The organism is Sorangium sp. So ce362, from assembly GCF_051519845.1.
Taxonomy (GTDB): Bacteria; Myxococcota_A; Polyangia; order Polyangiales; family Polyangiaceae; genus Sorangium.
On sequence record NZ_CP150332.1, the window covers coordinates 8,697,853 to 8,928,538 of the forward strand.

Annotated in this window: 154 protein-coding genes (2 of these 154 running past the window's edge); 83 read left to right on the top strand and 71 right to left on the bottom strand. The window is 72.3% G+C overall.

Annotation, left to right across the window (positions count from 1 at the left end):
- Window positions 1–2,907 carry the 5' portion of an MXAN_5808 family serine peptidase gene (locus WMF17_RS33475; protein ID WP_437645072.1) on the bottom strand. The gene continues 240 nt to the left of window position 1, outside the view, so the window shows 2,907 of its 3,147 coding nt (coding positions 1–2,907); its start codon is at window positions 2,905–2,907; the stop codon falls past the left edge of the window.
- 89 nt (window positions 2,908–2,996) lie between these two features.
- Entirely contained in the window at window positions 2,997–3,206 is a 210-nt protein-coding gene (locus tag WMF17_RS33480; protein WP_437479552.1) for a Sec-independent protein translocase subunit TatA/TatB, read from the bottom strand.
- Between the two features lie 355 nt (window positions 3,207–3,561).
- On the opposite strand from WMF17_RS33480, the gene WMF17_RS33485 reads away from it, so the two are divergent.
- From WMF17_RS33485 to WMF17_RS33500, 4 genes are all read left to right on the top strand, one after another.
- Window positions 3,562–4,206 (top strand): hypothetical protein, encoded by a 645-nt coding sequence (locus WMF17_RS33485; protein WP_437597298.1) that lies wholly within the window; start codon window positions 3,562–3,564, stop codon window positions 4,204–4,206.
- A gap of 101 nt (window positions 4,207–4,307) precedes the next feature.
- The gene (locus WMF17_RS33490; RefSeq protein WP_437645074.1) at window positions 4,308–4,940 is read left to right on the top strand and encodes a DUF2760 domain-containing protein; all 633 of its coding nucleotides are present in this window, start codon (window positions 4,308–4,310) and stop codon (window positions 4,938–4,940) included.
- Window positions 4,937–6,814 (top strand): Hsp70 family protein, encoded by a 1,878-nt coding sequence (locus WMF17_RS33495; protein WP_437645076.1) that lies wholly within the window; start codon window positions 4,937–4,939, stop codon window positions 6,812–6,814. Before WMF17_RS33490 ends, WMF17_RS33495 begins: the two co-directional genes overlap by 4 nt.
- 55 nt (window positions 6,815–6,869) lie before the next feature.
- Entirely contained in the window at window positions 6,870–7,091 is a 222-nt protein-coding gene (locus WMF17_RS33500; RefSeq protein WP_437645078.1) for a transglutaminase N-terminal domain-containing protein, read from the top strand.
- A 116-nt stretch (window positions 7,092–7,207) separates the two neighbouring features.
- Here WMF17_RS33500 and WMF17_RS33505 read toward each other — a convergent pair whose 3' ends face one another.
- Window positions 7,208–7,660: a hypothetical protein gene (locus WMF17_RS33505; protein WP_437597302.1), complete on the bottom strand. Its 453-nt coding sequence runs from the start codon at window positions 7,658–7,660 to the stop codon at window positions 7,208–7,210.
- A gap of 787 nt (window positions 7,661–8,447) precedes the next feature.
- Between WMF17_RS33505 and WMF17_RS33510 the strand changes: the two genes are divergently transcribed.
- On the top strand, window positions 8,448–8,717 hold the full coding sequence (locus tag WMF17_RS33510; protein WP_437645080.1) for an amidohydrolase family protein: 270 nt from the start codon (window positions 8,448–8,450) through the stop codon (window positions 8,715–8,717).
- Window positions 8,718–8,770: 53 nt separating this feature from the next.
- On the opposite strand, the gene WMF17_RS33515 is transcribed toward WMF17_RS33510, so the two are convergent.
- Both WMF17_RS33515 and WMF17_RS33520 read right to left on the bottom strand, forming a co-directional pair.
- Entirely contained in the window at window positions 8,771–11,212 is a 2,442-nt protein-coding gene (locus WMF17_RS33515) for a GH36-type glycosyl hydrolase domain-containing protein (RefSeq protein WP_437645082.1), read from the bottom strand.
- A gap of 532 nt (window positions 11,213–11,744) precedes the next feature.
- Window positions 11,745–12,254: an OmpA family protein gene (locus WMF17_RS33520; protein WP_437645084.1), complete on the bottom strand. Its 510-nt coding sequence runs from the start codon at window positions 12,252–12,254 to the stop codon at window positions 11,745–11,747.
- 144 nt (window positions 12,255–12,398) lie between these two features.
- Between WMF17_RS33520 and WMF17_RS33525 the strand changes: the two genes are divergently transcribed.
- The gene (locus WMF17_RS33525; protein ID WP_437645086.1) at window positions 12,399–15,299 is read left to right on the top strand and encodes an Hsp70 family protein; all 2,901 of its coding nucleotides are present in this window, start codon (window positions 12,399–12,401) and stop codon (window positions 15,297–15,299) included.
- Between the two features lie 232 nt (window positions 15,300–15,531).
- Here WMF17_RS33525 and WMF17_RS33530 read toward each other — a convergent pair whose 3' ends face one another.
- Window positions 15,532–16,443, bottom strand: a complete 912-nt coding sequence (locus WMF17_RS33530; protein ID WP_437645088.1) for a hypothetical protein — start codon at window positions 16,441–16,443, stop codon at window positions 15,532–15,534.
- A 416-nt stretch (window positions 16,444–16,859) separates the two neighbouring features.
- On the opposite strand from WMF17_RS33530, the gene WMF17_RS33535 reads away from it, so the two are divergent.
- The 6 genes from WMF17_RS33535 (at window position 16,860) to WMF17_RS33560 (ending at window position 24,163) form a co-directional block, all read left to right on the top strand.
- Complete coding sequence (locus WMF17_RS33535; RefSeq protein WP_437645089.1) at window positions 16,860–19,886, top strand: beta-propeller domain-containing protein; 3,027 nt, start codon at window positions 16,860–16,862, stop codon at window positions 19,884–19,886.
- A gap of 136 nt (window positions 19,887–20,022) precedes the next feature.
- On the top strand, window positions 20,023–20,541 hold the full coding sequence (locus WMF17_RS33540; RefSeq protein WP_437645091.1) for a hypothetical protein: 519 nt from the start codon (window positions 20,023–20,025) through the stop codon (window positions 20,539–20,541).
- A 238-nt stretch (window positions 20,542–20,779) separates the two neighbouring features.
- Window positions 20,780–21,706, top strand: a complete 927-nt coding sequence (grxD, locus tag WMF17_RS33545) for a Grx4 family monothiol glutaredoxin (protein ID WP_437645093.1) — start codon at window positions 20,780–20,782, stop codon at window positions 21,704–21,706.
- Window positions 21,707–21,836: 130 nt separating this feature from the next.
- Window positions 21,837–23,201: a sigma 54-interacting transcriptional regulator gene (locus tag WMF17_RS33550; protein ID WP_437645095.1), complete on the top strand. Its 1,365-nt coding sequence runs from the start codon at window positions 21,837–21,839 to the stop codon at window positions 23,199–23,201.
- On the top strand, window positions 23,198–23,689 hold the full coding sequence (gene rraA, locus WMF17_RS33555) for a ribonuclease E activity regulator RraA (protein ID WP_437597315.1): 492 nt from the start codon (window positions 23,198–23,200) through the stop codon (window positions 23,687–23,689). The genes WMF17_RS33550 and rraA overlap by 4 nt, the downstream gene beginning before the upstream one ends.
- A 225-nt stretch (window positions 23,690–23,914) precedes the next feature.
- On the top strand, window positions 23,915–24,163 hold the full coding sequence (locus tag WMF17_RS33560; protein WP_437568081.1) for a hypothetical protein: 249 nt from the start codon (window positions 23,915–23,917) through the stop codon (window positions 24,161–24,163).
- Between the two features lie 141 nt (window positions 24,164–24,304).
- Here the strand turns inward: WMF17_RS33560 and WMF17_RS33565 are convergent, their stop codons facing one another.
- Together WMF17_RS33565 and WMF17_RS33570 are read right to left on the bottom strand one after the other, a co-directional pair.
- Window positions 24,305–26,149, bottom strand: a complete 1,845-nt coding sequence (locus tag WMF17_RS33565; RefSeq protein WP_437645096.1) for a hypothetical protein — start codon at window positions 26,147–26,149, stop codon at window positions 24,305–24,307.
- 11 nt (window positions 26,150–26,160) lie between these two features.
- Complete coding sequence (locus tag WMF17_RS33570; RefSeq protein ID WP_437645098.1) at window positions 26,161–26,718, bottom strand: hypothetical protein; 558 nt, start codon at window positions 26,716–26,718, stop codon at window positions 26,161–26,163.
- 75 nt (window positions 26,719–26,793) lie between these two features.
- Between WMF17_RS33570 and WMF17_RS33575 the strand changes: the two genes are divergently transcribed.
- From WMF17_RS33575 to WMF17_RS33610, 8 genes are all read left to right on the top strand, one after another.
- Window positions 26,794–27,312, top strand: coding sequence for a hypothetical protein (locus WMF17_RS33575; protein ID WP_437645100.1), 519 nt, complete (start codon window positions 26,794–26,796; stop codon window positions 27,310–27,312).
- 142 nt (window positions 27,313–27,454) lie between these two features.
- On the top strand, window positions 27,455–29,422 hold the full coding sequence (locus WMF17_RS33580) for a hypothetical protein (protein ID WP_437645101.1): 1,968 nt from the start codon (window positions 27,455–27,457) through the stop codon (window positions 29,420–29,422).
- Between the two features lie 398 nt (window positions 29,423–29,820).
- Entirely contained in the window at window positions 29,821–30,603 is a 783-nt protein-coding gene (locus WMF17_RS33585; RefSeq protein ID WP_437645103.1) for a phosphoenolpyruvate--protein phosphotransferase, read from the top strand.
- A gap of 256 nt (window positions 30,604–30,859) precedes the next feature.
- Window positions 30,860–31,621 carry a hypothetical protein gene (locus WMF17_RS33590; protein WP_437645105.1) on the top strand — a complete coding sequence of 254 codons (762 nt, stop codon included), beginning with the start codon at window positions 30,860–30,862 and terminating at the stop codon, window positions 31,619–31,621.
- On the top strand, window positions 31,602–32,087 hold the full coding sequence (locus tag WMF17_RS33595) for a hypothetical protein (protein ID WP_437645106.1): 486 nt from the start codon (window positions 31,602–31,604) through the stop codon (window positions 32,085–32,087). The genes WMF17_RS33590 and WMF17_RS33595 overlap by 20 nt, the downstream gene beginning before the upstream one ends.
- Window positions 32,088–32,192: 105 nt before the next feature.
- Window positions 32,193–32,525: a hypothetical protein gene (locus WMF17_RS33600; protein ID WP_437645108.1), complete on the top strand. Its 333-nt coding sequence runs from the start codon at window positions 32,193–32,195 to the stop codon at window positions 32,523–32,525.
- Window positions 32,526–33,140: 615 nt separating this feature from the next.
- Window positions 33,141–35,441, top strand: a complete 2,301-nt coding sequence (locus tag WMF17_RS33605; protein WP_437645110.1) for a CapA family protein — start codon at window positions 33,141–33,143, stop codon at window positions 35,439–35,441.
- Window positions 35,442–35,724: 283 nt separating this feature from the next.
- Entirely contained in the window at window positions 35,725–36,549 is an 825-nt protein-coding gene (locus WMF17_RS33610; RefSeq protein WP_437645112.1) for a M23 family metallopeptidase, read from the top strand.
- 112 nt (window positions 36,550–36,661) lie between these two features.
- Here WMF17_RS33610 and WMF17_RS33615 read toward each other — a convergent pair whose 3' ends face one another.
- From WMF17_RS33615 to WMF17_RS33630, 4 genes are all read right to left on the bottom strand, one after another.
- Window positions 36,662–37,606 (bottom strand): RluA family pseudouridine synthase, encoded by a 945-nt coding sequence (locus tag WMF17_RS33615; protein WP_437574989.1) that lies wholly within the window; start codon window positions 37,604–37,606, stop codon window positions 36,662–36,664.
- Window positions 37,607–37,611: 5 nt separating this feature from the next.
- On the bottom strand, window positions 37,612–39,111 hold the full coding sequence (locus WMF17_RS33620; RefSeq protein ID WP_437645114.1) for a hypothetical protein: 1,500 nt from the start codon (window positions 39,109–39,111) through the stop codon (window positions 37,612–37,614).
- 62 nt (window positions 39,112–39,173) lie between these two features.
- Window positions 39,174–40,748: a hypothetical protein gene (locus WMF17_RS33625; RefSeq protein ID WP_437645116.1), complete on the bottom strand. Its 1,575-nt coding sequence runs from the start codon at window positions 40,746–40,748 to the stop codon at window positions 39,174–39,176.
- A 228-nt stretch (window positions 40,749–40,976) separates the two neighbouring features.
- Entirely contained in the window at window positions 40,977–42,314 is a 1,338-nt protein-coding gene (locus WMF17_RS33630; protein ID WP_437597330.1) for a Stp1/IreP family PP2C-type Ser/Thr phosphatase, read from the bottom strand.
- 201 nt (window positions 42,315–42,515) lie between these two features.
- On the opposite strand from WMF17_RS33630, the gene WMF17_RS33635 reads away from it, so the two are divergent.
- Both WMF17_RS33635 and WMF17_RS33640 read left to right on the top strand, forming a co-directional pair.
- Window positions 42,516–43,226: a hypothetical protein gene (locus WMF17_RS33635; RefSeq protein ID WP_437597331.1), complete on the top strand. Its 711-nt coding sequence runs from the start codon at window positions 42,516–42,518 to the stop codon at window positions 43,224–43,226.
- A 103-nt stretch (window positions 43,227–43,329) separates the two neighbouring features.
- Window positions 43,330–44,520, top strand: a complete 1,191-nt coding sequence (locus tag WMF17_RS33640; RefSeq protein WP_437597333.1) for a tetratricopeptide repeat protein — start codon at window positions 43,330–43,332, stop codon at window positions 44,518–44,520.
- Here the strand turns inward: WMF17_RS33640 and WMF17_RS33645 are convergent.
- The 4 genes from WMF17_RS33645 to WMF17_RS33660 all read right to left on the bottom strand — a co-directional run bounded on the left by WMF17_RS33645 (window position 44,504) and on the right by WMF17_RS33660 (window position 48,760).
- Window positions 44,504–45,292, bottom strand: a complete 789-nt coding sequence (locus WMF17_RS33645) for a JAB domain-containing protein (RefSeq protein ID WP_437645117.1) — start codon at window positions 45,290–45,292, stop codon at window positions 44,504–44,506. The genes WMF17_RS33640 and WMF17_RS33645 overlap by 17 nt on opposite strands.
- Before the next feature lie 147 nt (window positions 45,293–45,439).
- Window positions 45,440–46,168, bottom strand: coding sequence for a competence/damage-inducible protein A (locus WMF17_RS33650; protein WP_437597344.1), 729 nt, complete (start codon window positions 46,166–46,168; stop codon window positions 45,440–45,442).
- A 16-nt stretch (window positions 46,169–46,184) separates the two neighbouring features.
- Window positions 46,185–46,550 carry an exodeoxyribonuclease VII small subunit gene (gene xseB / locus WMF17_RS33655; RefSeq protein ID WP_437597345.1) on the bottom strand — a complete coding sequence of 122 codons (366 nt, stop codon included), beginning with the start codon at window positions 46,548–46,550 and terminating at the stop codon, window positions 46,185–46,187.
- Complete coding sequence (locus WMF17_RS33660; protein ID WP_437645119.1) at window positions 46,547–48,760, bottom strand: HEAT repeat domain-containing protein; 2,214 nt, start codon at window positions 48,758–48,760, stop codon at window positions 46,547–46,549. The genes xseB and WMF17_RS33660 overlap by 4 nt, the downstream gene beginning before the upstream one ends.
- A 183-nt stretch (window positions 48,761–48,943) precedes the next feature.
- Between WMF17_RS33660 and WMF17_RS33665 the strand changes: the two genes are divergently transcribed.
- The 3 genes from WMF17_RS33665 to WMF17_RS33675 all read left to right on the top strand — a co-directional run bounded on the left by WMF17_RS33665 (window position 48,944) and on the right by WMF17_RS33675 (window position 53,712).
- Complete coding sequence (locus tag WMF17_RS33665; protein WP_437645121.1) at window positions 48,944–50,836, top strand: radical SAM protein; 1,893 nt, start codon at window positions 48,944–48,946, stop codon at window positions 50,834–50,836.
- A 212-nt stretch (window positions 50,837–51,048) separates the two neighbouring features.
- The gene (locus WMF17_RS33670) at window positions 51,049–52,878 is read left to right on the top strand and encodes a protein kinase domain-containing protein (RefSeq protein WP_437645123.1); all 1,830 of its coding nucleotides are present in this window, start codon (window positions 51,049–51,051) and stop codon (window positions 52,876–52,878) included.
- 513 nt (window positions 52,879–53,391) lie between these two features.
- A complete protein-coding gene (locus tag WMF17_RS33675; protein WP_437645125.1) occupies window positions 53,392–53,712 on the top strand; it encodes a hypothetical protein in 321 nt (106 codons plus the stop codon).
- Here the strand turns inward: WMF17_RS33675 and WMF17_RS33680 are convergent.
- Complete coding sequence (locus WMF17_RS33680; RefSeq protein WP_437597351.1) at window positions 53,679–54,149, bottom strand: GNAT family N-acetyltransferase; 471 nt, start codon at window positions 54,147–54,149, stop codon at window positions 53,679–53,681. The two genes, WMF17_RS33675 and WMF17_RS33680, sit on opposite strands and share 34 nt — an antisense overlap.
- A gap of 379 nt (window positions 54,150–54,528) precedes the next feature.
- Between WMF17_RS33680 and WMF17_RS33685 the strand changes: the two genes are divergently transcribed.
- The 3 genes from WMF17_RS33685 to WMF17_RS33695 all read left to right on the top strand — a co-directional run bounded on the left by WMF17_RS33685 (window position 54,529) and on the right by WMF17_RS33695 (window position 57,972).
- Window positions 54,529–55,392 carry a lysophospholipid acyltransferase family protein gene (locus WMF17_RS33685; protein ID WP_437645127.1) on the top strand — a complete coding sequence of 288 codons (864 nt, stop codon included), beginning with the start codon at window positions 54,529–54,531 and terminating at the stop codon, window positions 55,390–55,392.
- Complete coding sequence (locus WMF17_RS33690; RefSeq protein WP_437645129.1) at window positions 55,389–56,324, top strand: SDR family oxidoreductase; 936 nt, start codon at window positions 55,389–55,391, stop codon at window positions 56,322–56,324. Before WMF17_RS33685 ends, WMF17_RS33690 begins: the two co-directional genes overlap by 4 nt.
- Before the next feature lie 82 nt (window positions 56,325–56,406).
- On the top strand, window positions 56,407–57,972 hold the full coding sequence (locus tag WMF17_RS33695) for a dipeptidyl-peptidase 3 family protein (protein ID WP_437645131.1): 1,566 nt from the start codon (window positions 56,407–56,409) through the stop codon (window positions 57,970–57,972).
- A 27-nt stretch (window positions 57,973–57,999) separates the two neighbouring features.
- On the opposite strand, the gene WMF17_RS33700 is transcribed toward WMF17_RS33695, so the two are convergent.
- Window positions 58,000–59,703, bottom strand: a complete 1,704-nt coding sequence (locus tag WMF17_RS33700; RefSeq protein ID WP_437645133.1) for a hypothetical protein — start codon at window positions 59,701–59,703, stop codon at window positions 58,000–58,002.
- The gene (locus WMF17_RS33705) at window positions 59,700–60,809 is read right to left on the bottom strand and encodes a hypothetical protein (protein WP_437597358.1); all 1,110 of its coding nucleotides are present in this window, start codon (window positions 60,807–60,809) and stop codon (window positions 59,700–59,702) included. Before WMF17_RS33705 ends, WMF17_RS33700 begins: the two co-directional genes overlap by 4 nt.
- 199 nt (window positions 60,810–61,008) lie before the next feature.
- Between WMF17_RS33705 and WMF17_RS33710 the strand changes: the two genes are divergently transcribed.
- From WMF17_RS33710 to WMF17_RS33755, 10 genes are all read left to right on the top strand, one after another.
- On the top strand, window positions 61,009–62,361 hold the full coding sequence (locus WMF17_RS33710; protein WP_437597359.1) for a serine/threonine-protein kinase: 1,353 nt from the start codon (window positions 61,009–61,011) through the stop codon (window positions 62,359–62,361).
- 125 nt (window positions 62,362–62,486) lie between these two features.
- Window positions 62,487–63,473, top strand: coding sequence for an AAA family ATPase (locus WMF17_RS33715; protein WP_437597360.1), 987 nt, complete (start codon window positions 62,487–62,489; stop codon window positions 63,471–63,473).
- On the top strand, window positions 63,470–64,378 hold the full coding sequence (locus WMF17_RS33720; RefSeq protein ID WP_437645135.1) for a DUF58 domain-containing protein: 909 nt from the start codon (window positions 63,470–63,472) through the stop codon (window positions 64,376–64,378). Before WMF17_RS33715 ends, WMF17_RS33720 begins: the two co-directional genes overlap by 4 nt.
- Window positions 64,375–65,637 (top strand): hypothetical protein, encoded by a 1,263-nt coding sequence (locus WMF17_RS33725; RefSeq protein WP_437645137.1) that lies wholly within the window; start codon window positions 64,375–64,377, stop codon window positions 65,635–65,637. The genes WMF17_RS33720 and WMF17_RS33725 overlap by 4 nt, the downstream gene beginning before the upstream one ends.
- Complete coding sequence (locus tag WMF17_RS33730; protein WP_437597362.1) at window positions 65,634–66,779, top strand: vWA domain-containing protein; 1,146 nt, start codon at window positions 65,634–65,636, stop codon at window positions 66,777–66,779. Before WMF17_RS33725 ends, WMF17_RS33730 begins: the two co-directional genes overlap by 4 nt.
- Window positions 66,776–67,930: a vWA domain-containing protein gene (locus WMF17_RS33735; protein ID WP_437597363.1), complete on the top strand. Its 1,155-nt coding sequence runs from the start codon at window positions 66,776–66,778 to the stop codon at window positions 67,928–67,930. The genes WMF17_RS33730 and WMF17_RS33735 overlap by 4 nt, the downstream gene beginning before the upstream one ends.
- Window positions 67,917–68,990, top strand: coding sequence for a tetratricopeptide repeat protein (locus tag WMF17_RS33740; RefSeq protein WP_437597364.1), 1,074 nt, complete (start codon window positions 67,917–67,919; stop codon window positions 68,988–68,990). The genes WMF17_RS33735 and WMF17_RS33740 overlap by 14 nt, the downstream gene beginning before the upstream one ends.
- Entirely contained in the window at window positions 68,990–70,984 is a 1,995-nt protein-coding gene (locus WMF17_RS33745) for a BatD family protein (RefSeq protein WP_437597365.1), read from the top strand. The genes WMF17_RS33740 and WMF17_RS33745 overlap by 1 nt, the downstream gene beginning before the upstream one ends.
- Complete coding sequence (locus WMF17_RS33750; protein ID WP_437597366.1) at window positions 70,981–71,817, top strand: tetratricopeptide repeat protein; 837 nt, start codon at window positions 70,981–70,983, stop codon at window positions 71,815–71,817. Before WMF17_RS33745 ends, WMF17_RS33750 begins: the two co-directional genes overlap by 4 nt.
- A gap of 29 nt (window positions 71,818–71,846) precedes the next feature.
- Window positions 71,847–72,428: a hypothetical protein gene (locus WMF17_RS33755; protein ID WP_012239127.1), complete on the top strand. Its 582-nt coding sequence runs from the start codon at window positions 71,847–71,849 to the stop codon at window positions 72,426–72,428.
- Between the two features lie 75 nt (window positions 72,429–72,503).
- On the opposite strand, the gene WMF17_RS33760 is transcribed toward WMF17_RS33755, so the two are convergent.
- Entirely contained in the window at window positions 72,504–73,067 is a 564-nt protein-coding gene (locus WMF17_RS33760; protein WP_437597368.1) for a biopolymer transporter ExbD, read from the bottom strand.
- Window positions 73,068–73,631: 564 nt separating this feature from the next.
- Between WMF17_RS33760 and WMF17_RS33765 the strand changes: the two genes are divergently transcribed.
- Together WMF17_RS33765 and WMF17_RS33770 are read left to right on the top strand one after the other, a co-directional pair.
- Window positions 73,632–73,820, top strand: coding sequence for a hypothetical protein (locus WMF17_RS33765; protein WP_437479686.1), 189 nt, complete (start codon window positions 73,632–73,634; stop codon window positions 73,818–73,820).
- Window positions 73,817–74,686: a helix-turn-helix domain-containing protein gene (locus WMF17_RS33770; RefSeq protein WP_437597369.1), complete on the top strand. Its 870-nt coding sequence runs from the start codon at window positions 73,817–73,819 to the stop codon at window positions 74,684–74,686. Before WMF17_RS33765 ends, WMF17_RS33770 begins: the two co-directional genes overlap by 4 nt.
- Before the next feature lie 110 nt (window positions 74,687–74,796).
- On the opposite strand, the gene WMF17_RS33775 is transcribed toward WMF17_RS33770, so the two are convergent.
- The 4 genes from WMF17_RS33775 to WMF17_RS33790 all read right to left on the bottom strand — a co-directional run bounded on the left by WMF17_RS33775 (window position 74,797) and on the right by WMF17_RS33790 (window position 80,019).
- On the bottom strand, window positions 74,797–75,282 hold the full coding sequence (locus WMF17_RS33775; protein WP_437597370.1) for a hypothetical protein: 486 nt from the start codon (window positions 75,280–75,282) through the stop codon (window positions 74,797–74,799).
- 244 nt (window positions 75,283–75,526) lie between these two features.
- Complete coding sequence (locus tag WMF17_RS33780) at window positions 75,527–77,758, bottom strand: family 1 glycosylhydrolase (protein WP_437645139.1); 2,232 nt, start codon at window positions 77,756–77,758, stop codon at window positions 75,527–75,529.
- Window positions 77,755–78,876, bottom strand: a complete 1,122-nt coding sequence (gene glf / locus WMF17_RS33785; RefSeq protein ID WP_437645141.1) for a UDP-galactopyranose mutase — start codon at window positions 78,874–78,876, stop codon at window positions 77,755–77,757. The genes WMF17_RS33780 and glf overlap by 4 nt, the downstream gene beginning before the upstream one ends.
- A gap of 3 nt (window positions 78,877–78,879) precedes the next feature.
- A complete protein-coding gene (locus WMF17_RS33790; RefSeq protein WP_437645143.1) occupies window positions 78,880–80,019 on the bottom strand; it encodes a glycosyltransferase in 1,140 nt (379 codons plus the stop codon).
- Window positions 80,020–80,404: 385 nt separating this feature from the next.
- Here WMF17_RS33790 and WMF17_RS33795 point away from each other — a divergent pair, with 385 nt between their 5' ends.
- Complete coding sequence (locus tag WMF17_RS33795; RefSeq protein ID WP_437645145.1) at window positions 80,405–81,244, top strand: AAA family ATPase; 840 nt, start codon at window positions 80,405–80,407, stop codon at window positions 81,242–81,244.
- Window positions 81,245–81,246: 2 nt separating this feature from the next.
- Window positions 81,247–82,449 carry a vWA domain-containing protein gene (locus WMF17_RS33800; protein ID WP_437645147.1) on the top strand — a complete coding sequence of 401 codons (1,203 nt, stop codon included), beginning with the start codon at window positions 81,247–81,249 and terminating at the stop codon, window positions 82,447–82,449.
- 26 nt (window positions 82,450–82,475) lie between these two features.
- Here the strand turns inward: WMF17_RS33800 and WMF17_RS33805 are convergent, their stop codons facing one another.
- From WMF17_RS33805 to WMF17_RS33815, 3 genes are all read right to left on the bottom strand, one after another.
- Window positions 82,476–83,297 carry a Uma2 family endonuclease gene (locus tag WMF17_RS33805; RefSeq protein WP_437645148.1) on the bottom strand — a complete coding sequence of 274 codons (822 nt, stop codon included), beginning with the start codon at window positions 83,295–83,297 and terminating at the stop codon, window positions 82,476–82,478.
- A 76-nt stretch (window positions 83,298–83,373) separates the two neighbouring features.
- A complete protein-coding gene (locus WMF17_RS33810; RefSeq protein ID WP_437645150.1) occupies window positions 83,374–84,063 on the bottom strand; it encodes a sensor histidine kinase in 690 nt (229 codons plus the stop codon).
- 110 nt (window positions 84,064–84,173) lie between these two features.
- Entirely contained in the window at window positions 84,174–87,242 is a 3,069-nt protein-coding gene (locus WMF17_RS33815) for a TIGR03960 family B12-binding radical SAM protein (RefSeq protein ID WP_437645151.1), read from the bottom strand.
- A 169-nt stretch (window positions 87,243–87,411) separates the two neighbouring features.
- On the opposite strand from WMF17_RS33815, the gene WMF17_RS33820 reads away from it, so the two are divergent.
- The 4 genes from WMF17_RS33820 to WMF17_RS33835 all read left to right on the top strand — a co-directional run bounded on the left by WMF17_RS33820 (window position 87,412) and on the right by WMF17_RS33835 (window position 93,317).
- Entirely contained in the window at window positions 87,412–87,756 is a 345-nt protein-coding gene (locus WMF17_RS33820; RefSeq protein ID WP_437645153.1) for a hypothetical protein, read from the top strand.
- Window positions 87,757–87,875: 119 nt separating this feature from the next.
- The gene (locus WMF17_RS33825) at window positions 87,876–88,922 is read left to right on the top strand and encodes a YihY/virulence factor BrkB family protein (protein WP_437645155.1); all 1,047 of its coding nucleotides are present in this window, start codon (window positions 87,876–87,878) and stop codon (window positions 88,920–88,922) included.
- A gap of 205 nt (window positions 88,923–89,127) precedes the next feature.
- Window positions 89,128–91,077 carry an ATP-binding protein gene (locus WMF17_RS33830; protein WP_437597384.1) on the top strand — a complete coding sequence of 650 codons (1,950 nt, stop codon included), beginning with the start codon at window positions 89,128–89,130 and terminating at the stop codon, window positions 91,075–91,077.
- Window positions 91,074–93,317 carry an ATP-binding protein gene (locus WMF17_RS33835; protein WP_437597385.1) on the top strand — a complete coding sequence of 748 codons (2,244 nt, stop codon included), beginning with the start codon at window positions 91,074–91,076 and terminating at the stop codon, window positions 93,315–93,317. The genes WMF17_RS33830 and WMF17_RS33835 overlap by 4 nt, the downstream gene beginning before the upstream one ends.
- Before the next feature lie 261 nt (window positions 93,318–93,578).
- Here the strand turns inward: WMF17_RS33835 and WMF17_RS33840 are convergent, their stop codons facing one another.
- The 6 genes from WMF17_RS33840 to WMF17_RS33865 all read right to left on the bottom strand — a co-directional run bounded on the left by WMF17_RS33840 (window position 93,579) and on the right by WMF17_RS33865 (window position 117,496).
- Entirely contained in the window at window positions 93,579–95,816 is a 2,238-nt protein-coding gene (locus WMF17_RS33840) for a DUF3160 domain-containing protein (protein ID WP_437645157.1), read from the bottom strand.
- Window positions 95,817–95,911: 95 nt separating this feature from the next.
- A complete protein-coding gene (locus tag WMF17_RS33845; protein ID WP_437645158.1) occupies window positions 95,912–97,018 on the bottom strand; it encodes a PAS domain S-box protein in 1,107 nt (368 codons plus the stop codon).
- Window positions 97,015–97,422 carry a DUF7793 family protein gene (locus WMF17_RS33850; RefSeq protein ID WP_437597388.1) on the bottom strand — a complete coding sequence of 136 codons (408 nt, stop codon included), beginning with the start codon at window positions 97,420–97,422 and terminating at the stop codon, window positions 97,015–97,017. The genes WMF17_RS33845 and WMF17_RS33850 overlap by 4 nt, the downstream gene beginning before the upstream one ends.
- A gap of 267 nt (window positions 97,423–97,689) precedes the next feature.
- Complete coding sequence (locus WMF17_RS33855) at window positions 97,690–101,535, bottom strand: type I polyketide synthase (RefSeq protein ID WP_437645160.1); 3,846 nt, start codon at window positions 101,533–101,535, stop codon at window positions 97,690–97,692.
- Window positions 101,536–101,654: 119 nt separating this feature from the next.
- Complete coding sequence (locus WMF17_RS33860) at window positions 101,655–117,167, bottom strand: SDR family NAD(P)-dependent oxidoreductase (RefSeq protein ID WP_437645162.1); 15,513 nt, start codon at window positions 117,165–117,167, stop codon at window positions 101,655–101,657.
- Window positions 117,168–117,325: 158 nt separating this feature from the next.
- Complete coding sequence (locus WMF17_RS33865) at window positions 117,326–117,496, bottom strand: hypothetical protein (RefSeq protein WP_437645164.1); 171 nt, start codon at window positions 117,494–117,496, stop codon at window positions 117,326–117,328.
- A gap of 561 nt (window positions 117,497–118,057) precedes the next feature.
- On the opposite strand from WMF17_RS33865, the gene WMF17_RS33870 reads away from it, so the two are divergent.
- The 3 genes from WMF17_RS33870 (at window position 118,058) to WMF17_RS33880 (ending at window position 121,808) form a co-directional block, all read left to right on the top strand.
- Complete coding sequence (locus WMF17_RS33870; RefSeq protein ID WP_437645166.1) at window positions 118,058–118,684, top strand: glutathione S-transferase family protein; 627 nt, start codon at window positions 118,058–118,060, stop codon at window positions 118,682–118,684.
- A 194-nt stretch (window positions 118,685–118,878) separates the two neighbouring features.
- Entirely contained in the window at window positions 118,879–120,999 is a 2,121-nt protein-coding gene (locus tag WMF17_RS33875) for an ATP-binding cassette domain-containing protein (RefSeq protein WP_437597394.1), read from the top strand.
- A complete protein-coding gene (locus WMF17_RS33880) occupies window positions 120,996–121,808 on the top strand; it encodes a glutaredoxin family protein (protein ID WP_437597395.1) in 813 nt (270 codons plus the stop codon). The genes WMF17_RS33875 and WMF17_RS33880 overlap by 4 nt, the downstream gene beginning before the upstream one ends.
- Here WMF17_RS33880 and WMF17_RS33885 read toward each other — a convergent pair.
- The 5 genes from WMF17_RS33885 to WMF17_RS33905 all read right to left on the bottom strand — a co-directional run bounded on the left by WMF17_RS33885 (window position 121,717) and on the right by WMF17_RS33905 (window position 141,981).
- Window positions 121,717–123,780: a toxin TcdB middle/N-terminal domain-containing protein gene (locus WMF17_RS33885; RefSeq protein ID WP_437597396.1), complete on the bottom strand. Its 2,064-nt coding sequence runs from the start codon at window positions 123,778–123,780 to the stop codon at window positions 121,717–121,719. The two genes, WMF17_RS33880 and WMF17_RS33885, sit on opposite strands and share 92 nt — an antisense overlap.
- An 848-nt stretch (window positions 123,781–124,628) precedes the next feature.
- Complete coding sequence (locus tag WMF17_RS33890) at window positions 124,629–124,940, bottom strand: hypothetical protein (RefSeq protein ID WP_437597397.1); 312 nt, start codon at window positions 124,938–124,940, stop codon at window positions 124,629–124,631.
- Complete coding sequence (locus tag WMF17_RS33895) at window positions 124,937–132,235, bottom strand: SpvB/TcaC N-terminal domain-containing protein (RefSeq protein ID WP_437597398.1); 7,299 nt, start codon at window positions 132,233–132,235, stop codon at window positions 124,937–124,939. The genes WMF17_RS33890 and WMF17_RS33895 overlap by 4 nt, the downstream gene beginning before the upstream one ends.
- 197 nt (window positions 132,236–132,432) lie before the next feature.
- On the bottom strand, window positions 132,433–132,981 hold the full coding sequence (locus WMF17_RS33900; RefSeq protein ID WP_437645167.1) for a hypothetical protein: 549 nt from the start codon (window positions 132,979–132,981) through the stop codon (window positions 132,433–132,435).
- A 45-nt stretch (window positions 132,982–133,026) separates the two neighbouring features.
- The gene (locus WMF17_RS33905) at window positions 133,027–141,981 is read right to left on the bottom strand and encodes a neuraminidase-like domain-containing protein (protein WP_437597402.1); all 8,955 of its coding nucleotides are present in this window, start codon (window positions 141,979–141,981) and stop codon (window positions 133,027–133,029) included.
- Between the two features lie 602 nt (window positions 141,982–142,583).
- Between WMF17_RS33905 and WMF17_RS33910 the strand changes: the two genes are divergently transcribed.
- Window positions 142,584–143,192: a hypothetical protein gene (locus tag WMF17_RS33910; protein WP_437597403.1), complete on the top strand. Its 609-nt coding sequence runs from the start codon at window positions 142,584–142,586 to the stop codon at window positions 143,190–143,192.
- Window positions 143,189–144,847, top strand: a complete 1,659-nt coding sequence (locus WMF17_RS33915) for a M23 family metallopeptidase (RefSeq protein WP_437597404.1) — start codon at window positions 143,189–143,191, stop codon at window positions 144,845–144,847. The genes WMF17_RS33910 and WMF17_RS33915 overlap by 4 nt, the downstream gene beginning before the upstream one ends.
- Here WMF17_RS33915 and WMF17_RS33920 read toward each other — a convergent pair.
- From WMF17_RS33920 to WMF17_RS33965, 10 genes are all read right to left on the bottom strand, one after another.
- Window positions 144,828–145,610, bottom strand: a complete 783-nt coding sequence (locus WMF17_RS33920; protein WP_437597405.1) for a leucine-rich repeat domain-containing protein — start codon at window positions 145,608–145,610, stop codon at window positions 144,828–144,830. The genes WMF17_RS33915 and WMF17_RS33920 overlap by 20 nt on opposite strands.
- A gap of 113 nt (window positions 145,611–145,723) precedes the next feature.
- Window positions 145,724–146,194: a ferritin-like domain-containing protein gene (locus WMF17_RS33925; RefSeq protein WP_437597406.1), complete on the bottom strand. Its 471-nt coding sequence runs from the start codon at window positions 146,192–146,194 to the stop codon at window positions 145,724–145,726.
- Between the two features lie 468 nt (window positions 146,195–146,662).
- Window positions 146,663–146,881: a hypothetical protein gene (locus WMF17_RS33930; protein ID WP_437597407.1), complete on the bottom strand. Its 219-nt coding sequence runs from the start codon at window positions 146,879–146,881 to the stop codon at window positions 146,663–146,665.
- 164 nt (window positions 146,882–147,045) lie between these two features.
- Window positions 147,046–147,516 carry a hypothetical protein gene (locus WMF17_RS33935; protein ID WP_437597408.1) on the bottom strand — a complete coding sequence of 157 codons (471 nt, stop codon included), beginning with the start codon at window positions 147,514–147,516 and terminating at the stop codon, window positions 147,046–147,048.
- Between the two features lie 68 nt (window positions 147,517–147,584).
- Window positions 147,585–147,959 (bottom strand): DUF4150 domain-containing protein, encoded by a 375-nt coding sequence (locus WMF17_RS33940; RefSeq protein WP_437597409.1) that lies wholly within the window; start codon window positions 147,957–147,959, stop codon window positions 147,585–147,587.
- Window positions 147,960–147,965: 6 nt separating this feature from the next.
- Window positions 147,966–148,556, bottom strand: a complete 591-nt coding sequence (locus WMF17_RS33945) for a DUF3540 domain-containing protein (protein WP_437597410.1) — start codon at window positions 148,554–148,556, stop codon at window positions 147,966–147,968.
- Window positions 148,557–148,623: 67 nt separating this feature from the next.
- Entirely contained in the window at window positions 148,624–149,715 is a 1,092-nt protein-coding gene (locus WMF17_RS33950; RefSeq protein ID WP_437597411.1) for a pentapeptide repeat-containing protein, read from the bottom strand.
- A complete protein-coding gene (locus WMF17_RS33955; RefSeq protein ID WP_437645169.1) occupies window positions 149,708–152,809 on the bottom strand; it encodes a DUF2169 domain-containing protein in 3,102 nt (1,033 codons plus the stop codon). The genes WMF17_RS33950 and WMF17_RS33955 overlap by 8 nt, the downstream gene beginning before the upstream one ends.
- Before the next feature lie 82 nt (window positions 152,810–152,891).
- Window positions 152,892–155,306 (bottom strand): type VI secretion system Vgr family protein, encoded by a 2,415-nt coding sequence (locus WMF17_RS33960; protein WP_437645171.1) that lies wholly within the window; start codon window positions 155,304–155,306, stop codon window positions 152,892–152,894.
- Between the two features lie 308 nt (window positions 155,307–155,614).
- The gene (locus WMF17_RS33965) at window positions 155,615–156,553 is read right to left on the bottom strand and encodes a hypothetical protein (RefSeq protein ID WP_437645173.1); all 939 of its coding nucleotides are present in this window, start codon (window positions 156,551–156,553) and stop codon (window positions 155,615–155,617) included.
- Between the two features lie 566 nt (window positions 156,554–157,119).
- On the opposite strand from WMF17_RS33965, the gene WMF17_RS33970 reads away from it, so the two are divergent.
- Complete coding sequence (locus WMF17_RS33970; RefSeq protein ID WP_437597416.1) at window positions 157,120–157,647, top strand: hypothetical protein; 528 nt, start codon at window positions 157,120–157,122, stop codon at window positions 157,645–157,647.
- A 76-nt stretch (window positions 157,648–157,723) separates the two neighbouring features.
- Here WMF17_RS33970 and WMF17_RS33975 read toward each other — a convergent pair whose 3' ends face one another.
- Genes WMF17_RS33975 through WMF17_RS33990 form a run of 4 tightly spaced genes read right to left on the bottom strand, consistent with a single transcriptional unit; the run spans window position 157,724 to window position 162,731 of the window.
- The gene (locus WMF17_RS33975; RefSeq protein WP_437597418.1) at window positions 157,724–158,827 is read right to left on the bottom strand and encodes a tetratricopeptide repeat protein; all 1,104 of its coding nucleotides are present in this window, start codon (window positions 158,825–158,827) and stop codon (window positions 157,724–157,726) included.
- 57 nt (window positions 158,828–158,884) lie between these two features.
- On the bottom strand, window positions 158,885–159,808 hold the full coding sequence (prs, locus tag WMF17_RS33980; protein ID WP_437597419.1) for a ribose-phosphate diphosphokinase: 924 nt from the start codon (window positions 159,806–159,808) through the stop codon (window positions 158,885–158,887).
- Complete coding sequence (locus tag WMF17_RS33985; RefSeq protein ID WP_437645175.1) at window positions 159,805–161,715, bottom strand: class I SAM-dependent methyltransferase; 1,911 nt, start codon at window positions 161,713–161,715, stop codon at window positions 159,805–159,807. The genes prs and WMF17_RS33985 overlap by 4 nt, the downstream gene beginning before the upstream one ends.
- Complete coding sequence (locus WMF17_RS33990) at window positions 161,715–162,731, bottom strand: LolA family protein (protein WP_437645177.1); 1,017 nt, start codon at window positions 162,729–162,731, stop codon at window positions 161,715–161,717. Before WMF17_RS33990 ends, WMF17_RS33985 begins: the two co-directional genes overlap by 1 nt.
- A 351-nt stretch (window positions 162,732–163,082) precedes the next feature.
- Here WMF17_RS33990 and WMF17_RS33995 point away from each other — a divergent pair, with 351 nt between their 5' ends.
- The 4 genes from WMF17_RS33995 (at window position 163,083) to WMF17_RS34010 (ending at window position 167,744) form a co-directional block, all read left to right on the top strand.
- Entirely contained in the window at window positions 163,083–164,357 is a 1,275-nt protein-coding gene (locus tag WMF17_RS33995) for a SpoIIE family protein phosphatase (protein ID WP_437597423.1), read from the top strand.
- Between the two features lie 52 nt (window positions 164,358–164,409).
- A complete protein-coding gene (gene purL / locus WMF17_RS34000; RefSeq protein WP_437597424.1) occupies window positions 164,410–166,785 on the top strand; it encodes a phosphoribosylformylglycinamidine synthase subunit PurL in 2,376 nt (791 codons plus the stop codon).
- Between the two features lie 107 nt (window positions 166,786–166,892).
- Entirely contained in the window at window positions 166,893–167,075 is a 183-nt protein-coding gene (locus tag WMF17_RS34005; RefSeq protein ID WP_437645179.1) for a hypothetical protein, read from the top strand.
- A gap of 150 nt (window positions 167,076–167,225) precedes the next feature.
- Window positions 167,226–167,744 (top strand): nuclear transport factor 2 family protein, encoded by a 519-nt coding sequence (locus tag WMF17_RS34010; protein WP_437645181.1) that lies wholly within the window; start codon window positions 167,226–167,228, stop codon window positions 167,742–167,744.
- Between the two features lie 45 nt (window positions 167,745–167,789).
- Here WMF17_RS34010 and WMF17_RS34015 read toward each other — a convergent pair whose 3' ends face one another.
- The 3 genes from WMF17_RS34015 to WMF17_RS34025 form a co-directional block, all read right to left on the bottom strand.
- On the bottom strand, window positions 167,790–168,056 hold the full coding sequence (locus tag WMF17_RS34015) for a sensor histidine kinase (protein ID WP_437645183.1): 267 nt from the start codon (window positions 168,054–168,056) through the stop codon (window positions 167,790–167,792).
- Between the two features lie 1,668 nt (window positions 168,057–169,724).
- Window positions 169,725–170,846, bottom strand: a complete 1,122-nt coding sequence (locus tag WMF17_RS34020; RefSeq protein ID WP_437597430.1) for an aminopeptidase — start codon at window positions 170,844–170,846, stop codon at window positions 169,725–169,727.
- 87 nt (window positions 170,847–170,933) lie between these two features.
- Complete coding sequence (locus WMF17_RS34025) at window positions 170,934–172,256, bottom strand: class I SAM-dependent methyltransferase (protein WP_437645185.1); 1,323 nt, start codon at window positions 172,254–172,256, stop codon at window positions 170,934–170,936.
- A 257-nt stretch (window positions 172,257–172,513) separates the two neighbouring features.
- Here WMF17_RS34025 and WMF17_RS34030 point away from each other — a divergent pair, with 257 nt between their 5' ends.
- The 8 genes from WMF17_RS34030 (at window position 172,514) to WMF17_RS34065 (ending at window position 181,443) form a co-directional block, all read left to right on the top strand.
- Entirely contained in the window at window positions 172,514–172,888 is a 375-nt protein-coding gene (locus WMF17_RS34030) for a hypothetical protein (RefSeq protein ID WP_437597433.1), read from the top strand.
- 436 nt (window positions 172,889–173,324) lie between these two features.
- On the top strand, window positions 173,325–174,182 hold the full coding sequence (locus tag WMF17_RS34035; RefSeq protein WP_437645187.1) for a response regulator: 858 nt from the start codon (window positions 173,325–173,327) through the stop codon (window positions 174,180–174,182).
- A gap of 146 nt (window positions 174,183–174,328) precedes the next feature.
- Window positions 174,329–175,024: a succinate dehydrogenase cytochrome b subunit gene (locus WMF17_RS34040; protein WP_437645188.1), complete on the top strand. Its 696-nt coding sequence runs from the start codon at window positions 174,329–174,331 to the stop codon at window positions 175,022–175,024.
- A 19-nt stretch (window positions 175,025–175,043) separates the two neighbouring features.
- The gene (locus WMF17_RS34045; protein ID WP_437645190.1) at window positions 175,044–176,957 is read left to right on the top strand and encodes a fumarate reductase/succinate dehydrogenase flavoprotein subunit; all 1,914 of its coding nucleotides are present in this window, start codon (window positions 175,044–175,046) and stop codon (window positions 176,955–176,957) included.
- On the top strand, window positions 176,957–177,730 hold the full coding sequence (locus tag WMF17_RS34050) for a succinate dehydrogenase/fumarate reductase iron-sulfur subunit (protein WP_437645192.1): 774 nt from the start codon (window positions 176,957–176,959) through the stop codon (window positions 177,728–177,730). The genes WMF17_RS34045 and WMF17_RS34050 overlap by 1 nt, the downstream gene beginning before the upstream one ends.
- Before the next feature lie 1,176 nt (window positions 177,731–178,906).
- Window positions 178,907–179,689 carry a DUF5995 family protein gene (locus WMF17_RS34055; RefSeq protein WP_437597439.1) on the top strand — a complete coding sequence of 261 codons (783 nt, stop codon included), beginning with the start codon at window positions 178,907–178,909 and terminating at the stop codon, window positions 179,687–179,689.
- 48 nt (window positions 179,690–179,737) lie between these two features.
- Window positions 179,738–180,790, top strand: coding sequence for a protein-methionine-sulfoxide reductase catalytic subunit MsrP (gene msrP, locus WMF17_RS34060; protein WP_437645194.1), 1,053 nt, complete (start codon window positions 179,738–179,740; stop codon window positions 180,788–180,790).
- 2 nt (window positions 180,791–180,792) lie between these two features.
- Window positions 180,793–181,443, top strand: coding sequence for a protein-methionine-sulfoxide reductase heme-binding subunit MsrQ (locus WMF17_RS34065; protein WP_437645196.1), 651 nt, complete (start codon window positions 180,793–180,795; stop codon window positions 181,441–181,443).
- Between the two features lie 31 nt (window positions 181,444–181,474).
- On the opposite strand, the gene WMF17_RS34070 is transcribed toward WMF17_RS34065, so the two are convergent.
- Both WMF17_RS34070 and gor read right to left on the bottom strand, forming a co-directional pair.
- A complete protein-coding gene (locus WMF17_RS34070) occupies window positions 181,475–182,065 on the bottom strand; it encodes a DUF420 domain-containing protein (RefSeq protein ID WP_437575085.1) in 591 nt (196 codons plus the stop codon).
- A 183-nt stretch (window positions 182,066–182,248) separates the two neighbouring features.
- Complete coding sequence (gor, locus tag WMF17_RS34075; protein ID WP_437597445.1) at window positions 182,249–183,667, bottom strand: glutathione-disulfide reductase; 1,419 nt, start codon at window positions 183,665–183,667, stop codon at window positions 182,249–182,251.
- Between the two features lie 159 nt (window positions 183,668–183,826).
- Between gor and WMF17_RS34080 the strand changes: the two genes are divergently transcribed.
- The 9 genes from WMF17_RS34080 (at window position 183,827) to WMF17_RS34120 (ending at window position 192,607) form a co-directional block, all read left to right on the top strand.
- Window positions 183,827–184,912 (top strand): lysylphosphatidylglycerol synthase transmembrane domain-containing protein, encoded by a 1,086-nt coding sequence (locus WMF17_RS34080; RefSeq protein WP_437597446.1) that lies wholly within the window; start codon window positions 183,827–183,829, stop codon window positions 184,910–184,912.
- Between the two features lie 303 nt (window positions 184,913–185,215).
- Complete coding sequence (locus WMF17_RS34085; protein ID WP_437645198.1) at window positions 185,216–186,016, top strand: acyltransferase; 801 nt, start codon at window positions 185,216–185,218, stop codon at window positions 186,014–186,016.
- 14 nt (window positions 186,017–186,030) lie between these two features.
- Window positions 186,031–186,261, top strand: a complete 231-nt coding sequence (locus tag WMF17_RS34090; RefSeq protein ID WP_437597449.1) for an acyl carrier protein — start codon at window positions 186,031–186,033, stop codon at window positions 186,259–186,261.
- Entirely contained in the window at window positions 186,258–187,433 is a 1,176-nt protein-coding gene (locus WMF17_RS34095) for a hypothetical protein (protein ID WP_437597450.1), read from the top strand. The genes WMF17_RS34090 and WMF17_RS34095 overlap by 4 nt, the downstream gene beginning before the upstream one ends.
- A 49-nt stretch (window positions 187,434–187,482) precedes the next feature.
- Window positions 187,483–188,442, top strand: coding sequence for a GNAT family N-acetyltransferase (locus WMF17_RS34100; protein ID WP_437645200.1), 960 nt, complete (start codon window positions 187,483–187,485; stop codon window positions 188,440–188,442).
- Window positions 188,443–188,557: 115 nt separating this feature from the next.
- Window positions 188,558–189,253 carry a pirin family protein gene (locus WMF17_RS34105; RefSeq protein WP_437645202.1) on the top strand — a complete coding sequence of 232 codons (696 nt, stop codon included), beginning with the start codon at window positions 188,558–188,560 and terminating at the stop codon, window positions 189,251–189,253.
- Between the two features lie 348 nt (window positions 189,254–189,601).
- Window positions 189,602–190,081: a hemerythrin domain-containing protein gene (locus tag WMF17_RS34110; protein ID WP_437597453.1), complete on the top strand. Its 480-nt coding sequence runs from the start codon at window positions 189,602–189,604 to the stop codon at window positions 190,079–190,081.
- Window positions 190,082–190,316: 235 nt separating this feature from the next.
- Complete coding sequence (locus tag WMF17_RS34115; protein ID WP_437645204.1) at window positions 190,317–190,961, top strand: hypothetical protein; 645 nt, start codon at window positions 190,317–190,319, stop codon at window positions 190,959–190,961.
- A 56-nt stretch (window positions 190,962–191,017) separates the two neighbouring features.
- Window positions 191,018–192,607 carry a S8 family peptidase gene (locus tag WMF17_RS34120; protein ID WP_437645206.1) on the top strand — a complete coding sequence of 530 codons (1,590 nt, stop codon included), beginning with the start codon at window positions 191,018–191,020 and terminating at the stop codon, window positions 192,605–192,607.
- A gap of 2 nt (window positions 192,608–192,609) precedes the next feature.
- Here the strand turns inward: WMF17_RS34120 and WMF17_RS34125 are convergent, their stop codons facing one another.
- From WMF17_RS34125 to WMF17_RS34145, 5 genes are all read right to left on the bottom strand, one after another.
- Window positions 192,610–193,035, bottom strand: a complete 426-nt coding sequence (locus tag WMF17_RS34125) for an STAS/SEC14 domain-containing protein (protein WP_437597456.1) — start codon at window positions 193,033–193,035, stop codon at window positions 192,610–192,612.
- Between the two features lie 167 nt (window positions 193,036–193,202).
- Entirely contained in the window at window positions 193,203–194,855 is a 1,653-nt protein-coding gene (locus tag WMF17_RS34130) for an MXAN_6640 family putative metalloprotease (protein WP_437645208.1), read from the bottom strand.
- Window positions 194,852–195,679: an HmuY family protein gene (locus tag WMF17_RS34135; RefSeq protein ID WP_437645210.1), complete on the bottom strand. Its 828-nt coding sequence runs from the start codon at window positions 195,677–195,679 to the stop codon at window positions 194,852–194,854. The genes WMF17_RS34130 and WMF17_RS34135 overlap by 4 nt, the downstream gene beginning before the upstream one ends.
- Before the next feature lie 38 nt (window positions 195,680–195,717).
- A complete protein-coding gene (locus WMF17_RS34140) occupies window positions 195,718–197,472 on the bottom strand; it encodes a hypothetical protein (protein WP_437597460.1) in 1,755 nt (584 codons plus the stop codon).
- Between the two features lie 146 nt (window positions 197,473–197,618).
- Window positions 197,619–198,278 carry a Uma2 family endonuclease gene (locus WMF17_RS34145; RefSeq protein ID WP_437645211.1) on the bottom strand — a complete coding sequence of 220 codons (660 nt, stop codon included), beginning with the start codon at window positions 198,276–198,278 and terminating at the stop codon, window positions 197,619–197,621.
- A gap of 198 nt (window positions 198,279–198,476) precedes the next feature.
- On the opposite strand from WMF17_RS34145, the gene WMF17_RS34150 reads away from it, so the two are divergent.
- The 3 genes from WMF17_RS34150 (at window position 198,477) to WMF17_RS34160 (ending at window position 202,176) form a co-directional block, all read left to right on the top strand.
- A complete protein-coding gene (locus WMF17_RS34150) occupies window positions 198,477–200,753 on the top strand; it encodes an ArnT family glycosyltransferase (protein ID WP_437645213.1) in 2,277 nt (758 codons plus the stop codon).
- Between the two features lie 59 nt (window positions 200,754–200,812).
- Window positions 200,813–201,427 (top strand): TonB family protein, encoded by a 615-nt coding sequence (locus tag WMF17_RS34155; protein WP_437597463.1) that lies wholly within the window; start codon window positions 200,813–200,815, stop codon window positions 201,425–201,427.
- Between the two features lie 446 nt (window positions 201,428–201,873).
- Window positions 201,874–202,176: a hypothetical protein gene (locus WMF17_RS34160; RefSeq protein ID WP_437597464.1), complete on the top strand. Its 303-nt coding sequence runs from the start codon at window positions 201,874–201,876 to the stop codon at window positions 202,174–202,176.
- Between the two features lie 17 nt (window positions 202,177–202,193).
- Here WMF17_RS34160 and WMF17_RS34165 read toward each other — a convergent pair whose 3' ends face one another.
- The 5 genes from WMF17_RS34165 to WMF17_RS34185 form a co-directional block, all read right to left on the bottom strand.
- Window positions 202,194–202,976 (bottom strand): hypothetical protein, encoded by a 783-nt coding sequence (locus tag WMF17_RS34165; protein WP_437597465.1) that lies wholly within the window; start codon window positions 202,974–202,976, stop codon window positions 202,194–202,196.
- Between the two features lie 148 nt (window positions 202,977–203,124).
- Window positions 203,125–204,423, bottom strand: a complete 1,299-nt coding sequence (locus tag WMF17_RS34170) for a hypothetical protein (protein ID WP_437597466.1) — start codon at window positions 204,421–204,423, stop codon at window positions 203,125–203,127.
- Window positions 204,410–205,057, bottom strand: coding sequence for an RNA polymerase sigma factor (locus WMF17_RS34175; RefSeq protein ID WP_437597467.1), 648 nt, complete (start codon window positions 205,055–205,057; stop codon window positions 204,410–204,412). Before WMF17_RS34175 ends, WMF17_RS34170 begins: the two co-directional genes overlap by 14 nt.
- 261 nt (window positions 205,058–205,318) lie before the next feature.
- Window positions 205,319–206,122 carry a class I SAM-dependent methyltransferase gene (locus tag WMF17_RS34180; protein ID WP_437597468.1) on the bottom strand — a complete coding sequence of 268 codons (804 nt, stop codon included), beginning with the start codon at window positions 206,120–206,122 and terminating at the stop codon, window positions 205,319–205,321.
- 57 nt (window positions 206,123–206,179) lie between these two features.
- Window positions 206,180–207,226 (bottom strand): glycosyltransferase family 4 protein, encoded by a 1,047-nt coding sequence (locus tag WMF17_RS34185; protein WP_437597470.1) that lies wholly within the window; start codon window positions 207,224–207,226, stop codon window positions 206,180–206,182.
- 381 nt (window positions 207,227–207,607) lie between these two features.
- Between WMF17_RS34185 and WMF17_RS34190 the strand changes: the two genes are divergently transcribed.
- A complete protein-coding gene (locus WMF17_RS34190; RefSeq protein WP_437597471.1) occupies window positions 207,608–208,459 on the top strand; it encodes a hypothetical protein in 852 nt (283 codons plus the stop codon).
- Window positions 208,460–208,675: 216 nt separating this feature from the next.
- Here the strand turns inward: WMF17_RS34190 and WMF17_RS34195 are convergent, their stop codons facing one another.
- Window positions 208,676–210,472, bottom strand: a complete 1,797-nt coding sequence (locus WMF17_RS34195) for a glycosyltransferase family 39 protein (protein WP_437645215.1) — start codon at window positions 210,470–210,472, stop codon at window positions 208,676–208,678.
- 283 nt (window positions 210,473–210,755) lie between these two features.
- Here WMF17_RS34195 and WMF17_RS34200 point away from each other — a divergent pair, with 283 nt between their 5' ends.
- Both WMF17_RS34200 and glyA read left to right on the top strand, forming a co-directional pair.
- On the top strand, window positions 210,756–212,120 hold the full coding sequence (locus tag WMF17_RS34200) for a dihydrolipoamide acetyltransferase family protein (RefSeq protein ID WP_437597473.1): 1,365 nt from the start codon (window positions 210,756–210,758) through the stop codon (window positions 212,118–212,120).
- Window positions 212,117–213,388 carry a serine hydroxymethyltransferase gene (gene glyA / locus WMF17_RS34205; RefSeq protein ID WP_437597474.1) on the top strand — a complete coding sequence of 424 codons (1,272 nt, stop codon included), beginning with the start codon at window positions 212,117–212,119 and terminating at the stop codon, window positions 213,386–213,388. Before WMF17_RS34200 ends, glyA begins: the two co-directional genes overlap by 4 nt.
- A 78-nt stretch (window positions 213,389–213,466) precedes the next feature.
- Here the strand turns inward: glyA and WMF17_RS34210 are convergent, their stop codons facing one another.
- A complete protein-coding gene (locus WMF17_RS34210; RefSeq protein WP_437597475.1) occupies window positions 213,467–214,285 on the bottom strand; it encodes a hypothetical protein in 819 nt (272 codons plus the stop codon).
- Window positions 214,286–214,556: 271 nt separating this feature from the next.
- On the opposite strand from WMF17_RS34210, the gene WMF17_RS34215 reads away from it, so the two are divergent.
- Together WMF17_RS34215 and WMF17_RS34220 are read left to right on the top strand one after the other, a co-directional pair.
- Window positions 214,557–214,835 (top strand): hypothetical protein, encoded by a 279-nt coding sequence (locus tag WMF17_RS34215; protein ID WP_437575114.1) that lies wholly within the window; start codon window positions 214,557–214,559, stop codon window positions 214,833–214,835.
- A gap of 155 nt (window positions 214,836–214,990) precedes the next feature.
- Window positions 214,991–215,626: a hypothetical protein gene (locus WMF17_RS34220; protein ID WP_437645217.1), complete on the top strand. Its 636-nt coding sequence runs from the start codon at window positions 214,991–214,993 to the stop codon at window positions 215,624–215,626.
- A 177-nt stretch (window positions 215,627–215,803) separates the two neighbouring features.
- On the opposite strand, the gene WMF17_RS34225 is transcribed toward WMF17_RS34220, so the two are convergent.
- Window positions 215,804–216,142 carry an HU family DNA-binding protein gene (locus WMF17_RS34225; protein ID WP_129578885.1) on the bottom strand — a complete coding sequence of 113 codons (339 nt, stop codon included), beginning with the start codon at window positions 216,140–216,142 and terminating at the stop codon, window positions 215,804–215,806.
- Window positions 216,143–216,506: 364 nt separating this feature from the next.
- Window positions 216,507–228,761, bottom strand: coding sequence for a tetratricopeptide repeat protein (locus tag WMF17_RS34230; protein WP_437645219.1), 12,255 nt, complete (start codon window positions 228,759–228,761; stop codon window positions 216,507–216,509).
- A gap of 621 nt (window positions 228,762–229,382) precedes the next feature.
- Between WMF17_RS34230 and WMF17_RS34235 the strand changes: the two genes are divergently transcribed.
- Window positions 229,383–230,066: a hypothetical protein gene (locus WMF17_RS34235; protein WP_437597478.1), complete on the top strand. Its 684-nt coding sequence runs from the start codon at window positions 229,383–229,385 to the stop codon at window positions 230,064–230,066.
- A 455-nt stretch (window positions 230,067–230,521) separates the two neighbouring features.
- Window positions 230,522–230,686 carry the 5' end (the start) of a hypothetical protein gene (locus tag WMF17_RS34240; RefSeq protein WP_437597479.1) on the top strand. 366 nt of this gene lie beyond the right edge of the window, so only the first 165 of its 531 coding nucleotides appear in the window; the start codon lies at window positions 230,522–230,524; its stop codon lies beyond the right edge, outside the window.

A 230,686-nucleotide genomic window follows, 5' to 3' on the forward strand; every position in this document is an offset into this window, starting at 1 on the left:
CCGCGACCCGACGAAGATGAAGGCGTCGAGGAGCCGCTCGCTGTCCGACGCCGTCCCCGTGATCTTCACGGTGCCAGCGGTCGTCGCCAGCGCCGCCGCGGCGATGTCGAGCGTCGGCGGCGCGTGCGAGTAGACGTCCTCGAACGCGATCGCCACGGGCGCCGTCCCGCCGCCAGCGCCCACCTCCCGCGCCGCGACGAACGCGAAGCGGCCCGCGCCGAGATCGACCTTGAGGAACCCGCCGGGCGCCTCGCCGAGCACCTTGACCAGGGCGCCCGCCTGGAGCCGGCCGAAGCCGCGCGCGCTCGCCTCCGGCGACGGGAGCAGCGTCGCCCCCTGCGCGCCGACCTTCACGGTGGAGCCGCCGCCCGTGAGCTGGACGCGCGGAGAGATCGGGATCTTCACCTTCTCGCTGGCGAACTCGCGGAGATCGCGATCGCCGACCGAGAGCGTGAGGGTCGCCTCGGGCTCCGACAGCCGCGGCTCGACGTCGAAGCTGAAGACGACCTTGCGCACGTCGCCCGGCTTGATGTTCGAGACGTCGAAGCGCCCGGCGTGCAGCAGGAGCCCGTCGCCGGAGAGGTTCGCGATGTTCGCCTGCGTCTCGTACGACGGCCCCTTGCCGACGTTCTTGACGGTCAGGTACATGCTGACCCGCTCGCCCTTCTGGATGAGCCCGTCGCCGTTGCCCTCGCGGTCGTCGGCGATCTGGTAGGCATACTGGAAGAGCGGCCGGTCGAGCGCGCGCACCGTGGGCCGGATCTCGACGGCGGACGGCTCCGGCGCGCCGGAGATCTCGAACTTCACCTTGAGCCCGTCGCTCCGCGAGAGGGCATCCATCGGGATCTTGCAGGCGCGCTTCTCGTTCGCCTTCCTCGGCTTCGTCGAGCCGACCTTCCGCCCCTCGACCTCGCACCAGCCGAGCGGCGTCTTCGCGGTCTTCGTCTGGCCGGGGCCGATCTTGCCGAAGATGAGCTCCTTGCTGTCGAAGTACAGGTTGTCGCTCTCCGTCGTCCCGCGCAGGCGATAGACCGGCTGCTTGCCGTTGTTCTTGACCGTGACCCGGAGCTCCATCGGCTGGCCCGCGGTCACCTCGGCGTTCGGGCGATCGGTCTCGACCTTCACGTCGAGCTCGGACTTGGCCGCCGGGGTCGTGCCCTCGGGCGCGTCGGACCAGTCGACGCCGAGCCTCGCCAGCTCGGACGCGACCTTGCCGAGCTCCTCCTTCCCGACCTGCTCGATGTAGTCGTGCAACGCCCGGAGCTGCTGGATCCTCGGGGTGGTGGGCGGCATCCGCGCGGCGAGCTCCCGCGCGAAGCGGATCGGGAAGTCGAGGGCGAAGTCCTCCTCGATGTCGCCCCCGCGATCACGCATCGCCTCGCGGTCGGCGCTCGTGAGCTGATAGCGGACGACCTCGGACGGCTTGCCCGCCGCCGCCGCGCGCGCGTGCGAGAGGTGCGCCGAGAGGTCGCGCTCCCGGAGCCCGTCTTTCTGCACGGTGAGATCCATCTCGAGCTCGTCGACCGTCATCGGATCGAGCTCGATGTCCGGCGTGACGCCGACGCCCTGGATCGAGATGTCTCCCGGCGTCAGGTACTGCGCGATCGTCAGCTTGAGGGCCGCCTTCTCCGCCGTGACGTCGGGGAAGACGAGCTGCACGCTGCCCTTGCCGAACGTCTGCGAGCCCACGATGACCGCGCGGTCGTTGTTCTTCAGCGCGCCCGCCACGATCTCGCTCGCGCTCGCGCTGTTGCCGCTCACGAGCACCACCATCGGGTACGGCGGCTCCGTGCCGGGGCCCTTGGCGCGCTTCTCCTCGCGCCCCTCGGAGGCGCCGACCGTCGAGACGATGACGCCGTCGGCGAGGAACTTGTCGGCGATGCGCGCGGCCTGATCGAGCAGGCCGCCCGGGTTGCCGCGCAGGTCGAGCACGAGCCCCTTCAGCTGGCCCTTGGCGCGCAGCCGGTCGAGCGCCGCGTCGAGCTCCGCGGTCGAGGTCGCCTGGAACGTCTTGAGCCGGACGTAGGCGATGCCGCCGTCCAGCGCGCGCGACTCGACGGACCGGACCTTGATCACCTCGCGGGTCAGCTCGAACGCCTTCGAGCCCTGCCACCCGCCTTCGCCCTCGCGGGTCACCCACACGGTGACCGCGGTGCCGGGGTCGCCGCGGAGCCTCCGCACGGCGTCGTCGAGCGGCATGTTGAGCGTCGACTCGTTGTTGATCTTCACGATCCGATCGAGCCGCTTGAGGCCCGCCCGGCCCGCGGGCGTGTCGGGCATCGGGTTCAGGACGGTGAGCATCTGGTCGCGGATCGAGATCACGACGCCGAGCCCGCCGAACGCGCCCGACGTGGAGAGGTTCATCTCCTTGTACGCCTCGGGGCTCAGGAACGACGAGTGCGGGTCGAGCGTGTGCAGCATGCCGTTGCACGCGGCGTACTCGACGTCGCGCAGATCGACCTCCGTGCCGCGGAGGTTCTTCTGCAGGAAGCTGAAGACCTCGCGGAGGCGCGCGGAGACGTCCCAGGGGCCCTGGATGTTGTCGATCCGGAACTTCTTCTCGCTGGTCTCGACGCGGACGGTGACCTCGTTCGGATCCTCGTTGAGGACGATCACCTGCGCGACGTCGCGCTGCACGGCGTTCAGCGCCGACAGCAGCATCTCCTTCGGCTTGACGCGATCCGGCTCGACGTACTTGTCCCGGATCATCTTGAGCGTCTCGTTCACGGCCTCGAGGCGGGTGAGGTCGTACGGCGCCTTGGCCACCTGCCCGGTGACCGCGAGCGCCGGCTCGAACCCACGCCAGAGCCCTCCGGGGCCGAACTGAAGAACGAAGTACGCTGCCAGCGGGAACGCGGCGGAGACAACGAGCGCCTTGACGATGCGCTCCAGGAGTCGGTGAGGCATACGGCGGTCGAGTATAGACGCGCGCCGGCGAGCGTCGACACCCGACGTCGACCCGTGCTGGCCTCGAGCACCGCGAGCCGGTGCGGGCGCTACACGGGCTTCTGTGTGTCCTCTTCCTTCGTTTCGGGCTTCGCCGGGAGCTGCTTGGGCTCCTCGTCGTCGTCGTCGCGGATCCCCTTCTTGAAGTTCCGGATGCCCTCGCCGATCCCCTTGCCGATGTCAGCGATCCTGCCCGCGCCGAAGAGGAGCAAGGCAACCCCGATGAGAAGGGCGATTTCCAGCGGTCCGATGCGGCCCATAGCGGTCTTCCTTCGAAGGATGCCGCGCGCGCGGCGGCAGACGGCGGGCCACGGCCCGACGCCGCTGGACCCATACCACCCATCCTCCGCACGGGCAATGCAGCGGTTCGGGGCCTTGGAACCCGTGCTAGGCTCGCCCAACCGGCTTCGCTGGAGGAGAGAGGACGTGCGTGCGCACCCGCTCGCTCCGCCAGCGGTTCACAAATCGAGAACGGCTCGACGGCCCAGGCGGGGCCGCCGGCCGGCCGGCCGGACCGGACGCCTGCGCGACGCGCCGCCGGCGGCGGTCCAGAGCGAAAGCCCTCGCGGGCTCCGCGACCATCGACACGGGGAAAACACGATGCCGATCAACCGCATGAATCGAAAGGCAGCGCATTGTCTGGCAGGAGTGTCGGTGGCGGCGGCGGCGCTCGCCGGCGCTCCCGGGCGCGCGAGCGCCCAGGAGACGAGCGACAGGGTGAGCGTCGACGGCAAGGGGATCGTCGGCGGCGCGCTGCTCGGCGGCGAGGTCGTGATGCTGACCATGGGGGCCATCGGGGTCGAGCGCGCCTGGCCGTACCTCGTCTTCGGCGGGCTCGGCGCGGTGGGGGGCGGCGTCGCCGGCTACTTCATCGAGGCCTCGGGGCCCCCCGCGGAGGTGCCGCTCTACATGCTCGCCGGCGGCATGGCGCTGGTCATCCCGACCCTGGTCGTCACCCTGAACGCCACCGCGTACAGGCCCCCGGAGACCGACCAGAGCGAGCCGATCCGCAACGAGCCGGCCGCCGAGCCTCCCCAGCCGGGCGTCAAGGTCCAGATCACGACGGACGCGGCGCCGGTCCTGCGGGGCATCCGCCGGGAAGAGCCCCGGCTCGGCCTCGTCGACATCACGCCGCACCGGGTCGCGCTCGGCATGCCGGCGCTCTCGCTGAAGCCGCTGTACTCGCAGGACGAAATGTTCAAATTCGGCGTGGCGCAGGGGCACGAGCTCCGCGTTCCCGTCCTCCGGGCGTCCTTCTGACCGGGGCGGCGTTGGCCTGGACGGCGGCGCCGGGCCTCCGCTCCCCTGCCCGGCGCGCCGGTCTCTGTGCCGATCGCGACCCCCGGCGTTAGGCTCTCGCCGTGGCCGATCTCCACGATCCCCCGCTCCCCTGGTCCACGCGGCTCTGGTTCGCGTTCGCGTGCTTCTTCCGCGTGCTGTTCGATCCTCGGTTCGCCGCGCGGGCCTGGCAGGCGCGCGAGGCGGCCGCCGCCCTGCCGCCAGCCGGGCGAGCCGAGCCGCAGAAGCTCGAGCGAGCTCGAGCAGACGGCGCGGCGCCCGCGCCCGAAGCCGTGGAGAGCGAGCCGGCGCCCAAGCCCGCGCCCGCGGCGGCGCCCGGCGTGAGCTCGGCGCTCCAGCTGCTCTCGCTGCTCCAGCGCGAAGGGCGGCTCGTCGACTTCCTCGAGCAGGACATCGCCTCCTTCGGCGACGCGGACGTCGGGGTGGCGGCGAGGATGGTCCATGAGGGCTGCCGCAAGGCGCTGCGCAGCCATGCGAAGCTCGCGCCCGTGCGGCGCGAGGAGGAGGGGGCGAAGGTGACGCTGGAGTCCGGCTACAACCCGTCCGAGATCAAGCTCATCGGCAACGTGTCCGGGAGCGCGCCGTACAGAGGGGTGCTGCGCCACCGGGGCTGGCGCGCCGACGAGCTGTCGCTGCCGACGCCGGTCGCCGGCCACGACGCCACGATCCTCGCCCCCGCGGAGGTCGAGCTGTGAGCGCGCGTTACCTCATCGGCATCGACCTCGGCACCACCCACTGCGCGCTCTCCTACGCGCGCCTCCCCGAGGACGGCGCCGACCCGCGGCTCGCGCCGTCGCCCGAGGTGATGGCCGTGCCGCAGCTCGTGGCGCAGGGCACGCTCGAGCCGCGGCCGCTCCTGCCCTCCTTCATGTACATCCCCCACGAGAGCGAGGGCTTCCAGGCGCTGCCGTGGGACGCCGAGCGGCGCTTCGCGGTCGGCGAGCACGCCCGCGCCCGCGGGGCCGACGCGCCGGCGCGCCTCATCTCCAGCGCGAAGAGCTGGCTGTGCCACCCGGGCATCGACCGGCGCGGACCGACGCTGCCGATCGGCGCGCCCGAGGACATCGAGAAGATCTCGCCGGTCGAGGCGTCGTGGCGGTACCTCGAGCACCTCACCGAGGCGTGGGACCACCAGTTCGCGAAGGACGATCCCGAGCTCGCCCTCGCGAAGCAGGAGCTCGTGATCACCGTGCCCGCGTCGTTCGACGCCGCCGCGCGCGAGCTCACCGTCGAGGCGGCGAGCGCCGCGGGGTTCGAGGACCTGACGCTGCTCGAGGAGCCGCAGGCGGCCGTGTACGCCTGGATCGACGCGGCCGGCGAGGCGTGGCGCAAGCACCTCGAGCCGGGCGACGTGCTGCTCGTCGTCGACGTCGGCGGCGGGACCACCGACTTCTCCGCGATCGCCGCGGTCCCGCGCGAGGGCTCGCTCGAGCTCGTCCGCGTGGCGGTCGGCGATCACATCCTGCTCGGCGGCGACAACATGGACCTCGCGCTCGCGCACGTCGTGAAGGCCAAGCTCGCGGCCGAGGGCAAGGAGCTCGACCGCTGGCAGATGACGTCGCTCACCCACGCGGCGCGCGTCGCGAAGGAGCGGCTGCTCGGCGATCCGTCGATCACCGAGGCGCCGATCGTGATCGCCGGCCGCGGCTCGAAGCTGCTCGGGGCGTCGATCCGGACGGAGCTCACGCGCGACGAGATCACGCGCACGCTCGTGGACGGGTTCTTCCCCGAGGTCCCGTCCTCCGCGCGCCCCACGACCCGGGCGCGCGCCGGCCTGACGCAGCTCGGCCTGCCGTACGCGCAGGACCCGGCGATCACCCGCCACCTCGCCGCGTTCCTGGGGCGGCAGGCCGGCGCGACATCGAAGCTGGAGGGCTTCGTCCCGAGGGGAGCGGAGGGCGCCGAGACCGGCCGCGCGCCGCTCCTCCTGCACCCGACGGCGGTGCTCTTCAACGGGGGCGTCATGAAGAGCGCGGCCCTGCGCGAGCGGCTGCTCGCGACGCTCGGCGCCTGGCTCGAGGAGGACGGCGCGCCCCGGCCGCGGGTGCTCCCGACCGAGGACCTGGATCTCGCGGTCGCGCGCGGCGCCGCCGCCTACGGCCTGGCGCGGCGCGGCCGGGGGCTCAGGATCCGCGGCGGGACGGCGCGGGCCTACTACGTGGGCATCGAGGGGGCCGTGCCCGCGGTGCCCGGCCTGGAGCCGCCGATCACGGCGCTCTGCCTCGCGCCGTTCGGCATGGAGGAGGGCACCGAGGCGACGCTGCCGCCGCAGGAGTTCGGCGTGGTGGTCGGCGAGCCGGTGCGCTTCCGCTTCTTCAGCTCGTCGGTGCGCCGGGACGACCAGGCCGGGACCGAGCTCGAGGCCTGGAAGCCCGGCGAGCTCGAGGAGCTCTCCCCGATCGAGGTCACCCTGCCCACCGAGGGCCGCCGCGAGGGCGACATGGTGCCGGTGCAGCTGCGCGCCTCGGTCACCGAGGTGGGGACGCTGCTCCTGGAGGCGATCCCCCGCGAGGCGCAGAAGCCGAACGAGCGCTGGCGGGTCGAGCTGTCGGTGCGCGCCGAGACGTGACGGGCGGGCGAGGACCCGGGCGCCCGGGTCGAGGAGAGCCCACCGAGGACACGATATGACCCGGACGACTCGCAAGCTCCGTGTCGTCCACACGACGAAATATACCTACGATCGCCCGGTCGAGCGCAGCGTGCACAAGCTGCGTGTCTGCCCGATGTACGACCGGAATCAACGCGTGCTCTCGCACACGCTCACGATCGACCTCCAGGCACCCACGCTGGAGCTCGAGGACATCTTCGCAAACCGGGTCACGCGCTTCGAGATCACCGCCCCGTAGACCGCGCTCAGCGACGCGACAACGCGGCGCAGGGGAGGCAGGCGTCCAGCCTGCGGCCGCGGCGCGAATCGCCGGAGGTCGGCCGGGCAGATCCCCGAGCCTTCAGCGCGTCGAGATCACTCGCCCCTGTCCTCGATGCACGCGATGCCCTCTGCCTCGCACGCGCCGCCAACGGCGGCCGCCGTTTGCCCGCACGTGGTGCACGCCTCGTTCGGCGCCACGTCCGTTTCCGGATCGCACGAGTCATAGCAGGCATCCCCCTCGGCTGCGCCACACTCCGCACAGAGACACGCCGTGACGGCGTCGTACTTTTCCTTCGAGGAGGCGCACAGATCGTCCGGGTCGGCCCCGAGGAGCAGGGGCGCCGCGCAGGACGCGCACGCCACGCCGCTGCCACCCTCGCCGCCGGCTCCACCCTCGCCGGCTCCACCCTCGCCGCCCTCACCGCCCGTGCCGGTCGTCCCGGACGTGCTTGTCGTGCTGCTCGCGGTGGTCCCGCCGCCCGACCCCGTGTCGCCGTCGTCCCCGCACCCCGCGGAAAACCCGGTCGCCCCTAGGATGAGAGCCATCGAGCCAACGCTAACAAGATGAATTCTACGCATGATGTCCTCCAGCGCGCTTGAATGAGCGCAAGTCTTCGAAAATCGCTTCGTCAGCCGGTCCCAGCGGGACCTGCCGGTCGCGGCATATCCCGCGCGCCAGCGGTGGCACACTACTCCACACTCGCTGTGACGCTCAACTATCTTCGATGCAGCGCACAGCACCGACTGCCCGCGCTCCGCCCGGTCCAGGCGAGCAAGACACCATGGCATGCGCTCCTCGGACCAGCCAGGCAGCGCCGGAACGGCTCAGGAATCGCCTGACTCCGGCGCCGCGCCGTACAGCGCCGTAATCGCCGTCGCGCGCCGAGCGCGCGTGAGCCGCAGCCAGGGTGCCCGCGGCTCACGCGCGCTCGGCGCCCCGCGACGGCACCCGGGTGTCGCGCCGAATCCAGCAAGTCGCGAGTTCCGAGCCTCCTTGTGCTCCACGGAACACCGCGCGACGGAGCCCGGACAGGCCATCGGCGCGCACGGCGGTGCCCGCGACGTCGGCGCGTCTCGATGCATCGAGCGAATCTGGAGATGGAGGCGGACATCGCCCGGGGCGCGCCTTCGACTTGAAGGTGGAAGTTGGAAAGCGCTCGTGATAACGGCCCAGCGGCCCGGACATGCTATGATCAGAGGTGCGACGCCAGAGGCGCGCACGCTCGCGGAATCGGGCCTCGCCCTGCGTTCGCGCGCGCTGGGGGAGGGCGATACGGCCCCACGCGGGTCGCGGGGCTCCGGCGCCGAGCGCGGATGGGCCTACCAGCGCGCGATGGAGCTGCTCGTCGAGAGCCGCCTCTCGCCCATGGAGGTCCTCGTCGCCGGCACGCTGGAGAGCGCCAGGTTCTTCGGCGCCGACGACCGGCTCGGCAGCCTCGAGCCGGGCAAGGTCGCCGACCTCGTCCTGGTCGAGGGCGACCCGCTGGCGGACATCCGCGCGATGCGCCGCGTGAAGCGGGTCATGTTGAGCGGGAGGTGGGTCGCCCTGCCTCGGGGCGATCAGGCCCTGTCGGCGAGCCTTTGCGATGAGCCTTTGCGATGAGCCTTGGATGGATCGCGCCGCGGCCAGCGCGCGGCGCGCTCCGGTAAGGCCCTTCAGCCCATCTCGACTTCGACGCGCACCGTCGTGCCGGCCTGGGCCAGGGGGATCACGTTGCCCGCGACGGTCTTGCCGTCCACGATGAGCTTCTTCACGCCCTTGCACACCCCCGAGTTCTTGACGCTGATCTCGTAGGTGGCGCCGCGGAAGCGGCGGGAGATGGAGAAGCTCTTCCAGGCCTTGGGCACGCAGGGATCGAGCTTCAGGCCGTCGTACTGGGGCTGCACGCCCAGGATCCCCTGGCTGACGGACACGAAGGTCCAGGCCGCGGTGCCGGTGAGCCAGGCATTCTTCGCTTCACCGAAGACCGGGGCGTCCTTGCCCGCGATCATCTGCGCGTAGACGTAGGGCTCGGCCCGGTAGGTCTCGATCTGGCTCTCCTTGGCCGAGGGGCAGATGGAGAGATAGTACTCCAGCGCGCGCTCCCCTTCGCCCAGCAGACACCAGCCCAGGTGGATCCAGGTGTTGTTGTGGCAGAAGATGCCGGCGTTCTCCTTCACGCCCGGCGGGTACGAGGTGACCTCCCCGAGCTCGAGGTGGTAGGTCGAGTACGCGGGCTGCTGCAGCACGATGCCGTTCTTCGTGTAGAGGTGCTTGTGCACGCTCTCCAGCGCCTGCCTGGCGCGGCCGTTGTCCGCGCCGGCGCCGCCCAGCACGCACCAGCCCTGGCTCTCGATGAAGATCTTGCCCTCCTCGTTCTCGTGGGTCCCGACCGGCCGGCTCTCGGCGTCATAGGCGCGGCGGTACCACTCGCCGTCCCAGGCCTCCTTCTCGACCACGGCCAGCATCTCCGCGTACTGGCCGCGCATGCGCTCCGCGTCGGGCCGCTGGCCCATCCAGTCGTACAGGGCGGCCATCTCGCGGCTGGCGTAGAGGAAGAGGCCTGCGATCATCACGGACTCAGCCTTCGAGTCCTTCACGTCGCCCGCGGTCTGGAAGCTCTCGTTGGGCTCGGTGCTGAAACAGTTCAGGTTGAGGCAGTCGTTCCAGTCCGCGTGACCGATCAGCGGCAGGCCGTGCGGGCCGCGCTTCTTCATCGTGTACGCGATGGACGTCTCCAGGTGGTGCAGGAGGTCCTCCTTGGAGCCCTGCTTGTCGGCGTAGCCCACAGCCTCCTTGAGGATGGCCTTGTCGCCGGTCTCCTTGATGTACGCGCACGTGGAGAGGATGAGCCACAGGTGATCGTCGTAGAAGTCGCCGCCGATGTCGGCGTTCCCCTTCTTCGTCAGCGGCTGGTACTGGTGGTAGCAGGTGCCGTCGCTGAGCTGGGTGGCGGCGATGTCGAGGATGCGCTGGCGGGCGCGCTCGGGGATGAGGTGCACGAAGCCCAGGAGATCCTGGTTCGAGTCGCGGAAGCCCATGCCCCGGCCGATGCCGGTCTCGTACATGCTGGCCGACCGAGAGAGGTTGAAGGTCGCCATGCACTGGTACTGATTCCAGGTGTTGAGCATGCGCCGCGCGTGCTCGTCCGGGCAGTCGGCCTGGAAGTTCGAGAGCAGCCCGGCCCAGTCGTCCTTCAGCTGAGCGAACGCGCCGTCCACGGCGCCGGGCGCCGAGTACTTGGCCAGGATCTCCTTGCCCTTCTGCTTGTTCATGACGAAGGGCGCCTTGAACTTGGGCAGGTCCCCCTGGTCCACGTACGAGAGCACGAAGCTCAGGGTCTCGCTCGCGCCGGGCGCGAGCGAGAGGCTCACCTGGTGGCTGCCGATCGGGTTCCAGCCGAACGCCTTGGAGTTCGTGGCCTTGCCCCTGGCCGGCACCTGGGCCTCGTGGAGGCCGTGGTGGACGCTGCCGCAGAAGGCGTCGCGGCTCGTGTCGAACCCGTCGACGGCCCGCGTGCAGCCGAAGAGCGTGTAATGGGAGCGGCGCTCGCGGAGCTCGGTCTTGTGGTAGATGGCGCTCCCCTCGATCTCCACCTCGCCGATGGAGTAGGTGCGCTGGTAGTTCGTCATGTCGTTGAGCGCCTCGAAGAAGCAGAACTCCTGGAAGGAGAAGAGCTGGATATCCTTCTTCGCGCCGCTCTTGTTCGTGACCCGGGTGCGCCAGATCTCGACGTTCTCGCCGGGGACGATGAAGAAGAGCACCTCCACCTCGACGCCGTTCTTCTCGCCCGTGATCTTCGTGTATCCCAGGCCGTGGCGGCACTCGTAGCGATCGAGGGCCGTCTTGACCGGCTTCCACATGGGGCTCCACACGACCCCGCCGTCGTTCACGTAGAGGTAGCGCCCGCCGACGTCCATGGGCACGTTGTTGTAACGATACCGGGTGAGCCGGCGCAGCTTGGCGTCCTTCCAGAACGTGTAGCCGCCAGCCGTGTTGGTGCAGAGGCCGAACATCTCGTCCGAACCCAGGTAGTTGAGCCAGGGCAGCGGCGTGTCGGGCCGGGTGATCACGTACTCGCGGCTCTCGTCGTCGAAGTGGCCGTACTGATTGCTCATGGACGCGCGGTCTCCGTGGATTCGGTGGAGTCGAAAGCTGGGTCGAAAGCGGAGGGCTTCTTCCCCATCAGCGACAGAAAAAAACCCGGCGGCAGAGCTGCCCCGGGTCGGTGCCGATGAGTGTTGGGCTTGGGGCCTCCGAGCAAGCTCAGAGGGCCGCCACTCTAGATCCCCGCGCCTCCGGTTGTCAACGGGGCCTGCGGCGGCGTCCGGCGGCGGTTTTCCGGGCGGAATGCGGCGCTCCGGGGGCTTTCCACCGCACCGCCGGTGTGCGGCAGATAACGCAGAATTGCGATGCGGGGAGAATTTTACATAGAGCTTCTCCGCGGCTGGGGGCGCGCGTGTTCACCCGCAGCGCGCGGCGCCACCCACGCGAAACACGAAAGGACGAGACAAGCGATCCCCAGAGGACGACGACGAGCGCTCGCCATGACCCACCACGCAATGCAATGAGTTGTTCGGACCGGCGCGTCGCACGTAGCGCGCGTATTCCCGTGATGGGTTAACCACGATCGCGCGACATGCCCCGCGGTCACCTCGTCTTGATACGGAACTCCACGCGTCGGTTCATGGCGCGACAGCCCTCGTCGTTCGTGAAGCAGACGGGCGCGGCGGCGCCGTACCCCGGCGCCGTCATCGGCGTCGTGACGCCGCGCTGGACGAGGTAGCGGACCACGGCGTTCGCGCGGCGCTCGGACAGCTGGATGTTGTGCTCCGCCGTCCCCTGGTTGTCCGTGTGCCCCTCGACCGTCAGCGCGGTGATCTCCGGGTGCGTCCTCAGGATGTGCGCCACCGCGTCGAGGACCGAGAACGACTCGGGCCGGATCTCGTCCTTGTCGAGGTCGTAGAAGATCGGCCGGGCGATCTTGATGCGATCCCCCTCGATGACCGCCTCGGCAGAGGCCGCCGGCTGGACGGGCGCCGGCGGAGGCGGAGGCGGCGGCGTGGCGCTCGCCGCCAGCGACATCTCGGCGTTCGCCGACCCGCACCCCGCCGCAAGGACGCCCATGACCACAAGCCAGATCGCTCGGTTCGCTCGCATTTCGCGCCTCTAGCACGGGGCATCGCCCGGAAGAAGCGCCGGCGGCGGCCCGCCGACGCCCCGCCGCGGGCGCGAGCCGACGCGGCCGCGCGCCGGACCTGCGGAAGGCGCGGCGGCGATCCAGTATCGTTGCTGCGCGCACGCATGTCCGCCCCCGCGAACAACCCGAGCCTGATCGTCGGAATCGACCTCGGCACCACCCACACCGTCGTGGCATGGGCCGAGCGCGACGCCGGGCCGGGCGCGATCCGCGTCTTCTCCATCCCGCAGCTCGTGACCGCCACCGAGGTCGAGGCGCGCCCGCTGCTGCCATCCCTGCTCTACGCGCCCCTCCCCGGCGAGGCGCCGGCCGACCCGTTCGGCGACGCGCCCTTCGCGATCGGCGAGCACGCGCGCCGGCGCGGCGGCGAGGTCCCCGGCCGGCTCATCGCCTCGGCGAAGAGCTGGCTCTGCCACCCCACCGTCGACCGCACCGCGCCCATCCTGCCGTGGGGCGCGCCCGAGGACGCGGCCTCCCTGCCGCGCGTCTCGCCGCTCGACGCGAGCGCCCGGCTCCTCGCCCACGTGCGGCGCACCTGGGACGACGCCTTCCCGGATCGCCCGCTCGCGGCGCAGGAGGTCGTGCTCACGGTGCCGGCCTCGTTCGATCAGGTCGCGCGCGAGCTCACCGTCGAGGCGGCCCGCAGCGCCGGCCTCTCGGCGCGGCTCCTCGAGGAGCCGCAGGCCGCGTTCTACGACTTCATGCGGCTCGCAGGCGCGGAGGGCCTCGACGCGCTGCTCGCCCGCTCGGGCGGCGACGCGACGGTCCTCGTCTGCGACGTCGGCGGCGGCACCACCGATCTGTCGCTCATCCGGGTCGCACGCGCCGCCGAGGGCCGCCCGGTCGAGGTCTCGCGCGTCGCCGTCGGCCACCACCTCTTGCTCGGCGGCGACAACATGGACCTCGCGCTCGCCCACCTCTGCGAGCCGCGCCTCGTCGGCGGCACGGGGGAGAAGCTCGACCCGGCGCGCTTCGGGCAGCTCGTGCTCGCCTGCCGCGCCGCCAAGGAGCGCCTGCTCGGCGGCGCCTCGGCCAACGGCGGCGCCTCGTCCGACGGCGGCGCCTCGGCCAACGGCGGCGCCTCGGCCGGCAGCCGCGACGCGCCCGCCCCGCCGGACGAGGCGCCGGTCACCGTGCTCTCGCACGGCGCGCGGCTCGTGGGCGGGGCGCTGACGACGCGCCTCGGCCGCGAGGAGGTCGAGGGGATCGTGCTGGACGGCTTCTTCCCGGAGGCGCCGCGCGACGCCCGGCCGCAGCGCGGGCGGAGCGGGCTCGTCGCGTTCGGCCTGCCCTACGAGCGGGACGCGGCGATCACCCGGCACGTGGCCTGGTTCTTCGCGCGCCACGCCCCCGACGCGCGGGGGCCGACCGCGCTGCTCCTGAACGGCGGCGTCTTCCGCGCGCGCCGCGTCGCGGAGCGCCTCGCGCAGGTCATCGAGCGCTGGGGCGGCCCGCGGCTCGACGTGCTCCCGCACGCCGACCCCGACCTCGCGGTGGCGCGGGGCGCGGTCGCGTACGGCCTCGCGCTCGCGGGCCGCGGCGTGCGCATCGAGGGGGGCGCGGCGCGCGGCTACTACGTCGGCCTGGAGCCGCCCGCCGGCGGGGGGCCGCGGCCCGCGGTCTGCGTGGTGCCGCGCGGCGCGAAGGAGGGCAGCGTGCACGCGGCGGCCGGACGGACCTTCGCGCTCGCCGTGGGCCGCCCCGTCCGGTTCGACCTGTTCGCGTCGGACGACGCGCGCGCCGATCGCGCGGGCGACCTCGTCCCCCTCGAGGAGGACCGGTTCGAGGCCCTGCCGCCGGTCGCCGTGGCGTTCGACGCCGGGGACGCGGCGCGCGCCGCGGCGGGCAAGCAGGCGGAGGTGCGCGTCCAGATCGAGGGAGAGCTCACCGCGATCGGCACGCTGGATCTCGCCTGCGTCGAGGTGGGCGTCCCGGCGCCGCGCCGCTTCCGGCTGGCGTTCCAGCTGCGCGAGGACGGCCGCGGCGCGCGCGCTGCCGAGGCCGAGGGGGCCGCCCCGGAGCGGGCGCAGGCGAGGCCTCCCGCCGCGGCGACGCAGGGCGGGAGGCGCCTCGAGGAGGCGCGGGAGGCGATCGAGCGGGTGTTCGGCAAGGGGCGGCCCGACGTCGCGCCGCGGGAGGTGAAGAACCTCGTCCGCGAGCTGGAGCGCGTCCTCGGCGAGCGCGCCACCTGGACGACCGAGACCGCGCGGGCGCTGTTCGATACCCTCGCGCCGAGCGCGCGCTCGCGGCGGCGCTCGGCCGACCACGAGCGCGTGTTCTGGTCGCTCGCCGGCTACTGCCTGCGCCCGGGCTTCGGCGACGCGGGCGATCCGGCGCGCGTCGCCGCGCTCGCGCCGCTCTTCGCCGAGCGGCTCGCGTTCCCGCAGGAGGCGCGCTCCTGGCAGCAGTTCTGGATCGCGTGGCGCCGCATCGCGGGCGGCCTCGACGAGCCGCTGCAGGTCGCGATCCGGGATCTCGCGGATCCGTTCCTGGCCCCGGCCGAGCAGCGGCTGAAGAAGCCGAAGGGCGTGAAGCCGGAGGCGCTCGACGATCTGCTCGAGCTCTGCGCGTCGCTCGAGCGCGTGCCCGCCGGGCAGCGGAGCGAGCTCGGCGCCTGGATCCTGGAGCGCACGTGGACCGACCGCGACGCGCGGCTCTGGGCGGCGATCGGCCGCATCGGGGCGCGCGTCCCGGCCTACGCGAGCGTTCACCATGTTGTGTCGCCGGCGGCGGCCGAGCGGTGGCTCGACCACCTGATGCGCGAGAAGTGGCAGGAGCTGCCGTCCGCCGCGCCGGCCGCGGTGCAGCTCGCGCGCAGGACCGGCGACCGGGCGCGCGACGTCTCGGACCGGATCCGCGGCGAGGTGGAGCGGCGGCTCGTCAAGGCGGGCGCGCCCGAGGCGTGGGTCAGGGCGGTGCGCGAGGTCGTGGCCGTCGAGGAGGCCGAGCGCGCGGCGTTCTTCGGAGAGGGGCTGCCGGTGGGTCTGCGGCTCGTGAGCGAGTAGGGCTTTTGTTCAGACCGAATTCGCTCAACGAGCCGACGATACGCTGCATGATTGGCAACAGCGAAGAAGGCCTTGCAACAGGTGGATTGCGCAATCGACCGTTCTCGGACGGGCCGCTCGGGCGCGTGGTGGCGACGAATTCAGGGGAGCTCGATCGGGTCGAAGACGTCGTGCGTCCGAGGTGCACGCATCACCGCTGCTCCGGGTTCAGCGCCCGCTGGCCGGCGTCCTGTCACCCGGAAGCCGCCTCGATGCACGCCTCGAGCTCCGGCGTCGCCCGCCAGCCGCACGCGCCCGACTCGCCCCGCTCGCACTCGCCGTGCTTCGGGTAACACGCGTACTCCTCGCGGAACTCACACGTTGTGGCGACGTCCTCGTCCGCGCAGACCTGGCCGCTGCAACCCGTCACCACGCACGGGGCAGGCTCGCCGCCCCCGAGGCACGCATCGAGCTCCGGCGTCGCCCGCCAGCCGCACGCGCCCGACGCGCCCCGCTCGCACACGCCGTGATCCGCGTAACACGCGTACTCCTCGCGCCACTCGCACGTGGTGACCACCTCGTCCTCGACGTCGGCGCAGACCTGACCGCTGCAGCCGGTCACCACGCACGGGGCAGGCTCGCCGCCCCCGAGGCACGCATCGAGCTCCGGCGTCGCCCGCCAGCCGCACGCGCCCGACGCGCCCCGCTCGCATACGCCGTGATCCGCGTAACACGCGTACTCCTCGCGCCACTCGCACGTGGTGACCACCTCGTCCTCGGCGTCGGCGCAGACCTGACCGCTGCAGCCGGTCACCACGCACGGGGCAGGCTCGCCGCCCCCGAGGCACGCCTCGAGCTCCGGCGTCGCCCGCCAGCCGCACGCGCCCGACGCGCCCCGCTCGCACACGCTGTGCTCGGCGTAACACGCGTACTCCTCGCGGTACGCGCAGTCGGTGACCACGTCCTCGTCCGCGCAGACCTGGCTGCTGCAGCCGGTCACCACGCAGGACCCAGGCGGGCCGCCCGCAGACCCGCCGCCCCCAGGCCCAGCTCCGCCGCCCTCGACCGGGCCCTGACAGCCCTTGCCCTTGGCGCCGGTGAGCAGGGGGACGAAGAGAAGAAGCATCGCAACGACGAGCCGATGACGCTTGCTGAACAGATCCATAATCAAGCCTCCTATCAAGTGATCGACCCTGCCACCCGGCAGCCGCCGGCGCCAGGATTAGATGGCCGCGTCACCGAAACGGGCCGGCGCGTCCTCGAAGCGTGAACGCGATCTCCCGCCGTGACGAGCCGCGTCCCACAAGGGGCGCGATCCGCCCTCCAGGTCATGAGAGCTCAGCCGGGATCACGGCGCACCGGCGGCGACGAGGCGCACGCTTTGCGGGCGAACCCCAGCCGCGGCTGCCCACGGGGCTGCACACTCTGGCACAGGTCCAACGTGCACCGTCGAAATCCGGGCATTTTTGCGGCCTTCTGCCTGGCCTGAGGCTTGCTAACTGCGCCGTGCACGGGACGCGGATAGCGCAACACCCACCGGCGCAGCCATGACGCCCTGTGTCTTCGTGGACGAGGTGAACCATGACCTTCCTGTCTAGAATTTACGCCGGCTGGCTCGTCCTCGCGACGGCAGCGGCATCGGCCGGACTCGCCGGCTGCAGCATGGGAGGCGCGTCCGGGCCTTCGCCGGATGACGCTCCGACCGACTTCATCTCCGGCAATCCGAGGGGGAACGACGGCAGAGGGGCCGAGGACGGCGGCAACGCCATCGCCGCCGGTAGTACGGGCTCCGGAAACAGCACCGGGGCGCCGAACGAAGGAGCGGGCGACGACCCGGAGCGCGCGATCACCGAGGCCGACATCATCCAGGTCAAGGACGGCAAGCTCTACGCGCTCTCGCAATACGCGGGGCTCAGCGTCATCGACATCTCGCGGCGCGACCGGCTGAGCCTGCTCGGGCGCTACCGGGCGACCGGAATGCCCTTCGAGATGTACCTGCGCGACGGCATCGTCTACGCGATGTTCTCGTCGTGGACGCAGTACCTCTACGACGCGGACACCGGCGAGTACACCTATGAGGAGTCGAGCCGCATCGAGGCGCTCGACGTCTCCGACCCGTCGGATATCCGGCTGATCGGCTCGTTCGACCTGCCGGGCACCCTCTCCGACTCGCGCATCGTCGGCGACGTGCTCTATGCCGTCACCTTCGAGAACAACCATTGCTGGGGGTGCGGAAGCTCGCCGAACACCACCGTCACCTCCCTGGCCGTCGGCGACCCGGCCGAGATCAGCGTTGTCGACAAGCTGAGCTACAAAGACGACGACCCCTACGGCTACGGGTGGCGCCGCAGCGTGACCGTCACCCAGGACCGCATGTATGTCGCGGGCATCGAGTGGAACGGCGACGACGAGGGACACTCCACCATCCAGGTCATCGATATTTCCGACCCCGGCGGCGACCTCGTCGAGGGCACGAGCGTCGAGGCCGTCGGCCAGATCCAGAGCCGCTGGCAAATGGATGAGCACGAGGGCGTCCTCCGCGTCGTCAGCCAGCCCGGCACGTGGTGGAACAACGCGGCACTTCCAGGCGTCCAGACCTTCACCGTCGCGTCCTCGCAGGAGCTCACGCCCCTCGGCTACACCGAGCTCATCCTGCCCCGGCCCGAGTCGCTGCGCTCCGTCCGCTTCGACGGCGACCGCGCCTACGCCATCACGGCAGAGCAGACCGACCCGCTGTTCACCATCGACCTCAGCGACCCGGCGCACCCCGCCCAGCTCGGCGAGCTCGAGATGCCCGGCTGGGTCTATCACATGGAGCCGCGCGGCGACCGGCTGCTCGCCCTCGGGTTCGACAACGCCTCCGACGAGGGCTCGCTCCACGTCTCGCTCTTCGACGTCTCGGATCTCACGACCCCGACGATGCTGGAGCGCATCCACTTCGGCGGCTCGTGGGGGAGCTTCGCCGAGGACCAGGACCGGATCCACAAGGCCTTCACCATCCTGGACGACCTCGGCACGATCCTCGTGCCCTACAGCGGCTTCGAGGTCAACGACGACAAGGGCTGCGGCTCGTACCAGAGCGGCATCCAGCTCATCGACTTCACGACCGACACGCTCACGAAGCGCGGCTCCGCCCCCGCGCGCGGCCAGGCGCGACGCGCCTTCGTCCACGACGAGCGGCTCTTCGCCGTCTCCGATCAGGAGGTCGGGACGTTCAACATCGACGACCGCGGCGCCCCGGTCGAGGTCACCGACCTCAGCCTCGCGACGATCGTCAGCAACGCGGTCGCCACCGGCGATCTCGTGGTCCGCATGAGCGCGGACTGGTGGACGAGCGGCCCGCAGCTCGAGGTCGTGTCGGCCGCGGATCCAGGCCGCACCGAGCCGATCGGGAAGCTCGACCTCGAGGCGCTGACCTCCGCGTCGAATGCTGAATGCTACGGATCCGGCGTCGCCAACGCGCGCCTCTTCGCGCACGGGCAATACGCGACCCTGCTCTGGCCCTCGCACGCGGACTGGACCAAGACGCACCTCGCCGTCATCGATCTCAGGGACCCCGAATCTCCCCGGATCGCGAGCCAGCGCGAGCTGCCGTTCAGCAGCCACGCGCTCTACTGGGGCGGGTACTCCGGCGCCGTCATCCCGACGGGCGACTCCGTGGTGCAGGCAGGGAGCACCCTTGTGCTCCGCAACGCCAGCGAGGAGTACTACTACTACGACGACGGCGGCGCCGAGCAGCTGGCGCCCGCGGAGGCGACGCTCGAGGTCGTCGACCTCTCCAACCCGTCGAACCCGGTGCACCGCTCGGTGGCGCTGCCCTCCGGCGCTGGCTACACGGGCCTGCAGATCGACGGCACCACCGTGCTGACGTCGCACTGGGTGCCGCTGCCGCAGGACCCCTCCAGGGCGCGCTTCTACCTCGACCGCATCGACGTGTCCGACCCGTCCTCGCCGGTCGTGCTGACGCCGGTCAACGTGCCGGGCTCGCTGCTCGCCTTCAACGGCGCGGACCGCCGCGCGCTCACGATCGATTACGAAATCGTCGAGTTCGAGGTGCTGAACACTCCGGCGTGTTACAGCGAGTTCGCGCAGAACACCGGCTTCCAGCCGTTCGACCAGGAGAACTGGGAGGGACCCGGGATCTGCCGAGGGATGCGCCGCGCGCTCAAGCTCCTCGACGTCGGCAGCGAGACCGCGCGCCTCCGCGACGAGAGCCCGATCGACGACGACACCGGTATCTGGCAGGTGCTCGTGGGCAACGACCGCGTGTTCATGCACACCTACGTGAACTACGCCGTGCCGAACGGCCAGTCCCCGTACGGCATCGCCGTGGCCAGCGGGCTCGAGGAAGGCAGCATCGAGCTCGTGACGAAGCAGGTCCCGGAGCTCAACAACGCCTCGCCGGTCCTCGCGGACGGTACGCGCCTCCTCGTGTCCAGCGACAGCCCGCCCTCGCTCGCGGTCCTCGACGCGTCCGACCTCGACGAGCTGACGTACGAGACGAAGGGCGAGCTCTCCTCGTATATCTACCGGGTGACGCTCGACGGCGACCGCGCGCTCTGCTCGCTCAGGCACCACGGGCTCGAGGTCGTCGACCTCGGGAACTGACCCGCGCGCCGCGCCTTCGCTGCCCGCTGCTGTCACCGGCGGCGCAGCGAAGGCGCCGCCCGCCCCCTACCCTCCCGGCAGGCCCCGCCCGCCGCCGGCGCTTGGCGCCGGGGCCCGGCTGCGGCACACAAGGTCCATGGGCAGAGCCGAGCTCGGGCAGCTGATCGATCGTGAAGGGCTCGACGCCTCGGACGGCGCGCGGGGGCGCCTCGCGATCGCGGTGCCGGCGGCGTGGGCGTGCGATCGCGCGGACATCGAGATCACCGTGCCAGCCCTCGTCGCCTGCGCCCGCTGCGACGGCGGCGGCTGCGACAGCTGCGACCGGAGCGGCGCCCACCGCGCCCCGGCCGAGGTCGCCGCGAGGACGCTGCGGCTCCGGCTGCCCCCGGATCTCACCGGCGGCGTGACGCTCCGCCTGGTGCGCCCCTTCGGCGAGCACGCCCCGCTCGACCAGCTCTTCGTCGAGCTCCGCGAAAGCGACGCGGCGTCGCCTGGCGTGCTCCGCGTCACGCCACCCCCGTCGGACGCGCTCGCGCGCTCCTCGACGCCGGGCGGCGGGCGCCTGCGCGGGCTCGGCGCGCAGCTCAGCACGCCGGCCGTCCTCGCGACCCTCGCCGCGATCGCGGCGGTCGTGGGGCTCCTGCTCGGCCGCTGAGCGCGCCGGACGCGGGCATGCCTGGACGCGGGCGTGCCTGGACGCGTCCGCGCCGCGGATCGCGCGCGTCCTCCGTCGGGCGCGGCCGCGCCGCGGTTCGCGCGCCGCCGCCCTCGGCAGACGCGGGCGAGGCCGCCCGCAGGGTCTCGCTACCGTGCAGAGCTCATGCTAGCGAGAGGCCCGCGGAAGCGCGCGGGCGTCGATCGCGCCGCCACGGCCGCGGACGGAGAGCAAGCACATGAGCCTCAGCGAGCCCATGCGGGCCAGGATCACCACCATCATCCGCGAGAACGACGTCGTCCTGTTCATGAAGGGGACGCGGACGATGCCTCAGTGCGGCTTCTCCGCCACGGTGGTGAGCATGCTCGACGAGCACCTGCCCGCGTACCAAACGGTGGACGTCCTCTCGGATCCCGCGCTGCGCGACGGCATCAAGGAGTTCTCGAGCTGGCCCACGATCCCGCAGCTCTACATCCGCGGCGAGTTCGTCGGCGGCTGCGACATCGTGAAGGAGCTGCACGCGACAGGGGAGCTGGTGAAGGCGCTCGGGCTCGCGCAGGGCGAGCCGCAGGCGCCGCCCTCCATCCGCGTGACCCAGGCGGCGATCACCGCCTTCGCGTCCGCGCGGGAGTCCGACGCCGACTTCGTTCACATCGAGATCGACCCCTCGCACACCTACGGCCTCTACTTCGGCCCGCGGCAGGCAGGCGACGTCGAGGTCGAGGCCGGCGGGATGGTGTTCCTGCTCGACAAGGCGAGCGCGCGGCGCGCCGAGGGGCTGTCGATCGACTTCGTCGAGGGCGCCTCCGGCGGCGGCTTCAAGCTGGAGAGCCCGAACGACGCGCCGAAGGTCAAGCAGCTCTCGCCCGCCGCGCTCAAGGCGATGCGCGACGGCGGCGAGGCGCTCGAGCTCTTCGACGTCCGGACCGAGCAGGAGCGCAAGATCGCGAAGATCGAGGGGGCACGCCACCTCGACCAGGAAGGCCAGCAACACCTGGAGACGCTCGCCAAGGACGCGCGGATCGTCTTCCACTGCCACCACGGCGGGCGCAGCCAGGCGGCCGCCGAGCACTACCTCGCGAGGGGTTTCCGGAACCTCTACAACCTCCAGGGCGGGATCGACGCGTGGTCGCAGGACGTGGACCCCTCGGTGCCGCGGTACTGACCGCCCTCACCCGCGACGCGCTCGCGACGAGGATCGCGCAGGCGTCACACCGAGATTAGATTTTTGCAATCACAACGCAGCCCATCCCGCGGATCCTCCAGGGTTGCCCGGGATCGGGTATGCCTACCGTGTGGGTGCTGACGATCAGTCCACGGTCAGGGCGTCCGACGCAGAGGCGGCGCCCACGGCGGCGGCGACGCCCGGCCTCGTGGTCATCTTCACCCGCGGGCAGCCTGCGTGCGCGCCGATCCCGCTCGGGGACGGCGCGATCGTGCTCGGTCGCGCGTCTGCGGACGACACGGTTGTCGTCGACGACGAGCAGGTGTCGCGCCGGCACACCCGCGTCGTGCTCTCGGGCCAGGGCCTGCAGATCACCGATCTCGGCAGCAGGAACGGCACCTTCGTCGACGGCGAGCAGGTCGAGGAGCAGGTCTTCCCGTCGCTCCCGCGCTTGCTCCGGATCGGCGGCACGCTGCTGCGCTTCACCGCCGACGTCGCGCCGTTCCAGCGGGGCGGCGTCCTGGAGCACGTGGACGAGGTCGTCGGCCCCACGCTGAGGCAGACCCGCGAGCGGATCGCCCGCGCGGGGGCGCGCGGCGAGACGCTGCTGCTCACAGGGCCGAGCGGCTCGGGCAAGGAGCTCGCGGCGCGCGCCTTCCACGCGGCGACGGGGCGGGGCGGCCCCTTCGTCGCCGTGAACTGCGCCGCGATCCCGGAGGGCCTCGCGGAGCGGCTGCTCTTCGGGGCGCGGCGCGGGGCGTACTCGGACGCGAACGCCGACGCGGAGGGCTATGTCCAGGCCGCGCACGGCGGCACGCTGTTCCTCGACGAGATCGGGGAGCTCGACGCGTCGGTTCAGCCCAAGCTGCTCCGCGTCCTCGAGACGCGCGAGGTGCTCGCGCTCGGCGACACGCGCCCGCGCAAGGTGGAGTTCCGGCTCTGCGCGGCCACCCTGAGGGATCTCCAGGCCGAGGTCGCGGCGCGCCGTTTCCGGGAGGACCTCTACTACCGGATCGGCCGGCCCGAGGTGCGGATCCCCGCGCTGACGGAGCGGCTCGAGGAGCTGCCCTGGCTGATCGCGGCGGAGCTCAGGCGCGACGGCGCGCGGCTCGCGCCGGGCGTCAGCCTCGTGGAGTCGTGCGCGCTGCGCGCGTGGCCGGGCAACGTGCGGGAGCTGCTCCGCGAGGTGCGGCAGGCGGGCCTGTCGGCGCACGCGGCCGGGCGCGCCGTTGTGACGGCGTCGCACCTCGCGCCGTCCGCGGGCCTCGACATCACGGAGGTCGCGAAGCGCACGCCGGCGCCGGTGGAGCTGCGGCGGATCGCCATCGAGATGGCGCTGCGGCGCGAGCAGGGGAACGTCACGCGCGCGGCCCGCTCGCTCGGGATGCACCGGAACCAGCTGCGCCGGTGGCTCGTCCGCCACGGGGTCGACGCGGCGGCCTTCGCTGGCACGGGCGCAGGCAAGGACAGCGGAGCAGCCAAGGAGTCGTCATGAGCTCACACACGACGGTTCGAACCACGGATCTTTGCGACGACCACCCGGACGCCGTCGCCGTCGCCGATCCGATCTTCCGGGACTACGGCGGAGCTCGCCTGTTTCATGGGCCCGTCGCGACGGTGAAGGTCCACGAGGACAACGTGCTCGTCCGCAAGGCGCTCGAAGAGCCGGGCCAGGGGCGCGTGCTGGTCGTGGACGGAGGCGGCTCGCTCCGCTGCGCGCTCCTCGGGGACAACATCGCCGCGATCGCGCATCAGAACGGCTGGGCCGGGGTGCTCGTGTACGGCTGCATCCGCGACGCGGAGGAGATCGCCCGCATCCCGATCGGCGTGAAGGCCCTCGCGACGCACCCGCGAAAGAGCAACAAGAAGGGCGCGGGGGACCGCGACGTCGCCGTGACGTTCGCCGGGATCACCTATGTTCCTGGCGGGTTCGTCTATGCCGACCACGACGGGATCGTCTTCGCGCAGAAGGCGCTCGTCTGAGGAGCTCGCAGGCGCGCTCGCGCCTCGACGGGGCAAAAACGCACGTCACCGAGCAATTTCGCCACACCGCAGGAGGGCGCCGCGCGGCGGCTGCTCGCGAGATGGATGGGCTCGGCTCCGGTCTGGACGCGCGGGCGTCGCGCGCCGCGTCGAAGCGCGCTGCCTGGCGCGGCCGATGCATTGGCGCCGGGGCTACCCACACCTCGTAGATACGGGAGGACAAGAATGAGCAACATCACGTCCGAGCTGAAGAGCGATCTGACAAAGAGCCTGGAGTCGCTCCAGACCCTGCGCGACGAGATCCGCGTCAGGCTCCACCTCGCCGGCATGGAGGCGAAGGACGCCTGGAGCAAGCTGGAGCCCACGCTCCTCGACGCCGAGAAGCTCGCCGAGGACGTCTCCGAGACCTCGCGGAACGCGCTGCGCGACATCCTGGAGAAGGTGAAGGAGTTCCGCTCGTCGCTTCCCTCCTGATCGCGGCGTCGACGTGACGACGTGAAGAGAGCGCCCTCGACGGCGAGGGCGCGATGGGTGGCGCTCACCAGGAGCCTGGTGGGCGCCACCTGCTTTGTGCGTCCGGGCCTCGCCCGAGCGCCGCGGCGCCCCCGCGCTGGATCACCCGCGCAGCGCGGCCGCCACGACACGCGCGACGTTGCCCCACCGTGGATCGGCTGCGCAGGCAGCGAGCCGCTCGCCCACGACGTGGGAGCGCCGGTGATCGACGAAGCTGGGCGGCCGAGGGAAGGCGGTGAGCGGCGCGCGCAGGAGGGTCTTCTCGACCTGCCCGAGCATCGCCGTGTTGTGCACGAAGCCGAGCCCGCTCTGGATGTTGGCGAGCGTGGCGCTCGGGTGGCCGCCCCAGGGCGGGACGACGATCGCGTGCGCGGCGGCGGGCGCCTGGTTCACCGCGATCACGCCGTACCGGAGCTCGAGCAGGGCGCGGTCGAGCGCGGCGCCGACGGCGGGGTCCTCCTCGCTGATCGGGTGCGCGATGATCGACGCGCCCAGGGTGCCGTGGAGGCGGTCGTTGCAGAGGCGGGTCGCCGCTTCCAGGAACTCCACCGGATCGCTCGAGCCGATCTCGACGATGGAGAGGACGCCGCAGGGCGGCTCGGTCGAGAACAGCGGCTCGTCGGCGTCCGACGCGGAGAGCCCGGCGATCAGCGTCCACGGGAGCGCGCCCGGCCCGGGCTCGCCGATGCGCACGACGCCGCACGGCAGCGGCGCGTCGGCGGAGCCGTCGAGGCGCTCGCGCTCGAGCGGCGGGCGCCCGGCCGTGAGCGCGGCGTGCCGCGCCTCGGCCTCCGGATGGGCGGCGCGCCGCGGCGGCACCGCGGCGAGCGCGCGGTGGAGCATCCGGAGGAGCAGCGGCCGCTGCACGAAGCCCCTGGGCAGCACGAGGACGTGCGCCGCGGGGTCGCCGAGCGAGGCGCTGCTCACGATGCGGCTCGCGAGGAGTCTCACCTGGAACCAGAGCTCGTCCTCGCCGTAGAGCCACGGCGTCACGAGGACGGGGCGGATGCCGCCGAGCACCGAGGAGACGGGCTTGTCGAGCAGCCGCTCTCCCGACGCCCGCCGGCGCGTCTGCAGAGGGCCCGGGGGCCCCCAGACGAGCGCGTCGTGCGCCGCCGCCGCGCCGTGGACGTGGACCTCCGAGACGGCGGGGTGGGCCGCGAGGTAGGCGACCGCCTCGGCTCCGCCGTACACGAAGCGGAGGAGCCCGCGCGAGACGAGCGGCGCGAGGGCGCGCTCGAGGAGGGCGCCGAGGGGGGCGCTCCAGGGGCTCATCGCGAGCGCCACGACCCGCCCGTCGACGAAGAGCGCGTGGAGCGCATCCCGGAGCGGGAAGCGCGCGGCGTCGCCCGCGCCGAGCACCAGCGCGACGCCGCCCTCGGGGTCGCGCTGCTGGTAGAAGCGTGCCTGCTCTTCCCGGACGCCGGCGCGCGTCGCTCCGGGCTGCATCAGGGCGCGCGCGCGGAGGGGCCCGTGGAGCGCGGCGTCCTTCAGGCCCGCCGGGAACACGTCCACCTCGATCCGGCCGTCGGCGCGGGCGCGCACCGCCCCGCGGCCGAGCCGCGGGCGGCCGTGCGCGGCGATGTCCTCGAGCGCCTCGGCCAGGAGGCGCACCTGCGAGAGCGTCGCGCACGGCCCCGCGAGCCACGCCTCGCCGCTCGCCGCCGCGCCGGGGTCGAGCCCGGCGGCGGCGCACGCCGCCTCGACCTGCGGGCGCGCGGCGGCGAGCAGGCCCGGGAGCAACGAGCGGAGCAGGGAGGCCTTCTCGCGGGGCGGCATGCGCGCGAACCCGAGGGCCGCTTCGCCCAGCTCGAACAGCGCGCGATCGAGCTCTGCCGGGGATGTCTCGGCGCCGCGCGCCGCGCCCGGATCGGCCGCCGGCACGCTGGAGGCGAGGCTTCCGGGCGCGGGAACGGCGGCGGTGGCGACGTCGGGGACCGGCGGCATTGGGGCGGAGACTACAGGCAGCAGATCGCGCGCGCGAGCGCGGCGACCGTCCGCGGCGCGCGTGTAGCCGGCCTGCTCGGGATTCGGTAGAGTCGACCGCCATGGATTGCGCTTTCACCACGGGTCGGGGCCCAGCGCGCGCGCCCTCCTCCGGGATGGCTCCCCGCTCGGCAGCCTGCGGCGTGCTGCTCGGACTCGGCGCGCTCCTCCTCGCGCCCGCGTCGGCGGCGCAAGAGCCCGCTCAACCGCTCCCGCAAGGCCAGGGACAGCCCGGCGGAGCTGCCCAGCCGCAGACCGGATATCCTCAGCAGCAGGGCTATCCTCAGCAGCAAGGGTATCCTCAACAGCAGGGCTATCCTCAACAGCAGGGCTATCCTCAGCAGCAGGGCTATCCTCAGCAGCAAGGGTATCCTCAGCAGCAAGGCTACCCTCAACAGCAAGGGTATCCTCAGCAGCAAGGCTACCCCCAGCAGGGCTATCCTCAGCAGCAAGGCTATCCCCAGCAGGGCTATCCTCAGCAGCAGGGCTACCCTCAACAGCAAGGGTATCCTCAGCAGGGCTATCCTCAACAGCAAGGCTATCCCCAGCAGCCGCCCGGCTATGATCAGGGTTACGCCCTCCCGGCCGGACCGCCGCCGCCGCCGATGCCGCCCGAGGCGACCTGCTGCCGCTGGTCGGTCCGCTACAACGCCCTGGATCTCCTGTTCGGCCGGGTGACCTTCGAGGGCGAGATCGCCATCCTCGGACCGCTCACCATCGGCCTCGCGCCGTCCTGGATCTGGGGCTCGCTCGAGGACGCGACGATGGACACGACCGGATACGCGCTCGCGGCCGACATCGGTGTCTACGTGGAGGGCAAGCCGCTGCGGGGGTTCTGGGTGAAAGGACGCCTCGGCTACGAGTCGTTCGAGGCGGTCTACACGCCTTCCCAGGCCGTCACCGGGAAGCGCGACGTGAGCAGCGCCGTCCTCGGCCTCATCATCGGGAGCACGAACATCTTCGGCCGCGACGGGGGGTTCGCCATGTCGGGCGGGTTCGGGCTCGGCGTCGCGCTCGCCCCTCCGGCGGAGGTCACCGCAGGCAACTACCAGCCGTACGTCTTCTACGAGAAGACGGGCAAGATCAAGCTCATGGGGTCGCTCTCGCTCGGCGTCGCGTTCTGATCACGCCCCCCGCCCCCTGATCGGCCATCGCGCAGGCAGCGCGGCCCCCGCCGCGCCGGCAGGCCGGCGCCGGGGGCCGAGCGCCGCCCCCGGAGCCTCCCGGAACTTGGCCCCGCGCGCGGCGCCGTGGGACGTCTGCACCATGCCCTCTCGCATCGCCCGCCGCCCCGGGCCGGCGCTGCTGCTCCCGCTCCTGGCGGCGCTCGTGTCGCTCGCGTTCGCGCTCCCGGCGCGCGCGTGGGTCGAGGTGCACGTCGCCGGAGACGACGTGCGGCTCGCGATCGACCGGGCCGGCGCCGCCACGGTCGAGCACAAGATCACCTTGAAGATCTCGGGCGGGCCGCTCCGCGCGCTCGACATCCGCGGCGTCGACCCGGACGCCGAGATCGATCCGGGCAGCTACGCCGTGCCCCTCAAGGCCGCGGAGGCGAGCTCCCTCGCGTCCGCGAGGCCGGTCGAGCTCGAGCTCCTGCCGCCCGATCTCCGCCCGCGCGAGGACGGCACGCGCCGCCCGCCGGCGCTGCGGGCCCGCTTCGACGGCAAGGGCCTGAGCCGCGGCGTGTTCGTGCTCTTCTTCCGCTACCGCACGGACCTCATGAAGCGAGGGCTCATCCAGCAGGACGGCCCGAGCGCCCGCGTCTCGTGGACCGGGCCCCTCTGGGACGACGGCTACGACTCGGCGCGGCTCACCGTCGCGCTCCCGGCCGCGCCCGACGAGCCGCGCGTCGACGAGCCGCGCGCCGACGCGGCGGGCGAGGCGCCGGACGAAGACGCGCTCGCGGCGCCCACGACGCTCTCCACGCTCCGCCGCTCGGTCGACAAGGACGAGCTCGAGCTGCTCCGCCCGTACGCCCCGAAGGCCGAGCCGATGAGGTGGGCGATCCGCGCCGACGCGCGCGCCTTCCAGCCCGAGCCCGCCGCGGCGCCACCGGGCGCCGACGTGCTCGGGCGGCTGGCGGACGCCGCGGCCGCGAGCCCCGACCGCAGCCGCACCCTCTACCTCGCCGCCGGCGCGGTCCTCTTCGCGCTCTACAGCGCCCTCGTCGCGCTCAAGGGGCGCGAGCACGAGCGCCTCGCGCGCGCCGCGGGCGTCGCGCCTCGGCCCCTCGTCCCCATCCCGCTCGCGCCGCGCGCCGCCCTCGCGGGGCTCGCGCTCGTCGCGGGCGTGGCGCTGGAGCTCCTGCTGCGGGACGGCACGGCGGGCGCCGCCCTCGTGGCCGCGGCGACCGCGCTCGCGGCGCACCGCACGCCCCGCCCGGAGCACGCCGGCGCGGCCCTGCGGCGCCCGGGCAAGTGGCTCCCCGTCTCGGAGGCCGAGGCCTTTCGCGAGCCGCCGCGGGCGCGCGGCGTCTACCTCGACGTCTCGACGCGCGCCGGCAAGGCGCTGCTCGCCGCGCTGCTCGGCGCGCTCGGCGCGGGCGTCTACACGGTGGCGGGCATCTCGCCGTACCACGCCCACCTGCTCGCGCTCGACGCGACGGCGCTGCTCGCGATCTTCTGCACCGGCCGCCTCGCCGAGCTCCCCGCCGATCCGGCGGCGCGTCCGGTCGCGTTCCTGCGCGACGTCGCGCGGCGCGTGCGGCGGTCGCTCAAGGCGCCCGCGAGCGCGGCGGCCCGCGCCGCGGCCAAGACGCCCGCGAGCGCGGCGGTCCGCGCCGCGGCAACGGCGCCGGAGCTCCGCATCGTCGGCCGCCTCCGCATCCCGGACGGCAGCCCCGACGCCGACGAGCTCCGGCTCGGCCTCTCGCCGCGCGCAGCGCTCCCCGGCTTCGTGGCGATCGAGGTCGGCGTCGTCTACATGCCCGGCGCCGGCGGCGCCATCGGGCTGCCCGAGCTCCTGCTGCGCGTCGCCCCGGGCTCGCCGTGCGAGCGCGCCGTCGAGCGGCTCGCGAGGAGCGGCCGGTCCTCGCGCGGCCGGCGCCCCGGCGAGCGCGTGCTCGCCTTCACGCCGCGGCTGCCGACCGCGCGGATGACGGCGGCCATCGCCGCCGCGCTCGTCCGCGCCGTCTCCACCCCGCCCGCGGGCGCCACGCCGACCAAGCCGCAGGGCGCTGGAGCGAGCAGGGCGGCGCCGCGGAACGGGAAGAAGGCGGTCTCCGCCGCCGCGTAGCGGGACGCGCCCGAGACCCGGCCAGGGTCGAGACATGCCGCTCACGGATCCACATCCCTGTGCACGGAGCGCGCTCCCAGCCATGCGCCGCCCCGGTGAGGGGACCGCCGCCGACGCGTCCGGCCCGGTGGGGGGACCGCCGCCGACGCGTCCGGCCCGGTGGGGGGACCGCCGCCGACGCGCCCGGCCCGGTGGGGGGACCGCCGCCGACGCGCCCGGCCCGGTGGGGGGACCGCCGCCGACGCGTCCGGCCCGGTGGGGGGACCGCCGCCGACGCGTCCGGCCCGGTGGGGGGACCGCCGCCGACGCGTCCGGCCCGGTGGGGGGACCGCCGCCGACGTGCGTCGGAATCCGGCTATCGCCTGTTCCTGCCGCTGAAGCCGCGTTAACAAAGCCTCATGGGAAAAGCCGCCTTTCTCGCCCGCCGGCTCCCGCCGAGCGGGTGTATCGTCGCAGGGACCAAGCTCGCCGCCCACCGGGAGGCGCTGAAATCGAAGAAGATCAAGCTCTCCGCCAAGGTCGAGACCTCGATTCAGTCCGTCCTCGCAGCCACCGAGGCCCTCGAGGCGCTCGGCAGCACCGACGCCACGATGATGGAGATCGATCGGGGCACCGACCGGTGCATCGGGGCGTTCGGCAGTGAGCTCGACAGCATCGTGCGCGGGTTCGATCACGAGGGCATCCTGCCGCTCTCCGACGAGGAGGCCGCGCGCCGCGCCGACGCGGAGCTCGTGCGCTCCGAGGTGCTGTCGTCGGGCACCGACTTCCTCCGGCTCGTCCACTCCCAGCAATGGGTGCGCATGAGCGCGATGGTCAACGCGCTCGACCGCAAGGAGGTAAACGCCGCGGTGGAGCGACTCGGGCTCTCGGCCGAGGTAGGCCGGCTCCGGCGCTGGACCGAGCTCTATGGCAGCAAGCTCGGCGTCACCGAGGCCAAGGGCGCGGATCCGGCCGTCAAGGCGGTCGAGGCGTGGCACGAAGCCTACGGCGCGCTCATGGTCCGCGCGCACGCCGAGTACGATGACGACAGGGACGAGACCCACGCGCTCCTGCGCGACCGCCTGCTCTCGCCGTATGAAGACGCGGCCGAGGAAGAGCGGCGGGCGCACCAGCGGGCCCGCGCCGCCGCCAAGAACAAGAAGAAGAACGACGAGGCGGAAGCCGAGCCCGATCCGATCTGAAGGGCCCGCGCCCTGCGCGGCCAGCAGGAGGAGCGACCGGCATCCTGCGCACGAGGACACCGCCACTCTCCGGTCACCTCGCCCGCCACGCCAAACGGCCTCCCAGCCGACAGATCGAACCGCACGTGACATCGCGACACGGCGAGGCGCCTGCGGCGCGCCGCTGCTCCGTCCAAAGATCAGCGGAAACGCCGCTGATCTAGCGCTTGCCTCCGGCGCGATGCGCGCAAGATTGCAGAGGCAGCTCCTTGCGGTGATGGGGTTGGCCATCGCTGGGTACGCGATGGTCCCGGGCTGTGTCATCCGGGTGGGCCCAGGCACGGGAGGCGATGACGACTCGGCGCCGGAGGGCGTCCCGGTCCCGGAGGAAGCGGCACCGGACCAGAGCGTGGAGGAGCCGGACCAGAGCGTGGAGGAGCCGGACCAGGAGACGAAGACACCGGAGGAGCTGGCCGAGGAGGCGTTCCTGCGGGGCGACCCGCAAGAGTTCGCCCTCGCGTCCACGAAGGCGACCTTCACGACCTACGCCTTGGCAGGAATGATCGAGTCGCTCGGCCTGGACCCTGCGACGCTCGACGAGGCGGCACTCAGCGAGCTCATGGTGCAGTACATGCCGGCGGCCGCGGAGGAGGCTGAGCGGTGGCTCTCGACGCTCGATCCGTCGACGCTGCCGCTCGGCATCACGCCGCGCTACAAGTGCACGGACGAGTTCGGGTGTGTCTACTCTACGCCCTGCAAGCACGCCGTGTGGGGATACTCCATACCGTCCACGAAGCACCTGTGTTTCGTCACGGACTGCGGCGATGCCAGGTGCAGCACGTGCCCGACCTGGGTCGGCGAGATCCTGTCCCATCTCGCGATTCGCGCTTGGTGCGCGTACGTCTGCGTGGAAACAAGGTGTGTACGACGGCAAGCCGATAGCAATTGGTGCTGGAGGGATCTCACCGATACGCAATACGTTCATCGGTCCGATCTGCAAAGCCCCGTGAGGAAGATCCATGCCCCAGCATGCAGATGAAGAGCTGCGGAGGGCTGCGCTGGCAGCAGCCCACGAGCTGGCGACCAAGGAGCCAGAGCGGTGGAAGGCGTCATGGGACGAGCTCGGCGAGGTGATGGGCACGCTGTTCGGGGTGCTCAACCTCATGTACGCCTTCGCGGCGCCACGCTATCTCGCGCGGGGAAATCCCGACAAACGCCCCACGCCGGAGCAGCTCCTCGGGCTCTTCAACAAATACATCGCGCTCCTCGACAGCTGGAAGCGCACGACCACCGACATCCACGACCATGAGTTCCTGCGCACCGAGGACGCGACCCGCCGGCTGCGGGCGCTGCTCGAGACCTGGGAGTTTAGCCTCGAGGCGCCCGCGCCGATCGTGCAGGCTGCGCGGGACTGGCTCGCGGCGTACGGGGAACACGAGCCCGCCGAAGGCTGGGATCAATGGGTGGGACCTGAAGAGGACGAAAGGCCTGGACCCAAGGAATGACGCCGCGAGCTCGACCACCGAACGGCTTCGTTCGGCGGCTGTCCGCACCAGCCAGGCTCACGCCGCGATGACCGCCGCCATGCAGCGGAGCAGGGCGATCCCGTGATGCAGGCGCTCTGTGTGCTGATGATCCTCCTCGGGCTGGCCACCCTCGGCGCGGCCGCGCTCGGCCTGCGTGCCCTGCTGCAACGCCGGTGGGGTTGCGGGACGACGCTCGGCCTCCTCGCCGTGGCGGGAGGCGTCGCGTGCGGCGCCTTGCCCGTCGTGCTCGCGTCCGCCGTCGCATCGGGCAGCGCGGACGCCGCGCAGGAGGCCCGGCTGCTGGCGGAGACCCTCTCGACCTTGCTGAACTGCGCCGCGGCGGGGCTGTTCGTTCTCCCGCTCGGGGGCATCGTCGCGCTGGTGAGCTTTGTCGGCGGGCTGAGATCGCGCCGATAGACCGACGACGCAACCTCGATCGCCCTCGCCGACCATCGTCGGTGTTTCTGCGTCAGCGCGAGAGACGCACACCCCACCAGGACGGCGCCCATGCAACGAGGCGTGTAGGAAGCGCCCTGATGGCCAGCCGCGATGAACGGCTCCGACAAAGGCGGAGCCGCTGCGGCACGCGCGCGCTGCCGGCCCAGGGCGGTACGCCCCTATGCGACACAGGCGCGCATCGCCACAGCGCGCCGTCCATGCGCACGCCTTCACGTGCAGGGACGCATTGCCGCGCCGACAAGACAACAAATCGCAGGCGGCTCCACGCGATCCCATAGCGAGCACCGACCCAAGCATGATAGTCTCGCGTGAATCGTCTTTGTCCCAAACGCCAGCACTGGAACGGATCGGATCGTGCATGGGTCGGCGCTCTCGCTGTCTCAGCAGTGAGGGCTGAGCGGCCAGTCGACGCTCGCGGCCCTTTCAACGGCCGGATGAGAAACGCTGATGTCCGGTCACACGGCGTTTTCGCGCGTGACTGACCGGTACCGGCGGAGCTCTCCTTTTCTGGCGTCGCCATCATCTCTTGATGTCGGTCGTCCAGTACAGGCCCCCAACAGACCGGGAGCGATCATGGCAAGAAAACGCGTCCTCTCCGCAACCACTCTCCCCTCCCTGTCCGCGTGCGCCGCGCTCTGCGCCGCGCTCCCGGCGGGCGAGGCGATGGCCGCTTACCGCTTCGACGCGGCCGAGGCGGCGTTCGACGCGACGTACGCGGCGACACCCATCGATGCCACCGGCGTCGTCGTCGACGAGGCGGGGTCGCCGATCGCGGGGGCGGAGGTGACGGCCATCGGCTGGGGGAGCGGCGCTGTCAACGACGGCGAGCTCGCCTTCACGGACGAGACGGGCGCGTTCACGCTGGCGGCGCTCGCGCGGCGCTCGGTGCTGCTGCGCGTCGAGGTCGACGGGTACTACAGCGAGATCGTCCCCGCCGACCTGCACCGGCCGCTCGCCGCGGCCAGCGCCGAGGTCGGGCGCGTCGTGCTGACCGAGCAGCGCGCGGGGCGCGCCAGGCTCCTCGTGGGAGGCGACACGATGTTCGGGCGGCGCTTCGTCGACAGCAACGCCGACGGGGTCGAGGGGGAGACCGGCGACCTGATCCGCCCCGATACGCGGGAGGCGGACGCGCTCGCCGTCCTCTCGTTCCTGCGCGACGTCCTCTCGTCGGCCGACTACACGCAGGTCAACCTGGAGTCCCCCGTCACCGAAAACCCGGCGACGCCCCACCCGTACAAGTCGTTCACGTTCTTCTCCTACCCCGAGACGGTCAGGGCGCTCGCGCTCTCCGGCGTGGACGCCGTGAGCCTCGCGAACAACCACATGTTCGATTACCTCGAGGGAGGCGTCCTCGACACGCTCGGCGCCGTGCCGAGCGCCGGCCTCGACTGGTTCGGCGCCGGGCCCGACGAGACGACGGCGAAGGGCACCGTGCTCTACCGGACGCTCCGCGGCGTCGACATGGCCTTCCAGGGGTTCAACCAGCTCGTCAACGACGGGACGACGGCCTCGGCGTACACGCTCACCGCCTCCGACGGGCCCCCTGCCAAGGCCGGCGCGCTCGAGCTCAGCCTCGCGGAGATCAGCGACTTCATGGAGGAGGACGCGGCCGGGCGCTTCGGCATCCCGGTGCTGCACGGGGGCTCCGAGTACAGCGACTATCCGACGTCCGGCATGCGGCGGCGGTTCATCCAGCTCGTCCAGAAGGGCGCCGGCATGGTCGTGGCGCACCACCCGCACACGATCCACGGCGTCGGGCTGCACGACGCCGGCGCCGGCCCCCGCTTCGTCTTCATGTCGCTCGGCAACATGGTCTTCGATCAGGACGTCTTCGAGACGTTCCAGTCGTACCTCGCCGCGATCGACATCGACGAGGACTCCAGCGGCAACCGCGCGGTGCACCGCGTGCAGCTCATCCCGTTCCAGAACGAGGACTACGTCCCGAAGCTCGTGAGCGGCGCCTGGCTCGGCCGGGCGGCCCGCCACATCGCCCACCTCTCCACGACGCTGCCGACGGCGCCGTCGCCCGGCGAGGCGGCGGACGGCCTGACCGGAGCGGTCGTGTTCGCGAGCGGCCCGCGGGCCGTCGCGGTGAGCGATCCGTCGCAGTATACGACGAGCGAGCACGTCGAGACGCGGATCGTGCCGCTCAGGAGCAGCGCAACAGGGCCCGTCGAGCACCTGCGGTCCTCCGCCGCGGACTCGCTCGCCGCCCTGCAGACGACCGCCGCGGCGAGCTGCGATTACGGCCGGGAGATCATGCTCTACGGCGACTTCGAGGACAGCGACGTCGACGACGCCTTCCACGAAGGCTCGATGTGGTCGATGAGCGAATACCGCTACATCCAGAACAGCGTCGTCCACGGCGGGACCGGCGCGATGGTGTTCCTGCGCAAGTCGAGCAGCACGTCCGAGGTCTCGACGTACATGAACAACCGCGTCAAGTTCGACGCCGGCCGCAAGCTGACCCTGACCGGGTTCATGAAGGGGGACAACGCCGGGCAGATGCGCGTGCAGGTCTACTGGTACACGAGCGGCGGGACGAGCGTGTCGAACAGCGTCGTGTTCACGCGCGTGGGCGGCACCTACGGCTGGCAGCAGTTCTCCGTCAACCTCACCCCGCCGGCGAACGCGGGCTCCGTGCGGTTCTATTTCCGGGCGGGCGCGCCGGCGAGCGGCGAGGCCGCCGCGTTCCTCGACGACGTGTCGCTCGTCGAGTGGGAGGGCACGGTCGCCGACGGCTCCCTCGGGCTCGCGTTCCCCACGCCGAACAACTGGAGCTTCGTGCGCTGCACCGCCGTGGATCCGGCGCTCACGAGCCTCGGCGTGACGATGACGCACCGGTCGTACGCGCTGGCCCCGGCGACGCCCTGAGGGCGCGGCCGCAGAGGAACGACCCCCCTCCGGCGAGATCGCCGACGGCGTCGACGGCGCCGACCCGGAGGGCCGCGCGCGGAGCCGTGACCTCGACGTCCGTGCTCTGCTTCGATACCATGAGCGCGCGGCGCTGCGTCGTGGACTCGACACCTGCACTGCGCCAGCGCGCCACGGACTCCCCACCATGAAGCCATCGCGGAAGCCATCATATCTCGCGCTTTTACTGGCCCTCTCTGCTGTCGCCGCCGGCTGCGGCTCGGACCCGGAGGGCGCAGATCTCGTGTGGCCGATCGGGGGGACGGACGAGCTCCAGCCGATGTCGTCGAGCTTCGGGCCCCGTCTTCAGACCTCGCGCGACGGCGTCTATGACTTTCACCGGGGCATCGATATCCCCACCGTCATGGGCACCCCGGTGTACGCGGTGGCCGACGGGAGGGTGACGCGCGCAGGCCGCTACGACGATTTCGAGGACGTCGTGGTGCAGATCGAGCACTGCGACGCGCCGGGCGCGTGCTTCTACAGCACCTACATCCACCTGGCGATGCCGCTCGTCGAGACCGGCGATCAGGTCGGGCGCGGAGAGCACATCGGCTACACCGGCCTCGCCGCCAGCAGCCTGTTCCCCCACCTGCACTTCGAGATCCGCGAGGGAGGGACCGAGAAGGTGTATTGCGTGCACCCGCTCCGCTTCCTCCCGACGCCGCGCGGGCTGCCCCCGGCGCTCGCCGTGCGCCGCACCGACGAGGACTCCACGTCGAGCGTCTCGGTCGAGGTCGAGGTCACCCTGCCCGGCATCGCGCCAAGCCTCACCGAGATCGCGGTCGCGACGGAGAACCGCTCGACCGGCGCGGTCATCGAGGAGCGGGTGTTCAACTACGACGAGTGGAATCGCAAATATACAGCGGAGGGAGACGCCGCGATCATCGACGAACAGAGCCTCGGGGGCATCCGGATCGAGCCGGCGAAGTTCAACGCGGCGTCGTCGGCGTACGTCATCGCGTTCCGCTTCAGCAACCTCGACGGGACGGCGTCGGCGGACGACCTCCGGATCACGGCGCGGGCGCGCGACGTGAACGGCCATGTCGTCGAGGCGAGCGCGCCCTGAGCCGCCGCGGCGTTCGCTGAGCCGCCCCGCGCGCCCCGCCGCCGGGCGCGCGGGGGCGCAGAGCGCGCGCCCCGCGGCCGCGATCGGGTGAGCCCGCGGCGCGGGGCCCGGCTCAGACCTCGCCGACCAGCGCCGCCATGTCCGCGGGCAGCGGCGACGTCACAACGAACGCAGGCACCGCTTCGCTGCCGCCCCACCCGATGTAGTGCGCGTGCAGCGCGTGGCGGCTCAGCCCCTCCACCGCGGGCCCGCCGTAGAGCACGTCGCCGGCCAGCGGGTGCCCCACCGACGCGAAGTGCGCCCGGATCTGGTGCCGCAGCGCCCGCGGGGCACGCGCCTCGACGAGCTCCCAGAGCCCCACCTGGCGCACGCGCTTGTACATCGTCGCCGCCGGCCGCGGCGCGTAGCGCACCACGTCGCGCGGGTGGATGCACGGGTAGACCCGCTTCTTGTCCTTCGGGTGCGGCGCGAGCGGCACCTCGATCGAGCCCATCTCCGGGAGATCGCCGATCTGGCAGATCAGCAGGTAGCGCTTGTCGAGCCGCCCCTCCTTCAGCCCGGCGCCCAGCGCCGCGAACGCCGCGGCCGTGCGCGCCGCGAGCACGAGGCCGCTCGTGTCGGTGTCCAGCCGGTGGCACAGCCCGGGCTCCCGCGGGGAGAAGCCGATCGCCGCCATCTCGGGGTACCGCGCGACGAGGGCGTTCGCGAGCGTCCCGCGCTCCCCGGGATCGAGCGGCGCCGTCGGCATCCCGGCGGGCTTGTTCACCACAACGAGGTCGTCGCGCTCGAGCACCACCTCGAGCGGCACCTCGGGATCCGGCGTCGCCGCCCCGGAGGCCTCGGTCGGCTCGACGTCGACCTCCAGCACCTCGCCCGCCGCCGCGACGTCGCCCTTCGACGCGCGCCGACCGGCGCCGCTCTTCCCCTCGCTGAGCACGCGCACGCGCCCCTCGGAGAACAGCCGCTTCGCACCCGCCCGGCCCAGCCCGGGCAAAAGCTGCACGAGCAGCTTGTCGAGGCGCGTCCCTGCATCCAGCTCGGTGATCGTGATCTTCATAGCTCCTACGGAATCGCCCCCTGCCACCCGAGGCCGAGCGCGGGCGCTCGCCGGCTCCCGACCACGCTCTCTCCTATCACTCCCAGCATGGGCAGGCCGAACCGGTTCCACGAGGGGCGCGCGCCACGGGCGCCTGCCGCGGCCGGGCGCCCCACCCACCACGCGACGCCCGCCCCCAGCAAGAACCCGCCGGCGGCGGCGCCGACCCAGGCCCGCTGCTGGGCCTCGGTCGGAGAATCGAAGACGAGCGGGCTGGCGAGCGCGGCGGCGCCCAGCCCGCCGAGCAGCGCGCCCACGTCGACCGTCAGGACCTCCGATGCGGTGACGTCGAGCTGCGTCGCCGCCGCGGCCGACGCCAGCCAGCCGAGCGCCGCGCCGTAGCCCATCCCCGCGATCGGCGTGCGCTGCACGTCGCCCCTGGCCGCCCACTCGACAAGCCCGCCCAGCAGGAGCCCCAGCCCGCCGCCCGACTGCGCCATCAGCGCGCCGCCCTCGGACATGCGGCCCAGCGAGAGCCCCAGCGCGGCCAGCGTGATCCCGGCGGTGCCCCCGATGAGCCCGGAAGCCCAGCGCTCCTGGCCCGGATCCTCGGCGTGCTTCGCGAAGCGGCCCTGGTAGATCAGGTGGCCCGCGATCGTCGGCCACCACGTGCCGGACCCGAGGTACCACGCGTCGGCCACGCCGACGTCCCACTCCTCCGCGATGATGATCGCCCCGCCGAGCCCGATGCCGGCCCCGACCGCGAGGAGCGGGTAGAGCAGGCGCGGGTCGTCCGAGCCGCTCGAGCGCTGGATCGAGAAGCCCACGAGGCCGCCGTAGAGCGTCGCGTTGGCCGCGAGCGTCGCCTTCCCCAGGCTGCGCGCCGGCGTGGCGAGGCGCCCGCGGCACCGCTCGGCGCACGGCGCCTCGTGTCCCGGGAACGGGCCCGCGGGGCCGGCGTCGAGCTCGGCCACGAGGTCGCGGAGCATCACCGCGGCGCGCACCGCGAGGTCGTCGCGCGCGACGCGCTCCACGCGCACCCGCAGCGACCGCGCGCCGCCGGACGCGAGCGCCAGCCTGAGCTCCACCTCGTCGCCGCGCAGGTCGAGGCTCGGCGCGATGAAGAGCCTGTCGCTCGAGCGCGCGCGCTCCATGAGCTCGACCTCGTCGGGGCGCGATCGCGAGGCGGCGCGGTCGGCCAGATCCACCGACAGGCCGAGGTCCTGCGCGGTGTCCGAGAGGAGCCCGTCGAGCGCGCTCGCGAGCGGCGCGGCGCGCTCCACGTCCTCGGGCGCGAGCGCCGTCGGGAGCACCACGGAAGGCCGCGCGGGCCGCGCAGGGCGCCCGGAGCCCGCAGGGGGCGCGCCTTGCCCGGAGCCCGTGAGCTGCGCGGCCTGGGCGGCTTGCCCGAGCCGCGCGGGCGAGGCCGCGCCCGCAGGCTCGCCCGACGCCGGCAGCGCCGTGGTGAACGCCGCGGCGAACGCCAGGACGCCCGCGCGACCGCGGAGGTGCCAGAGGTCGATCATGGTGTCGATGCTTCGGCCGCCGCGGCGCGCGCCGCGGCGGCCACCGCCGCTCGGGGCGCCGATCAGAACATGAACGTGCCGCTCGCGAAGAGGTCGAACGTGTTGCTGTCGTTGACGTAGAAGCGGCGGCCGATCGCGTTGATGGTCGGGCGGTAGTTGGGGTTCGGGCTGCCCGTGACGGTGAAGCTCCCGTCGTCGTGCTGGCGGCGGCAGGGCCCGGCCGCGCCGATGCTGTCCTTGTACTGCGAGTTGCACGGCTGATCGCCGCCGATGCCGTGCCCCTGGTCGTGGCGGAAGCCGACGCCGAGCTGGAACTTCACGAGCTCGGCCGCCCTCCACGTCACGCTCGCCGAGCCGCGGTACGAGCCGTACGGCTGGACGTCGCTGAGCCCCGTGAAGTACGTCCGCTGCGAGCCCTCGTCGACGACCGACGGCGCGCACGCGCGCGGGTCGCCGCTCCGGCAGGCGGCCACGCTGTACGCATCGTTCTCGCGGAACGACGCCCACTGCGGCTGCCGCAGCGTCGGCGCGTCGCTCGATCCGAGCGCGTCGAACAGCTCCGAGTAGTCGCGCCCCTCGGAGTGGTACTCGCCGGTGAAGCGCAGATCGAACGTGAGCCCGGTGAACTTCTCGCGGTTCTCCCAGGGGATGATCATCACGCCGAGCAGCACGCTGCCGACGAGCGGCGGGTGGTTGACCAGCGACGTCTTCAGGTCGGTGAGGCCGTAGTCGCTCGACTCCTGCTGGAACTCGAACAGCGCCTTGAACCCGCCGTACGGCTCGACGTACTTGACCCGCTTCGACAGGAACGTGTGCACCTCGAGGCCGATGGTGCCGCGCGAGACGCCGGGGTCGCGCTGGGCGACGTTCGCCGCATCGAACTCGCCGTTGCTCGCGCCGTTCCGGTCGATGTCCCCCGGCGCCGCGCACTTCACCTGGCCGCTCTTCGGCGACTCGGTGCAGGCGTGCATCGGCTCGCTCACCGGGAAGCGCCCCTCGACGCCGAACAGCCAGGTCGGCTTCGTCCGGTCGCGCGCCTGGTTCATGATGTTCACGTCGAGGCCGACGGCGAGGTACTCGATGCCGCTCCGGTTCGGCGACGTGAAGGGCAGCGAGAACAGCTGCTCCCCGGGAGCCCCCGCGAGCGCGACGCTCTGGCGGCCTTCGCTGCCGTCGAGATCCGTGAGCTCGCGCGAGTGGTTCAGGATGAGCGGCATCCTGAGGTAGAGCGCCAGGTCGCGGTAGAGGCCGACGTCGAGGCGCATGTTGAACTTCGACGTCGCCTCGCTGTAGCTCGCGACGTTGAGCAGGTTCGACGTGTAGCCGCCCGTCGACAGCCCCGGCCCGGCGATGCTCGTCTCGCGGCGGATCTTCGCGCTCTTCGACGCGTGCTCGAAGCCGAAGCTGAAGTTCAGATCGAAGGTGTCACCCTCGTCGAACGCGTCGACGACGCTCGTGAGCTCGCCGGTCTCCATCATGAGCCGCGGCTCGGTGGCGCTCCGAGGCTCGTCGGCGGCCGCGGGGAGCGCCGAGAGGACAGCCGCCGCAGCGACGGCGAGCGACGCGAACGCCGGGCCCCCAGCCACGCTGATGGCGACGCGAGCGAGATGGCCTTCGCAGTACCTTCTGCCGTGCATGCTCATGGTTATCCGTCGGACGGACGCTACCGGCCGGGGCAGGAGGGTGTCAATCCGCGAATCGCTCGCCCGGCACGCACGGCGCCGCCGAGCCCCGCCGATCGCCACCACGGCCGCCGCCACGGGCGCAACCACCGGCGGCCGCCGGCCGCCACGCTCCGTCCGGCGTGTCGGGTCGCGGCCGGCCGCGGGGCCGGCGCCGCAGGGCGGGGCTCAGCGGGACGGGGCTCAGCGGGCAGACGAGCGCTCCTCGACGGCGAACGGGCTCTTCCCCTCCTCGCTGTCGGGGAAGATCTCGTTCGTGATGTCCTCCGCGGCGAGCTCCTCGCGAGCGGTGGTCAGGTCGCGCGACGTCTGGTCGAGCCGGTCGGCGAGCACCCCCAGGAACTGCCAGAGCAGCTTGACCGCGAGCTCGTGCTCCTTGCGGAGGATCTCGAAGAAATCGGCGCGCCGGACGGCGATGAGCTCGCTCTGCTCGACGGCCGAGACGGTGGCGGAGCGCGGCATGCTGCGGATGAGCGCCATCTCGCCGAAGTGCTCGCCCGGGCCGACCTCGCTCAGCACGGCGTCACCGCGGAGGATCCGGACGAGGCCCGAGAGCACGATGAACAGCTCGTCGCCGCGATCCCCCTCGCGGACCACGATCTGGCCGGGCTCGAACGAGAGCACCTCGGCGACCTGCATGACCCGGAGCATCTCGCGCTCCTGGAGGCGCGCGAAGAGCGGCATCTTCGCGAGCACGTCGCGCTTCAGGGCGAGCAGCCGGGCGCGGACGCTGTCGCGGTGATCCCCCTGGCCGAGCCGCACGAGGACGGCGGTGATGTTGTCCTTGCCGCCCTTCCTGTTGGCGAGATCGATGAGGCCGTTCGCGGCGACCTCGCCGTTCTCCTCCTCGAAGAACGGCTCGAGCTCGGCGGTGTGCGCGATGTACCCGTGGAGCCCGTCGGACGCGAGGAGGAACTGGTCGCCCGGGAGCACCTCGATCGTGAGCGTGTCGACCTCGACGCGCTCGTACACGCCGACGGCGCGGGTGATGGCGTTCTTCTGCGCGACCTTCTCGATCTGATCGCGCGTGAGCTTCCCGCGCTTGATGAGCTCGTTGTAGACGGTGTGGTCCTCGGTGACCTGCTGGATGCGGCCCTCGCGGAGGAGGTAGATGCGGCTGTCGCCGACGTGGGCGATGTAGCCGTGCGAGCCGGCGATGAGGAGCGCGGAGAGCGTCGTGCCCATGCCCCGCTTCGTCGCGTCGGCCTTCGCCTCCTCGTGGATCCGGGCGCACGCGCGCTGGACAGCGTGCTCGAGCAGGCTGAGGACCTCCTTCATCGCGGCGCGCCGCACGTTGCTGCGCGCCTGGTTCTCGATGAGGTCCCGCTCCTTCTTCAGCTCCTCGTGGATGATGCGGACGGCGAGGGCGCTCGCGACCTCGCCCGCTGCGTGTCCGCCCATTCCGTCGGCAACCACAAAGAGCGCGAGCTTCTTGTCGACGAGGTAGTTGTCCTCGTTGTGGTCCCGCATGCGGCCGACATCGGTGGCCGCATAAAACCTGATGTTTTCGGACAGGCCCATCGGTTCGGGCAGGCTACCCGAGGGCGCGGGAGGAAATCACTAGCGATTGCGCCCGCCGCGACCGGGACGTCCGCCACGCCGCCGCCGCACCAGGCGCGTGCCGGCGCCGTCGGGAGGCGCTCGGGGTGCGGGTGGGGGATCGACCGCGTGGCCGCGGCGGCGAGCGGCGGTACATTCGGAATGGGTAGAATGGGAGGTCCGATGCGGCTCGTCCTCTTCGATAACACCGACCTCGGGTGGGGCAGCGCGCGGCGGGTGAACGGCCGGCGCGCGAGCGCGGAGCATGCGCACGGTCCGGCCCCCGAAGCCGAGGACCTCGCGGTCGTGGGCGAGGCGGTGGGCGCGACGATCGGGCTCACGCCGATCTGGCGCGCCGGGGCGCTCCTCCACCGCCTGCGGGGCGCGGCCGACGGGGGGCTCGCGGCCTCGAGCTGGACCGAGGCGCTCGGGTGGGCGGCGCGGACGGCGCGCGAGCGCGGCCGGAAGATCACGTCGCTGCAGGCCTGGGGGCACGGCGGCTGGGGGTACATGCGCCTCGGAGCGACCCGGCTCGACGAGGCCGCGCTGCGGCCGGGCTCGCCGCTCGACGGGGCGCTCGACGCCCTGAGGGCCGAGCTCGCGGGGCCGGACGCCCTCGTGTGGCTCCGCTGCTGCAGCGCCTTCGGCCACACCGGCCAGGCGTTCGCGCGGGCGCTCGCGGACCGGCTCGGCTGCCGGGTCGCGGGGCACACGTACATCATCGCGTTCTATCAGAGCGGGACGCACTCCCTGCGCCCGGGCGAGGCGCCGTCGTGGGATCCGCGCGAGGGCGTGCGCTTCTCCGGCGGGGAGCCGGCCGGCGCCGCGTGGTCGTCGCGCACGGCGCCGAACACCGTCTCGTGCCTGACGGCCGATCTCCCGCCGGGTTACTGACGCCGCGCCCGCGGCGCGGCCGGGCCCGCTCCGCCGACGCCGCGCGCGCCGCGCGCCGGGCGACGCTCGACCCGCTTCGTCGCGCCGGCGTACCCTTGCCGGCATGACGCCGTCCGAAGCGCAGCGAGCCCGCGCGCTCGATCTGCTGAGCCGAGGAGACATGGCCGGCGGGATCGCCGGGCTCGAGGGGTACCTCGCGGGCGCGCCGGATGACGCGGGGGCGTGGCTCGCGCTCGGGGCGGCGCGCTCGGCGGAGGGCCGCTGGGCCGACGCGGCGCGGGCGCTCGCGCGCGCGGTGGATCTCGACGGCGGCGAGGTCGAGGCGCGCCTCGCCTACGCCCGCGCGCTGGTCCGCCTGGGCCGGCTCGACGACGCGGCCGCAGAGCTCCGGCAGGGCGCCGCGATCGAGCCGCCCGACGCGCGGGTGCTGCGCGAGCTCGGGATCGTGCTCTACGACGAGCGCCTCCATGACGAGGCGGCGCGCTGGCTCGCGCGGGCGTGCGAGGCGGCGCCGGAGGACGGGCGGGCGGCCTTCGCGCTCGGGCTCGCGCACGAGGCGCGGCGGGACATCGCGTCGGCCGTCGCGGCCTACCGCGAGGCGGTGCGGCGCGCGCCGGCGTTCGCCGACGCGCGGCTCACGCTCGCCGACGCGCTCGCGTCGATCGGAGAGCACGAGCAGGCGCTGCGCGAGCTCGAGGCGCTGCTCGCGCGCGAGCGGAGCCACGAGCGGGCGGCGCGCAACCGCGAGGTGCTGCAGCGCGCGCTCGCCGAGATGCGAGCGCGCCGGCTGCTCGGCAAGACGGAGCGGGAGCTCGCGCGATCGGCGCTCGTCGTGGAGGCGCAGCTCAGGCGCCGCGAGACGCTGGCGCCGCCCGTGGCGGCGGAGGGAGGGGCGGCGCGGCGGATCGTCCGCTACACGGCGCCGCTCCTCGAGCTCCGCGTGACCCTCGACGCGAGCGGGGGCCCCGGCAATGGCGCGATCGAGGCGCTGCACCTCGCGCTGACCGATCCGGACCGCGCCGCGCGCGCCGAGGACGATGTCTTCAAGGTCACCGTGATCGGCGAGGACGGCCGGCAAGCGCCGGTGAGCTACGCGACGGGCGCGTCGCTCACGTTCCTGCGCGAGGCGATCGGCTGCCCGATGACGCAGGCGAGCGCGCTCTACGCCTCGCTGCTCCAGGGGAGCCCCTCGGTCGACTGGGGCGGCGCGACGCTGCGGTTCGCGAGCGTCCCCGGCGCCGCGGGCAAGCCCGGCGGCGAGCGGCACGGCATCCTGGTCAGCCGGCGCGGCTAGGCGGCCGATCGGCGGCGCCGGGCGGCGCGTCGCCGGCCTTGATCATCCCGAGATCGTGCAGCGACGAGTAGTGGCCGTCCGGCGCGAGGATGACGTGATCGACGAGCGGCACCCCGATCACCTCGCCGGCCGCGGCGACCGCGTCGGTCATGGCCACGTCCTCGGGAGACGGCGCCGAGTCGCCGCTCGGGTGGTTGTGCACGAGCACGAGCGCCGAGGCCGCGTCCGCGAGCGCGGCGCGCAGGATGTCCTTGGCCGTGACCGAGCACCCGTGGAGCCCGCCTTGCGCGACCCGGCGCGCTCCCCTCATCCCGTTGCGGCCGTCGAGCGAGATCACCCACATCTGCTCGTGATCGAGCGGGCCGAGCTGCGCCGCGCACCACGCCGCGATCGAGGCCGAGGTGCGCACCGGGGGCCGCGGGCGCACCGCGCGCTCGAAGGCGCGCCGCCCGAGCTCGAGCGACGCAGCGATGCGGAGCGCCTTCGCGAGGCCGAGGCCGGGGTGCTCGGCGAGCGCGTGCGGACCGAGCCGCGAGAGCCCCTCCAGTCCGGAGAAGCGCGAGAGGAGCGCGGCGGAGACGATCGTCACGGGGGTGCCGACCAGCCCGGTGCCGAGCACGATCGCGAGCAGGTCGGCGTCGCCGAGCGACCAGATCCCTTCCTCGAGCGCTCGCTCGCGCGGGCCGGCGAAGGCGGCCAGCGCCGCGGGGTCGTTGGCGTACGGATCGGGCAGGTGATCGGGCTGCAGCGCGGCGCGCTTCCACAGGCTCATGCGCGGGCGACAAGCACGCGACGGGCCCGGCGGCCGGCGCGCGGGGCCTCGGGGATCAGCGCGCCGGCGAGGCGGCGGAGCGGCGGCGGAGGGTGGCGGCCGCCAGGGCTGCGCGGCGAGCGTGGCGCGCTGCGGGAGCGGCGCGCGTCACTCGACGCGGACGACCGTCCCCGCGGGCAGGCTCTCGGCGAAGGCGTCGCGCGCCGCGCGCACCTTCGCCTCGACGAGGCCGTCGAACGTGAGCTTCGTGCGGTACTCGACGCCGGACCACCGGGGATAGGAGCCGATGTCCACGTCGCGGTGGGCCTCGACCACGCGGTCGAGCATCGGCTTGAGCTGCCCCTCGTCCAGCGTCGTGAACACCGCGAACGAGATGAACGGCGCGCCGCCCGAGAGCTCCGCCTGGATGAGCGCCTGCTTCGCCCGGAAGATCTGCGGCACGCCGGGCAGCATCCACACGTTGCGCATCACCACGGCCGGCCACGCGGCGCTGCCGCCGGTCACGAGCCGCGCGCCGTCCGGGATGCGCGCCATGAGCAGGTGCCCCTCGGTGAGCCGGTCGCCGTAGTACTCGCGCAGCATGCTCTCCATGTTCGGCGCGCTGACCACCGGCACGCCGAACGCGCGAGCGACGCCGGCGATCGTGAGGTCGTCGTGCGTCGGGCCCACGCCGCCGCTCGTGAAGAGCCAGTCGTGCGACGCCGCGAGCGCGCGCACCTCCGCGGCGATCACCTCGATGTCGTCGAGCACCATGACCGCCCGCTCCAGCTTGACGCCGAGCGCGCGCAGGGTGCTCGCGAGCACGAACAGGTTCTCGTCAGCGATCTTCCCGCTGAGCAGCTCGTTGCCGATGATCAGCGCCGCTGCCGTCCTCATCTCACCCTTGCTCCGCTCAGCCCTCGAACTCGCGCGTCACCGGGCGCCCGTCGGCGTCCATCCCGAGCAGCTCCTCGACGCGCTTCTCCGCGCGGTCGAGGCGCTCCTGCGCCGACCGCGACAGGCGGATGCCCTCCTCGAAGAGCGAGAGCGCGCGCTCGAGCGGCAGGTCGCCGCCCTCGAGCTCCGCCACGATCTTCGCGAGGCGGCGCGTCGACTCCTCGAACGACGTCGCGCCCGCGGCCTTGTCGCCGCTCGCGGGAGCGCGATCGGCCTCGGTCGCGGACGGCGTCGACGCGGCGCGGGGCTCCGCGCTCGATCCCACGGCCGATTCCACGGCCGATCCCACGGCCGCGCCGCCCTCGTCCGTCGCGTTGCTCATCGCCATGAGCCAGCGTCCCCCGGGGGTGCGGCCGGCGCAAGCAGGACGGAGCTCACGCCGGGCGGCACCGCCGGCACGAGGAGCACGCCGTCGGGATCGGCCACGACCGGGACCGCCAGCCCATCCGGGCGGACGAGCCGCGCCGGCCGCGAGGACGCGCTCGCGGCCGCGCTCCGGTCGTTCGGGACGATCGCGATCCACACCACACCCGTGGCCAGCGCGGAGCGCGGCGGGTCGAGCCCCGGCGCGCCGGCGCCGGAGAGGGCGGCCCGCGCGAGCGCGCGCACCCCCTCGTCCGGATCGAGATCCCGCGCCGCGAGGAGGACCCGCCTGCGCTGCACCTCGGTGCGCCGCGACAGCCCGCGGACGATCGCGCGGCGCACCGAGGGGTCGTCCTCGAAGCGGTAGGCGCGCGCAAGGAGCGACACGCTGTCGGGCATGGGGTCGCTCCCGAGGCCGAGGGCGACGTGCGCGCGCACGACGGGATCGCTCCCCTCGAGCAGCCGCTTGAGCCTGCCGCGGACCACCTCGTCGTCGCGGGCCGCGAGCGCGCGCGCCGCGAGCGGCGACAGCGGCCCCCCTTCCTCCGCGAGCGCGGCGAGCCGCGAGGTCGCGATCGCCCCGCCCCCGGGCTCCGCGAGCAGCGCGACGCCCGCGGAGATCGCCGCCGCGTCGGGCGCGGCGTCGTCGCCGCCCGGCGCGGCGGCGCGGCGGTCCACGCGGCGCGCGGCGAGCTCCGCGAAGAGCGGCGCGAGCGCGGCGAGGGCGCGATCGCCCAGCGCGAGCGCGCCGCGCGCCGCCGCGTGGACCGCCGCGCGATCGCAGGAGGCCGGAGAGCACCCGCCGACGACCTCGACCGCGTCGCGGAGGCCGAGCGCCACGGCACCGAACACCCCGACGGCGCGATCGCTCGACCCCTTCGGCGCGGCGAGCGCGGCGAGGAGCCGCCCCTCGAGCGCCGCGGGCGCGTCGCGCAGCACGAGCCCGCGCACGACGCCCGCGCGCAGGCCGAGCCTGCGGAGGTCTGCGTCCTTCGCGGCGCGCGGGCCCTCGAAGAGCTCCGCGACGGCGGCCCGCGCCTCGGCCCCGGGCATCGTCGCCAGCGCGAACGCCGCCGCCGTCGCGAGCTCGGGGCGCTCGGTGATCAGCCGGCGCAGCTGCCGCGCCGCCTCCGCGCCGCCCGCGCGGCCGATCGCGGCGACGGCGCGCGGCTGGGCGTCCTCCGGGAGCAGCGGGAGCGCGCGCGCGAGCGCCGGCACGAGCCGCTCCGCCGGCGCGAGCTCGGCCAGCCTGAGCCCGTCGACCCGGCCGAGCTCGGATCCGAGCAGCGCGGCCACCGCCTCCGGCGCCTCCGGCGCGCCGAGGTAGACGAGGATCTCGACCGTCGGCTCGAAGAGCCCCGGCTCCGGCCTGCGCAGCCACGCGCGCGCCTTCGCCAGCGCCGCCTCGTCGCCGAGCCGCGCGAGGGCGCGCGCCGCGGCCACCTGCGCCGCCCGGTCGCCGCCCTCGAGCATCGGCCGGAGCGCCGCGATCGCCCGGAGATCGCCGAGCTCGCCGAGGAAGCTCACGAGCGCGGGCTCGATCCGCTTGCGGCTCCCGAGCAGGAGCTGGAGCGACGCGGGCGGGTACGCCTTGAGCGCGCGCGCCGCGGCCTCCCCCGCGGCCCCGCCCTGCACGATCGCGTTCACGAGCGCGCCGAGCGCGCGCCTCTCGCCGGTGCGCGCGAGCGCGAGGGCGGCCGTGCCGCGCAGCACCTCGCCGAGCGGCGAGGCGGCGCCGCGCGCGGGGCCGCCGCCCTCCGACAGCTCGCGCGAGAGGAGCTGGCGCACGCTGTCGCGCGGTGCGTGCGGTGCGAGCGCCCGCACCGCGGCGAGGCGCGCCCTGGGATCGCGCGCCGCCGGCGACCCCTGCTCGAGCGCGGCGAGCAGGGCGCTCACCGCCTCCTCGGTGCCGATCGATCCGAGCCGCTCGACGCCGCGCAGCCGCGCCTCCGGGTCCCCCGACGAGAGCAGTTGCTCGGCGACGGGCACGCCCAGGCTGCCGCGCAGCGGCGCCGCGCCGGCCTCGGCGCCCGCCGGCGTCCTGCCGCCGTCCTCCGCGGCCTGCGGCGCCCGCGCGACCGGCTGCGGCGCTGCCGTGCCCGCCACCGCCGTGGCCGCGATCGCCGCGGCGAGGCCCACGGCGCGGGGGCTTCCAGGGAGGAATCGCATACGCTGCGCCGTACTATCCCGCGATCGACGGCCCGCTGTCACTCCCCAGGCTCAGCAGCGCCGGGTCATGTCAGCGCCGCTCAGCGGCGCTCAGCGCCGCGTGCGACCCTGGAATTTGATGGAAGCACGCGCTAGGCCGACCTACGGTGCAGCCGCTGAATGCGCCTGTGAGTGAGGTGACGCTTGATCGATCTGGTACGGACACTGGAAAAGGCCATCACGGTATCCGCCAACAAGGCGTGGCCAGTCTTGCAGCGCCTGAGCCGGCTCGGCGGCGAGCCCAAGCCGTTTCACCCGAAGTGGAGCGACAAGCCGATCCCGAGGGGCGGCCAGCGCTCGAAGCCCCCGCTCGGCTGGCCTCGCGAGACGGACAGCCTGTGCCCGCGCTGCGTCAAGGAGGCGCGCGCCGAGATCCTGAGTGGCAAGGCGGACTGGACGAAGCTCATCAGCGACAAGCCCGGGGAGATCCGCGCCAGCATCGTCGCGCGCGACGGGCGCGTGGTCATGGAGAAGACGTGCCCGAAGCACGGCTTCTTCTCGGACACGATCTCGATCGACCCGGAGTTCCTCGCCCGGATCGAGCGCCTCTTCGGCGGCCGCGACGTCGAGATGACGCCGGATAAGATCCACAACCACGGCTCGAGCACCATCCGGTACGGGCGCGGCGCGGTGCTCACTGTCGATCTGACGAACCGCTGCAACATGATGTGTGACCCGTGCTTCATGGATGCCAATCAGGTCGGCTATGTGCACGAGCTGTCCTGGGAGGAGATCACGCGGATCCTGGACGACGCGGCGGACGTGCGCCCGCGCCGCCAGATGTCGATCCAGTTCTCCGGCGGCGAGCCCACGCTGAGCCCGCATTTCCTCGACGCGATCCGGTACGCACGCCAGAAGGGGTACTTCGCGGTGCAGTGCGCGACGAACGGGATCCGCTTCGCGGAGGAGCCGGGCTTCGCCATGAAGGCCAGGGAGGCCGGCCTCCGGATGGCGTACCTGCAGTTCGACGGGGTCACGAACACCGCGAACAGCCACCGGAAGATCGGCAACCTCTACGACGTGAAGCTGCGGGCGATCGAGGAGCTCTCGACCGCCGGGATCGACGTCATCCTGGTCGTGACGATCGTCAACGGCGTGAACAACGACCAGGTGGGCCCCATCATCGACTTCGCGGTCCAGAACGCCGACAAGATCACGGTCGTCAGCTTCCAGCCGGTCAGCTTCACCGGACGCGACGAGGACATCTCCGACGAGCTGCGCGAGGAGCAGCGCTACACGCTGAGCCACCTCGCGCACGACATCGCCCGGCAGACCGGCGTGACCGACCCGCTCCGCGACTGGTTCCCCCTGTCGGCGCTCAGCCCCTTCGGCAACGTGACCGACCTGCTCGACGGCCCCGACAAGGACTGGGGACAGATCAACTGCGGGTGCCACCCGAACTGCGGGATCGGGACCGTGCTGTTCGTCCACAAGAAGACGAAGCAGATGGTCCCGCTGCTCGACTTCATCGATGTCGAGGAGCTGCTCTCCGACCTGCGCGCCATCTTCGACGCCGGGCGCGGCCGCACGCTCACGAAGGCCCAGGTCGTCGCCGCGCTGCTGCGCCACTACCGGCCCGAAAAGGCGCCGTCCAACTTCAATCTCGCGACGCTGGTGAAGCAGTTCATGAGCCAGACGGGCGCCGCGCACGCCGGTGAGGGCGACGCCAGCGCGTACGAGTGGCGGGTCCTGTTCGTCGCGGGCATGTGGTTTCAGGATCTGTTCAACTACGACTTCCGTCGCACCGAGATGTGCATCATTCCGTACGGAACGCAGCTCGGCGAGATCAGCTTCTGCGCATACAACACCGGCGCCGGGTGGCGGAACATCCTCGAGAAGATGAAGGCAAATGCCACGGTGGCCGAGTGGTACAAGAAGCACGGCAGGCACCCCGTCCATGCGAAGAATAAGGATCTTCCTTTACCGGCTTACGACAACCCCCTAACGATCATCGAGCACGATCTTGCATTGCACGAGCGCGAGCAGGGCGGCCCGCGCGCGCGACCGCCGACCAGGCGGCTGCCGATCGTGAGCTGATCGCGCATCCTCCCCCCGCGCGCGTTGCGCCACCGTCACCGATCGCCGACAGAGAGGTCACGCCGGCCCGCGACTGTCGGCGAACGGTCGTAGTACACCTCACATCGGCAGGGAATCGGGCTGTCGTCGTGGCTGTGTGGGACGGGCGCGCGCACGCGGAGACCGGCGCATGACTCGTGGAGAACGCGCCACGCATGGTGTAGCCTGGCCATGTGACCTTGTACGGTGGCCGCTATGAGAGCTTGCGCGCCATCGCGTCGGGCGGCATGGCCACCGTGTATCTCGGGCGGGCCGTCGGCGCCGGCGGGTTCGAGCGCCTCGTCGCCCTGAAGATGATGCACCCGCACATCGCGGCGGAGCCCGAGTTCGTCGCGATGTTCCTCGACGAGGCGCGCCTCGCGGCGCGGGTCCGCCACCCCAACGTCGTCGCGACCTTCGATCTCGTCGAGGACCCGCTGTTCCTCGTCATGGAGTACATCGAGGGCCCGTCGCTGCACCTCCTGCTCCGCACGTGCGCGCGGGCGAAGCGGCCGGTCCCCGTCGGGATCGTGCTCCGCATCTTCCTCGACGTGCTCGCGGGTCTCCACGCGGCGCACGAGCTCACCGGGTCCGACGGCGAGCCGCTCCACCTCGTGCACCGCGACGTCTCGCCGCAGAACGTGCTCGTCGGCATCGACGGCGTCTCGCGCATCACCGACTTCGGCGTGGCCCGCGCCGAGACGAGGCTCATGTCGACGCAGGGCAACGCGCTCAAGGGCAAGCTCTCGTACATGGCGCCCGAGCAGATCCGGGCCGAGCAGGTCGATCGCCGCAGCGACGTGTACTCGGCCGGCGTGGTGCTCTGGGAGATGCTCACGGAGGAGCGCCTGTTCAAGGCCGACAACGACGGTGCGTTGATCGCGCAGATCCTCCAGGGCCCACCCGCGGGTCCGCGCGGCGTGGTGCCGTCGGTCCCGGCCGCGATCGACGGGATCTGCCTGCGCGCGCTGCGCGCCGACCGGGACGAGCGGTTCCCTACCGCGGCGGCCTTCGCCGAGGCGCTCGAAGAGGCGGCCGCGCACACGCCGGGCCTCGCGGTGTCGTCGCCTCGCGCCGTGGAGGCGCTCATCAAGGAGATCGGCCTGCGCGACGTCACCGCGCCCATCAGCGCGCGGAGCGGCCCCGCGTCCGGGCCGAGATCGGCGCGCTCGCCGCTCAGCCAGCGCTCTCCTCGGAGCGAGCCCCTGCCCCTGAGCCAGCGCTCGCCTCGGAGCGAGCCCTTGAGCCAGCGCCCTCCGCCGAGCGGGCCCCTGGGCCAGCGCTCTCCGCCGAGCGAGCCCCTGAGCCAGCGCTCTCCTCTGGGCCTGCGGATCCTCGGGGCGGCGCCGGACAGCTCGGGCGCCGACGGCAGCGCGCCGGGGCTGGGCGCCGTCGTCTCCGAGGCCGTGTTCCGCCGGCAGCACATCGTGCGCCGCAGCGTGATCGCCAGCGTCTGCGCGGTCGCGCTCGCGGCCGGGGTGGGCGCCTTCGTCGCCGTCGGTCAGCGCGAGCCCGCCGCTCGAGAATCGGCGGAGAGCGTCCCCGCCCCCCCGAGGTCGCCGCTGCTCCCCACGACCGTGGCCGACAGCGCGACCGTCCACGCGGCCGCGCCGGAGCAGCCCGGCGGGCCCGCCGAGGCTCCCGTCCCCGGCGGCTCCGCCCAGGGCCCCGCCCCCGGCGGAATCGCACACGGCGCTCCCCCCGACCGATCCGCCCAGCCCCCTGTCGCTGGCCGATCCGCCCAGGGCTCCGCTCTCGGCAGGTCCGCACACGGCCCTGCTCCCACCGCCAACCGCGCAACGAACGCGGCCCCGCGGCCGGCCCCCAGAGCGACCCCGCCTGTGGCCGTCAAGCCCAGGACGAGCCGGCCGGACACGCGCACAGCGAGCGGATCCAGCGTCTCGAAGACGAAGCCGGCGCCCCGCTCATCGGCCGTTCGCAGCGCAGCGCCGAAGGCGCCGGAGCCGAAGCGGAGCGTTCCGCGGGCGACCTCCCGGACGCCGTTCAAGCCAACAGGGCTGTGACGCGCAACCCAGCGAAGCGGTGACGCGCAACCCAGCGAAGCGGTGACGCGCAACCCAGCGGGGCGGTGACGCGCAACCCAGCGGGGCGGTGACGCGCGACGTCACGACGGTCGTGAGACGCCATCGGCGCACCAGCGTCCCAAAGACGTCAGCGCTGGACAGACGCGGCACGCGGCGCCTGAGCACCGGCGCGCCGAAGCGCGTCGCGCGACGCCGGCCTGGCGATGCTCCTTTTTGCCGCCTCGTCCAACACTCCGGCCATGGAGGCCCGTCCAACGCTCCGGCGACCACGATCTTCCGCCGCCTCGGCTCAGGTCGCGCGACCCGAGGTCGCGCTGTCACACATTGAACGCCTCGCTGCGTCACCTACATCGTCACAAGAGACAGCAGAAGGTCAGTCGTCATCTCACGAGCGCGATATAGGAGGTAGGCTATTCTTGTCGTGGGGCGGTATGTGCTCGCCCAAGTGAAAGACGCGCCGCGCGTCAGACGTTACCCCGGGGGAACCAGCTCATGCGCTCGCTTTTCGAGCAGGTGGTCGAGTGCTGCGGCCTCGCGCCCACATTCGCCAGGAAGATCATCCAGGAGGCCTGCGACCGGAGCGGTGTGTCGCCGCCCGAAGCGATGACGCCTGCCGATCTCATCCGTTCGCTCCCCCAGATCCGCCAGGCCCTCGGCGTCTTCCTCGAGCCCTCGGAGGTCGCGCTGAAGACGGCCGCGATGCGCGCCCTCGTCAAGGGCTCCTGGCCGTCGATGCCCGCGGTCGTCCCCCCCGCCCAGAGCCAGGAGAGCCGGACACCTCAGGAGGAGCCGAAGTCAAAATCGAGCTCGTAGAGCTCGTAGTGCGACCGCTTCATTCCGAGCGCGACATAGGTCGACTGGGCACGCGCGTTCGCGGTCTCCACGTAGAGGCGGATGCCGCATACGTCCCCCGCGTCCGCCGCCATCTCGTGGACTCGCCGGTACAGCGCCCGGAAGATCCCGCCGCGCCGCGCCGCGGGGGACACGTAGACGGATTGGATCCACCAGAAAGTGCCGTTTCTCCAGTCACTCCATTCGTAGGTCACCATCAGCTGCCCAGCCACGTCGGAGGCGCGCTCGGCCACCAGATAGAACCCTTTGGCCTCATCGGCGATCAGCGCCGCGGCGCCGCGGAGGGTGGTGGCGGTGTCCAGCACCTTGCCCTCCGTCTCGAGCGCCATGGCCCGGTTGTTCGCCGCGATGATGGCCACGTCCGTGGGGGCCGCCCGGCGGATGACGAGCGCTGTCACGGGGCGACCTCCCGGCGGGCGCCGGAGGGGCGTGCTCCCGGCGAGCGGCCGGAGGGCGGCCTGCCGGGGAGCTCGGGGGAGCGGCGTCGGATCGACATGGCCGACCCCATACCGCGGACCGCGCGGCTGCTCAACGGCTGCGTCCCGGTCCCGCGGCGAGAGCGCAGGAGGCAGCGGCGAAGGCGCCGCCGCGGCGCGTCATGTTTCGAGATGCGATCATCGACGTGGGCGGCCGGCACTCCGGCGCACAGCGGTGATCCATCGAGCCTCGCGCCGACGTGGCGCAGCCCGGCCGCCCCCTGCGCCGGCCGGCGGGGAGGTTGTGCTCCCCGCCCGATCGTGCGTACCCTCCGGGCGCGCAGCCTCCGGAGGGTGCCCCTTGACACTGCTCGTCAGCGACTCGATTGCCCAGCGCGTCCAGCGCCTGGAAATCCCTTTCAACAGCTTCGGGGTCGATCCTTACGGCATCTCCCGGAAGCACCTGGGTCTCTTTTTCTCGCTCCTTGACTTCTTCTATCGTCATTATTTCTCGGTGGGCGTGACGGGCACGGAGAACGTCCCTGCGCGCGGGCGCGCGATGCTCGTCGGCAACCACTCGGGGGGAATCGCCATCGACGGAGCGATGGTGGTCGCATCGATGTTCTTCGAGATGGAGCCGCCGCGGCTGGCAGAGGGGATGGCGGAGAAATTCATCAATCGCCTCCCGTTCACCTCGCTCTGGTCGAGCCGCACAGGGCACTTCACCGGCCTCCCCGAGCACGCGAGCCGCCTGCTCGAGGACGAGCGGCTGCTCATGGTGTTCCCGGAGGGGGCGCGCGGCACCGCCAAGCTCTACAGCGAGCGCAACTCGCTCGTGAATTTCGGGTCCGGGTTCGTCCGGCTCGCGATGAAGACGAAGACGCCCATCCTCCCGTTCGGCTTCGTCGGCGGCGGAGACGCGGTGCCCACCGTCGCCAACTCGTACACGATCGGCCGGCTGTTCGGGGTGCCGTATATCCCGATCACCCCGTACCTCGTCCCGGCCCCGCTGCCGGTCCAGCTGGAGATCACCTATGGCGAGCCGATGACGTTCGCCGGGACCGGCGCGGAGGAAGACGAGGTGATCCTGGGCCACGTGGAGCAGGTGAAGGCGAGGATCGCCGAGCTCATCGAGGCCGGGCGAAGGCGGCGACGCAGCAAGCTCGCGCTGGACCAGCGCGGCGCCGCGCCGCCCAGGCCTGCTTCGTCGAAGGAGCGCGCATGAGGGTCCTCATCCCTGGAATCACGGGTCAGCTCGGCCGCATGGTCGCGACGCGCCTCCTCGAGGAGGGGCACCAGGTGATCGGCATCGATCGGCGGCCGTGGCCGACCGCGCCGGCCGGCGTCGAGATGCACAACGTGGATCTGCAGAAGCGCGCCGCCGAGGAGGTGTTCCGCAAGAGCCGGCCCCAGGCCGTCATCCACATGGCGACCGTGACGCACCTCGTGGAGCAGACCGAGGAGCGGTATCGGATCAACCTCGGCGGCACGCGCGTCGTCTTCGACAACAGCCGCGCCTGCGGGGCCGAGCACGTGATCTTCGTCGGACGACACACGTATTACGGCGCTGGCCCCGAGTCGCCGCTGTACCACACAGAGGAGGATCCGCCGATGGCGGTATCCACCTTCCCCGAGCTCGCCGACCTCGTGGCGGCCGATCTCTACGCCTGCACGGCGCTCTGGCGCGCTCCCGAGCTCTGCACGACCGTGCTCCGCATGTGCTACACGCTCGGCCCGACGGGCCACGGCACGCTGGCGAGCTTCCTCCGCGGGCCTCACGTCCCGTACGTCCTCGGGTTCGACCCGCTGTTCCAGTTCATGCACGAGCAGGACGTCGTGACCGCCATCTGCCTGACGCTCGAGAAGCGCATCCGCGGCGTCTACAACGTCTCGGGCCCCCAGCCCGTGCCCCTGTCGCTCATCATCCGGGCGGCGGGCAGGGTGGCGGTCCCCCTCCCCGAGTTCGTGCTGCGCAACGCGCTCGGCCGCTTCGGCCTGCCGAAGCTCCCGCGCGCGGCGCTGACCCACATCAAATACCCGGTCGTCGTGGACAGCGCCGCCTTCCGCGCCGCCACCGGGTTCAAGCACGCCATCGACGAAGCCCAGGCCGTCCGCGAGTTCCGCGACGCGCACCCGGTCCAGGCGGGCCGCCCCTGAACCGTCCGGAGCTCGCCGGACATCGCCCTTATATTCGAGCGACGGTCCACCCCTCTGGTACATGCCGCTCTAGGAGGTCCCGTTGTTGTCCGACAAGGTCAAGCAGTTCGCGCCGGCCAGGCTCACCGCGGACGTCAGCACGCTGCCCGAGCCCGAGAGGAGGGCGCTCGGCAAGCTCATCGAGGCCTCGCGGCGGCTCGATCCCGTGTTCGACCGGCAGGCCTACGCCGCGAACCCCGAGCTCCGCGAGCGGCTCCTCTCGGACGCCACCCCGGAAGGGCGGGACAAGCTCGCCTATTTCGACATCATGCGGGGCCCGTGGGACAGGCAGGATCACCACCGCCCCTTCGCCATCGACAGGCCCCGCCCGCCCGGCGCCGGCTTCTACCCGGAAGATCTCGCGGCCGACGAGCTCCACGCGTGGACGAAGCAGCACCCGGGCGACAAGGAGGCGTTCGAGGGCCTGTTCACCCTCATCCGCCGCGACCAGGGCGGGCTCGCCGCCGTGCCGTACAGCCAGGCCTACGCGGCGTGGCTCGGCCCCGCCGGCGCGCTCCTCGAGGAGGCGGCGGCGCTCACGGCGAACGAGAGCCTCCGCAGGTTCCTGAGGTCGCGGGCCGCGGCGTTCCGCTCGGACGACTACTATGCATCCGACAAGGACTGGATGGATCTCGACAGCCCGGTCGAGGTGACCATCGGCCCTTACGAGACCTACGAGGACGAGCTCCTCGGCCTCAAGGCATCGTTCGAGTCGTTCGTCACGGTGAGCGACCCGGCGGCCTCCGGGAGGCTCTCCAAGTACAAGGAGCTCCTCCCGGAGATGGAGCGCAACCTGCCCATCCCCGATGAAGTGAAGACGCAGCGCGGCGGAGAGAGCCCCATCCAGGTCGTGGACCTGGTCTTCAGCGCCGGCGACGCCCGCAAATCGGTCCAGACGATCGCGTTCAACCTGCCGAACGACGAGCGCGTCCGCGCCGAGAAGGGGGCCAAGAAGGTCCTGCTCCGCAACGTCATCGAGACGAAGTTCGACCTGATCATGCGGCCCATCGCCGAGCGCATCCTCGACCCGGCGCAGCTCGAGCGCCTGTCCGCCGACGCGTTCTTCAACGAGACGCTCTTCCACGAGCTCTCGCACAGCCTGGGCCCGGCGTTCGCGCGTGTTGGCAAAGAGCGGGTCGAGGTGCGGCTCGCGCTCGGCGCGACCTACTCGGCCATCGAGGAGGCCAAGGCCGACGTGATGGGCGCCTACAACGTCCTCTTCATGATCCAGCGAGGCCACTTCGCCGAAGACTTCCGGGAGAAGCTCCTCGTCTCCTATTTCGCGGGGCTCTTCCGGAGCACCCGCTTCGGCGTGGCCGAGGCGCACGGCAAGGGCGCCGCGCTCCAGATCAACCGCTTCCTCGAGGAGCGCGCCGCCCGCTTCGAGCCGCAGACCCGGCGCTTCACGGTCGACGCCGCGGAGCTCGAGGCCGCCATCACCCGCCTCGTCCGTGACCTCTGCCTCCTGCAGCACCGCGGCGACAGGCAGGCCGCCGGCGAGCTCCTCGCCCGCTACGGGGAGGTCTCGGAGCCCATGCGGCTGGCGCTCGGCGGCCTCGAGGGGATCCCGATCGACATCCGGCCGATCTACCCGCTCGCCGGCGAGTGAGCCGCGCTCACGGCGAGCGAGCGGCGCTCACGGCCCGAGCTGGACAAGGAACGCGTCGCCAGCGCCGCGGCTCGTGACCGCGCCGCTCCCGAGATCGAGGACGCCGTCGAAGCGGCCGGTCACCCAGCTGCCGCCGAGGGGATCGACGGCGACCGAGGCGCCTTGCTGCTCGCCCGCGTCGCCGAACGAGCGCAACCAGATCGGGGAGCTGGTCGGGGCGAGCTTGGCCACGAACGCGTCGGCGGCGCCCGTGGCCGAGCGCACCACGTCCCCGAGCTCGATGCTCCCCTGAAAGGACCCGGTCAGCACGATGTTGCCGGCCAGATCGACCGCGACCGACGCGCCCTCCTGGTCGGCGTCGTCGCCGAAGTCCTCGCACCACTGCAGGACGCCGTTCTCGTCGAGCCGGATGACGAGGATGTCCTTGTCTCCCGCGGTCGTGCGCACGGACTCGCCGACGGTGACCGAGCTGCGGAACGAGCCGGTCACGACGACGTTGCCCGCGCCGTCCACCGCGACGCCGAGCGCCTCGGCGGCGTTTGTCGCGTTGGCCGACTTGCTCCAGAGGTGGTCGCCCGAGGGGTCGAGCTTCGCGATGAACAGGTCGCTCTTGGCCACGGTGGAGAGCCCCTTCTCGTCCCGCCCGAAATCGACGCTCCCGCCGAACCGGCCGACGAGGACGATGTCGCCATGGCCGTCGACGGCGACGCCGGTGCCGGCCTGGTCCTCCGCGTCGCCGAACTGCCTGGCCCACTGGACGTTGCCGGCGGCATCGAGCTTGGCGAGGAACACATCGCTCTTGCCCTGGCTCTCCAGGAGGAAGCGCTCGCCCTGGCGGTTCTCGCCGAAGTCGAGCGTGCCCCAGAACTCGCCGGTGACGAACGCGTTCCCCGCCTCGTCCACGGCGACCGCCGTCGCGTGCTGGGTGGCGCCGTCGCCGAAGCGCCGGCTGAACTGGTGCGCCCCGGAGGCGTCGAACCGCGCCACGACGACGTCGGCGCGGCGCCCGTGGCCCTTGCGCACGCCGCCGCCGAAATCGACGTCGCCCGACGCGCTGCCCGCGAGCACCACGTCGCCGCCGGGCGCGAGCGCGACCCCCCGCGCGACGCTGTCCGCGAAGCGGCGGGCGAACCGGAAGCGCCCCTCGCGCGCGGAGGCGTCGCGGGAGAACGAGACGAGGAAGGCGTCCGGCTCGGCGAGCGCGCCCAGCTCATCCGACGGGCCCGCGCCGAGATCGGTGCTGCCGGACGCCGACCCGACCACCACGGCGGCGCGCGCGCCGACGGCGACGCCCGTGCCCTGCTGAGCGCCGGTGCCGCCCAGCGCGACGCTCTGCACGGGATCGCCCGTGCACGCCCGCCCGTCGCAGTTCTCGTCCTCGGGCGTGGCGCAGCTCTCGAACGCGGGCAGCACCTGGTCGACGCAGGCGCCGGCGTCCGTCCCGTCGTCGTTGCACGTGGCGACGCCGGGCTTGCAGAGGCCGACGCCCTCCGTGCCCCGCGGCCCGGCGTAGCAGGCCGTCGCGACGCGGGGGACGCAGACCTCCACCTCCGGGCTGCCCCCGCCCGCCCCGCCCGCTCCGCCCGCCCCGCCGCCGCCACCTCCCCCCTCGCCCACCGGGTCCAGCGCGACGTCGGGGAACGGCGCGAGGAAGGCGCACGCGCCCATGCCGGAGCAGGCCAGGGCGAGCGCCGCGACGGCGCCCGTTCCGAGGCGGCGCGCGCGGCTCACAGGACTCCCTGCACGGCGACGCCCGCGCCAGTCACGCCGACCCACGGCGAGAGCGCCGTCGGGCCGGGGGCGCGCGGCGCGGGCGACGGCCGACCGCCGGCGGCGTCCTGAGGCGCCGCGCGCGGCGCGGCAGAAGGCCAGAAGAGGTACGTGGCGAAGCCGCCCGCGACGAGGGCCGCCCCGGTGAGCACCGTGCTCGTGACGGCGAGCGCCTGCCCGCGATCGCGCAGCGCCTGCCGCTCGCCCAGCGAGCCCGGCGCGGGGCTCGCGTTCTTCTTCAGGAAGGTGTGCCGCACGTCGTAGGCCATCACGCCCGTGAGCACGGCGGCGGCGCCGAGCGCGGCCGCCGCCCCCACGACGGCCACCGGCGGGATGCTCGGGCCCGGCGCGGGCGCGCGGGGCGGCGCGGGGCGAGCCGGCGCGCTCTGCCGCGAGACCGCGGGCGGGCGCTTGCGCCCGAGCTCGGCCCGGAGCTCGACGACCGCGCCCGTCTCGGCCTGCACCGTGGCCTCGAACCGCTCGGCGTAATTCTCGGCCCTCACCGCGATCCGCCGCGCCCCGGGGCTCACGAGGATGGCCGCCCCGACGAGCGCCGGGTGGACCGGCTCGCCGTCGATCGCGACGCGCACGCCGGTCGCGTCCTCGGGCAGCTGCAGGACGATCTGCGACGTCTTCACGCGGAGCTTCTCGATGCGTGACCGCGACTCGCTGGCGAGCGCGAGCTCCTTCCGCGCGGTCGCGCCGGACATGGCGAGCTCGAACGCGTTGAGCGCCTCGACGACGTGGCCGAGCGCCTCGTGACAGACGCCGAGGTGATACCAGAGCGCCGGTGACACGACGATCTTGCTGATGCGCTCGTAGGTCTCGAGCGCCTCCGCCCACCGTCCCTGGTCCTCGGCGGCGAGGCCGAGCCCGAAGAGGTGCCGCGCGGACGCGAGCTCCGCGGCGCTCGGCTGCCGCGGCGCAGCGACAGCCGCCGTGTCGCCCGCGACGGCGCCCGGCGGACCGCGATCGGCGCCCTCCGGGTAAGGCTCGGCGAACGCAGCCGGACCGACGCCGACCACGGCGAAGAATACCACTCCGCCGATGGTGATCCGATGCTCCACCCACGCCTCCTTCCTCAACGAAGCGATAGAGGCAATCCAAACGTACCCACGCTGCACTATTCTAGACAACTGGAAAATTGTTTGTGATTGGTGCCCGATCCTGGAACGCTCTTGCACCTCCCGCGAGAGCTTCAGCATGGTCGGATTCAGGACGACACAGGAGTCGCAGGTACGAGCTGTGATAGCGCCCGTCGATCTTGTGCCAGGCCAATTTCTCGGCCGCTATGAGCTGCTGATCGCCATCGCGCAGGGCGGAATGGGCACGGTGTGGGCGGCCCGGGAGCGCGGTGGGGCGGCGGGCAACAAGATCGTGGCAGTCAAGACGATGCTGCCGGCGCTCTCCAGCGATCCGCGCTGCAAGCGCATGTTCCTCACGGAGTCTCGCATCGCGGCCCGGATCAAGCACCCGAATGTGTGCGCGATCCTGGATCAGGGTGAGCAGAGCGGGGTGCTCTACTTCGTGATGGAGTGGATCGACGGCGACGCGCTCGTGGCGCTGCTCGGCGGCAGCACCCGCAAGCAGGGCCGGCCGCTCCCCCTGCCCGTCGCGGTGCGGATCGCGATCGAGACGGCGCGCGGCCTGCACGCGGCCCACGAGCTCCGGGACGAGGACGGCGCGCTGGTCGGGCTCGTGCACCGGGACGTCTCGCCGCACAACATCCTCATCACGCGGGAGGGCTCGGTCAAAATCGCCGATTTCGGCGTGGCCAAGGCCATGGCGCAGGCGGACAACCCGACGACAAACACCGGGCACATGAAGGGCAAGATCCTCTTCATGGCGCCCGAGCAGGTCTACAGCGAGCAGCTCGACCGGCGCTCCGACATCTTCGCGCTCGGGATCGTGCTCTATCAGCTGACGACGGGCACGCACCCCTTCGCCGCCAGCCACGACCTCGCGACGATGGCGCGCATCGCGCGGCCCGAGCCGGTCGATCCACCGAGCTCGCTCGCCCCCGGCTACCCGCCCGCGCTCGAGGCGGCGGTGATGCGCGCGCTCGCCAAGGATCCGGCCGAGCGGTTCGCGACGATGGCCGAGCTCGCGGACGCGCTGGAGGCGGTGAACGCGACACTGGGCGGCCGCGACGAGGAGGTCACGGGGTACATCCGCGACGCGCTCGCCTCGCGCTCCTCGCGGCGCGCGGCGGTGATCAAGGACGCGCTGCGCGCCGCGGACGGCAGGTCGCGGGGGCGGCCGCTCTCCCGGCTCGATCCGCGCCGCCGCGCCCGGACGATCGCCACCGCGGCGGCGCTCGTCGCCTCGGGCGCGCTCCTCGGCGCGGCGACGCTCCTGTGGATCGGCCTCGGGGAGGGCCCCGCCGCGCCGGCCGTGGAGGTGCCCGCCGCGCCGCCCCTCACGGTGGAGCCGCGCCCGGGGGCCGCGACCGCCGAGCCGCGCGCGCCGGAGCCGCCGCGCGCTTCCGCGCCGGCGCCCTCCGCCTCGCCCGCGACGCCGCCGTCCTCCGCCCCGGCTGCGGCCGCGAGCCCGGGCCCGCCGCGCCCGCGAGCGCCCGCCGAGACCGGGCGCGCCAGGTTCCGCGAGCCCGGCTTCTAGCGCCGCACGCGCCGCGCGGGGCGCGAGAAGCTCGGCGCGCGCCGAGCCCCGGCGCGCCTCGAGGAATATTCGGGCGGCGCCGGTTGTCCTCGGGCGGCCGGGCTTGCTATGAGCTCCCACCCGTTATGCACGACGTACGCGCCCTGAACGAGCTGGTCGCCAAAGAGAGCGCCTTCATCGACACCCTGCTCAACGAGGTTGGCAAGGTCATCGTCGGCCAGACGTACATGATCGAGCGCATCCTCATCGGGCTGCTCACCGGAGGGCACGTGCTCCTCGAGGGCGTCCCGGGGCTCGCGAAGACGCTCACGGTGCGGACGCTCTGCGACGCCATCGAGGCGAAGTTCTCCCGGATCCAGTTCACGCCGGATCTCCTGCCCGCCGACCTCATCGGCACCGTCATCTACAACCACCAGAAGGGCGACTTCACCTCGAAGCTCGGCCCGATCTTCGCGAACCTGGTGCTCGCCGACGAGATCAACCGCGCGCCGGCGAAGGTGCAGAGCGCGCTCCTCGAGGCGATGCAGGAGCGGCAGGTCACCATCGGCGACACGACCTACCCGCTGCCGAGCCCGTTCGTGGTCATGGCGACCCAGAACCCGATCGAGCAGGAGGGGACCTACCGGCTCCCGGAGGCGCAGGTCGACCGGTTCATGCTCATGGTCAAGGTCGGGTACCCCGCGCGCGCCGAGGAGCGGCTGATCATCGACCGCACGACCGCGGTGATCGAGGGCAAGGCCGCGAAGGTGACGACGCCCGAAGACCTGGTCTCCGCGCGCAAGGTCGTGCGCGACGTGTACATGGACGATCGCGTGAAGGACTACATCGTCGACGTGGTCTTCGCGACCCGCGAGCCCGGGCAAAAGGGGATGCGGGAGCTGAGCAGCCTCATCGAGTACGGGGCGAGCCCGCGCGCCTCGATCGCGCTGGCGCTCGCGGCGCGCGCGCACGCCTTCCTGCGCCACCGGGGCTACGTGACGCCGGAGGACGTGAAGGCGATCGGCCCCGACGTGCTCCGGCACCGGGTCGTCCTGACCTACGAGGCGGAGGCCGAGGAGGTGACGTCCGAGCAGATCGTCCGGCGCGTGTTCGAGGTGGTCGAGGTGCCGTGATCAAGGCCTCCGGCTCGAAGAACCCGCTGCCGCCCGAGCTCCTGAAGCAGCTCCGGCGCATCGAGATCCGGACGCGACGGCTCGCCAACGAGCAGCTCTCCGGCACGTACTCGTCCGTCTTCAAGGGGCAGGGCCTCTCGTTCCGCGAGGTCCGCGCTTACATGCCCGGCGACGACGTGCGCTGGATCGACTGGAACGTCTCGGCCCGCATGAGCGAGCCGTTCGTGAAGGTGTTCGTCGAGGAGCGCGAGATGACCGTCATGCTGGTCGTCGACGCCTCGCAGAGCGAGCAGTTCGGCACGCGGCGCGCGTCGAAGGCGCGCATCGCCGCCGAGATCGCGGCGCTCTGCTCGTTCAGCGCCATCAAGAACAACGATCGCGTGGGCCTCGTGCTCGCGACCGAGGCCATCGAGAAGCTCGTGCCGCCGAAGAAGGGGGACAAGCACGTGATGCGCGTCATCCGGGAGATCCTCGGGCACGAGCCGAAGTACACGGGGACGAACCTGAAGCTCGCGCTCGAGACCCTGGTCAAGGTGGCGAAGCGGCGGAGCGTGGCGTTCGTGATCAGCGATTTCTTCGCCACCGGCTTCGAGCGCTCCCTCTCGCTCGCGAGCGCGAAGCACGACGTGATCCCGGTGATGCTCGTCGACCCGCGCGACGAGGAGCTGCCCGACGTGGGGCTCGCGACGTTCGAGGACCTGGAGACCGGCGAGGAGGTCGTGGTGGACACCGGCGACCGGGCGGTGCGCGACAACTACCGCACCGCCATGCGCAAGCTCCGGGGCGACCGGGACAAGCTCTTCAAGAAGCTCGCGCTCGACGCCGTGGTGGTGAAGACGGGGGAGAGCTTCGTGACGCCGCTGCGCGATCTGTTCGCCAAGCGGGCGCGGAGGCTCAGGCGATGAGGCCGCGCCGCTCCTGGGTCGACGGCTCGGGCGCCTCGCCCGCCGCGCGCCTGCCCGCGTGGGCCGCGCTCGCGGCGGCGCTCGCGTGCGCGGCGCCGGCGCTCGCGCAGCCGAACGCGGGCGGCGCCGGCGGGCCCGCCGCTCGGGACGACGACGCGCCGCCGCCGCCGCCGCCCGCGCCGCCGCCGGCGCCCGCCGCGACGGAGCGCGGCGGGAGCGTGTGGGCCTCGTGCGCGGAGCACGTGCCGCCGGGCGCGACGCGGCCCAAGATCCAGGAGACGTTCCCGAAGAACGGGTTCAGCGGGTACGCCGCGCCCCTCGAGATCACGGTCGCGCACGGCAAGGGCGAGACGGTGCTGCCGGAGGGGTTCAAGGTCCAGGGCGACAGCGACGCGGCGCGCGCGCTGGAGAAGGCGGGGTTCGTCCTGCCCGAGGCCGACGCGGGCGCCGGGCCGACCCGCACGACGACGGCGACCGATACCGGCGCGACGACCCGGCTGGTCATCCCGTTCGTCCCGCTCCCCAAGGAGCCGGGCAGGAGCGTGCTGCAGCTGCCGCCGGTGCCGATCGCCGTGTCCCGCGCGAGCGGGGAGCTCGTCACCGTCTGCACCCGGCCGCACGAGATCGTGGTCGAGGATCCGATCGCCAACGAGCGGGATCCCAAGGTCAGGCCGAACCCGCCGCCGCGGCCGCAGCGGGAGGAGTGGGTGCTCGCGAAGCAGCTCACGGCCGGCATCCTCATCGGCGCGGCGCTCGGGCTCATCGTGGCCTGGCTGGTCCGGCGCTGGATGCGCCGGCCCCGCGTGGTGACTGCCCCGCCGCCGAAGCTGCCGTGGGTCGCCGCGCTCGAGGAGCTCGAGGCGCTCCGGCGCTCGAGCCTGCTCAGCGAGGGGCGGACCGACGAGTACTTCGACCGCGTGAGCGACAGCGTGCGCAAATACCTCGGCGCGCGGTACGACTTCGACGGCCTGGAGACGACAAGCGACGAGATGCGCGCGCTGCTCGCGCGGGTGCGCCCGCCCGTGCCGGTGCTGCCGCAGATTACGCGGTTCCTCGCCGACTGCGACCTCGTGAAGTTCGCGCGCCTCCAGCCGAGCGAGGCCGACTGCCTCGAGGCGATCGAGCGCGGCGAGGTCATCGTGCACCGCACGACGCCGCCGGCGGCGCGGCCCGCCGAGGGCGCAGGGCCTGGAGGCCCGCCCGCCGCCAAGCAGCCGCCGCCCGCTCGCCCGTCCCGGGCGCCGGAGGAGGCGCCTTGAGCCGCGCGAGGCGCGCGGCGCTCGCGATCGGGGCGACGCTGGTCGTCGCCGCGATCGCCTGCGTTTACCCCTACATCGCCCGCCGCGACGCCTGGACGGGCGCGAGCTGGCAGACCCCGTGGTTCTTGCTCGCGCTCCTCGCGGTGCCGGTCGTCTGGTACTGGGGCATCTTCGCGGAGGACGCGCGCAAGCCGCGGCTCCGGCTCGGCACGGTCGCGCCGCTCGTGCGCGGCCCGCGCGGCCTGCGCAGCCACCTGCGCGACCTGCCGGGCGTGCTGCGCACCGTCGCGCTCGCGCTCCTCATCCTGGCGATGGGGCGGCCTGTCAGCGTGCTCCGCGAGCAGCGCACGGACGACAGGGGCATCGACATCGTCGTGGCGCTCGACCTGTCGGGCTCGATGCGCGCGATCCTCGACGCGCGGCCGAGCGACCTCCCCGGCCAGCCGAAGCTGCCGCGCAGCAAGCGGCTGACCCGGCTCGACACGGCCAAGCTCGTCCTCCAGGACTTCATCGGCCGCAGGAAGACCGATCGCCTCGGCGTCGTCGTCTTCGGCAAGGCCGCGTACGTGCTGTCGCCGCCGACGCTCGACTACCACCTGCTGACGCAGATGGTCTCGCAGATGACGCTCAACGTGATCGACGGCAGCGCGACGGCGATCGGCGACGCGCTGGGCACCGCGGTCGCCCGCCTGCGCAGGAGCGACGCGCAGTCGAAGGTCGTCATCCTCCTGACCGACGGCGACTCGAACGCGGGGGCGATCTCCCCCGAGTACGCGACCCACCTCGCGACCTCGCTCGGCGTGAAGGTCTACACGATCCAGATCGGCACCGACGACGAGGTCGAGGTCGAGGACGGCGTCGATCTCTTCGGGCAGCCGCGCTACGTGCGGCACCGCTTCCCGGTGAACCCCGCGCTGCTCCAGGAGATCGCGCAGAAGACCGGCGGGGAGTCGTACGTGGCGACCGACGCGAAGGCGCTCGCGGACAGCATGCACGACGTGCTCGACCGGCTGGAGACGACCCGCTTCGAGGCGTCGAGCGCCGCGTACGAGGATCTCTTCCCGTTCCTGCTCCTGCCCGGGGTGTTGCTGATCGGACTCGACGCGCTCCTGCGCGCCTGGTTGCTCCGGAGGTTCCCTTGAACTTTGCGGCCTCGTGGTTCCTGCTCGGGACGGCGTTCGCCGCGCTGATCGGCCTCCTGCTCATCCTCGGCGGCTTCGGCGTGGCGCGCGCCATCAGGCGCTTCGGCGACGAGGATCGCGTGAAGGCGCTCACCACCGCCGACCCGGCGAAGCGCCGCGCGTGGAAGGGCGTGCTCCTCGTGCTCGCGACCGCGCTCGCGTTCGTGGCCGCGGCGCAGCCTCAGTACGGCAAGGGCACGCGGCTCGTGCCGGCGACCAACGTCGACGTGGTGGTCGTGCTCGACTACTCGAAGAGCATGTACGCGCGCGACGTCGAGCCTTCCCGCATCTTCCGGGCGAAGGTCGAGGTCGCCCGCCTGATCAAGGATCTCGAGGGCGCGCGCTTCGGCGCGGTCGCGTTCGCCGGCGAGCCGATGGGCTTCCCGCTCACCGCCGACGGCGCCGCGATCGCTCAATTTTTCCGCCAGCTCGACCCGAACGACATGCCGATCGGCGGCACCGCGATCGCGCGCGCGCTCGACCAGGCGAACGATCTCCTGAAGCGCGATCCGAAGTCCGCCGAGCACAAGCGGATCATCCTGCTCGTCACCGACGGCGAGGATCTCGAGGGCTACCCGCTGAGCGTCGCCCAGGCGATCGGCGCCCAGGGCACGACGGTCCACGTCGTGCAGATCGGCGGGCGCACGCCGGAGCCGATCCCGGAGATCGGCCCGGACGGCCGCATCGTCGGGTGGCGGACCGATCGCCAGGGCAAGCCGCTCACGACCGAGCTGTCGCTGTCGGGCGAGCAGCAGCTCGCGTCGATCGCGCAGGCGACGCCGGGAGGGCAGATCATCCGCGCGGAGAAGGGGACCACGGGCATCGAGACGATCGCGGCGGAGCTCAGGCGGCAGATGAAGAGCGAGTTCTCGGAGCGGGTCGAGACGGTCTATGCGGACGTCTACTTCTACCCGCTCGGCCTCGCGATCCTGCTCCTCATCGCCGAGGTGTTCCTGAAGGACGCTCCGCGCCGGCGGTTCGTGGCGACGAGCCCCAAGGCCGCGCCGAAGCGCGCCGCGCTGCTGAAGGGGCGCGCGGGCGGCGCAGGCCTCGCGGCGGAGGCGCGGCCGGCGGCGGAGGGCAACGCGGGAGGGCAGCATGCCGCGTCGTGATCGCAAGCGGGTAGGTCTCCCCGGGTTCTTCGAGCGCCACGGGCGCTGGCTCGCGATGGGGCTCGCCGCGGCGTGCCTCACCGGGGCCGCGTTCTCGGCGACGACGGGGTGCAGCGGGTGGGATCCGTCGTCCCCGTTCGAGCGGAACGCGCCGGCGGTCGATCAGGCGATCCGCGATCTCGACGCGGGCGACCTCGAGTCCGCCGAGCAGGCGCTCGAGAGCTACCTGGGGACGGGCGCGTGCAGCGACGCCGGCATCGGGCTGCCCGACTCCGTGCGCCAGAAGCCGAACGGCTCGTTCGATCTCGGGCTGACTTTGTTCCACCTGGCCGAGCGCTACGGCCACCGGTTCGGCGACGAGGGGCTCGCGGACGGCGGGCCGGCGCAGGAGCAGAACGACGCGCTGCGCGGGATCGAGATCGACTGCGCGCTGATCCTGGTGAAGGCGATCGGCGCCGATCCGAGCGTGCCGGCCGACCTGCGCGCGCGCGCCCGTTACCTCGCGGGCAACCTCGAGTTCTTGCGACGCAAGTACGAGGACGCCGTGACGTATTACGACAAGGCGCTGGCCATCATCCCCGGCATCTTCGAGGAGGCGGGCGGCGACGGCATCGGCCGGGACGCGGCCTGGAACCGGGCCATCGCGCTGCGGCGCATCGAGGAGCAGAAGGACGCCGCGCCGCCGGACGCCGAACCCGATGCTCCTCCGGACGCCGAGCCGGACGCCGGCGACGACGGCGGCGATCAGGACGCCGGCGACGACGGCGGCGATCAGGACGCCGGCGACGACGGCGGCGAGCCGGACGCCGGCGACGACGGCGGCGACCAGGACGCCGGCGACCAGGACCAGAGCCCTGACGCCGGCCCGCAGGATCAGCCGCCTGACGCCGGCCCGCCCGAGCAGCCCGAACCGCCGCCCGAGCAGCCCCAGGAGCAGCCGCCGACCGGGCGGCAGGACGATCGCATCCTCGACCAGCTCGAGGAGGCGCCGACGTACCAGGAGCAGGAAGCGAAGAGCAAAGCCGGCATGCGCCGCGGCCGCGCGATGGAGGACAAGTGATGCGCTCGCCGCGCACCCCCGCCCCGCTCGCGTCTGCCGCGCGCTCCCCCGCCCCGCTCGCGCTCGCCGCGCTCGCCACCCCGCGCCTTGCGCCGCTCGCGACGGCGCTGCTCTTCGCGCTGCTCGCGCTGCTCGCCCCCCTCCGCGCGCGCGCCCAGCAGCCGGCGCTCTCGTCGCGCGCGAGCTCCACCGAGGTCGAGGTCGGCGAGCCGTTCACGGTCGAGGTCAAGGCGCTCGTGGAGCGCGGCGCCGGCATGCCGTCCGATCCGGAGCTGCGCGTCCCGCCCGACCTCTCCATCGCCTCGGGCCCGAGCATCGGGACGCAGATGAAGACCCAGCTCAGCGGCGGCGTGATGACCACGCAGCTGGGCATCAGCGCGACGTGGCAGATCGTCGCGAACAAGCCCGGCCGCTACACGATCCCGGGGCCCACGATCGTGTGGAACGGCAGGCGCCTGCCGGCGGATCCGATCCTGATCAAGGTCGTGCCCGCGAGCGGGCGGCCGCGCCGGCCGAGCAACCCGTTCCTGCTGCCCGGCGGCCCGCTGCACGGCCTCCCGTGGCCGTTCAGCGGCCCGGGCGGCCTCCTGGACGACGAGGTGGTCGAGGACGAGCCCGAGGACCAGGCGCCGGAGCTCGCGATGCCGAGCGAGCCCGCCCCGGTGGTGTTCCTGCGCGCCATCCCCGACAAGACGACCGCGGTGGTCGGCGAGCAGGTCACCGTCTCGTTCTACCTGTACTTCCGCGAGAACGCGGAGATGAGCGAGCCCCGCGCCGCGCCCACCGCGGACTTCCTCCGCCACCCCCTGCTCGAGGACCCGCGCCACGAGCGGCCCGTGTACACGCGGGTCGGGGGGCACCGCTACGCGGCCCGCCTCGTCGACAAGCTCGCGCTGTTCCCGCTGAAGGCGGGCGAGCTGCACACGGGCAGCATGCAGGCGCGCATCACGGGGCGGCGGATCGGCGCGCGCGTGCTGCGCGAGTCGAACGACGTGGTCGTCCGGGTCACCGAGCCGCCGCTCGCCGGCCGCCCCTCCGGCTACGTCCTCGGCGACGTCGGTCAGTTCACCCTGAAGGCGACGGTGCAGCCGCGCCAGATCGAGCAGGGCGGCTCGGTGGCCGTGACCGTGCAGGTCACGGGCACCGGCAACTTCCCGCAATCGCTCCGGGTGCCGGAGCGGACCGGCCTCGAGTGGCTCGACCCCGAGAAGCGCGAGTCGCTCGAGCCGCGCGGCGGCGTGATCGGCGGCTTCCGTTCGTTCGGCTACGTCGTCCGCATCCAGGGGAGCGGCGCGGTGGATCTCGGGAAGATCGAGCTCCCCTACTGGGATCCGGCGCAGAAGCGCTACGTCGTCGAGAGCGCCGATCTCGGCGTCGTCCAGGTGACCCCGGTCGCGCCGCCGGCGCCGTCCGGCCCGCCGTCCGGGGCGCCTGGCGCCGGCGACGGCGTCGCTGGCAGCGCCGGGCCGTTCGCCGGGATGCCGGGGCTCCGCACGTCGCTCGGCCCGTACTCCCCGCCCGCGACGCTGCCCCTCGACGGGGCGCCGTTCTGGCTGCTCCTGGCCGCGCCGCCGCTCGTCGTCACGCTGTTCGGCGCGGGCGATCGGCTCGTGCGCCGGGCGCGCGAGCGCCGCGCGGCGGGCGCAAGCTCGCCCGCCCGGCTCGCGGCGGTCGCGCAACGCGAGGCGGAAGAGGCCGCCGCGCAGGGGGATCTCGGGGTGACGGCCGCGGCGATCGAGCGCGCCGTGCACCGGGCGATCGAGTCCGCGACGGGCCTCCGCTCCCGCGGCGTCCTGCTGGCGGCGCTCCCGGACGAGCTCGGCCAGCGTGGCGTCCCCGAACCGCTGTCGGCGCGCGCCTGCGAGGCGCTGGCCGCGTGCGAGGCGATCCGGTTCGAGCCGACCGCGCAGGAGGGCGGCGCGGCCGCCGCCGCGGCGCTCCTCGAGAAGAGCCGCGCCGTCATCACCGAGCTCACCCGATGGAAGCCGGCATGAACGGCCGCCGCTGCAGGCGCCGTCTCGCCGCCGCGCTCCTCCTCGCCGCGTGTCTCGCGCCGGCGTTGCCCCCCGCGGCGCGCGCGCAGCCGGCGGAGCCGCCGGAGGCGCTGTTCCAGCAGGGCACGGCGGCGCTCGGCCGCGGCGAGTACGGCGCGGCGGTCGACACGTTCGAGCTGCTCGCCGACCGCGGCTTCGTGCATCCGGACGCGAGCTACAACCGCGGCCTCGCCTACGTCACGCGCGTCCGCGAGGGCGCGGATCGCCCCGGCGACCTCGGCCGGGCGGCGGCCGCCTTCGAGGAGGCGCTGCGCCTCCGCCCGGGCGACGCGGACGCGGATCGCGCGCTCGACCTCGTGCGCGCCGAGATCACCCGCCGGCGCTCGCGCCGCGCCGCGGATGCGGTCGACGCGCGCCCCACGCTCGATCGCGTCATCGTCGGCCTCGCCTCGGAGCGCACCTGGGCGGCGGCCGCGCTCCTCGCGTCGCTGCTGCTCTCGCTGGGCGTGGTCCTGCGGCGCCGCCCGGCCGGCCCCGCGCACGTCGCGGGCAGCGTCCTCGCGCCGACGGCGCTCGTCGCGCTGCTCGCGCTGGTGCCGCTCACCTATGCGGCGCGGCACCTCCGCCTCACGACCCGGGCAGGCGTCGTGGTCGTCCCCGAGGTCCGCCTCCTCGACGAGGGTGGGCGCGCGCTGCCCGCCGCGGCGCAGAGCCCGATCCCGGAGGGCGCGTCGGTCGAGGTCGCCAGGAGATCGGGCGGGCTGGCGGAGGTCCGCTGGGGAGCGACGGAGGGGTGGGTTCCGGCGTCGAGCATTCGGTTGCTCGCTCCATGAGCCGCGCCATCGTGTGCTAGGTTGTCCGCGTGTGGGTACGCCGCGCAGCCATTCGCCCCGTCCCCTCGTACGCTCAGGTGCCTGCGCGCGTCCTGTCCGAGATCGAGGATCAGCTCGCCGAGGATGACGACGACTCGCGCAAGCAGCTCGACGACGCGTTCACGCGCTTCGAGCAAACGCAGCCTGCGCTGGCGGACCGGATCTCCTCGGTGCTCTCCGGCCCGCTCGACGAGACGGCGCTCGCCCTCGGCTATTTCCTGACGCTGGCCATCTGGCTCGCCTTCGACGAGCTGTTCGGCCAGGACCTCGACGAGGTCACCGAGACGGCGCTCACGGGCGTCGAGGAGTCGCTGAACCTGGACGAGCAGATCCGCCTCCACGACCCTGCCGAGGCGGTCGACTCGGACGACGTCATCGCGATGGAGCAGCCCGACGTCCTCGCGTTCGTGCAGGAGCACCTCGACGCCGCCCTCGAGGCGAACGCGCACGAGGTCGACGTCGACGACGTCCACGCGATCTACCGGGTGGTGCTGATCGAGGTGCTGGCGCTGAGCTACGCCGTCCGCCCGCCCTCGAACTGGGTAGCCCTGACGACCGAGTTCACGGCCTAGCGGCGTCGCAGTTCCCCATCCCCCTCAAATATTCGCGCTCCGAGCGGCGTTCACCCGCACAGGAGAGCGCCGCTCTTATCGCGCTGAGAAGGTGGCGAGGAACGCGGGCATCTCGACGCTGCGTCCGTCCTCGAGCAGGACGGTCCGGCGCGGGACGTTGATGGCGTCGAGCACGGCGACGAGCTCGCGGAACGGGGTCCTGTCGTCGCTGTGGAGCACGGCCTGGTCGGCGCGGCGGTCGCTCGGGGCGCGGTGCTCGCCGCCCCGCTCCCACTCGCGCAGGATGGCCTCGCTGAGCTCTCTGTAGCGAATCGCGGTGGCCCCCGCCGCGCCGATCTCGACAGGATGCTTTGGTATGCTCACCTCGCTCAGCACGGTCGCGCCCTGCTTCCACACCAGGTTGAAGCTGTCCTCGCCGACGTGGACGTGCATCGTCTTGAGAGGCTCCTTCTGACACTCCTCTCCGCACCCGGCGGCGGCCGGCGCCTCTGCGCTGGTCCTGAGGCGCGAGCTCGTGACCCACACCGCGGTGATCAGGAGAAAGGCGATCATCACCATCAACAGATCGATGAACGGGATCATGTTGATCTCGCCGTTCCGTGCCCGCCTCTCGCCACCCCCCACGTCGACGCCCGCCATGGCTGCCTCCTTGTGTGTTGGTGATGTCGCGATGTGCGCTCATGACGCCGCGAAGCGCCGCGGCTCCACAACCACGCTGCGACGGAGGGACAGAGGACGGCGCGCGCAGAATGTTCCTGGAAGGCACCGGATCGAGCGGCGTATCCGTGCGGCGTACGACGATGGGCAACCGCGGAGAGGCACGGACACGCCAGCCCCTCTCACCCCTGCGCGCATACAGACGACGCCCCCTGGAGGGACGGACGATCACGGGCGAGCGCGCGCGGTCCGAGCGCTCCGCCTCGTCCACTATCTCGGCGGTGCTCCGCTTTGCTCTTTCCAAGAACAACGCAAAGCGCAAATCACCAGAGCTTCACCGAAATACTCCTACAGGGAAATTTTCCAATCATAACGAAAACTCTCTCGATTTCAGGCGCAAATTACGACACGTTGCGCAACGAATGAGATCGTTCTGCGATGGCACAATGACGCGACGCGCTTCGAACGATGCGTCATGGTCGAGCTATCCCTTGACATACAATCCGTTATAGCGGATGATAGGTCTACGGGTTGGAGGTAAATCGGATGCGCGCCCAGAGTGCTCAAGTGATCGATCTGGAGGAGTACCGGCAGCAGCGGCGGGTGGCTCGGAACGAGCGTGCCCTCGAGAACGGCAGGGAGATGGAGATGTCGTCGGGCAGCTCGTTGACCATGCAGGCCGCGCTCTGGTGGTTCCCCGTGTGGACGTGGATGCCAGTCTGGCAGCTGCGATGAAATCGGTCCGCCAGAACACGCCGCGCGCCTCTTCCGGGTTGGTTTCCGGCGAGCCGTTCGATTCCTCGTTGCCCGTGCCGGGCTACACGAACGGCGTGGATGCGTCCACTCGGGCGACGGGGAACTCCTCACCGCTCGCCGGACCCCGTTCGCACCGCGGGCCAGAGGGCTCTGCTGGCCTTGCGGGCTCGTACGCCGTCCGAGCGACGGGGGACGGGCCGCAGAAGGAGCCGTCGCAGCGGGACGCGGACGAGACGTCCGACGGGGCCTGGACCTACGAGATGGCCCCGCACGATGCCTCCTCGGCGCTCACCGGCATCGTCGGTGCCAACCTGCGCCGCCTCCGGACCAAGCGCGGGCTCTCCCTCGAGCGGCTGGCGAAGGCGTCGAGCGTGAGCCGGGCGATGCTCAGCCAGATCGAGCTCGGCCAGAGCACGCCGACGATCAACGTGCTCTGGAAGATCTCCCGGGCGCTGGGCGTGCCCTTCTCGACGCTGATCAGCGATCAGTCGATCGGCGGCACAGCGCTCATCCCGGCCGCGCGCGCCAAGGTGTTGACGTCGCACGACGGCTCGTTCTCCTCGCGCGCCCTGTTCCCGTTCGATGTGCCGAGGACCGTCGAGTTCTACGAGCTCAGGCTCGCTCCCCTCGCCACGGAGCACGCGGATCCGCACCCGCCGGGTACGATAGAGAATCTGGTGGTGACGTCAGGGACGCTTGAGATGATCGTCGGCGCCGAGCGCCACCTGCTCGCGACGGGCGACGCGATCCTGTTCGAGGCCGACGTGCCCCACCAGTACAGGAACCCCACCAAGCTGACCGTCATCATGTACCTGGTGATGACGTACGTCGAGAAGACGGGCTGACCGGAGCGATCGGCGGTTCGAGCCGCCGCGACGCTGGGAACGCCAGGAGAAGAAGCGAGCCGCCTGCCCTGCGCCGGGAGGGGATCAGGCGCTGCGACAGGAGCGCGCGTTCACTTGCTCATGCTGGCGACGTTCGAACCGCCGCCCATGTTGCTCATCCCGCTCGTGCCGCTGCTCATGCCCATGCCGGTGCTCATGCCCATGCCGGTGCTCATGCCCATCATCATCGGCGTGCTGCCGCACATCAGCATCATCGGCATGCCCATGCCCATCATCTTCATCATGGCGTCGCAGCGCTGGCGCAGCATATCCATGCTCGCGCCATCCATGGGCATCATCTTGCAGACCATCCCCTCCTTGTCCATCTCACAGGTCATCCGTGCCATCATCGGCATCTGACCCATCATCTGAGGCATCATCCCCATCATCTGAGGCATCATCCCCATCATCTGGGGCATCATCCCCATCATCTGGGGCATCATCCCCATCATCTGGGGCATCATCCCCATCATCTGGGGCATCATCGGCATCTGACCCATCATCTGGGGCATCATCCCGATCGAGCCCATCATCGGCATGCTCATCATCGGCATCATGACGTTTCTCTCCGCGATTTCGTGGTTACGTCTGCGGCCCAGGGTAGGCGCTCACGCAGGTAGGGGCAAGCAGCGCCACCGAGTCGCGCAACTTTTCCTCCGGTGAAGCAGACGTGTCGCCGCCCTCGACGGATGATGCGCCAATGAAGCAGAGAGTCATCCGTCATCACGTGGCGACGCACTCTCCTGGGGGTCAACAGGGATGTCCGTCACCGGCGGAGAGGCCCTGGTCGTTCGTCCCGGCTCAAGCGGCCTCACGGGCGAGCTGGGCCGCCACCGCGGTGGAGAAATAGCGCGCGAGCGCATCGTCGAGCGCGGAGAGAAGGAGCCCTCGCTGGCTGCCGAGCGCGCTGTACCGGGGGCGCGGCGCGACGAAGCCGAGCGCGCTGCCAGGGCAACGGACGACGAGCGCCGTGTCCAGGCGCGCAAGCGCGGCGCTCCGCGCAGCGAGCTCAGCCCAGGTCACCGCGTCGCGGTTCGCCAGATGCCAGAGGCCGCCCTCGCCGTCGATCAGGAGATCGAGGGTCGCGTCGACGAGATCGGGTGTGTAGGTCGGCGTCACGATCAGATCCTCGGCCGCGCTGAAGGGGCGGCCGTCACGGAGCGCGCGCAGGGCGGCGGCGACGAAGCCGGCCTCGTCCCAGGGGTCGATGAGCGCCGCCGTGCGCACCACCAGCGCCGCCGGAAGGGTCGAGAGCACCTGTTGCTCGGCAGCCGCCTTGCTCCGCCCGTACGCGCTGAGCGGCCTCGCCGGGTCGGTCTCGACATATGGTGTCGTGCCGGTGCCGTCGAAGACCTGATCCGAGGAGAACGTGACGAGCCGGACGCCGCGCTCACGGCACGCCGCCGCGAGCACCGCGGGCCCGGAGGCGTTCTCGCGCGCGCAGCGGTGAGGCTCGAGCTCCGCGTCGTCGACGCGCGCATGGCCCGCGGTATTGATGACCGCCCACGGCGCGTGACGCTCGAGGGCGCGCTCGACCGAAGCGGGATCGGCGATGTCCATCTCGAGGCGGCTCAGCAGGCGGTGCGGCAGCCCGCGGTGGGCGCACAGCCGCGCAAAGGCCTTGCCGAGCGTGCCCGTGGCGCCGGCGATCACGATCGGCGGCCCTTCGGTCCGCCCGGTCAGGCCGCCGGACGGCTCGACGCACGCCGCGCCGTCGCGCTCTTCGACGCTGACCGCCGGATAAAGCAGCCGCTCCGGGCGGCGCCACCACCCCGGAAACGAGAGCACCGGGTGGTCGAAGGGCTCCCCGCGCGCAAGCGCACGGACGAGCCGGGCCAGCGCGGTCGGTCGCGGCGCCTCGCCGCGGACGTCGAAGACGCCCGGCTCGTAGCGCCCGCGCTCGCGCACGACGAGGCTGTCCCAGTCGAATGAGCCGAGCAGCGCCCACACGGTCATCGCCCGCACGTCCGCGCCCGCCGCGCGCGCGTCCACCGCCGCGCGGTACGCCTCGGCCAGCCAGCGGAGCTGCTCCTCGCGGGAGCCGCCCATGTGGGCCTCGGTGATCGCGACCGGCCGCCGGTAACGCTCCCAGACCTCGACGAGGCGCTGGAGATGCCCGCCCACGCCTTCGGCGACCACGCGCACGGCCTCGAGATCGGCGTAGGCGTGCCTGTCATTGCCGCCGTGCATCCCCGGCGGATAGCGTTCGAGGCGCTCGTCGATGAACCGCTCGCTCGTGATGTAGTAATTGACGCCGAGGATGTCCGGCGGGCAGGGCGACGCGACGAACGCCTCGAGCTCGCCGGGAAACGCGCCCCACTCGAGGAGCTGCGGATAGAACGGGTGATCCCGGTCCACTCGACCCATGAGCAGGTCGAGGCTCAACCACCTGCGGTGATTCTCGTGCTGCGCCTGGTACGCGAGCAGCGGCGTGCTGAACGTCCTCCCGAGATCCTCTGTCTGCACCAGGCGCGCGCGGGGGTTGATCTCGCGGACGGCGCGCATCCCCGCCGCGATCGCGCGGCACTGCGTGAGGAGCGCGCGGACGAAGGCGCGGCCATCCTGCCCGTGCGGGTACCAGTGGCCATAGAGGCCGGAGAAGCGCGCCGTGGTGAGCGGCTCGTTCACCGGCGTGTAGTCCTCGACCCACGGGTAGCGCTCGGCCACCGCGCGGGCGAAGCGCGCGAGCCCCTCGACGAAGCTCGGATCGAGGAGGCTCGTCCGGGGCGGCCCGCTGCCGTGGTGGACGAGCCCCACGATCGGCCGTACGCCGAGGTCGCGCAGCCTCCCGAGGCGCGCGTCGGCCCACGCGAAGCGCGCGCAGCCGTCGGGCGCCGTGCGCTCCCAGAGCACGGGGTACCGCAGCGCCCGGATCCCGAGCTCGGCGAAGCGGTCGAGGTCGTCGAGCCGGCGCGCATGGCCGTTCCAATCGAGCTGATCGTGGTACACGTCGCGGACACGGTTCACCGTGCACTCGACGCCGCCCCAGAGCTCGATCGCCGGCTCGCCGCCCTCCCCGGCCGCCCTGCTCACGCCGCCTCCGCGTGGGCCCGCCAGCCCGGGGCGCCCGTCAGCTTCGTGTAGAGAGTGAGGGCCTGGGCGACGACCTGGTCCATGTTGTAGTAACGGTACGTGCCGAGCCGGCCGGCGAAGTGGACGCCGGCGGTCGACCGGGCGAGCTCCTCGTACTTGCGATAAAGCGCCGCATTCTCCGGCCGCGGCACGGGGTAGTACGGGTCGCCGTCGCCCTTCGGGAACTCGTAGACGATCGTCGTCCTCGGGTGCGCCTGGCCGGTGAGGTACTTGAACTCGGTGACCCGGGTGTAGCTGTACTCGTTCGGATAGTTGATGACAGGCGCCGCCTGGTACACCTCCTGGTCCTTCGTCTCGAACTTGAACTCGAGCGAGCGATAGGGCAGCTTCCCGAACCGGTGATCGAAATAGGCGTCGACCGGGCCTGTGTAGATCACCTCGCGGTGCGGGACGGCATGGCAGATCTCGCGGTAGTCCGCGTTGAGCAGGATCTTGATGCCCGGGTGGTCGACCATCCGCTCGAACATCCGCGTGAACCCGTGGAGCGGCATCGCCTGGTAGGTGTCGGCGAAGTAGCGGTCGTCCCGGTTCGTGCGGACCGGGACGCGCGCCGTCACCGAGGCGTCGAGCTCCGACGGGTCGAGGCCCCACTGCTTGCGCGTGTAGCTGCGGAAGAATTTCTCGTAGAGCTCGCGCCCCACCTTGCTGACGATCACGTCCTCCGACGTGCGGATGCTCTCGCGCCGCTCGGCCCTCGAGGCGAGGAAGCCCTCGACCTCCAGCGCGTTGAGGCTCAGGCCGTAGAGGCCGTTGATCGTGTCGAGGTTGATCGGGATGGGCAGGAGCTGCCCGTCGACCCAGGCGCGCACGCGGTGCTGGTAGGGGCGCCACTCGGTGAACTGAGACAGGTAATCGAAGACCTCCCGAGAGTTCGTGTGGAAGATGTGCGGTCCGTACCTGTGCACGAGGATGCCAGCGGCGTCGTGATGGTCGTACGCATTCCCGCCGATGTGCATGCGCACGTCGCAGAGCAGGACCTTCTTGCCGGCGCCCCGGGCGAGCCGCTCGGCGAGGACGCACCCGGCGAAGCCTGCGCCGACGATGAGGTAATCGAACATGGCTCACCTCGTCGCCGCGGCCCGGCCGCGAGCCTCCAGCGTGCCCTCGAGGAGCCGCTCCATCCTGGCCCAGGTGGCGTCCCACGAGCGCTGCCCGAGGAAGTCGTCCGCGCGCGCGAGCAGCGCGCCGCGCTCCTCGGCGAGGGCCGCCTCCACGGCGGCCACGAAGTCGCCGGGCGCGTCCGCGATGCGCACGAGCCCGAGCTCGCCGTAGGGCCGCACCACGTCGCGGATCGACGTCGAGACGACGGGCCTGCCGCCGGCCAGGTACTCCGGCGTCTTCGTGGGGCTGATGAACCGCGTGGCCTCGTTCCGGGCAAAGGGCAGGAGCGCCACGTCCCAGCCCCCGAGATACGCGGGCAGCTCTTCATACGGCCTCTGCCCCAGGACATGGATGTTCGGCGCGCGGGGCAGCGTCGCCCGGTCGATCTTGACCACGGGCCCCACGAGCACGATCTGCCAGGCCGGCCGCAGCGCGGCCACGGCGGCGAGGAGCTCGAGATCCATGCGCTCGTCGAGGACCCCGAAGAAGCCGAGGCGCGGCCGCGGGATCTCCGCCTGGTCGGCGGGCTCGGCGCGGGAAGCGGCGCGCGCGCGGGCGAAGTGCGCGACGTCGACGCTGCTCGGGAACGCGTGCACGCTCGGGTGCAGCGCGCGCTTCGCCTCGTAGAGGCTCGCGCCGCCGGCGAAGACCAGGTCGGCGCGGCGCAGGAGCTCGGCCTCGCGCACCTTGAGCGCCGGGGGCGCCCCGGAGAAGGCCGAGAGCTCGTCCATGCAATCGTACACCGTCGCCGCGGGCACGAGGTGCCGAGAGAACGAGAGCGCCATTGGCGTGTAATACCAGAGCACGCAGTCGCTCATCGCGTGGCGCTTCATCATGCCGTCGAGGAGCTCGCGTTGCATGGCGGAGGCCCGCGACGGCTCGGTGCCGGAAGGCAGGTGTGGAGTCGCGACGCAGAGGCCTCCGTGCTGGGTCGCGGTCTCCTCGAGGCGCGGGGGCCCGCCGTCGAACACCGGCTCTTCGAAGAAGAGGACACGGCGCCGCCGCGCGCAGCGCGTGAGCAGTTGCTGTGGCCGCTGAAACACGAAGCTGAAACGCAGGTGCGAAAAGCAGATCACGTCTGGCTGCGATCTCGCGCTCATCGATCCCTCCCGCTCGAGTCTCGGTGTGCACCTGGGTCCCGGCCCGGGCTCCGGAGAAGCGCTATTCAAGGAGCATGCCCAGCAGCGCGCGCCGTGGTGCGGCGTCAGCGCTCCTCTCGCGGATTCACCGCGCGATTGCGGGGCAAAGGCGTGTACCTGGAGGGGAACAGGCCCTCCTCCCGCCCTCTCTCGCGCTGGGCTCCCCCGGCCGCGCTATCATCGCGCCGCCTCCTACCGAGGAGCCCGGGCCCTCGCTGCATGTCCCAGCCCTTTCCCGCGTCCATCGCGCCCGCCTCGCCGAGATCATCGCCGGCGCCCACCGCGCGCGACTGGCTCTGACCCCGGCGCGCGCCGCCGCGCTCGCCGGAGGGTGCTACCGTTCGGCATGTCCGATTTCCGCCGCTTCCGAGGCACCGAACGCTACCTCACAAGCGAAGCGCTCGAGGCCGCCGTCAACTGCGCGCTGGTCCTGGAGCGGCCGCTGCTCGTCAAGGGAGAGCCCGGCACCGGCAAGACGCTGCTCGCCGAGGCCGTCGCGCAGGGCCTGTCCGCCGAGCTCATCCCCTGGCACGTCAAGAGCACCACGCGGGCCCAGGACGGGCTCTACGTGTACGACACCGTGCAACGGCTCTACGACGCGCGCTTCGGCGACGGCGACGTGCGCGACATCCGGCGGTACATCAAGCTCGGCCCCCTCGGGAGGGCGTTCAGCGCTTCCATGCGGGTCGTGCTCCTCATCGACGAGGTCGACAAGGCGGACCTCGAGTTCCCGAATGACCTCCTCCACGAGCTCGATCGGATGCGCTTCCGCATCACCGAGACAGGCGACGAGATCGCCGCCCGGGAGCGGCCGGTCGTGATCATCACCAGCAACAACGAGAAGGAGCTGCCGGACGCCTTCCTGCGGCGCTGCGTCTTCCACTTCATCGATTTCCCGGACGCAGAGCTCATGCGGGAGATCGTCCGCGTCCATCACCCCGAGCTCGATCGGTCGCTGGCCGATCAGGCGATGCAGGTCTTCTACGAGATCCGGAAGAATACCCGGATCCGGAAGCGGCCCTCGACGAGCGAGCTCATCGACTGGATCGCCGTGCTGCGCAGGGCGGGCGTGAGCGAGGTGAAGCTCGACAAGACGCTGCCGTTCCTCGGCGCGCTGCTCAAGAAGGAGCAGGACATGACGGCCCTGGCCGACCAGCTGGCCGGCGGCAGGCGGTACCGGTCGTAGCGATGTTCGTCGAGTTCCTCTACGAGCTCCGGGCCCGCAAGGTCCCGGTCGGCGCCCAGGAGGCGATCGGCCTCGCGCGCGCGCTCACCGCGGGGCTCCACGAGAGCTCGCTCGACGGCTTTTACCACGTCGCGCGGGCGCTCCTTGTCCACTCCGAGGCGCACCTCGACGACTTCGATCTCGCGTTCGCCCAGCACTTCCGCGGCGTGCACGTGGAGGCCAAGGCGATCGCGGAGGAGCTCCTCTCGTGGCTCCGGGATCCGGTCAAGATGCGCGCCCTCTCCGAGGAGGAGAAGGCGATGATCGAGGAGCTCGACCTGGAGGAGGTCCTCCGGCGGTTCGAGGAGCGCCTCCGCGAGCAGCGGGAGCGCCACGACGGGGGGAACCGGTGGATCGGGACCGGCGGCACCTCGCCGTTCGGGCGCGGCGGCTTCAACCCGAGCGGCATCCAGGTCGGCGGCTCCGCGGGCGGGCGTGGCGGCGCCGTGCAGGACGCCGACGCGCGCCGCTACCGGCCCTACCGCAGCGATCTCACGCTCGACGTGCGCCAGATCGAGGTGGCGCTGCGCAAGCTGCGCGCCTTCGCGCGCGAGGGAGGCGACCGCGAGCTCGACATCGAGGCGACGATCGACGCGACGGCCAGGAACGCGGGCGAGATCGAGATCGTCACGCGGCCCCCGCGCCGGCCGAACACGCGCGTGGTCCTGATGATGGACGTGGGCGGCTCGATGGATCCCAGCGCCGCGCTCGTGTCGCAGCTGTTCAGCGCGGCGAAGCGCGCGACGCACTGGAAGGAGCTGAGGAGCTACTACTTCCACAACTGCGTGTACGAAAAGTTGTATAGAACCGAAGGGTTACAGGACCCTGTCCCGGTGCGAGAGCTGCTCCGCGAGTGCGGCAAGCACCACAAGCTCGTGATGGTCGGAGACGCCTCGATGGCGCCCTACGAGCTGCTCGGCTCGTCGGGCTACGGCGGCGGGGCGGGCTCCTCGTCCGAGCCCGACGCGCGGCTGCCCGGGATCGCGTGGCTGATGATGCTCCGCGACCATTTCGACCGCGCCGTGTGGCTGAACCCGGACGGGATCGGCCCCTACCCGCACCCGACCGTCGACGCGATCAAGGGGATCTTCCCGATGTTCGCGCTCACGCTCGAGGGCCTGGGAGAGGCCGTCTGCGAGCTCGTCCGCGGCCGCAGCCGCGCCTGATCCGGGCGAGGAGCGCGGGCGCGGGGTCAACGGCCCGCGCGCCTGAACACCTCCGCCGTGGTCGACGCGACGAGGGCGCGATCGAGCCAGCCATCCAGCGCGCGCTCGCTCCTGCACGACGAGATCTTCGCCGCCGCCGCCTTCGTGAGCCGCAGCCCTCGCCGATCGAGGACGCGCCTCAGCGCATCGCGTTTGCCCTCGAGGATCCCTTCCTCGCGCCCCTGTTCGCGCCCCTCTTCGCGCCCTGCAGCGAGCACGGCGTCGAGGTCGTCGTAGCCGCGCCGCTGGAGCAGGTTGGTCAGCGTGGCCTTCTCCGCCTCGCTGCGGTCGTAGAGCGCCTCGACGGGGACCGCGTTCTTCAGGATGCCCGGCGCGCTCAGCAGCTGCCCGGGGAGCACGACGCGCATCTTCCGGCGGGGCTCGTGCACCTCGACCCGCCGCGGACCGTTGAGCCGTACCACCCACAGGAGCTTCGTGCCGGCCTCGAGCAGGTCGGCGATCTTCTCCTGGAGCTTCTCCTCGTCCTGCCCCACATCGGCGTACTCGATGGCGAGCTCCGGTACCCCCTTCACCCAGCCGGGCCTGTCGGGCACGTTCCCCACCGCGACGTCCGGCGCCCGGAGGGTGCCCTGCCCCAGGGTGTAACCCGTGTCCACGCCCGCCTCCTGGACCGCCGGATCCCACCCCACGACCGAGCTGCCCAGGTGGTTCGGCCCGGAGGCTCGCCCCCCCGTGGGGGCGCAGTAAACGGGGTGGCCGTTCGACAGCTCGTACGGGTCGCCCGAGCGGACGTGCTCCGCGCGAAAAGGGCCGCGTCCCGACGGATGGCGCTTGGCTTGCCCGTGCATGAGAGGACGATAGCACGCGGGTGGCGCGCCCCGGCGCGCCGGCGCGACCGGCCGTGGGTTCGGCCGGCGCTACCGGCTACTGGCTCGGCAGCCACATGCGGAACGCCGTGCCCGTGCAACGGCCCATCGTCGCCGTGATCTCGCCGCCGTGCGCCTCGACGATGACCCGGCTCAGCGCGAGCCCGAGGCCGGTCCCCTTCACCTTGGCGGTCACGAGCGGCTCGAAGAGGTGGTCGACCACGCAGGGGTGGACGCCGGGGCCGTTGTCCTCGACCTCGAGGTACGTGCGCTCGTCGCCGCGCCACGCGCGCGTGACGATCGAGCCGCCGGGGGCGTTGTCGAGCGCCTCGATCGCGTTGAGATAAAGGTTCGAGAAGACGCGCTCGAGCAGGATGGGGTCGCACAGGAGCGTGAGGTCGGCCGGCGCGACGGCGACCTCGAACCGGACCGCCGTGGGCAGGACCAGCGCGTGCCGGGCGCTCTCGATCAGCTTGCCGACATGCGCCGGTTCGCGCCGCAGCGGCTCGCCGCGCGCCAGCCCGAGGACGCTGCCGATGACCTCGTGCGCCTTGCGGATCTCGCACGTCACCCGGTCGAGATGGCGCAGCAGGCGGGGCCGATCGTCGAGATCGCGCTGCGCCAGGTAGAGCGACGACTCCGCGACCGCGAGGGCGTTGCGCAGCTCATGGGCGACGCTCGCACCAACCGCTCCCGCCGCGGCGAGGCGCGCGGCGCAGCATTCGGTTTCGTGACCCTCTTTTGCCATAAAGCAGAGCGCAGCGTAGCCCATCCGCGGGCGATCGCCCGCGCGCTCCCCGCAGACGACGCGCCGCCGTCACCCGGAGGATCTTTGCGACGCGACCGTCCCGGGCTGGCTCACTCGGCGTCCGCGGCGAGCGCGAGGGACGGCGCCCGCTCCGGAGCCGACTTGACGCGGCGCGCCCGATCGAGGTCGAAGAGCGAGAAGCGCTCGCCCGCGGCGGAGCCCGCCGGCGCGGCGCGGCCGAACAGCTGAAGCCGCACGGCGCGGTGCGGCGGCGGCGTGATCGCGCCCGGCGCCTCCCCGGGCTCGCCCGCGATCACCGCCGCGACCTCGGACGATTTCACCGCGCCCGAGCCGCGGATGTCGACCTCGACCTCGACGGCGACGAGGTCGCCGACGAGCCCGGCGCGCGCGAGCGCCGAGAGCACCTCCGGCCCGCCGACCTCGGCCCGCACGAGGTACTGGCGCACGTCGACCATCTTCGCGAGCCGGTCGATCTCCCGGCGGATCGGGAGCGACGCGGCCGAGAGGACGGCGCTGCAGCGGGCGGCGAGGGAGGCCTCCGCGTCGCCGCCGATCGCGGAGCGCGCGAACACGAGCGCGTAGCGCGCGCCGGCGATCAGCTTGCTCAGGGCGGGGTCTTCGGGGCCGAGCTTCACGGCGCCGCGGAACGCGAGCCCGCGGGGGCTCGCGGCCGACATCGAGGCGACGAGCGCGTCGAGCGCGGCGGGATCGAGATCGCGCTCGAGGCGGAGGTCGACGTACTCGTCGAGGCTGATGACGCCGAGCGAGAGCGCCGGAGAGAACGTCATGTCGGGCTTCGGGTGGAAGCCCGCGGTGTAGGTCATCGGCATGCCGACGCGCCGGATCACGCGGGGCAGCTCGCGCACGACGTCCAGGTGGCCGAGCAGCGCCACCGGCCCGGTCTTCTCGAAGCGGAAGCGGTAGCGGAAGCCGCCGCGCCCCTTCGGCGCGGGCGCGTTCCGCTTCGCGCGCGGGGGCGCCTCGCCGCCGGCGGGGGGAGGCGCCGCGGCCTCGGCGGGGGGAGGCACCGCGGCCTCGGCGCGGGCCGGATCCTCGTCGCCGGCGCGCGGGGCGTCGTCCGCGCCGGCGCGGGAGAGCTCCGCGTCGCCGGCGCGGGCCGGCTCGGCGGGCGGGCCGCCGTCGGCAGCCGACGGCGCGGCGCCGGCAGGCGGCGCGGCGGCTGCGTCGGTGAGCACCGGCAGCGAGCGCTTGTGGGCGCCGAGCCGGTCGAGGAAGGTCAGCCGCTCGTCGCGCATCAGCGTCATATCGCAGGCGACGCCGCAGTCGTAGCAGACGAGCCGCCGCGTATCGGCCGTGGCGTCGTCGAGGTTCGTGTGGTGCACGAACATGCCGGCGACCTTGCCGCACGGCGGGCTGAGGCGGCTCTGGAGCGCCTTCCGGTACTCCTTCGCGAGGAAGCCATCCTCGAGGCCGACGTCGATGTGATCCCACGGCAGCCGCGCCGTGACCGGGAGGGTGCCGAGGTACTTCGCCCGGCCGACGCCGGTGTGCGTGAACGCCTCCTCCCACACGGACAGCTTGATCTGATCGTCCCACGAGTCGAAGCGGGCGCCGCCGCGCCACGCCCGCTCGAGGACGTCGGCGAGGGGGCGGTCGCCGCGGGCGAAGATGCCCTCGAGGACGCTGGCGTTGGCCTCGTGGGTCTTCAGCGTGACGGCGCGGTAGGGCCGCACCGTGTCCTTGAGCAGCTGCTGCTTGCGCCCGACCTCGGAGAGCGTGTCCATCGCCGCCCACTGGAAGGGGGTGTGGGGCTTCGGCACGTGCGTCGACACGCTGACCGTCACGTCGGCCGGCTTGCCCTTGCCGGCCGCCCTCCGGCCGGCGCCGGCCGCGCGGGCGCCCGTCTCGACGATGCCGCGCACGTCCTCGTCGGTCTCGGTCGGGAGGCCGATCATGAAGTAGAGCTTCATCTTGCCCCAGCCGCGGCTGAACACGCGCTCGGCCGTCTCGAGGAGCTGCTCCTCCGTGACGTTCTTGTTCACGACGTCGCGCATCCTCTGGGTCCCCGCCTCGGGCGCGAAGGTGAGGCCCGTCGCGCGCACGCGCTTGAGCTCGTCGAGCAGGTCGGGCTCGAGCCCGTAGGCGCGCAGCGACGAGACGCCGAGCGAGATGCGCTCTCTGGTGAGGCGCTCGGTGACCTTCTTGACGAGCGGCGAGATGCACGAGACATCGGCGGTCGACAGCGCCGTGAGCGAGACCTCGTCCTGGCCGGACTTCTGCACCGCGCGCATCACGGTCTCGACGATCTGCTCGGGATCGCGCTCGCGGACGGGGCGGTAGATCATCCCGGCCTGGCAGAAGCGGCACCCCTCGGTACAGCCGCGGGCGATCTCGATCGACATCCGGTCGAAGATGGCCTCGGGGCCGCCGGTGGGGCTCTCGTCGGGGAACGGGTACTTGTTCAGATCGACGAGGGCGCGCTCGATCGGGAACGGGATCCCGGAGACGAGCGGGCGATCGACGACCTCGAAGCCGGTGCCGGGGTCGATCCGGGTCGCGTAGAGCGAGGGCACGTACACCGCGCCGAGGCGCGCGATCGCGACGAGCCGCTCGCGCCGCGGCACGCCCTCGCGCTTGAGCCGGGTCCACAGGAGAGCGACCTCGGTCGCCTTCTCCTCGCCGTCGCCGATGACGAGGGCGTCGAGGAAGGGGGCGATCGGCTCCGGGTGGGTCGCCGTCGGGCCGCCCGCGATCACGATCGGGTCGTCCTCGCCGCGGCCTTCCGCGCGCAGCGGGACGCCGCCGAGGTGCAGCATCGTGAGGATGTTGGAGTAGGTGAGCTCGAACTGCAGGGAGAAGCCCACGACATCGAAGTCCCTGAGCGGGCGCGCCGACTCGAGCGAGACGAGCGGCAGCCCGCGCTTCACGAGCTGGGCCTCCATGTCGACCCACGGCGCATAGCAGCGCTCGGCCAGCGTGCGCGGGTCGTCGTTCAGGAGCTTGTAGAGGATCTTGAAGCCGAGGTGGCTCATCCCGATGTCGTAGACGTCCGGGAAGGCGAGGCAGACGCGCGCCTCGACCGACGCCCAGTCCTTCACGACCGAGCCGACCTCGCCGCCCGCGTAGCGCGCAGGCTTCTCGACCTGATCGAGAAAGGAGGCGTACGGGTGACCGGCGAGCAGGGGGAGGCTGTCCATGGCGCTCCGGCGCGTAGCATGGCCGGCGCGCAGCGGCACCCGCGGGCCCCGGTTTCCCTGGCGCACAGCGGCCCCCTGGCAGGCTCGGCCATGCGTGGGGCCACCGCCGCCGACGGCCGAGCCGTAGGCCCGGAGCGGCGCGGCGGCCCGCTCGGGCTATGCTCACGCGGTGCGCGAGCGTGAACCCCACCACCACGTGGAGATCGACCAGCAACGGCATATCGAGTACCGCGATCCCAGCGAGTTCGACCGGATCGCCTTCGCCATGCGCGCGCTGGACCGCCTCCGGCCAAAGCGGCTGACGGTGGCCGTCTACCCGGCCCTCGCCGCGCTCCGCATCGAGCGCGGGAAGAACCTGCAGCGCGGCGAGGGCGGCTCGTGGGCGATCGTCGGCATCCCACCGCACGCGAGCCGCGAGCACATCGCCTACGCCCTCGCCGAGCTCGCCGGCGTCGAGTCGGTGCCCTACGCGGTGCAGAGCCTCCTCGCCGCCGACAGGGACGCCGAGGCCTAGAGCCCAGGGGCACCAGCCCGCTGCTGCCGGAAGTTGCCACCATCCCGAGATCTCCGGAGCCGGGAGCGCGCGGCGGATGGTATTGCGCCCCGCACCAGGGAGAGCGACGCTCTGCCCCCGTGCCTGCTCCGATCCAGCGACACATCGAGCACCACCGCGCCGCAAAGGCGGTGTGGAGCGTCATCGTCAGCCTGGATCGCCACAACGGGCCGCGGGCCGCGAGCGCGATGGCCTTCGACGCGTTCCTCAGCCTGATCCCCCTCGCCGCCTTCGCCGGCTACGTGCTCAGCCGGACCATGGAGTGGTCGGACCTCGTGGCGCGGCCGCTCCTCCAGGCGGCGCCGCCGGAGGTCGCGAACCTCGTCTCGGAGGAGCTCCTCCGGCTCTCGCAGTCGTCGGCGGTCGCCCCGATCAGCATCACCGGCTTCCTCTGGATCATGTCCTCCGGGCTCTCGACCGCCATGGGCGTGTTCGACACGATCTACAACACGCGCGAGCGCCCCTGGTACGTGCGCAGGGCGATCGCGGCGGCGTGCGTGATGGCCAGCCTGGCCGTGGTGCCCGTGGTCGCCGGCATCGGCGTGCTGATCGGCTCGCTCTCGGGCTCGATCGGCGCCCGCATCGTCGCCTTCGCCCTCCCCGCGGGGCTCGTCACCTGCATGGTGGCCGCGTTCTTCAGGCTCGCCATCCAGCGCCCCAACATCGAGCGGCGCCGGGTCTTCCCGGGCGCGGTGCTCACCGTGGTGCTCTGGTCGGTCGTGTCGACCCTCTTCTCGCTCTACGTGACCACGCTCGGCCGCTACGCCACGTTCTACGGGAGCCTCGCGACCGTCGCGATCTTCCTGTTCTGGCTGTGGCTGCTGGCGCTGGCGCTGCTCATCGGCGGCGAGCTGAACGCGCGCCTGGAGCGCGAGCGCGCCGGGGTGCTGTCGGTCCCGCCCCCGGGCAAGTGGAGCGCGCTGGCGCTCTCGGAGCTGGCCCAGCTCTCCGACCTGGCCCAGGGCGAGACGCCGCTGCCCCAGAGCGAGACGCCGCTGCCCCAGAGCGCCACGCTGCCCCACGGCTCCACGATGCAGCGCCGCGACGGCCAGGGCGCGGGCGAAGCGGACGAAGGCGAAGAGCGCGGCGCCCCGAGCTCGCCGCCGCAGCAGCGGGCCGCGGGATAGCGCGGCGCGCCGGGAGGCCGCCGCCCCCGGCGGCCGCGCGCTGAAGGACGGACGGCCGCCGCCCGACGGCTCGGCTCGGCACGGGCGGTGAAAGCTCCGTCGATCGTTCGCCGCTCGGCGCTCACTCGGCGCGCATTCGCACGGTGGGTGCGCGCACTTCGCGCAGGGGGATGTCGAGGGCGGGCGTGAGGGGGAGCAGTCGAGCGTGCACGCGCACTACGGAGCGGGGGGTGACGGGGGCGGCAGCCGACGCGCCGCGCCTCTGCCAGGAGACGCCGGGCTGTACTTTCTGGGAGCGCTGCACGAGCTCGTCGCCGTCGGCCTGCACCGCCCGGCCCTCGAGGCGCTCTGCGCGGGGCAGCGCGACCTCGCGGAGCCCCCCATCGACCGCGCCTACCTGATCAAGATCCTCGACGAGGAAATCTCCCGCCAGTTCGGGCACCCGCTCCGGCCGCTCATCGAGCTCGTGCTCAACGCCGCCGACGCGGCCCGCGCGCCGCAGCCGCTCGTCGACGTCGCCGTCAACGACGGGCGCGTCGACGTCAGCGACACCGGCGCCGGCATGGGGCTCCGGGCAATCCTCTCACGGCTGCTCATCCCGTTCGCGACAGACAAGCGCCCCGGGATCGATCTCGGCCGGTTCGGGGTCGGGTTCTTCTCCGTGCTCGGGCTCGGGCTCTCGGACCCGGAGAGCTTCAGCCTGCACGTCACGACCGGCGACGGCATCGAGGGGTGGGCGATCCGCGTCGTGGCCTGGCCCAGCGCGGGCGACGCGGGCGACACCGGCGGCGCGCCCGAGCCCGCCCCCGAGGCGCCCGAGCGCGCCTGCGGCCGCGCGTCGCCCGAGCTCACCGCCGCGCTGATGTGCTCGGTGCGCCGGATCGCGCCGCTGCTCGGCACGCGCGTGCGCGTCACGTCGTCGCTGCTCGAGGCGAGCGCGGTCCGCGCCTACCTGCGCGACGCGCTCCACTTCTTCCCCGCGAGCCGCGCCCTCGTGCTGCTCGACGGCGCGGCCGTGAACGACGGCCGGCTGATCTCGGGCGGGCAGCTCATCCAGGAGCGGATCGCGCGCGCGCCGCAGGCCCCCGGCGACTGGGGCGCGTCTTCCGCCGGGGCAGACGACCCCGCCGCGGCGAGCGGCCCGCGCGCGCAGGAGGCGCGCGACGGCCTCGAGGAGGCGCGCGACGGCGCGCTCCTCGCGCGGTTCCACGTCGGCGGGCGAGGGCTGCTCCCGAGCATCTCGGCGGCCACCTTCCATGCGGGGGTCAAGATCGACGCCTGCCTCGCCCTGGCCGAGCTCGCGCTCATCGATTTCCCGGCCGCCGTGGAGCTGACCGAGGGGCGCGACGCGCTCAAGATCGGGCCGGAGTTCACCGCGGTCGCGACGGCGTTCTACCGGCGGCTCATCCAGCTCGCCGCGGCGAGCGGCGAGGGCCGGCGCACGCGCGACCGGCTCGCCGAGATGGCCGCGCAGATCAGCGCGCTCATGCTGCAATCCGCGGGCTGGGACGAGGTGGCCCTCGATCTCGCGCGCGCCCTGCTCGGCCCGGGGCGCTGCATGGTGACCCCCGAGCGGCGCGAGGCGCTGCTCGGGTTCCTCGGGCCGAGCGTCGCCGATCGGCTCTTCGTGCCGGAGAGCTTCTGGGCGGAGCGCGAGTGGCAGCCCCACCTCCCCGGCGAGCGCGAGCTCCTCGAGGACGAGCTCGATCTCGATCCGCCGGAGACGCTCGCGGCCCTCGCGCGGCGCCGCGGCGACCTCGCGGGGCTGCCGCTGATCCTCGCGCGCGCGGCGAGCCCTCACACGACCATGGTCGCCCTCTGCCGGAGCCGGCCCCAGACGGACCGCGGCGCGGGCACCGCGCCTCCGCGAGGGGCTCCGGGCGCGCCCCCGCTCCCCGACGCTGCGTGGCGGCGCCCGGCTGGACCGCTGCCGTGCCTCGGCACGCGCCGGGTCCTGCTCATCCGCGACGACAGCGCGGCGGTGCGGCGCCCCTCGGGCTGGTGCGACGGGTACGCGCTGAGGGCGGCCTTCGATCGGGCCTCCGGGGTGCGCGAGGCCGATCTCGAGCGCGATCTCATCGTCGGCGAACCCGTGGACGGGGTGGCCTGCGCCGCGCCCCGGCCCGGCGAAAGGACCTCCGGAGGCGAGCCATGACCCAGATCTCGTACGGGCTTTTCTCGGAGCTGCTCCTCGTGCGGATCCACGGGCGCGCCGAGGCCTACCTTCAGGCGAGCAGCGCGGAGCGCCTCGCGCTCGTCGCCGCCTGCCGCAGCGAGGCCACGGTGCCCGACCTCGCGCAGCGCATCCTCTCGCGCACCATCTACGCGCAGGCGTCGTCGCGGATCGGCCCGCTCCGCGAGCTGCTCCAGAACGCGCTCGACGCCTCGCCCCCCGGCGCTCGCATCGATGTCCGCTCGACCGAGGACGGGCGCGAGATCTCGGTCACCGACCAGGGCCGCGGCATGAGCCGGACCGAGCTCCTCGCCGACCTGCTCGTCCCCTTCCGGAGCGGCAAGGCGGGCGAGCCCGACGCGATCGGCGAGCACGGGATCGGCTTCTTCTCGGCGCTGGAGATCGCGCCCTGGATCGAGGTGGTCACGGCGACGCCCTCGGGCGGGCACCGGCTGCTCGTCGCGCCGCTCGGCGCAGGGCCGCCCTACGAGGACTTCTCGTGGACGCTCCTGTCCCTGCACCGCCCCTCGCCCGCGCCGCCGGACGACGGCGGCCCCGCGCGCGCCCCTGCGCCGCCGCGCCGCCCGACGACGGGCACCTCGGTGCGGCTCTCGCTCGCGCAGCCGATCTCGCGGCCGGCGCTCGCCGCGGAGGTCACCGCGGCGGTGGGGCTTGTCGACCCGGCCGCCGCGCGGATCTACGTCGACGGCGCGCTGGTCAACACGGCGCGGGCGCGCCTCCGCCGCGCCGCCGAGGCGCCGCTCCGGCTCCCGCCGTCGGGCGAGCTCTGCGGCGCGCTCGAGCTCCTCGTGGGCCGCGGCGACGGCATCGAACCGCAGCTCACGATCACCCAGAAGGGGCTCACCGTGGCGACGCGGATCGACCCCTTCCCCGGCCCCGAGCTCGGCCTGCACCGCGAGCTCGCGCGCGCGATCACGGCCGCCGGCTTCGGCCTGGTCGCGGAGCTGCCGCTCGGCGTGCCGCTCAACAAGGGCCGCTCGGCGGTCGCGGCGAGCGCGTCGACGGCGGTCGAGGCGGCGCTCGTGGCCGCGTTCGAGCGCTTCATCCTGCGCGACGCCCTGTATGACCGCGAGCTCCTGCGCGCTGTGGATCACCGGCTCTCGTCGGTGCTCGACCGGTTCGTGCACGCGGCGCTGCTCGGCGAGACCATCACGATCGCGTCGGTCCAGGGGGTGGACGAGCTCGATCCGGCCGCGCGCACCCCCACGGTGGCGGCCCCCGAGCAGGTCATCCGCTTCGCGAGCGGTCTGCTCGACGCGCCCCTCTTCCGGTCGCTCGTGGTCGAGGCCGGCCAGCGGCCTCCGGGCGCGGCGCTGTCCCCGCTCCTCGGCCAGCTCCACGTTCGCAGCGCGCCGCTCACGCTGCGCGAGCTGCTCCAGGCGCACCGGGCCGGCGTGCTCCGCCCGCTCGAGGCCGCCCCGCCGGGCCACGGCCGGAGCGCTGCCCGCTGGCCGCTCGGCGCCTCCGCCGCGGCGCCCGGGGCCGCCGCCGGCCGGGAGGCGCCCGGCGCGCGCCCCGGGGAGCTCGTGTATCTCGCGCTCGACGAGCCGCTCGCGCAGGCGTTCTGGCGGCGCCTCGCGAGCGAGGGCGCGGCCTCGCAGCCCCTGGAGGCCGCGGCGGCGGCGGCGCCTACCCGCGCGCCGGGCGCCGCGTCGTGCCCGATGCCCCGCACCTCGCGCGACGCGCTCCTGACGATCGCGGCCGAGGTGCCCGGCGTCCGCGCCGTGGCCGCGGCGATGACGGTCATCGAGCGGCTCGACGCGGCGATCTCCGAGTCGGCGGACCTGACGCCATCGCCGATCTGGGTGCACCAGGACCTCTACGGCCCCGACGAGATGGCGCACACCGACGGGAGCGGGATCAGCGTGAACCTCGCCTCGTCGCGGGTGCGGGCGCTGCTCACGGCGGTGCTGCTGCGGGACGACGCGGTCGCCTTCACCGCGCTCACCGATCTCCTGCTCCACGAGAAGACGCACGTCTCGCTGGCGAGCTACGTCCCGCGCCCCACGGCCGAGCACGGCACGAGCTTCTACCGCCGCAAGGACTGGATGCGCCGCCGCCTGCTCGCGGCGATCGCGAGCGGCGCGGTCGCCGACCCGATGCGCTGGCTCGCGGTGGCGCGGCGGGGGCTCGCGAGCGCGGCGCTGCCGGCGCCGGCGGAGCTCTCGCGCGCCTTCCAGTCGGCTGCAGCCGCGGCGTGAGGCGCGCTCGGAGCCGCGGTGGAGCGATGTGCGCTAAGCCACTGTGGCGGCGAATTCAGCTCGACCCGGGGGCTATCCGGGGAAGCCCCGGGGTCGGGTGAATTGAAGCTCAAACCTGGAGGCCGATACCGGCGGCGACACGCCGGACGTGGCTGCACGGCAAACCATGATCACGCTGACGCACAGGCGCGTCGCCTGGCACAGAACGGCACACATTTCAGAGGGGCCAGCTCGCGCCGGAGTGGCCCCTGAACCGCGACATCAGCGGGAGACGAGGTCCTTCATCCAGGCGACGTCGCCGGGCGTCGTCTCCAGGATGTCGCCGGCCCACGCCTCGTCGGTCATGCGCTCGAAGTTCTCGGTGATCTTCTCGAAGTACGACGAGGCGAGCCCCACGAACGCGCGCGGCGTGCCGCAGGGATCGGCGGTGACGACCATGAGCCGCGGCAGGCCGGTGCCCACGTGCAGCACGCGTCCGACCGGGGCCCCGACCTCGTCGGTGGGCTGGGTGTGCACGTCGGCGATCGTCGGGTCCTGGGTCACGCTCTCGAGGACGTCGAAGAAGAGCTGGGCGTACCAGCCCTCGGCGCCCTCCGGCGAGCCGCAGCCCATCTGGACACGGACCGCCTGGTTGATGAAGGCGAGGTGCTCCTCGGTGAGGGGCAGCCCGGCGCGCTCGTTCGCGGCCATCTCGCCGAGCGTCCGCGCGACGCTGTGCAGCCGCGCGAAGTACGCCGGCAGCCGCTCCGTGAGCCACGACGCGCCCGATAGATCGAGCGACTCGACGACGCGGCCGCCGTGCTCGGCCAGCTCGGCGATGCGCGCGTAGAACGCCGGGTACGGGTCGACGTAGGCGTCCGGGAAGTCGCACGTGGTGCCGCCCGTGTACGACTGCTTGGCGTAGAGCAGGGTGTCGTGCCGGAGCTCGGCCCAGGAGGCGAGCTGCGTGTTGAGCAGGCGCCGGCCCCACGCCTCGGTCTTGGCCACCTCGGGGAGCCCCGCGGCGTCGGCGAGCGCCCGCGCCGGCGACAGCTCCCGCAGCGCGCCGAGCCAGCGGTTGTAGAGGTTCTTGCTCCAGAACTCGCCCGGGTGCGCGTCGACGAGCACGCGCATCATGTGCAGGTCGGGCGCGTAGGGGAACTGCCCGAGCTCGGGCGCGAGCAAGAGCCCCGCCTGATCGTTGCCGAGCGCGGCGAAGCCCACGTCGAGCGGGTTCGGCATCATGCGCTTGACGGCGCCGCCCTTCACCCGGTCGTAGACCACGTTCGAGAAGACGTGCGAGTCGACGACGTACCGCTGGCCGAGCAGCGCGAAGCTCGACGACAGGGGCATCGTGCCCTTGTCGAGGCCGTTGATCATGATGTGGCTCGAGATCCGCTGCGTCCCGTGGCCCTTCTTCATCACGACCTCGACGATCGTGTCGTCCGGGACGCCGGCGAGGCCGGCGGCGTCGCTGAGGCCGAGATCCGCGAGCAGCACGTCGAGCTCGGGGAGCGTCATGTAGTCGCTCTCGCCGACGAAGGCCTGGATCGCGTCGTCGATGCGCGTGTAGCGGGCGAGGGTCTCCTCCTCGGCGAGGGCGCGCAGCACGTACGCGCCCTCGAGCTGGCGCCGCTGGAAGACCTGCTTGCCGTCCTCCTGGGTCTCGAGGAAGCGGAAGTCCACGCGGCCGAGCCACATCATGCTGCGGAAGTAGCGCCCGAGCTCGGGCGTGTCGGTGTAGTGGCCGCGGGGCTCGAACTGCGAGAAGTCCATGAGCCGGTCGGAGCCGAAGAGGCGCACCGCGCCCATGCCCTGGTGGGCCTTCGCGCCCTCCACGAGCTCGTCGATCTTCGCGGCGTCGGCGCCCGCGACGGGCGCGACGGGCGCGTCGCTCAAGAGCGCGAGCGCCACGGCCGTGTAGAGGTCCGCGTCGGCGCGCGCCTCGGCGCCGAGATCGCCGCCTCCGCCCGCGGCGAGCCGCGCGCGCATCTCGGCGAGCATCGTCGCGAGCTCGGGGGCGAGCGAGGCGAGCTCCACTTGCTTCAGGATCGCGTCGTACGAGCGGTGGACCGCGTACAGGATGGAGTCGGCGGACACGTAGAGCGGCAGGTCGAGGGCGTAGATGCTCTCGTAGCCGTAGACGAAGGTCGGGAAGCTCTTCTTCTCCGAGATGACGAAGCCGTTCGCGGACAGCTTCGCGAGCTCGTCCGCGTCGAGCCGGAGCGTGGAGCCCTGGAGGAGCGACAGGCGGTCGGCGTCCGCCGGCGCGTAGGACAGGCCCGAGGCGAAGGCGACGCGGTACTTCGAGGCGAAGCCCTCGGCGGTCATGCTCGCCGAGGCCTCCCGCTCGGCGAGCAGCGCGCTGAGCTCCGCCTGCTGCTCGGGCCCGAGCGGCGCCGGCGGCTGCTCCGATTGCGTGCCGCCGGTGCCGGACGGCGGGCGGCCCTCGATGGAGCAGCCGCCGGCGAGGGCGAGGAGGAGCGGGACGATGGAAAAGTGAAGGAGCGTCCTGGGCATCGTGTTTCCCTTTCGGAGCGCGCCTCTCCGGAGGCGCGGCGAGCCCGACATGGGCAAGGACGATGCCGGGCTCGCCGTCGCGGCCACGTCGCCTGTCAGGTCAAGCCGGGTTTCTGGAGCTGCTTCATGGCGTATCCAATGCCTGTCTGCAGCGAGCCGAACGTGTAGATGCCACCGAGGTTGAACTCGAGCTCCATGAGCGCCACGGCGACCTCCGGCCGGATGCCGGTCAGCACCACCTGCGCGCCGAGGAGCTTGACCGCCTTCACCGAGTTGACGATGCCCTGCACCGCCCGCGCATCGATCTTCCGCACGCCGGTGATATCGATGATGACGATCCGCGCCTCCCGCGCCACGACGCCGTTCAGCAGCGTCTCCATGATCTGGACCGAGCGGCGATCGTCCACGGAGCCGATCACCGGCATGGCCAGGATCTGATCCGCGATCGGCATGAGCGGCGTCGAGAGCTCCTCGAGCAGGAGCGCCTGGGTCGCCACCACCTGCTCAAGGCGCTGGCGCTCCTCCTCCTCGAGGCGCTTGCGCTCGGTGAGATCTCGCGCGACGCAGACGAGCCCCTGGCTCTCCCCGACGCTGTCGGTGATGATGGAGGTCGAGAGAGAGACAGCGGCGATCTCCCCTGTCTTCTTCTGGAACGCCGTCTCCTCGATCAGGACGCTGCTCTCGTCATCGCCCATGACGCAGGGGAACGCGGCCGGAAAGATGCTGCTCGCAGGCGCGCCCACGAGCTCCTCTGCGGCGTAGGCCGACAGGCGGCACGCCGCCGCGTTCACGCTGGTGATGGTGCCCGCCTTGTCCACGACGACGAGCAGATCGCTCATCGACTGGAGAATGTTATCGACGTACTCCCTGGACACCACCCTGGAGGAGAGCTCCTCGGCCACCATGTTCAGGCCGAGCGCCAGCGCGTCCCAGGAGTCGCCTCGCTCGCTGATCTCCGCTCGCTTCGAGAAGTCGAACGACACGATGGAGTTGAGCATCACCATGATGTCGTTGAGCCGGCGCTCCAGCCGCTCCTCCCTCGCTCGCCGCTCGAGCACCTCCTCCACCAGCGCCTCGGCGGCGCGATTCGCCAGGTCGAAGCTTGCTCCGCCTGGGACCGCGCCCTCCGCTGCGCTCGCCCCGAGGAGGATCGAGCAGAGCTCGGCAACACGAGAGTCGGTCGACTGCTCTCCTTCGCTCACGAACGGAACCCTTTCAACCACTCGACCGCGGCCACCTCGTCGGAAAAAATCCTGGACGGGTTGGCGCGTCGTCCGTTGATCGCGCTGTAGACCGCGAGCCAGATGTTCGCGATCGTCGTGCTCAAGGGCGAGTCGGTCAGCATCGCCAGAGCAGGCCAGCTCGCGATCGATTCGGGGCCCCCGTAGTAGGATCGGGCGTCGCGGTCAATCGCCTTCACCTTGGTGAGATCGACGAGCGCGGGCCGCCGCCCGCCGTCTCCGATCGCGCTGATACCGGCGATGACCTCTCGGGCGATCTGGAGCGTCTGATGGGTCCCGGGCGTGAACTCGACCCGAATAATTCCGTTCACCTCGTCGAGCCAGATCTTGCCGGACGAGAAGGTTACCACCGCACTGTTGTCCACCCTATTCTCCTCACACCGGCTGTCCGCTCGCGGAGACCATCCGGCCGCGAACACACCAGAACGGCCGCGCTGTACAGGTACTCTATAAACTTCTACCGAAAGTCTACCGGACAGAATAGCGTTTCATTGTAGACACATTTGGACGAGCAGCATAGCTGCACGCCCGAGCAGACGTGGAGCGGAGGATCACAGGAGCGCTCCATGTACTCCGCTCAGCCTGTTGTGCGCGGCGCGGCCACCCGGGCCCCGCGCGCCTCACCGTGGTCCTCAGGGGCGGATGTCCGCGGCGAGCAGGCGCTCCCGGAGCCGCTCTGCCAGGACCCTGACGTGCGGCTCCCGGAGCATCGTGTGATGAGATCCCGGTACTTCATCGATCTCGATCGGTCGTGACGAGATCCCAGCCATGGGCTGATAGAGAGTCCCGTAGGGCTCGGTCGCCGGGCCGAAGGGGCCGGGCGGCGGCTGCTCCGCTGCCCGGAAATAGACGACACGACCACCATAACAGGGCATCACGTAGGAGCGCGCGGCCCGCCCATGAGCCACCCCGAGCCGCTTGACCGCGGCGGCAAAGCCCGGCACCACGCCGCGCGCTGCGCCGAGGACGAGCTCCGTCAGCTCGCCCTCGTCGAGCCGGCAAAGCTCGTCGTACGCCATCCCGGGGCGGGCCATCCTCGCGGACTCGACGAGCTGCCACAGCCGGCGCTCAGGGCTGCTCGGGCTCGAGATGTAGCCATCGATCATGGCCAGGAGCGCGACGCGCTCACCGCACCTCACGAGCTGGTGGGCCATCTCGAACGCAACGAGCCCGCCGAGCGACCAGCCGCCGAGCAGATAGGGGCCCGCCGGCTTCACGGCCCGGATGGCCTCGATATAACGCGCGGCCATGTCCTCGATCCGCTCGTCGGGCGCGGCGCCGTCGTCCAGCCCACTCGCCTGGAGGCCGTAGAAGGGCCGCTCCGTCCCCAGGTGGCGAGCGAGCTCGGTGTAGCAGAGCACCGGCCCGCCGAACGGGTGGACGCAGAAGAACGGCGATCCCTCGCCGCCGGGCCGGATCGCGACGAGCGGCGACCTTCGCGGCGCGCCGCCGTCCTCGGGCGCGCGCTCGCCGCCCGGCGGCGCGGGCAAGCTCAGAGAGTCCAGCGCGCGCTCGGCGAGCGCCGCGACGGTCGGATGCTCGAGCAGCAGGTGGATCGGCAGCTTGACCTTGAAGCCCAGCTCGATCCGGTCGCGGAGCTCCAGGCTCATCAGCGAGTCGAGCCCGAGATCGAGCAGGCTCGCGCCCGGCGCGATCTTCCCCGGATCGCCGAGCCCCAGCGTCTGCGCGGCGGAGGTCTGCAGCCACCCCTCCATCGCCCGTCGGCGCTCGCCGGCCGGGGCCGCCCTGAGGCGCTCGACCAGGGCGACCGCCGCCGCGCCGCCCGCGTCCGGCTCGGGGGCGGGCGCGCCGCCGGACGCGCGCGGCGCGGCCGTGATGTCCGGCGCCTCCGGTCGCTCGCGCTCGATCCAGTGCCGCGTCCGCTGCCAGGCAACCGTCGGCAGCGAGACGCAGCGCCCTCCAGCCGGATAGAGGCGCTTCCACTCGACGGCATGGCCGTGCGCGTGGAGCGCGCCGAGCGACTGCTGCAGGCACCACCGCGCCGGGAATCCTCGCCGCAACGAGAAGGCCGCATGGGCCTCCGCCCCCCGCGCGGAGAAGCACCGCTGGAGGTGGCCGGAGAGGACGGGGTGCGGGCCGACCTCGAGGAAGATCCGGTACCCCGCGGCCAGCGCGGCGTCGACGGCGCCCGCGAACCGCACCGGCTCTCTCATGTTCCTCGCCCAGTACGCCGGATCGAGCTCGCTCCCCGCGACCGGCGCGGCGGTCACCGAGCTGAACAGGGGCAGCGCCGCCCTCCGCGGAGAGAGCCCGGAGAGCGCGATCTCGAGCTCGCGATCCAGCGGCGCCATCTGCGCGCTGTGGAACGCGTGGCTCACCGGTAGCAGGCGGCAGTCCACCCCGTCCTCGCGCAGGCGGCGCAGCACGGCCGAGAGCGCCTCCTCCTCGCCGGCCAGCACGGCCGAGCGCGGATCGTTGACGGCCGCGATGGTGAGACGATCGCCCGAGCCCTCGAGGACACGCGCCGCCTCCTCGGCCGGCACCGAGACGAGGGCCATCTTCCCGCGGCCCTTCGTCCGCTGCATCAGGCGCCCGCGCAGCACCACCAGCCGGACGGCCTCCTCCAGGCTCAGGACGCCCGCGAGGTGCGCGGCCGCGACCTCGCCGACGCTGTGCCCGACGACCGCGCCGGGCCGGATGTCCAGGGACCGCCAGAGCTCGGTCATCGCCACCTGGACGGCGAGGAGCGCCGGCTGGGCCACCTCCGTCTCCTGCAGGCGCGAGGTCGCCTCGGGCGCATCGAGCTCGCCCAGGAGCGACCAGCCCGCGTGGCGCCGCACGAGCGCGTCGCAGGCCTCGAGCGCGGCGCGGTAGCTCGGCTCCTCCGCGAAGAGCTCCCGGTGCATGCCGAACCACTGCGATCCCTGCCCCGAGAACACGAAGACCACGCTGGCCCGCGCTCCCGGCTCGGCGACGCCCCGGGTCGCCCCCGGAGGCGCCTGTCCCTCGACGCAAGCGTCGAGGGACGCCGCGAGCTCCTCCCGGGAGCTCCCCACCACGGCCAGGCGGTGGTTGTGGTGGCTCCGCCGGACGCTCGCCGTGTAGGCGATGTCCGCGAGGCGCGGAGACGCGCCGGTGACCGGCTCGCGCAGGAGATCCCGGAACGCCCGTGCCGCCGCGAGGAGCGCCTCCGGGCTCCTCGCCGAGAGCGGCAAGAGCACGACCGGCGCCTCGCCCGCAGAGGCGGCGGTGCTCGGCGGCGCCTCCTCCAGGATCACATGCGCGTTGGTCCCGCTCAGGCCGAACGCGCTCACGCCGGCGAGGCGCGCGGCGCCGCCCGCCTTCCACGCGAGCTTGCGCGTGGGGATGACGAGCGACGTGCCCTCCAGCTTGATGCGCGGGTTGAGCGCCCTGAAGTGAAGGTTCGCCGGGATGGCGCCGTGCTGGAGGGCGAGCACGGCCTTGATCAACCCCGCCACGCCGGCGGCCGACTCGAGGTGACCGATGTTCGTCTTCACCGCCCCGAGGACACACCCGGCCTCCGTCGCACGCGGCCTCCCCACGACCTGCGCGAGCGCCTCGATCTCGATCGGATCCCCCAGCGACGTCCCCGTCCCGTGCGTCTCGACGTAACCGATCTCCGAGGCCTGCACGCCGGCGTTCTCCAGGGCCTGCTTCAGCATCGATTGCTGGGAGAGGACGTTGGGAGCGGTCATCCCCGTGGAGCGGCCGTCCTGGTTGACCGCCGAGCCCCGGATGACGGCGCAGATGGGATCGCCGTCGGCCTGCGCGTCGGAGAGCCGCTTCAGGAGCACGAGCCCGCACCCCTCGCCGCGAACGAAGCCGCTCGCCTCCGCGTCGAAGACCTTGCATCGGCCGTCCGGCGAGAGCGCCCCTGTCGTCGAGATGAGCCGCATCATCACGGGCGACAGGATGACGTTGACCCCGCCCGAGAGGGCGAGCGAGCACTCGCCGCTCCGCAAGCTCTGGCACGCGAGGTGAATCGCGACGAGCGACGACGAGCACGCCGTATCGACGGTCAGGCTCGGCCCCTGGAGGCCGAGCGTGTAGGACAGCCTGCCTGAAGGGAAAGAGAAGAAGTTGCCCGTCATGGCGTGGACGTCCTGCGCGCCGGGATCAAACGCGCCGCACAGGTGGGCGTAATCGTTGGTGCTCATGCCCAGGAACACGCCCGTGCGGGTCCCCACGAGCCGCTCCGGGACCTGCCCGCCGCGCTCCAGGGCCTCCCAGGCCACCTCGAGCAGGAGGCGCTGCTGCGGATCCATGGCCATCGCCTCCCGGGGCGAGATGCCGAAGAAGCGCGCGTCGAACAGGTCGACCTCCCGGAGGAAGGCGCCCCAGCGGACCGCGCGCGCCCGCGGATCCGGGGCCTCGTCGGGCGCCGGGTCGAGGCGCCACCGCTCGGCGGGGATCTCCGTGACCGCGTCCACGCCGTCCTCGAGCAGCCGCCAGTAGGCCTCCGGCGTCGACGCGCCGCCCGGGAACCGGCACGCCATGCCGATGACGGCGATCGGCTCGGACCTGGCGCGCGCGAGGGCGTCTCGCTCGGCTCGGAGCTCCCGGATGGTGGCGATCGCTTGCCGTAAACGAGCCTCGTAATCTGTCACCGGCGCGCTCATACCGATCTCCTCCCGCTGGCTAGCGTCAACTCTTCGTCAAGAAGGCTCAGCAACTCACGTTCATCGAGACCGCCGAGGACATCGGCGAAGGTCCGCTGGTTCGCCTCCTCGGCGGGGGCATCGGCCGCCTCGATCTCGGTGAGCAGGTGGTCGGCGAGCGACGCGATGTTCGGGTACGTGAACAGCAGCGTCGCCGAGAAGCTGAGCCCGAGGCTGGACTCGAGACGGTTGCGGAACTCGAGGCTCGTCAGCGAGTCCATCCCGAGGCTGGCGAACACCTCGATCTGGCCGATCGTGGCCGGATCCACGCGGAGCACACGGCCGAGCTGCTCCTTCAGGTGCCCTTCCAGGCGAAACCGCCGCTCCTCGGGCAGCTCCCTCTCCAGCGCCTCGCGGACCCGGACGATGTCCGACGACCTCGGCGCCGCGCGGGCGCGCTCGCGCGTGAGCCGGTCCCAGTAGCGCCACCGCGCGACGCTCGGGTAGGACTCGAGCCACCGGTGCACGTTGAACCGGACGACCGCGATCTGGGGCATGTCCGCCGCGAGCAGGCGCTCCAGCATCCGCAGCCCGTCCGCCTCCGTGAGGCTGTCCATCCCCCGGTCGCCCACGCGGCCCATGACGTCGGCCTGCCGGACCGCGATGCCCACGTCGGAGAAGATCCCCCAGTTGATGCTCAGCGCGGGCAACCCGAGCGCGCGCCGGTGATGCGCGAGGGCGTCCTGGAACGCGCTCGCCGCCGTGTAGTTCCCGTTGCCCGGCGCGCCGAGCAGCGAGGCCACCGACGAGTACATCACGAAGAAATCGAGCGGCCTGCTCGCGGTCAGGGCGTGCAGGTTCCACGCGCCGTGCATCTTCGGGGCCATGGTCTTCCAGAAGCGCTCGGCGCTCTGCTCCATCACCGTGCTGTCGGCGATGACCATGGCCGCATGGACGACCCCGCGGAGCGGCGGGGCGCGCCGGTCGATCGCCGCGAGGAGCTCGACGACCTGGTCGCGGCGCGACACGTCCGCCTGGGCCACGACCACCTGCGCGCCCCGCGCCTCGAGCGCGTCGATCGCGCGCCGCGCCTCCTCGGATGCGCCGCTGCGGCCCGCCAGCACGAGGTGGCGAGCGCCCCGGGCCACCATCCAGCGCGCCAGCGAGAGCCCGAGCCCCCCGAGCCCGCCGACGATGAGGTAGCTGCCGTCCGGCCGCAGATCGACGCCGCCAGCGAGCCTGCCCCGCAGCGCGCCGCGCGCCATCCGCGCGACGTAGCGCTCGCTCGCCCGGAGCGCGATGTGATCCTCGTCGTCCGTGGCGTCGAGCTCTCGCACGAGCGAGGCAGCCTCCTCCGGCGCGCGCGCCGGGGAGAGGTCCACGCGCGTGCACCGGAGCTCCGGGTGCTCGGAGGCGAGCACGCGGCCGAAGCCCAGGAGCGGAGCCTGAGAGACCGACACCGGCGCGGCCTCCGCCACCGCCTGCGCGCCGCGGGTCACGAGCCACAGCCTCGGCGTGTCGCGCCATCCCCTGCGCAGGAGCGCCTGCGCGAGGAACGTCGCGCTCAGCGCCCCGAGGTGCTGATCCCGCTCCAGCGTCTCCAGCGTGACGCCGTCCGCGGCCTGCGCGTCGAGGCTCCACAGGTGCACGACGCCCCGGCACGCCGGGCGGCCGCCGAACGCGTCCTCGAGCAAGAACCGGAACGCCATGGGGTCCGCGAGGTTCAGCGCGTAGAGCCCGGCCCCGAGGCGCGCCGTGATCTCGCCTGTCACCGCGACGACGCAGGTGTCGCCCCGCTGGCGCAGGAGCTCCGCGAGCTCCGCGCCGGTCCCGGCCTGGTCCGCGAGCACGAGCCAGGCGCCGCGCCGGGCGCGCCCCTCGCCGTTCGCCGGCACCGGCGCGCGGCGCTCCCATTCGACGGCGTACAGCAGCTCGTCGTCCTCGTCCGGCGCCGCGAGGTGCCCCTCGGGCCAGGACGCCCGAGGGCCCTCGTCGATCCAGTAGCGCTCTCGCTGCCAGGGGTACGCCGGCAGCGAGACGCAGCGGCCTCCTGACGGATACTGCCGCTTCCACTCCACCGGGTAGCCGTGCGCGTAGAGCGCCCCGAGCGCCTCCAGCAGGCATCGCTTCTCGTCCCGCTCGCGCCGCATCGACGGGAGCGCCGCGCCCACGGGCACCTTCGCGCGCAGCCCCTCCTCGATGGCGGGCGACAGGACCGGGTGCGGGCTCATCTCGATGAACAGCGCGTGCCCGTCGTCCGCGAGCCGCTGCACGGCGCCCGAGAACAGCACCGGATCCCGCAGGTTCCTCGCCCAGTAGTCCGGCCCGAGCTCCTCGCCGCGGCAGATCTCCCCGCTCACGGTCGAGCGCATGGGCACCCGCCCCGCCACCGGCGCGAGCCCGTCGAGCGCCGCCCGCAGCTCCCCGAGGAGCGGGTCCACCTGCGGGCTGTGCGACGCGACGTCCACCTTCACGCGGCGGCAGAACACCCCGCTCCGCGTGAGCTCCGCCAGGATCTCGTCCAGCGCGAGGGGCTCGCCGGACAGCACCGTCGACCGCTCGCTGTTGCTCACCGCCACCGACACGCTCCCCGCGTACCCGGAGATCGCCTGCCGCGCCTGATCCATGGGCAGCTCGACGAGCGCCATCGCCCCCGCGCCGCTGAGCCGCCGCAGCAGCTTGCTCCGGCGGCAGATGACGCGCGCGGCGTCGTCCAGCGTCAGCGCGCCCGAGACGTGCGCCGCCGCCACCTCGCCCATGCTGTGCCCCACCACGGCGTCCGGCTCGACGCCCCACGAGCGGAAGAGCGCCGAAAGGGCCACGCCGATCGCGAAGAGCGCCGGCTGCACGACGTCGATCTGCGCGAGGCGCGATCGCTCCTCGCCCGCGTGGAGCTCCTCCAGGAGCGACCACCCCGTCTCCCTCGCGATCGCCGCGTCGCACGCGACAAGGGCCTCGCGGAAGATCGGCTCCTCCGCGAGGAGCTGCCGCCCCATCCCCAGCCACTGCGAGCCCTGGCCCGGGAACACGAACACGACCCGGGGCCGCGCCGCCGCGCGCGCGTCTCCGCGGGCGACGCCGGCGGCCTCCTCGCCCCGCCCGTAGGCCTCGAGGAGCCCGGCGAGCTCCTGCCGCGAGCCGCCGGTGACGGCCAGCCGATGCTCGTGGTGGCCGCGCCGCGCGCTCGCGGTGTACGCGAGGTCCGCGAGGTCCACACGAGCTCCGGCGGGATCCTCGACAAGGAGCCGCCGGTAAGCCTCCGCCATGGCCGAGAGCGCGGCCGGGCTCCTCGCGGAGAGGGGGAGGAGCACGACCTGCGCGCGGTCGGCCGGCGCGGGCGGGGCGGGCGGCGGGGGCTCCTGCACCACGACGTGCGCGTTGGTCCCGCTGATGCCGAAGGAGCTCACCCCGGCGATCCGCGGCGCGCCTCCGGACGGCCAGGGCAGCGGCGCCACCGGGACGGCAAACGGCGTGCCTTCGAGCGAGATTCGCGGGTTCAGCGTCTGGAAGTGCAGGTGCTTCGGGAGGATCTCGTGGCGCAGCGCCAGCACGACCTTGATGAGCCCCGCCACCCCCGCCGCCGCCTCCAGGTGGCCGATGTTTGTCTTCACCGAGCCGAGCCAGCAGGGCAGCCCGTCAGGCCGCGGCCCGCCCAGCACCTCCTTCAGGGCCGTGAGCTCGATCGGATCCCCGAGGGAGGTGCCGGTGCCGTGGGCCTCGACGTAGCCCACCTGGGCCGGCGAGACGCGGGCGTTCTCCAGCGCCTGCCGCAGGAGCGCCTGCTGCGAGAGCACGTTCGGCGCCGTCAGCCCCGAGGAGCGCCCGTCCTGGTTGACGGCCGAGCCCCGGACCAGCGCCCAGATCCTGTCGCCGTCCCGCTGCGCATCCGAGAGCCGCTTGAGCACGACCATGCCGCAGCCCTCTGCCCGCACGTACCCGTTCGCGGCGGCGTCGAACGTCTTGCATCGACCGTCGGGAGAGAGCGCGTGGGTCTGGCCCACCAGGCACATCGTCAGCGAGGACAGGATGAGGCTGACGCCCCCCGCGATCGCCATGTCGCTCTCGCCGCTCCGGAGGCTCTGGCAGGCGAGGTGGATCGCGACCAGCGAGGAGGAGCACGCCGTGTCCACGGTCATGCTCGGCCCCTCGAGGCCGAAGACGTAGGACAGGCGCCCCGCGGCGGTGCTCGCCCAGGTGCCGGTCGCGCAGTAGGCGTCGAGCTGCCGGGGATCGAGCGAGGCGACGCGGTGCTGGTAGTCCTGGGCCGCCATGCCGACGAACACGCCGGTCCGGCTGCGGAGGAGCCGCTCGGGGGGCTGCCCTGCGTCCTCGAACGCCTCCCAGGCCACCTCGAGCAGGAGCCGCTGCTGCGGGTCGAGGCTCGTGGCCTCGCGAGGCGCGATCCCGAAGAAGCGCGCGTCGAACGCGTCGACGCTGTCCAGCAACCCGGCCCAGCGCGTCCCCGGCGGGCCGTCGGGGATCGCGTCATCGGGCCACCGGGTCGCGGGGACCCGCTGGATCGCGTCGACGCCGTCCTCGAGCATTCGCCAAAACGCCTCGGGATCGCCTCCGCCTCCGGGCAGCCGGCACGACAGGCCGACGATGGCGATCGGCTCGGCCTCCGGCGCCGCCGCGGGCTGCGCTGCCACGCTCGGGGCGCGCGGCGCCGGCGCCGGCGGAGGCGACGCGGATCGAGCTCCGGCGCCAGAGCCGAGCTGCTCGACGAGGTACGCGGCGAGCCCGGCGACGTGGGGGTAGGTCCAGAGCAAGGTGGACGGCAGCGAGAGCCCCAGGCCGGCCTCCAATCCGTTGCGCAGCTCCAGGCTCATCAGCGAGTTGATGCCGAGATCGTTCAGCGGCACGTGCCGGTCGATCGAGCCCGGATCGAGCCGCAGGACCCTGCCCGCGAGCTCCCGGACGAGGCGCTCGATCTGCGAGGACCGCTCCTCCGGCGTCGCGCCGTCGAGCGTCGCCCGGAGGCGCGCGGCCTCGGGCGCGCGCTGCTTCGCGCGCTCGCCCTCGTTGCGCAGGTGCTCCCAGAAGGGCAACGCGGCGGCGGTCGGGTAGAACTCGAGCCACCGGCGCAGGTCGAACCTCATGACGCCGGCCTGGGCCGCCCCTCCCCCGAGCAGGCGCTCCAGCGCGGCCAGCGCGTCCGCCTCGATGAGGAGCCCCGTCCCGCTGCGCGAGAGGCGCCCCGCGGCGCCCTGGCGCCCCTCCGCCGGGGTCTCCTCGGAGAAGAGGCCCCAGTCGATGCTCAGCGCGGGCAGCCCCATGGAGCGCCGGTGGTGCGCGAGCGCGCCGAGGAACGCGTCGACCGCCGCGGAGCCCGCGTCGCCAGGAGCTCCGAGGAGCGGCATCGCCGAGGCGTGCAGGAGGAAGAAGTCGAGGGGCCTGTCCGCGGTCAGCTCGTGCAGGTTCCACGCCCCGCGCGCCCGCGAGGCCGCCGCGGTCCAGGAGCGGTGCACGTCGCGCTCCTGCGCGCCGCCGCCCGCGGCGGCCGGCTCCGCGTGGACGACCCCTCGGAGCACGCCGAACCGCTGCTCGATCGCCGCCACGACCTCGGCCGCCCGCGACGGCTGCGCCACGTCGACCTCGGCCACGACCACCTGAGCGCCTGCCGCTTCCATCGCGGCGATCGCGCTCCGGGCCGCCTCCGTTGCGCCGACCTCGCCGGTGAGCAGGAGGTGGCGGGCGCCCCTGTCCACCATCCACCGCGCCAACGAGAGGCCGAGCCCCTCGAGGCCCCCGGCGATCAGGTAACCGCCATCGGCGCGGAAGCTCGCGCTCGCGCCGGGGCTGGCCCCGGGGACGCCGCGCGCGAGCCGCGCCACGTACCGCGCCGCGCCGCGGAGCGCGATCCGGTCCTCGCGGTCGGCCGCGTCGAGCTCCCGGAGCAGCGCGGCGGCCTCGTCGGCCGCGGGGGTCGGGCTCAGATCGACGCGCTTGCACCGGAGCTCCGGGTGCTCGGCCGAGAGCACACCCCCGACGCCCCAGAGCGGCGCCTGGGCCACCGACACCGGCGCCGGCTCGGTCACGGCCTGCGCGCCGCGGGTCACGAGGCAGAGCTGCGGCGCGTCGCGCCACCCCCGGCGCGAGAGCGCCTGCGCCAGGGACAGCGCGCTCAGGCCTGTGAGGCGCAAGTCGCCCTCGAGCGCCTCCGGCGTCGTCGCCTCCGCCGCCGCGGCGTTCAGGCCGAGGAGATGCACGACGCCCCGGCACGCCGCATCCCCCTTGAACGCGTCGTCCAGCAGCGCCGAGAACGCCGCGCCGTCCGAGGGGTTCACCTCGTAGCGCCCGTCCCCGAGGCGCGCATAACGCTCCCCCGGAACGGCGCGCACGCACGCGTCGCCGCGCTGGCTCAGGAGCGCGGCCAGCTCCTCGCCCGTGCCGGCCCGATCCAGGAGCAGGAGCCACGCGCCGCGCGACGGGCGCGGGGCCGTGGGCGGGAGCCCGGGCTGGCTGCGATGCCAGGCGACGGAGTAGAGCAGCTCCTCCGCGACCCCGGGCGCATCGGGCGTCGCCGAGAGCTCGGGCGCGGGCGCGACGCCCTCGATCCAGTACCGCTCCCGCTGCCAGGGGTACGCCGGCAGCGGGACGCAGCGCCCGCCCGACGGGTACTGCCGCTTCCAGGGCACCGGGTAGCCGTGGGCGTGGAGGGCCCCGAGCGCCTGCAGCACGCTCCGCCGCTCTCCCTGGTCACGCCGCAGCGTGGGGACCGCCTTCCCCCCCGCGCCCCGCTCCGACAGGAGCTCCTGGAGGTTGGCCAGGAGCACCGGGTGCGGGCCGACCTCCAGGCAGATCTCGTGGCCGTCCGCAAACGCTGCGGCGACAGCCCGGGCGAGCTGCACGGGCTCACGGATGTTCCGCGCCCAGTACCCCGCGTCGAGCGCCTCGCCTTCGAGGCGCTCGCCCGTCACGGTGCTGTACATCGCGAGCGACGCCCGGACCGCCGCGACCTCCCCCAGCGCGTCCCGGAAGTCTCGCTGCAAGGGCTCCATCTGCGGGCTATGGAAGGCATAATTGACCCGCAGCATGCGGCAGGGCACCTGCCTCGCCCGCAGGCTCACCACCACCTCCTCGAGCGCGGCCGCGTCGCCGGAGAGCACCACGGAGCGAGCGTCGTTGATCGCCGCGATCGAGATCCGGTCCGCGCGCCCCTCCAGGACGGCCGCCGCCTCGTCCTCGGACAGCGCGACGGAGGCCATCTTCCCGAGGCCGGTGGCGCGCTGCATGATCCGCCCGCGGATCGCCACGAGCCGGACCGCCTCGTCCAGGCTGAGGACGCCGGCGACGTGCGCGGCCGCCACCTCGCCGACGCTGTGGCCGATCACGGCGTCGGGCGTGACGCCCAGCGACCTCCACAGCGCTGAAAGGGCCACCTGCACGGCGAAGATCGCCGGCTGGACGACCTCCGTTTGATCCAGCCGCGAGGTCGCCTCGGGGGCGGCGAGCTCGGCGAGCAGCGAGAAGCCCGCGTGCTGCTTCACGAGCGGCTCGCACGCCTCGATCGCCGCGCGGAAGGTGGGCTCCTCGGCGAGCAGCTGCTGCCCCATCCCCACCCACTGCGAGCCCTGCCCCGAGAACACGAAGACCACCTGGGGCTGCCATCCGAGCACGGTCTGCCCGCTCGCCGCGGCAGGGTGCGCTTCACCACGCGCGCACGCACCGAGCGCCTCGGCCAGCTCCTCCCGGGACCGCCCCACCACGGCGAGGCGAAACTCATGATGGCGGCGCCGCACGCTCGCCGTGTAAGCGATGTCCACGAGCCGGGTGTCGGCCGGAGCGCTGCCAAGGAAGCGCTGGTAGGCCTCGGCCAGGGTGGCGAGCGCCCGAGGGGTCCTCGCCGACAGGGGCAGCAACGTGAGGGGGGCGTCCGGAAGAGCGGGCGGCGCGGCGACGTCGGGCGCCTCCTCCAGCACGATATGGGCGTTGGTCCCGCTCATCCCGAACGAGCTCACGCCCGCCCGGCGGGACCGCCCCCCGCGTGGCCACAGCTCGGCCGCCGCCGTCACCGCGATCGGGAGCTCGGCCCACGGAATGCGCGGGTTGAGCGCGCGCGTGTGCAGCTGCGCCGGCAGCTCCCCGCGCCCCAGCGACAGCACCACCTTCATCAGGCCGGCCACCCCCGCCGCCGACTCCAGGTGGCCGATGTTCGTCTTCACCGAGCCGATCTTGAGCGGCCGGCCTCCGGGCCTCCCCTCGCCATGGACAGCCGCGAGCGCCTCGACCTCGATGGGATCCCCCAGCGCCGTCCCCGTGCCGTGCGCCTCGACGTAATCGATGTCGCCGGGCGAGAGCCCCGCGCTCGCCAGCGCTTGTCGCACGACCGCCTCCTGCGCCTTGCCGTTCGGCACGGTGATGCCGGCGCAGCGGCCGTCGCTGTTCACGGCAGAGCCACGGATGACCGCCAGGATGCGGTCGCCATCACGCACCGCGTCCGACAGGCGCTTCAGCACGACCATGCCGCAGCCCTCGCCCCGGCCATACCCGTCCGCGTCCGCGGAGAACGTCTTGCACCGCCCGTCCGGCGCCAGCACGTGGAGGCGCGACAGGTACACCGGGAGATGCGGGGCCAGCATCAGCTGGACCCCGCCCGCGACGGCCACCTGGCACTCCCCGCCCCACAGGCTCCGGCAGGCGAGGTGGATCGCCGTCAGCGACGACGAGCACGCCGTGTCGACGGCCATGCTCGGCCCCTCGAGCCCGAGCGCGTGCGAGAGCCGGCCCGCGGAGAAGCTCGTGAACGTCCCCGAGAGCGTGTAGGCGTCCATCGCCTCGAGGTCCGCGTGCGCCCGCTGCAGGATGCCGTAGTCGCTCGGCCCGATCCCGACGAAGACGCCTGTCAGCGGCTGCTCGCCGGGCACCACGCCCGCGTCCTCCATGGCCTCCCAGATGACCTCGAGCAGCAGCCGGTGCTGCGGATCGAGGTGGATCGCCTCCCGCGGCGCGATCCCGAAGAAGCGCGCGTCGAACCGATCGGGCGCCGTGGCCAGGAAGGCGCCCTCCCGGACAACCATCTTGCCGGCCGCGTCCGGATCGGGGTCGTAGTACGCTGCGGCGTCCCAGCGGTCCGCCGGGATCGGCCTCACGGCGTCGATCCCCTGCTCGAGCAGCCGCCAGAAGTCCTCCGGGCTCTCCACGCCCCCCGGCAGGCGGCACCCCATCCCCACGATCGCGATCGGCTCGTTCCCGGTCGCGGCGCGCCCTTCGGCGCCGCTGGGGGCCGCGCCGTCCACGCCCGCGCGCTCCTCGGTCCCCGCCAGAGGAGCCTCGCCGGGGCTGCTCGGCGACAGCTCGTCGAGCAAGAAGTCGGTCATCGCGACGACGTTCGGGTGGTTGAACATCACGCTCGACGACAGCGGCCGGCCGAGCGCGCGGCCCAGGCGCGTGCACAGCTCCACGGCCATCAGCGAATCCATGCCGAGATCGAAGAAGCCCCGGGTCGGGCTCACCTCGCTGGCCTCGGCGAACCCCAGCGTCTCGGCGACCGAGGCCTGGATCCATCGCTGGAGCATCCGGCGCCGCTCCCGCGGCGGCGCCGCCGTGAGCTCGTCGCGGAGAACGGGCTCGGCGACGCCCGGCGTGGGCTCGGCGGCGCGCGGCATCTCCGACAGCAGCGGGCGCGGGCCGCTGCTCTCGAGCACCGCGCAGAACCTCGGCCAGTCGACGTCGGCCACGACCACCTGCGCCGCCCCGGCGGTCAGGCAGAAGGACAGGGCCGCCATGGCCTGCTCCGGGCCGAAGGCCCGCACCCCGCGCTCCTCGAGCGAGGCGAGCGCGCTCGTCGCCATACCGCCGCCGCGCCACGGACCGAAGCTCACGGCGACCGCGGGCGCCCCCGCGGCGCGGCGCGCCCTGACGAGCGCGTCCTGGAACGCGTTGGCCGCCGCGTAGCTGGCCTGCCGCGCCGATCCCCACACCGAGGCGATCGACGAGAAGCAAACGAACGCGTCGAGGGGCCGGTCGCGCGTCAACGCGTCGAGCACCGAGGTCCCGTGGACCTTCGGCGAGAGCACCCGGCGGAGCCCGGCGCTGTCCAGGGCCGAGAGCGGCGTCTGATCGGAGACGCCCGCCAGATGAAACACCGCGGAGAGCGGCGGCAGCCGGGCGTCGATGTCCGCGAGCACGGCGGCCATCGCCCCCGCGTCGGCCGCGTCGGCCTGCGCGACGGTCACCGACGCCCCGAGCGCCTCGAGCGACGCGATGAAGGCGCCGTCGTCGCCCGACGCTCCCTTGCGGCTCGTGAGCACGAGGTGCCGCGCGCCCCGCTGCGTCGCCCACCGCGCGACATGCCTGCCCAGCGCGCCGAGCCCCCCGGTGATGAGCGCCGTGCCCGACGTGGACCAGGCCGGCGCGCCGGCCGGCGGCCCGCCGCTGCAGCGCACGAGCCGCTCGACGAATCGCCCCGACGGCCTGAGCGCGACGTGGTCCTCCGCGTCGGGGCTCAGCACCTGCGCCAGGAGCGCGGGGACGTCGTGTTCCCCGGGCGAGGACGGCAGGTCGACGAGCCCTCCCCAGACCTCCGGATGCTCGAGCGCCAGCGTCCGGCCAAGCCCCCAGAGCGCCGCCTGCGCGGGCGCCGTGACCGGGTCGCCCGCGCCCACCGACACCGCCCCGCGGGTCACGAACCAGATCCGCGGCCGCTCGCCGCGCTCTGCCTGCAGGGCGGCGCGCAGCAAGGCCGGCGCGCTCTCGACGCCTCGCTCCAGCGCGGCGTCCAGCGTGTCCTCGCCCTGAGGCGCGGCGCCGAGGCCCCACAGGTGGACCACGCCGCGCACCGGCCCGCGCTCGGCCGCGCGCTCCGCCCACCACGCCGCGAGGCTCTCCGGCGTCGGGTCGCAGGTCCACGTCGGCTCTGCCACGCGCCGCGCGGCGCTCCCCAGGCGGAGCCGGGAGCATGTCGCGCCCGCCGCCTCGAGCGCGTCCGCCAGCCTGTCTCCTGTGACTCCCTCGTCGACGAGCGCGACCCAGTGCCCGGGCGTGGAGGAGCGCGGGCGCGGCGGCAGGGGCTGCGGCTTCCACGAGAGCTCATGGAGCCACGGCTGGATCTCCGCCTCCGCGCGCTCCTGATCCACCCTTGCCCGCAGCGCCTCGAGCACCCGGCCGACGAGGCCGAGCTCCTCGGCCGAGAGCGCCGCCGAGAGCCCGAGCTGCGCCGCGAAGGCCGCCGCGTCGGCCGACCGGAGGAGCGACGGGAGCGCCGGAGGGGGCGCGCCCGGCGCCTCGCGCCGCCGCGTGTCCCCGGGCGCCTCCAGCCAGTATCGCTTCCGCTGCCATGGATAAGCCGGCAGCGGCACGCAGCGCCCGCCCGTCGGATACATCCGGGCCCATTCGACCGGACCCCCGCGCGTGTGGAGGGCGCCCAGCGATTCGAGCAGGCAGCGCCGCTCGTCGCGGCCCCGGCGCAAGGTCGGGGCGACCAGCCCGTCGACCCCTCGCGCCGAGAGGCACCGCTGCACGTTGGCCGAGAGCACAGGGTGCGGCCCCACCTCCAGGAAGATCCGGTGTCCGGCGGTCACGGCGCTCTCGATCGCGCGCGCGAGCAGCACCGGCTCCCGGAGGTTCCTCGCCCAGTACGACGCGTCGAGCTCCTCGCCGCCGATGCCGTCGCCCGTCACGGTGCTCACCATGAGCCTGTCCGCGCGGCGCAGCGCGATCTCCCCGAGCGCGCTCGCGAGCTCCCCCCGGAACGGCTCCATCTGGGGGCTGTGGAACGCGTAGTTCACCGGCAGCTCGCGGCAGTGCACCCGGGCGCGCCGGAGCTCCGCCACCACCTCGCCGAGCGCCGCCGCGTCGCCGGACAGCACGACCGAGCCGGGGTCGTTGACGGCGGCGATCGAGAGCCGCCCCTCGTATCCTTCGAGCGCGCGCGCCGCCTGCTCCGGAGACGCCTGGACGGAGACCATCTTCCCGAGCCCGGTCGCCCGCTGCATGAGCCGTCCCCGGTGGTGGACGATGCGCACCGCCTCCTCGAGGCTGAGCGCCCCGGCGACGTGCGCTGCCGCGATCTCCCCGACGCTGTGCCCGATCACGGCGTCCGCGGCGATCCCCCAGGAGCCGAGGAGCGCCGCGAGCCCGACCTGCACCGCGAACAGCGCGGCCTGGGCCACCTGCGTCTCGTGCAGGCGCGACGAGTCCTCCGGCGCCTCGAGCGCTTCCAGCAGCGACCAGCCGGCGAGCGTCGCGAGCAGCCTGTCGCACGCCTCCACCACGTCGCGGAAGACCGGCTCCTGCCGGAGGAGCGCCCGCCCCATCCCCGGCCATTGCGACCCCTGGCCCGAGAACACGAGCGCCACCGTGGGGCGCTGCCCCGGCGGCGCCTCGCCCTGCGCCGCGCCGGCGCGCGCGACGCCGCCCCGCGCGAGGTCGTCGAGGGCGCCGGCCATCTCCTCCTGCGAGCAGCCCACGACGGCCAGCCGGTGCTCGAGATGGCTGCGCCGGACGCTCGCCGTGTAGCAGACATCGCGCAGCAGAGCGCTCTCCGGCGACCGCAGCCGGGACGCCACCGATCCCGCGAGCGCGAGGAGCGCCGGCCTGGAGCGCGCCGAGAGCACGAGCAGCTCGGGCGGGGCAGGCTCGCCCGCCTCCGCTCGTCGGGGGGCCGCGTCCGGCCCGGGAGCGCGCGGCCCCTCGATCGGCGCCGGCAGGGCGTCCGGCGCGCCGGGTGGAGCCAGCCGGCGCCACGCGACAGGCGCGCCGCGCATGTACAGGGCACCCAGCGAGTCGAGCAGGCACGCCCGGGCCGCCTCGTCCCGCCGCAGCGACGGCAGCGCGACGCCGCTCCGTCCGCTCCGGGCCAGGCTGGACGCGACGGCATGGGTGAGGATGGGGTGCGGATCGAGCTCGAGAAAGACGCTGTATCCGTCGTCGATCAGCCGATCGAGCGCGCCGGCGAGGTGCACCGGCTCCCGCAGGTTGCGCGCCCAGTACGCGGCGTCCTGCGCCGCGCCGTCGAGGCGCGCCCCCGTCACGGTCGAGTAGATCAGCGTCCCGCCGTCGCGCGGCGCGATCCCCCCGAGGGCGCGCTGGAGCTCGGGGCACAGCGCGTCCATGTGCGGGCTGTGCGAGGCGTAATCCATCCGGACCTGCCTGCCCGTCACCCCCTGATCGGCGAGCGCCTGGAGCAGCGCCGCGAGCGCCGCCGTCTCCCCCGAGACCAGGGTCGATCCCGGGCTGTTGCTCCCCGCGATCCAGAGGCGGCCCTCGTGGCCCTGGAGCGCGTGCGCCGTGTCGGGGACGGAGAGCTCCACGACGGCCACCCCGCCCGAGCCGCTCTTCTGCCGGACGAGCCTGCCCATGGCGCAGATGACCGCGGCGGCGTCCTCGAGGGTCAACGCGCCGGCGACGCAGGCCGCCGCGACCTCGCCGATGCTCTGCCCCACCACCGCATCCGGCTCGATGCCCCAGGATCGCCATAACGCCGCGAGCGCGACCTGGATCGCGAAGATGGCAGGCTGGACGACGTCGGCCTCCTCGAGCAGGCGCTCGTCGCCCGTCGCCAGCGCGGCGAGCAGCGACCAGCGCGCGTGCGGCTGCATCGCCGCGTCGCATCGCTGCAGGGTCGACCGGAAGACGGGCTCATCTTGCAGGAGATCGCGCCCCATGGAGAGCCACTGCGAGCCGTGCCCTCCGAACACGAAGGCGATCTTCGGCGGCTGGCCAGTCGCCTCGCCGATCGAGCCGCCCGGCTGCGCGTGCACGGCCAGGACGGCGTCGAGGCGCGCGGCGAGCTCTTCATGAGAGGAGACGGTGAGCGCGAGCCTGTGCTCCTCCCCGCTGAGCCGCGCCGCGGCCGCGCCGCAGAGCGCCTGCACATGGGGCCGCTCGCCGCTGGAGGTGGCGAGCGCATGGACGCGCCGGACCAGGGCCGCGAGCTCCCCGGCGCTCGGCGCGGACAGCGGCAGGAGGTGCGCATCCCGGCGCCGCGCCGCCTCGAGCACGACGTGGCAGTTGGTCCCGCCGAAGCCGAAGGAGCTGACGCCGGCCAGGGCCGGCCCGTGCGCCTTCTCGGGCCACCGCTCCGTCGCTCGCTGCACCGAGAGCCGCAGATCGTCGAACGGGATGTGCGGATTCGGCTGCTCGAAGTGGAGGCTCGGCTGCAGCTCCAGGTGCCGCATCGAGAGCGCGACGCGGATGAGCCCGGCGATGCCCGCGGCGCCCTCGAGGTGGCCGATGTTGGTCTTGACGGACCCGATCCGGAGCGGCCGCTCCGGCGGGCGGTCTGCGCACAGGACGGCGCTCAGCGCCCTCGCCTCGATGGGGTCTCCGAGGATGGTGCCGGTGCCGTGGGCCTCGACGTAATCGACCTGCTCCGGCCTCACCCGCGCGCGCGCGTAGGCCTCGTGAAGGAGGGCTTCCTGCGCCTTCGGGTTCGGCGCGGAGAGCCCGTTGCTGAGCCCGTCGTTGTTGACGGCGCTGCCGCGGATCACGCAGTAAATGGGGTCGCCGGCCGCGAGCGCGAGGGAGAGCGGCTTGAGCACGACCACGCCGCCGCCCTCGCCGCGGGCATACCCGTTTGCGCGCGCGTCGAAGGCCTTCGAGCGGCCATCGGGCGCGAGCGCCCCGAACTTGGACATGGCGACCATGCTCTCCGGGGCGACGATCAGGTTCACGCCTCCGGCGAGCGCGAGGTCGCACTCTCCAAGCCGCAGGCTCTGGCACGCGAGGTGGACCGCGACGAGCGCCGAGGAGCAGGCGGTGTTCACGTGCAGGCTGGGCCCCTGGAGGCCGAGCGCATAGGAGACCCGGGCGGCGAGGATGCTCAGGTCCTGCCCGGCGGCTGTATGCTGGACGATCGCGTCGATGTGGCCGCCATTCACCCTCGCGTAATCGCCCCACATGGCGCCGAAGAACACGCCGGTCTGGCTGCCCTCGAGCGACCGCGGCGGCACGCCGGCGTCCTCCAGCGACTCCCACGAGAGCTCCAGCATCAGCCTTTGCTGGGGGTCCATCTGGACGGCCTCGCGTGGCGAGATATCGAAGAATTGCGGATCGAAATGGTCGACCTGGTCCAGGAACCCGCCACGGCGCGCGCTCATCTTCCCGGGAGCGCCGGGATCGGCGCTGTAGAGCGCGTCGACCTCCCACCGCCCCGGAGGGACGTCGGAGGTCGCGTCCACGCCGCCCCGCAGGAGCCGCCAGAAGGCGTCACGGTCCGGCGCTTGCGGGAACCGGCAGGCGACACCGACGAGGGCGATGGGCTCGGCGCCCCGCGCCCCGAGTGCCCCCTCACCCGGGCGCGCGCCGCGAGGAGCAGGCGAGAGGCTCGGTCCCTCGGCCACGTGACGCGCCAGCCGCTCGATCGTGGGGCACTCCCATATCAGCGTGGGGTGGAGCGGCCGCCCGATGGCCTCCCCCAGCGCGGCGATCAGGCCCATCGCAGCCATGGAGTCGAGCCCGCAATCGCGGAACCTCGCACCGGGATCGATCGACCGTGGCGGCACGCCCGAGCGCTCCGCGATCCTCTCCGTGAGCCATTTCTGTACCTCGGCAATGGTGGAGTGCTGCGTCAGTGGGTCGCGTGACATAGCCGTCTCCTTCAGGAGGGGTGAAAGACCTCGCCTCCGATGGAGCTCCGGCGCCGGCCAGATCTCAGGGCCGAGACACCGAGAGCACAGCCCCTCCCCCATGGCAATCATTACATGGAGACAAAGGCTTACGCAAATTTAGTTAAATGTATTTCCGATCAGTAATCAATCAAACGTTCGCGAATGCCATGAGCGGAGTTCAACGATGATTCATGCAGAATTCGTGGATCAACTCGAGTCATCGTTATCGGGTCGCCCGGGTCGCCCGGGTCGCGCCGCGCCGTGACGAACCCATAGGTGATCACGGGCTTGCTGGAAAAATGCGCCATGCGCCTCGCTCCCGGTCAGGAGGGCGGAGACCGTCGGTTTTTTCGGGGAGCTTCTGGCGCCGTGGCTTGCAGAGCGAATTGAGGTCGAGGCAGTGACGTATCGATTCCAATCTACTGGAGCAGCACGAGCACTCCACTGTCAATCATATCCGCGCGTTGGCGCGGCTGGCGAGCGACTCCGACAAGATGAGCTGATGTAATCACCATCCCCCGCCCCCATCGATCATCGAAGCTCGCGGGCGAGGAGCAGGACGCCGGGACAGAGCCCTGGATCGAGTGCGGCCCCGCTCGACGCCGGAGCCGCCGGCGAGGCGTCACCCCACAGGCACGCGGCCGCTGCCGCTGTCCTCGGTCTCGGCGCATCTCCGGCTCGGAGGCGCGACCAGCGAAGGACCACCCCCTTCGCCAGCTCACCACCCCCACGTCGGATTCTTGCTCCGCACGGCAAATGCCGCGCATCCGTCGCGCCAGCGAGAACCGAACCAGCCCGGGGTTCCGCTGCACGTCGGGCGTGACGTCGGCGAGTCGGATCAACTACAAGGGGCGCTGGAGGCTACCCCCATGTCCATCACGTTCTATTACTCTCCGATGTCCAGCGCCGGGCGCATCCGCCTGTCGCTCTCCGAGCTCGACCTCCCCCACGAGGTCGTCCGGGTCGACCTGCGCGCCGGAGACCAGAAGAAGCCGGAGTTCCTCGCCCTCAATCCCAATGGCCAGGTGCCGGCCCTCGTGATCGACGGCACCCCGATGTTCGAGTCGGTGGCGATCCAGATCGCCCTCGGCGAGCGCTACGGCGTCCAGAAGGGCCTGTGGCCGGCCCCCGGCTCGCCCGAGCAGCTCACGGCCCTGACCTGGCTCGTCTGGGGCCAGGTCAGCCTCGCCGCCGCCCTGTTCCGCTACATGGCGAACACGAGCGAGTATTTCCAGGAGGAGCTGCGCGACGAGAAGCAAGCCGAGCAGGCCCTGACCGAGACGCGCGGCCTGCTCCGCATCCTCGATGGCCACCTCGCCGGCCGCCCGTACATCACCGGCGAGCGCTGTACCCTGGCGGATCTCGACCTCGCGTCCGTGCTCGGCTGGGGCCTCCCGGCGGCGAAGATCGACTTCTCCGAGCAGAAGCACCTGCAGGGCTGGCTCGGCCGCGTCATGGAGCGACCGGCCGTCAAGGCGGCGATGGTCGAGACCTGAGCCCGAGGGCGCCCCGCTCGCCGAGCGGGCGAGGCGCCCCCTCCCCTGCGCCGCCCGCACCGCCTGCGCCGCCCGCACCGCCCGCACCGCCTGCGCCGCCAGGACCGACTGTCATCCAGCGCTGTCGGCGCGCTGTCGGGCCCCGCGCCCGGGCGCCCTTGCGCGCGCCCGACCCATGCTAGAACTCGGCCGCAATGACGGTCCTCCAGGTCGCCGACCTCAGCTTCGGTTACGGCGCCGACAAGCTCTTCCAGGGCATCACCTTTTCCCTGGAGCCAGGCCAGCGCGCCGCGCTCGTCGCGCCGAACGGCGCAGGCAAGTCGACGCTGCTCCGCCTCGTCGCCCGCGAGCTCACCCCCGATACGGGCTCGGTCGTGATCCGCAAGGGGATCCGGGTCGCCTACTTCCGGCAGTCGCACGAGCTCCACGCCGCGGGCACGGTGCTCGAGGCCTTCCTCTCCGGGTTCTCCGAGGTCCTCGAGCTGCGCCACGCCCTCACCGCGGCGCAGCACGACGCCGCCAGCGGCAGCGAGGCCGACCTCGCCCGGCTCAGCGACCTCACCGATCGCTACCACATCGTCGGCGGCGACGACCTCGAGCGCCGCGTCGAGATCATCGCGGCCCACCTCGGGTTCTCGCCCGCCGACATGGATCGGCCGGTCGAGAGCCTGTCCGGCGGCGAGCGCGGGCGCCTGCAGCTCGGCGTCGTGCTCGCCATCGAGCCCGACCTCCTCCTGCTCGACGAGCCCACGAACCACCTCGACATCGAGACCATCACCTGGCTGGAGAAGCACCTCGCGGGCCTCGGCGGCGCGCTCCTCTGCGTCTCGCACGACCGCGCCTTCCTCGACGCCGTCTGCCCGAACACGATGGAGCTCGGGCAGCGCAGCTTCCGGGTCTATCCGCTCAAGTACAGCGACTACGCGGTCGCCCGCGAGGAGGACCTCGCCCGGGAGCGGGAGCTCGCCGAGCGGCAGGAGGCGTTCGTCGCCAAGACCGAGGACTTCATCCGGCGCAACATCGCCGGCCAGAAGACGAAGCAGGCGCAGAGCCGGCGCAAGATGCTCGACAAGCTCGAGACCGTCGACCGGCCCGAGGACGTCTGGGCGGTCGCCGAGAAGGTCCGGTTCCGGTTCGCGCCCGCCCCGCGCAGCGGGGACATCGTGCTCGACGCGCGCGGGCTCGGCGCCTCCCGCGGCGGCCGCACGCTCTTCTCCGGCGTGGACCTCCTCCTCCGGCGCGGCGACCGCGTCGGCGTCGTCGGCCCCAACGGGACCGGCAAGTCGACGCTGCTCAAGCTGCTCGCCGGCGCGGGCGGGCCCGAGGACGCGGGCGACGTGCGGCGCGGGACGAACCTCTGCCAGGGCTACTTCGACCAGCACCTCGGCTCGCTCGATCCGTCGAAGACCGCGGTCGAGGAGATCCGCAGCGTCCGCGCCGACATGAACGTCGACGCGACGCGCCAGTACCTCTCGCGCTTCCGCTTCTACGGGGACGACGCGCTCCGGAAGGTGCAGGGCTTCTCGGGCGGCGAGCGGAGCCGGCTCGCGCTGGCGAAGCTGCTGCTCGAGCCGCGCAACCTGCTCTTCCTCGACGAGCCGACGAACCACCTCGACATCCCCGCCGCCGAGATCCTCGAGGAGGCGCTCACGGGCTTCGAGGGCACGGTGCTGCTCGTCTCGCACGACCGGCGGTTCCTGGAGCAGGTGACGACGCGCACCGTCGCCGTGCGCGAGGGGCGCGTGGACATCTATCCCGGCGGCTTCCGCGACTACCGCGACAACGTCGAGAAGCTCGCGGCCGAGGCGGCGGCGCGCGAGGCGGAGGAGCGCGCGGCGGCGCGCGCGGCGGCCGGAGGCGGGCGCGGGGCGCAGCGGGGCGCGAGCGGGCCCGCGCCCGCGCCGCGCGAGGAGCCGGCGAGGGGCGCCGCGGCCGACAAGGGCGCGAAGCCGGCCCGCGCGGTGCGGCGGAGCGGCGCCACGATGCCGCCGCCGGACGCGGGGAGCGCCGGGGACACGGGGGACGCGGCGGCGCGCCGGCGGGCGTTCGAGAGCGACAAGGCGGCGGCGCGGGCCACGGAGCGCAAGCGCAAGCGGGTGAAGGAGCTCGAGGCGGAGATCGCGGCCGGCGAGGCGAAGCTCGCCGAGATGCGCGAGACGCTGAAGAAGGACCCGGGCGGCGACTGGGCGAAGCTCGCGGCGGCGGCGCGCGAGGAGCAGGCGCTCGCGAAGCGCGTCGACGCGGCGATGGCGGAGTGGATGGCGCTCAGCGAGGAGCTCGGGGCCTCGGCGACGACGGCGGGAGGCGAGGTGTGAGGCGGGCGGCGGGCGGCGGGCGCGGGGCGCGGGGCACGAGCGGCGTGCGCGGCGCGTGCGTCGCGTGGACGGCCGGCGCCCGGCTCGCGGCGGTTCTGCTGGCGATCGCCGCGGCGGCGCTCGCGCCGGCGTGCAAGGAACAGCGCGACGACGGCACCGCCCCGGCGCAGACCTCCGCCGAGCTGCCGCCGCTCGAGCTGCGCGACGAGACGGCGAACCTGATGCTCACGTGGGTCGACGAGAAGGGCGATACGCACGTCGAGCTCCACCCGGCCGACGTGCCCGCCGAGGGCCGGTCGATGGTGCGCGCCATGCTCTCGGACCGGACGGAGGGCACGCGCGACGTGTTCTACGTCGCGGATCTGACGCAGAAGCGCCCGGACGGCACGTATGCGGTCCGCACGATGCCGCGGCGGGAATGGGAGTCGCTGCTGGAGAAGCGGCGCGCCGAGCACATCGCGAAGACGGCGCCCCCGCCCGCGGCGGCGCCGGGCCCCGGCGGCTCCGCGGGCGCGCCGGCGGCGCCGAGCCAGCTCGGCGGGGTCACGGTGATCATCTACGGCGCGTCGTGGTGCAAGCCGTGCCACCAAGCCGCGGACTACCTGCGCGCGAAGGGCGTCGCCGCGGTCGTCAAGGACATCGAGGAGGACCCTGCCGCGGCCGCCGAGATGCAGGACAAGCTCGCGAAGAGCCACCAGCGCGGGGGCAGCATCCCGATCATCGACGTGCGGGGGCAGATCCTCGTCGGGTACAGCCCGGGCGCCCTCGACCAGGCGCTCGCGCGGGCGGCGCGCGGGACGACGCTCTGAGGCGGCGGGGAGCGGGGCGGCCGGAGATCCGGGGGGCTGCGGGGGCCGCCGGCTCGAGGGCCGCGCGGCGCAGGCCCCCGGACCTGCGATCCCGGGGGCGACTTTGATCTGAGGCTCGGCGCGACACCATCCGTCGGGCGTCGCCTCGATCAAGCGCCTGCACCGGTCCGCCGAGCGCGTCGAAGCGCACGGCGCTCACGTTGCTGTTCGGGTCCGTGAGCTGCCACGGGGCGAGGACGCGGTAGTCGGGGACCGCTTCCACGACATTGCTCAGCAGATCCGTCACCTGCGTCACGAGCAGGCAATGCGCGTCATAGACCACCTGCGACGTGTTGCCGAACGGGTCGACGAACGCCGTCGGCAAGTAGAAGTGAGCCGCCGAGGGCACCGCCCGCCCCGAGGACACCCAATAGTCCGGATCGTCCGGGAGCTGGAGATAGCCCCCCTCCGCGAGCATGGCGCTCGTGACGCGGGTCCCGAACACGGACGTGATCAGCGAAGGCGTGAGGACCTTGGCGAAGCTCTCGTGAACGAGCGCCCTGCCCCCGATCTCGCCGAACGGCAGCGGCCCCGTGAGGTCGTCGCGCCAGTACGTCGTGCGCGCGTGCTGCAAGAGGCGCTTCTGCGAGGAGCCGTCCGGCGTGCCGTCGTAATCGAGGTGCGCCGCGGCGTCCGCGGCGTCGAGGACCACCTGGAACGCGAGCACCCCCTCCTGGCCGAGCGGCAGGCCGTGCAGCTCGTAGGTCCGGGTCTCGGTCGGGACCCCGATCCGATAAGCACCCTCCTGGTCCGGGATCAGGTGCACCACCTCGTGCTCCGTCAGCGTCGCCTTCCCCTCCGCCTGCTCGGGGAACGCCGTCCACGCCGCCCGGCGCCGGTATCCGATCTGCGCAGAGCGCTTGACCACGCCGTGCTCGACCTCCAGCGTGAGCGCGTGCGCCACGCGCGGATCGCTCTCGCTGCGCTCGTAATGGTGCTCGAGCGCCTCGCGCGGATGGGCGAAGAACACGCCATGCGCGTCGCCCACCGCGGGCTGGAGACGCTCCATCGCGTAGCTGTGCTCGGTGACGAGGTACGGACGCGGTTCCTCCGCCGAGCCGTCGAGCGCATAGACCTCCTGGCGAAGGGCGCGCCCCTTGAGCGCGCGGCACGCCTCGCGCATCTCGCCTGCGCGCAGCCCCTTCGGAAGAAGAGTATCGTCCAGGCGGATCGCGTCCACATCGCCGGCATAATACTCGCTCTCGTACTGCCGGGAGATCGTGCCCCTTTCGAACCAGGCGCCGGTATGGAACCACGTCTTCGCGCGCACGGGCGGCAGGTGCAGCTCGGGATCGGCGTTGGCCGGCGGCGGCGTGAAGCCCGCACCGCTGAAGGCCGAAAAGGACTCGGTGTCGAGCTGCTCGACCATGCCGAAGCCACGCATCTCTCGCTCCACGCCGTCGTAGTCGCCGTGATGGTACGCGTACGTGGTGACGAAGCGGTGCCGCGAGACCGCGTCGAATACCTCGACGCGCTCGAGGACGTGCACGACGAACGGGAGCTTCGTCACCCAGGGGCGGCCGGCCGCCCGGTCGGCGAGGTAGAACTTCGTCGAAGGCGCATACGCGAGCCGCGTCTCGAGCCCGAGGTTGTTCTTTACCGAGGTCAAGAGATAGGGCTTCTTGCCGCCGAGCAGGTCGATGTACCGCAGCGGCGCCGTGCTCGCCCCGGGCAGCGGGCTCGACCACACCAGGCAGCCTGTCCCGGTGCCGAGCAGATCGAGCGCGGCGACGCTGGACAGCGAGCTCTGATCGGGCAGCCGCGGCAGGACAACCGGCGCGCCGAGCCCGTTGCCGGCCTGGTTCTCGTAGATGCGCGCCCCCTCGCGGTGGATGTAGAGGATGTCCGTGGTGCCCGACCCGTCGAGGTCGGCGAGCCGGATGCGCCGCGGATCGAACTGGTCCGGCTCGTCGAACCAGGGCGCCCGGGCCATCTCCACCTTCGCCCCGAAGCGCCCGGCGCGTAGGTAAAAGAAGCCGGATCGCTGCGCGAAGAAGTGTGGCGCGGCGAATCGAAGTGGCGGGACCGCGAGCGTCGCGACGCGTCGTTCATGGGTCGAAAGAGCGGGCCCCGCGTGGCGCAGAGCGTGCAAGAGCGTGAAGAGCGTGCCAAGGGGCGCATCGGCGTGCCGCGGGCACACATCGCCCTCCGGGAGTTGGTCTGGCCCGGGATGTTCTTGCGGCTACGCGGCGTCCCCGAGCGCCTTGCGGCGCAGGACGGTGCTCTTCAACGCTCGGGGCTCCGGGTCGCCTACGGTGCCCTGCGCCCCGAACCCCCAGCAGGGCGGCCGCCGCGTCGGCGCTGGGTGAGCGGCCTGGAACGTCGGTCGGCTCACCGAGCGCGGTGAGGAAGCGGGCGATGTTGCTCGGCTCGGTGATCCTGGCGACGAGCTTCATCCTGCCCTTGCAGGCCGGGCACTCTGAGGACATCGAGCGCCAACGTGCGGCGCAGAAGCTCGGCGCGGGTCGTCGACCGCCCGGTCGCCGCCCCGCTTGCGTCTGGGAGCGGGCTCGTCGTCCGCCTTCGCGGGCTGTTGCGGCTTCGCAGGGCGCGGTCCGATCAGCTTGCGCGCCAACGTGGGCGGCTAGCAGACGCGAGCCCCCCCGCGTACTTGACCGTGTGAAACCGCGGCGGCGCGCTTCAGCCGAACCCGGAGTCCCTGAACCGGAGGAGATCGTATCCGAATATCGCGGTCGGGACCATCAGCGAGCTTGAGCGCAATGTCATCAATCAGCTCGTTCGTCAGCAACCGAGAGGAGCAGCCAGGTCGCCGTCGAGCTTTCACTCATCCTTGCTCTCCCACCCCTCAGCTCGCTTCTTAAGAAGCGCTGCTCGTAGCCCCCGGACGGTGGCGTCGGGTGGTGGGTCGAAGCCCTGCTTAAGCTCGACCCTGCTATCACCAACGGGAAACTGCTCGATCGCCTCTGCAAAACCTTTTCTGTGCTCGGCAGGAATCCGCGCAAGATACTCCTCTGGATCCGCTCCTTCGGCTCGTATCAAGAGACAATAGTAGAATTCAAGTCGGCCAAGCAGGCCGTCATCGTAGGCCCTCAGCAACGCATCGAAATCGAGTTCTCGACCAAGCTTACTCATCGCTTCTGCCTCATGGCTTGAACTGTCTTGTCGGCAACGTCCCATGCCTGATCATGGAGATTTCCTTTGATGCCGGGATTGATTAGCTGTCCCAGCCTCTGAGCGCTGATCCTTCCATCGGCAGCTTCTTCAAACAGACTCCGTAGCGAGTTTAGTTCATGCATCTCGTGCGCGAGAACAGCCACAGCGTGCTCATCACTTTCCAGTACCTCAGGCCTGATTCTGACTGCCACTTGTCCGAATCGGTTCTGCAGTGATTCCCATGTAAAGGACTGCCCAGGCCGCACCTCCTTCAGAACCAGGTAGGATGCATCTGCCCCTTCAGGAACAGCTGTGGACGTGACCTTGATGGCGATATCATCAGGAATATCGACTCCATGCGATCTCGCGAGCTCGATTGCCTCCTCGACGGTTCTCGGGCCTGTGGCATTCTTGGCGTAGGGTGCCATGGCTGGGGACTGGGCGGTTCCCCGGACAGCGCCCACGTGTGAGGCGACTGCTCCCAGGTTTGTCGCGCGATGCAACGATGCGACCGCGCTGACGACCGTCACTCCCCCGGAAATGGCATCCACAGTCAGGCCCGTAAGGTTTACAATTGACGTCCCTGGCGCGATGTCTCGCGAAAAATTCGCCACGCCTATTGAAGCTCCAGTGTTGAGCATTCGGAGCGCATCGAGACCCACTGGCGCACCATCTGGCGGAGTCTGATTAGATCGTATGAATGAGCTAGGCACATTGATGAAAAATGGGAGCACCGGCGTCTTGTCGGAGAGCTCGCCCTTCGCACTCGCCGAACTCGGTCGATGGCGCTTTTCTGGAGCAGATCTAGCCCTCGCTGCAACTTCCGCATCGGCGCGCTGCGCATTCACCTCTTGCTGACTTGCGGGCAAGAAGCCCAGCCGAACGGAATTGACGGCATTGACGCGCTGAAGCGCCTCTAGCGCAAGTGGGTCGTGCTCGTCGCTCTCATTTCCGTTTCGATCTACAAAACGTACGGGATTATCTTTGGTGTAGGCATAAAGCCCAGGCCCATCCACCAGTCCCGCCGGATCCGCGCTCGTCCACCTCCCGAGCCAGGGCGCGTAGTACCGCGCCCCGTGATAGTAGAGCCCCGTCTCCTCGTCCTTCTCCTTGCCCGTGTAGCGATACCTCTTCGCGCTGACCTCCACCCCGCTGCGCGCCGACCAGTACGCCGTGGTCCCGTAGGGATGGTACTCCTCGTAACCGATCACCAGCCCCGCCCCGTCGACCTCCAGCGACGCCGACCCGAGGTGGTTGTCCAGCTGATAGCGCACCCGCGGCGTCACCGTGAACGGCCCCGAGGTGTCCACCGTCTTGGTCTCCACCATCGCCACCCGCCGCGCGCCATCCATCACGTGCAGCGTCTGCCGCTCCAGCACCAACCCAGACGCGCTGCGCCTGCGGTACACCTCGTAGCCGCCGAGGTAGATGCGCTCGTCCACGAGCCCGTTGTGCTCCCAGACTTTGCGCACGCGCTGCCCCGCAGCGTCGTAGTCGTAATAGACATCGCCGCCGCCGCCGAGATCCGTGCTCCGCACCTGGTCGTTCTCGTCCCAGGTCAGCGCCGTGATGTGCGGCATCGACGTCATGTTGCCGTGCGCGTCATGCGCATAGGTGCTGAACGGCCCGTGCTCCGGGTCCCCGGTCGTTCTCGTCAGCCGGTTGTTCACCGTCTCGTCGTATGCATACCACCGCGTCCAGCTTCCCGTGCCCGCCTGGTGCACCATCCTCAGCAGGTTGCCTACCGCGTCGTAGACGTACTGCTCCGTATAGTTCCTCAGCGCCTGCGCGTTGTTCGGGTGCGGCAGCGACTGAATCGGCAGGTCGTTCTGGTCGCGCGGCGCATCCGACAGCCCGCCCGCGTGCTCCCGCCCCGTCGCCTGGATCAGCCGGTAGACCGCGTCATACACGTACTGCGCGCTCGGCGACACCACATCGTCGTTGAAGAACACCGTCTGCTGCGCGCTGTCCCCGATCGCCACGATGTTGCCGACCGGGTCGTACACGTACGTGAGGTTCTGCAGCACCGCGCTGTCCGAGCTCCGCGTCGTCTTCAGCCGCGAGAGCCGGAACGTCAGCGGATCGTACGTGTACGCCGTGGAGGTGCCATTGCCATAATCGATCCGCTCGCGCTGCCCCTTCGCGTCGTAGTCGATGTCGTCGACGAACGTCGTCCACGCCACCGCGCCTCGAACCCGCGCCTCGACCCGCTCCAGCAGCCCCGCCTCGTTGTACGTCGGCTTGACCTCGCTCGCGTCCGGCGCCGTCACGCTCGTCGGCCGGTTCAGCGCATCGTACGCCGTCTGCGTACCGAAGCTCTCCACCTCCAGCAGCGGCTCGGCCGCCGTCGCGATGGCGGACACATCCGTCAGCCCCGCCAGCACCGACCAGTCGGCGTCCGCATGCACATCGCTGCGCAGCCGGCGCGACGCCTGCAACAGGTTGCCCTTGAAGTCGTACGCCTGGCTCGTCACCACGCCCGCGCCATCATACACCTGGTACGCCCTGCCGCGCAGGTTCAGCGTCGTCGCCTGCGGGTGGGCTTCGCCGTGGACATAGCGTCGCACGAGCCGCTCGCTACCCGAGCCCAGCTGCACGTGCTCGTGCGTCGGCCGGCGCAGCCCATCGTACGACGAGCGGTAGACGAATCCTCGCCCGTTCCAGGCGCGCAGCCGCTGCCCCGTCGCGCCCGCCAGCATCCACCGCTCGCCGCCGTCGTTGCTCTTCTGATAGAGCAGTTGCCCGCCCAGCCCGAAGCGATGCTGCATCGCCTCGTTGCCGCGCGCGTCGGTGATCAGGAGCGGCCGCCCCTCGATATCGAGCGTCGTCTGGGTGATGTACTGCCCCTCGGCCCCGTTGTCTGCCACCGCGCGGAACACCCGCCCGAGCGCGTCCAGGTGGCTCACCGCCGCCGTACCCGCGTGGGCCGCGGCCAGATCCGCCGCACGGCGCTCCGAGTCGCCCTGGGGCAGCGCCTGCCGCGCCGCGTACCACGAGCTCTCCAGCACCGTGTCGTTCGGATCGTGTGACGTCTGCTTCCACGCATCGAACACCACCCGGGAGAACGTGCCATTCGGCAGGTCGGTCCGGATGAGCCGGCCGAGCGGATCGTACCGCAGGATCGGCGTGACCCCCCACTCCACGAGCTCCGCTTCGTCCTCGTACTCCTCCTTCGCGCTGAAGAACGGCTCGTACTGCTTGACCGGATTGCCCTTGTTGTCCACCACCGTGCGCCCGGTGCCGACCCAGCGCGACGTCGCGTGCGAAAAGACCAGGTCGCCCTGCGTGTCGTGCACCAGCGCGCCGTTCGCGTCGCGCTCGGGCGCGAGCCCCGGCTCCGCCTTCACCTTGCGCAGCACCTCGTTGCCCGAGCCGTCCGAGTAGCTGTACGTGTCCAGCCAGCGCGGGTTGCCCGCGCCGTGCTGCTCACGGGCGCGGACGTGCACCACGTTGGGCTTGCCGGTGCTCTGGAATTGCTCGAGATCGTACTCGAATGTCACGGTCGGGTCGTTGGGCGTGTCGCCCTCGCCGGCCCCCGGCTTGCCCATCACCGCCAACAGCGTGACCCTACCCAGCGCGTCGAAGCGCACCTCGCTCTCGTTGCCGTTCGCGTCCGTGAGCCGCGCGGGGGCGAGGACGCGGTAGTCGGGGACGGCTTCCACGACGTTGTTCAGCGGATCCGTCATCTCCGTCACGAGCAGGCAATGCGCATCATAGACCACCTGCGACGTGTTGCCGAACGGGTCGACGAACGCCGTCGGCAAGTAGAAGTGGGCCGCCGAAGGCACCGCCCGCCCCGAGGACACCCAGGTGTCCGCATCGCCCGAGAGCTGGACATAGCCCCCCTCCTCGAGCATGCCGCTCGTGACGCGGGAGCCGAACACGGACGTGATCAGCGAGGGGGTGAGGATCTTGGCAAAGCTCTCGTACGGCAACGCCCTGCTGCCGACCTCGCCGAACGGCAGCGGCCCCGTGAGATCGTCGCTCCAGTACCTCGCGCGCGTGTGCTGCAACAGGCGCTTCTCGAAAGACCCGCTCGGCGTGCCGTCGTAAGCGAGGTCCATCGCCTCGTCCGCCGCGTCGAGGACCGTTTGGAACGCGAGCACCGCCTCCGAGCCGAGCGGCAGGCCGTGCAGCTCGTAGGTCCGGCTCCCGGTCGGGACCCCGATCCGATAAGCACCTTCCTCATCCGGGATCAGGTGCACCACCTCGTGCTCCGTCAGCGTCGCCTTCCCCTGCTCCTGCTCGGGGAACTCCGCCCACGCCGCCCGCCGGCGATACCCGATCTGCGCCGTCCGCTTGACCGCGCCGTGTTCGTCGACCTTCAGCGTGAGCGCGTGCGCGACGCGCGGATCGCTCTCGTTGCGCTCGTAATGGTACTCCAGCGCCTCGCGCGGATGGGCGAAGAACACGGCGTGTGCACCGCCCACCGCGGGCTGGAGCCGCCGCATCGCGTAGCTGTGCTCGGTGACGACGTACGGATGCGGCTCCTCCGCCGACCCGTCGAGCGCATACACCTCCTGGCGAAGGGGCCGCCCCTTGAGCGCCCGGCACGCCTCGCGCATCTCGACCGCGCGGAGCTCCTCGCGAAGCACCGTATCCTCCAGACGGACCGCGCCCGCGTCGCCGGCGTAATACTCGCTCTCGTACTGCGCCGAGATCTTCGCCCCCTCGGTCCACGCGCCGGTATGGAACCACGTCTTCGTCAGCACCGGCGGCAGGTGCAGCTCGGGATCGGCGTTGGCCGCGGGCGGCGCGAAGCCGGCCCCGCTGAACGCCGAGAACGACTCGGTGTCCCGCTGCTCGACCATGCCGAAGCCGCGCATCTCCCGCTCCACCCCGTCGTAGTCCCCGTGGTGGTAAGCATACGTCGTCACGAAGCGGTGCCGCGAGACAGCGTCGAACACCTCGACGCGCTCGATGACGTGCACCACGAACGGCAGCCGCGTCCCCCACGGGCGGGCCGCGGCCATATCGGCCAGGTAGAACTTCGTCGACGGCGCGTACGTCACCGTCGTGGTTCTGCCGAGGTTGTTGGCGACCGACGTCAACAGGTGCGGCTTCACGCTCCCGAGCAGATCGATGTAGCGCATCCGCGGGCGCGCCCCGGGCAGCGACGAGGTCCAGACCAGGCACCCGGTCCCGGAGCCGAGCAGATCGATCACGTCGACCGCCGCGAGCTCGCTCACGTCCGGCAGCTGTGGCAAGATCACCGGCGAAGCAAACGTATTTCCCGCGTTGTTCGCATACAAGCGCACGCCGTCCGCGTGCAGGTAAACGACGTCGGTCGTGCCCGAGCCGTCCACGTCGGCGAGGCGGATGCGCTTCGGCTCGAAGCGGCCCTCGTGGTCGAACCGCATGCTGCCGCTCATCTGCACCTTGGCACCGAAGCGGCAATGGCCGAGGTTGGGCCAGTAACAGACGTTGCCGTTCCGGATCCGCACGAGATCGACCAGCCCATCGCCGCTCATGTCGGCCAGGAAGATGCTCTGCGCCGCGTCGGCGAAGACGAGCGACGGCCCGCGCTCCTCGTCGCTCGGGCGCGTGATCGTGGTCGGCCGGTCGAAGCCGCCCTTGGCGAGCGACGGATACCAGGTGAACGTGTCCGGCCCCGTGATGAGGATGTCCTCATGACCGTCGCCGTTGAGATCGATGAGGCGGACGTTCGGGTCACTCCAGTCGACGTTCGGCTGCGATGCGAACGGCCGGAACGCCGCCCAGCCCGCGTCCGTGCGGTCGAAGTAGCCCGACACCGGCCGCTCGAACACCACCATCTCCTTGCGCCCGTCTCCGTCGATGTCGAGCAGCTGCCCACCGCCCAGGACCGCCGGCCGCGACGGGAGCGGCCGCGCCGGGGACAGAAGGCCCGCGCCGAGGTTCTGCTTGTAATAGAGCGCCTCGCCCTCCTCGATCAGGATGCCGGGGAGCGCCTCGCCATCGAGATCGACCCACCGCCGCCCGGACCCCATCGTGCCGCCGGGCAGGTCGCGAAGACTTTCGAGATCGAGCGACTTCACCTCGCGGTGAATCACCGGCTCGTTGTACGTCAGCGCGATGGGCGGCAGCGCCTCGCGGCTGTACGCCTGGGTCTGCGGATCGCGGAGATATCCCGCCTGCGTCGCGGCGGCGAGGCGCGTGAGGTGAGGGCCCGGCACGTACGTGAGATCGAGCGACCGCACGAGACACGGGGTCTCGCCGAGCTCGGTCATGCGATGGAACATCAGCACGCGACGGCAGAGCCGGTACGTACGGATCTCGAACCCGGCGCGGTACACCGAGAACGGGTCCTGGCGGACCGGCCACGGAACGCTCTCCGCAGGCGTAGGCGCCACCCCCTCGTGCTCACCGTAATCGAAGACGACCTCGAACAGGCTGCTCTCCGCGTCGCCCGGCACGGTGTTCCCGTAGCGGACGCGCTTGAGGTAGCGGTTCGCGACGGCCGCGCGGCCCGCGTGGCGGTGGCTCTCCGCGGCCTCGTCGCGCGCCACGCCGGTCAAATCCTCCGCCTTGTAGTCGTAGACGACGACATTGCCCTTGTCGTCCCGCGTCTCCTCCAAAAGCCACGAGAAGATGCGCTCCGGCCTCGCCGGGTCGGCGATCCGCGCATGCTCGCTCCTCCCGTACACGCTCGTTATGTTGTCCGGCGTCGTCGCCGTCCAGTACACGTTCCCGCTCGCCTTGACCTCGCGGCGCTCGATCCGCGCAAACGCCCCCTCCACGCGGGGACGGTAGCGGATCACCCGCTCGCTCTCCGTCTCATACCGGTCGAGCTCCGCGCCGTCGATCGAGCGGGCCGCCACCAGATCCTCCGCGCCGGACAGGACGAACACATCGCTCGCGTGCGCGTCGTCGTAACGGGGAAGGCCCTTGTCGGTCTTTCGCGTGATGCGCGGGATCGACAGCTGCCAGCCCACGCCGAACGGGCCGTTGCCAGACCCGGAATCGTACGTCACCGCGAGCCCTGGCCCGAACCCGGCGCGGCCGGGGCTCACCGGCAGCGGGATCGAGAACGACCCCGCGCCCGTCACCGGGTTCGCGGAGAACTTCTCATCCACCCCGCGGATCGCGCCGCCGCCCTTCGGCAGCGCGGGCGCCGGCAGTTCCAGCGCCTTGGGCGCGCCGGGGAGGCCCTTCGGAGCCTCGGTGTCTTTACCGGACCCCTCCCGGCCGAGGGGCGCGGGGTCTCGGCTCTTGCCGCGGGCTCCGGCATCCGGCGCGGCCGGCGATGCGTTCGGAGCAGCGGTGGCTGCGTTCTTGGGCTCACGAGCGTTCATCCGTCTCCCTCTTCCCTTGGCAATGGGCGGCCCGCGCGCCCGGAGCGACTCGCTCCGGCACGACGGCGTCGGCCGCCGAGTCCGTGAGCGGCGCGGGGGCGCGCGCCGCTCACGGACGATTCCAACTCTCCACGGCCCTGTCCTCGTCGCCCCACCGCCCCCCCCGGGACAAGGCCACGCGCCCTCTGCGGGCAGCGCTACTTGTAGAACACGTTCACGATCACCGTGCTCGCCGCGGGCGCGGTCGCGTCGAGCTCCGCGAGGCCCGTGGTCGCGCCCATGCCGATGCCGCTCGAGAACGCGATGCCGTTCGTGTGCTCGGCCGAGACCACCTGCCCGGCCGGCACGTAGAGCGTCGCGAACGTGGTGGTAGAGCCGACGACGGGGGCCTCCGCAGTGTCATAGAATTTCACGAACACCCCGCTCGCTCCGGTGTTGGCGAGGTGCCAGCCGAACACCTGCCCGGCGGAGCTCTTCACGCTCCGCCCCGAGGAGTTCAAGCCGAGGAAGCGGTACACCGAGAGCCCACCTGCGGTGGCCGGCTTCACATGGACCGCGCCGACCGTGTTGCCGCCGGCCGGGAGCGGCTCGACCAGGCCGACCGGCATCGGGTCGTCCTGCGAGACGTCGACGGCGGTGCCGTCCGCGCCCGTCTGCACCTTGGCGCGCAGGACGTGGACACCGAGGATCTCGTCGGTGGCGAGGAGCGTGCCCGCGCCCTCAGGAAGCGTGATGTTGTCCGACATAAATGCTGACTCCTTGATGAGAGATCGCCTGGGTTTCTTCTGCGGTCACGCCGACTCGAAGCTGTACTCGCAGAGCAGATAGATGTCCTGGAGCGTGTCGTTGAGCCGGTGGCTCGCCGGCGTCGTCGTCGTCGTGAGCGCTTGCGCGATCTCGCCGACCGCGGCGCTGCTCGCGCTGAGCGTCCAGGTGCCGAGATCCCGCTCGTTGTTGGACAGGCTCAGCGTGGCGCTCTTGCCCGTGCTGCGCGCGTTATTGTCCGGATAGCCGGGGAGCGCGCGCTCGGTCGCCGTGGCCCCTGGCGGTGCCACCAGCACTTCGAGCGCAACGCCGCTCGTATAGGCCACTTTGCCGTTCCACCGCGCATAGAACGTGACGCTCGTCAACGCGACCTTCCGCGTCGCCGGGGCGTAGGGGAACATCTCCGGCGTGAGCGGGATGGAGAGCTCCTGTGGCACGTTGTTATCCGACGGCGCCATCAGGAACCGGGCCCACTCGGCCGGCAGCTCGGACCGCAGGCTGAAGAGCCGGCGCCGCACCGGCGGGTGTGCGTCGTAATACTCCTTCGCCGCGGCCGCGAGGGCGCCGTCCGAGCGCGCCGTGTACCGGATGTGCAGGATCACGTCGCTCACCGCCGCGATGTCGAAGCGGTTGTTCGCCGCGGGGAGCTCGATCTTGTAGGTGCCGAGCACGCCCGCGCCCTCGAAGGGGAGATACCGCTCGTCGCGCAGGTTCGGCTCGAACAGGCCCGCGTCGTTCATCCCTCCGCTGGTCGCGATCACGTCCGTCAGCGGCACGAGATCCGTCCGGAAATCATCGGTGTCTTCGTAGGTCTGCGCGGTCACCGGCTGCGGCGGGCGCACGCTCGTGTTGCTCAGCGTGAGCGTGCAGTTCACGCCCGCGTACGGGCCGGTCACGGTCGGGATCGTGACGGCGACCGACTTGATGCGCCGGAAGTAGTGACCCGGGTAATCGAGATCGAACACCTCCTGCGTCAGCTCGAGCTCGCAGGTGCCGGTCTCGCGCAGCCGCATGAGCTGCTCGGGCGCGACCTCGGCGAGCGAGACGTGCTTCACGAGCTCGGCCTCTCGCGGCGTCTGCTCCAGGAACGCGACCTCCAGGCGGCGCAGGTCGTGCTGGAGCCGCTCGCCCGCGAGCAGGCCCTGCTTCAGGCTGTCCCAGGCGCCGAAGCGCACCATCGCGGGCGTGCCGTCCGCCGTGCCGAGCTCGAACCGGAGCGCCCGCTCCGCCCGCTTCGCCATATCGTAGGCCAGCGTGTATGTCTGGTAGTGGACGGTCGACAGCTCCGCCACCATCCAGTCGTAGAGCTCCTCGGTCGTGCGCTTCCTGTCCCGGAGAAACGCGAGCACCTCGCGCGCCTGTTCGGTCTGCCGATCGTGGTTTTTGAGCTCCACCTCGGCCACTGCGGCGCGAATCTTCGCGGCGACGATCTGCTTCTCCAGCCCCTGCATCTCCTTCGCCGCGAGCCGCTCCTGCAGCGCCCACTCCTCGGCGCGCCGCTCGTAGCCGGCGATCGTGGACGCGATCGACGCGCCCTCGCGCAGCGCGCCGGCGACCATGGAGAGCGCCTGCGACGCCGCCTCGATCGGGGCGCCCGACGCCTGCCCGCCGATCGTGGTGAGGGCCACCGGGCTCCCGAACGCGCCCGCGCCGCCGAACGTCGTCGGCGGGGTCGCCTCGACGCCGGGGGCGACGGCGGCGATCGCCTGCGCCGCGAGCCCGAGCTCCATGCCGAAGACGCTCATGGCCAGCGCGCCCTGCTCCGCCGCGCTGATCCGCGGCAGGCCCGCGTAGTGGTCGCGGCGGAGCCGCGCCGTCTCGTGCGACCGCTCCAGTGAGGCGACGGTCGCCTGGGCCTCCTTGACCTGCTGCACCTTGATCTCGCGCACCGCCGCGAGCAGCTCGACCTCGTGGCCCGAGCGGAGCCGCGCGATCGCCTCGCCGTCCTTCTTCTCCATCGCGGCGAGCAGCGCGCCGCCGAGCCCGGAGACCGCGCCGCAGAGCTCCGTCGCCTTCGCGAGCACCACCTGGAAGCGGTAGGGGAGCCGCGGGGAGCTCGCCTCGCTCAGCACCGTCGCGAGATCCACGCCGAGCGCCCTCGCCTGCACGAGCAGCATCGGATCGATGGGCGGCTCGAACAGGGGCAGCGTCCGGACCGCGCCCTCGATGCTCATCGAGTGTCGGATCTTGAACAGCCGATCGGCGACCGTGTCCCACAGCCCCGAGAGCGCCTCGTCCTGGGGCACGCAGAAGTACAGCTCTCCGAGGTCAGGCGCCCGCCCGAAGAACGTGCGGTGCAGCGCCTTCATCAGCGAGTCGACAACGAGGCTCTCCGCCTCGACGCGGGACCGCGACCCGATCACCGGGTCGGAGAGGTCGCCGAGCCCGAGCGCCTCGAGCTGCCAGTAGTTCCGCGGCGTCACCGCGTCCTTCCGCTCGATGCGCACCGGGCGCCGGCCGAGGATGTTGCCGGCGAGGATGTACAGCTGCATCGCCTCGTTGAGCGACTCGATGGTCTCGCGCCGGAACAGCTGATCGCCCCACGCGATCAGGTTCTCGATGTACTTCATCACCACCGCCTTCTGGTAGGCGATCGGCCGCATCCGCGCGATGAGGTGCGGATTGAACGGGTCCTTCCGCCACGCCTCGATCTGCGCGACGAGATCGAGCTTCTCCGGCTCGTCGTCCTGGCCCGTCAGGAGCGAGCTGAGCAGCCTGGCCATCCGGCCCTGCTGCGAGCCCGACTGCTCCCGGAGCTCGTCCTCGATCGAGCCGAGATCCTTGTTCTCGCGGAACGGCCGCACGTTCCAGAAGCGCTCGGGCGACGGGGCAGGATCGCCCGTGGTCGGGTCGAAGATGAAGTGGAACCAGCGCTGCGCCTCCGCGTGCCGGCCGCTCTGCATCAGCCGCAGGGCGATCAGCAACGGCGCGTGGAAGAACAGCTCCCAGTTGTAGAGCGAGTAAGCACCCTGGAACGAGAAGTCGACGTCCTCCTTCGGATACGGCGTGAGCACGTACTCGGGGTCCGGGTCGTACGTCTCCTCGAAGGCGTTGCGGGAGCGGCGCTGGAGCGGATCGGTCGGGTGGAGCGACCACTTGAGCAGCCCGTCCACGCCCGAGCGCTGCAGCTCCTTCCGGAACAGGCAGGCGTAGGGGTGGTAGAAGGACATGAAGCGGTATCGCTTCGCGTCTTCGTAGACGTGCGCGATGCGCATCTCCTCGGGCGCCTGCCTCACCCACTCGGCCGTCGACAGCCCCCCGCGCACGACGAGCACGACGTCATTTTTGGGGACGTCGCCGTACGGCGTGATCCCAGGCTGGCTCTTCGAGGCAGGATACCACTCGGTGTGCTCGGTCAGGACGAGCTCGGAGAAGAACGTCGAGCTCGCGTCCTTGTAGAAGAAGAACGGCGCGCCGGCCGAGGCGCTGTCTTCGCTGCGCCCACTGCCGATCTCGCGCGGAATGAGCGCGCGGAACGGGGTGACGCTGCCGAGCAGCGGGATCCACTTCTGGAAGCCGTCGAGCGAGATCGGAACGATCAGCCGGGTCGCATTGTTCGAGACCAAGTGCTGCCCCCGCCAGCCGGTCCTGTAGGGCATTGCCGGATCAAACTCAATGAAGTCCCGATAGTCGTCGCTGAAGTCCGTGCCCTCCAGCGCACCGCAAGTGCTTTGCGCGAAGTGCCCGAGGCGACGGCCGGAGTAGGTGGCGATATTTACCACCGCGATCCGGGTCGGATCCTGCTCATCATCGCGCTCCACGAACAGCGCGATAAAATCGGGATTCCATCGCGACTGCAGATTCACCTCCGAGCCGCCGCTCATACGGCGCGCACCCCACGCGCCGTTGCGACGCTGGCTCCATGCGAGACGGATGTAATGGCTCGTCAACGCCGTTTTTCCCGGATAGCGCGTGTCTTCCGGCATCGGCTGCTCCGGCACGGCGCGCTCCTCGATGATCGGCCAGTACAGGTGTGGCCGACGATCCACCACGGCGAGCAGGACCCTGTCCCCCTCGATGTCGAGATCGATGGGCTCCCAGGGAGTCCAGGACAGCCCGTCCACCCGCGTGCGGTAGAAATACTTGTACGGCTGGGCCGCGGTGCGGCCGACGACGTGGAGCACGTCGATCGGAAGGTGCGTGTCGTCGCCGTCCTCCTTCTGGTGGAACGCGCTCGCGATCTCGAGGTTCGCCACCTCGTCGAGCCTGTCGAGGTACCGCTCGAACGCGCGCTCCGCGGCGTCGTCGGTGATGTCGTTCTGCCGGAGCTCGGCCTCGAGATCCTTGAAGAACGGCGACTTGTCGTCGCGCAGCGACGGGTCGAGGTACATTTCGGGCTGGAGCAGGACCTTGCGGTTGGCCTCCCAGACGCGGTAGCTCTTCCGCCACGCCCACTCGCGCGCCGCCTCCTCCGGGAGCGTCAGATGATCCGCCTCCAGGTTCAAGAACGCGCGCTGCACGAACGTCTGCACCGAGCCGATGGCCTGCTTCAGGCGCGAGGTGATCACCGCGGGGCTCGTCTCGACGTCCACGAGCAGGTCGGCGAACAGCTCGTCGCTGTCCTCGTATCCCCGCTTCGCCACGAGGTACGCCACCATCACGGCCCGGAGCCGCTCGCGCAGCACGTCGCGCAGCGGCGGCGCCACCCGCGCCCACTCGGCGTCGGAGTACTTCGCCTTCGCCGCCCGGATGATGCTGGCGGTGGGCCCGGCGTCCAGCGACTGCATCGAGGTCAGCCAATTGGACGCCTCCTCGGCCGAGACGCCGAGCCGCTTCAGCACCACGATCGCGCGGCGCACGAGCCCGAGGACCGAGACCTGCTCCGCGGCGTTGCTCGGATTGAGCATCTCGTAGCCGCGGGTGCTGAGCAACTGCTCGACGTCGGCCGCGGGCCAGCCCGTGGCGGCGGCCAGCGTCGCGGGCTCGGCCACGAACAGGCTCGCCAGTGACGGGTTCGGCCCGACGAGGTGGGAACGGAGCTCGACGAAATCCACGAGCTTCTCCCAGTCCTCGAACAGCGGCGAGCCGTCGCCGCCGATCACGGCGCGCGGCAAGGCGTCGAGATCGAGGGCCACCGCGGCGTCTTCGCCCTCGTCCAAGACGAACATCCGCTCGATCTCGTCGGCGCTCGCGCCGAGCCGCTGCACGACCGCCGCGGCCCTGGCCAGGTGCCGGTAGGCGGCGAGTTGCGCGGCGCGCCGGCCGAGACTGTCGAGCGACGGCGGCGGCGAGGCGGGGAGCTCCGCGTCCAGCGAGAACGCGCTGCCGAGCGGCGCGTCGCCGGGCTCGCCCGTCGTGAGGATATCCGCGATGAGCAGGTGCATCGACCGCGCGTCGAGCTTCAGCGCCGCGGCGAGCGTGTCCTCGATGAGGGCCGCCTCCGCCTCGCTGTCCGGGGTGCCGTTCTTGCCGCGCAGCGCCAGCAGCGCGCCGAACATCTGGTCGAGCACGGGGCTCACCGCCTCGTCCGTCACGGAGATCCGCGCGCGCGGAGACTGCCTCCCCCGGAAGACGACCTCGAGGTCGGCGGGCGACAGCCCCGAGCGCCGGACGCGATCGACCGTGTCCAGGAAGCGCAGCGTGTGCTCGGGGTTGTCGGCCTCGAACGGCCTGTAGGTGCTCAGGTTGTAGAGCACGTGAAAATCGGGCAGCGACAGCCGTGCCGCCCGCGCAAAGGTGACGAAGCGGTGGAGCTTCGCGAGCGTCACCGGCGCGACGTCGGAGGTGTCCGCCGGGACGAGCGGCGTCAGGCCGAGCCCAGAGTCCTCGGTGAGCAGCGACAGCTCCTCCCGGGTGATGCGCAGGCCGGCGAGGATCGCGGGCGTGTGGGACTCGAACAGGTTGGCGGTCGAGAGGCTGGCGACCCCCGGCAGCGCGAGCGCGCCGTCGACCGGGTTGGTCACGGCCTTGTTCTGGAAGAGCTGCTCGTAGAACGAGGGCGTCTCGCCGGCGTCGCGGCGCTGGGTGTCGAGCGGCCCGAACCAGCTCGCGAGCACCGCGATCGGCAGCGAGATGCCCCGCTCGGCGCGAAGCGCCTGGATCACCGCGATCACGCGCAGCGCGCGGCCGTTCACGAGGCCGGTGCCGCTGGGAGTGCACGCGGCCAGCACCTGATCGAGCTCGCGGATCGACCAGCCGAGGCGCAGCCGCAGCCGCAGGAAGCGGTGCACCAGGTACAGCACGCCCAGGGCGTCGCTCGGGCCGGTGATACTCTGCTCCTCGATCTTGCAGCTCCCCGCGGGGACGATCGTCGGTACACCGAAGCGATGAAGCGAGGCGGTGCCGAGCAGATCGAGCAGCTCGTCGTAGGACAGGCCCGAGCGCTCGAGGAACTGCGACACATGGAACATCGCGCCGGGGAGCAGCGCGTCCGCGGCGAAGCCCCAGGCGCTCGCCAAGGTCACGCCCGAGATCAAGGTGCCGCGGATCAGATCGCGCTCGCGCGATGAAAGCCCGAGCCGATCGGCGGCCGCATCCTCGGAATACATGGCCTCCGGGCTGGACCAGCTCGCCCTCAGCTCGGACGAGAGCGCGTGCAGGGGCACGCCGAGGTGCTCGAGATAGACGCGCGCCTCGTGGAGCCGGTGGTGATACGACAAGCTGAAGGGGAAGTCGGTGGTCGCCAGGTCCTCGTAAGCCGTTTCGTGCCAGTCCTCCTCGCCGCTGGGCGGGTTCGGCATGGCCGCGAGCTCCTCGGCGCTGCCGACGGTCGCGATGTGCTCCGGGAAGGCGGGCACGGCATGGTTCTCGCTCACCACCGCGTGGGCGAGGATCTCGTTCACCAGGTCCACGTACGGCAGCGGCGTGTCGGCGTTCTGGCAGGTGAGGTCGATGCGTCCGATGTCCGGGCGCCGTCCGGCGTTCACCGGCGTGTTCCCCGGCGCGCTGCCGAGGAGCAGCTCCTTCGCGGTCCACTTGGTGCTGCCGCTCTTCGTGACCTTGGAGTAGTAACGATCAAGGAAGCGGAGCAGGTCGACGAGGTACGCCGCCGGCCCGTAGACCGAGGCGCAGTGGGCGCACGCGCACGCGTCGGTCGAGCCGAAAAGCGCCCCGTACGTCGCGAAGTCTGGCGCCACCTGGCTCGCGCGGCGCGTGGGGTCGGGCAGGGTGTAGGCCGACCTCTGGTTATGGGTCGCGCTGAACTTGAGCGACAGCGCGAGCGCAACATCGGAAATGGCGGCCGCCCTGTCGTAGATGTCGTCCGCGATCTGGGTACCTCCGAGGGCAGAGCCGAGCTCGGCGCCGAACCGGAGCCGGCCGCGGCGCGAGATCTCCCCCGCCGACTTGAACCCGGCGTCGAGCAGCACCTTCGCCTCCTCGTACCTGGGCGTGAGCTTGTGCAGCCGCTCGACCGCCTTGAGCTCGAGCTCCGCGGCCGCGGGGCTGGAGATCCCCGCGAACGCCCCCGTGTTCGACGCGATGTAGTGGCCGGCGCGCGTCTTGCCGAGCTCGAACGAAGGGTTGTTGTTGAAGAAGGTGGGCAGCTCGCTCCCGCCGACCACGGCGATCGCGGACGCGACCGCCTTCGACGGGAACGCCACCTCCAGGGCGCGCCGGATGACCTCGACGTAGGCCGCGCGCCTCTCGGTCACCGTCGCTCCGGGCGTGTCGGCCGGGCAGTTGATGGGCGAGCCGTTGCGCTGGAGGGCGAGGCTCGCGATCCAGTCGGCCTCGCTGTAGGCCGCAAGGTCCTTGAGGACGTCGATCTGGCCGTTCTGCCAGCGATCCCACAGCTCTTCGATGAGCGGCAAGTGATAGCGCGTGAGCGCGCCGAGCTGCAGCACGAGCTGGACCCGCGGGAGGAGGAGCTCGCCCTCGCTCTGGTACGAGGGCAGGGTCGCGAGGTGGGCCCAGAAGGCCGCGGGCGTGCCTTCGTGCGCCATGTACTCGGCGATGAACTCCTCAGCGTGGGACTGGGTGGGCATCACGATCCCGAGGAGCTGACCGAGGTTGCAGGTCGCGCCCGGGGGCGGCGCCTCGAAGGCGAGGTCGACGGCGGCCTGGGCGATGAGATCGACGATGCCATCGCTGACCTCGCCGCCCACGATCTTTGCTTCCTTTGCCTCGTCGAGCGCGCGGCGCAGCGTGGCTTTGGGGTACGCCAGGAGCCCTCTCTTGGTGGCCGGCAAGCCCATGCGGACGAAGGGGTAAAAAGAATCGGCGGAATCGCCGACGCTCACGGACCCCCTGAGGGAGTCGGCCGCGACGAGCGCCTCGACCTGCCCGCGATCCACCTCGGTCGCCTTCGCGACGAAATCGACCTGCTCGCCCTGGAGGTCTCCGAGGAGCACCCCCAGCGTATGGGCCGCGGTGCGCGACTTGACCTGCTGCAGCTCCGAGAGGCCGCGGTTTTCCTGGTCCTGGCTGGTGAGCAGGTCGACGACAGCGATCGATGGGGCGCGGACCATCAGCGCGGAGCGGCCCAGCTCCTGATTCGACATATCGTAGACGATCAGCCGGAGATCCGGCCGTTGCTTGCCGGACGCCAAGAGGCTCGAGTACGAGATCTTGTAATGGCCCGACGAATCCGTCTGAGACGAGCCGATCTCGGTTTCTGACGCCAGGCTCACGTCGTAGGCGCGTACCATCACGAGCGGGACTACCGCGCCTTGCGCGTTCCGCACAGCGCCGCGCACGCCCGATTGGGCCGGTGCGCGCTTGGTCGAGGTCACCGCGAGGTCCACCTCGATCCGAAGGGTGGCAGGCGTCGTCGATACCTTCCATTGCGTGTAGCGCGTGACGTACTCCTCGGCCCCGGGTGAGAACATGCGGAGCGCGATCGCCGGCTTCCGCCCCTGGAAATAGCGATCCACGTCGGCCTGATCGAGCGACATCTCGAAATCGCCGTTCTGTTGGGTCACGGCGACGGCGATGAGATCCGTGTAGACCTCGGCGCTGTCCCACGCCTCGACGCGCACATTGCCGACGCCACGTTCGGTCTTGGCTCGGACGATCCGACCGGAGAGTTGATATTTTCTCATGAGAGCTCCCTTCGATTCCATGCTCAAGAACCGCCAATCGGCGCGGTGTTCAGCCGCCGAGATCGATGCGCCTTGTCGCCGGCGGCTAACAGCGGAGATGACGACGAGGAGAGCCGGCCCTGGAGCGAGCGGCGCGACGATTCGCGCGCCGCTCGCTCCACGCGAGCACCCTCTCGCGGCTCCGCGAGACATCAGTTGTTGCCTGTCGATCCCCTCTTCAACCCTTGCACGCGTCAGCGGCCCACTCGCCGCCGCCGCTCCTGCAGGGCATATTCTGAACTACCACGGCGCGTCTCGTTGACCAGATCGAAACACGTCCCCGCCATCCGGTGATCCCGGGGGATGTCCACGCATCACGCGCAATCGACGATCGTCTGTCTCTTGCTGCCGCCGGCCGAGCGCGGCCGCACGGCTGCGGTCATGAGCTCACGCACGCGTGGCGGTTGGCCGGTCTCGTTGGACGCCCCCGCACGCGGCGCCCTCGCGCAGAGCGTCAAGTCGTCCCGGTCACACTCCGGCGACATCTCGCGCGCGCCCCGCCATCTCTTGGCCGGGGATGTATTTTTTCGACTAGAATAGAGGGTCCCTTTCCGGGAGTGCTCATGCGCGGCGTGCCCATTGCTGTTGTTATCCTCCTCTCAGCTGCGGTCGCCGCGTGCGATCCGACCGCCCCCCCTTCCGACACGCCGCGCGACCCGGCGGCCGCCCAGCCGCTGTCCGTCGCGGTGGCGCCGGTGATCAACGCCGTCACCTGGCCTTCTCCCGCCTCGGTCGACCGGAGCGCGCTCGCGGCGCTGCCCGAGACGGCGACCCATGCGGCCAGGACCTCGCAGGTCCCGGTCCTCGTGCCGTCCCGGCGCGCGCTCCTCGCGGCGCCGGTCATCGTGGCCAAGGAGCACTGGACCTCGTTCTGGGCAAGGACGGAGTCGATCACCGTCTCGCTCACAATGACCCGTCTCGCGCGCAAAGTTCCGGGTATTCCTCCGCTCCAGGGGGCCCATTCCGTGCGCGGGGCGCCGGCGTTCATCACGGCGAACGAGGGTATCTGGACCGCGTCCTGGCTCGAGAACGGCGTCTCGTACGCGCTCGACGTCGAGTGCGCGTCGCCCGAGGCGCCGCCCTGCGCCTCGGACGCGCTCCTCCGCGAGCTCGCCTCGGAGCTCGTCTACGTGGGCGGCGTCGGCGCAAAGGCGGCGGGAGACAGGCCATGAGCTCCGCGCCCCGCCTCCGTCGCCCCCGCCCCGCCGCCGCCGCCGCCCCGCTCCTCGCGACCGCCGCGCTCGCGCTCCTGCCCACCACGGCCGCGGCCGATCCGTTCTCCTACCATCCAGCCGGCGAGCTCGTCCCCGGCTCGGGCGCGGGGCGCGCCGACGGCGTCGTGTATGCGCCGTCCATGCGCTTTCCCCTCGAGGAGGGCCCGGCGTTCGCGAACTCACAGGTGTACAGCAAAGGCGGGAACGCCGGCCCGCGTGGCGGACAGTGCGACGCGGACAACTACGCCTATCCGTGGCGCGACAACTACTGCGAGTCGCGGTCGTGGGCCATGCCGCTCTGCCCCTCCGGCGCGGGTCACCAGGGGCAGGACGTCCGGCCGCCCACCTGCGAGGCGGGGAAGTACTGGGTCGTCGCGGTGGCGGACGGCATCATCACGAGCATCGGCAGCTACTCGGTGTACCTGACCGGCGAGGATGGGACTCGCTACGACTACCTGCACATGTCCGATGTTCAGGTCTCGCCGGGACAGGACGTGTCGCGGGGAGAGCGCATCGGGAAGGTATCCAACGTCTTCGGGGGCACGCCGACGACGATTCATCTCCATTTCAACGTGCGGCAGTCCTTGAGCGGCGTCGGCCTGGTCTATGTGCCGCCCTACACCTCGCTCGTGGCCTCGTACCAGGCGCTCCTCAACAAGCCCCCCGAGGGCGCCCTGGAGACCGCGGGCTGCGCCGGCATCAGCGGCTGGGCCCGCGACCCGGACGCGGAGGACGCGCCGGGCAGCGCGCGGCTCTACTTCGACGCCGCGGCGACCGACGCGGGCGCCGAGGGCCACACCTTCCCGGCGGACCGGCGCCGCGACGACCTCTGCGAGCCGCCCGGCCCGTGCGCGCACGGCTTCGAGGCGCCGATGCCGCTCAGCCTGCTCGGCGGCGATCACGCCGTCCGGGCCTACGGGGTCGACGCGCTGAGCGGCGAGGAGGTCGAGCTCGGGGGGAGCCCGAAGACGCTCGCGTGCCCGCTCGATCTGCCCGACGGCGTCAGGCGGCCGCTCGGCGACGTCGAGGCGCTGGGCGCCTGGGGGTTCTCGCGGTTCTGGGACGTCGCCGGCGCGCCGGACGCGGCGCTCGAGGCGCTCCCCGAGGGCGACGCGTTCCCCTCGTCGCCGCTGCTCGTGCGCGGCGACGACGGCGCTGCGTCCCTCTGGCTTGTCGACGGCGCCGAGCGGCGGGCGGTGCCGGACGCGGAGGTCGCCGCCGCATGGCGGCTCGATCCGGACGAGGCCCTCGTGTGGCCGGCCGCGCGGCTCGCCGCGCTGCCGCTCGGCCCGGCGCTGCCGCCGCGCCCGTTCCTGGCGCAGGGCTCCGCGCCGGCGCTCTACGTCATCGACACGCCGCCGCTGCCGGGCGAAGGCGGCGGTCCCGACGCCGGCGGCTCCGGCGGCTCCGGGGGCGCTGCGGGCGCGGGCGGCACGGACGACGATGCGCCCCACGCGAGCGGCCGCATCCACGGCGAGCTCCGCTGCGAGTGCGGCGCGGCCGGCGCGGGCGGGGCAGCGGCGGGCCGGCCGCTCGGGCTCTTCGCCGCCGCGGCGGCGCTCGGCGCGGCGCGGCGGCGCGCTGCCCGGCGTGTCAGCCCTCGTGGATCTTGATCCCCGGGATGCTCCGGAGCGGGCTCGCGTCGTCGACCCGCGAGCCCTCGAGGTACACGTTCTTCAGGCTCTTGAGATCCCGGATCGGCGACACGTCGCTCACCCGCGTCCGCTTCATCTGGAGCATCTCGAGCTTCTTCAGGCCGGCGAGCGGGCCCAGATCCGTCACCTCGGTCTCGTCGATCTGGAGCTCGGTCAGGTGGGTGAGGCCGGCGAGCGGGGAGAGGTCGCTCACGGGCGTGCGGCCGATGTCGAGCCGGTCGAGCTTGACCAGGCCGGCGAGCGGGGAGAGGTCCTTGACCAGCGTGGCCGAGACGCGCAGCGACTCCAGCCGGAGCAGGCCCTTGATCGGGCGGAGGTCGTCGATCTTGCCCGGCGGCAGGTAAAGCCCCTTGACGCCCGTGAGCTCGGGGAAGAGGCAGGGATCGAGCTCGTCGAGCCCCTGGGCGTCGGACAGGTTCATGGTCTTGATGTTCTTGAGCTCGGCCCGCTTGATCGGCCCCTCGGGCTTCTGGAGCTGCTGCCGCACCCTGGCCTCGAGCGCCGGATGCGTGAAGGTCACCGGGTCGCTCTTCGTGCACACGACCTCCTTCTTCGGCGGCGCGCTGGCCGCGGCCGCCGGGCTCGCGGCGGGCGGCGCGGAGGCGGGCGCCTGCGCGGCGGGAGCGGCCGAGGCCGCCGGGGCGGCGGGCTTCTGGGGCTCGTCGCAGCCCACGAGGGAGACGACGAGGCCAAGGGAGGCAAGGACCAGAGGACGAATCATCGCGCCGATGATACACGAGACGGCGGAAGAAAACCGCCGGCCATCAGCCCCTCACGCGCTCTGGTCGCTGCTCGGGATCGAGGCAGTCCGCGCGGAGTGGACCGGGGCGCTCGCTACAGCGGCAGGAGCAGGAGCCCTTGCCGGGAGTCGAGCTGCTCCGAGAACCACTCGCGGTGACGCCGCTCGACCGCGAGCGACTGCCGGAGGACGTCGCGCGCACGGTCGGAGAGGCCTTCACGGGACGATATCATCCGTTCGTAAGCGGCGCAGCTGTCCTCCTCGTAATGTCTCATCGCCTCCAGGATGGCGCGATCCCCGACCATCCCGTTCGTCAGCGCCTTGCACTTCAGCTTGGGTCGGACGGCGCTCTCCACGGGCGGGTCGCCGAGCTCATGGGCCAGGGCGGCGAGCGCCTCGAGGTGGCGCTCGTGATCGTTCAAGAAGGTCGCGAGCCGGCTCTTGTCGCCTGGGCGGCTCATCCGTGAGAGCGCCGCTCGGAGCGCGTCCACCGTGGACCAATTGAGCTCGATCAGTTCAGTCAAGGACCCGATGAACGCGGCTTCGCCGCCGATCACGGACGCCATGGAATATCGCTCCTCTCGCCCCGGAAGCAGGGCCGCCCGCGAAGAGAGAGGTGGGCGGGTGCTTCTCCAGGTCGTCGATGCTCGCAAGCCCGGTGCCGGAGCCCGCCTGTGCAGCGGCTATCCATCGCGGCGCGCGCATCGTCCAGGAATCCCGCGCCTTTCCACGCTTGTCGCCGCCCGCCGCGCCCGCGACGGCCTCTCCGGGGCCAGCGCGCCCGGCGGATGCGAAGGCTCAGCCCAGATCGAGGCCACGGTCGCGCCGCGCGAGCCGGGCCAGGACGGAGCCGTGAAACGCCGGGGGCGCAGGAGGAGGCGTGCTCACGCCGGGCGAAGCGGCGAGGCCCGAGCGCGTCCTGGACATGAGCGCGCCTCTGCCTCGAGGCGCGGAGGCCGCGCCGCCGAGGTCAGGAGCGGGTGAGGAGCTCGGTGGAAGGGAGAGGGCGGGCAGCGCCAGCGAGGGAGGCGATGCTACTTCTTGCCGAAGAGGCCGCCGAGGGAGCCCGCGAGGCTGGCGACGTCCAGGTTGGCGATGGCCGGGGCCGCCGCGCCGAGCGCGGTGTCGACGTGGGCGGCGAGCGGAGCGGGGAGCTTCTCTTTGAGGAAATTGACCACCGTCTCCACGGCCACGCGGGCCTTGTCCTCCGAGATGCCAACCTTCTCCGCGACCTGTCGTACGAGCTCGTCCATGGCCTCGACGCTCATCCTTTCTGCGCGACCCGCGCATCCGGGGGGAGCATCCACGCGCCGATCGGCGCCGGCAAGGGAATTCAGCGCCGCGCGCTCGATGGCGTGGCCCCTCGCACCAGCGCCGACGGGCGGCGGCGCGTGACCAAGGCCGCTTGATCGAGCGCTCAGCGAGCGTTGCAGGCGAAGATGTGCTCGATGGCGTCCACGCACATCTGCTCCGCCACCTCCTGGGTGATCCGAGACAGCACCCGAAATCGCGTGAGCTCGGTCAAGGTCTGGCGAACGTTGACCTCGGCGATCACCTCTCCATCGCCCCCGGCGTCGGCGCTGGAGAAGAGGCGGATCAGGTTGTTGGCGTCCGCCGGCACGCCCCGGAGCAGGACGTGAAGCTCGATGCTGGGGGTCTGTTCGCCCGCGTCACGCTCGATCCGGCAGGCATGGCCCGACGAGGCGAGCTCATCGCCGATGCCTTCGAACGCGGGCACGACGATGTCGGCCAGGATCCGCAGAAAATCACCATTGAAACGCCCGCGCCGGTCGGGCAGGTCCAACCCGCTCGTCCCCTGGTCCAGACGATTGCCGTATTTCTTTTGAATGATCGCCAAGCGGACGCGGGCGTGCTCATTGATGGCCATGCTTGTGTCCCTCACCGGGCAGAACAGCGCAGGGTCTGGCGTCGTCCTCGCGGATGTTCGAGCGAACGTCAGAGGAGCAGGACCTTGACCTGGCTCGGGACGATGGTCGTACCGTTCGTGTTGATCTGGTTCTGAATGCCCGTGGCGCCAAGCCGCACCGCCGGCTTGTTCCTCACGAGCAGCTTGGGATAGGGGACGAGGCGCCGCGAGGGGCCCATGAAGCGGTGGGAAACCACGCCGCCAAGAACCCCAGGGTTATCGCCGATGGAGATCGGAATGCTGGTTGCCAGGGTGTGGGCGGGACCGCGCACGAAGATAACTGTATACTCGGGCGATATCGCACTGGCCTTCAATGCACTGTTCGGGTACGGGACGGGCCCCGGCAAGCAGACATCCGGAGCTCCGAAGTCGAGTCCACCGCCCGACGTAACGGCAAAGCTCATATCCGGTCACCCTACCTGGATCTGGTCGCCATCGATCTTCACGACGTGCGACGCGGTGATTCTGGCGTTCTCGCCGTGGATGGCGACGTTGCCCTTGGCCGCATAGTCGATACGCTCGGCGCGCACATGGTCGGCCTCTTCCACGATGCGGTACGAGCGCTTCACCCTCTGCAACAGCCGTTCGAGCTGCGAGTCGAGGCTCCTGCCGATCAGCTTGGCCCGGTCGACCTCCGCGCGGACCGTCTTGCCGAGGAACGAGAACAGCTCCAGCGCGACGTGCCCCTCCTCGGCCTGAACACGCAACGTCGACGCGGCCATCGAGAGATCTCTGCCGGATACCACGTGTACGCCGTCCGGCGCAGCGAGGCCCAGCGAGCCGCTCCGCAAACGAATCTGGAGATCCCCTTCGGAGACGATGTGTGAGGGGGCGCCTTCCTCCCGCTCGAGGACGGCGAGGATGTAATGCGTGCCATTCACGATGGCAAGAAGCACCAGGTCTCCGGCGGCGGGCGCCAGCAGACAGCTCGTCGCGCGCTTCGCGCGGACCTCGCCATCATCGGTCTCGATGATGTACGCGGAGCCGTCGATGCGGAGCACGGCGCCGTGTTCACCGTGGGCTTCCCGCGCGTATTGTCTCGTCCTTGCTACGCTCTGCATGGTTACCTCATGAGTGAGGGGTGCGTTGACTACCGGCCGGCCTCCCGAGGACGTTGGCCTGCCAGTCTTCTGCTTCTTTGACGTCCTCGTCGTCGCCGTGCGCCTGCGCCTTGCTCAGCGGCCAGATCGTGCCCTTGTCCGTCACACGATGCAGCCGCGCGCGCGATAACGTCGCACCGGAAAAGTCGGCAGAAGACACGTCGGCGTGGGAGAGATCGGCATAGCTCAGGTCTGCCCGGCAGAAGCGGGCACCCGGGCAGCTCGCTCGATGCCAGACGCTCACGTCGAGCCGCGCGCCCGAGAAGTTCGCGGCGTCCACACGCGCATCGACGAAGAGCGCATGGCTCAGGTCGGCCTGGGCGAGGCTCGCGTTCATCACGGTCGCCTCGACAAAGACGGCCAGCTGGGCGATGGCTCCATCCAATCGAGCCCCGGTCAAGTCGGCGCCCTTGAAGCTGCATTGCGTCAGCGTGGCCCCGGAGAGGTCGCAACCGCGTAGGTCGGCGTTGGTAAATTGCGCATGGCTGAGGTCCATCCGCCGGAAGTCCTTGGGCCCCATCCGCACCTCGACCAGGATCGCCTCCACGAGGGTGGTGCCCGTGAGGATGGCCTGGGACAGGTCCTGGCGGAACAAGACAGCCTTGGTCAGGTTGGCCTGGGAGAAGTCCGCGCCTGCGTTCTCGGTCTGAAGCAGGGTGGCGTCGGTCAGGTCGACACGGACCAATCGGGCGTCCTTGAGGCTGGATCGCGCGATGTCGCCCGACGAGAGGTCAGCTCCGGTCAGATCGGCCGATTCAAGGTCTACCTGCGTGAAGCTCGCACCGACCAACGAGGCGTCGACGAGCACAGCCCCCGCGAGCGTGCAGTCCATGGCGGTGCCAAGGTGAAAATCCAACCCCTTCAGGTTTGCTCCTGCCAGGTCACAGCGGTGAAAGATCGCTTCGCGCACCTTGACGCCCGCGAGGTTGGCGCTGGTGAAGCGGACATCTTCGAAGATCCCGCCGGAGAGGTCGAGCCCCGAGAGGTCGCGGCCCGACAGGTCCAGCTCCGAAATGACCTCTCCTTGTTCAATCAGCTTGCACAGCGCTTCCCTATCCATGCTGCCCCTGGGCCGGCACTACCCGGAGTCGTTTGAGGTTGGCGCCGGCAAAGCTCGTGTCGTCGTCTCCGACCATTCGGTCGGCGCACACACAAAACAGGTTTGCTTTCTCGAAGTTGGCCCCACGGACGCATGCATCGTTCATGATGCTCTGCCTCAGGTCAGCGGCGTAGAGCGACGCCCCGGTGAGGTCGGCTCGGGTCAGCATCGCTTCGACGAGGTTCGCGCGATCCAGGGTCGCCTCGGTCAAGTCGGCCTCATTGAGCAGCGCGCCGCGCAGGTCCGCATCGGAGAAGTCGCTGCCACGAAGGCACGTTCCCATCAGGTTCGCGCCGGTGAGCGTCGCACCGCCGAAGTCTGCGCCCGCGAAGGACGAGCCCTTCACGCTCGCGAGGTCCTTCGCCATGGCGTTCCGGAAGATGGCGTTGTCGCCCTCGGCGGCGATGAAGGTGGCGGAGCTCAGGTCGACGCCGGTGAAATCGACCTCGGTCACATTCACCTCGTTGAACGTGCACCCCGAGAGCCGCGCGCCGACGAGGCGCGCTCCGGTGAGGTCTACGTCCTGGAACGTCGCCTTTTCTGCGACGACCCCCTCCAGGTTGGCGTCGCAGAAATTGGCCTCGGAGAGGTCGGCGCCCGACAGGTTGGCGCCGGACAAATCCGCTCCCCAGAGGTCAGCGTTGACAAGCACGGACTCGCCGAAATCGACGCCTCCACGGGCCTTCACGTCCCGCAGGCACGCCGAGCCAAGATTGGCCCCATCGAGCTTGGCCTCCGAGAGATCCGCGCCCACCAGGTTTGCGTGCGCCAGGATGGCTCCTGTGAGCTTCGCCTTTCGCAGGATGCTCCCGGTGAGAAAGGCCGACTCGAGGATGGCGCCCGAGAAGTCGGCTCCCTCGAGGTCGAGGTGAGAGAGGTCGGCGCCCGTGAGGTCGCACCCCGCAAAGCTCCGCCCCTCCTCGTGCCCGGCCTCCACCTCGTGGCGAAGTCGTAGAGCTTCATCGCTGTCGAGCGGCGCGGAGGCCAGCGAGAGGTGCGCGAGCCGCGGCCCGTCCTCGCCCCGGCCAGCGAAGAACGAAGCCTCTTCGTCCAGTCCCTCCGCGAGCTCGAAGGCCTCGTCCTCCGTGGGCTCACTGCCCAGGGCCTCGTCCTCTGGCAGGGGGTCGCCGGCTGGCTCCTCGGGCAGGGCGTGGGCAACCTCGGGCGCCTCGTCGGGGAGGTCGTAGGCGCCGTCGAGATCGGCTTCATCGGCGGCCTGGGTTTCGTCCTCGAACGCTCGCCAATCCACCGTCGACACGAGCTCTTCGGTCTTCTCTGGCGTGACGCCCTCGCTCTCCAGCGCCTGCCGCAAGTGCTCGCGGATCTGCGACAGCGTGACCTCGCCCGGAGGCTCGGCGGCGCTCTGACGCGCTTTCGCGAACAACGCATCGACGTCGACCCCGTGCACCTTCAACCCTGTGCGGGTCTTGCTATCGACCAAGCTGACCAGGGCCTCCTCGGATTCATCGAGGGGCGCCAGGTCGTCGGAGGGGCCCTCTTGCGCGAAATGCGCCTCCGGATCGATGCCATGGTCCCGCAGGTGCTTCCTGGCCCGCTCCACGAGCGCATCGCGTTCTCGAAGCGCTTCGACGTCCTCGTCGTCGTCTGCCGCGACGGGGGTCGTCGTCGGGGCCGTAGACGCGATCGGCTCCGCGTCCTCCTCGTGGTTTACCCTGGCGTCCGCCTCGGACCACGCGAGGCTCTCCTCTTCCCCGGTGTCCTCCGGGAAGTCCGTGGCCGGCTCCGCGTCGTCCTCGCCGGCTGCGGCGGCGAGGTGCTCGGGGTCGATCCCCATCTCGGCGAGCTCGGCCTCCATCGCTTGGACATCGGGGTCCTGCGCGGCTTCGGCCTGGTGGACACCGGTGGCGACGGCACCGGCCCCCGCCGCGGCTACGGCCGCGGCCTTGACGGATCGAGCCGGAGTACCTCCCAGGAACCCCTCCCGCCGCAGCCTTGACGCGAGCCCCGAGAGCTTGTCATCGGGCAGCGGCGGCGCCTCCGGATCCTCGGGCTCCGGCATGAGCATGTCGTCTTCGTCATCCGGGAGAGCGGTGCTGGGGGGGCCAAGCCGGGGGGTCAGGTAGTCATGGTAATACGCGACCGGCCTGGGGGCGCCCATGGCTTCGCAGGCGACCAGCACGGCCACCACGTCCTTCGCGTCGTCCGAGGTGATCTCGATGCCGCCGCGAAAGAGCGCGACTCCCCGCTCGCGGTGCGGGAACAGGCGCACCGTATCGAGCTTCATGGCAGGCTCGCGGATCACCACGCCGTCGCGCGTCTTGAGGCAGACGAAGCATCGGCTCGCGACCCCGGGGAGGGCGCCTTCAAGCCGAGGCTTGTCGGGGTGCATGTTCTCGACCACGAAGGCCTCGTCGCCCCGGAAGAACCCGTCGATCTGCTGGTCGTCCGGGGCCATGTTGAACAGCGTCGGGTCCAGATCCCGCGCAAAGCCAGGGAAGCACTCGTCGAGCCACGCTTTGTCGTGGGTGCCGATCTTGGAGAACCTCTGGGGCCAGGTCAGGTCGTAGCCGTCGAGGCCGGCGGGCGTCGGACGGTCGCTGCGCGCGTGGATCAGGTGCTTGGGCGACTCGATGTTGGGGAGCGTCGTGCTCTTGTCGCCGTGGCCCTTGCCCAGCGGGTTCTTGGCAAAACCGTCTCCGCCAAAGGCGTTTCGCCAGGTGACGGGCATCTCGGTGAAAGGCGCCGGCTCCGACATGCCGAGCAGCCCCCACGTCCGGTCGCCGACGACATAGAGGGTCTTGTCGATGGGTCCAAGCTGGGCGCGGACGGAGCTCGCGGGGCGAGCGACGCGGCCCGGCGGATAGCAGCAGCCCGTGACAAGGAGCTCGCCCCGGGTCTTGGGATTGAACTCGTCGAGGAGGCCATCTTCGCCGAGCTCCTTTGCGGCCATGGTCCAGACCGTCGGCTCATAGAGCAGCCGGGCCGGTCGGTCGTAGGAGAAGCCGACGAAGGTGGTGACCAGCAGGTGCGGGGTGCGCTGGTTCATGAAGACCCTCGGCACCACCCCGAGGCGCATCGGTTTGACGATTTTCATACGGCGGAATCCAGGGTAGCGGGCTCGATGGATCGTACGGCTCAGCGGTGGGCGCGAGCCTGTTCCACACGCAGCAGGTGGATCACTTCAGAATGTGCAAATCCGCGTTCGAGAGGCCGAGGCGGGTCTTGATCAGATGGATCTCGGACGAAGCTTTGTAGCCCTTCGTCGCGATCTCCGCCGCGTTCAATTTCTTTATCTCCAGGGGGGCGCGCTTGAATGCCAGCCCCTTGATGTTCTCGTATTTCGTTCCGTGGATGATCTCGACGCGCGATCCGATCTTGGTCGTGTAGAGGCCCGTCACGACGGCCTCGGCGGGGCCCCTCACAGTCTTCTGGCTCGGCCCAACAATCGTGGATCTTCTCGGGCCAAAGACCTTGGTGGTGCTACTACCTCTGATCGTCGTCTCGCTCGCCCCTGCGACAGTGGTCGTTCGCCCTGCGTGATAGTTGTTGGTGGCGGGACCGCGGATGTCCGTTCTTCGCGCACCTGTAACGTCGGTCTCGCTACGACCGTTGATCGTCGTCTTGTTCAGCACGTTGACCGTCGTATCTCGACCGGCGAGGAAAGTGCTCTCGTCACGGCCCGTGATACGGGTGGTACGCCTCCCGAGGATATTCAACACGCTGCTGCCCATGATCCGTACGTCGCGATCGGCCAGGAGCAAGGCCTCGTCGTCACCCTTGATCCGCGTGGTCCGCTTCCCCTTGATGAAGGTGTCTCGGTTCCCATGGACGGTCGTCTTTTCATTGCCAAAGATGCTCGTCCTGCGATAGCCCAGGATCACGTTCTGTGAGTATCCAGCGATGAAGTTCCCGGAGTATCCGCCGGTGACGCTCAGGCGGAAGCCGCCCACCACATTCTCGGAGATGCCCACGGTGAGCGCCGTTCGGTTGCCACACACGACGTTCTCGGAGGAGCCTCCGATGAACGTGAAAGCGTGGCCCTCCGTCTTGACTTCATACGTCGCGCCGGCGTTGGGCGCCCCCATTCGGAGGTAGGTGTTCGAGTGGGGCGTCGACAGCGTGATCCGCTCTTGCCCGGCCTGGTCTTCCAGCTCGAGCCGGTTCCGCCCGCCCGTCTGGATCACGTTCCGCGTGCTGTTTCCCGCCGTGACCGGGCTCGGCGTCAGCGCATTGGGCGCGACCCCGACGATGGACGGTCGATCGGGGTCGCCTCCCGCAAAGGCGCACATGACCTCGACGCCGGCTCGCAGCGGGAAGTGGAAGCCCTCGATGCCACCGCCATGGGGCTGAAGCATCCGAACCCAGGTCGACGCCTTCCCCCCGCTCAGGTCGCTCTCGTCGAAGTTGAACTTGACCCGGTAGCGACCATGGCTGTCGATCTGGGCGTAGTCGCTGACCGCCGCGCCATCAATGATGGCCGTCTCGGTGCCGTAGATCCGCGGCCACTCGGTGATCTGCGGCGCGCGGAACTGCACCGTCGCGGCGATGGCCTTGGCCTCGATACGATAAACTTCCTCCCACGGCGCAAGCTCCCGAAGCTCGGGCACGCCTGGGGACTGGTTGGACCAGTGCTCGACCTCGGTGGTCAGATACGTCGTGTTGAACGCGGCCCGCGGATGGTCCTCGATCTCGAAGGTAAACCCAGGGATCAGCGTCGCCGCCCCGCCCGTCGCCTGATAGACAACGCCGGTCGCGGACAGGCTCTCGGCCTTGATCCGCGCCAGCCGCTCCCCTTCGCCCGCCGAGAAGAACCGAGCACCGTACAGGCTGATCTCGCCGATGCCGCTGGCGCTGACGGACGCCTGCCCCGCGACCGCTACGGCCGGATTGGCGTAGTCATAGTCCTTGAGGCGGACCGTGCCGGGCATGACGCCATGCCGGCAGGTGAAGGCGTGGATGGTGTTCTTCGCCGTGTTGGCCCCGCCGATTTGCGGGTAATAACGAACGGGTTTGTCGCCATGGGGCTGATGGGCCGAGCGCTCGTCGACCAGCACCAGCGTCTCGCCGCCCTCCCCGTGCTCGAAGTAATAGTAGATGCCTTCGCGCTCCATCCACCGGGCGATGAAGGCATAGTCACTCTCGCGGTACTGGCAGACGTGCTCTTCGGCGCCGTAGGCGCCCCGGAGCTGGAAGGCGCAGTCCGTGACGCCGCCCTTTTGAAGGACGTCTTGAATGATCGCCGGGATGGTCTTCTGGCTGAAGACACGGCTGTGAAGCGACAGGGTAAGCAATGCGAGGCGCGGAACCATGGTGGCCCGGAAGACGCACCGACCGGCAAAGTCGTTGATGAGCTCGATGCTGCCAAGGACACCGCTTCGAAGGAAGCGCTCTCCGCCGTCGCTCCGCTCCAGGGAGAGGGTCACCGGCTGGCCCACGGCCGCGGCCATATCGAAATCATGGCCGACGTCGTTCGTCATCATCAGGTAGAGCTCGAAACGGTAGAGCTTCGAGATACCCTCGGTGCCATGGAAAGCCGCGATCTGGGTGGAAGAGGGCAGGACGCTCGAGTGAACGACGAAGTTATCGGGCATGGGGAGCCTTGTGGTAAGGAACAGCTGCAGGAAGAGAGGACGCGCGCCATGTAGCGTAGGCGGGAATTGTGTCGATCGTGTGTCGGTACGCCTGCTTGTCGCTGTCGTCCAGCGAGGCGCCGGTAACCGAGCGGAAATCCCCGTGGGGTCCGCTCGTGATCTCGTCATGCGGCGGAAGTCCGCGTGTTCGTCGGCGCGTTCGTCGGCGACGTGGCCGGGTCGAGGGCGGCGTGGAGGAATGACCAGGGGCTCACCCTCGACGGCGAGGCAGGCCGGGACGCTCGTCCTTCTCCCTCGATGTCCGCTCCTCAGGGGCAGCTCGGTCGCCACGCGTCGTCGGCGAAGTACCTGGCGATGAGATCGTGGAGCGGACGATCGTACTCGCGCAGCTCCACGCGGGTGTTGATCTCGTTGTGGATCCCGTTCCCCGGGATCGATTCGATGTTTGTGTCGAACCAGTCCTGGACGCCCTCGGCCCAGTATTCGTCCTTGTTCGTCGCGGCGTAGGTGTCCGCCCATTTTCCGGCCTGGAGCGCGCCCTGGAACACCTCCGCGAGCTCCTGGTCGAAGGTCGGCTCGGCGAAGGCGATGCCCATGATCGCGATGGCGTGCGAGAACTCGTGCACAAGAATGTCCTCGCCCGTGTACCGATCGCTCGGATAACAGAGGACGTTCTCCTCGGCGCACGAGCTCGCCGGACGGGCGGGCGTCGCGCCGAGGCCGCGGGCCCGTGTGTCCCAGTCCGTTCCCGGGAACGCCTCGTAAAGATCGCTGTGCTCGGGGATGTCGGTCGTCAGCTCCGTCTCCGCCATCACCGCGACGCGTGTGTGGTTCGCGATCATCGCCTGACGCACGTCGTCGCGCAGGCCGAGCATGCGGACGACGACCGAGCACGCGCGCAGCAGCGCCGCGTCCGGCGGGCTCCCGGAGCTGACGACGGGGATTCCCGAGGCGTCGATGTACTTCTTGTAGAACGGGTCGAGCCCCAGCTCGGGCGGCACCTCCGAGACGCTGGCGCACACGCCCTCGGGTGCTCCTCCGCCTCCGCCTCCCCCGGTCCCGGCGCCTGTCGCGGCGCTGGAGCTCGCGCCCTCCGCCGCGATCGAGCTGGTCTCCGCGGCGCTGCCGGCGCCGCCGCTGCCGACTGGACCTGTGCCACCGCCGCCGGCGCTGGGGTCGGGCGGCGACTCCGAACAGGCGGTCAGGGCACACGCGAGGACCGCTACAAATACGCATCTTTCACGCATGCTCGCGATCCTACATGAGCTCATGCCAGCGTCCAGGTCGCGCGAGGCGCTGCAGAACGGCTGCTGCCCGCATCCCGCGCACGGGGACGAGCCAGACTCCGCCCTGGCCGGGCCGACAGGCGTGCAAGCAGACGTATGCTGGCACACAAATTGCCTCGAGGGTTCTGAAAGAGGAATTGGATAGCACGATCCGATTTGCCGCGATTGCGTCCGGTAAGCTGGACAACGTGCGCTGTGCAGGAGTAGTATGCCGCTGCCGCTGGCGCCGAGCGTGGGCGCGGAGATCGGTACCGGAGTCGTGTCGCCGGCATGCCGGCAGCGCCTCGCTGGAAGCGAGCCCTCGTATCGAGGAAGTACGAACATCCAGCATACCGATTCCCGAGCCTGTCCCGGCGCATGAGCCTGCACGGGTAGAGGTCAGGAGCCTGGGTCTCGTGGAATGGAGAGCTCTCTCCTGGTTCCAGCGACGAGATGCGCAGGCGGAGGCGGCTCCGATGCGATGACCGCGCGCGTCCTCGCGTCGGGCAGTCGCATGTCACGTAGGAAGTGCACTGGAGGAGGTTTTCGTGAAGAAATCGTGTGTGATGGTCGGGACGCTGTTGCTGGCGAGCTTGGGTGCGTCGGGCTGCGTGGCGGACAGCGTCGATGGCGCGGGGGAAGAGGACGCCCTCGGCGAGGCAGCCCAGGCGCTGACCTTCGACCCGGAGGTCCGTAACTTCGGTACGGTCTCGGGGCAGTCGACGGTCTGGAGCTCGGTCGTCGTGGATAGCCAGGGGGCGAGCCTGTCGGGCTGCCAGTGCGACATATCGAGCCAGTATTTCGGCTTCTCGAACTGCCCGACCTCCTTCCAAGGCACGCGGACCGTCGGCGTGAGCTTCACGCCGCCTTCGACGCCGGGGGCCTATACCGGGACGTTCAGCATCATGTGCAGTGGCTCGGTCTCCGGATCCAGCTACGTGAAGGCCGTGGTCCCCATCGGCGCCAACCACAACGGCACGCTCCTCCGGGTCGGCGGCGCAAAGAAGGCCGGGGGCAAGGCCGGGCGGCGGGCACGGACAGCGGGCGCTGCGCCCTCGAGCCGCCGCCCGCGGTGACCCGCGGCGCGTGACCGCCGCGGGCCGGGGCCAGCGCCGCGCCTGGAGCCGCCGCGGCGCGACGCGCGGCGGCTCGTCAGACCAGCGGCCGGGCGGCGCAGCCCGCCGCCGCGAGGTTCTCCCGGCAGGCAGCGAGCGTCGGGTGACCGGGGCCGAGCGTCGCCTCGTAGATGGCGAGCGCCCTCTCCAGCAGCGGCCGAGCCGACGCGCGCTTGCCCTGCGCCAGGCGCAGCACGCCGAGGTTGTTGAGCGCCATCGCCAGGTCGGGGTGGGCCGGGCCGAGGAGCTCCTCCATCCGCCGGATCGCCTTGCGGAACAGGCGTGCTGCGGCGTCGAGCTCCCCGTTCGCGTAGAGCAGGGCGGCGAGGTTGCTCGTGGTGAACGCGACCTCGTGATGCGCGGGGCCGTGCGCGCGCTCGAAGATGGCGAGCGCGCGCCTGTAGAGCGCCTCCGCCTCGCCGCGCTTGCCCTGGGCATCGAGGATCGCCGCGAGCGCGGCGGCGTCCTCCGCGACGAGCGGGTGCTCCGGTCCGAGCGCGGCCTCCCGCAGCGCCACCGAGCGGCGCGCGAACGGCTCTCCGCGGGCGGCGCGGCCGCGGGCGTGCTCGAGCCCACCGAGGTTGTGGAGCACGGGCGAGAGCTCGGGGTGGTCCGGCCCGTGGACCCGCTCGAGGATGCGGAGCGCCCGGCGGTAGAGCCGCGCCCCCTCGGCGAAGCGTCCGCGGTACTTGCAGCTCATCGCGAGCTCGTTGAGGCAGGCGGCGACCTCGACGTCGCGGGCGCCGAAGGCCGCCTCGACCAGCCGGAGCGCGCGGCGGGCGCGCCCCGCGGCGTCCACGTAGCGGCCCTGGAGTCGAGCGCTCGCGGCCAGGGCGCGCCACGCCTGGACGCGGAGCCGCGCGATCTCGCCGCGTCCTCGGGCCGGCGCGAGGACGCGGACAGCGCGGCGCGCGTGCGCTTCAGCGGCCGGATGGTCGCCGGACGTCGCCGCGATCTGCGAGAGCAGGAGGAGCGCGCCGGCCGACTCCGGGTGGTCAGGCCCGAGCTCCCGCTCGATGAGCGCGAGCGCCTCGCCGGCGTCCGAGCGCGCCTCCCGGAGCATGCCAGTCGAGAGATGATGGAGGGCGCGCTCGCGGAGAGCCCCCTGAGTCCTCTGTGGCGCTGTGGTTCCCTCTCTCATGAAACCGTGGACGAGCCTGGCGGTACGGTGCTTGAATCGCCCCTCGCCGGAGGTGTCCTAGGTCTCGCGCTCGAGCGCGCGCACCAGGAGCGGCGCCACCGAGCGCAGGGCGCCGGGCGCATCGGCGAGCTGCTGGCTGCCAGGGTGCGAGTCGGTGCCGAGCAGCGTCGTGAAGACGCCGGCCTTCCTGATCTTCTCGAGCGAGTCGCCCGGCAGGACGAGGTGGCTCGCGACGGCGTGGACCTTGGAGGCCCCGGCGGCGAGGTAGGCGCGCCCCGCCTGGACGAGCGACGAGCCGGTGCGGACCATGTCGTCGTAGATGACGACCTCGCGGCCCGAGACATCGGCGTTGACGCCGGTCACGCCGAGCCCGTCGCCCCGCCGCTCCTTGTAGACGAACGCCGGCTCGACGCCGAGGCCGCGGGCGAGGCTCTGCACCCACTTGGCCCGGCCGGCGTCCGTCGCCGCGAGCACGTACGGGCGATCGCCCATCAGCTCGCGGACCGCCTGCGTGATGAGCGGGGCGCCGTACAGGTGGCGCGTCACGTGCGAGTCGCTGAAGTAGAACTCGATGCCGTCGGTGTGCAGATCGAAGAGGAAGATGCGCGTGCCCGCGTCGCACGCCGGGATCGCCGAGATGAGCCGCGCCCGCGTCTTCGCGGTCACCACCTCGCCCGGCTTCACGGCCCGCTCCATGGTCGCGTAGCCGAAATAGGGCATCACGATGGAGAGCGACCGGGCGCCGGCGCGCGAGATGGCGCAGCCGAGGTCGTAGATCTCGAGCCAGTCGAGGTCCTGCGGGGCGCCGCCGAGCAGGACCACGTCGCGCCCCCAGCAGTCGACCGCGACGCGCAGGTAGCGCTCGCCGTCCGGGAAGCTCTTGCGCTCGACGAGGCCGCGCTCGAAGTCGCCTGCGGCCAGGAAGGCGGGCTCGAGGTACGCGTACGAGCGGATCGTGATGAGGAGACGGCGCTGGCTCATCGCGCCCCCCGTCGGGGCGCCCGGGCCGGCGCGCCGGCCCCTCGCCGAGCGCCGCGGGCTGGCGCGCCCTTCGCGGGCGGCGCGGCCTGCGCGCGCGGCGCGGCCTTCGTCGACGGCGCGGCCTTCGCAGAAGGCGCGCCCACGCTGGCGAGGACGCTCTTCAGGTGGGGCTCCATGCCGGGCTCGCCCGGGAAATCGACGGGATCGGGGAGATCTTTCATCTGCACGACGTCGCATCCTGCTTCACGCGCGGCCTCGTGCAAATGGCGCCGGAACTTGGCGCGCACGATGCCACGGTGGTTGGTGCACGCGAGCAACCGGCCGCCCGGGGCGAGCAGGCGGAAGGCGAGCGCGGCGAGCGCGCCGAAATCGCTCGCCGCGCTGAAGCGGCTCTTCTTCGTGGTCGCGAAGCTCGGCGGATCGATCACGATGAGGTCGAAGCGCTGGCCGGCCTGGGCGGCGGTCTTCAGCCACGGGAACACGTCGGCCTCGACCACGACGTGCGCCGCCGCGTCCGCGCCGATCGCGTCGAGGTTCTCGCGCGCCCAGGCGACCGCGCCCCGGGACACGTCGACCGTGACGCTCTCGCGCGCGCCGCCCGCCACGGCGGCCACGGTGAACGCGCCCGTGTAGGCGAACAGGTTCAGCACCCGCGCGCCCCGGGCGAGCTCGCGCACCCGCCGCCGGTTCTCGCGCTGGTCGAGGAAGATGCCGGTCGAGAGCCCGTCGCCGAGCCGCACCTTGAACGGCAGCCCGTGCTCGAGGACGGTGAGCTCCTCCGGCGCGCTCTCCCCGCGGACAGCGTGCCGCGGCGCGAACTCCTCGCGCCGCGCGTCCACGATGACGCTCGCGTGCTTCGGGCGCACCTTGAGGTAGACGCCCCTCGCCCCGAGCCGGTGGGCCGCGTCGAGCACGACGTCGCGCGGCGGCGCGCCCGGCTCGCCCTCGCCCGCGCCGAACAGCGACACGACGAGGTGCTCGCCGTAGAGGTCGACCGAGACGAAGGGGAGGCCGTCGCCCGCGCCGTGGACGAGCCGGAACGCCGTGGTGTCGCCGGCGCGCGCGACGCCGTAGCGCCGCTCGGCGGCCTCGCGCATGGCGCGCTCGACGGCCGCGACGCCCCCCGCGTACGGGTCCACGGCCGAGGCCGCGAGCCACGCCTCGAAGGCCGCCGGCAGCTCCGATCGGAAGGTCGCGGCCGCGCCGGTGGCCGGGTGCTCGAGGCGGAGCTCGGCGGCGTGCAGGAGCAGGCGCGAGGCCTCGGCGCCGCCGTAGAGCGGATCGCCGGTGATGGGCAAGCCGATCGCGGCGAGCTGCACCCTGAGCTGGTGGGTGCGGCCGGTCTCGGGCCGGAGCTCGAGCAGGGCGCGGTCGCCGCGGCGCTCGAGCAGCCGGTAGCGGGTGATCGCCAGCACGCCGCCGGCGGCTTTCTCCTGGCCGCCCGCGCCCTTCCGCCTGCCCCCCGCGCCCCGATCCTCCCGCCCCGCGCCGGCCTCGGCGATCGCGCGCATCGCGCCGCCCGGCGCCGGGACGAGGCGGTGCCGCAGCGTGCCGCGCGGCGCGCGATCGCCGAAGCCGGAGACGGCGGCGACGTACGTCTTCTGCACGGTGCGCCCCTCGAACTGCCGCGCGACGGCGGCGTTCGCCTCGCGCCGCCGCGTGAACAGGAGGACCCCCGAGGTGTCGCGATCGAGCCGCTGGTGGATCCCGAGGTACGCCTCGGCGTCGCCCCGGCCGCGGAGGAAGGCGCGGAGGCGCGTCACGACATCGTCGATCCGGTCCGCCTCCGGCGCGTGCGTCGACAGGCCAGCCGGCTTGTCGACAACGATGAGATCCGCGTCCTCGGCGAGGATCCACTCCGGATGGAAGTCGGGAAAGAGCTCGGAGAGCGAGAGGGGCGGTGTCATCAATTCTGCTTGACGTCGGTGCCGGGCGGCGCGGCGAACTGGAACTCCGCGGGATCGATCGACGCGGGCTGCGACGCGTCCTCGAAGTCGAACCGGTTCCGGTTGCCCTGCGCGTCGACGATGAGGACGCGGCGCACGACGCCCGGGTCCTTCTTCGCGAGGAGCGCCCTGTCGATATAGAACATCACGAACTCGTAGTGAGGAGTCGGCGCCCGCGGCTTGCCGACGAGCACGGGGCCGCCCGCGAAGCTCGCCTTCTCGTTGAAGGTGAACGTGAACGACGGGCGGAGCCCGTGGCCCATGAGGAACGAGAGGGCGCCCGGATACTCCGAGTCCTGCACCCGCGTCACGAACATCTGCCGGTCCTCGGCGACGTAGACCTTGAGCGACACGCCGTCGGAGACGATGCGGTTCTGGTTCGGCGGGTCGTAGCGAAACGAGATCCTGTCCGGCTTCGCGACCGAGAGCGTGCCGCTCTGCTTCTTGACGGCGCCGGAGATCTTCTGCGTGTGCTCCTGCTTGAAGCGGGCGAAGTACGTCTTCTTGCCGACGAAGATCGCGTCGACCTCCGCCGCCACGGCGTCCGCGGATCCGGCCTCGGCGGGCGGCACAGGGGGCGGCGCCCCCGCGCCCGGCGCCGGCGCGGTGGTCGCCGCCGGCGCCTCGGCGCGCGCGCCCCCCGCGTCGCCCGCTGCCGTCGCGCCCCCAGCGTCGCCCGCTGCCGTCGCGCCCCCCGCGTCCACCGGCGGCTTCCGGCCCGCGTCTTCCGCCGGCGCGCCCGCGTCCGCCGGCGCCGCCGCGTCGGCCGCGCCCTCCGCGCCCGCGGGCGCCGCGGGGGCGCTCGCCGGCGGCGCGACGGCAGGGGGCGGTGGTTCCGGCGGCGCGGCGTCGGCCGCCGCGCCGTCGGCCGCCGCGCCGTCGGCCGCCGCGCCGCCGGCCGGAGCGGGCGGCGCGTCGCAGGCCGCCGCGGCCAGGGCAGCGGGCAGGACGAGGGCGGCGAGGCGGAGGCGGATCATCGAGGAGCTCGCTTTCGAGGGGTGTGCGCCGCGTGTTCTAGGACAGGTAGGGCCGAGGTGGTAGCGCCGACGACGCCCCCGGCCGCGCCGCCGCGCTGGCCTCGACGGCGCTCTCGCGTCGTCGCCGGGGCGCGCTCGACCAGCGCCGCTCGAAAAATAACGGATGGCGCGCTGCGAAGGACGCCGGCCCGACCACGGAGCCGCGAGGGGAATCACGATGGAATCACGATGAAAACGGCCGCGGGAGCGACGGCGGACGCGACACGCGCTGGTCGACGAGCTCGCCTCGAGCATCCCGGGCGAGACCATGTCTTGACCCCTATTTCCACGTAGCCCAAACTCTCCGACCGCATGCGCGTGGGCACTCCTTCCCTGATCGATGCGTCGTCGCTCATCCTGATCCTGGACGTCTCGCGCAAGCTCGCGGCGCCGTGCGACCTCACGGAGCTGCTCGAGCTCATCATCAAGACGGGGCGGGAGGTGATAGGCGCCGACCGCGGGAGCGTCTTCCTCTACGACGAGGAGGCCAAAGAGCTCTACTCGCGTGTCGCCACGGGCGAGGCGCAGATCCGCGTCAGCATCGACAAGGGCATCGCCGGCGAGTGCGCGCGCAATCGCCGGACCGTCGTCGTCGACGATTGCTATACCGACCCGCGGTTCAATCCGGAGATCGACCGCCGGACGGGATATCACACGAAATCCGTGATCACGGTGCCGCTCATCGGGCTCGACGACAAGCTCGTCGGCGTGCTGCAGATGCTGAATTCGGCGGCGGGCCACTTCGGCCCGGACGAGAGCGACGTCGCCGAGCTGCTCGCGGCGCAGGCGGCCGTCGCCGTGCAGCGCACGCTCCTGCTCGAGGAGCGCATGATCAAGATCAAGCTCGAGCACGACCTCACCATCGCGCGCGACATCCAGCAGAACATCCTCCTGCGCCGGCTCCCGCGCTGCCCCGGATACTCGCTCTCGGCGTTCAGCAAGCCGGCGGACGACACCGGCGGCGACATCTACGACGTCATCCGGCTCGACGAGCGCGCGGACATGTCCCCGATCCTCCTCCTGCTCGCGGACGCGGCCGGCCACGGCATCGGCCCCGCGCTCAGCGTGACGCAGTTCCGCGCGATGCTCCGCATCGGCCTGCGCCTCTCGGCCGACATGGACGCGCTCATTCACCACATCAACCAGCAGCTCATCGAGGACCTGCCGAACGACCGCTTCATCACGGCGTTCCTCGGGATCCTCGACCCGGCCACCCACCAGCTCCGCTACCACGCGGCCGGGCAGGGGCCGCTGCTCCATTACCGGGCGGCCGAGGGCCAGGTCGCGTGGCGCGATCCGACGACGGTCCCGCTCGGCATGTTCAAGGACCTCGACCTGCCCCCGCCGCCCCCCCTCGTGATGGCGCCGGGCGACCTCCTCGTGCTGCTCACCGACGGCTTCTACGAGTACCAGGACGCCGCCGGCCAGGTGTTCGGCAAGGAGCGCGTCGGCGACCTCATCCACCGCCTGCACGCGCGCCCCACCTCCGACATCCTCGGCGCCCTCCTCGCCGAGGTGCGCCGTTTCGCCGGCTCGGCGAAGCAGATCGACGATCTTACGGCGCTGCTCGTGAAGCGGGACGCGTAGAGCGCGCTCCCCTGCTTCCCATCCCTCCGTCCTTGCGCTAGCTAGGCCCGCGATGAGCGCTGTCGTTGCCGCCCCTCCTCCTGGCTCCCCCTCCCCCTTCCCCGGCGATCCGCCGGTCGACATCGCGCTCGCGCAGGCGCACAAGCTCTCGGCGAGCGAGTGGGAGCGCGCGCGCGAGCACCTCGGACGGCAGCCGACGTTCACCGAGCTCGGGGTGCTCAGCGTGATGTGGAGCGAGCACTGCTCGTACAAGAGCTCCCGCGTGCACCTCGCCCGGCTGCCCACGACCGGCCCGCGCGTCATCCAGGGGCCCGGCGAGAACGCGGGCGTCGTCGACATCGGCGACGGGTTCGCGGCCGTCTTCAAGATGGAGTCGCACAACCACCCGTCGTACATCGAGCCCTACCAGGGCGCCGCCACCGGCGTCGGCGGCATCCTGCGCGACGTCTTCACGATGGGCGCGCGCCCCATCGCCAACCTCGACTCGCTCCGCTTCGGCCGGCCGGACCACCCGCGCACGCCGCAGCTGCTCCGCGGCGTCGTCGCGGGCGTCGGCGGCTACGGCAACTGCATCGGCGTGCCGACCGTGGGCGGCGAGCTCTTCTTCGACCGCGCCTACGACGGCAACATCCTCGTCAACGCCTTCACCTGCGGCGTGGTCCGCACGGACCGCATCTTCTACGGGCGCGCGAGCGGCATCGGCAACAACGTGCTCTACGTCGGCGCCAAGACGGGGCGCGACGGCATCCACGGCGCCACCATGGCCTCGGACGAGTTCTCCGAGGGCGGCCCGAGCCAGCGGCCCACGGTGCAGGTCGGCGACCCCTTCATGGAGAAGCTCCTGCTCGAGGCGTGCCTCGAGATCTTCGCGGAGGACCTGCTCGTCGGCGTCCAGGACATGGGCGCCGCGGGGCTCACCTCGTCGTCGGTCGAGATGGCGGGCAGGAGCGGCAGCGGCCTCGACCTCGACCTCGACCTCGTCCCGCGGCGCGCCGCCCGGCTCACGCCGTACGAGATGCTCCTCAGCGAGTCGCAGGAGCGCATGCTCCTCGTCGCGAAGCCCGGGTGCGAGGCGCGCGTCATCGAGATCTGCACGAAGTGGGAGCTCGACGCGGCGATCATCGGCCAGGTGACCGACACGGGCCGCTGGGTCGTGCGCGCCACGCCCGGCTACGACCCGCTCGGCGGCGCGGCCGCCGGCGTCGCTCGCAGCCCGGTCGTCGTCTGCGACCTCCCGGTCGACTTCCTGACCGACGCGGCGCCGAAGTACGATCGCCCGCAGCGCGACGACGCCGCGCTGCCGGCGCGCCGGGCGTTCGACCCGCGCACCCTCCCGGCGCCGTCCTCGTGGTCCGAGCTCTTCCTCGCGATGGCGGGCTCCCCGAACCTCGGCTCGCGCGCGTGGGTGTGGCGGCAGTACGACCAGATCGTGCGGGGCGGCACCGAGGTCCGCGCCGGCAGCGACGCGGCGGTGGTGCGCGCCCCCTGCGACAAGGACGGCCAGCGGTACGAGAAGCTCCTCGCGTTCTCGAGCGACTGCAACGGGCGCCTCTGCGAGCTCGACCCGTTCCAGGGCGCGGCGATGGCCGTGGCGGAGGCGTGCCGCAACGTCGTGTGCTCGGGCGCCGAGCCGATCGGCCTGACCGACTGCCTCAACTTCGGCAACCCGGAGCGGCCGGAGATCATGCGGCAGTTCGCGCTCGCGATCGACGGCATGGCGGCGGCGTGCCGCGCGCTCTCGGTGCCCGTCGTGAGCGGCAACGTGTCGCTCTACAACGAGACCGACGGCCGCGCGATCCTGCCGACGCCGACGGTCGCCGTCGTGGGGCTCGTCGCGGACGCCGGCGACGTGCTGCGGGCGTCGTTCCCGGCCGCCGGCCTCTCGGTGCTGCTGCTCGGCGACCCGCGCGGCGGCCCGCTCGGCGGCTCGGAGTACGTCGCGCGCCACACCGGCGAGGTGAAGGGGCCGAGCCCCGCGATCGATCTCGATCGCGAGGTGCGGCTCCAGGGGCTCTGCCTCGCGCTCGCCCGCTCGCGGCCGCGGCTCCTCCAGAGCGCGCACGACGTCTCGGACGGCGGGCTCGCGATCACGCTCGGCGAGTGCTGCGCCGCCGCCGACGACCCGGCGGCGATGGTGGGCGCCCGCGTGCGGCTGCCGGAGGCGCCGAACGATGAAGCGCGCGAGGAGCTCGCCGAGGCGCTGTTCGGCGAGGCGCCGAGCCGCATCGTCGTCAGCGTCCGGCCCGAGGACGCGCCCGAGGTCGCGCGGAGGGCCAGGGAGGCCGGCGTGCCCTGCGCCGAGCTCGGCACCACCGGCGGCGACCGGCTCACGATCGCGGCCGCCGGCGGCGCGCTGGTGATCGACGTCGAGCTCGGCGCGCTGCGCGACGCGCGCGACCGGTGCCTCGAGCCGATCGTCGGGAGCTAGCGAGCAAGCAACTCGGGGTCTGCCCTTCGATGTTCCGGGCGGTTCCCCACGCGCTGCGTGCAGCGTCCAACTTGCGTCCTGCGCCGGGACAAGAGAAATTGGCGCCCATGGCGCTCCGCAAAGCCGTGATCCTCCTCATCGAGGACAGCGAGATCGATCGCACCCTCTATGGGCGCTATCTGAGGGACTGCTATCTCTGGAAAGAGGTGGCCGGCTCCGCCCGGCTCCGCGAGGCCGTCCTGACCGCCCTCCGGGTGGGCGCCCTCGCCGTGGCGCCCTCGCCGTCGTGACGACAAGCGCCTGAGCGGACGCGCTCGCCGCTCCTGCGCGGCTCGGCTCCGCGCCCCGCGCCGGAAGCGCCGGAACGCAACGCGCGGCTGCGCTCCGCCCGGGGGGGGGTTTCGCGCGCCCGCGCGGCGCCGGTCGCCTATACTTTCCTGATGAAACGCTGGCTCCCGCTCGGGCTCATCGCCCTCGGCGCCGTCCTCGCCGTGGTGGCGCTGCTGTTCTCGCCCTCCGAGGAGGACCGGATCCGCGACCGGCTCGCCCAGCTCGAGGCCGCGGTGCGCATCGACGACGGCGAGCGGAACCCGCTGGTGCGCCACGGCCGCGTTCGCAAGGAGTTCGCCCAGATCTTCACGAAGGAGGCGAGCGCCCGCGTCGTCGAGATCGGCGATCGGCTCAGCGGCCGTGACGACCTCGCGGCGGCCGCGACCCAGGCCGCGGTCGTCTATCAGACCGCGGACGTGAGCTTCGGCGACACGGAGATCCAGGTCGATCCGGCCGGCATGACCGCCGAGGTGACCGCCACCGCGACCGTCACGGGCGCCCGGCACGGACACGCGGCCCGGCGCGACGAGCTGCCCGTGGCGCTCCGGCTCGAGAAGGTCGACGGAGACTGGAAGATCGTCTCCGCCACCGTCCACCCCCGGCGCGCTCCCGGCGACGACGGCCTCTGACCGCGCAACGCCGGGCCCCGGCCGACACGCTTGTGCGCTGGCGGGTCACGGGTCCGTGAGGGGCGCCCCGGCGAGGGTGAAGTAGAACGCCGTGCCCCCGGTCGGGGGTGAATCCGCCCAGATCCGCCCCTTGTGACGCTCGATGATCCGCTGGGTGATGGCGAGCCCCGAGCCGGTCCCCTCGCCGTACTGCGCCGCTGTCGAGAGCCGCTCGAACATCGTGAAGAGCCGGTGCCGCTCGTCCGGGGGGATGCCCACGCCGTTGTCCTTGACGTAGAAGACGGTGGGAATCGACGTCTCGTCGAAGCCCACCTCCACCCAGGGCGCGGGGCTCGCGGGAGTATTCGTAAAGAGAGTTGATGAGCTTCATCGTGCTCACGGCGAGATCGCCGAACGGAGAAGCTGAGATCGATGGGCTCGTCCGGCGGAGGGACGATGTCCGACGGCCGGTAGTCGACGTCCGGGATGATGCAGAGCCAGCTCCGGAGGTAGAGCTCCCGCGCCTGCGCCGGGATGTCGGAGGCCGGATAGCGCAGCCCGAGGTAAGGCTCGATGTCCGGCTCCCTGGCCTCGGCGATGACCTCGCCGTTCCAGGCGCTATCGAACCTGTAGATCATCACCCGGTCGTAGCCGGTGAGGCGCTTGCTCTCCTGGGCCGTCGCCTCGCACGCGTCGAAGAGCCCCGCCGCCGACTGGATCCGCTCGATCGCCGCGTGAATCACCCGGTACACGCTCGAGAACGACACGTCGCCCGGCGCGCCTTGCGGCTCGAGCTCCACGATCAACCGCTCGCCCGACCGGTGCGCGATCGCGGCAATCGCGCAAAAAAAGAAAGGCCGGTCGGGAGAGCCCGCCGGCCTGAGGTCCGCTGCCGCGGCCCCACCGGAGCCGCTCAGGAGCGCCGGCGGAATGGGGATCCACCGGAGAAACCTGAAAGACCCGCGGTCACAAGAGACAAGTCAGGAAAGCAAGGGAAACGATAAAAAAGCGCAATGAAGAAAGAAAGGGCGAGCAAAGAAGAAGTCGAAGCGGAGGCGAAGAGTAGTACGATTCAAGAAGTGAGTCAAAGCAAAAGAAGAAGCGAAAGCAAAGGATGAAGCGCAGACTGGAATCGTAGGGGCAAGCTCAAGCGAAGCAGAGGGCAAGCTGAAGCGAAGCGCGAAGCAGAGTCGAACTCGAGAGCTGCAAGAGGTAAGAGAAGCTCAGACCAAGGTCGACAAGCCGATCACGATAAGCCATCTCGTTCGGCAACGCGCGTCGCGCGTGCCTCGCTCATCCCTCCTTAATCGCCTCGCAAGGCGGGTATCGTCACGCAAACCGAAGCTCTCTCCGCCGGCGCCCGGCGACAAGTCAATCAAGGAGCCGACAGCAAGGTCCATGGCATCCATGGTGGCGGCGGGGTCACGATCGCTCGGCATGGGCTGCCGTCGATCCCCTCGCTCGGCGCCCCCCAACGACTGGGGCTCGCACTGCGAACGATGTGCCAGCGGGGCCGCTCCCTTCGAATCCCCATGAAACCGAGCGGCGAACGGGAGCGACATCTGGGGAGCCATTGAGCAACCGGCGGGCCAACCTCGATCCCCCCGCACGAGCGGGCCCCGAGGGCCAAAAAACCCGCAGAAACCCGCATCCAGCAGCGGGCCGCGCCGCCCGGGGGTGCGATGAACGTCATACATTTCCGCAGGGACTGGTCCGATCCACGGATGGGTTCAGATCCAGAACTGAATTCTTACCTGGACATGAAAACGTCCACCCATCGAGGGCCGGCCACCCTGCATCGCGCCATGAGAGCGAACGATTGCAATGATGCGGCACGCGCCGCGCGACGCACCGCAGCGTATTTTGACGCTGCATGCTGGTTCCAGCGCGCAGCACGGTACGCGGCGCGCAGCACGGCACGCGCGCGCAGCGCACCGCGGCACGCGGCGCGCGGCTCCAGAGAGCGCGCAGCGCGGCACACGAGCCTACGTGGGCACGGAGCTACCTGCACCCGGCCCGGATCAGCGGCTCGACCACCCGGCCGATGTTCTCCTGGGGCGCAGAGAACCTGTGGCCCTCGAGCTTCCTCAGCGCGCCCAGGAACCTTGGCCAGCTGCCGCCGCAGGTCGAGAGCAGCGCCTGGAGCTCCGGGGTCCCCGAGTTGTAGACGCGGAACTGCACGAGCGAGGCGTTGTTGAGCGGGCGGCGCGCCCCGATGTCCTCCTTGAGCCGGGCCAGCACCGCCTTCTTCTCGGCCCGCTTCTCGGCGTCCGACGCCGGGGACGCGTACAGCCGGTTGAGGTGGACGTACGCGTCGTGCAGCGCGCGCGCCCGCGCCTCACTCCGCTCCTGCTCCCTCATGTAGGCCGTCTTCTCCGCGGAGAAGGGGCCCAGCCGCTCATCCAGGTAGACCTTGGCGAGCTCGTCCCCGACGAAGCTCGCGAGGCTCTCGTTCAGCCTCGTCTGGCCCTTCACGTACAGCGTCGCGTGCAGCGACTCGTGCAGCACCACGTTGGCGAGCTCGCCGAGCGCCTCGTCCCCGCTCGAGATCATCGTGGACAGGACCGGATCCTCCAGCCAGCCGAGCGTCGAGTACGCGCCCGCCGGGCGCACGTCGACGTCCCAGCCGTCCGCCTTGAGCGGCGCGGCGAAGGCCTTGGCCTCCTTGAGATCGAACCAGCCCACATAGGGAACGTTGCCGACGATGGGGAAGCTCCACGTCTTGGAGCGGAACCGGAGCGGCTCGCACGCGCTCACCACCCAGACCGCGGCCGGGCGATCGAGCTCGACATACGTCCTGTAATTGCCGGTCGGGGTGAGCCCATGACGCTCTCCGAAGCGCTTGATATGCGGGACCTCGCGCAGCAGCGCGCGCGTCCGCCACGGCCTGCGGGCGTCGCCGACGGCGTCCTCGAGCGACTCGGCGCTCCACGCCATCGAGAGCTGACCGAGGCCCGCCTGCGCGATGTAGCGGATCTGGGTACACGAGGAGAGCAGGGAGCAGAGCGCGACCGCGAAGAGCACGGAGGCCGCCTTGCCCGCGCGCGCCAGGCGGCGAGGGCGCGACGCAGACCACGGGGGCACGGCGCCGGGACGGGCGCTGGCCGGTAGCCGTTCGCTCATACTCTAGCTGATAGCTGGCCGCGCGGGCTTCACAAGATCTTCCGCGCGGAGGGCGCGCGTGCCGGCGGGACAGCGCCGCCCCGCAGATCAGGACGGCGCGGCCGCCCCCCACGAGCTGAACTGCACGGCCGGGACGCTCGGCGCGCGCTCCCGCGGCGAGGGCTCCTCCACGGCGTACAGGGGCTCACGCGCGAGCGGGTAATCGCGCGGGGCCCCGTTCGACAGCACCATCTGCACGGCGCCCAGGTACCCGCTGCGGAACGCGGCGGCGGCGCAGGCCAGGTAGAACTCCCATGTCCTCAGGAAGACGGCGTCAAAGCCGGTGACCCGCTCGATCTTCTCCCGGTTGTCCAGGAAGTTGCGGCGCCAGCAGCGCGCCGTGAGCGCGGAGTGGCGCCGGAGGTTCTCCGCGTCGAGCACGTCGAGGCCGCGCGCGGCGGCGCGCGCCGCCATCCCATGGATCGATGGAGGCCAGTACCCAGGGAAGATGTGCTTTTGCACGAAGGGGTCAGTCCGCGGCGACTCCTGCTCCCGGGTGACGCTCTCGAGCAGGCAGACGCCGCCCTCGGCGAGCAGCGCCTTCACCTTGTCGTAGAACACGCCGATCCGGCGCGCGCCGGCGTGGCACATCGAGCCCTGGGAGACGAGCCGATCCCACCGCGGCTCGCCCTCGAGCTCCTCGCAGCTCATCACGCGGACCTCGACCGGGAGCCGCCGCGCCGCCGCCTGCTCGCGGATGTACCTCGCCTGGTTCTCGCAGAGGGTGATCCCGAGGCATTGCACGCCGTAGGTCTCCGCGGCGTGGAACATGAGGTGGCCCCACCCGCACCCGAGGTCGAGGAGCCGGTGCCCACGCCGGAGCGCGAGCTTCCGCGCGACGAGGGAGATCTTGTGCGCCTGCGCGTCGTCGAGCGCCTCGCCCGGAGACCGGAAGTAGCCGCACGAGGTCTGGAGGCGCCTGTCGAGGTAAAGAGGATAGAAGTCGTTGCCGAGCCCATAGTGGCGCTCGACGGCGAGCCTCTCGCGCTTCGCCGAGCCGGAGAGCAGCCCGAGCCGGAGCGCGTCGAGCACGCCCGAGAGGCCGCCCTCGCACGACGGCAGCGCGGGCGCGAGGCACGGCAGGCGCGCCTCGGCGGACCGCAGAGGCCGCGCGAGCTGGAACAGGCCGGCGAGCGAGTCCTCGAGATCTCCGTCGAACGTGACCTCGCGCCGGATATACGCCTCACCGAGACCCAGGGTGCCCCGGAGCGCCGCCTCGCAGAGCGCCCGGCGCGTCCTGAACGTCACGGCGAACGCCGGCGCGCCCGCGCCGAAGCGCAGCCGCTCGCCGCCCCACAGGCGCAGCTCGAACGGGGTCCCGTCATGGCGCTCCAGCAGGCGCGAGACCGCCTCCTTCACCCAACGGGACAACAGCGGAACTTCGCCCTTCCTGACGATGAACATCGGACCCCCTCCGCGACCCCCCGGCCGCCCGACGAGCTGAACCGAGCTGCGCTTTCCCGTCAAGCGACATGTCATCTTCGTCGACACCATCGCAACGAGTCACGTAACGCCCACAACGGCCGGCGGACAACCCGGACACGCGCAGTTGTCGGGGACAGGAGGAAAGCATTGCCGGGCGCGATCCGCATCACAGCGGTGTTCGGGGGACTCCCGACAACAGATTCGTGTCGGGGAGGTTTCATGTTTCTGGCAAAGGGCGAAAATCGGGCAGAGGATTCCAGTTTCTCCTTACCTTCTTCGGGTCGCGACCCGTCGACGTCGCCGGCCCGCTCCCCGGTCCGATCGTCTGCTCCGCGGGCATCCGCCGCCGCGATCGCGGGTTCTCGGCGCGCGCGTTCACGATCCGGATCGACGGCCCGTCGGGCGGCTGCGCGCACGCAGCGATCCGCGAGGACATCGGCCGCGACCTCGTCGCGCGCGACGAGCTCACGGACCGCATCGCGCGCGACGAGCTCACGGACCGCGTCGCGCTCGAGCTCCTCCTCGTGGAGAGCGGCAGCGACGCCCTCCCCTGCCCAACACGACCGGGAGCTCGTTGACACAACGAGCCACAGCACCGACGTCGCCGGCGGCGACCCGCAGAACATCGACCACATCCTCTCCGCCGTGCGGCGCGCGACCCCACAACGGCGCCTCCGCGAAACAGGCCTTCCGACGCGCGCCCCCCGCGCTCTCGCCCTGCGAGGAGCGCTCACACGGTCCGCTGGAGTCGGCATACCGGAGCACATCCGCGCCGGGCGCGCGGCGCCGCGTCCTGTCAAACGAGGACCGCGTCAACGCCGCTTCGACTTCCGTTTCGCTGGAATACCGGTTCTATTGGACTGTAGGCGAACTTTGGACAGCTGGTAGAGATGCGGAGGGGGCTCCGCCGGGTGGATCGACATTCGCCGCGACCGCCGCGGTCGTCGCGCGATCACCGCGGCGCCGGACGGCGAGGCGGCGCGGCGCACCCCCTGTAGACCAGAGGAGGCATCAGTGAGCCAGGCCCGACCCCATGTGCTGGTGGTAGACGCCGAGAAGAGGATCCTCGACAGGCTTGCGGTCGAGCTCAGCGACGGCGGCTTCGACGTCACGTGCGCCGAGAGCGGGCTCGCCGCGCTCGAGCTCGTCAAGGCGCGCCGGTTCGACCTCGCGGTCGCCGACGTGAGGGCGCCCGGCATGGAGGGCGCCGGGACCATCGCCGCGCTCAAGGCGATCAGCCCGGACCTCGAGATCATCGTCGGCGCCCCGTTCTCGAGCGCGCAGGCCGCCGTGGAGTGCATGAAGAGCGGCGCGTACGACATCCTCGAGAAGCCGTACGACATCGAGGACATGAAGCGGCTGCTCGGGGCGGCGATGCTGCGCACCCACCTCGACGCCGTGGCGGCCGTCCACCAGGCGAGCGCCGCCCTGGTCGCCTCCCTCTCGCGCGACGACTTCCCCGAGCGGGCCGTGGATCTCGCGGCGAAGGTGGTCTATACGACCGGCGCCGCGCTCTCCCTCGCGCTCGATCACGGGGCCGCGCTCTACCAGGCGGCGTCCGGCGCCGAGGTGCCTGCAGCGTTCATCGCGCGGCTCGCCGGCCAGATCGAGGGCGCGCTCGCCCCCGTCCGCCTGTCCGCGGACGACGCGCCCGACCTGCTCTGCACCGCGGAGGGCGATCGCTTCGGCGCCGCCATCGTGGCGCCGCTCCGCCTGGGCGAGAGCTCGTTCGGCGGCCTCGTGGTGCTCCGCGACGAGCACCTGCCGGCGTTCACCAGCCAGGAAGAGCAGGCCATCGGCATCTTCGCGATCGCGCTCGCGCTCGCGTTTTACGGGCACAAGGTACGGCGCGCGGGCCCCCGCGCCGCCTGACGCTGACGCTTGCCCCCCGCGCCGCGACAGCGCGGGCAGCGCGCTTCGCTCGGCCGAGATCTGCGGCCGAAGCCCGCAAATTCTGCGGAGCGGGTTCGAGATTCCCTCTGGCTAACGCGTTCGCGGCCCACTAAAGGAGGGGAGCGATGAGCCCCACTGCTGCCCCATCGACTCTCCCCACCAGGGCCCAGCGCGTCGCGCTCTTCTACCGGGATCTCGTCGGCAAGAAGTTCGCGATGGCGCTGAGCGGCGTCGTCTTCTTCGGCTTCGTGATCGGCCACATGGCCGGCAACCTGCAGGTCTTCCTCGGCCGGCAGAAGTTCAACGACTATGCAGCCTTCCTCCACGGGACCCCCTCGCTGCTCTGGGGGACGCGGCTGGTCCTCCTCGCCGCCCTCATCGTCCACGTCTACACGGGCGTATCGCTCGCGCTGCACAGCCGCGCTGCCCGGCCGGTCCGCTACCAGGTGAAGGGGCAGCGGCACCCGAACCTCGCCGCGCGCACGATGCTGCTGAGCGGCGGCGTCCTCGCCGCCTTCATCGTCTATCACCTGCTCCACCTGACGACGGGCACCCTGCACCCCGACTTCGTGCCGCTCGACGCCTACGACAACGTCGTGAAGGGCTTCAGCTCGGCCCCCGTGGCGATTGCCTACATGGTGTCGATGGGCCTGCTCGCGCTGCACCTCTACCACGGCGCGTGGAGCATGTTCCAGTCGATGGGCCTCAGCCACCCGCGCTACACGCCGGCGCTCAAGAAGTTCGCGGCCGCGTCGTCGATCCTGCTCGCCGTCGGCTTCTCATCCATCCCGCTGGCCGTCCTGTTCGGCCTCGTCCGCTGAGCCCGGAGCGTCCGTCACCATGCAGCTCAATGCGAAGATCCCCGAAGGTCCCATCGAAAAGATGTGGGACCAGCACCGCTTCAACCTGAAGCTCGTCAACCCGGCGAACAAGCGGAAGTACACGATCCTCGTCGTCGGCACCGGCCTCGCCGGCGGCGCGGCGAGCGCGACGCTGGCCGAGCTCGGCTACAACGTGAAGAGCTTCTGCTTCCAGGACTCTCCGCGCCGCGCCCACAGCATCGCCGCGCAGGGCGGCATCAACGCCGCGAAGAACTACCAGAACGACGGCGACAGCATCTACCGCCTCTTCTACGACACCGTGAAGGGCGGCGACTACCGCGCGCGCGAGGCCAACGTGTACCGGCTCGCGCAGCTCAGCGTGAACATCATCGACCAGTGCGCCGCGCAGGGCGTGCCGTTCGCGCGCGAGTACGGCGGCGTGCTCGCGAACCGCTCCTTCGGCGGCGCGCAGGTATCGCGGACGTTCTACGCGCGCGGGCAGACGGGGCAGCAGCTCCTCCTCGGCGCCTACCAGGCGCTCGAGCGGCAGATCGGCCTCGGCAAGGTGAAGATGTATCCGCGCACCGAGATGCTCGACCTCATCGTGGTCGACGGCAAGGCGCGCGGCCTCGTCACCCGCAACCTGATCACGGGGGCCCTCGAGACGCACCTCGGCGACGCGGTCGTCCTCGCCTCGGGCGGCTACGGGAACGTGTTCTTCCTCTCGACGAACGCGAAGGGGTCGAACGCCACCGCCATCTGGCGGGCGCACAAGCGGGGCGCGCTCTTCGCCAACCCCTGCTTCACCCAGATCCACCCGACGTGCATCCCCGTCTCGGGCGAGTACCAGTCGAAGCTGACGCTCATGAGCGAGTCGCTCCGGAACGACGGCCGCATCTGGGTGCCCACGAACCCGGGCGACACCCGCGCGCCGGAGCTCATCCCCGAAGGCGAGCGCGACTACTACCTCGAGCGCCGCTATCCGAGCTTCGGCAACCTCGTGCCGCGCGACGTCGCGTCGCGCGCGGCGAAGGCGGTGTGCGACGAGGGCCGCGGCGTGGGGCCGACGCGGCTCGGCGTGTACCTCGACTTCTCGGACGCCATCCGGCGCCTCGGCAAGCCGGCCATCGCCGAGCGCTACGGCAACCTCTTCGACATGTACGAGCGCATCACCGGCGACGACCCGTACGCCGTCCCCATGCGCATCTACCCGGCCATCCACTACACGATGGGCGGGCTCTGGGTCGACTACAACCTCATGAGCACGATCCCCGGCATGTACGTGCTCGGCGAGGCGAACTTCTCCGACCACGGCGCGAACCGCCTCGGGGCGAGCGCGCTGATGCAGGGCCTGGCCGACGGCTACTTCGTCATCCCCTACACCATCGGCGACTACCTCGCGTCGACGAAGCTCGAGCGGGTCGACGACCTCCACCCCGCCGTGAGGGACGCCGAGCGCGACGCGGGCGCCCGGCTGAACAAGCTGCTCGCGACGAACGGCTCGCGCACGGCCGACTCGTTCCACCGCGAGCTCGGCAAGATCATGTGGGAGCACTGCGGGATGGCGCGCAACGCGGCCGGGCTGAAGGGCGCGCTCGCGCGGATCCCGGAGCTCCGGGAGCAGTTCCACCGCGACGTCCGCGTCTCGGGCACGAGCACCGGCCTGAACCAGGAGCTCGAGAAGGCGGCGCGCGTCGCCGACTTCTTCGAGCTGGCGGAGCTCATGTGTCGCGACGCCCTCCACCGGGAGGAGTCGTGCGGCGGGCACTTCCGCGAGGAGCACCAGACCCCCGAGGGCGAGGCGAAGCGCGACGACGAGGACTTCAGCTATGTCGCCGCCTGGGGATGGCGAGGCGAAGATCAGGCGCAGGAGCTCTGCAAGGAGCCGCTCCAGTTCAATGAGGTTCACCTAACGCAGCGGAGTTACAAATAATGCGCCTCACCCTCCATGTCTGGCGGCAGAAGGGCAAGTACGAAGCGGGCCGGTTCGTCACGTACGATGTGCCTGACGTCAGCGAGCACATGTCCTTCCTCGAGATGCTCGATGTGCTCAATCAACGGCTCATCCTCAAGGGTGAGGAGCCGATCGCGTTCGATCACGACTGTCGCGAGGGCATCTGCGGCATGTGCGGCTTCATGATCAACGGCCAGGCGCACGGCCCCCTCCGTGGGACGACCGTGTGTCAGCTGCACATGCGTCACTATAAGGACGGCGATGTGCTGTGGCTCGAGCCGTGGCGGGCCCAGGCCTTCCCCGTCGTGAGCGACCTCGCGGTGGACCGCAGCGCGTTCGACCGCATCATCGCGGCGGGCGGCTACGTCTCGGTGCCGACCGGCAGCGCGCCGGACGCGAACGCCATCCCCGTGCCGAAGCCGATCGCCGAGCGCTCCATGGACGCGGCGGCGTGCATCGGCTGCGGCGCCTGTGTCGCGGCGTGTCCGAACGCGTCGGCCTCGCTCTTCACCGCGGCGAAGCTCACGCACCTGAACATCCTCCCGCAGGGCCAGCCGGAGCGTGATCAGCGGAGCCTCAACATGGTGGGCCAGATGCGCGTCGAGAACTTCGGCCACTGCACGAACATCGGCGAGTGCGAGGCGGTCTGCCCGAAGGAGATCTCCCTCGACGCGATCGCGAAGATGAACCGGGATTACCTGCGCGCGACGCTGGGCCACCGCGACGTGCAGACAAAGGCCGGCGCCGGCTGAGGCGCGGCCGCGCCGCGCCGCCGGCCTGGACCGAAGGCCGGCGCTCTCCTTCTCCTCCTCGACAGCGAAGACCCTCCCCGCGCGCGCCGTGAACGGCGGCGCTCTCCGTCGCGGCCATCCCCGCCCGCACAGGCGGGGCCGCGCCCTCGCCGCCGCCGCAGCACGCCCCGCCGCCCGCCGCGCGCCGAACGCCGGGGGCGCCCCCTCCTCCCGGCGGTGACGCCCAGCCCTCCGGGTCATCGCCGCCGTACGGCCGGCCCCCGGTGCCTGAGAGGCGCAGGCTGCAGGATTTCGGCGCGAGGATCACCCGAGCACCGCCCCGCGGCATGACAGGCGAGCCCTGGCTTCGCCGTGTACGCCGGCGCGGCCACACCGCCCCCTACCGCCGTGACATAACGGCGACCTCCCCCGGTATTTCCGCACCATTTTTCACGGGAAACGCAAAGACTGCACCTCCCCTGTGGAAAACGAACCAGGAGTTTCCTGAGCGGCGGCTCAGGGACTTCCTAAACGTTCTTCACCTCTTCAGCTCGATCCGTACAGCCAACATCGGATAAACACTCGGCATGTTTCGAGAACATCTCCTCGCGACGTGCGCCTAGGCGAGTGGGGGGTTTCCGAGATCGACGAACCCTCGATTCAGTAGCAGCGCAACCCGGAAGATGCCGTGGCGCGCTCCCGCACAACAAAGAAACGTGTCAGGGTCAACCGCCGCTTGTTCGAGCTCGATAGTTAGAATAACTTCGAAGCTGTCCCGAACGGGATCAGGGCTCATAAGACAATTGTGGTCACCCCACACGATGTCGTAGACTAGGTTCAACTTAGAGCGCCGCAGCGAGGGGGGGCATCCCGCCGCGAGCGCATCTAGATCGCGTCGAGCATCGCTCTTCTGCGGGGGGCCGGTCATGGGGAGGGCCGGCAGTAGGAGAAGCAAGGGCAACATCCGCGGCGACCTTTCTCCCGGCGGGTCTCCAGATCCGCTTTCGACTTGGGAACTATGCGCATCGGGGCGCAGATCAGCGCGACCGGATCCGGGCGGACCGCCGGTCGGCGTCTCTGCTGCGCCGTTCGTGCTGCGCGCCGGCGATGCGGCCGGCGCGAGCGAGGCGGTCGGATGCGGAGGTTCGAACATCAGATCAGGTCTCTTTGACGAGCGAAGAAGTAGGAGGGGACTTCATGAGCAGCTGCATCGACGGCCTTAATCTGCATCCAACGAGCGTCCACGATGCTGCCGTTGTTCTCGACACCGTGACGGATCGCCTCATCGCCGCGGGCGATCGGCGGGCGGCGTTCACCGACGTCTACGGTATCGTCACGCGCGCTGTCGCGGCGCAGGTGGAGCGGCGCGATGGCATGTTCCTCGAGCCGGCGTGGATCTCCCGCCTCGCCGGCCGGTTCTGCGAGCGGTACCTCGAGACGTTCCGCTGGTACGAGCGGGGCGCGGCGCAGGACTGCGGCGCCTGGCACATCGCGTACGCGAGCACGTCATCGCGGTACACGCCTCCCGTGCAGAGCGCCCTGCTCGGCTTCAGCGCCCACATCAACTACGACCTGGTCTTCGGGATCCACGCGACGATCGTCGAGTTCGGGCACGGCGGCGATCCGAGGATGCTCGCGCGGCTCAAGCACGATCACGATGAGGTCAATACGCTCCTCCGCCGCGCGGTCATCGAGGCGCTCGAGCGCCTCGCCACCCGGCACGGCTGCCCCCTGAGCGCGATCTTCCGCGACACCGCCCCGGAGCTCGCGATCTGGGTGTCGATGGAGATGCTCTCGCGCTGGCGCGAGCGCGTCTGGGCCGACGTGCTGGCCCTGCTCGCGGCGCACGGCCGGGGCGAGCGGGCGGCGATCGCCCGCGGCGTGGAGCAGCGCTCCGCGCGCATCGGGCGGATGCTCGCGCTGCCCTCGCTCCACCACGCGCCCGGCGTCGCGCTCCGCCTCCTGTCAAGGGCCGCGTGATCGCGGGCCGGCCCGCAACCGGAGCCCCGTCCGATCGTAGAATGGGGCATGAGCAAGCTGCCCAAGGAGCCGCCCGCCAGCGAGATCACCCCTCCAGCGCTCTACCTGCGGCGGCGCGAGCTCCTGAAGAACGCCGCGCTCTTCGCCGGCACCGCGTCGACCCTGGGCGGCGGCCTCGTCTGGCTCACGGGCGGCGAGGCCGGCGTGGCGGACGCCGGCGGGCCCGGCGCCCCCGGCGGCGAGGCCGCGCCGCTCGCCAGCGCGCCCCCGCCTCCGGACGCCGCGCCGCCGCTCCTCGGGACGAGCGCGGCGAGCGCGGCGAGCGCGAGGACCCCGTTCGTGACCGACGAGGCGCGGACCGACTACGAGGCCATCGTCTCGTACAACAATTTCTACGAGCTCGGCCTGAGCAAGTCGGAGCCGGCCAGGAACGCCGGCCGGCTCCGGCTGCGCCCCTGGGCCGTCGCGTGCGAGGGAGAGATCAAGAAGCCCGAGGTCATCGACCTCGACACCCTGCTCAGGTGGTTTCCCCTGGAGGAGCGCGTCTATCGCATGCGCTGCGTCGAGGCGTGGTCGATGGTGATCCCCTGGCTCGGGTTCCCGCTCGCCCCGCTGCTCAGGCGCCTCGAGCCGACCTCCCGCGCCCGGTACGTCCAGTTCACCACGCTGCTCGATCCGGAGCAGCTGCCCGGCCAGCGGAGCGACGTCCTCGACTGGCCTTACGTCGAGGGGCTCCGGATCGACGAGGCGATGCACCCGCTCACGATGCTGGCCGTGGGCCTCTACGGCAAATCGTTGCTCGGCCAGAACGGAGCGCCGATTCGCCTGGTCGTCCCGTGGAAATACGGGTTCAAGGGGGGCAAATCGATCGTCCGCCTCCAGCTCACGGAGCGTCAGCCGCGGACGACGTGGAGCCAGGCCACGCCGGACGAGTATGGGTTCTATGCCAACGTGAACCCCGCGGTCGATCACCCGCGCTGGAGCCAGGCCACCGAGCGGAGGCTCGGTGAGCTGCGCCGCCGCCCCACGCTGCCGTTCAACGGCTACGCGGAGGAGGTCGCCGGTCTTTACGCCGGCATGGACCTGCGGGAGAGCTTCTGACGATGGGCTCCCCCGCGAGGCCGATGTCGCCGGCGGGCGCCCTCTCGCCGGCTGGCCGGAAGCTGCCCTGGCTCGTGCCGGCGGTCGTCACCGGCGGGCTGATCCCGCTGGCCGTGCTCGGCCTGCGCGCCGGGGCCGGGGCGCTCGGCCCGAACGCCGTCGCCGAGGCGCTGAACCAGCTCGGCCTCCTCGCGCTCGTGCTGCTCGTCGCCTCCCTGGCGGCGACGCCGCTCAAGCTCGTCTCGGGCTGGACGTTTCCGCTGCGCATCCGCAAGGCGCTCGGGCTGCTCGCCTTCTTCTACGCGTGCGCGCACTTCCTGACCTATGCGGTCGTCGATCAGGGGCTCGACGCCCGCGTCGTCATCGAGGACATCACCGAGCGCCCGTTCATCCTCGCCGGCTTCGTCGCGCTCCTGCTGCTCGCCCCGCTCGCGGCGACGTCGACCGCGCGCATGCTGAAGCGCCTCGGCGCCGCGCGCTGGAAGCGCCTGCACCGCCTCGCGTATATCGCCGCCGTCCTCGGGGTCGTGCACTTCTTCCTCCGCGTGAAGAAGGACACGACGGAGCCGATGATCTACGCGGCGCTGCTCGCCCTGCTCTTCGCCGTGCGCATCGCGAGCGCCGCCCTGCGCAGGCGCGCGGCCTCGCGCTGAGCCCCTGGCGGGCTCCCGCGCGGCGCGGAGCTCACGGCACCGCCGGCGGGCTCCCGCGCAGCATGAAATAGATGAGCACGCCCGTCACCGACACGTAGAGCCAGAGGGGCAGCGTCACCCGCGCGACCCTGGCGTGCTTCGCGAAGTTCGCCTTGTAGGCGAAGTAGAACGACGTCAGCGCGAGCGGCACGATGCCGGCCGAGAGCACGATGTGCGAGATGAGGACGGCGAAGTAGACGGCGCGCAGCGGCCCGGTGCCCTGGTACTTCGTGTCCCCGTGGACGAAGTGGTAGGCGAGGTAGCCGACGAGGAACAGCGACGAGGCGACGAACGCCGAGACCATCAGGTACTTGTGCACGACGATCGCGCGGCGCTTGATCGCGATCCAGCCCGCGACGAGCAGCGTGGCGGCCGTCGCGTTCAGCGCGGCGTTCAGCGGGGGCATGAAGCGGAGATCCGCGCCGCCCGCGCCGCGCCGGATGATGAGGATGTAGGCGAGGAACGCCAGCGCGGCCGCGGAGAGCACGGCATTGAAGACGTAGAACGATCGATCGCTTGTGCGGGCGAGCAGGCCGACCGGCTTCAAGGGGGTCGAGGCGTGTGTCGACATCGCGCGGTCCATACCAGAGGAGCGCGCCGAGGGCGAACGCGAGCGGGCGAGCCGGAGCGAGCGGACGGCGACGAACGAAGGCCGCCGGAAGCGGACGGACGCCGGCTGCAGCCGACCGATGCCGTCGCAAGCGGACGGGCGGGATCGCGCGAGCGCCGGGCGGAGCCAGCAGCCCGGCGAGCGCGCGCCCGCGGGCTACGCGGAGCTCGGCGCGATCCCCATCGGCGGGCTGCGATCTGCGTTGCGCAGCGGCTCGCGCATGGTCACGAACTCCTCGGCCGCCGTCGGGTGGATGCCGATCGTCGCGTCGAACTGCGCCTTTGTCGCGCCGCACTTCAGCGCGACGGCGAACCCCTGGATGATCTCGCCGGCGTCGGGCCCGACCATGTGGATGCCGAGCACCCGGTCGGTCCCGCGATCGACGACCAGCTTCATCATCGTCTTCTCCTCGCGCCCGGAGAGGGTGTGCTTGAGCGGGCGGAAGATCGAGAGGTAGACGGCGACGTCGTGGTGCTCGCGCGCCTGCGCCTCGCTCAGGCCGACGGTGCCGACGTTCGGCTGGCTGAACACGGCGGTCGGGATGCCGGCGTAGTCCACGCGCGCGCTCTCGCCGCGGAAGAGCCGCTTCGCCAGCGCCATCGCCTCGGCGATGGCGACCGGCGTGAGCTGCACGCGCGAGATCACGTCGCCGATCGCGTAGATGGACGGGACCGCCGTCTGGAATGCGTCGTCGACCACGACCGCGCCGTCCTCGTCGAGCGCCACCCCGACCTCCTCGAGGCCGAGCCCCTTCGTCTTCGGCAGGCGCCCTGTCGCGTACAGCACGCAGTCGGCCTCGAGCTCGGTGCCGTCGGCGAGCGTCGCGCACAGCGCGTCGCCGCGCCGCTCGATGTTCTCGACGCTCGCGCCCAGGCGGAGATCCAGGCCCTTCTTCTGGATCTCGGCGGCGAGGAACGCCCGGATGTCGTCGTCGAAGCCGCGCAGCAGGTGCATGCCGCGGTGGATCAGCGACACCTTGGCCCCGAGCCCGTGCAGGATCCCGGCGAGCTCGACCGCGATGTAGCCGCCCCCGACGATGACCGCCCGCCGCGGCATGGTCTTGAAGTGGAACGCGTCGTCGGAGGTGATCGCGAGCTCGCGTCCGGGCACGTCGGGGATCCAGGGGTAGCTACCTGTCGCGACGAGGATCCGCTCGGCGGTGATCCTGGCGCCGTCGATCTCGACGGCGTGCGGGTCCACGACCCTGGCCTGGCCCCGGCGGATGTCGGCGCCCGAGTTCTTCAGCAGCCGCTCGTAGACGCCGTTCAGGCGCTCGATCTCCTTGTTCTTGTTGCGGAGGAACGTCGACCAGTCGAACGCCGGGCCGGCCTGCCCGTCCCCGCCGTGGCCGGGCACCGACCAGCCGTAGCCGGCGGCGTCCTCGAAGTCCTCGGTGTAGTGCGAGGCGTAGACGAGGAGCTTCTTCGGGATGCACCCCAGGTTGACGCAGGTGCCGCCGAGGTGATGCGACTCGGCGATGGCGACCCGGGCGCCGTAGGAAGCGGACATGCGAGCTGCGCGCACGCCGCCGGAGCCGGCGCCGATGACGAAGAGATCGTAATCGTACTTGGACATGGCGAACGACTATGCCCCATGCGGGGCGCCGTCGCCGCGCAGCGTTCGCGCCCCCCGGGGACAGAGGGGGTGGCGTGTGGCCTCGAGGCCGGGGGCGGCGTGCTTCCGGGCGCGGCTCCTCTGGGCCACCCCGGCGGGGATTCTGCTACGGTCCCGCCGTTGCGCTCCTCGACCCACACTGGAACCTTCGCCGACGCCCCGCCGCCGCGCGACGGCGACCTGCCGCCGCGCGACGGCGACCTGCCGCCGTGCGACGGCGACCTGCCCGAGCGGCGCGCGCCCGGCCGCTGGGGGCGCGCGCGCCGCGCCCTGCCCTTCGCGCTGGCGGTCGCGCTCGTCGCGTTCGTCCTCGGCCGCCTCGACTTCGACGCCTTCCGCGCCGCCCTCGCGCGCGTCGACGCCCCGCTCTTCGGCGCCTTCGCCGCCCTCTTCATCCTCGCGCTGCTCGGCGCCGACACGTTCGCGACCGTCCTCGTCTACCGCCGCCTGATCGCCCCCGTCGCCTTCCGCGACTTCTTCGTGCTCCGCGGCGCCTCCTACCTTCCGTCGCTGCTCAACCACCACGTGGGCCAGGCGTTCATCACGCTCTTCCTCGCGCGTACGCACGCCGTGCCGCTCGCGCGCGCCGCCGGCGCGACGCTCGTCGTCTATGCGTCGTGGCTCGGCTGCCTCCTCCTCCTCGGCGCGGTCGCCGTCCCCGCGAACGGCGGGCCGCTCGCCGGGTCCGCCCTGCTCCTCGGCGCGGGCGTGCTCTACCTCGCGCTCCTCGCGCTGCGCCCCGCCCGGCTCGCCCGCACGAAGCTCCTCGCCCCGCTCTTCGAGGCGGGCGTGCGCGGCCACCTTATCGCCCTCGCTGCGCGCATGCCGCACCTCCTCGTCCTGTTCGCCGGCACCTGGCTCCCCTTCTGGTTCTTCGGCGTGCGCATCCCCCTCGGGGCCGCCTTGACGTACATCCCCATCCTGATGGTGGTGGTGACGCTCCCCCTCACCCCGCAGGGCTTCGGCACGCGCGACGTGCTCGCCGCCGCGCTCCTCGAGGGCTTCGCGGCCGGCGTCACGCGCGAAGAGCGCCTTGCCGCCATCGCCGCCACCACGACGACATGGGCGGTGGCGCTCACCCTCGTCGAGGCCGCGCTCGGCCTGATCCTGCTCCGGGGCGTTTTGCCCCATATGGAGGCGAAGGTCCCCACCGCCGCCGCCCGAGCGGGCGCCGCCCCCACAGGCGCGCAACGAGAACCGGCCTGACGCGGCGTCACGCGGCCTGTCGCCCCGGTGTTGTCACGGTATTTGCTAGTACCCGTGACCGGCGCGCGCTTTGCGATCCGATTGTAGTTCAATTGCAATCCGATGGTACTCCGATGGTACTCCGATGGTGAGCCGATGGTGACTAGACCGTGGGGAAGCACCAATAGAGCGGCTGAGAGAACGATCGACGGGGCCAGCTTCGAGGTATAGTCTCAGGTCCCCCTTGCCGAACCTCTCGTCCTTCTTGCCGGGCGCCCCCGCTGGACATCGCTGCTCCGGCCAGGCTGCGCAGAGCGACCCTTCATGAAGAACCTCTATCGTTTCCTTGCCTCCTCCGATCACAGCGTCGCCCGCGCCGTGCGCCACGTGCGCCGGCAGGCCCGCGGCTTCACCCTGCCCGCGCCGCGGCCGATCGTGGTCCCGGCGCGCATGGCGTTCGAGGCGGCGCGCGAGGCGTACTACTTCGGTGCTCGTGTGCTCGTCTGCGAGCCGCACTTCAAGTCGCACTGCGCCCGGTACGGCAAGGGCGTCCGGACGGGGAACTTCATTCACTACATCCAGGGGCGGGGCGACATCGTCCTTGGCGACGATGTGGTGCTCGACGGCAAGATCAACATCGTCTTCGCCGCGCGGTTCTCCGACCGCCCGACCTTGCGGATCGGCGACAACACCGGCATCGGTCACGACTGCAGGATCATCGTCGGCAAGTCGGTCTCCATCGGCAAGCACTGCCGGATCGCCGGGAGCGTCTACATCCTCGACTCGAGCGGCCACCCCAGCGACCCGGAGGCCCGGAAGCGCGGCCTGCCTCCGGCGGACGACGAGGTGCGGCCTGTCGTCATCGAGGACAACGTCTGGCTCGGCGCCCGGTCGATGATCTTCCCGGGGGTCACGATCGGCGAGGGCAGCGTTGTGTCGGCGGGCTCCATCGTGATGGCCGATGTCCCTCCGTATACCGTCGTCGCTGGCAATCCGGCCCGACGGGTGGCATCACTCCGGACCGAGCCGGCGCCGCCGGCCGAGCCCGGGGCGCGCCGCGCCGGTGCGAAGAGCAACGGCGCCGACGACGCGGGGAGGCGCTCGCTCTCCGACGGCGCATCTTAACCCTGGAGTCCGTCATGGCGATCGAGATGGAGAAGGTGATCGATGTCATCGTCACGGTCGGCAGCCTGCCGGCTGCGATCAAGCCCGATGACGACATCTACGACGCGGGGTTCTCCTCGATTCGCGCGCTCCAGCTGCTCACCGAGCTGGAGGACACGTTCAACGTGACGCTCCCCGATGACAGGTTCAGCGTCGCCCGCACGCCGCGCGCGCTGAGCGACCTCATCGAGGAGCGTGCCTCGTGAGGAAGACCGTCACCGTCGAGCTCGCGACGCCCGCGACCGAGATGGCGCAGGAGGAGATCCCGAAGCAGGTCGCCTTCCTCTCGAAGGAGATCTCGAGCATCCGCTTCGTCCGCGGGGGCGCCGCGCTGGAGTTCGAGGCCCCCGAGCAGCGCGCGGCCGATCTGGCGCGCGCGGCCGAGGGGCTCGCGCGCACCATGCAGCGCAGCCTGCGCTCGCTCACGCGGAAGCTCGTGTACCGCAGCCCGGCGTGCGACCGGGTGGAGTTCCGCGGCGGCGCGCTCCCCGCCGGGATCACGCAGATGGGCCAGGGCCAGGTCGCCCTCGAGGGCATCCCGCTGCGGCTCTACCGCTACTTCGATCGCACGCTGGAGGCGCTCGGCGCGCCGTTCTCGCCGAGCCCGATCCTCGTGCCGACGTTGATCCCGGCCGCGACGCTGGCGAAATGCGATTATTTTCGCTCGTTTCCCCACATCGTCACGTTCACGTGCCACCTGCCGGAGGACATGCCGCGCATCGAGGATTTCCGGGCGCGGCACCAGGACCGGGAGACGCTCGACGAGCGCGCGCTGAGCGACATGGCGCCCCCGGAGGTGTGCCTCTCGCCGGCGGTCTGTTACCACGTGTACGCGGCGAACCGGGGCCGCGTGCTGCCGGCGGGCGGCGCGCGCTACGCCCTCGTGGGCCGCTGCTTCCGCTACGAGTCGAGCAAGATGGTCGACCTCCGGCGGCTCTGGGAGTTCACGATGCGCGAGATCGTCTTCCTCGGGTCGCGCGAGAACGTCCTCGGGCTGCGCGAGCAAGGGAACGAGCTCGTGGCGCGCTACCTCGACGAGCACAGGCTCGCGGGCGAGATCCGGACGGCGAGCGATCCGTTCTTCATCGCCCCGGACGCGGCCGCCAAGACCTACTTCCAGATCAGCAGCGAGACGAAGTACGAGATCTCGCTGATGCTCCCGGAGGACGAGCGGGTGGCGGCCGGGTCGCTGAACTACCACACAGACTTCTTCGGCCGCGCGTTCAGCTGCGACGTCGAGGGCGCGGGCCCGATGCACAGCGTGTGCATCGCGTTCGGCCTGGAGCGTTGGGTCTACGCGTTCCTCGCCCAGCACGGCAACGACCCGGCCGGCTGGCCCGACGTCGTGCGGCGCGCCCCGGAGATGAGCGGCCTGTAGCGCGGAGCTCGGGTTCCGTTTCCCGGGTGACTCTGCGAGGCTCGCTGTCATGCAGCTCGAGCACGTCGACCCGATGGTCGCGGCGGAGGAGGCCAGCCTGGTCCTGCGCGAGGCGTGGCCGCCGCCGGCGCTCCACTACACGGCCGACTACCTGCGGTGGCAGCTCGGCTTCCCCGGCCCGGCGCCGCGGGCCGTGCTCGCGCGCGAGGGCGGCGAGCCGGCCGGCTTCATCGGCGTCGCGCCGCGCCGCTTCCGCTTCGGCGGCGCCGTGTCGGCGGGGTACGTCCTCTCGTTCGTGAGCGTGCGCCCGAAGTTCCAGGGGCAGGGGCTGGCGAGCCGGCTGTACAGCGAGCTCCTGGCCGGCCTCCGCGCGTCCGGCTTGCCGATCGTCGTGTTCGTTGAGGCGCGATCCGCGCCCGCCCAGCGCGTGCTCTTCAAGGCGGTCGAGGCGGCCGAGCTCAAGCTGAAGCGGCTGGCCACGTGCCAGAACCACGGCTTCGTCCCCCGGGCGAGCGCCGCGCCGACGCGGGCCGTGGCCAGGCCGGCGGGGGCCGTGGGCGACGTGCTCGCGGCGATCGCGGCGTGCGGCGACGAGCGCGTGCTCTGGTCGGCGCCCGACGCGGCGCAGCTCGAGCACAGCCTGCGCGATCCGCGGCCGCGCAGGCTGCTGCTCGTCGAGGAGGCCGGCCGGTCGGTCGGCGCCGCGGCGGTGTTCCTGTCCGAGATCGCGACCGCCCGGGGGATCGACCGGGTGGCGACGCTCGACGCGCTCTTCCTGCCCGAGCCGACCGCCGACCGGCTCGCGGCCGTGCTGCGCGCGGCCTCCGAGGCCTTCTCCGGGCAGGCCGCCGCGCCGGTGGTGAGCGCGCCGAACCTGGCGATCGTCCCCCAGGACCAGCTCAGGCCGGCCGGCGCGCGCGCGACCGGGGCGACCTTCGACGCCTTCGTCGTGCACCCGGGGGACGGGCCGTGGCTGGACGCCGAGGTGACCAACCTCGAGGTCGTCTGACGCACCGGCGCGGGGGACTCATCTGCGATCCAGATGGGATCCATGAGTGGAATGCCGATTCACAAGATGGATCGGCGGACGCATGCTGATGGGCATGGAAACCACCACTTCTTCGATGCAACTCCGCCGTTCCGGCGAGCGCGGCTATGCCGATCACGGGTGGCTGCAGTCGTTCCACACGTTCTCGTTCGCCGACTACCAGGACCCGGACCACATGGGCTTCCGTGCGCTGCGGGTGATCAACGACGATCGCGTCGCGCCGGCGCGGGGGTTCGGGACGCACCCGCACCAGAACATGGAGATCCTCACCTATGTTCTCGAGGGGGAGCTCTCGCACCAGGACAGCATGGGGAACGGGTCGATCATCCGCCCTGGCGAGGTCCAGCGCATGTCGGCGGGCACGGGCGTGTATCACAGCGAGATGAACGCCTCGAAGACGGGCGTGACCCACCTGCTGCAGATCTGGATCCTGCCGGACCGGCGCGGGTATCCGCCGGGCTACGAGCAGAAGGCGTTCTCGGACGAGGAGCGCCGGGGCAAGCTGCGGCTCGTCGCCTCGCAGGACGGACGCGATGGATCGGTGACGGTCCACCAGGACGTGAGCCTGTTCGCCGGCACCTTCGGACAGGGGGAAGAGGCGCGGTACGAGCTCGCGGCCGGGCGGAACGCCTGGGTCCACGTGGCGCGCGGGAGCGTCGAGCTGAACGGGACGCTGCTCGAGGCCGGCGACGCGGCCGCGATCGGCGCGGGCGGGGCGCTCCACCTGGTCGGGAAGGACGCGGGCGAAGTGCTGCTGTTCGACCTCGCCTGAAGGGCCGGGCGCGCCACCTCGGCCCGCGAGATCTCACCGGGGCTCGCCTGGCGGAGATCGCGGCCACGGCCCTCGGCGTGCCAGGAGAGAGCTGCAATCCGAGTAAGGATCTCCCTGTGTCAGACAGGCACCTCGTAGGCGGAGGCCCAGCCCGCCGATCGCCTCATCGGTCCTCGCGCCTCGCGGTCATCCGACGCACCATGTCGAGCTCATCCGGGCTCCCGCACATGCCAGGACCTTACACCCGCTCCGCCGCGCGCAGCGCCTGGATGAGCGCCGCCCGGCGCGGCTCCCGTGCGCCCCCGCCCAGCTTGCTCGCGGGGCGGCGCCCGCTACATAGAAGCCCCTATGGACGCCATCGTTCTCCTCGAACGCCACCACCGCGAGCTCGAACAGCAGTTCTCCGGCCTGAAGGAGGCCTCGTCCGTCTCCTCTGAGCAGTTCTCCGCGGCCGCCGACCTCCTCGCCACGCACATCACGATCGAGGAACAGCACTTCTACCCCGCCGTCCGGGCCCATCGCACCGAGGATATCCTCCTCGAGTCGCTGGAGGAGCACCTGTCTCTCAAGCGCGTGCTGGCCGATCTCGTGGCGCTCGACACGACGGACGAGAAGTTCGGGCCCAAGCTCCACGTGCTGGCCGAGCAGCTCGAGCATCACCACAAGGAGGAGGAAGAGCACCTGTTTCCCAAGGTCAAGAAGCTCCTCGACGACGGCGCGCGCGAGGAGCTGGGGCAGACGATGCAGACGAGGATGAGCGAGCTGCGGCAGGGGGAGCCCCGCAAGCTCGTCCTGGACCAGACCGACGAGGCGGCGCCCCTCGCCTGAGCCACACGATTTTTGTAGAAGGGATTCCCGTACGGTTGTTATTGTACCCTGCCGCGGGTCGTGCGGCGGGGGGTTCGAGATGGCAGCGGGTGCGGTGCATGCTGCGAAGAAGCCGGTGGAGAGGGCCTGATGCCAGGCGCCGGCGGCTCAGCGCAGCGCGCGCGAGCGGCGCTGGCGCTCGTCGGTGCGGGCGAGCGCTGGACGGCGCGGACGGGTGATCTTCGAAGGAGGTAGGATGACTGCTCGACCTGTACTCTCGATTGACACGTCCTTCGATCCGGAAAGCGCCTGGTTCGCGTCTGGCCGCACGCAGCTCTACGGGCGCATGGGAGAGCAGTTCTCCATCGTGCCCTTCGGGCGCGCGAGCGCGGAGCGACGGAGGATCCTCCGCCAGATCGCGCGGGCCGAGGGCGGGGGCAATCCCTTCCGTGGGATCGTTGTGTCGTCCCACGGCAGGACGAGCTGCGTTGTGGACGACGAGTCGCCCGATGGCCTCCTGATATCGCATGAGAGCCCGGCGCAGGAGATCGAGCTCTGGGCGCGGGGCCGCGTTCTGTATTTCTGCTGTGGCGAGACGGCGAGCGGCCCGCTGTTCGACCAGCTCCTCGACGCGGGCGCGCGAACGGTGGTCGGCTTCACCGGCAGGCTCTGCGCCACGACCGTCGACGGCAAGTTCTTCTGGCGGCAGCTCGATCAGGAGCTTGTGACCTGCGCGCTGCACGACCAGCTGGCGCCGGGCTTCGAGCGGGCAAGGCAGCAGTTCCTGGAGCGCGTCGCGACGCGGCTCGCGGCGCTCCCCGACGGAGCGGTCCGGGAAGACCTCGCGAGGACGATGGACCTGCTCGCGTCGATGGTGATCCGAGGCGCCAGGACGGGGTAGCACCGCGCCGCCCAGGCTCGTCTCCGGTCGCGCGGTCCGGTAGATCCAGGAGCGCGATGCGACGCAAGCCATCTATCCTGCTCTCCTCGGCGGCGCTCCTCCTCGGGGCCGCCGGGACCGGCGACGCCCTCGCCAGCCCGCGCCCGGCCGCGAGCGGCTCGGCGAGGACACCCTCGTTCCTGGACGGCGGGCGCCGCGTCGCCGTCGAGCGGCTCGGGCCGGCCGCGCTGGGCGCCTCGGGCGGCTCGCTCTCGCCGGTGCGGCTCCACTACCCCGATGGCCGTACGGTCCAGGCGAGCGTGGGCGCGACCGCGATCGTGAAGGTCGACCCGGGCGCCGAGGGCGAGCTCGCCGGCGCGGGACTCGAGGTGGTGAGGCCGCTGATGCCCTCGATCGGGCTATGGCTCGTCAGGGACACCGGCGGCGGCGACGGCCTCGATCTCGCCGAGCGCCTCCAGGGGGCGGCGCGGCCGGCTTCCCTGCGCGAGGCGATCCCGGACCTCCACGTGCGCCTCGCGGCGCGCGGCGCGCCGTTCACGCCGGACGACCCGCGCCTGCCAGGACAGTGGTACTTCGCCGATCTCAGGATGGAAGAAGCCTGGGGGCGCACGCGGGGCGACGCGGCCACCTCCATGGTCGTCATCGACACCGGCTGCGACCTCGATCACCCCGACCTCGCCTCGAAGATGGATCCGGGCCTGGACGTCATCGATCGCGACGATGATCCCACCTACAAGCCGGGCGCAGCGGGCGTGAACCACGGGACCGCCTGCGCGGGCCTCGTCGCCGCCGACACCGACAACGGCGTCGGCATCGCGGGCGGTTGCCCCGAGTGCAGGCTGCGGTGCGTGCGGCTGCTCGACGACGAGGCGCAGCCGATCTCCACCTCGGTGGACGCCTTTGAGTTCGCCCTGCAGGTGAACGCCGCCGTCGTCTCCAACAGCTGGGGATACGCCGAGCCGATGCCCGTCCCCCGGGTGGTCGAGGACGCGATCGACCGCCTGTTCGACGCCGGGCGCGACGGGAAGGGGGCGCTCGTCCTCTTCGCCGCCGGCAACGACGACCGCGAGATCCTCGACGACGAGATCCAGGCGGTGCGGGGCGTCCTCAACGTGGGCGCGGTCAACCACCTGGAAGAGGAGACGTCGTTCACGAACCGCGGGAGCTCTCTCGATCTCGTCGCGCCCACCGGGACGCTGAGCACCGATATCGCCGGGCGCGAGGGGGACAGCCCGGACGACTACACGTCGCTGTTCGGGGGCACCTCGTCGGCGTGCCCGGTCGCGGCCGGCATCGCCGGGCTGCTCGTGAGCGCCGCGCCCGAGCGGACCTCGGTCGAGCTCTACGACATCCTGATCCGCACGGCGCGGCCGGCGCCGTACGCCATTCCCGACGAGAACGGGCACGATCCCATCTTCGGGCACGGGATCATCGACCCGGTCGCGGCGCTCAGGGAGGTGCTCGGGGACGAGCCGCCGCCGCCGGACGAGGGCGGCGAGGACGCCGGCGGCGACGAGCAGGCCGGCTGCGCGTGCGCGGCGGCCGGCGCGCCCCCGGGCGAGCGGCGCGGCCTCGCGATCGCGGCGCTCCTCGGCCTCGCCGCGGCGCGCCGGCGGCGCGCGGCAGGCGCGCGCCGCGGCGGGTGACGTCATGCGATCGGCCGTCGCCTGGCGCGGACCGCGTTCCGCTGCGCGAGGAGCCACGCGCGCGCCTCGGCCTCCGTATCGAAGAAGTGCACCGGATAGGATTGCTGCGTGAGGATCTGCACGCTCTTCGCCGCGAGCGTGGAGATGACGCGCACGGCGAAGCTCGCGCCGAAGATCGCGATCGCGTCGAAGCGCACGGCGCGCAGCTCGTTCGCCATCACCTTGCGCGCGGACGGTGAGATGGTGCCGGTGCGGTGCGAATCGCAGAGCACGAGGACCTCGCGGCCGCCGTCCGAGAGGCGCTTGCACTCGGCGGCGATCGCGCGCGCCATCTCATCCGTCAGGTCGCCCTCGACCACGGTGCACAGGAGCCCCTCCGAATCCTCGCGGAGAGAGAGGTTCGCGTCCTCGGGACCAGCGTCGCGCATGCGGAGCATGGTAGCTTCTCGCGTGGAGCGCGGGACCGGCTTTCCATGACGGTCAGCGCGGTCGACGCTCGGCCCCGGGAGCCCCTCTGCCGCGGCGGACGACCCGGCTCGGCCGGGCGCCTCCGCGCGATCACGGCGCTCCTCGCCGGGTGCGCGACCGGCCGAGATCATCGGTGGATGGGCGTGAACCTGCGCCGGCGCAGGGCCAGCGCGAGCAGCGAAGCGCCCAGCGCCCAGCGCCCGGCAGCGGCGAAGCCCCCCGCCGCGGCGGCCGGCGCCCCGACACGGCAGCCGCACCCTCCGTCGGCGGCGCCTTCGCCGCCCTCCAGCGGCGCCTCCCCTCCGGCGGCGCCGGCGCCGCCGCCTCCACCCCCGCCACCGCCCTCCACGACGACGGCCCGGCACGCCGCGACCTCGTCGGCCGTACCGATGCACAGCGTCGGCTTGCGCGACTCGCCGTCCTGAAGGTCGTTCACCACGATCACGGCGAGGCCGTCGGCGTCGGCCGTGTCGACGAGCTCGGCGCCGGAGGCCACGTCGACGGCGCGCACGACCTCGCCGTACGTGCGGCCGCGCCGCGCCGCGAGCAGCAGGGTGAGGCCGTCGCGCTGCGCCGGATCCTCCGCGGGCGCGGCGAGCGCGGCCGTCATGGTCGCGCGCCCGTCGGGCCGGACGCTGAAGTACTGCGCCGAAGTATGGAAGACGCGGAGCCGGCCGGCGTGGGGCGCCGCGACCTGCTGCGGGGCGAGGCCCCTGTAGCCGGCCCCGGCGGCGTAGGAGCGCCCGGGATCCGCGTGGAGCCCGGTGAGCAGGTTCCAGGTGGCGAACTCCACGAACGCCTCGGCGAACGTCGCCTGCGCGCTCGAGGAGAGCAAGGGGTCGAGCTGCTCGAACCACACGGGATCCGCCTCGCCGAACGCGTCGTCCTCGACGCGCTCCCAGAGCGAGCGGACCGTGCCGTCTCCGTAGCGCTCCTCGAGGAACTGGAAGAAGAGCGCGCTCCCGTAGCTGAAGGGGTCGAGCGGGCCGGCGATGGGCACGTCGAGCGATCGATCCGTGTTCGAGAGGTAGCCGCCGACGAAGCCCTCGAAGTCCTGCAGCGAGGGGTCGAACGACTCTGTCGCCCAGACCGCGCTCCCCTCCATCATCGGCGTGTCCTGGCCGTGATCGTAGGCCGCCTGCACGGCGTGGAAGAGCTCGTGGCTCCCGAGGATCCGGTTCGCGGTGCGCGTCGACGGATAGTCGTAGCCGGCGTAGTCGTTCTCCTGGGTCATGAAGCCGGCGCAGCGGTCCTCGCCGTCCGGGTCGCAGGCGTCGACGCGGAACACCCCGTCGCCGACGCCGGCGAAGTCGACGAGGTAGACGTCGAAGCGGCCGTCGCCGCCGTTGTCGGGGAGGTCCTCGTCGCTCCTCGGCGGCCGGAAGCCGAGGACGTCGCGGTAGTGGACGATCACCTCGTCGTAGATGGCGGCGACCTCCTCGACGAAGTCGGGGACGCCCGTCGCGTCGGCGTCCTCGCCGGGCACGGCGCAGCGGCCCTCGCGCGCGAAATGGACAAGGAAGCTCCCGGAGGCCGACGCGAAGGTCTCGACGACGTCGTCCGGATCGAACCGGAACTGGAGGTCGGTGCCGCGCGTATCGGGCCGATCGAGCGGCGCCGCGGCGGGCCCGTCGAGCGCGCTTGCAGGCGCATCGCCGGCGCAGGCCGCGAGCGCCGGTGCCACCAAGGCGGCGAGCGCCGGCGCGAGCCGGGCCGCGGCACCCCCGGCGCGGCGGCGCCGCGCGGAGGCGGGGCGCCCGGCGCCGGAGGGCCGGGTCACGGGAGGAAGGCCCACCGGAGCTGGAGGTTGGCGGCGCCGGTGTCCCCCATCTCGACCATCCCGGTCTCCTGGCACTGCGCCTGGGCCTCCTCGTTGTAGAAGTGCGTGACGGTCAGCTTGAGCCTCCGGCCGTCCGCGAGCCGGACAACGTAGACGACGCCGCTCATCTCCACGCAGCCGGGGTACTTCCAGTAACCGGAGAGCGCGGTCGCCGGGGACTCCAGCCCGGAGCCGTCGGCGATGAGCTCGCAGCTCTCGGTGAAGTACTCATCGCTGCGGAGCCTCAGCTCGCCGGGGGCCTCGACGAGCGCGTCGTAGTCCGGCGTGCCCGGGAGCCGCGCCGCCATCACGCAAGACGGGCCGGAGTGACCGCTGTTGATGCGCACCACGTAGCGCCGGAAGGCGACGTCCCAGTCCATCGATCCGAGCGACGCCTCGTCGGAGATCTCGACCTTTTCGAGGCCGGCGTCGGTGAACCGGGCATAGACGTAGGCGTCGGGCTCGGCGGCGAAGGCGCCGCCCGCGGTGGCATCGACGAGGGTGCGGTACCCCTCGCCGTCCTGCTCGTTGCTGAGCTCCCCGGGCGCCACGGCGGGCTGGAGGTTCATCTGCTGGAAGACGTCGTCCTCGCAGGGCACCGGCGTCGGCTGCGAGCACGCGGGCTCCGGGGCGGCGGTGGTGTCGCCGCCCCCCGCGCTCGCGCCGCCGCCTGCTCCCGCGCCGCCGGCGCCGGGCGGGCTCGGCGGGTCGTCGGAGCCGCAGGCGCACAGGGCGAGCAGGCCGATGCCGGCGGCGCGGCGAGCGGACGCTGAGACGGAGCGCATGGGCGGCATCGTAACAGAAGCCCGGGCCGGGGCGCCCGCTACGGCGCGCTGCTGCGGCGGTAGAGCCACCAGTCGCCGACGCGATCGACGGGGACGATGCTCGGGTCCTTCGCGAAGAGGTGATCGGCCCCCGCCCGGCGGCGGACGAGGAACCAGTCGAAGAAGGCGCCGTGGCGCCGCACGTCGAACTTCTCGGGCGTCCACTCCCACCGGAGCGGCGTCGGCGGCGGAACGACGGCGCCCGGCTCCGAGCGAGGCCGGTAGGCGACCGGCGAGGCGTCCCAGACGGCGAAGTGGAAGCTGAGCCAGCCGCCCCGCGTGGCCTGGACCCAGGCGGGGAGATGGATGAACGGGGTCGTCGACCGGGTCGAGCCGCCGTGATCGAAGACGAGGTAGAGCAGCCTGGGCGCGCGCGGGATGTGGGCGATGATGGCGTCGAAGTCCCGCGTGCTGTGGTCGAAGCGGCGGTAGTTGTCGCGCACCACGGCGCCGAGGGAGATCGCCGCGGCCGACAGCGCGAGCACGGCCGGCACCTTGAGCCAGGGCGAGCGCGGCAGGTCCGGGAAGGCGCCGAGGGCGAGGAACAGGGCCGCGACGATCTCGCGCGGGTAGACGTACCACCAGAGGCCGATCTGCAGCGGCAGGCTGAGGAACAGGCCCAGGAACACCGCCGCGCAGGCGACCGGGACGAGGGCCGCGAGGCGCGCGAAGGCCCGCCGCCGCGCGTCCGCGGCGAGCGCGGGCGCCGGCTCGGCGGAGGCGCCGGCGGGCGAGGACGCCGGCGCGACGGAGGCGCCGGCGAGCTGCGCGGCGGCGCCTCCGGCGCACACGAGCAGCGCGGCGAGCACGAGGCGCGCCGCCCGGTGGGCCGCCGCCGCCTCGGCGGGATCGGTGAAGCTCGTGAACAGGAGCGAGGGGATCTCGCCGAGCCGCTCCCAGTGGAGCGCGGGCGCGAAGGGCGCGCCGTGGAGGGTGTCGGTCCGGACCGCGAGCCACACGGCGAAGAGGAGCAGCGAGGGCGCGAGCGGCAGCGCGATGGGGCGGAGCCGCCGCGTCGCCGGGAACACCACGATCGCCGCGCCGACCACGGCGGCGATCGCGAACGGGAAGCGGAAGACGTGGGTGAAGAACAGCGCGACGAGCGCGAGCGCGAGCGCGATCTGGCGGCCGCGCGAGGGGCGATCGAGCAGCAGGAGCGTCAGGCCGACGACCATCGCGAAGAGGCCGAGCGCGCCCATGTGGTTGAGGAAGCCCCAGTGCGTGAGGTTGCACCAGACGAGGAGGAGGCCGAGGACGCCGAGCAGGGGGCTCCGCTTCAGGCCGTGGAAGAGGACGGCGAGGCCCGCGGGCAGGAGCGCGAGCATCGCCGCCGCCGCGACCTTCACCGCGGCCACGGGCGGAAGGACGAGCATGAGCAGGGCGCCGAGCGCGTACATCGACAGGTACGGGACCGCGAGCGGCTGGAGCGTGAACTGCTCGCGGAAGTGCCACGCCGGATCGAGGTAGTGCCCGAGCGCCGCCGTCTGGGCCGCGTGGAACGGGAGATCGGTCATCGGCGGATAGCGGACGACCGCGAGCGGGACGCCGATCACATAAACGGACGCGGCGACGACGACGAGCGCGAGCGCCGCGCCGAGGGGCGCGCGGCGCGCGGCGCCCGCGGCGCGGCGGAGCGGGCCGGAGAGCGCGCGGCGCGCGGCGCCCGCGGCGCGGCGGAGCAGGCCGGAGAGCTGCGCGCGGCGCGCGGGGCCGGGCGCGGCCGGAGGCTCCGCCGGGAGGGAGGGGGTACCCAAGGTGGCGGGAAGCTACCATCTCGGAACCGCTCGGGGATTCCGTTCGGCCGCTCGCCTCGCAGGGCCCATGGCGGCCGCGCGTCACCGGGAGCGTGGCGCGCGGGACGTGCCTGGGGCGGCCGCTCGCGCTCCGGAGGATCCGCAGGTCAGCGGTCCTGTCCGTCCTCCGGGCCGGAGGCCTCGTCCTCCGGGCTGGAGACGGGCGGCTCCTCCTCGCCGAGCAGGCCATCGACCTCGGACCAGAGCGCGTCGAGATCGAGCGACAGCCCCTCGCACCCGGGCACGGTTCCGAGCACCCCGCACGCGGCGCTCGCCGCGTGCGTGTAGCGGCCGCTCGCGTCGAGCTCGAGGATCTCGACGGTCCTGAATTGCGGGTCCACGATCCAGTAGAACCGCACGCCGAAGGAGGCGTACTCCTTCACCTTCTCGACGCGATCGCGCCGCACGTCCCGCGGCGTCGGGGAGACGACCTCGACCATGACGGCGGGCGGGGTGCGCGCGGCACCCCGGCGGGGAGGCCTGGGCTCGCCCGGGAGGAACACCGAGAGGTCCGGTTTGCGGCCGCACGTGCCCTGCAGCGCGAACTTGGCCCCGGAGGCGAACACGAACCCGCCGGTCCGAGCGAGCCAGCGTCGCAGTGTCTCGATGAGCCAGCCGACGACCAGCTCGTGCACGAAGTCAGGCACCTCTTCCTCCACGAGGCGTCCGCCGACAAGCTCTCCCGGCTCGTCTTCCGGCATGATTTCCCACTCGGCGAGGGTCATGGGCCGGCCGGGCGGGACCTTGTCGATTGCGCCCTGGTGCATGGTCCAAAGCTACCACGAGGCGCTCGGGAGGGAGTGTGGCGCCTCGCCGCCGGCCCCGCTGCGCGGGCGCCCCACGGTGGAGAGGTCGCGACCTGCCGGCGCGGCCTCCCGAGGGGGGCGGCCCCATCTCGACCGGGCGGCGCAGCGGGAGCTTCTCACCTCTCCCGGAGGCCCCATCGACGGTAGGCTGCGCGCAAGTTGCTCCCCCCGCGCCCCGCCCCTCGCCCAGCCGATCTGCGCGGCCTCCCCGTCGCCTCCCGCCTCGAGACCCGAGCGGCACTCGCCGTCACCGCCGTCGCGACGGCGTGGTTCGCGCTCGCGGCCGCGTGGGAGATGTTCGGGCCCCTCCTCGCCGGCCATTACGCGTCGTCGGCGGGCGTCGGGATCATCGCGGAGAACATGCTCCGCTGGGAGATCCTCGGGCCCGTGTGGGAGTACACCGCGAGCCGGCCGGCGCCGGCGATGTACTACTGCCACCACCCCTGGGGGATCTTCTGGACGACCGCCGCGTTCATGGAGGTCTTCGGGCGGCACGACGTCATCTGCCGCCTGCCCGCCGTCCTGCTGAGCGCCGCGACGCCGCCCCTGCTCTACGCCATCGGCCGGAGCGTCTACCGCCCCGCCGCGGGGGCGGCCGCGGCGGCGTCGTTCGTCGTCCTGCCGATCACCCTGGCGTTCGCGAACCTCAACGCGCTCGAGGTCCCGGTCATGGCCTGGACGCTGCTCGGGCTCTGGGGATACGTCCGGCTGACGCAGACGTCCCGGCGCCGCTACCTCGCGGTGAGCGCGCTCGGGCTCGCGCTCGGGATGCACGCCGACTGGCCCGCGTTCGTGCTCACGGGCGGGCTGCTCACGTTCGGAGCGATCCGGGCCTACCTGCTCCCGAAGCGCTTCTTCGGCCCGATCCACGAGCGGCGCTACGCGCAGTGGTGGGTGCTCACCGCCTTCCTCGCCGCGCTGACCGCCGCGCTCTACCTCGCCCTGTTCCACCAGGCCGGCAAGCTCGGCGACCTCCTGGGGAGCTACGGGTTCCGCTCCTCGGGCAACGCCGAGCCGCTCGCCAAGGTGCTCGCGAGCCGGCGGTACTGGATCGAGCTCTCGTTCACGCCGATCGCCATCGCCGCAGGAAAGCTCGCCGCGATCGTCTGCGCGGCGCGGCTCGTCCTGCTCCGGCGCGAGCACGACGCGCTGCCGTTGCTCTACCTCGCGACGGCGACGGTGCAGTACGTCGTCTTCCGCCAGGGCGCCGACATCCACATCTTCTGGCCGCACTACTTCGGGGCCTACTTCGCCCTCGCCGCCGCCGCCCTCGTCGAGACCGGCGCGGCGCTGCTCGAGCGCGCCGCCGCCGCGCCGCGGGCCCCCGGCGCTGCGCCGCCGCCCGCGGGGCCGGCGCTCGTGGCGCTCGCGCTGTGGCTCGCGCCGCTCGCCGCCGTCCTGCGCGACGGGCTCCCGGCGCTGCGGTACGCGCGCGAGACGGGCGGGCGCTTCAACGAGCGGGGGCACCTCATCCACTCCGACGGGGCGAAGACGGCGTTCCTGCGCTGGCTCGCGCCGAGGCTGCCCGAGGACGCGCCCGTCGAGATGCACGAGGGCATGAAGGCCACCTGGGCCCAGGTCTGGGCGCTCGGCGGGCGCGTCGTGAAGCCGACCCGGCCCGCGCCGAAGGAGACGCCGCCGCGCGGCGCTTACCTCGCGGACACGCGCTTCCTGCTCGACCGGGACCAGGCGAGCCTCGCGCGGCGCTTCGACATCACGGCGGTGGGCCCGTTCTGGGCGCTCGGCGCGGGCGTCGGGGCGGTCGCGCCGCCGGCGCAGGGGGCGCGCGGCATCGAGGCGTTCTCCTTCCGCGAGCGGGAGCCGGGGCTCCTCGCCTGGTACCTCGTCTCGGGCACCGAGCCCGAGCGCGAGATCGTGCCGGACCCGTTCCTCACGTGGGAGCTCCGCGCGCACTTCGGACAGCCGGCGGAGCCGCCGGCCGGGCCGCCGGAGACGCTGGAACAGAAGCGGATCGCGCACAACATCGCGCTGGCGGCGGGCGACGACGCGCGCGCGGCGGCGCTCCTCGCGGAGATCACCGCCGCGCTCACGCCGCTCGGGGCGCGGTTCGACGACGGCACGGAGCTGCTCGGGACGACGTTCCACGAGGGCGCGCGCTCGCTGCTCACGATCGTCGTGCGCGCGGGCGGGCCCGCGGCGAGCGACGTGGCGCTCACGGTGCGCTCCCGGGTCGTCGAGCGCGCCCCGCTGTCCACGACGATGGCGGACCCTGTCGATCGCGAGGTCGGCCTCCCGACGGCGATCTCGCCGCAGCGCTGGAGGGCGGGCTTCCTCTATGCCGATCCGGTGCCGATCCGGAAGCGACCGGGGACGGAGGTGTTCTGGGCGTCGCTGAGGGCCCGCGGCCGGGGTCGCGCGCCGCGGCTCGTCGACAGCGGCGGCGCGCCGGAGGTCGAGGTGCTGCGGCTGCGCTGAGCGGGGACGCGCCTCCATCCTCGTGGACAAGGCCCCGCGTTCCGGTTTTACCTTCGGGCATGAGCTCTCGCCGAACAGGTCTGGTTCTGGTCCTCGCGCTCGCGGCCGGCTGCGCGCCGCCACCCGCCCAGGCGCCGGCGCAGCCCGCACCGCCGGAGCCGGCGGGCACGACATCCGCCGAGCCGACCGGCACGACGTCCCTGACGACGGCGGGCCCGACGCCCGCCGGCAGCGAGGCGCCCCCGCCGTCCTCGCAGGTCCCCGCGGCGGCCGTGCCGGTCGAGGCGGCCGCGCCGAAGCGGGCCGCCCCGAAGGGCGACGGGAACGTGAAGCCCGGGGCGGCCACCGCGACCGGGACGCTGGGGGGCAGCATCTCGGAAGCGCAGGTCCGCGACATCGTGGAGAAATACGGCGAGCAGTTCGACGAGTGCTACAAGATCGGCGTCAAGAGCTCGCCGAAGTTCGTCGGGAAGGTGACCGTCAAGGCGACGATCGGCCCGAGCGGCAAGGTCAACAAGGCAGACGTCGTGAGGTCGACGGCGAAGAACCAGCAGGTCGACCGCTGCGTGGCCGATGCGTTCGAGAAGATGGAGTTCCCCCCGCCGCAAGGCGGGATGACGACCGTCATCACCTTTCCCATCGAGTTCAGCGGCGTCGAGCTGCTGCAGCCCTGAGAGAGGGCCCCGGGAGCGAGAGCACGGCTGGCCCGGGCGTCGCCGGCTCCAACGAACGGCCGCTCCGCCACAGGCGGCCAGCGCCTGGCGATCTGCGCCACCCGAGGCGGATCGTCCGCGCGGGCCACGCCGAGCGCGCGCGCCCGTGCGATGCATTCGCCCGGGCTCGGCCGAGCAGAGCGCCCATGCCGTCGAGGGCACGGAAGCTGCTACGCGCTGGCGCGGAGCATTCGGACCGCGGAGCTTTGGAACGCTGACGCGATGAACGCTGAAAGGCGACGGCCGACCGCCTGATCCACGCCGTGGGCACGATCAGCAGACGGCCCAGGCAGACCATATCTCATGGATGGATGTACCGGCGGCCGGGGCGGCGCGATGCCCGCGGCCGGTCGGCGTTCGAGATCCACTATCGCCGGGGACGGCACGGGTGAAGAAGCATGGAGCGGATGGAAGTTCAGCGGGATGTCCGGAGCGCCCTCGCGATAGCCTATGAGCTCTCGCGCCACGAGCACGTGCTGAACAGGGAGCATGTGTCCCAGGCGCTGGGCGAGCTCAAGGACGAGCTCGCCCGTATCGAGGCGAAGCTCGGAGGCGAGCGCATCCACGAGGTCACCGCGGAGGGGTTGCCGCCCGTGCTCGAGCAGATCGAAGGGCTCGTGGAGGACGCCGGTCCGGTCGTCGGCGATCAGATCAAGGCGCTGATGCGGAGCGTGGAGCGCATCGCCAGGGAGCTCGTCCCGGGGCCGTAGCCAAGACGGGAGTCCGGCTACGGACAGCAGGCATAGACCGCCTGGAGCGAGCCCGCCCCGCACGGCATGCTCGCAGCAGCATCGAAGTAGCGGAGCGGCAGCCCCAGCGCCTGGCAGATCGCGAAGGCCTCGTCCTTCAGCGCGGTCGGGTCCTCGCACGTCGCCCCGTCGCCCACCAGGCCGGCGGTGCAGCCGGGACCTTCCCACGGCGGCGGAAGCGGCGGCGGAAGCGACGGCGGCTCCTCCGGCGGCGGCTCCGGCCACGGCGGGCAGCACAGGTACGTCGCCTCGCGCACGCCCCCGCCGCACACTTCGTAATCTCCCTTGTCGAACTGGAGGTCGCGCAGGACCAGCCCGGCCTCCTCGCAGATCGGGGTGCCCTGCGCGATCAGCGTGCTCGGGTCCTGGCACGTCACGCCGTCACCCAGGACACCGCTCGTGCAGTCGTCCGCGCAGGTCACCCCGTCGAACAGGAGACCGCCGGAGCAGGCCTCCTCCTCTCCGGGCGTCGCGCCCGCCTCGGCTCCGGGCGTCGCGCCCGCCTCGGCTCCGGGCGTCGCGCCCGCCTCGGCTCCGGGCGTCGCGCCCGCCTCGGCTCCGGGCGTCGCGCCCGCCTCGACTCCGGGCGTCGCGCCCGCCTCGGCTCCGGGCGTCGCGCCCGCCTCGGCTCCGGGCGTCGCGCCCTGCCCGGCGGTGGTCGCGTCGAGGCCATCGCCGGACCGGGTACCGGTCGAGCAACCCGCGAGGAGCGCGGCGCCGGCGACCGAGAGGACGGCAATCGACCAATGATCAAATCGCATGAGATCTCCCTGGCCTCGCCGTGAGCCGCGAGGATGGCTGTGACGCGCGGCCCGCTGCATCGCGCGGCGCCGCGTCGTCATTCGCCATGATCCAACCGCGAGGAGAGCTCCGGTTTCCTGGACACGCGTCGTTTCGTGCGGACCTCGGCTACGGACAGCAGGCATAGACCGCCCGGAGCGCTCCCGCCCCGCACGGCATGCTCGCGGCATCGAAGTAGCGGAGCGGCAGCCCCAGCGCCTGGCAGATCGCGGAGGCCTCGTCCTTCAGCGCGGTCGGGTCCTCGCACGTCGCCCCGTCGCCCAGCAGGCCGGCGGTGCAGCCGGGACCGTCCCACGGCGGCGGAGGCGGCGGCGGCTCCTCCGGCGGCGGCGCCGGCCACGGCGGGCAGCACAGGTACGTCGCCTCGCGCACGCCCCCGCCGCACACTTCGTAATCTCTCTTGTCGAACTGGAGGTCGCGCAGGACCAGCCCGGCCTCCTCGCAGATCGGGGTGCCCTGCGCGATCAGCGCGCTCGGGTCCTGGCAGGCCACCCCGTCGCCGAGCGTGCCCGAGATGCACTCGACCGGCTCGACGCAGCGGTACTCGACGCGCCGGAACAGCCCGTCGCCGCAGGCGTCGCGCAGGTCGACCTCGGCCAGCTCGCGCAACGCGCCCTCGCACGCGCCGCGCGCCCTCTCCTTCAGCGTCTCGGCGTCGGTGCACTCGGTGTCCAGCGCCTCGGCCGGCTCGCGGGGCGCGCCCTCCTCGTCGCGCGTGCTCGCGGGCTGCTCGTCGTCCGCGCGCGCGGTCTCCTCGTCGCCAGCACGCCCGGCCGCGCCGGGGCCGCGCTCCTCGGGCCGGGGCACCGGAAAGAGCGGCAGCTCGCGGACATCGGGCGGCCCGAGATCGCCGGCGTCGCGGGGCGCCAGCGCGCGCCCGCGCCTCGGCTGCACGGGCGTACGGCTCGGGCCAGGCGAGCTGTCCGGCGCCGCCCGGGGCGGGCCCTCGATGTCCGCCAGCGGCGCGTCCTCGGTCCGCAGGCGCGGATCGAGGGGGAGCGCGCGGCGGCGCGGGGCGGGCGCGGGGGCCACCGGCGCGGGCGGCGGGGACACGCTGGGCCGCGCGGGACCGGGCTCCGCTCGGCCGCCGTCGGCGCGGGGCTCGCCGGCGACCGGATCGGCGGGCGCGGCCAGCTTGCGGGCGGCCACGCCCCAGCGCTCCACCGCGCGCCGGGTGCCGTCGTCAAGGCCGAGCGCGAGCGCCGCGGCCGCGACCAGGGCGACCGCGATCGGGCGCCGGAGGCCCCAGACCGCGCCCCGCAGCGCGGACCGCGCCGGGCCCGCCTCGGGGGCGCTGAGGCGCGCGCGGAGCCGCGCCTCGAGCTCGGGCCGCGGCGCCACGCCGGCGAGCTGCTCGTCGAGCGCCCGCAGCTGCGCGACGAGGTCGTCGCGCTCAGACGTCGCCATGATCCACCTTCCATCCGGCGCCGCCGACGTGCTGCACCGCCCGCTGGATGAGCTTGCAGACGTAGCTCTTCGAGTGGCCGAGGACCCGCCCGATCTCCTCCTGCTCCTTGCCGTCGAGGTAGTACATCGAGAACGCGATCCGCTCCTTGATCGGCAGCGCGTTCAGCGCGTCGAACGCGCGCCGGAGGTCGTCGCGGGCGATGGCGAGCACGTCGGGCGGCCGGGGCTCCTGCTGGTGCTCGCCGAGCAGCCAGCGCACCGGGGCGAGCGCGAGGAAGCGCTCGCGCCGGAGGCGGTTGAAGCAGCGGTTCGTGGTGGCCCGGTACAGCCAGCCCTCGAGGTCGTCGAGATCGGTGAGGATGGGCAGCGCCTTGAACAGGTCGAGGAAGACGTCCTGCGTGACGTCCTCGGCCCACGCCAGGTTTCCCTTGCCGTAACGGAGCGCCAGCCGGTGCACGAGCCGGTGGTGACGGCGGTAGAGCGCCTCGACCGCCCCGGCCGACCGCGAGGCCGGCGCCGCCTCGGCCGGGCGCCCGGAGGCCGTGCCGGGCGGAGGCGCATCCGACCGCTGCTCGCAGGAGAGCGGACGGAGCACCTCGGCGACGTCCGAGGAGGCGAGGTCGTGGCTGCGCAAGGACGGGTCCCTTGCTGCCATCACACACGAGCCGGCCGGCAGTTTCCTGAATCGTCGCCGGGGCGCCCGCGTCGCTCCACGCCGCCGACCCCCTCACCGGGTCGCGGTCGCCTCGCCCGCGCCGGGAGCGCGCGGCAACCCCGTGGCGCACGGGGCTTCGGGCACAAGCCCTCTCCCAGACCGAGGCGAGCCGTGATTCAAATCAACTGAAGCCCTCGCCGCGAAAGCGACCTTCTTGCCCTCCGGGACCTCCCCTCCGCTTCAGGCTGCCGGGGCCGAAGACCGCCGCGCCGCCAGGGTGAAGCCGAGCGTCTCGGTGGGATCGGGCAGCGCGCGATCGAGCACGCGCGCGCCCGCGGCCACCGCGATCATGGCCGGCGCGACAAGCGGCAGCGTCCACAGGCGCGCCCCGCGGCCTTCGGAGGCCTCATGGCCGAGCTTGCCCATCGCCTGCGCGACGCCGCCGATCTGCGCGACCTGGAGCGCCAGGTAGCTGTTCACCTTGTGCCCGAGCAGGCTCCAGAGGCTGCCGTGCGGGCAGATCTCCTCGATGATCAGGCCGGCGCGGCCGCACAGCGCGCGGAGGCCGTGGGGGCTGAAACGGAAGTAGTCGTGCGGCTCCTCGTGCAGGCGGAACGAGAAGGGCGCGCTCAGGATGAGCAGGCCGCCGGGGCGGAGGACGCGCGCCATCTCGGCGACGAGCGCCTCCGGGCGGGGGGTGTGCTCGAGGACCTGCACGCTCAGCACGGTGTCGAAGCTCGCGTCGGTGAAGGGCAGCCGCTCGCCGTCATAGAGCATGTCGGCCTTGCCGCGCGAGCGCGCGGCCGTGGCGCCGAAGGTCGCCTCGTGCTCCACGCCGAGGTACTCGAGAACGTGGGGGAGGAAGAGGTGCTCATACGGCTTGTCGCCGCAGCCCACGTCGAGCAGCCGCCCGCGCGCCCGCGGGGCGAGGCGAGCGAGCGAGCCCACGACATGGGTGAGCTGGAGATCCACCCAGTCCGACGCGGCCCGCGCCGCGCGCCCGAGCGACGGGCGCCGGAGCAGGGCCTGCAAGAGCTCGTTCATGGCCGCCTCTTACCACGGGCGCCTCGCGCCCCCGGAGACCAGCGCGAGCGCGGCGGCTCATGCGGCCCGGAAGCCCTGGGCGCGCCGCGGGCCGGTCACGGTCCGGTAAAGCGCCTCGTATCTCCCCACCATCACGGTGCTGCTGAAGCGCTCGCGGGCGCGGCGCGCGCAGGCGGCGCGGTCGAAGCGCGCGAGCCCCGTCGCGAGCGCGGCGAGGCGCGCGGCGTCGCCCGGCGCGGCCAGGAAGCCCGTGACCCCCTCGTCGACGATCTCGGGGAAGGAGCCGCGGCGAAAGCCGAGCACCGGGGTGCCGCAGAGCATGGCCTCGATGGCGATCAGCCCGAACGGCTCCTCCCACTGGAGCGGGCAGAGGACGGCGCGCGCCCCGCGCAGGAGCGAGACCTTGCGACGGTGGTCCATCTCCCCGAGGTCCGATGCCCCGTGCTCCCGGAGGCGCGGGGCCACCTCCTGGAGATAGTAGAGACGATCCTTGAGGTGCGCGCGGCCGGCGAGGCGGAGCTGCATGCCCGCGGCCCTCGCGATGTCGAGGGCGAGGTGGGTCCCCTTCTCCTCGGCATAACGGCCGAGGTGCGCGAGGTAACCCTCGTCGGCCAGGCTCACCGGATAGCGCGCCGACGTGACGCCATGGTGGATCACGCACGAGCGCGGGAGCGCGATCTCGAGGGAGCGCTGCCGCTCGCTGATGGCCACGTACGCGACCTCCGGGTGCTGCGCGTAGATGCGCGAGCTCTCGTCGCACGACGCGTGGTGCAGGGTCTGCACGGCCGGGACGCCGACGAAGCGGGTGAACGGGACCGCGATCGGGCTGTTCACGTGGATCAGGTCGAACCTGTCCTCCCGCGCGATCTCCGACACGGCCCACGCGACGTGGTTGACCTCGTCCTCCGGCGTGGGAGGCCAGCACGGGCTCTCGTAGAGCGCCCGGCGGCGGCAGGTGACCACCGAATCGCCCGTCGCGAAGAGCGTCACCTCGTGTCCGCGCGCCGATAGCCCCTCGGCGAGCTCGTAACAGAACAGCTCGGTCCCTCCGTATCCGGCTGGTGGCACCCGGATGAACGGGGTGGAGATGATCGCGATTCGCATGCTCGTTGCTCCTCGATCGCCGCAGCGCCGCGCCGCGACCGGGGCGTCATGCTCGGCCCCGCTCGAGGCGGAGCGCATGCCCGGGGTTGGACATATCAACGAGCATGCCAGCAGGGGGCCCCCGCCCGCCCCGGCGAGGGACCGCGCTGCGCAGCAGCCGCCTCGACGCCGCAGGGCCGCCGCCGCCGGCCAGCGCGATTCGGCCCCGCGATGGGCGGCGCGACGCGCTTTCAACAGGCGCCCCGTGCGTCTAGGATGCCCGCCCGCTCCGTCCGCGCCGCGGGGCAGCGCAGGAAGCGTCGATGGCCTGCGGCGGCCAGGCAACCTGCACACAGGTGGACCATGACTTCGAGATCGAATCGATACGGATCCGCGCTCGCCTTGAGCATTTCGCTGCTGGCCACCTCGGGCTGCCAGCTGTTCACGATGCCCGATCGCAGCCTGATCGGCGAGGGCACGGGTGGGAGCGGTGGACAAGGTGGCTCCGGAGGAGAAGGCGGCGTCGGCGGCAATGACGGCGGCGGGGGTGGCTCCGGCGGCGACGGTGGAGCCGGGGGCGACGGTGGCTCCGGGGGCGACGGTGGCTCCGGGGGCGACGGCGGAGCCGGCGGAGTCGGCGGCATCGGAGGTGACGGTGGCTCCGGCGGTGGCGACGGTGGCTCCGGCGGTGGCGACGGTGGCTCCGGCGGTGGCGACGGTGGCTCCGGCGGTGGCGATGGTGGCTCCGGCGGTGGCGGCGGTGTCAACGGCGGCGACGGCGGAGCCGGCGGAGTCGGAGGCATCGGAGGTGACGGAGGCGACGCTGGAGTCGGCGGCGGCGACGGCGGGTCCGGCGGCGGCGACATCTGCACCGACGACGCGGACTGCTCCGAGCCAGCGAGCGAGTGCGCGGTCGCGAGGTGCGTCGACGGAGGGTGCGCCACCGAGCCCGTGGCCGCAGGGACACCCGCGGAGATGCAGATGACCGGCGACTGCAGCGAGCGCCTCTGCGACGGCGACGGCTCGATCGTGGACGTCGACGACGACGACGACGTCCACGACGACCGCAGCGAGTGCACGGTCGACTCCTGCCGCGAGGGCTCCCCGATCCACGAGCCGATCGCGGTCGGCACCGCGTGCTCCCTGGGCGACGGCGGGCTGTGCAACGCCGGCGGGGTCTGCGTGCAGTGCCTGGTCCACGCGGACTGCCCGACCGAGGTGTGCATCGACCAGGTCTGCCAGGAGCCCATTTGAAGGACGGCGTCCTCGACGACGCCGAGGGCGACATCGACTGACTGCGCCGACGACGACGCAGTCGATCCAACGCTGCGCCGACGGCCTCCGCGACGGCAGCCGCTTCGTGGCAACGGCGCCCACCCCGGGCGAGCCGAACGCCTGCCCCTGAGCCCGCCGCGGCGCGCGGAGCGCGGCCTGCCGGGCCGCGCCGCCGCCTCACGCTCCAGCCCGCCCTCAGCGCTCCAGGTAGATCTCGAAATCCTCGATGCGCACGGCGAGCTCGTAGCGATCGTCGATGAGATCCGCCAGCGCCGGGAACCCGTCCAGCGTGTCGCGCGAGTCGAGCGCGTCGCCTGTCACCGAGGGGAAGACGTCGTGGCGCTCGACAACGATCGCGGTCGGAGGGCTCGCGGCGAGGTCGCGCATCAGCGCGTCGCGCGCCTCCTGCCGGGCCCACGCCGCGCGCTGCGGGACGTTGTAGAGGTATCGCGTCGCCGACGGGCGATCGGCGAGGTCGTAGACCACCGGCTCGAAGCCCCACACGAACACGGGCCGCCCCGGCGCGACGCGCTCGCGGAGCCACGCCGCGACCGCGCGGTTCGCCGCGGCGTTGACGTCGGCGACCGAGGCGAGGCGATCGAGGCGGCCCTGGTCCCGCGCGCCCGCGGCGAGCAGCGCGATCCGCTCGGCGCAGCGAGCGAGGTAGTCGTCGGCCACGTCCTTTGTCGCAGAGCGGGCGAAGGCGGTCGCGAGGAGCACCGCGACGAGCGCGGCGGCCGCCCGCGCGCCGAGCCGAACGCAGCGCAGCCATGCCTTCCAGAGGCCGAGCGCCGCGAGCATCGCGGTGAGCGGCCAGGTCGCGCCGTAGTGGTAGGGGAAGAACTTCGCCTGCATCACCACGCCGACGAGGTGCATGGCGATCACGCCCGAGAGCAGCGCCACGTCCGCCCGCTCGTGGCGATCCGGGCGCAGCGCGAGCAGGCAGACCAGCCCGAGCGCGATCGGGCCTGAGTACCGGATGAACCACTCGCCGACGCCGTGCCACGCCAGGTCGAGCACGCTCGCGTCGCGCCACCCGAGCGCGGTGTAGTGCGGCGTGAAGACGAAGAGGACCTCCCACAGATCGCCGAGCGCCCCCTTCGCGGCGAACCACGCGACGCAGGCGAGCACGGGGAGCACGCCGCCCAGCGCGATGAGCAGGGCAGGCCGGAGCGCCGCCAAGAGGAGCGCGGTCGCTGTCGCGCGCGCCGGCGCGCCCTCGATCGCGGGCCGGGCAGCCTCGAGCTCGTCCCGTCCGGCGCCGCGCGCCGGGCCGCGCCGCGCGAGCGCCGAGCCGCGCCGCGCGAGCTCCACGAGGGCGGGCGCGGCCAGCGCGGCGGCGAGCACGACGCCGCCGCCGGCGAGGGGCGGCTTGAGGAGCCCGGCGGCGCCGAAGAGCACGCCCGACGCGATCAGCGCGGCGGCGCCCGGCGCGGGACGGGGCGCGTCGGCGCGGCCACGCGGCGTGGCCACGAGCAGGGCGACGACGGTGAGCACGCCGCCGAACGACTCGGGCTGCGCCGTGTGCCAGAAATCGAGCTGGGCGTGCACGAGCACGGCGAGCGCGGCGGCGACGACCCCGATCCGGCGATCGCCGAAGGCGCGGCCGGCGAGCGACGTCATCGCGAGGCACATGCCGGCGAGGGCGAGGACCTCGAGGACGCGGATGCCCCACTGCGCCGGGCCGAAGAGCGCGCGCGCGAGCGCGTAGATCAAGAAGATGCCGGGGGGCTTGAAGTCGAACGCGTCGCGGTACGGCATGCCACCGTCGAGCACCGCGCGCGCGACCATCGCGTAGATGCCCTGATCGCGGCCGTAGCCGTAGGTCAGGATCTGCAGCAGCAGGAACGCGATGGCGCCGAGCGAGATCGCATGGATCGCCTGCGAGCCCGGGACGCGCGCCGGCCTGTCGGCGAGGCCCTCGCGCGCGCTCTCGGTCGAGGTGGCCCGAGGACGAGGGACCGCGGTACCATCCGGCGCGGCGTCACGCACCGGGCCCTTTTACCGGCTGGGGCACGCCAGCGTCTACGTGCGTCGACGCATGATTCCAGCCTTCCTGCGCCGGGCGTCTCGGCGGGGACGGCTCGCCGTCGCCGAGACGGCCCCGGCGGCTGAGCGCGGCGCGGGCACCGGCAGGATGAATAGACCCGAAAAGGATGCGCAGCGGGCGAACACTGTGTCGTTGCTCTCGAAGGACGGGCGGCGTATACGACCGTGCCGCCGTTGCCCGAGAAACGGGCGCTCACGGCCGGGTGCGTTGGAGGAGCGAGAAGCGATGGTCGATGTTCGCATGCCACAGCTCGGCGAGAGCGTGCTCGAGGGGACCGTCTCGAGGTGGCTCGTGCGTGAGGGCGATTTCGTCAAGCGCGAGCAGCCGCTGCTCGAGGTTGCGACCGACAAGGCAGACACGGAGATCCCGGCGCCGACCGCCGGCCGTGTCGCGCGGATCGCGGTGGCCGAAGGAACCGTCGTCGCCAAGGAAGGTCTGCTCTGCCAGATCGACGAGGCGGCGGTGGAGCCGCAGGCCACAGCGGAGCACCGCCCGCCGAGCGCGGCCGCAGCCGGCTCGCCTGCGCCGGTGCACCACCCGCTGAACGTGGCCGCGGCCGGCGCCCCGGCGCAGGGCAGCAACGGACATGATGAGAGCGCCCGCCCGCTGTCGAGCCCCTCGACGAAGAAGCTGGCGCTCGAGTCGGGCGTCGACCTGCGCGGCGTGCAGGGGACAGGCGACCACGGCCGGATCACCCGCGATGACGTGATCCGCGCGGCGCACGGCGCGACCGCCGAGCCGGCGCCGAAGGCGAGCGCGCTGCCCCAGCCGGCAGGCGCGGCGAGCCCGGCGGCGGAGCTGTCGCAGCTCATCCAGGCGAGCGGCGGGTTCGTGCCGCCGGTGCCCGGCGTCGGGTTCGGCGCGTACAAGGTGCCGCCCTACTCGCCCAAGCCGGGCGACAAGGTGGTGCCCTTCAGCCGGCGCCGCCGCATCACCGCCGACCACATGGTCTATTCCAAGGTGACGTCGCCGCACGTGGTGACGGTCGCCGAGGTCGACCTGTACGAGACGTCGAAGCTGCGCGACGCGCACAAGGACGAGTTCAAGAAGGCGGGTGCGTCGCTGACGTTCCTGTCCTTCATCTGCGCCGCGGCCGTCCGCGCGCTGCGCGAGCACCCGGAGCTCAACGCTCGAGTGCTCGAGAACTCGTACGTGGTGCTGCGCGACGTCAACCTCGGCGTGGCGGTGGACACGCCCGGCGGCCTCATCGTCCCGAGCATCAAGCACGCGGACGAGCTGGCGCTGCGCGGCATCGCGAGGAGCATCGACGAGCTGGCCGGGCGGGCGAAGTCGGGCAAGATCACGGCCGACGATCTCGCGAACACGACCTTCACGGTCTCGAACCCCGGCCTCAAGGGCAACCTGTTCGGCGGCGCGATCATCTCACAGCCGAACGTCGGCATCCTCCGGATGGGGGAGATCAAGAAGCGCGTCGTGGTGGTCACGAAGGACAAGGAGGACTCGATCGCGATCCATCCGGTCATGTTCCTCGCGCTGTCCTACGACCATCGCATCATCGACGGGGTGTTGGCGAACTCGTTCCTCTGGCGCGTCACCGACATCCTTTCACGCGGGGAGTTCGAGGTATGAGCGTGAAGAACGACGTGCAGGGCCTGCGGCCGCTCGACGAGGTCGATCCGGAGATCGCCGAGCTGATCCGCAAAGAAGAGCGGCGGGAAGCGGACACGCTCCGGCTGATCGCCAGCGAGAACTACGTGTCTCGGGCCGTGCTCGAGGCGACGGGCTCGGTGCTGACGAACAAGTACTCCGAGGGCTACCCGCACAAGCGGTATTACGAGGGCCAGCAGCAGGTCGACGTGGTCGAGGAGCTCGCGCGCACGCGGGTGGCCAAGCTGTTCGGGGCCGACCACGTGAACGTGCAGCCCTACTCCGGGAGCCCGGCCAACCTGGCCGTCTACCTCGCCTTCGCGCAGGCGAACGACACGATCATGGGCCTCGGCCTGCCCGCGGGCGGGCACCTGACCCACGGCTGGTCGGTGAGCATCACCGGGAAGTACTTCAAGAGCGTCCCGTACGGGGTGCGCGAGAGCGATCACCGCATCGACCTGGACCAGGTCCGCGACCTTGCGCGCGCCCACCGGCCGAAGCTCATCTGGTGCGGGACGACGGCGTACCCGCGCACGCTCGACTTCGCCGCGTTCCGGGCGATCGCCGACGAGGTCGGGGCGATCCTGGCGGCGGACATCGCGCACATCGCGGGGCTCGTGGCCGGCGGGGTGCACCCGTCGCCGGTGGGCATCGCCGACGTGGTGACGTCGACGACGCACAAGACGTTCCGGGGCCCGCGCGGCGCGATGATCCTGTGCAAGAAGGAGCACGCGAGCGCGATCGACAAGGCGGTGTTCCCGGGCCTCCAGGGCGGGCCGCACAACCACACGACGGCGGCCATCGCGGTCGCCGCGAAGGAGGCCGCGGAGGACGGGTTCCGGGGCTACGCGAAGCAGATCGTGGAGAACGCTCAGGCGCTCGGGCGCGCGCTGGAGTCGCGCGGCTTCCGGCTCATCACCGGAGGGACCGACAACCACCTCCTGCTGATCGACATGACCCCGAAGGGGATCGCCGGGAAGCCCTATGCGCAGGCGCTCGATCGCGCGGGCATCGTGGCGAACTACAACTCGATCCCGTTCGATCCGCGCAAGCCGTTCGACCCGTCGGGGCTCCGCATCGGTACGCCGGCGGTGACGTCGCGCGGCATGGGCGTCGCCGAGATGGAGCGCCTGGCGGCCTGGATGGATGACGTGGCGCAGAACATCAACGATGAGGCGCGCATCGCGCGCATCGGCGCCGAGGTCGCGGAGCTCTGCCGCGGCTTCCCGGCGCCGGGGATCCGCGTGTAACACCTCGACGATCGACGAGGCGAGCCCCCGAGGACGCCCGGAGAGAGATCTCCCGGCGTCCTCGGTGCTTTTGCGGCGTCACTTCACGTAGAGCTGCGCAGCCGCCACGCCCGAGCCGGCCGTGGCCTTGACGATGTACTTGGCGTTGATGCCCACGGGCAGCGACCAGCGGTAGCAGTTGCCCCGGCCGCCGAGCGCGGCGTTCGCGCCGGTCAAGTTGTCCTGCGCCAGCACCGACGAGCCCATCGGGATCGGGGTCAACGCGACGAGGCTGATGTCGAGCTCGGTGATCCCCGCGCCGACGCCGAGGATCGTGTAGCACTTGCCAGGCATCAGCTGGATCTGCTGCTCGAGCGTCTGCCCGGCGGTGAACTGGCCCGCGATCGGCCCTCCCTCCTTCGTCATGCCCGGCGCCTCGGTCGCGGCGAGGTTGTTCAGCGGGAGGGTCGCGGCGGTAGCGAAGTTCGGGTCGACCGGCGACGCGCTGCCGGTGCTGCTCCCGCCGCTCGGGGCGGGCTGCTGACCGCCGGTCGGCTGGCCGTCGGTCGGCTGGCCAGGGAGCGGGAACGGCCACGGGAAGCCGCCGGGCTGCGCCGAGGGCGCCGGGGCCGGCTGCGTGGGGGCTGGCTGCGTCGGGGCCGGCTGCGTCGGGGCCGGCTGCTGGTACCCGGGCGGCGGCTGCTGGTATCCGGGCTGCTGATAGCCGGGCTGCTGGTATCCGGGCTGCTGATAGCCGGGCTGCTGGTACCCCGGCTGCTGGTATCCCGGCTGCTGGTAGTAGCCAGGCGGGGGCTGGTTCGCATAGCTCGGCGGCGTGGAAGCCTCTCGCTGTTGACAACCAGCAGCGAGGGCGGCGGTGAAGACCATGGCTGGCAGAACGCCAATCGTACGGAGCAAAAGAACCTCCTCGAATTCCGGCAGAACGCCGCGTTCAATCTCACTGACGGGCTCGCGACGCAACGGTTCGCTCGCGGGGAGCTGCCCGGAGCGAACCCCCGAGGCCCGCTCAACCGGGCTCCAGGCCGTCCGCCGGATGTCGCTTTGGACGTGTCACGCCCTCGCTTTCATCGCGCCCGTCCGGCGGATTGATGCTGCTTCTGCCACGATTTCCAGCGTCACTGCCGCCACGCTCGGCTGGCCGAGAGCAAAACGTGAGGTAGACTACAGAATGACCGACCAAGGCTCCCGCGCGAAGCTCGATCGTCCCGGAGAGTTTGCGCAGTGGTTCCTGGAACGAGAGATGCTGGCGAGCGCGGGCATGGGGATCGCAGCCGACAGGGCGCGGCTGCACCTCGGGCGCGCGGTCACCTTCCTGGAGCAGGGAATGCTGCGCGAGTCGCTGGCGGAGGCGAACTCGGCCGCGTACCTCGACGACGCGATCCGGCCCGAGGCGCTCCTCGTGGCGCGCATGTGCATCCTGCGCGAGCTCGTGGGCGGGTCCGGCTGATCGGCGCGAGAGGCGACCGCCTGCGCTGGCCCGCCTGCGCGAAGACGCCTCGCACATAGCCCCCGGCCCCTGTCGGGTGTATGAGCGCCCGCGAGCGCAGCTGTCCGAACGAGGAGCCGCGGCGAGCGGCAGGGCTGTGCGCGAGGAGGCCGCAGATGACGGTGACGGGTAGGTCGTTGGGTTCAGCAGTGCTCCTGGCTCTCTCGGCGGCAGCGCTGGGTTGCGGCGGCGGCAGCAAGGAGTCGGAGTTCGCGGACGATCCCCCGGACGCGGGGGCGCTGCCGCCCCCGCAGCCGACAGCGTCCGCCCCGCCCCCGGACGCCGTCCCGCCGACGGTCGGGGTGCCCATGGCGTCGCCCTGCGATGGAGTCCAGTCGCTCGCGATGACCACCATGTTCCAGGGCCGCGCCACCGGCGAGGCGCCGAAGATGCAGCCGGAAGGGGCGCCGGTGTGCAACGTGGTGCCCGAGGGGCAGACGGCCTCGGGGCAGACCTTCATGCTCCAACCGGGCAATTGCTACACGTTCCTGGCGCAGGCGCTCCCCACCGTCACCGAGGTCGATCTCCAGCTGGAGCTCGACCTCAACGCCGGAGGACAGCCGGGGCTCGCCGCGTTCAACCTGAAACCGGTGCTCGCCGTCGACTCGGACACCGGCCCGACAGCCGCCATCGGAGCCAAGCAGAGCTGCTACCAATGGCCGTTCCCCATCCCGGCGACGGTGAAGCTGGTTGTCAAGGCACGCACCGGATCGGGTCCAGTGGCAGCGCAGGCCTACAGCCGCAAGAAATGACGCACGAAGCGACGTGACGGCGCGGGCGGCGGCTCCGCCGCTGCCCGGCCCCCCGGCGCGGGATCAGGCCGGCGGCGCCGGACCCCGCCCCGGACACGCCCGCGGCGCCCCGAGGCCATGGAGCAAGAACGGCCACGTCGCCGTGGCCGCCCTGCGCTCCGCTGGAGATCCGTATGCCTACAGGAGCGCGTCCTTGATGGCCTTGATCGGCCGAGCGCGGACCGACTTGCTCGCCGGCTTCGCGGCGAAGGTCATCGGCTGCTTGGTAAACGGGTTGATCCCCTGGCGCGCCTTCGTCGCAGGGCGCTTGACCACCCGGAACTTCGCAAAGCCGGGGAGCGTGAACACGCCCGACTTCTTCAGCTCGCGATGACCGATCGAGATGAGGGACTCGAGAACGTTCTTCACCTGCTTGCGGCTCAGCTCATCACCGGCAGCTTCGGTGATGGCCTGGATCAGGCCGCTCTTGCTCAACGTCTTCTTCGCGCCGCCCCCGGCCGTCTTCTTAGTTGCCATGGCACTCTCCTGGGACATGAGCCCGCGCGCGACACCTCGTCGCGCACAGCCTTAGTGAACCTTACACACGACTCAGGACAAAAAAAGACAAAAATGCGGGGAGAAAACGCGATTTCTGAGAGCGGGCATCGCGCGGACCCCTGAAAGGCCGCGCCGGAGCGGCGCCCCAGAGGGGGGAACGAGCCGCTGGGAGGGCCGGCGGCGCGGCGTCGCCGTGGACCGGAGAGGCGCCGTCGAGATGCCAGAAAGCCGCAAAATGCCGCTGGAAACGGGCGGCACCGCGCCGCCGGCGCGCCGCCTCGGGCGGCCCCGAGGGCGGCCACCGCGACCTGGGCATACCTGCGGAGACGGGCGGGAGGGGGGTTTAGCTGGCGCGCAGCTCGTCGAGGAGCGCCCGGGCCGCCTCGAGCGATCCGTCCTCGGAGACGGACTTGTCGAGCATCAGGCGCGCTTTGCGGCGGTCGCCGGCCGCGAACGCCATCGCCCCGAGGTGGTAATAGGCGAGCGCGCGCGCGGCGAGCGTGGTGCCGCCCTCGCCGGGCTCGGGGGCAATCTTCATCAGGGTGACCGCGCGGTAGGCGCGCGCGGCGAGGTCCTGCTCCCCCAGCCCGAGCGCGCTCTCGCCGAGCGCCATGGCGAGCTCGCCGTTCTGAGGGTCGTTCTCGAGCGCCCTCGAGAGCGCAGTGAGCGACTCGCTCAAATTCCCCTCGGCGTCCTCGATCCGCGCGAGGCGGTGGTAGACGGCGCCGAGGAGCCGCGAGCGGCGCCCCTTGCCGGCGACGATGAGCTCGGAGGTGATCGCGCGCGCCTCCTTGGGGCTGCCCGCGGCCGTCAGGGCGTCCACGAGCAGGAGGGCAACCTCGTGATCCTCCGGGCGGAGAGAGCGCGCCTCGCGGAGCACCGGGGCCGCCTGCGCCCCGTCGCCGACGTCGAGGAGCAAGCGGCCAGCCTTGACGAGGAGGGTGAAGCGGCCGGCCACGTCGGACGCGGCCGCGGCGTCCTCGAGCGTGATGGCGGCGAGCTCGCGGCTCGCGCCGATCTCGGCGTAGAGCGCGCGCAGGCGATCGCGGATCTCGGCGTTGCCCGGCGCGGCGCGGCGCGCGCGCTCGAGGCCGCCGCGGGCGTCGCTCAGGTGGCCGGCGCGCGCGCAGGCGCCCGCCAGGCGGAGCGCGGTGGCGACGAGGGCGTCGCCCTCCTCGAGCGCGATGAGCCGGCGGTAGACGGCGCTCGCGGCGTCCCACCGCTCGGCGGACTCCTCGAGGCCGGCGAGCGCCTTGAGCGCCGCGCGATCCTTGGAGTCGACGTGGAGCAGATCGCCGAGGTGGCCGCGCGCGCGCTCGAGATCGCTCGAGCGCGCGAGGATCTCGGCGAGGCGCAGCCGGAGCGCGCGCGGCGCGGCGGCCGCCGACCCCTCCGACGCGGGCTCGGCGGGCGCGGCCTCGGCCTCGGCGGGCCGCGCCGCCGCGCGCGCGAGCGCCCGCTCGAGCTCGGCGACGAGCGCGAGCGCGTACTCGGCGCCGCCGAGCGCGTAGGCGCGCTCGAGATCGGCGAGCGCGCGGTCGCCCTGCCCGAGCGCCCCGTGGACCTCGGCCCGCGCGCGGTAGAGCCACGGGTCGTCCGGGCTCGCCTCGAGCGTCGCCGTGAGCGCGCGGGCCGCGCGGGCGTGCTCGGAGGCCGCGCCGCACGCGTCGATGAGCGCGAGCAGGACGCCGCGATCCCCGGGGGCGACGCGCAGGGCGCGCTCGAGGAGCTCGGCCGCGGCCGCGGCGTCGCCCGCGCGGTCGCGGAGGATCTCGGCGGCGCGGCAGAGGGCCCCGACGCGCGCCTCGTCGGTGCCGGCGACGTGCACCGTGAGCACGTGGAGCTCGGCGAGCGCGTGCCACGCCTCGCGGGCCGCGTAGCGCGACGCGAGCTCCTCGCGGAGCCGGTCGCTCGTGGGGCAGACGGCGTAGCCGGCCTTGAGGGCGGCCTCGGCGGCGGCGTCGTCCCCGCGCGCGCCGTGCAGCTCGGAGAGCTCCAGCGCGAGCTGGGCCGCCTCGCCGCCCTGCTCGATGCGCAGGAGCTTCTCGAGCGAGTCGACGAGATCGTCGGCGTTGTCGCGCTTCCGGCCGAGGCGCACGAGGGCGCGCAGGACGTCGCGGTTCGCGGCGTCCCAGTCCACCGCCCCGAGGTAGACGTCGCGCGCGCCGCGATCGTCGCCGCGCTGCTCGAGGAGGGCGCCGAGGCGCATCGAGATCGACGCGATCGAGGCGACGTCGGCGCGGTCCTTCGCGGCGTCGAGCTGCAGGGCGAAGAGCTCGCCGAGCTCCTCGGTGCGGCCGGCCTCCTCGAGCATCGTGGCGAGGAGGATGGCGGCCTCCACCTGGGTCGGGTCCTCGTCGAGGATGTCGCGGAGCAGGAGCGCCGCCTCGGCCGGCGACTCCGGCGCGAGGAGGCGCGCGCGCTCGAGGCGCAGCGCGCAGCGCTCGGAGAGGTCGTCGACGAGGGGGACCGTGTCCTCGAGCAGCGCGGAGAGGCGCGCGGCGTCGCCGCTCCGGCGGTACACGCCGGCGAGGGGCATCCAGATCTCGCGCTCGGCGGGCTCGCGGGCGCGGAGCTCCTCGTAGAGGCGCGCGGCGCGGGAGAGGTCGTCGAGGGGGCTCGCGGCGAGCTCCGCGGCGTGCAGGAGCAGCGCGCGCTCGTCCTCGGGCTCCGAGGCGCGCGCGGCGCGCTCGCACAGCCACGCGGCGGCCGCGAGATCGCCGGCCTCCTCGCGGAGCTCGGCCAGCGCGACGAGCGCCCACGCGGCGCCGGGCGGGTCGGACGCGGGCGGCGCGCCCGGGCCGACGATGCGCTGCAAGATCGACTCGGCCTGCTCGCGGTCGCCGAACGCCCGGGCGGTGCGGACCGCCTCTTCGAGGACGAAGGGGCCCTCGATCTCCGCGAGGAGGAGCAGCGCGTCCACGAGCGCGCGCGGGCGCCCGCTCTGCCGGGCGAGGCGCTCGAAGAGGCGGATCGCGCGCGGGTTCCTCGGATCGGTGCGCAGCGCGTCCCGCAGGATCGCCTCGGCGCGGTCCGGATCGGCGTGGAGATCGAGCGCCTCCTCGAGGAGCGAGATCGCCGGATCGACCTCCGCCGGGTCCGACGCGAGCAGCGTGGCCAGGCGGTACCGCGGCTCGGCGCGATCCGGGCGGTTCGCGGGGGCGGCCGGCGGGCCCTCGGCGCGCGCGGCGTCGGCGTGGGCGATGCGCTTGCGGAGGACGTCGGCCTGCGCCGGGCGGTCGCCGAGGCGCGCGTAGAGGGCCTCCAGGGAGCGCCACAGCGACTCGACGTCGACGCCCGCCTCGCGGCCGGCAGAGGGCCCGCCGGCCGCGATCTTCGCCTCGGCGCGGCGGTAGACGGCCGCGGCGCGCTCCTGGCTGTCCGGCGCGAGCTCGAGGGCGCGGCCGAAGCGGAGCAGGAGCGCGTTCTCGTACGGCTCGCCGGCCGCCCGCGCGACGAGCCGCTCGACGAGGTCGAGGTACCGGCGCGTCTGATCGAGGCGGCCGGCGAGCTCGAGGGCGGCGTCGTGGGCGGGGCCCGCGCCCGGCGTGAGATCGAGGGCGCGCAGGCGGGCCGCGAGCGCGGGCTCCAGGCGATCGAGCGGCCCCTCGTAGAGCGACGCGAGCTCACCGAGCGCCGCGGCGGCGTCCCCGGCGGGCTCGAGGGCCGGGCCGGCGAGCCGCGCCTCGAGCGCGCGGGCGAGCAGGTCGTGGCGCCCGCGGGCGCGCAGCGCGGCGAGGAGCTTCTCGTGCTCGGCGTCGCTCTCGCGCGCCGCCTCGAAGGCGGACTCGACGTACTCCACCTCGCGATCAGGCGCCCCCTGCCGCCGCGCGATCTCGCCGAGCGCGAGGAGGACCTCGGCCCGGCTGAACGAGGTCGCGGCCGGGAGGGCCATGCTGGAGCGCATCGGCGGCATCGTGCTCCGCCGCGCGCCGACGAGCCCCTCGCCCTCGTCGCGGGGCCGGCGCACGACGAGCAGCAGCGCGCGGTAGGCGCGGTGCGCGCGCTCGAGCTGGCCGTCCTCGAGGGCGAGGCCGGCGAGGCCGTGGAGCGCATCGGGGTGCGCGGGATCGACGCGCAGCGCGAGGTCGAACTCCGCCATCGCGCGGGCGCGGTCGCCCGTGGCGAGGGCGACGCGGGCGAGCTCGTAATGGACGAACGCGCGCTCCTTGGGGCGGCGATTGCCGAAATCGGCGATGATCGCGCGCAGGGCGGCGGTCGCGTCGTCGGTCCTGCCCGCGGCGGAGAGGGCGCGGCTCCGCGCGAGGCGCAGCGAGAGGTCGTCGGGGGCGAGGACGATGGCCTCGTCGAACAGCGGGATCGCGGCGGCGGGCGAGCCGCCGCGCGTGAGGTAGAGGTCCGCGGCCTCGCGGAGGAGCGAGAGCCGGGCCGGCGCCTCGTCGGCGCGCGCGGCGTCGCCCGCGATGAGCTCGGCCAGCGCGCTCCACGCGCCCGACGCGCGGTAGAGGTACGCGAGCCGCTCGCGGAGCGGCGCGGGCTGCGCGGCGTGGGGCACCGCCCGCTCGAGGGCGGCGCGGGCGCGGTCGGGCTCGCCGGCGGCGAGGCACGCGTCCGCGAGACGGAGCGCGGCCTGGTGGAGCTCCTCGGGCGGCGCGCCCGCGCAGAGCCGCTCGAGCGCCTCGGCGGCCGCCGCGTGCTCGCCGCGGCGCGCGAGCAGCCGGGCGAGGGCGTCGAGCGCCTCGACGGAGCCGATCTCCGCGGCGCGGCCGTAGCTCGCGATCGCGCGCTCCGGCTCGTTGAGCTCGTGCTCGGCGAGGGACGCCGCCTGGAGCCAGAGCTCGGCGGCCACCGGGCCGGCGCCGACCGCCTCGCACGCGGCCGCCTGCTCCTCACGGAGCAGCATGAGCTCGCGGTGCAGCCCGCCCGCCTCGAGGAGCGAGGCGAGCTTGTCGATCGACGCCGCGTGCCCCGGGCTCTCCGCGAGGTTCCGGCGGAGCAGCGCGATCGCCTCGGCGGCGCGCACGGTGTCCGAGAGGAGCTCCGCGGCGTCGTACCGGAGCGCGACGCGGCGATCGAGATCGACCGAGACCTCGATCTGCCGCTCGCGCAGGCGCACGAGCTCCTCGCGCCGCGAGGCCGTCCGGAGGAGCGCCGCGAGGCTCTCGCCGACCGGCTCGTCCGCCGGGTCGTCCTCGAAGAGCCCGCTGTAGAGGGCGATCGCCGCCTCGGGCTCCGCCGCCTCGGCCGCGACGCGCAGGAGCCGGCGCTGCTCGCTCGACGCGAACGGGAGCGCGGCGCCGCGCCTGCAGAGCGCGACGATCTGCGGCCTGTCGCCCGCGTCCGCGAGCATGCCGAGGAGCGCGTCGATCGCCCACAGCGCGGCGCGCGAGGGGGGCCACGCGCCGGGGACCGGAGGCTGCCCCTCCTCGTCGCCGAGGCGCCGCACGGCGATCTCGAGGAGCTCCGCGGCGATCTCGCGGGCCCGGGCCGCGTCGCCCGCGTCGCGCGCGGTCTCGACGGCCTCGCGGTAGAGAGCGAGGTCGTGCCCGGTCGCCGCCGCGAGCCGGAGCAGGGTCGGGACGAGCGAGGGCCCGCGCCTGTGCCGGAGGAGCTCCGCGAGGTCGAGCAGGATGGCGCCGTTCGTGGGGTCGTGGAGGAGCGCTCGCTCGAACGCGCGCTCGGCCGCGTCCGCGTCGGCGCGCGCGTCGCGGTGCCAGCGGCCGACGCGGAAGGTGAGGTCGCGGAGCGCCCCGGCGGGCACGTCGCCGCGCCGCTCGAGCTCGGGGAGCGCGTCGGCGATCGTGTGCCAGCGGCCCGCGAGATCGGTGAGCCGCAGGAGGCCCTCGGGCGGCTCGCCGGGCGAGAGGAGGAACGCGCGGAAGGCGAGCTCGAAGGCGCCCTCGCGGTCGCCGCCGCGCTCCTCGAGGAGCGCCGCGGAGGCCTTCAGGATGGCGACCCGCTCGGCGTCCGCCTCGGCCGCGGCGAGCCGCGGCTCGAGCAGCGCGACCTCTGCGCGCCAGTCGTCCGCGGCGGCGCAGATCTCGAGCAGCGCGCCCACGGCGGCGACCAGCGCGCCGCGGTGCTCGGCCGACGCCGGATCGACGCGGCGGAGCAGCTCTTCCAGGCCCGCGCGCGCCGTGGACGACCCGTGCGCGGTCCCCTCCCCGCCCTCGCCGCGCTCCCCGCCCTCGCCGCGCGCGGCCCGCTCGGCCTCGTGCGCGCGGCGGTAGCCCTCGACGGCGCGCTCCCACGCGAGCGTGCGATCGCGGTGCGCATCGCCGAGCCGCCGGAAGAGCTCCGCGCTGCGCGCCGCGCCGGCCCCGCCGGGGAGCGCGCCCGCCGCGGACGCCTCGACCTCGAGCAGCGCGACGAGGTCGTCCCAGCGCTCGGCGCGCGTGTAGAGCGCGGCCAGCGCGTCCCCGCTCTCGGGATCGGGCGCGAGCTCCTCGCGGATGCGGCGCCAGGTGGCGATGGCCTGCTCCGCGTCGCCGAGCTCGCGCTCGAAGAGCCGCGCGACGCGCCCGAGATCGCGCCGGCCGCCCGCGCCGCCGCGCACCGCCGCGCGGCGCTCCAGCACGGCCGTGAGCTCCCGGTAGCGCCCGCCCTCCTCGAGGAGGATCGCGAGCCCGTCGAGCGCCTCGAGGTCCTGGCGGTCGTCGGTGAGGCGCGCCGAGTACGCCGCGATCGCCCGCGCCTCGTCGTGGAGCCGCGACGAGGCGAGCCGCGCGAGCTCGCCCAGGGCCTCGCGCCGCGCCGCCGGGTCCGTCTCGATCGCGGCGAGCGTGTCGAGCACGTCGCACCGCTCGCCGATGCGGTCGCCCTCGGCGAAGAGCCGATCGAGCGCGCGGGCGGCGTCCCGCGCGGCCGCGGCGTCGCCGTGGCGCTCGGCCAGCGAGAAGAGCCGGCGGAAGAGCGCGATCGCGCCGTCCGCGTCGCGGAGCCGGTCGCGGCGGAGGAGCGCGGCGTCACGGACGAGCGCGAGCGCCTGCTGCGGGTCGCCGGCGCGCGGCTCGGCCGCGGCGAGGACCTCGGCCAGGCGGTCGTGCCGGCCGAGGCGCTCGGCGAGCTCGGCGAGCTCGGCGCGATCGCCGGCGTCCGACGGCCTGAGCTCGACGAGCTCGGCGAGCCGCGCGAACGCGCCCGGCTCGTCGCCGAGGGCGTCGCGGCGGAGCCGCACGATCTCGCGCAGCAGCGCCGGGCGGTCGTCGACGTCGGCGCCATCGAGCTGGATCTCCAGCACGCGCACGAGGTCCTCCGGCCGCCCCTCCTCGCGGTGGTGCTTCGCGAGCAGGACGGCCGACCGCTGCCGCGCCGCGCGCGCGGCGAGCGCGCCCGCTTCGCCGGCGGGCGCCTGCTCGGCCGGGATCGCCCCGAGGATCCGCTCGAGCAGCGCGAAGGCGGCCCGGGGCGCGTCGTTCGCGCGGGACGCGCGCGACGAGAGCCACGCGTCGAGGAGCTGCTCGACCACGGGGAGCGCCGACGCCGCGTCGCCGACCCCCTCGATCCAGAGGAGCGCGATGCGCTCGCGGAGCCGCTCCGCGCCCTCGCCGGAGAGCCTCGGCAGCTCGGCCGTCAGGAGATCGATGAGCGGCCGGCGCCTGCCGTGCCGCTCGTAGAGCCGCTCGAGCGCGGCGCGGGTGCGCGCGTCGTCCTGGAGCGGCAGCAGCTGCTCGAGGTAGCGCATCGTGCGCTCGCCATCGCCGGCGAGATCGCGCGCGACCGCCGCGGCGTCCTCCAGGAGGAAGATGCGCTCGTCGGGCACCGTGGTGCGCTCGAGCATCACGTCGTAGAGCGCGAAGAGGTCCTCCCAGCGCTCGGCCGCGTTGTAGGCGAGCTTGAGCCGCTCGAAGCCCCAGAGCGAGCCCGGCACGAGCTCGACGAGCCGGCGGAGCAGCGCGAGGGCGGCCTCCGGCGCGTCGAACCACTCCTCGTGGTGCTCGACGGCCCGCCGGCCGATCTCCTCGATGACGTCGGGCGGGAGCGCCGCGCCCGCGTCGTCGAGCGCCGCGGCGTGAGCGGCCGCGACGCGCTCGGGCTGCTTCGCCCGGCGGCCGAGCTCCTCGAGCCGATCCCAGAGGGCGAGCTCGCCCGGCAGCTCCGAGACCGCGCGCAGGGCGACCTCGAGGCCCCGCGCGGCGTCGCCCTCGTGGTGCTCGAGCAGGCGCTCGAACCAGCCGCGGCGGACGGCGGCGCGCTGCGCGGACGCGAGGCTGCCCGCGTCGAGCGCGCCGCGCGGGGAGCCCGGCGCGGCCTCGCCCGGCGGGAGCGGCGCTGGCGAGCTCGCGAGGAGCGTCTCGAGCAACGCGACGCGCACCTCGGGATCGTCGAGCGCGTCGCACGCCCGCTCGAGCAGCAGCGCGGCGCGCGCCTGCGTCTCGGGGCGCCCCAGCGCGTGCTCCGCGATCTCGAGCACCGCGGGGTCGATCGTCCCGGCCTCGATCGCGGGCGCGACCGCGTCGAGCGCCTCCGCCGGCCGATCCAGCTGATCGAGCAGGAGCGTCGCGAGCTCGACGTCGAGCGCCACGCGCGCGCTGCCCTCGCTGCGATCGCGGCGCATCGCGAGCACCTCCGCCGCGCCCTCGTGGTCGCCGAGATCGGCGAGGAGGCGCCCCCGCGCCGCGAGCGCGTCGTCGTTCTCGGGATCCGCCTCGACCAGCCGGGCGTAGAGCGCCGCGGCCGCCGCGCGGTCGCCGTGCTCCTCCTCCCACGCGGCCCACGCGGAGAGCGCCCTGAGGCGCTCGCCCTCGGGCGCGCGCTCCACGAGGAGCGTGAAGAGCCAGCGACGGTCCACGCGGCGCGCGAGCGTGTCCGGGCTCTGCGCGAGGAACGCGCGGAACGCCTCCAGCGCGGCGGGGTCGAGCGATCTCTGCGCGGCGTCGCCGCCGCCGGGCGGCGAGAGCAGGCGCCGGTAGACGGACGCGGCGTCGTCCTGCCGGTCGGGATCGGCGGCGAGCACCCGCGCGAGGGCGGCGTCGATCGCGCGGACCCGCGCCGCCGCCGTCTTGCCGACGGGCGCGCCCCCCTCCCCCTCGGCCCTCATGCGATCGCGGAGATCGAGCGCGGCGTCGACGAAGCGCGACGTCGCGCGCGCCCGGATCGCCGCGTCCTCGAGGGCCGCGAGCGCGGAGAGCGCGTCCTCGTCGGTCGTCGCTGTGTCGAGCAGGACCTCGCAGACGGCGGCGAGCCGAGCCCAGGCCCCCTGCCCGCGGTAGAGCGCCGCGAGGCGGCCGGCGGCGTCGCGGTGCCGCGGCGAGACGGAGAGCACGCGCTCGTAGAGCTTCTGCGCCCGCTCCGGATCCGCGAGCGGCCCCTCGGCGAGCGCGGCGGCGCGCAGCCAGGCCGCCACCGCGGCGTCGAGGTCGCCCGGGGCCGGGGTGGCGCCCGCAGCAGCGGCGCCCGCAGCGCCCTGGGCGTCTGCATCGCCGGCTTCCGCGCCGCCCGCAGCACCCGCGCCGCCCGCAGCACCCGCGCCGCCCGCAGCACCCGCGCCGCCCGCAGCGCCCGCGGCGCCCACAGCGCCGATGCCGAACGCCGAGAGCTCGCCGAACCGCTCCAGCCAGAGCGCCTCGTCCTGCGGATCGGCCGAGGCGGCGACCCGCCGCTCGAGCACCTCGCGGAGCAGCGCGGCGTCGCCGGTGGACAGCGCGAGCGCCTCCATCGCGGAGAGCGCCGCGCCTTCGAGCGCCGCGCCGCCCGACAGGATCGCGCGGTAGTGCGCGACCGCGCTCGGGACCTTCCCGCCCTTCGCCGCCGCCTCGGCCATGCGCAGCTCGCGCGCGACGCGCTCGTCGGGCGGGGCGCCCGGGAGCCGCTCGGCCAGGGCGTCGTAAAGCGCGTCCCACGCGCCGCCCGCCGCGTACGTCTCCAGCAGCGCCTCGTACGCCGCGTCGTCGCCCGGGTCGTCCTCGATGGCCGCGCGGTACGTCGCGGCCGCCCCGGAGAGATCGCCGACGTCGCGGCGCTGGATCGTGCCGATCGCGTGCAGGAGCTCCCGCCGCCGCGCGGGCGGGCACGGCTGTGCGAGCGCCTCGCGGTAGAGCGCGAGCCGCTCCTCGGGGCTGCCCTGCTCGCGCAAGAGCGCGTCGACCCGCGCGATGAGCTCGCGCGACGACGGCTCGAAGGCGAGCGCCCGCCGGTAGAGGGCGAGCGCCTGCGCCACGTCGCCGCGCGCGAGCAGCGCCTCGCCCGCTCGCCGCGCGAGGTGCGACAGCGCCGCGCTGTCCACCGCGCGATCCCCGAGCGCCCCGGCGAGCGTCGGCGCGCGCCGCGCGGACTCGCTGCCGTGCTCGGTCATCCGCTCGACCTCGGCGACCCACCGGGCGAGCTGCTCGGGCGCGGCCGCGGTCGCGAGCGAGAGCCCGCGCGCCGCCAGATCGAGCGCCCTCTTCGGATCCCTGAGCTCGCGCTCGGCGACGGAGGCCGCCTCCTCGAGCGCCGCGAGCCTGCCCGAGACGTCAGCCGGCGCCGGCGCGGCCGCGCCCGGGGCCCACGCGACGGGCGCGATCTCCGCCCTGGTCTCGAGCACGCGCACGAGGAGCTGCGCCGCGCCTTCCGCGCGCGCGATCGGCTCCAGCAGCGCGCAGGCCGCGAGCCGCTGATCGTCGGACAGCAGGAGGTAGGCGCTCTGCCGCGACGGGGAGGCGTCCACGCCGCCGGCGCCGCTGCCCGGGGGCGGGCCCAGCATCTTCTCGACCGCAACCCGGCTCGGCCGATCGGTCGGATCGAGCGCGAGCGCCTCGCGGTACGCGGCGATCGCGCCGGCCGGATCGTCGAGCCGCGCCATGCGGATCGCGCCGATCCGGCCCAGGACCGAGGCGCGCTCCTGCCCGGTCGCGAGCTCGGCCTCGGCCTCGAGGAGCGCCTCGAGCTCGGCCCAGCGCCGCTCCTGCTCGAGCAGCGGGATGAGCCGCGCGTGCGCCTCGCGCGACGCCCCGAACGACGCGAGGTAGCGGCGCCAGGCGGCGACGGCGGCCGGCAGGTCGGCGAGCCGGGTGCGCAGGTCGGCCGCGCGGAACGCCAGCTCCCGCGCCGCGCGGCGGTCCGGCTCCGTCTCGGCGCGCCGCTCGAGGACCCACGCGAGGCCCTCGTGCGCGGCCGCGGCCTCGTACAGCCGCTCGAGCGCGGCGAGGGCGCGCGGCTCGCGCGAGGAGCCCGCCTCCGCGAGCTTGCGGTAGGCGGCGATCGCGCCCGCGGCGTCGTTGAGCTCCTCCTCGTGGAGGCGCGCGAGCTGCTCCGCCGCGGCCTCGCGCGCCTCGGCCTCCGTCTCGGCCTCGGCGAGCCGCGCGAGCGCGCCGGCGAGCCCGCGCGCGTCGCGCTCGCGCTCGCAGAGCTTCGCCAGCCCGCGGGCCGCCCGCAGCACGGCCGCGGCGTCGGGCTCGCCGTCGAGCGCCTGCTGGAACGACGCGCGCGCCTTCCGGCCCTCCCCGAGGCCGTCGTACAGCTCGCCGAGCTCGGCGGCGATGTGCGCCCGGAGCGGCTTGTCCTTGGCGCCGGACGCGGCGCGCATGAGCACGCGCGCCGCGTCGACCCGGCGGTCGAGCACCGACGCGAGCGCGAGGAAGCGCTCGCGCACGGCCTCGTCGGACGGGTCGACCGCGAGGATCTGCTCGGACAGCGAGAACGCCGCCGCGAGATCGCCGAGCCTCTGGAACTGCAGCTCGACGAGCCGCTTCTGCACCTCGACGCGGCGCGGCCCGCGGAGGTTCTCGATCTGGAGGGCCATCATGCGCGCCGCGTCCTGCGACCTCCCGCGCCGCGCGTGCGCGGACTCGAGCGCCGCGGCCGCGCGCACGACGACGGTCTTGCGCCCGAGCAGGGCCTCTGCGACGCGGAAGGCGGCCTGGTGGCCCGGGTTCTGCGCGAGCACCTCCTCGATGTGCGGCAGCGTCCGCTCGATCTCCTTGAGCGGGCCGCTGTAGAGGTCGATGAGCCGCGCGCGGATCTCGAGCGCGTCGGGCGGCGGCGTCTCCGCGGCGAGCGCCGGCTCGAGTATCCTCGCGATCTCCTGGAGCCGCCCGGCGCGCGCGTAGCGCGCCTCGAGCGCCCAGCGCGCCGACGAGTCGCCGGGATCGGTCCTGAGGATCTGCTGGAGCAGCTTGACCGCGCGCTCCTCTTCTTTCGGGCTGGCCTCGACGAGCTCGTAGGCGCGGCGGAGCAGCGCGAGCTGCTCGGCGCGGTCTGCGCGGTAGCCCGCGGCGAGGGCGTAGAGGTCTGCGAGCTTGGGCGGCTCGTTCGCCTCCTTGAGGATGCGCTCGAGGCGGACGAAGGCCTCGTGGTGTGAGGGCAGGACGGAGAGAGCGCGCTCGAGGTAGGGGCGAGCGCCGCCGGGGTCGCCGAAGAAGTCGGCGAGGAACTCGGCGGCGTGGACGAGGACCTCGGCCTGGGCGGCCTGCGGGAGCATCCCGAACCGCCGCTCGCTGGCGAAGCGCTCGTACGCGAACGCGAGCTCGGAGAACCGGTCGTGGTGCGCGGCGGACTCGTGGAGCTTCGCCCACAGCTCGGGGTGCGGGCTTCCCTTCGCCGCGGCGGCCACGAGCACGTCGATCGCGGCTGCTTCGTTGTCGATCCCCTGCTCGAGCGCAGCTTCGAGGTTGTCGATACGAAACGAGACGCGCGCGGTCTTCGTGTCCTGCTGCATGTTGGATCCGGACCTCGGCTGGCGATGGGGCAAGGCGCCGGCGTGCCGGCGCTGCCGTCGAACCTGCGCCCGCAGTGCGCTGCGGAGCGTCGCCCAAGGTAACAGGAGCGTTTCCCAAATGGGCTCGGCGATCGGGGGCCGGGCGCGGGCGGGGCGGGCTCAACCGCCGGAGGCGGCGTTGCGCGGCGCGCGGGAGCGCGGCGACGGCGGCGACGCATGGCCGGGGCAGAGGTACAGAGATGCGGTGAGGCGTGGTGGGGCGACCACGCCTGCCCCGCGCGCGGGCGCCTGGCCGCGTCTCGAGCGGCCCCGGACGCGCGACCAGCGGGCGCGCCTTCGGGGTGATGCGCTGTCTGCCCCTCGGCGCTCGGGTAGGCGCACCGCCGCCGTCTTGCCACCTCGAGCGCCGGGACGGCCCGAGCGACGGCGGCCCGACGTCGATCGCGCCCGCCGCGCAGCATGGCTCATCCCATGGGGTTCGCCTGTCCGACTCCTCGCTTCGAAGCCTCCGAGCCGGCTTCGACGACACCGGTCTCCGTATTCTCCCCCTGACCGCTGCGGATCGCCGGGCGGCGGGTTGTGATAGTGCTCGTCCTTCCCGGGGGGGAGAAAGACAGCACCATGTCGGAGTCGAAGCTCGCCGCGCCGCAGATGGTCATCGATAGCCGCATGCTCTATTCGAGCTGGGTTCCAGCCGATCCGGACGCCGCCGCGGCGCTCTTGCCGAACGGACTCACGCCCGCCGCGAACAGGGCCATTTACATGAACCAGTACGTTGTCGACAAGCCGGAGCAGACCTCCGGCTTCGGAGCGTATTCGCTCACCTACCTGGGGCTGGATCTCGCGGGTCACACGACGCCGGACGGCGCGGGCCCGGCCCGCTTCTTCACGCACTACTTCAACTCTTCCGACGCCGTGCGCCGGTACGTGAGCGAGCGCGGCGTGCCGGCGTCGCCCGGGTCGACGACGCTCGAGCTGCACGGCAGGGAGCTCGTGGCGACCACCTCGGTGGACGGTGTGCCCATCATCCGGACGCGGGCGCACGTCGGCAACAAGATCGGCGTGGTCGCGCGCGGCCACCTCACCTACGTGACGAAGATCGGGGATCGGCTCGTCGCCGGCAACTACCCCTATATCGCGGACATGGCCGACCCCTACGAGCTCCTGTCCGTCGAGTTCCTCGCGAAGGATCATCCGGTGTACGCCCTGCGCCCCGGGAGCCCGATCCAGGTGGTGAAGAGCGCCTCGTGGTACTCGCCCCGCGACTCCTTCGTGTATCCGGGCGGCGAGCGCGAGCTCGCCTGACGGCGGGCGCCCGGGCCCTCCGTCGCTCCGGCGCGGCGCTCGGCCTCACCGGCTACAGCGCCCGGAGTTGAAGCCGTCAAGACGCCAGGGACGCCGACAGAGCCCAGAAATTCTCTTCTTTGCGCCCTTGGCGCCTTGGCGGCTCAATCTCTTCTCCTCTGGGGCCGTCCCCGGTGTTCTGTCCCCCTCCAGGAGGCGAGCAGCCCTGTGCCCATCCTGCCCGCCCGGCCAGCGCGCGCGGGCTCACAGGCCGGCAAGGTGGATCTCATGGGATCTCGCCAGAGCGCCCGACGAGGAAGGCGGGAAGCTTGGAGGGCGAATGGATCTCCGTCGCCGCCCGCCCTGCCGCGCCGGGCGCGCGCGGTCCCATCGTGCACAACGGGGCCCCCGGTACGTCGGTTGCTCCCGAGCCCCTCCGCGGCCGGAGGCGGCCGCTACTACAAGGGAGAGAACGAATGAACCGACTGATTCGATTCGGAGCACTCTCGGCCTTCCTGTCGCTCGTCCTCTGGGGCGGCAAGGACGTTGCGGCCGCTCCGATACCCGCCGATGTGAGCAGCAAGCAACTCAAGGACCTCACGACCACAGATGTCGAGTCCGCGTGCCAGTCGCTCACGCCG

Coding starts and splice junctions, on each gene's coding strand:
- WMF17_RS33745 (WP_437597365.1), top strand. CDS start 68,990: ATGCGCTCGCCGCGCACCCCCGCCCCGCTCGCGTCTGCCGCGCGCTCC.
- WMF17_RS33640 (WP_437597333.1), top strand. CDS start 43,330: ATGACGCCGTCCGAAGCGCAGCGAGCCCGCGCGCTCGATCTGCTGAGC.
- WMF17_RS34020 (WP_437597430.1), bottom strand. CDS start 170,846: ATGAGCGAACGGCTACCGGCCAGCGCCCGTCCCGGCGCCGTGCCCCCG.
- WMF17_RS33795 (WP_437645145.1), top strand. CDS start 80,405: ATGTCCGATTTCCGCCGCTTCCGAGGCACCGAACGCTACCTCACAAGC.
- WMF17_RS33530 (WP_437645088.1), bottom strand. CDS start 16,443: ATGGATCTGTTCAGCAAGCGTCATCGGCTCGTCGTTGCGATGCTTCTT.
- WMF17_RS33765 (WP_437479686.1), top strand. CDS start 73,632: ATGCGCGCCCAGAGTGCTCAAGTGATCGATCTGGAGGAGTACCGGCAG.
- WMF17_RS34180 (WP_437597468.1), bottom strand. CDS start 206,122: ATGAACGAGCTCTTGCAGGCCCTGCTCCGGCGCCCGTCGCTCGGGCGC.
- WMF17_RS33615 (WP_437574989.1), bottom strand. CDS start 37,606: ATGAAGATCACGATCACCGAGCTGGATGCAGGGACGCGCCTCGACAAG.
- WMF17_RS34085 (WP_437645198.1), top strand. CDS start 185,216: ATGAAGAACCTCTATCGTTTCCTTGCCTCCTCCGATCACAGCGTCGCC.
- rraA (WP_437597315.1), top strand. CDS start 23,198: ATGAGCTCACACACGACGGTTCGAACCACGGATCTTTGCGACGACCAC.
- WMF17_RS33810 (WP_437645150.1), bottom strand. CDS start 84,063: ATGGCAAAAGAGGGTCACGAAACCGAATGCTGCGCCGCGCGCCTCGCC.
- WMF17_RS34070 (WP_437575085.1), bottom strand. CDS start 182,065: ATGGACCGCGCGATGTCGACACACGCCTCGACCCCCTTGAAGCCGGTC.
- WMF17_RS33480 (WP_437479552.1), bottom strand. CDS start 3,206: ATGGGCCGCATCGGACCGCTGGAAATCGCCCTTCTCATCGGGGTTGCC.
- WMF17_RS34170 (WP_437597466.1), bottom strand. CDS start 204,423: ATGGCGACGTCTGAGCGCGACGACCTCGTCGCGCAGCTGCGGGCGCTC.
- WMF17_RS33725 (WP_437645137.1), top strand. CDS start 64,375: ATGAGGCCGCGCCGCTCCTGGGTCGACGGCTCGGGCGCCTCGCCCGCC.
- WMF17_RS34090 (WP_437597449.1), top strand. CDS start 186,031: ATGGCGATCGAGATGGAGAAGGTGATCGATGTCATCGTCACGGTCGGC.
- WMF17_RS33815 (WP_437645151.1), bottom strand. CDS start 87,242: ATGGACAGCCTCCCCCTGCTCGCCGGTCACCCGTACGCCTCCTTTCTC.
- glf (WP_437645141.1), bottom strand. CDS start 78,876: ATGTTCGATTACCTCATCGTCGGCGCAGGCTTCGCCGGGTGCGTCCTC.
- WMF17_RS34005 (WP_437645179.1), top strand. CDS start 166,893: ATGGCGCTCCGCAAAGCCGTGATCCTCCTCATCGAGGACAGCGAGATC.
- WMF17_RS33840 (WP_437645157.1), bottom strand. CDS start 95,816: ATGCCCAGGACGCTCCTTCACTTTTCCATCGTCCCGCTCCTCCTCGCC.
- WMF17_RS34215 (WP_437575114.1), top strand. CDS start 214,557: ATGACCGACCAAGGCTCCCGCGCGAAGCTCGATCGTCCCGGAGAGTTT.
- WMF17_RS33535 (WP_437645089.1), top strand. CDS start 16,860: ATGACCTTCCTGTCTAGAATTTACGCCGGCTGGCTCGTCCTCGCGACG.
- WMF17_RS34165 (WP_437597465.1), bottom strand. CDS start 202,976: ATGCGATTTGATCATTGGTCGATTGCCGTCCTCTCGGTCGCCGGCGCC.
- prs (WP_437597419.1), bottom strand. CDS start 159,808: ATGAGCCAGCGCCGTCTCCTCATCACGATCCGCTCGTACGCGTACCTC.
- WMF17_RS33940 (WP_437597409.1), bottom strand. CDS start 147,959: ATGAGCTTTGCCGTTACGTCGGGCGGTGGACTCGACTTCGGAGCTCCG.
- WMF17_RS34185 (WP_437597470.1), bottom strand. CDS start 207,226: ATGCGAATCGCGATCATCTCCACCCCGTTCATCCGGGTGCCACCAGCC.
- WMF17_RS33855 (WP_437645160.1), bottom strand. CDS start 101,535: ATGGCGTGCCGGTTCCCGGGCGGCGCGTCGACGCCGGAGGCCTACTGG.
- WMF17_RS34110 (WP_437597453.1), top strand. CDS start 189,602: ATGGACGCCATCGTTCTCCTCGAACGCCACCACCGCGAGCTCGAACAG.
- WMF17_RS33675 (WP_437645125.1), top strand. CDS start 53,392: ATGCGCTCGCTTTTCGAGCAGGTGGTCGAGTGCTGCGGCCTCGCGCCC.
- WMF17_RS33595 (WP_437645106.1), top strand. CDS start 31,602: ATGCCCCAGCATGCAGATGAAGAGCTGCGGAGGGCTGCGCTGGCAGCA.
- grxD (WP_437645093.1), top strand. CDS start 20,780: ATGAGCCTCAGCGAGCCCATGCGGGCCAGGATCACCACCATCATCCGC.
- WMF17_RS33990 (WP_437645177.1), bottom strand. CDS start 162,731: ATGATCCGCCTCCGCCTCGCCGCCCTCGTCCTGCCCGCTGCCCTGGCC.
- WMF17_RS33500 (WP_437645078.1), top strand. CDS start 6,870: ATGACCCGGACGACTCGCAAGCTCCGTGTCGTCCACACGACGAAATAT.
- WMF17_RS34050 (WP_437645192.1), top strand. CDS start 176,957: ATGCGCCTCACCCTCCATGTCTGGCGGCAGAAGGGCAAGTACGAAGCG.
- WMF17_RS34235 (WP_437597478.1), top strand. CDS start 229,383: ATGTCGGAGTCGAAGCTCGCCGCGCCGCAGATGGTCATCGATAGCCGC.
- WMF17_RS33660 (WP_437645119.1), bottom strand. CDS start 48,760: ATGCGATTCCTCCCTGGAAGCCCCCGCGCCGTGGGCCTCGCCGCGGCG.
- WMF17_RS34120 (WP_437645206.1), top strand. CDS start 191,018: ATGCGACGCAAGCCATCTATCCTGCTCTCCTCGGCGGCGCTCCTCCTC.
- gor (WP_437597445.1), bottom strand. CDS start 183,667: ATGTCCAAGTACGATTACGATCTCTTCGTCATCGGCGCCGGCTCCGGC.
- WMF17_RS33515 (WP_437645082.1), bottom strand. CDS start 11,212: ATGAGCAATCAGTACGGCCACTTCGACGACGAGAGCCGCGAGTACGTG.
- WMF17_RS33630 (WP_437597330.1), bottom strand. CDS start 42,314: ATGGGCCTGTCCGAAAACATCAGGTTTTATGCGGCCACCGATGTCGGC.
- WMF17_RS33965 (WP_437645173.1), bottom strand. CDS start 156,553: ATGCGTGAAAGATGCGTATTTGTAGCGGTCCTCGCGTGTGCCCTGACC.
- WMF17_RS33600 (WP_437645108.1), top strand. CDS start 32,193: ATGCAGGCGCTCTGTGTGCTGATGATCCTCCTCGGGCTGGCCACCCTC.
- WMF17_RS33920 (WP_437597405.1), bottom strand. CDS start 145,610: ATGATTCGTCCTCTGGTCCTTGCCTCCCTTGGCCTCGTCGTCTCCCTC.
- WMF17_RS33800 (WP_437645147.1), top strand. CDS start 81,247: ATGTTCGTCGAGTTCCTCTACGAGCTCCGGGCCCGCAAGGTCCCGGTC.
- WMF17_RS33890 (WP_437597397.1), bottom strand. CDS start 124,940: ATGAGTAAGCTTGGTCGAGAACTCGATTTCGATGCGTTGCTGAGGGCC.
- WMF17_RS34010 (WP_437645181.1), top strand. CDS start 167,226: ATGAAACGCTGGCTCCCGCTCGGGCTCATCGCCCTCGGCGCCGTCCTC.
- WMF17_RS33760 (WP_437597368.1), bottom strand. CDS start 73,067: ATGGCGGGCGTCGACGTGGGGGGTGGCGAGAGGCGGGCACGGAACGGC.
- WMF17_RS33935 (WP_437597408.1), bottom strand. CDS start 147,516: ATGGCCATCAATGAGCACGCCCGCGTCCGCTTGGCGATCATTCAAAAG.
- WMF17_RS34105 (WP_437645202.1), top strand. CDS start 188,558: ATGCAACTCCGCCGTTCCGGCGAGCGCGGCTATGCCGATCACGGGTGG.
- WMF17_RS34160 (WP_437597464.1), top strand. CDS start 201,874: ATGGAAGTTCAGCGGGATGTCCGGAGCGCCCTCGCGATAGCCTATGAG.
- WMF17_RS33740 (WP_437597364.1), top strand. CDS start 67,917: ATGCCGCGTCGTGATCGCAAGCGGGTAGGTCTCCCCGGGTTCTTCGAG.
- WMF17_RS33995 (WP_437597423.1), top strand. CDS start 163,083: ATGCGCGTGGGCACTCCTTCCCTGATCGATGCGTCGTCGCTCATCCTG.
- WMF17_RS33525 (WP_437645086.1), top strand. CDS start 12,399: ATGTCCGCCCCCGCGAACAACCCGAGCCTGATCGTCGGAATCGACCTC.
- WMF17_RS34045 (WP_437645190.1), top strand. CDS start 175,044: ATGCAGCTCAATGCGAAGATCCCCGAAGGTCCCATCGAAAAGATGTGG.
- WMF17_RS33585 (WP_437645103.1), top strand. CDS start 29,821: ATGGGAAAAGCCGCCTTTCTCGCCCGCCGGCTCCCGCCGAGCGGGTGT.
- WMF17_RS33950 (WP_437597411.1), bottom strand. CDS start 149,715: ATGGATAGGGAAGCGCTGTGCAAGCTGATTGAACAAGGAGAGGTCATT.
- purL (WP_437597424.1), top strand. CDS start 164,410: ATGAGCGCTGTCGTTGCCGCCCCTCCTCCTGGCTCCCCCTCCCCCTTC.
- WMF17_RS34200 (WP_437597473.1), top strand. CDS start 210,756: ATGGTCGATGTTCGCATGCCACAGCTCGGCGAGAGCGTGCTCGAGGGG.
- WMF17_RS33875 (WP_437597394.1), top strand. CDS start 118,879: ATGACGGTCCTCCAGGTCGCCGACCTCAGCTTCGGTTACGGCGCCGAC.
- WMF17_RS33650 (WP_437597344.1), bottom strand. CDS start 46,168: ATGAGGACGGCAGCGGCGCTGATCATCGGCAACGAGCTGCTCAGCGGG.
- WMF17_RS34040 (WP_437645188.1), top strand. CDS start 174,329: ATGAGCCCCACTGCTGCCCCATCGACTCTCCCCACCAGGGCCCAGCGC.
- WMF17_RS34065 (WP_437645196.1), top strand. CDS start 180,793: ATGGGCTCCCCCGCGAGGCCGATGTCGCCGGCGGGCGCCCTCTCGCCG.
- WMF17_RS34055 (WP_437597439.1), top strand. CDS start 178,907: ATGAGCAGCTGCATCGACGGCCTTAATCTGCATCCAACGAGCGTCCAC.
- WMF17_RS33590 (WP_437645105.1), top strand. CDS start 30,860: ATGGGGTTGGCCATCGCTGGGTACGCGATGGTCCCGGGCTGTGTCATC.
- glyA (WP_437597474.1), top strand. CDS start 212,117: ATGAGCGTGAAGAACGACGTGCAGGGCCTGCGGCCGCTCGACGAGGTC.
- WMF17_RS33790 (WP_437645143.1), bottom strand. CDS start 80,019: ATGAGCGCGAGATCGCAGCCAGACGTGATCTGCTTTTCGCACCTGCGT.
- WMF17_RS34135 (WP_437645210.1), bottom strand. CDS start 195,679: ATGCGCTCCGTCTCAGCGTCCGCTCGCCGCGCCGCCGGCATCGGCCTG.
- xseB (WP_437597345.1), bottom strand. CDS start 46,550: ATGAGCAACGCGACGGACGAGGGCGGCGCGGCCGTGGGATCGGCCGTG.
- WMF17_RS33915 (WP_437597404.1), top strand. CDS start 143,189: ATGAGCTCCGCGCCCCGCCTCCGTCGCCCCCGCCCCGCCGCCGCCGCC.
- WMF17_RS33750 (WP_437597366.1), top strand. CDS start 70,981: ATGAACGGCCGCCGCTGCAGGCGCCGTCTCGCCGCCGCGCTCCTCCTC.
- WMF17_RS33565 (WP_437645096.1), bottom strand. CDS start 26,149: ATGCCGCCGGTCCCCGACGTCGCCACCGCCGCCGTTCCCGCGCCCGGA.
- WMF17_RS33620 (WP_437645114.1), bottom strand. CDS start 39,111: ATGATCGACCTCTGGCACCTCCGCGGTCGCGCGGGCGTCCTGGCGTTC.
- WMF17_RS33580 (WP_437645101.1), top strand. CDS start 27,455: ATGCCCTCTCGCATCGCCCGCCGCCCCGGGCCGGCGCTGCTGCTCCCG.
- WMF17_RS33910 (WP_437597403.1), top strand. CDS start 142,584: ATGCGCGGCGTGCCCATTGCTGTTGTTATCCTCCTCTCAGCTGCGGTC.
- msrP (WP_437645194.1), top strand. CDS start 179,738: ATGAGCAAGCTGCCCAAGGAGCCGCCCGCCAGCGAGATCACCCCTCCA.
- WMF17_RS34145 (WP_437645211.1), bottom strand. CDS start 198,278: ATGCACCAGGGCGCAATCGACAAGGTCCCGCCCGGCCGGCCCATGACC.
- WMF17_RS33805 (WP_437645148.1), bottom strand. CDS start 83,297: ATGCACGGGCAAGCCAAGCGCCATCCGTCGGGACGCGGCCCTTTTCGC.
- WMF17_RS33505 (WP_437597302.1), bottom strand. CDS start 7,660: ATGGCTCTCATCCTAGGGGCGACCGGGTTTTCCGCGGGGTGCGGGGAC.
- WMF17_RS33770 (WP_437597369.1), top strand. CDS start 73,817: ATGAAATCGGTCCGCCAGAACACGCCGCGCGCCTCTTCCGGGTTGGTT.
- WMF17_RS34125 (WP_437597456.1), bottom strand. CDS start 193,035: ATGCGCGACGCTGGTCCCGAGGACGCGAACCTCTCTCTCCGCGAGGAT.
- WMF17_RS33905 (WP_437597402.1), bottom strand. CDS start 141,981: ATGAGAAAATATCAACTCTCCGGTCGGATCGTCCGAGCCAAGACCGAA.
- WMF17_RS33925 (WP_437597406.1), bottom strand. CDS start 146,194: ATGGCGTCCGTGATCGGCGGCGAAGCCGCGTTCATCGGGTCCTTGACT.
- WMF17_RS34115 (WP_437645204.1), top strand. CDS start 190,317: ATGACTGCTCGACCTGTACTCTCGATTGACACGTCCTTCGATCCGGAA.
- WMF17_RS34220 (WP_437645217.1), top strand. CDS start 214,991: ATGACGGTGACGGGTAGGTCGTTGGGTTCAGCAGTGCTCCTGGCTCTC.
- WMF17_RS33870 (WP_437645166.1), top strand. CDS start 118,058: ATGTCCATCACGTTCTATTACTCTCCGATGTCCAGCGCCGGGCGCATC.
- WMF17_RS33960 (WP_437645171.1), bottom strand. CDS start 155,306: ATGCCCGATAACTTCGTCGTTCACTCGAGCGTCCTGCCCTCTTCCACC.
- WMF17_RS33955 (WP_437645169.1), bottom strand. CDS start 152,809: ATGAAAATCGTCAAACCGATGCGCCTCGGGGTGGTGCCGAGGGTCTTC.
- WMF17_RS34100 (WP_437645200.1), top strand. CDS start 187,483: ATGCAGCTCGAGCACGTCGACCCGATGGTCGCGGCGGAGGAGGCCAGC.
- WMF17_RS33975 (WP_437597418.1), bottom strand. CDS start 158,827: ATGAGAGAGGGAACCACAGCGCCACAGAGGACTCAGGGGGCTCTCCGC.
- WMF17_RS33715 (WP_437597360.1), top strand. CDS start 62,487: ATGCACGACGTACGCGCCCTGAACGAGCTGGTCGCCAAAGAGAGCGCC.
- WMF17_RS33985 (WP_437645175.1), bottom strand. CDS start 161,715: ATGACACCGCCCCTCTCGCTCTCCGAGCTCTTTCCCGACTTCCATCCG.
- WMF17_RS33860 (WP_437645162.1), bottom strand. CDS start 117,167: ATGTCACGCGACCCACTGACGCAGCACTCCACCATTGCCGAGGTACAG.
- WMF17_RS33895 (WP_437597398.1), bottom strand. CDS start 132,235: ATGAACGCTCGTGAGCCCAAGAACGCAGCCACCGCTGCTCCGAACGCA.
- WMF17_RS33930 (WP_437597407.1), bottom strand. CDS start 146,881: ATGGACGAGCTCGTACGACAGGTCGCGGAGAAGGTTGGCATCTCGGAG.
- WMF17_RS33865 (WP_437645164.1), bottom strand. CDS start 117,496: ATGGCGCATTTTTCCAGCAAGCCCGTGATCACCTATGGGTTCGTCACG.
- WMF17_RS33900 (WP_437645167.1), bottom strand. CDS start 132,981: ATGTCGGACAACATCACGCTTCCTGAGGGCGCGGGCACGCTCCTCGCC.
- WMF17_RS33560 (WP_437568081.1), top strand. CDS start 23,915: ATGAGCAACATCACGTCCGAGCTGAAGAGCGATCTGACAAAGAGCCTG.
- WMF17_RS33635 (WP_437597331.1), top strand. CDS start 42,516: ATGCGGCTCGTCCTCTTCGATAACACCGACCTCGGGTGGGGCAGCGCG.
- WMF17_RS33775 (WP_437597370.1), bottom strand. CDS start 75,282: ATGATGCCGATGATGAGCATGCCGATGATGGGCTCGATCGGGATGATG.
- WMF17_RS33485 (WP_437597298.1), top strand. CDS start 3,562: ATGAATCGAAAGGCAGCGCATTGTCTGGCAGGAGTGTCGGTGGCGGCG.
- WMF17_RS33885 (WP_437597396.1), bottom strand. CDS start 123,780: ATGGCCCGGGCGCCCTGGTTCGACGAGCCGGACCAGTTCGATCCGCGG.
- WMF17_RS33645 (WP_437645117.1), bottom strand. CDS start 45,292: ATGAGCCTGTGGAAGCGCGCCGCGCTGCAGCCCGATCACCTGCCCGAT.
- WMF17_RS34230 (WP_437645219.1), bottom strand. CDS start 228,761: ATGCAGCAGGACACGAAGACCGCGCGCGTCTCGTTTCGTATCGACAAC.
- WMF17_RS33625 (WP_437645116.1), bottom strand. CDS start 40,748: ATGCACGGCAGAAGGTACTGCGAAGGCCATCTCGCTCGCGTCGCCATC.
- WMF17_RS33510 (WP_437645080.1), top strand. CDS start 8,448: ATGGAGCTGCTCGTCGAGAGCCGCCTCTCGCCCATGGAGGTCCTCGTC.
- WMF17_RS34225 (WP_129578885.1), bottom strand. CDS start 216,142: ATGGCAACTAAGAAGACGGCCGGGGGCGGCGCGAAGAAGACGTTGAGC.
- WMF17_RS33575 (WP_437645100.1), top strand. CDS start 26,794: ATGCCGCCCGAGGCGACCTGCTGCCGCTGGTCGGTCCGCTACAACGCC.
- WMF17_RS33605 (WP_437645110.1), top strand. CDS start 33,141: ATGGCAAGAAAACGCGTCCTCTCCGCAACCACTCTCCCCTCCCTGTCC.
- WMF17_RS33690 (WP_437645129.1), top strand. CDS start 55,389: ATGAGGGTCCTCATCCCTGGAATCACGGGTCAGCTCGGCCGCATGGTC.
- WMF17_RS33520 (WP_437645084.1), bottom strand. CDS start 12,254: ATGCGAGCGAACCGAGCGATCTGGCTTGTGGTCATGGGCGTCCTTGCG.
- WMF17_RS33540 (WP_437645091.1), top strand. CDS start 20,023: ATGGGCAGAGCCGAGCTCGGGCAGCTGATCGATCGTGAAGGGCTCGAC.
- WMF17_RS33835 (WP_437597385.1), top strand. CDS start 91,074: ATGACCCAGATCTCGTACGGGCTTTTCTCGGAGCTGCTCCTCGTGCGG.
- WMF17_RS34155 (WP_437597463.1), top strand. CDS start 200,813: ATGAGCTCTCGCCGAACAGGTCTGGTTCTGGTCCTCGCGCTCGCGGCC.